Source organism: Aeromicrobium choanae (genome assembly GCF_900167475.1).
In the GTDB taxonomy this organism is placed as follows: domain Bacteria; phylum Actinomycetota; class Actinomycetes; order Propionibacteriales; family Nocardioidaceae; genus Aeromicrobium; species Aeromicrobium choanae.
The window spans coordinates 2094935-2321065 of the sequence record NZ_LT796768.1 but is presented as its reverse complement, the minus strand read 5'-3'; the positions used below and the strand labels follow the sequence as shown (position 1 = coordinate 2321065).

Below are 226131 nucleotides of genomic sequence, written 5' to 3'. Positions count from 1 at the left end.
CGAGGTCGGTGTGCCGCGCGTCCCAGCTGTCGAGGAACCAGTTCTGGCGGACCTTCCACGGCGTGCGGGCACCCGAGCGCGGCAGCAGCTCGTCGGCGCGGGCGATGTAGCCCGACGACAGGTCCAGCAGGCGCGCGTCGTGCCCGAAGTCGGAGTCCGGGTCGGGGATGCCGTAGGCGTAGCCATGGGCGTCGAGGTGGTTGAGGTAGTCGGCGACGTACTTCCACGTGAGGTCGGCGCGCAGCGTCCAGGACGCGTTCGTGTACCCGACGCACCAGGCGAGGTTGGGCACGCCGCTGAACATCTGGCCCTTGTAGGTGTAGAGCTCGTGCGGGTCCACCTTCACGCCGTCGATGCTGACGTCGATCTGGCCCAGCGCCACGAGCTTGAGGCCGGTGGCGGTCACCACGATGTCCGCGTCCAGGTGCTCGCCCGAGGCCAGGGCGACGCCCTTCGGGGTGAACTCGGTGATCACGTCGGTGACGATCGCGGCGCTGCCGTCGCGCACCGCCTTGTAGAGATCGCCCCCGGGGACGACGCACAGCCGCTGGTCCCACGGCTTGTAAGGAGGCGTGAGGCTCGCGCGGTCGACGCCGGGCATCGACTTGCCCGTCAGCCCGAGCAGGATCGAGCGGGAGGCCTTCGGGAAGGCGCGGCAGAACATGTAGAAGCCGACGGTCATCACCGCGTACCGGAGGCGAGCGACCTGGTGCACCAAGGAGGCGGGCAGCACCTTGCGGGCGAGGTTCGCCACGGGGTCGCTGCCGGGCTGGCTGAGCACGTAGGTGGGGGTGCGCTGCAGCATCGTGACCTTCGCGGCGTCCTTGGCCATCGACGGCAGCAGCGTGACCGCGGTGGCGCCCGAGCCGATCACGACGACCTCCTTGCCGGCGTGGTCGAGGTCCTCGGGCCAGAACTGGGGGTGCACGACCTGGCCCTCGAAGTCCTCGAGGCCGGGGAAGTCGGGCGTATAGCCCTCCTCGTAGCTGTAGTAGCCGCTGCACAGGTAGAGGAACGAGGCGGTGACGACCTCGGTGGAGCCGTCCTCGACCGTGCTGGTGACGGTCCACGTGGCGTCCTGGCTCGACCACTCGGCGGTCGTGACGCGACGTCCGAAGCGGATGCGATCGGTGATGCCGTGCTTGGCGGCCGTGGCCTCGAGGTAGTGACGGATGTCGTCCCCGTCGGCGATGGCCTTCGGATGCGTCCACGGCTCGAAGGGGAAGCTGAGCGTGTACATGTCGGAGTCCGAGCGCACGCCGGGGTACCGGAAGAGGTCCCACGTGCCGCCGATCGCGTCGCGCTGCTCGAGGACGGCGTAGGTTCGGCCCGGGGCCCGCTCCTGGAGGCGGTACGCCGCGCCGATGCCCGACAGGCCGGCACCGACGATGAGGACGTCGACGTGATCGGTCATTTGCACACTCCTATGTGACATTGGTGATGTCACATTAACAGCAGTTGTGGCCCACGTCACCGCCTTGACCCGCTCGGCTCCCTGCGACGCGGGGATCGGTGACCGTCGGCCGTCTAGGATCTGCACCATGACCGCCGTTGCCTCCGACGCTCCAGCGCCGGCCCCCGCCGATGACGACGCCCACCGCTCCGACCGCGGACTGGGGATCTTCCTGGTCGTCTCCGGAGCGATCGCGCTCTGGTCGTCCCTGATCCTGACCTACGACAAGATCTCGCTGCTGAAGGCCGAGGCCGCAGGCACCGCGAAGGAGCTGGGCTGCGACCTCTCGGCGTTCGTCAGCTGCAGCAGCGTCGTCTCGTCCGACCAGTCCGAGGCGTTCGGCTTCCCCAACACCTTCATGGGCGTCGTGGGCTTCAGCGTGGTGGTCACGCTCGGCGTCCTGCTGGCCTCCGGCGTCACGTTCCCCCGCTGGATCTGGGTGGGCCTCGGGCTCGGCACCCTGTTCGGCATCGGCTTCGTCACGTGGCTGCAGTACCAGGCGATCTGGGAGATCGGGAAGCTCTGCCCCTGGTGCATGGTGGTCTGGGCGATGATGATCCCGATGTTCGTCGCGGTCACCGCGCGCGTCACCGGCAGCCGCTTCCTCAAGAACTGGACCGTCCTGATCTCGGCCCTGTGGATCATCGCGATCGTGGCCACCATCTGGTTCGAGTTCGGCGAGACCCTCTGGGCGTGAGCCCCTCCCCCCGCGATCGACGCGGCAACGACGAAGGCCCGGCTGGAGATCCAGCCGGGCCTTCGTCGTCGGTGCTACTTCTTGGAGATCTTCTTGTAGGCCGAGTACCGGTACACCGTGGTGTACCCGGACTTGGTAGCGGTGATCCGCACCCGGATCTTCTTGCCCCGGTACTTCTTGGGAACCTTGTAGGCAGACTTCGTTGCGCGGGAGATCTTCTTCGTACCCACGTACCACTGGTAGCGGTAGGCGAGGGGGCCGGGACGCCACGATGCCGATGCTCGCAGCGTGCCGCCCGGTCGTGCAGATCCGAAGATCCTCGGAGCGCTCGTAGTGAGGAGGCCGCGGGCCACCGCTCGCGTGGGCGCACTGGTGATGACGATCGGCGAGTACCCAGTCCGCTCCCCACGCACCTGCACTGTGATCGACTTTCCCGCGGCCGCAGGCGGCACAGTGAAGTACGTGGACGTGCTCTCCTGCAGGACCGTGCTGCCGGCGCGCCAAGTGAATCGGCGCGTCGCGGGCGACGCGGGCGCCCACCCAGTGGCTGTGGCTGAAAGGCGCTGTCCGACCCGAGCAGTACCCGCGATGGTCACACGACCGGCGGTGAACGCGGCGCCGGTGATCGTCATCTTCGGGGTCTGGCGCGAGATCGGGTTGTAGCCGGACCTTGTACCCCTCACGACAGCATGGACTCGTGCGCCGATCAGGCCTGACGACGGCGTGAAGGTCGCTCGAATCTGGCTCGCGATCTTCACATCATCGGCGTACCACTCGTACTCGAACTTGTCCTCACTCGGTGCCCACGTCCCCGGATCCACGGTCAGGGGCTTGCCTTGGACGCCCGAACCCTCCAGCGTCGGAGCAGGTGCCGACGTGAAGTCGAGATTCGTGACAGGCACAGTCGGCGCACTCTGGATCGTCATCTCATTGAAGCTGAAGCGCTGCGCGGATGCGCGTACTCGGATCACCTTGCCAGCTTGAGCCGCGGTCACCTTGAAGGTCTGACCGGTTTCACCAGAGATGGGTTGAGTGTCCGCCCACCACTGGAACGAGTACGAGTCCGGCCGGGGCGTGAACGTCCCGGTGGTCGCGGTCAGCATGTCATTCACCCGGATGTCCGAGCGCGGTGACGTGATGGTGGGTACGGCCAGGTTGGTGAAGACGCCATCTTGGATCGGCAGCGTGGGGGTCCACTGCAACGAGGAGGGACTGGGGAAGGACTCGGAACGAAAGCCGTCTTTCTTACCGGTGACGACAGCCATCAGGCACCGGCCCTTTTCCTCGATCGTCGGCGAGAACGATTGACGGTCGGCATCGTTGATCGGCTGCCAGTTCTTCAGTGATCCGTCATTGCAGTTTCCCGTGTTGATCCAGTACCGGTACCAGCGGAAGCGCAGTTCCACCCCGCCCGGATGCCAGCCGTTGTCTACCTGGTCGTATCGCTCGATTTGCGGCGTGTCGGGATTGAGGTCGACGGTCAGGATGTTCTCCACGCCGCGGTGACCAACGATGACGGCGGGCTTCAGGGGGGTCAATCCAGTCTCGGCGGAGGACGAGGATGAGCACGACTCCGCCGTTCGGACATGGTCGATCATCGCGACCGAGTCCAGCGAGGCGTTGTTCGCATCTGCGATCGCCAGCGTGACGGAGTCTGCCGGGTCGATCGGAACCTCGAACGTCTCCACGGAGGTGAAGTGATTGAACGGAGTCACGGGAGCCATCAGGGGCGAGGCATGGTCGTCGGGCTGACGATCGAACTCCTCATCGATGCCGTGCCAGTACTTGATCGCGTTGACTGCCATCGGCTGCGGTTCGGGAAGCACGACATCCGTGGGTCGTTCCGCTGCCTGGCCGATGTAACGAGGCCCAGCGTGTTTGGCGTACTCGGCGGCATCGTTGGCTCGCTTCAGCGAGATCACATCGGAAAGACCCGACACGGGATCGTGATTGTACGTGTGCACGCGCTCCTCGGTGCCCATCGCTACGTCGATGAGGAGGCAGGAATCCGTGACGCCCGCACCGACATCGAACATCATCGAGACCGAATCCTCGCCGGGCAAGTTCGTTGACGGCTGCAGCGCCGGAACCCCCATGTTGAACAGGTCGGACGCGTTGCCGGTGGACATCACGGCATAGGAGGCGTTGCCAGCTCGGCGTGGGAAGTCGTTGAAGGCGCGAGTCTCCACACCGAACGCGGCCGAGGCACCCGCCTGCGTCACGGTGATCCCCGCCGGCAAGTCGAGCGCGTTGGCCAGCGCCGCGTCCGTGGCGTCGGCGTGGGCGACCGACCCGGTCGTGGCGGCCAGCAGGCCGCCCAGGACGGTGCCGGCGACGACCGGACTGATGAACCTACGCATGAAATTCCCCTCTACTTCCGAATCCGGTGCCGGAACGTTCCGGCGCCGGGTCACGCACCCTTGAACTGGGCCATCGCCGCGATGATCGCGGGACCGATGACGATGATGAACAGCACCGGCAGGATCGTGCCCATGAGCGGCAGCAGCATCTTGACGGGAATCTGGTTGGCCACGCCCTCGGCGCGCAGGCGGCGGCCGACGCGCATCTCGTTGGCCTGCTCGCGCACGATGTCGGAGACCGGCACGCCGAACTCCTCGCCCTGCAGGATCGAGCGCACGAACTTGCGCAGCTCGTCCACGTCGGTGCGCGCGACGAGCGACTCGTAGGCTTCGCGACGGGGCAGGCCCAGGCTGATGTCCTGGACGGTGCGGACGATCTCGTCGGCGAGCGGGCCCTTGCCGGTCTGGCCGGTGCGGGCGAGCGCGTTCTCGAAGCTCGTGCCCGACTCGATCGAGATGGTGATCTGGTCGAGCAGGTCGGGCAGCGCGTACTGGATCTCCTCCTGGCGGCGCACGGCCTTGCCGTTGAGGATGATGTCGGGAGCGAAGTAGCCCAGCAACGGCGCGCCGAACAGCAGCATCCAGCCCAGCAGGCCGCCCTGGCCGGTGAAGATCATGATGCCGACGCCCACTCCGAAGGCTCCGAAGACGACCTTCTGCATGAGGATCTTGGCGACGCTCGAGCCGTCGGGCCGTCCGGCGAGCATGTAGTTGCGCTCGGCCTTGGCCACGATCCCGCGCGGCGTCAGCCGGTACCCCAGGCCGCCCTTGGCGGTGCCCGAGTGCAGGTCCTTCGCCGAGCCCGCGACGACGACCTCGGACTCGGTCAGCTCCCGCAGGCGCGCGGCGGCCGCGGACTCGTGCTTGCCGAAGATGCCCAGCGCCTTGAACAGCAGGAACAGCGAGGCGAAGATCGCGACGATGCCGATGAGGAGCATTACAGTTTCACCTTCGTGATCGACCGGAGCCACAGGCCGCCGAGCGTGTAGAACACCAGGCTGATGATGAGCAGGATCTTGCCCGCGCCGGTGTTGAACAGCGGCATCATGTAGGCGCGGTTGACCAGCAGGAACAGCACACCCACCGCGACCGGCAGGCTCATCAGGATGAGCGCCGAGGCCTTGCCCTCGGCCGCCAGCGACTCGACCTTCATGCGCAGCTCGTTGCGCTGGGAGATGGTCTCGGTGACGCGGTCGAGGATCTCGCTCAGCCGGCCGCCCGACTCGCGCTGGATGGCGACCGCCTCGGTGACCCACATGAAGTCGGCGCTCTCCATGCGCTCGGCCGTGTCCTTCATGCCCTCGATCAGGTCGCGCCCCAGGCGCGTCTCGTTCACGATCCGGGCGAGCTCCTCGCCCATGGGCTCCTCCATCTCGGCGGCGACGCTGCCGAGTGCGTTCGGCACGTTCATGCCGGACTTCAGGGCGGAGCTGAACTGGCTCATCGTCTCGGACATCTGGAGGCCGAACTTCGCCCGCCGCTTCGACGTCTTGACCCCGACGTACATCTTCACCAGGAACGGCGCCGCCAGCAGCAGGATCACCGCGAAGAAGAACGAGCCGGTCAGGGCCAGGCCGGCGGCGAACGCCACGAACGCGATCAGCAGGGTCGTGGCGACGACCGAGGTGACGCTGGACTTGATGCCCGCGAGCGACAGCTCCTCCTCGGTGAACGGCTTGAGGCCGATGGTCGAGAGCACCTTGTCGATGAGGTCGTAGACCGGCGTGGACTCCATGGCCCGGCCGCCCTCGCCCGAGGCCTCGGCCTTCATCTGCTCCGAGCGCAGGTTGGCCATGTCGGGCTGCAGCAGCGCATATCCCAGGGCCGCCACGGAGACGAGGATCGACACGACGCCGATCGCCAACAGAGTGGTCACGAAGCGGACTCCTTGCGGGCGTTGAGCAGGTGGGGCGGCACGTGGATGCCGCGCTCCTCGAGCAGGTCGACCAGGTGGGCGCCGTCGCCGACGGCCTTGACCGTGCCGCGCGGGTGGCCGTCCTCGTCGTAGCCGGCTCCGAAGTCGAAGCGGTAGAGGTCGTTGAGCACGGGCTCGTCGTCCTTGATCCCGGTGAGCTCGGTGACGTACGTGATGCGACGCGAGCCGTCGCGCAGGCGCGAGATCTGCACGATCATGTCGACGGCCGAGCCGATCTGCTCGCGGATCGCGCGCAGCGGCAGGTCCATGCCGGCCATCAGCACCAGCGTCTCCAGGCGGGCGATGCAGTCGCGCGGCGAGTTGGCGTGCAGGGTCGAGATCGAGCCGTCGTGGCCGGTGTTCATGGCCTGCAGCATGTCGAGCGCCTCGCCCGAGCGGCACTCGCCGATGACGACGCGGTCGGGGCGCATGCGGAGCGAGTTCTTGACCAGGTCGCGGATCGTGACCTCGCCGCGGCCCTCGATGTTGGCCGGGCGCGCCTCGAGCTGCACGACGTGGGCCTGCTGCAGCTTGAGCTCGATCGCGTCCTCGATCGTGACGATGCGCTCGTCCTCGGGGATGAACGACGACAGCACGTTCAGCAGGGTGGTCTTGCCGGTGCCGGTACCGCCCGACACGAGGATGTTGAGGCGACCGCGGACGCACAGCTCGAGCAGCTCGGCCAGGTCGGGGCTCATCGACCCGTAGTTGATGAGGTCCTGGATGCTGAGCGCCTTCTTGGCGAACTTGCGGATCGTCAGCGAGGAGCCGCGCACCGCGAGCGGCGGGATGACGGCGTTCACGCGCGAGCCGTCGGTGAGGCGTGCGTCGACCAGCGGGGACGACTCGTCGATGCGACGGCCGACCTTGCCGACGATGCGCTCGATGACGCGGCGCAGCTGGTCCTCGGAGCTGAACGACTCGTCGGCCAGCGTCAGCTTGCCCTTGCGCTCGACGAAGATCTGCGAGGGGTGGTTGACCATGATCTCGCTGATGTCGTCGTCGTCGAGCAGGCGCTGGATCGGACCGAGGCCGAGCGCGTCGTCCTCGATCTCCCGCATCAGCTGGGCGCGCTCCGCGCTGCCGAGCTGGACGTGCTCCTCCTGCAGGATGACCTCGAGCTCGGCACGCACGAAGTCGCGCAGCTGCAGGTCGGTCAGCGACGCGTCGTTGATGCGAGAGCCGATGCGACGGAACAGCGACTCGACGGAGCGGCGCTTGAGCTCGTCGAGCACGGCGGAGCGCTGCAGGACGGTGGTGGGGCGGCTGCCCGTGTCGACGTGCTTCTCGGCAGCCAGCAGCCGGTCGGTGATGCTCATTCGTCCCTCCTGAACAGTCCGCCCCTGCGGCGAGCGGTCTCACCGCGAAGCTTGGCCACCATGGCGTCGACGGCCCCGGAGAGCTCGGCCGAGCGCTTCGCCTGGGCCAGCGGCTTGCCCGTGTTGACCGAGAGGGCGATGTCGACCGAGCGCGCCACCGAGACGTCGACGGGCATTCTCAGCGCGGCCGAGATGTCGTCGAGCTCGAGGCCGGTGCCCGACTCGGTCATGTTGACGACGAGGTGACGGTTCCGCGGCAGCAGGTCGATCGTGTCGAGCAGGTCGACGGCGCGGCGCAGGGCCTTGACGCTCGAGACGTCCATCGTCGTCACCATGATCACGTCGGTCGCGACCTCGAGCGCCGCCAGCGTCTCGTCGGTCAGGCCCGAGCCCGTGTCGATGACGACGTAGGCGTAGTCCTTCGACAGCTGCCGCAGCAGGTCGCTCTCCTGCTGGGGCGTGAACTTCTCCAGCGCGGCGGGCGACTCGGAGGCCGCGAGCACGAGCAGCTTCTCGTCGAACGCGTTGAGCAGACCCTTGACCACGAGCGGCGGCTGGACGCCGTCCTGCGTGAACGCGTTCTCCAGCGTGTGCTGGGCGTTGATGTTCAGGACGCTGCCGACGTCACCGAACTGCGAGTCGAAGTCGACGATCACCGTGTCGAGCGGGGCACGGCGCGACAGGGCGATGGCCAGGTTGGTCGAGATCGTGGTCTTGCCGACGCCGCCCTTGGGCGACAGCACCACGACCACCCGGTGCTCCTCGGGATCGACCTTCACGACCGGGGCGGCGGGCACCGCCGGAGCCTCGCGCTCGGGGGCGGCACCGGGCATCGACGTGCCCACGTGCCGAGCGAGCAGGCGCTCGATCTCGAGGTCGGAGGAGATCGCCGGCACCGACTCGACCACGCCGAACTGGCGCTGCTCCGCGGAGAGCGGCTCGGGCGACTCGCGCACCAGGACGACGGGGACGTCGAGCTGGTGGTCGTGGACGATGTCGGCCATCTCCATGGACTGGTCGTCATCAACGTCCTCGCAGATCACCACGAGGTCGATGGCCCTCATCGTGCCCAGCATCGAGTTGAGTGCGTGCTCGGAGAAGGTGGGGCGAAGACCCACCACCTGGCGATCGGCGACGCGACGCAACCGTCCCGCGAAGGGGCTGGACTCGGTGATGACGATGATGCTCACTTGACGAGTGTCCCCACATCCACGGCCGAGGCACCGTCACGGTTGGTCTTGTCATTCTGGACCGTCAGGCGAACCTGTCCGAACTGCGCCGCGGCGGCCACCCCAGTGGCCTGCGAGGTGTTCACGGCGAGCGTGACCACCATGGTGTTGTCCTCGTTGGACTTGACGTTCGTGACCAGGACGTTCTGCGCGATCATGCGGCTGCGCTTGTCGTCGTCCTTCTCCACGGTGGCGATGACGCCCACCCGAACCCCTTCGTCGATGCGCTCGCCGACACCGGCGGCCGCATCGAGCGACACGGACATCTCCTGCAGGCCGTCAGGCACGTTGGCCTTCGAGGCGGCCTTCGCGCCCTCCTTGGCGAAGCGCGAGTCCAGCAGCTGCTCACCCTGGACGAGCGGCACGGTGGTCTTGAGCCCCTCGATGGCCTTCAGGTCGCTGATGGCGCCCTTGGCGACCGAGGCGTTGGGCAGGCTGACGAGCTCGACGTTGTCGCCCACCGTCGCGGAGTCCGCGTTGGCGGACAGGTCGTTGACGACCCGGTAGACCTTCACCAGCTCCGCACCCTCGAACGCACGGTTCTTGGCGCTGGCCGCATAGGCGACGACGGCACCGATGCCCACGATCGCCAGCACGGCGGCGGCGATGGCGGCGATGACGCGAGAGTTCATGTGCGAAGTCCTTCGGGTAGATCAGGGAGGTGCTACTTGACGAGCTTGACGTTGGTGAGGCCGAGGTTGGGAGCGTCGCCGCTCAGCCCCGAGCCGGTGTTGTTGTAGAAGGAGCCGTACTGGGTGAAGCCGTTGAAGAGCGCTCCCTCGGCGGAGCGGACGAACTGCCCGCGGACACCGGCACAGCCGCCGCCGATGGTCGCGAAGTTGAACTTCATGTCGCAGTTGTTCGTGTAGCTCAGCGCGGAGAAGCTGGGCTGCACACCGAAGTAGAGGAAGGGGTAGTTGACCCACTTGTCGACCTTGAACGGCGCGAAGCCCAGGATGACCAGCCGGCTGGAGTACGAGACCGAGCCCCAGAAGATCGACTTCTTCTCCACCGCGTAGATCGGCATCATGACGACGCTGCCGTTGCCGACGCCGGCGAGCTTGGCCTCCATGCAGGTGTCCGCCGTGATGAGGGCCCAGTCGTCCAGCATGTTCCGGTAGACGTCCCAGAGGTTGGCGCTGAAGTCGCAGTTCGTGTTCACGCCCGGGAAGAACGAGCGCGTGAAGTACATGGCCTGACCGACCGAGGTGTAGCCGGAGGCCGTGCCTCGTTTGGAGTACACCGTCGCAGCCGTCGCGCTGGTGCCGGGACAGTTGGCCTCGCCGGTGCTGTATCGAGCCCACAGGTACGTCCTCATGGCGCCCGGGGACGTAGACGAACCCGGCTGCGCGGCCAGCCAGTCGCAGTAGGGCAGGCCCATCGGGATCAGCTTCGTGCCGACCAGCGGCACGGTGTTCCACGTGGCGGTCGCCTCGGAGCGGACAGTGCTCGAGGAGTCGCCGAGGACTCTGGCGAAGGTGTGGTTGACGTTCTTGGAGACCCGCACCGTCACCGTGCCGTCATCGAAGACGGGGTTCTTGACCACGCCGTTCTTCAGCGTCTGGGCGGAGGCGCCGGCGCCGGCGTTCTGCTGGGCGTACCAGGTCGCGGTGCTCGGCAGGCAGGTGGACTTCTTGAGGGAGCAGTCCGTGGCCAGCGCGAGCACGGCCTGGTCGGCGGCGCCCTGGACCGAGGCCTTCTCGCTGGAGGCGACCGCGAAGTCCACCGACACCGCGGCCATGCCCAGGAGGGCCACCATCGACAGGGTGACCAAGACGATCGTGGCGCCCTTCTCCTTCTTGCGGAGGCCGAAGCGGCGGCGCTGGTTGGTCAGTTGCACTGGGCCACTCCCTTTCCGCGGTAGGTGAAGCTCGCCCCGAAGAGGCCGGTGTAGGTGGGGCGCACCACGGTGGAGGTGACGGTGACGGCGGAGCCGACCGTGGCCGGGGTGCAGTCGATCGACTTCGTGAGGTTCGCCGTCGGGGCCAGGCCCGTCACGTTGGCGCGGGCGGCGGCCCAGTTGCGGTCGATCGTGTAGTTCCGCGCCGCGATCTGCGTCGCGTTGTTCAGCTGGGTCCGGTAGTTGAACGCCATGCCGAACTCGACGATCCCGATGATGATCGTCATGAGGATGGGAACGACGAGTGCGAACTCCACGGCCGCAACACCGCGCTCGCGCTCGCGGCGCGAACGTCGTGTCCAGGTCGTGAAGTGCAGCATCACGTCTCCTCCCTCAAGGACTCGTGGGTGGGGCTTCGTCGCCCCGGGACGGGTGTGCCGCGCCGCGATACGCGACGCGGCACACCCAGGGTCGGTTCGTGTGAACCGTTCCGATCAGAGGTTGAGCTGGGTGCCCAGACCCTCCCAGAAGCCGGTGAGCTCGCCACCGAAGATGGCGATGGCGCCGACGATGGCGACGGCGATGCCGGCGATGATGAGCGCGTACTCGGTCGCGGTGGCGCCCTTCTCGTCACGCTCGGCGGTGAAGGCGGCCAGGAAGTTCAAGATCTGCAGCATGGGTTTTCTCCTCTGTGTGTCGTGGTGAACTCGCATACTGCGAAGTCCCAAAACGAACGCTAATGGGGCTGTATCGCACCGGTGACGCTTTTTGTGAAACAAACACGCCCAAGCGAAGAAAATAGTCCTTTGGTACTACCGTGACTGATGGGACTGATGTGACTGTGATTTCGGGCACACGAAGGCGCTGGGGCCCAAGCCCCAGCGCCCGTAGGTGTGGAGCCTCAGAAGATGATTGAGAAGTCGGCCAGGCTCGCCGCCAGCGATTCGCCGAACATGACGATGACGCCCACAAGGATCACGGCCACGCCGGAGATCAGCAGGGCGTACTCCGTAGCGGTCGCTCCGCGCTCCCCGCCGAAGGCGGGCTGCTGCTGGTCCATGTCTTCTCCTGGGGGGCCGTGTCGTCAGCCCGTCCCGAGACGGGACCATGTGACGCTTGGGGCTGAAGGTAGTGCACGCCTGGGTGGCTCAAGGGGCGTTTCGCCAAGAATCCCGCGATCTTTCGCCGGTTCCGCGGAACCGACCGACCATCGAAGGACGACCTTCGAGACCCTCGGGCTGATCTGCGCGATCGGGTGGCTTGACCCGCTGCTGGCGGTGCCGTCGACCTGGCGGGTCCCGGTGGCCGTCGGGGTGGGCCGGGCGGCGCTCGTGGGAGTGGTCGGAGCGGTCCTGGCGGGAGTGTCCGATTCGTCACACCCGGCCGCCCTCGCCGTCCTGGTGGCCTCCTCCTCGACCGCGCTGGCGATGCCCGGTGCTCGAGGACGAGGACTCGCGGTGTCCGTCGCGGCGTGGTTCCTGCCCACGCCACCCACCGCGACCGGGGCGGAGAACGACTCGACGGGCAGACTGGACCCATGACCTCCCCGAGCGACTCCGCCGTCGCCGTCTACCTGGACTTCGACAACATCGTCATCTCGCGCTACGACCAGGTGCACGGCAAGCAGTCCTTCTGGCGTGACCGCGACGCCGGCTTCGACGAGGCCAGGCTCCAGGCCGCCGAGGTCGACGTCCACGCGATCCTCGACTACGCCTCCTCCTTCGGCCGACTCGCCCTGACGCGGGCGTACGCCGATTGGTCGATGCCGTTCAACGTGCGTTACAAGAAGCAGCTGGTCGACCGCGCCATCGACCTCGTGCAGCTGTTCCCCGCCTCGGGCTCCAAGAACGGTGCCGACATCCGGCTGGCCGTCGACGCCCTCGAGGACATGGGACGCATGCCGCAGGTCAGCACGGTCGTGCTGGCCGCCGGCGACTCCGACTACATCCCGCTGGCCCAGCGGCTCAAGCGCATGGGCCGCTACGTCGTGGCCGTGGGCGTCGCCGGCGCCACCAGCCGCTCCCTCGCCGCCGCGTGCGACGAGCTCCTGACGTACGACAACCTCCCGGGCCTGGCCGATCGTGGTGACGAGGCCGAGGTCGAGAAGGCCTCTCCCCCGCCGCGCAGGACGGCGAAGAAGTCCTCGCGCCGCTCGGGGTCGAAGTCCACCGCCGCCGAGCCCGAGCAGGAGGCCGAGGTCACGTCCGACGCCCCGGCCGATGCCGCGCCGGTCCTCAAGCCGATCTTCGTCCCCGCGGGTGGGGTCGCCGACGACGAGGACGACGAGCTCGCGCTCACCCGCCAGGCCACGCGGCTGCTGCTGCGCGCCCTGCGCCTGCTGGGCGAGAAGGACTCCGAGGACGAGTGGATCCACTCGGGCACCGTCAAGAGCCAGATGAAGCGGATGGACTCCTCGTTCAACGAGAAGGACCTGGGCTTCAAGACGTTCACGGACTTCCTGAAGTCGCGGAACTCCGTCGTGGAGGTCGACGAGGCGAACCAGACACGGAAGGTGCGACTTCGTCCGGGGCACTGATTGGCCGGACGGGGGTCCATGCACTAGGCTCGAGTCAGTTGCATGGCATGACTCGGCAGATTGATGGTCGAGCCTCGTTGAGGCTTTTCGGTTTTCTCTTTGGTTCGAAGTGACGCGTGACAACAAGCCGTACGCGATTCACGAGTGCGCACAACCTCCCAAGGAGACAACATGGCTACCGGAACTGTGAAGTGGTTCAACTCTGAAAAGGGCTTCGGCTTCATCGCGCCCGACGACGGCGGCGAGGACCTGTTCGCGCACTTCAGCGAGATCCAGGGCTCGGGCTACCGTTCGCTCGAGGACAACCAGAAGGTCGAGTTCGAGGTGACGCAGGGCCAGAAGGGCCTGCAGGCCGCCAAGATCCGCGCGATCTGAGCTTTCGCAACGCGAGAACTCCACGGAAAGCCCCCGCTTCGGCGGGGGCTTTCCTCTTTTCCGGGGCACCCGGACGGCGCTACAGGTCGCGAGCGCGGAGGCGCTGCCCGTCACGGCCGGCCTCGGCCCCCATCGCACACAGCTGCTGCTCCACCTCGGGTGAGTTGTGGTGGCTCAGGTGCACGGCCACCACGCGGGTCGCCTCGTCCACCAGTCCCGCCGCGCGCAGCGCCGCGACCGACTGACCGAAGGTCTCCAGCCCGAGGTGTCGCCCGCCCGCGAGGTCGAGCCGATCGCCGAACGTCTGCTCCATCAGCACGATGTCGAGCCGCTGCTCGCCGATCCGCCGCAGCGCTCCGTCGGCCCACGGGCCGGTGTCGCAGGCGTACAACAGGGAGCGTTCCGCATCGACCCGGTAGAGCGCGGCCTCGCCGAGTGCCTCGTGAGCCGCCGGGACGACCGTGATCCGGTACTCCCCCGCGGTGAACCGCTCCCCCGCCGTCACCTCGACCAGCCGCACCGAGGTCTGGCCGGGCGCGAGCCAGTCGCGGCACCGAGCGATCGCGGGCGCCGGTCCGTACACGGTGAGTGGGCGGTCGCTGACCCAGCCGCGGTGCAGCAGGAACGCGGGATCCAGGTGGTCGGAGTGCGCGTGCGAGACCAGCACCGTGTGCACGTCGACCAAGTCAGCGCCCGCACGCAGCGCCTGCCGGGCGGCCTCGGGCCCCGGGTCGATCCACACCCTTCCGTCGATCAGCACGCTGGTGGGGGTCCGCAGCACGTCGCGCTCGCGCATCGTCGTGCACGAGTCGCACCGGCAGAACGGCGACGGCCAGCCGTCAGCCGAGCCCGTCCCCAGCAGCAGCACGTCCACGATGTTCGCGTCAGCCGTGGGCCGGCGCCGCGCCGCGCAGCCCGGGCGAGCACATGACCTTCTCGGGCGTGATCGCGATGACGACGCGCCGCGGGTTCTCCTTGGGCTGGCGGTAGCGCTGCGCGTAGAGGTTCTCGGCGAGAGTGATCGACTCTCGGTCGCGCAGGATCTCGGCCGTGCCGGCGATGCTGAGCCACTGGGGCCCGGCCACCTGGGCCACCGTCGCGCGTGGGTCGCGCTCGACGTTGCGGATCTTCTGGCTGCCGTCCATCGTCGTGATCCGCACGATCCCCTCGTGCACCGTGAACCCGACCGCGACCACGTGAATGCGGCCACCCGGTCCGATCGTGGACAGGGTCGCCAGGTGGCGATCGGTCAGGAAGTCACCCTCGGGCAGCCAGACGTCGGTCATGGGCTCCATCATCGCGGGCCCGCCTCGGACGCTCGGCCCGGGTGCCGGATCGTAGGGTGAAGGGCGTGCCGACCTCTCCCACCTCACCCGCCGCTCCTCTGCGACTCCCCCACGGTCCCGCGTGGCCGAACCGCTGGACGCTCGCTCCCCTGACGAACAAGCAGAGCCACGCCGACGGGACGCTGTCCGACGACGAGTACGCCTGGCTGGTCGCGCGGGCGCGCGGTGGGTTCGGCCTCGTCATGACCTGCGCGGCGTACGTGTCGCCCGAGGGACAGGCCTGGAAGGGACAGCTCGGCATCAGCGACGACCGGCACGACGCAGGCCTACGGCGACTGGCCGACGGGATCCGCGAGCTCGGGGCCGTCTCCTCCATCCAGCTGCACCACGGCGGAATGCGCGCCGACGCTACGGTCACGGGGCGGCCCACCGTCGCACCGTGGGCCGATCCGGAGCGCGGCGTCGAGGCGCTCTCGACCACCGACGTGCAGCGCGTGATCGACGACTTCGTGCGCGCGGCCGTCCGGGCCCAGGACGCCGGCTTCGACGGGGTGGAGATCCACGGGGCCCACGGCTACGTGCTGTGCCAGTTCCTCGACGCACGCAAGAACCACCGCACCGACGGGTACGGCGGGTCGCTCGACGCACGGAGCCGTCCGCTGCGCGAGGTGCTCAGCGGGATCCGCGCCGCGACCGGGCCCGACTTCCAGGTGGGCGTCCGCGTGTCGCCCGAGGGCTACGGCATCACGGTGGCCGACTCGCGCGCGCTGGTCGAGCAGCTGCTCGCCTCGGGTGACGCCGACTACGTCGACCTCTCCCTCTGGGACGTGGCGAAGGCGCCGCGCGAGCCCGACCTGGGCGGTCTGCTCATCGACCAGTACCTCGACCTGCCGCGCCACGGCACCCGTCTCGGCGTGGCCGGGAAGATCCTCTCGGCACAGGACGCCGACTGGTGCCTCGCGCGAGGAGCCGACTTCGTCACCGTGGGAACGGCCGCGATCATCCACCACGACCTGCCACGGCTCGCGGCGGAGTCGCCGGAGTTCGTGAGCGACCCGCAGCCGTTCAGCCGCGACCGGCTGCGACAGGAGCACCTCGGCGCGGCGTTCATCGACTACCTCGCCGACGGCTGGGACGACTTCGTCGCCTGAGACCCCCGAAGCATGGAGACCAAGCACTGAGGCCGCCCCCGGTGGGGGCGGCCTCAGTCTGCATGACACTCACGAGGAGCAAGGGTGGAGCTGCCGGGAATCGAACCCGGGTCCTCTGGCGCTGAAACAGGTCTTCTCCGGGTGCAGTTCGTCTGACGCTTTTCTCAGCCCCGGCGCTCGGACGAACGCGTCACCGACAGGCTCAGTAGCGAAAAAGTCCCGATCTGGCCGCGCTACACGATCAGATCAGCAAGTCCTCTAGATGAGATGGACGATCCGGGACGAGGACGCTCCCGGGTCCACCCTCCGCAAGTCGCTGTCAGGCAGCGAGGGCGAAGTCAGTGCGCTTGGAATCGGCACTTATGGGTTTGCAACGAACGTTAAAGAGATGACGTTGCCTTCTCTACCCGCTTCTCCTGGATTCGAACGACCACAGTCGAAACCGATCAGCCCCTCTGAAATTGTCAATACACCCATCCTAACCGCCCCGCCGAGGGTTTTGTTCCGCCTCGGTCGTCACGGGCCTAGCGTGGACCCGAGACATCCTCGAGGAGTGCCGATGGACGTGCTGGAGTTCGCCGATGCCGGCGCGTGGGACGACTGGCTGGAGCAGCACCACGCCACCGCGTCCGAGGCGTGGCTGCGGATCCGGCGCAAGAACGCCGACGTCGCCCTGCTCACGATCGGCGACGCGCTCGACGGCGCCCTGTGCCACGGCTGGATCGACGGACTGCGCCGGTCGCTCGACGAGGTCTCGTTCCTGCAGCGCTACTCGCCGCGTCGGGCCCGGAGTCCGTGGTCGCAGGTGAACGTCGCCAAGGTCGAGGCTCTCGAGGCGGCCGGCCGGATGCGTGCGGGTGGCCTCGCGCAGGTGGCGGCGGCTCGGGCGGACGGCCGGTGGGACGCCGCGTACGTGCGCCAGGCGGAGGCGCAGGTGCCTCCCGACCTGGTCGCCGCGCTGGCCGCGGCTCCCCTCGCGGCGGAGGCGTTCGAGCGACTGGGGCTCACCGCGCGCTACGCCATCGTGCTGCCGTTGCTGAAGGCCGGGACGCCCGCGGCCCGGGCGCGGCTCCTGGAGCGGTCGGTCGCGCAGCTGGCGGGCCGCCCAGGCGCCTGACCGTCCGTCGAGTGGCGCCAACCAGGGTCGCGGGTGCGGGGGTCAGGAAGCGCCGGGGCCGAGCAGATCGGCGCCGTTGTGCCACAGGACCGCCCGCATCCAGTCGTCGCCGAGGCCGAGCCGGTCGAGGGCCTCGACCTGGTGGGCGTAGGGGTACGGGATGTTCGGGAAGTCGCTGCCGAAGACGATCTTGTCCTGCAGGGCCAGCAGGCGCTGCGGGTCGGCCGGCGGCGGGTCGGGGAAGAAGTCGACGAACGTCATGGTCGTGTCGAGGCGCACGTTCTCGAATCGCTCGGCCAGGTCGCAGAACGCCTCGACCTCGGGCATCCCGAGGTGCGCGATCACCAGCGGCAGCCGGGGGAAGCGCTCCAGCACGGCGGCCACCCCGCGCGGGCCCGTGTGAGGGCCCGGCATGGGGCCCGAGCCGGCGTGCAGGACCACCGGGACCTGCGCCTGCTCGATCGCGGCCCAGACGGGGTCGAGCAGCGGGTCGTCGGCCGCGAACTCCCCCACCTGCAGGTGGGCCTTGAACACGCCGACGCCGTCGGCGATCACCGCGGGCACATACTCGGCGGCCTCCGGCTCGGGGTAGAACGTGGCCGAGCGGACCGAGTCGGGGACGCGCTCCGCGAAGCCCGCGAGCCAGTCGTTCATGAAGCCCGCGACGCCCGGCTTGTGCGCGTACGACAGCGCGGTGAACCGCTTCACCCCAAGCGTCCGCAGCGTCTCGACGCGCTCCTCGTCGCTCGTGCGGTAGTGGATCGGCCACGGGCGGCCCAGCTTGGGTCCGGCCGCGTCGAAGTAGGCCCACACCTTGGCCAGCACCGGCGGGGCCATGAAGTGCACGTGCACGTCGACGATCCCCGGCACCCCCAGCCGCTCCAGGTACGCGGCGAGATCGGCGTCCTGCCAGGTCATATGCCCTTGAGGCGGCGACCCACCTCACGCTCGGCATCGCGCGACGCCTGGCGCTCGGCGATGGCGTGGCGCTTGTCGTACGCCTTCTTGCCTCGGGCCAGGGCGATCTCGACCTTCGCCCGGCCATCCTTGAAGTACAGGCTCAGCGGGATGATCGTGAGGCCCTTGGACTGCGTGCGGTGCTCGATCTTCTCGATCTCGTGCTTGTTGAGCAGCATCTTGCGACGGCGCCGCGTCTCGTGGTTGGTCCACGTGCCGTTGTCGTACTGCGGGATGTGCACCTGCAGCAGCCAGGCCTCGCCGCGGTCGATCTCGCCGAAGCCATCGACGAGCGAGGCACGACCCTGACGCAACGACTTGACCTCGGTGCCGGTCAGGACCAGACCGGCCTCGTAGGTGTCCTCGATGTGATAGTCGTGCCGCGCCTTCTTGTTCTGCGCGATCATCTTGCGACCGGTCTCCTTGGCCATTCGACCATTGTGTCAGGTCGGGCGAACGTCAGGTCAGGGCCAGTGACGGGTCAGAGCCAGTTCATCGGATTCGTGGTCCCGCCGTTGACCAGCACCATGAAGTGCAGGTGGCACCCCGTGGAGTAGCCGGTGGATCCCACGTAGCCGATGACCTCGCCGCGCTTGACCTTCGAGCCGCTGCTGCGGGCGAACCGCGACAGGTGGTTGTAGGTCGTGATGACGCTCTTGCCGCGCTTGACGCCGTTGTTGAGGATGACGCGGTTGCCGTAGCCGCCGTTGTAGTACTGCGAGACGATCGTGCCGCCGGCGGCCGCGCGGATCGGGACACCGCAGCCCACGCCGAAGTCGGTGCCGTCGTGCAGCTTGTAGACGCCGGTGATCGGGTGGCGACGCATGCCGTAGGGCGAGGTGATCGGGCCGCTGACCGGGCGGTTCAGGGCGCCGCCGGAGTCGCCGGTGGTGCCGCCGCCGTTGTCGCCGCCACCTCCACCGCCGCCACCCTTCTTCTTCCGGGCGCGCTCGGCGGCCTCGAGCTCCTTGCGGACGATCTCGGCCATCTGGTTCTCCAGGCGGGCGCGCTCGGCCTCCTGCTCGGCCAGCATCCGCTGGTCGTCGGCGAGCGTGGCATCGGCGGTGCGCTTGGCGCCAGCACGGGCCGACACGAGCTTCGCGACGGCCGCGGCCTGCGCCTGCGCCTGCGCGGTCAGCGCCTCCATCTGCACGACGACGGCCTCGGCCTGCTGCTTCTGGTCGGCGACACGGTCGCGCAGGCGCTCGACCTGGTCGCGCTCGATGCCGAGCATGACCTCGGACGCGGCCAGCTCCTGCATGACCGCGACCTGGGCGTCGCCGATCGACGTCTTGGCGCTCATCTGCTCGGAGAACAGGCCCGGGTCGTTGCCGCGCAGCAGGTCGCCGAAGGCCTTCAGTCCGGCGTCGCCGGCCATGACGGACTCCACGGCGAACGACTCCACCGCTCCGCGGGACTGCTTGAGCTCCCGCTCGGCCTTCTCGAGGCGGGCCTCGGCGGCCGACAGCTCGGCCTCGGCCTTGTCGAGCTCGGCGCGCAGCCGGGCGTCCTCGGCCTGGGCGACCGCGAGCTTGCCGCGGGTCCTCCCGAGCTCGGACTGGGCGGCCGACAGCTTCGTGTTGGCGTTGATCAGGGCGAGCTTCGCGTCGCGGGCAGCCTTCGTGGACTCCTGGACCTCGTTCTTGGCGTCCTTGAGCTTCTTGTTGTTCTGGCGCTGCTCGCGCTTGATATCGTCCTTCTCGCCACCGAAGGTGGGCGCGCTGAAGCCGGCCACCAGCATGGCGCTGAGGGCGAGGGCGAGCAGCGGCTTGCGCAATCTCGTCATGTGCCTCGAATCCGGGGAAGTGTCCGTCAGGACGGAATCGTGCGATGTGACGCGAGTGACTCTACGCCTCAGGTTGAGAGTTTGGCGTGAGCCCGTGGCCCGCGCGTGTCACCGGGGGCGAGCACCCGGGCCGCCCCTCGCCACTCTTGGCAACGGTTTCACCCGGATCGGGTCCCCGGACGTGAATCCGTTTCCAAAAGTGGAGGGCGGGCGCGGGCGCGGGGCGGAGCGAGGCCCGCGGGTCAGACGTCGAGGTACTTGCGCGTCATCACGAAGGTCGGCACGAGGGCCAGCAACAGTGCCAGGACCGTGGTCATGCCCATGACGAGGAAGGCGTCCTCCCAGCGGACCCACGTGGTGATCCTCCCGAGGGTGTCGCGCAGGTAGCCGTAGACCACGAAGTGCATGAACGCCGCCAGTCCGGCGGCCGCGAGGGCGGCGGAGATGAACGCCGCCACGAGCGACTCGAGCACGAAGGGAGCCTGGATGTGCCAGCTGGAGGCGCCCACCAGGCGCATGATCCCGATCTCGCGGCGACGGGCGAACGCCGTCATGCGGATCGTGTTCGAGACCTGCAGGATCGCCGCGATGATGAGCAGGCCGGCCGTGGCCAGCGCCGCCCACTGCATCTTGTCGAGCATCTCGAACAGCGGGCCCAGCAGGTCGCGCAGGGAGTTGACGTTGCCCACGCCGTCCATGCCCGAGACCTCGCTGACGACGCCGTCGAACTGCTGCGGGTCCTTCAGGGTGACGAAGTACGACTCGGGGAACGAGTCGACGCCGAGGGTCTCCAGCTGCTTCCGGCCCGTGTCGGTCTGGCCGAGGAGCTCACGCGCCTGGGCGTAGTTCTCCTCCGGGCTGCGGACCGTGTAGTCGCGGACCTCGGGGTTGTCGGTGAGCGCGTCCTGGACGGCCTGCTTCTGCTCGTCCGTGGCCGCGCCGCCGACGCACGTGGCCGCCGGGGAGTTCTTGGTGCACAGGTTGACCTGCAGCTGCAGGCGGTCGCCGAAGTACTGCTCGGTGCGCTCGGCCTGGGCCTGGATCAGCAGGCCGAGGGAGGCCAGCAGCAGCGACACGCTCATCGTGACGATCAGCGAGATCGTCATGGAGGTGTTGCGGGTCAGGCTGGCGCGCAGCTCGTTGAGGATCGCTCGCATGGGTCTCAGTTCTCGTAGCCGTAGATGCCGCGGGCCTCGTCGCGCACGACGCGCCCCTCGTCGAGCTCGATGACGCGCTTGCGCATCTGGTCGACGATCGAGGAGTCGTGGGTGGCCATCAGGACAGTGGTGTCCTCGCGGTTGATCCGGTCGAGCAGCTTCATGATGCCGACGCTGGTGCTGGGATCGAGGTTGCCGGTGGGCTCGTCGGCGATGAGGATCATCGGCCGGTTGACGTAGGCGCGCGCGATCGCGACGCGCTGCTGCTCACCGCCGGACAACTCGTCGGGGCGGCGGTGGCCCTTGCCGTCGAGGCCGACCAGGTCGAGGGTCTCGGGCACGAGCCGCTTGATCTCGTCACGCGGCTTGCCGATGACCTCGAGGGCGTACGCCACGTTCTCGAAGACGGTCTTGTTCGGCAGCAGGCGGAAGTCCTGGAACACCGTGCCGAGCTGGCGGCGCAGCTTGGGCACCTTCCAGCTGGAGAGCTTGTTGATCTCCTTGCCCGCGACGTACACGTGGCCCGAGGTGGGCCGCGCCTCGCGCAGGATCAGGCGCAGGAAGGTCGACTTGCCCGAGCCGGACGCGCCGACGAGGAAGACGAACTCGCCCTTGGTGATCTCCAGGTCGAGTCGGTCGAGGGCTGCGCGCTTCTGGCCGGGGTAGGTCTTGGTGACCTTGTCGAAGCGAATCACCCGACCGAGTGTAGGTGTGGCACCTGAGGAATCGGGGACCCCGCCGCGCCGGTTCGCTGTGAAGGACGCCTCACCGGGGCGCCCCCGCCGAGCGGCGGGCCCGAGGGCCCGGCGGTTAGGGTGAGAGCCAGTCAGCACGCCGGGAGTTCCACCATGAGTCTGCATGCGATCGAGGCCACCGCCTCGATGCTCTCGGCTCGTGGCGCCGACCTCGACGACCTCGTGCGCGAGGCCGGTCGGATCCGCGACGAGGGGCTGGCCAGGGCCGGCCGGCCCGGCGTCATCACGTGGTCGCGCAAGGTGTTCGTCCCGGTCACCACGCTGTGCCGCGACCGCTGCCACTACTGCGTCTTCGTCGACACGCCGGGCAAGCTGGAGCGCAAGGGCATCGCGCCGTACATGTCCGAGGAGCACGTGCTCGCAGTGGCCCACCAGGGCGCCGCGCTGGGCTGCAAGGAGGCGCTGCTGACCCTCGGCGACCGGCCGGAGGACCGCTGGGGCGTCGCCCGCGAGTGGCTCGACCAGCACGGCTTCGCCTCCACCCTCGAGTACATCGGGCACCTCGCCCGACGGATCACCGCCGAGACCGGACTGCTGGCGCACCTCAACCCCGGCGTGATGACGGCCGAGGAGCTCCGCTCCCTGCGACCTACCGCCCCGTCGATGGGCATGATGCTCGAGACCACCAGCCACCGGCTGTTCGCCGAGCCCGGGCAAGCCCACTTCGGCTCGCCCGACAAGGACCCCGCCCTGCGCCTGCAGGTGCTGGAGGACGCAGGACGCCAGCAGATCCCCTTCACCACGGGGTTGCTGGTGGGCATCGGCGAGACGCTCGACGAGCGCTTCGACACGATCCTCGCGCTGCGCGATCTGTCGGAGCGGCACGGCAACGTGCAGGAGGTGATCGTCCAGAACTTCCGCGCCAAGCCCGCCACCGCGATGCAGGGCGTCGCCGACGCCGAGACCGACGCGTACATCGCCGCCGTGGCCACCAGCCGGATCGTGCTCGGGCCCGACGCCCGCATCCAGGCCCCGCCGAACCTGTCCGATCGCGATGAGCTCGCGCGGCTCGTCGCGGCGGGCATCGACGACTGGGGCGGCGTCAGCCCGCTCACGGCCGACCACGTGAACCCCGAGCGTCCGTGGCCCCAGGTCGACCAGCTGACCGACCTCACCCGCGCCGCCGGCTACGAGCTGCGCGAGCGACTCACGGTGCACCCGCACTACATCCGCGACCGCGACACCTGGATCGACCCGGTGCTCCACGCCCCCGTGCTCGCGCTCGCCGACGCCGAGGGCATGGCGGCTGGTGGTCTCGATACGCCCGCTCGTTCCTCACGGAGCTACTCGACCACCGAGGACGCATCCGATGGTCGAGCAGCAGGCGAGGAACGAGCCGCGTACCGAGACCACGCGACCACCGAGGACGCAGCCGGTGGTCGAGCAGCAGGCGAGGAACGAGCCGCGTACCGAGACCACGCGACCACCGAGGACGCAGCCGGTGGTCGAGTAGCAGGCGAGGAACGAGCCGCGTATCGAGACCACGCGACCACGACCGACCTGCTCAGCCGCGCCGCCAACGACCCCTCGGGCCTGAGCGACGACGAGTACGTGCGGCTCATGACCTCCACGGGAAGCGACCTCGACCGGCTCGCCCGCCTGGCCGACGAGCTGCGGCGCTCGGTCGCGGGAGCCACCGTCTCCCTCGTCCAGAACCGCAACCTCGGGTCCGACCGGGTCACCGACCCCGATCTCGTCGCGCGGGTGGCCGCCGACGCGGTCGACCTCGGCGCCACCGAGCTGTGCATCCAGGGCACGGCGCCCGCCGATGCCCCGGCCGACGTCTACGAGCAGCTGCTGCGGGCCGCTCGGGCCGCCGCGCCCGGCCTGCACCTGCACACGTTCCGGCCCGCCGACGTCATCGACGGAGCCCGCCGCACCGGCCGCACCGTGGCGGACCAGTACGCGGCCCTCGCCGCCGCCGGGGCCGACACCGTTCCCGGCACGGGCGTGAAGGTGCTCGACGAGGCCCATCGCGCGCGGCACTTCCCCGGCGACCTGCCGGTCGACGAGTGGGAGCAGGCGATCCGCGCCGCCCACGGTCTGGGCCTGCACTCCACGTCGGTCCTGTTCTACGGGCACGGCGAGTCACCGCTGCAGCGCGTGCGCCACCTGCGCCGCCTGAGGCAGATCCAGGCCGACACCGGTGGCTTCAACGAGCTCGTGCCGATGGCGTTCCCGGGCGGCGACCACTCCCCCGACGAGCATCGCGCCGTGCACGCCGTCGCCCGCCTGCTGCTGCACGGCAGCATCAGCCATGTGCAGGCGGCGTGGACCCGCTTGGGCGTCGAGGGCGCCATCGACGTGCTGCGCTCGGGCGCCGACGACCTCGGCGGCACGCTGTACGACGGACGCGTCGTGCCGGAGGCCGGCGTCGAGTACGGCCAGGAGCTCACGATCCCGGCCGCCGAGCGCATCGCCCGCACCCTCGGGCGCCAGCTGCGGCTGCGCACCACGACCTACGGCGTCGCGTCATGACCCGCGTGCGCGTCGCGGTCGTGGGCGCCGGGTTCGCCGGGGTCGCGATGGCGCGCCGGCTCGCCGCGGCCGGCGAGTCCTTCGTCGTGCTCGAGCGGCGTCCCGGGATCGGCGGCACGTGGCACGACAACCGCTACCCCGGCGTGGCCTGCGACGTGCCCGCCCACCTCTACGGCTACTCCGACATCGCCCACCCGGGCTTCAGCCGCGTCTTCGCACCCGGCGCCGAGATCCGCGAGTACCTCGAAGAGGCCGCCGCGCCCGTCGCCGATCACATCATGCTGTCCACCCGCCTGGAGTCCGCCGCGTGGGACGGCCGGGGCTGGCGGCTCACCACCTCGCGCGGCCCGGTGGAGGCAGAGGTCCTCGTCATGGCGGCCGGCCGGCTCACCGAGCCGCGGCTGCCCGAGGTGCCGGGCAGGTTCGACGGGCCGATCGTCCACACCGCGCGCTGGGACGATGACCTCGACCTCGAGGGCCAGCGCATCGCCGTCGTCGGCACCGGTGCCTCCGGCATCCAGGTGGTGCCCGAGCTGGCCCGGCGGGCCGAGTCGGTGGTCGTGCTCCAGCGCAGCGCGCCCTACATCCTGCCCAAGGGCGACCGCGCCTACGCCGACGCCGAGATCGCGCTGTTCGAGCAGCAGCCCGAGCGGCTCGCCGACCTGCGTGGGAACCTCATGCGCGAGACGGAGGAGGTCTTCGACCAGCGCGCCGGCGACGGCCGCGCTCAGGCCCGCGCTCGCGCGCTCGATCACCTGGCCGGCCAGGTCCCCGATCCGGTGCTCCGCGAGGCGCTGACCCCTGATCACGAGTTCGGCTGCAAGCGCGTGCTGTTCAGCGACGACTACTTCACCACCCTGCGGCTGCCGCACGTGAAGCTCGTCCCCGGCGCCCTCACCGGCTACGAGCCCGGTGCGGTCGTCGCGGCCGACGGCTCGCGCCACGAGGTCGACGTCGTCGTGGCCGCCACCGGCTTCCACTCCACGCGCCAGCCCTACGCCGAGCTCGTCACCGGACGCGACGGGATCTCGCTCGACCAGTACTGGGCCCAGGGCATGCGCGCGTACGCGTCCACCGTGGTGCACGGGTTCCCGAACCTCTTCGTCCTCGACGGCCCGAACGCGACGCTCCCCCACAACTCGGCCGTGCTGATGATCGAGGCGCAGGCCGACTACGCCGCCTCCGCGCTCCCGTGGACCAGCCACGGCCCGCTGGAGGTCTCGGTCGACGCCGAGCAGGACTACATCGACGAGCTCCAGGAGCGCAGCGGTGTGTGGACCTCGGGCTGCAGCAACTGGTACGTCGACGAGCGGTCCGGGCGCCAGGTGCTGCTGTGGCCCGGCAAGGCGCAGGAGTTCCGCGACCGGTTCGGCTGGTTCGATCCCGCGCCCTTCGGACTGGCCCACCAGGAGCCCTCGGAGTCCGCCGGTGCGTGACCGGCGCCGCCGGGCCTGGACCGTCGTCGTCCCGGTCAAGCCCGCCCACCTGGGCAAGTCGCGCCTCGACCTGCCCGGTGTCGACCGGATCGCGCTCGCCCGCGCCATCGCGCTCGACACGATCGAGGCGGCCGCCGAGGTGGCCCGCGTCGTGGTGGTCACCGCCGATCCCCACCTCGGTGCGCCCGGGGTGGAGGTCGTGCTGGAACCCGAGCCGCGGGGCATCGCCGCGGCGATCTCCGACGGGCTGCACGTCGCGCCGGCCGGACATCGGGCCGTGCTGCTGGGCGACCTGCCCGGCCTGCGACCCGGCGACCTCGCGCAGGCGCTCGAGCTGGCCGAGGACACCCGGCTGGGGGCCGTGCCCGACGAGGAGCGTCAGGGCACCACGCTGGTCACGGCGCGCGAGGGCGACCTGCCCGCCGCCTTCGGACCGGGTTCGTGGCAGCGGCACCGGGCTGCCGGCTTCATCGAGCTGCCCGTGCCGGTGTCCTCCACCCTGCGTCGCGACGTCGACCACGCCGACCACCTGATCGGCACCCTCGGTCCGCGCACGACCGCCGTGCTCGGCCGCGTGCTGTGAGCCTCACTTCCGGCTGAAGACCGGACCCGTCCCGGTCGGGACGAGCAGACCACGCTCGACCGTCATCGTGTCGGCCAGCTCCAGCGGCGGGTCCTCCTCGTCCCCGCACGGCACGACGCCGCCTTCGTCCGGGGTGAGCAGCACCTGATCGCCGCGCAGGTCCCAGCGGCCCGGGGCTTCCGAGCACGTGTCGGTGACGACGTAGGAGTTGTCGTCCGTGAGCGTCAGGATCAGTCGGCGGCCCGTCTCGGGGACCGGCTCGGAGACCCAGGCGCCGAGTACGGAGAGACTGTCCCCGGGCTCGCCGACCCCGGTGGACGTGGTCTGCGCCGGATAGCTCTCCGGCGACTCGAGCCCGCATCCGGCCAGCAACGCACCCGCCAGGAGGAGGACCGCCAGGGTGCGCATGGCCACAAGGTAGCGGTCAGCCGGCTCGCGGTCAGCAGCTCGCGGGGCTCATCTTTTGCCCGGAATGCGAGCAACTTTCACAACAGTCGCACGGGCACCTCAGTTGCGGGTGAAGGTGGGGCCGACGCCCTCGGGCACCAGCGTGTCCCCGTCGACCGTCAGCGCGGGCGGCAGCTCCACCGGCGCACCCGCGTCATCACCGCACTGCTGGCTGCCGCGCTCGTCGGGGGTCAGCACGACCTGGCCGCCGGCGAGCTCCCAACGACCGACCAGCTCGAGGCACTCGTTCTCCGCGACGTACGAGTTGTCGTCGGAGAGCGTGAGCATGATGGTGCGGCCCGAGTCGAGCGGCTCCGACTCCCACAGGCCCAGCACGGGCAGGGTGTCCTCGGGCGCCTCGACCTCGGACGTCTCCGTCGTGGCGAGCGGATCGCCGTCGTCCGCGCACCCCGTCAGGAGGGTGAGGGCCAGCAGCAGGGCGGCGAGGAGGCGCATGCGTCCACGCTAGCGACCGCTAAAGCTCCAGGCACCAGCACCTGATCTCGATACAGCGTCTCGCTGCGCTCGCCACCACTCGATCACCGGCGGTGCCGCCACCGATCACCGGCGGTGCCACCACTCGATCACCGGCGGTGCCGCCACCGATCACCGGCGGTGCCACCACTCGATCACCGGCGGTGCCGACGCCCACCCGGTGGTCGAGTGCCGCGAGGAACGAGCGGTGCATCGAGACCGCGGTCAGCGGAGAAGCTGGTTAGGGGGTGATGGCGGCGCGGGCGAGGGCCGCGGACTCCTCCGGGGCGCTCAGCCAGAGCGGCTCGACGCGCACGTCCCAGCCGTCGGCCGCGAGGGCGGGAGCCAGCGCGGCGTCCTCCTCGGCGACGAGCCACGTGTCGAGCACTCCCCCATCGGCTCGACGACCGTAGTGACGGGCGACGGCGTCGGCCGACGTCTCGACCCCGATCGCCGGCAGGCACGCGTCGGCCATGCCGCGGACCACCTTGCCGCCGATGATCGGCGAGATCCCCACGACCCGTCGCGCCCCGTGCAGGGCATCGAGGATCCCGGGCACCTTCAGGATCGGGCCGATCGACACCACGGGGTTCGACGGCGCCAGCACGACGACATCGGCGCCGGTGATCGCCTCGACGACGCCGGCACCCGGGGCGGCGTCGCCGATCCCGGGGTTCTCGAAGGCCACGGCGGGCAACGAGGCGCGGTGGCGCGTCCACCACTCCTGGAAGTGCAGGTGGGCGCCGCCCTCGACGACCACGTGGGTGTCGACCTCGGCGTCGGTCATCGGCAGCAGGCGCACGCCGATCGGCCAGCGGGCGCCCAGCCGCTCGGCGATCTGCGACGGCGTCAGACCCTCGCGCAGCCAGCCGGTGCGTGCCAGGTGCGTGCCCAGGTCGAGGTCGCCGAGGGTGAACCACGGCCACCCGGCGCCCCACGCCTGCAGCTCGGCGCTGACGCGCTCGGTCTCGCCCGCGCGGCCCCAGCCGCGCTCGGTGTCGTTGACCCCGGCCAGCGCGTACAGGATCGAGTCGATGTCCGGCTGGAGCCGTACGCCCGACAGCCACAGGTCGTCACCGGTGTTGACCACCACGGTGATCTCGTCGTCGGCGCCGAGCGCACCCCGCAGACCCTTGACGAAGCGTGCCCCGCCGACGCCGCCGGCGAGCACCGTGACGCGCATCAGCCGCCCGTCCTGAAGAGGTCGTCCTCGAGCGGGCGGATGATGCTGCGCGCTCCCGGGAGGCCGAGGTCGCCGACGAGATCGGCGCGGCCGCGCACGACGGCGACGGGCACGTGGCCGTCCTTGGGCTTGACCAGCTCGGCCGCGGCACACAGCTCGTCTCCGACGCACGGCAGCGTCACGGCGAGTGGTCGCCCGTCGGCGTCGCGGTCGGGCTGCTCGAAGAGCTGGACCCCGGCGGCGCCGATGGCGACGTCGGTCTGGCCGAGTCGCCACGGGCGACCCAGGGTGTCGGAGACGAGGACGCCCACGTGCGCGACCTCGCGCAGCGCCTCGGCGATCCCGCGGGCCGAGGCGTCGGGGTCCTCGGGCAGCAGCAGGACCTGGCCCTCGGGCACGTTGCTCGCGTCGATCCCGGCGGCCGCGGCCACGATGCCGAGACGGTTCTGGACGATGCGCACCGGCCCACGCTCGGCCACGACGCGCACGGTCTCGGCCTCGATCGCGGCCTCGCGCTCGGCGGCCGGGACGAACCTGCCCTCGGCCTTGCTGACGATCTTCGAGGTGACCACGACGATGTCGCCGTCGACCAGCGAGCCGTGCGCGAGGATCAGCGCGGCGATGTCGTCCCCGGGACGGATCTCGGGCAGGCCGGGGATCCCGAGAAGGGTCAGCATCGGTGGGTCAGGCCGCGGTGGACTGGTTCCGGCGCCAGCGGATGCCGGCCTCGATGAACTCGTCGATCTCGCCGTCGAGGACCGACTGGGTGTTGCCGGTCTCGTACTCGGTGCGCAGGTCCTTGACCAGCTGGTACGGGTTCAGCACGTAGTTGCGCATCTGGTCGCCCCACGAGGCCTGGACGTCGCCACGCAGCTCGTCGAGATGAGCGCGCTCCTCGGCCTTCTTCAGCGCGAGCAGCTTCGCCTTGAGGATCACCATCGCGCTGGCCTTGTTCTGCAGCTGGCTCTTCTCGTTCTGGCAGCTGACGACCACGCCGGTGGGGATGTGGGTCAGGCGCACCGCCGAGTCGGTGGTGTTGACGCTCTGGCCGCCCGGACCGCTGGAGCGGTAGACGTCGACGCGGACCTCCTCCTCGGGGATCTCGATGTTGTCGGTCTCCTCCAGCACCGGCACGACCTCGACCGCGGCGAACGACGTCTGGCGGCGGCCCTGGTTGTCGAAGGGGCTGATCCGCACGAGGCGGTGGGTGCCGGCCTCGACCGACAGGGTGCCGTAGGCGTAGGGCGCGCGGATCGCGAAGGTGGTGGACTTCAGCCCCGCCTCCTCGGCATAGCTGGTGTCGTAGATCTCGACGGGGTACTTGTGTCGCTCGGACCAGCGGATGTACATGCGCTGGAGCATCTGGGCGAAGTCGGCGGCGTCGACGCCACCGGCGCCGGAGCGGATCGTGACGAGGGCCTCGCGCTCGTCGTACTCGCCCGAGAGCAGGGTGCGCACCTCGAGGCTGTCGATGGACGCGGCGAGGCGGTTGACCTCGGACTCGGCCTCGGCGAGGGAGTCGGCGTCGCCCTCCTCGGCACTGAGCTCGAGCAGGACGCCCACGTCCTCGAGGCGCTGGCGCAGGTTGGCCACCCGCTCGGTCTCGGCCTGGAGCACCGACAGCCGCCCGGTGACGCGCTGGGCGTTCGCCTGGTCGTCCCACAGGTCGGGCGCGCCGACCTGTTCCTGGAGATCGGCGATCTCGGCGTGCATCTTCGGCAGGTCGAGCACGCGCTCGATCGACGTCAGGGTCGTGTCGAGCTGTTTGATCCGGTCGTTCAGGTCCGTGGTGGCCACTTGTCGAGGTTACCGCTGCGAGCCTCGCACGGTGCTGTCGACCGCCTCGCGACAGGCCCGATCCAGAAACCGTCGGTATCTCGAGTGATTCACGTCACATCCGCTCCGTCCGTTGGGCATGATCCCAGCGGGGGAATCGATCATCGAATCGGAGACGACATGACGAACGAACGCATCGCCGCCACCGCTGCAGGCGTCGAGCTGGGCCTCCTGGTGTTCCTGCTCGTGCCGCACGCGGCAGCGCTGGGGATCGCGCTCACGTTCGCCCTGGCCGTCGCGTCCACCCTGGTGGTTGCGGTGGCGGCGCGGGTCGTCATCGCCCGATTCGGGGCGGACGACCCGTGGCGCGACCTGGGCCTGGACCCGGCCTGGGACCTGTCGCTGAGCGAGCTGTCCGCCTGACATGCCAACGGCGGGCCGTCTCGAGGGAGACGGCCCGCCGTTGTCGTCGCAGGGTCCTACCTCCCCAGCCGCAGCGCATCGCGGATGGTGAAGAAGACGTCCGTCTGGTCGGTCAGGCCAACGACGTTCGCGGCCCGCGGCCCGTACGCCGCGATCCGCAGCTGCGATCCGGTGTGCTGCTGCGAGCCGGCCGTGGCGCTGGTCGCGTAGTTGATCGTCATCGGCTGGCCGTCCTGCGTCAGCAGGTTCACCGTGGCGCCGGGCGTGACCGAACCCGCCTCGACGATCTGGCTCGTGTGCGCGTGGTCGGCAGTGACGATGACCGTCGTGTTCTTGTCCTTCTTCGCGTAGTCCAGCGCGACCTTCACGGCCTCGTCGAGGTCGAGCGTCTCGCCGATCTGCCCACAGGCGTCGGAGGAGTGGTTCCGCTTGTCGATGCTGGCGCCCTCGACCTGGAGGAAGAAGCCCTTGCGGTTCCGCTGGTCGAGCAGCTCGATCGACTTCCTCGTCATGTCGGCCAGGCCGGGCAGCGAGGCGGTGCGGGCCGGGTTCTCGGTGCACGCGACCGGAGCCTTCTTCCCGCCGTCGGCCGTGGCCGCGGGACCGGTCCAGCGCACCGGGAAGTTGCCGGGGGCGAACAGGCCCAGCAGCGGCTGGCGCTGGTCGGCCCTCTTCACCTTCGACAGAGACGCGAGGTCGTCGACGAGTCGGTAGCCCCGCTGCTGGGCCTGCTCGCGCAGCGTCCTGCCCTGCCAGCGCCCGGCGGTGGCGGTCTCGTCGAACGTGGCCGCTCCTCCACCGAGGGTGACGTCGGGCCGCGTGTCGAGGAGCTGCTCCGTGATGCTGCCCGCGCCGCCGTTCTCCTTGGCGTTCGTGGGGCACGTCTTCGTGGTCGCCGTGGGTCCGTAGCAGCTGCGGGCCGTCACGTGCGAGACCTGCACGGCCGGCGTCGCGTCCTGGATCTCGGCCGTGGAGACGTTGCCGGTCGTGTACCCGGCCTTCTTCGCCAGCTCGAGCAACGTCTGCTGCGGCTTCCCGGTGATGTCGACGCTGACCGCGTTGTCGTAGGTCTTGGTGCCGGTGGCCCACGCCGAGCCCGTGGCCGCGGAGTCGGGCACGTAGTCGGGCTTGCCATCCTTGGTGAGCGAGTAGGTGGTGTACTGGCCGGTCAGCGGGAGGCGGTCCAGGCCCGGGAACGTGCCCGCAGCGCCGTGGACGTAGTTGCGGGCGCTGGTGATCTCGGAGTCGCCCATCCCGTCGCCGATGATGAGGATGACGTTCTCGGGGCGGCTGCCGTCGATGGCCTTCTTGACGGCCTTGGTCTGGTCGCCCGAGAGGCGGGCGGCGCCGCCGTGGCGGCTGAGGTCGCGCTCTGCGGTGGCCACCGAGCCGACCACTGCTCCCCCGAGGAGCAGCGATGCGGTGCCGAGGACGACCACACTGCGGGTGCTGGTGCGTAGGTTCATGACGTCAGCCCACCGTGGCCGGGTGACGCCCCGGTGAACCCCGGTGGAAGTCGGGCGGTCCATTCGGGCACGGCCACTAGCGAGCGGCCTCCACCAGACGGGTCGGGAGCTCAGGAGCCGGGTCGCCGTCGGCGACCTGACCGATGACCGCGAGGGTCGTGAAGTACGCCGCGCACGAGAGCACGAGCGCGGTGCGCCGGATCTGCAGCCACGTCAGTCGGTTCATGTCACCAGCGGATCCGACGCAGGTGAACCCCTCGCCAACGAGGATCGACGAGCGCACGGACATCGGTCGTCGGCCGCGGGCCCTCCGGGGGGCATGATGGTGGCCATGGACGCTCCCAGGCCGATCACGCCGCCCGGTTGGTACGACGACGGTCACGGCCAGCTGCGCTGGTACGACGGCTCCCAGTGGACGCAGCACACCGCTCCCCTGACCCGCCCTGCGGCACCTCAGGCTCCCGCGCAGCCCGCGGCCCAGCCGCGCGCCCAGGTGCGCTCCGAGGAGCTCGTCCGGGTGAAGCGCTCGAAGCTGGTCTGGATCCTGCCCGTCGTGTTCGTGGTGGCCGCGCTCGTCGGTGCCCTCTCGGCGGTGGCCCTGTGGAGTTCGGGGACGTTCGACTCCGAGCCCCTCGAGCGCACGTACGCGGACTTCACCCAGGCGGAGTCGAGCCAGGACTGTGCGGCGCTGGTGGCCGTCACGACGCAGAGCTTCCGCGACGACCTGTACGACGAGCGGTTCACCTGCGCCTCCCTGACCACCCGTCCGCCGGTGTCCCGCGAGGGAGATCCGGTCTGGGGCCTGCGGCTCGGCTCGGTCGGGATCCTCGTGGTCGAGGAGTCCGGCGGTGACGACCTCGACGACGAGTACGACCTCTCCTCCTCCGAGACGTACACCTTCATCCGTGAGGACGGCCGCTGGAAGCTGGACGGCAGCGACTGATCCCCCCTTGCCACGGCGACCGATCGGGGTGATCGTGGAGTCATGGAGCGGGGGCACCTCCGAGCACGCATCGCGCTGGTCGCGTCAGCCGTGGTGGGTGCCGGCGTGCTGGTCGCCGCGTCGGAGTCGACCCACGAGCCCACCAGGAGGCCTGCGGTCGTCACCTCCCCCGCCGCCTCCGTGGTCGCGCCGCAGGCGGTCCAGGCCGCGAGTGCGCGGCCCCGCTGCTTCGGTGCCGCGTCCATGGCCAAGAAGCGGTGCCACAACCCCGCACTCAAGGGCAAGCTGATCCAGCGGCCGAGCGTCGCCCGCCGCGAGACGGCGCAGTACCCCGGCAAGCAGTGCTACCAGTCCGGCGTCCAGCAGACCCGCCTCAACCGCGGCTGCACCTTCGGCACCCGGGCCGCCGGCCGTCCCCACGTGATCCTCGTGGGCGACTCCCATGCCCGCGCGATCATGCCCGCCTTCGTCGAGATGGCCCAGGCGGGGCGCATCTCCCTCGAGGTGCAGGTGCGCGGCTCGTGCTCGTGGACGACCTCGCGGGTGAACCACCCCGACAAGTCCCGCATCCGGCCGTGCACGATCTACCGCAAGAACCTCCAGCGATGGCTCCTGAAGCAGGCGCCCCGCACGGACGTGGTCGTGACGACCGGCTACGCGCGCCAGGTGTCGGGCAGCGCGAAGTCGCAGGTCATCAAGATGCGCGCGCTCTGGCGTCCGGTGATCCGCAAGGGCGTGCGGATCGTGGCCCTCAGCGACAACCCCCGCCTCAAGGGTGATCCGCAGAAGTGCCTCGTGAAGTACGGCCCCACGCGGGGTGCGAGGAAGTGCGGCGTCTCGACCAAGGCGGGCCTCTCGCGGGACCCGTTCCTGCTGACCGCGAAGAAGACCCGCGGCGCCACGGCCCTCGACCTGCGTCCGCGCTTCTGCAAGAAGGGCTTCTGCCCCGCGGTGATCGGCGGCGCCAACGTCTACCGCGACCACACCCACATCACGGTGACCTACGCCGAGACCCTCGCACCCGTCCTGACCGGCAAGTTCCGGGCCATGCGGATCATCCGCTGAGCCCGGCTGATCACTGGGCCGCGTCGAAGGCGTCCAGGACCTCCTTCTTGATCCGGCCGCGCTCGCTCACCTCGTAGCCGTTCTCCTTCGCCCATGTCCGAACATGGGTGAGCTCCTCCGGGCTGCGGCCCGAGCCGGATCCGGCGCTGCCGCCACGGCGCGAGGAGGTACCGCGCACCGATGCCTTGCGCGCGGCCTTGACATAGGTCTCGAGTGAGGCGCGGAGGGCGTCGGCCTCCTTCTTCGTCAGGTCGATCTCATAGCTGGTGCCGTCGAGCGCGAACGAGACCGTCTCCCCCTCGCCGTCCTGAATCTCCTCGCCCGAGATGTCGCTGGAAAGAATGGTGATCACGCGCTGCGCCATGATTTCTCCCTCTTCGGCATGAGTTCCTCGATGAAAAGGCGAATATCGCCCGCTCATCATCAATTCACCTTAGCGAGAGCACCGTTCTTCCTTGCGGACTGAACAAGGGCGAGAGTCTCTCGGGGCTGGCGACGGACAAGCGCGAGGGCGACTAGTGCTTGAAGTGGCCCGTGGCGCGGGCGAGCAGGTGCTGCACCTCGCGACGGTCGGCGCCGTCGAGGCGGGAGACGAGCCTCTCGGCGGCGCGGCCCGACACCGTGGTGACGGTGCGGCCCTGCCAGGTCACGAGGACCTTGCCGTCCTTCGTGACGCGGTGCGTGAAGACGTCCTCGGCGAACCGGTTCCGGGCGTCCTCAGCCATGGCTCAGTGCTTCGGGGCGCCCTCGGCGGCGGGCAGCGGCATGCGCTGCGTGGCCTCGATGTCGTGATCGGCCTTGGGGGTCGCCGGCGGGATCTCCGGGACGAAGTGCGTGCTCTTGGCGTTGACCGCGGCGGCAAGGACCCAGATGACGACGTAGACCAGCGCCGTGCCACCGATGAACAAGCCGATCCACTCGATCGTGGACAGGGCGTTCTCGTCCACGGGCCAGGAGGCGGAGTCGGGGGCGGTGCTGGCCACGGCCGGGGTCGCGGCAGCGACGACGGCGAGCAGGGCGGCGGTGACGGCAGTGATCACTCGGGCGGGGCTCATGGGCCCATCGTATCCACCGGCATCTGGGCTCGAACCCTCACCCGTAGGGTTGAGGGGTGGATTGGACATGGACGCCCGAGGACCTCGTCGGCTGGCTGCTCGACGTACCCGGACGGGCCCTGCTCATCGTGCTCATCGCGATCGTGCTGCGCTGGCTCGCCCACCGATTCATCAACCGGCTCACCGGCCGTGCCGCGAAGGGCGCGGTCCCGGGGATCCTGGCGCAGTCCAAGGCCGGCGTGTTCCTGGCCGACCTGCGCAACGGCTCGAGCGAGCGACGACGCCAGCGCGCCGAGACGATGGGGTCGCTGCTTCGGAGCATCGCCTCGGGCGTCATCTGGAGCATCGCGTTCGTCATGGTGCTCGGCGTCTTCGGCCTGCCGATCGCCCCGCTGCTGACGGGTGCCGGCGTGGCGGGCGTCGCGCTGGGCTTCGGCGCCCAGACCCTCGTGAAGGACTTCCTCTCGGGGATCTTCATGATCCTCGAGGACCAGTACGGCGTGGGCGACGCGGTCGACGTCGGCGAGGCCGTCGGCACGGTCGAGGCCGTGGGCCTGCGGGTCACGCGGCTGCGCGACGTCAACGGCACCGTCTGGTACGTCCGCAACGGCGAGATCCTGCGCGTCGGCAACCACAGCCAGGAGTGGGCCCGCACCGTGCTCGACGTGACGGTCGCGTACGACTCCGACCTCGAGCTCGTCCAGCGGATCCTGCGGGAGGAGGCCCACGCGCTCTCCACCGACTCCACGCTCGCGGCCGTCATCATCGAGGAGCCCGAGGTGTGGGGCGTCGAGCGCTTCGACAAGGACGGCGCCGTCGTGCGCACCGTGCTCAAGACCGCTCCCCTGCACCAGGCCGACGTGGGCCGCGCCCTGCGCAGCCGCGTGCTGCGACGCTTCGACGAGGCCGGCGTCCGCATCCCCTCCACCACACTTCCGCCCTCGGGAGGCACCGCATGACCGAACAGCCGCAGCAGGAGACGTTCTACGAGGCGATCGGCGGACGCGCCACGATCGAGCTGATCGTCGACGTCTTCTACCAGGGCGTCGCGCAGGACGAGGTGCTCAAGCCGATGTACCCCGAGGAGGACCTCGGGCCCGCGGCCGAGCGCCTGACGATGTTCCTCGAGCAGTACTGGGGCGGCCCGACCGAGTACTCGCAGCGCCGCGGACACCCGCGGCTGCGGATGCGGCACGCGCCCTACGCCGTCACCGAGGACGGGCGCGACCGCTGGCTCAAGCACTTCCGCGAGGGCCTCGACGCGGCGAAGCTCGATCCCGAGCACGACGCGCAGTTCTGGGCGTACGCGCAGCACGCCGCGAACTTCATGATCAACTCGCCGAGCTGATCAGACCATCGCCGCGGCGAGCGTCTCGCGCTCGGCATCGGTGAACGCCCGCGACGACTGGGTGGCGGCGTCGAACCCCACCAGCACCGCGAGCGACGAGGCGAACGCCTGCCCACCGGAGCCCAGCTGGGCCTCGATCGTGAAGGACGCGTTGCCGACCCGTCCGACGCGCGCCGTCGACTCCAGCCGACCCTGCGGCGCGATGGGGCGGTGGTAGCGCGCCTCGACGTTCGCGACGACGAAGTTGCCCGGAGTGGCCCGCGTCAGCACGCCGTTGATGAACGGGACGCGCGTCTCCTGGAACAGCTCGAAGACCTGCGCCTCGTTGACCACGCCGGTGGCGTCGAGGTCGGTGTGACGCAGCGCGATCGACCCGGGCTTGGCAGCCGCGTTCAGCGGCTCACCGGGGACCGCGCCGCCGTAGGTCACCTCGACGGTGGCGAACACGGAGTCCGAGTCGGCCAGGCCGATCGACTGCAGGACCCGGTCCCCCTCGATGCTGCTCGTGACCACGACAGGACGCCGGCCCAGGAGCATCGGGCGCTTGAACTGGATGGACATCGCACCGATCGGCCCCTCGGGCAGCTGAGGGATCGCGGCCCGCGCGTTCTCCGCGTACTTGAGGTAGACGACGTTGTTCACGTGGTTCAACGAGTCCAGGTCGGCCCAGCGCATCGGGATCTCGTGGCGGTACTCGGTCACTCGGGCATCCTGTCACGCAGCCCTCGCAGGGGCGGGCCGTGGTGTCAGGCGCCGACGGTGTCGTCGATCTCGACGACCGGGTCGCCCTCCTGGACGATCTGCCCCTCGGAGACCAAGATCGTCGCCACGTGTCCGTGGGCAGGAGCAGTGACAGGGATCTCCATCTTCATCGACTCGAGGATGACCAGCGGGTCGCCGGGACCCACCTGGTCGCCCTCGCGGGCGAGGATCTTCCACACGTTGCCGACGATCTCGGCCTTCGCGTCGATCATCGGTGCTCCAGCAGCCGCAGCGAGGCGACGAGGCGGGCGCGCGTCTCCTCGGGGTGGATGACGTCCTCGATGATCCCGGCCTCGGCCGCCACGTACGGGCGGGCGACGTTCTCGCGGTACTCCGCGGCGAGCTCGTCGCGCAGGGCGGCGGGGTCCTCGGCGGCGGCCAGCGCGCGGCGGTGCAGCAGGCCCACGGCGCCGCCGGGACCCATCACGGCGATCTCGGCGTTGGACCAGGCCCACGCGTGGTCGGCGCCGAGCGAGGTGGAGCCCATCGCGATGTAGGCACCGCCGTAGGCCTTGCGGATCACCACGGTCAGGCGCATCGACTTCTTGGCCTCGACGTACGCCTTGAGCACCTTGGCGCCCTGCGTGATGATGCCGCGGCCCTCCTCGACCGTGCCGGGCAGGAAGCCGGGCACGTCGACGAGGGTGACGATCGGGATGCCGAAGCGGCCGCAGAACTCCACGAAGCGGGCGATCTTGACCGAGTTCTTCGAGTCGAGGATGCCGCCGCGGACGGCGGGCTGGTTGGCGACGACGCCCACGGGGCGCCCCTCCACCCGGCCGAACAGCGTCAGGGCGCTTCCGGCGTACTCGGGCGAGAGCTCGAGGCGCGCGCCGTTGTCGAGCACGCCGTCGATGACCTGGTGCATGTCGAAGATGACGCTGGCCTTCTCGGGCACGACCTCGGGCAGGGCCTCGGCGGCGGTCTGGTTGACCGGCACGGGCGCGGTCACGGGCAGCACGCCGTCGGCGTTCGAGGGCAGGTACGACAGCAGGTGGCGGACCGACTGCAGCGCGTCGAGCTCGGTCTCGACCTCGAGGTGCGCCACGCCGCTCGTGCGGGTGTGCATGCCGGAGCCGCCGATCTCGTCGGCCGTGGCGTCCTCGCCGGTGGCGGCGCGCACGATGTCCGGGCCGGTCAGGAACATGTGCCCGTGGCCCTTGACCATGATGGTCCAGTCCGTCAGCGCGGGCGAGTAGGCCGCGGCGCCGGCGCACGGGCCGAGGATCACCGAGATCTGCGGGATGCGCTGCTGCGCCTCCACGTTGAGGGCGAAGATCTCGCCGCAGCCGTGCAGCGCGAGGATGCCGTCGGGCACCCGCGCTCCACCGGAGTCGTTGACGTAGACGATCGGGAAGCCGCGCTCGATCGCGAAGCGCTGGGCGCGGCAGATGGCCTCGGCCATGACCGCGCCGATCGCGCCTGAAGCGATGGCGGCGTCGTGGCAGGCCACGACGACGGGGCGCCCGTCCACCAGGCCCCAGCCCGTGATGACGCCGCTGCCCGCGCCGGGGGTGGCCGCGCGGAGGGGGGCGAGCTCGACGAAGGTGCCCTCGTCCATGAGCAGCTCGGCGCGCTCGCGGGCGGTGTGCACCCGGGCGCCGCGCGGTTCGACGCGAGCGAACCGCTCCCGTCGACGGGACTCGAGTCCCGCGCGCGGGACCGATCCCGCGGTGGTCGTCTGCGTCGTCAGCCGGTCGTCAGAAACATGAGGCATTCCTCGACTATAGCCGAAACGTGAGGATTCCCTCATATTCAAACCCGGTGTTTCCGATGTGACCTTTCGCACCTGAGGCCCGTGCGATACGGTGACTAAGCAAGCGCTTAGACACCCAAGGAGACCGCACGTGTCCGAACCCCGTACCGCCATCATCACCGGAGCCGCCCGTGGCATCGGCGCCGGCATCGCCAAGCGATTCGCCGCCGACGGCTTCAAGGTCGCCGTCCTCGACCTCGACGAGTCCGCCTGCCAGACCGTCGTCGACGAGATCGTCGCGGCCGGTGGCCAGGCCCTCGCCGTCGGCGCCAACGTCGCCGACGCCGACGCCGTCGAGGCGGCCGTGTCGAAGGTCGCCGAGGAGCTCGGCGCGCCGACCGTGCTGGTCAACAACGCCGGCGTGATCCGCGACAACCTGCTGTTCAAGATGACCACCGACGACTGGGACCTGGTCATGGACGTGCACCTCAAGGGCTCGTTCCTCATGACCAAGGCCGTCCAGAAGCACATGACCGAGGCCAAGTACGGCCGCGTCGTGAACCTCTCCAGCACCTCGGCGCTGGGCAACCGCGGCCAGGCCAACTACTCCGCCGCCAAGGCCGGTCTGCAGGGCTTCACCAAGACCCTCGCGATCGAGCTGGGCAAGTACGGCGTCACCGCCAACGCGATCGCCCCGGGCTTCATCCAGACCGACATGACCGCCGCGACGGCCGAGCGCATCGGCGTGCCGTTCGACGACTTCATCGAGTACGCGTCCAAGGAGATCCCGGTGCAGCGCGTCGGCCAGCCCGAGGACATCGCGCACACCGCCGCCTTCCTGTGCAGCGAGGGTGCGGGCTTCGTCTCCGGCCAGGTCATCTACGTCGCCGGCGGACCGAAGGACTGACGTGACCGCTCCTGACGTCGTCCAGGGACTCGACCTCGAGGCCCTGCGCACGTGGCTCGACGCTGAGGCCCCCGGGGAGATCCCGGGGGCGCTCAGCGCGTCGCTCATCACCGGTGGCAAGTCGAACCTGACCTACGCGGTCACCAACGGCGAGCGCGACGTCATCGTGCGCCGCCCGCCGCTGGGCCACGTGCTGGCCACCGCCCACGACATGGGTCGTGAGCACCGCGTGATGGCGGCGCTGGCCGGCACCGCCGTGCCCGTGCCGCGGATGATCGCCGAGTGCACCGACGAGTCGGTCATCGGCGCGAAGTTCTACGTCATGGAGCGCATGTCGGGCACCGCCTTCCAGCGCGCGAAGGATCTCGAGGTCATCGGGCCGGAGCGCACGCGCGCCGTCACCGAGCGCCTCGTGGACACCCTCGCCGACCTGCACGCGGTGGACTACGAGGCTGTCGGCCTGGGCGACTTCGGTCGCCCCGACGGGTACCTCACGCGTCAGGTCGCCCGCTGGAAGAAGCAGCTCGACTCCTCGCGCTCGCGCGAGATCGAGGGCATCGACGAGCTGGCCGACCGGCTGACGAACTCGGTTCCCGCCACGAGCGAGAGCACGATCGTGCACGGCGACTACCGCCTCGACAACGTGCTCGTCGACACCGAGGACGGCGACCGCATCACCACCGTCCTGGACTGGGAGATGAGCACGCTCGGCGACCCGCTCACCGACGTGGCCGTCATGCTGGCCTACCAGCACCTGGCCCTGAGCGCCGGTCCGTCGAGCGGTCAGGTCACCGATGCGCCGCAGGCGCCCGGCTACCTCTCCCCCGACGAGGTCGTCGAGCGCTACGCCGCGCGATCGGGACGTGACGTCAGCGAGCTGGGCTTCCACCTGGGGCTGGCGTACTTCAAGCTCGCCGTCATCCTGGAGGGCATCCACTTCCGCCATGCGGCCGGTCAGACGGTGGGTTCGGGCTTCGACGGGATCGGCGCGATGATCGATCCCCTCGTCCAGCACGGACTTCACGCTACTTCCAAGTAATCACGGGTAGTCTGGCGCGCGTGACGTCCGCCCAGATCCTCGAACCTCGCCGACGTCCCACGCAGGAGCGCAGCAAGGTCAAGTTCGACAGCCTGCTGCAGGCGTCGCGCGACGTGCTCCTCGACGTGGGCTTCGAGTCGTTCACGTGCGAGGAGGTCGCTCAGCGCGCCGGACTGCCCATCGGGACGCTCTACCAGTTCTTCGCGAACAAGTACGTCATCGTCTGCGAGCTGGACCGGCTGAACGCCGTGGCGATCCAGTCCGAGCTCGACAAGCTGGCCGCCGAGCTGCCGACGCTCGACTGGCTCGTGCTCCTCGACCGCCTGGTCGACCACATGAGCCAGCTGTGGATCAACGATCCCTCGCGAAGCGCCGTCTGGTACGCCGTGCAGTCCACGCCGGTCACCCGCGCCACGGCCGAGGTCACCGAGCAGCAGCTGGCCGCGCGGGTGGCGCACGTGCTGGCGCCCCTCACGCCGGGCACCCCGCGCGACCGCCGCAAGATCATGGCCGAGGTCCTGGTCCACATGTCGTACTCGATGCTCAACTTCTCGGTGCGCGACCTGCAGGAGCACGGCGAGGCCATCATCGAGCTCAAGCGCCTCCTGGGCACCTACCTGCTGGCCGCGGAGGCCGGCGCCACCTGAGCCGACCGCCCATTCAGGATCAGAGCGCGGTCAGGACGCGGCGCTCGTCGTCGTCGGTGAGGCCGCAGCGGCGGGGCTGGGTGCGGGTCTCCTCCCACGCCAGGACGTCGGTCAGCGTCTCCTCGAGCGGGCGCATCGTCAGGCCCTCGGCTCGCGCCCGGCGGGTGTCCATCGTGGCGAAGCCGCGCCAGTCGGGGTCGTCGATCCACAGCGGCAGCGTGGCCGGACCCATCCAGTCGCCGATGCCCAGCTCGCGCAGCCGCTCGACCGGCACCGGTCGCGGGCGCGCCGACGAGCCCGCGACCCGGGCAGCGACCTCGAGCACGCTCTCCAGGTCGGTCGTCGGTCCGGTGGCGTTGAACGTCCCCTCGACGCGCCGCCCGGCGAGGTCGACGATCCAGGCCGCCAGGTCGCGGACGTCGATCATGGCGCACGGGAAGCGCAGGTCGTCCGGGACCACCACCTCCGGGCCCACGGGGTGCGCGAAGCGCCACGGCCAGTAGCCGCTCCGACCCGACCAGTCCCCCGGACCGCCGATCAGCCCGGACCTCACCACCGCGGCCGGCCCGGCCGCAAGCACGGCCTGCTCGCAGGCCACCTTGGCGGCGCCGTAGTCGTCGTCCGAGGACATCGTGTCGGCCGCGAGCGGTGCGAGGGTGGCGGCGTCCTCGGCCTGCTCGATCGAGGAGAAGTCGGCGTAGGCGTTGCCGCTGGAGACGAAGACGCGATGGTCGGCGGCCAGGTCGCGCACGGCGCGCCGCACGTGCCCGGGCTGGCGGGCCACGTCGATGACGACGTCCCAGCGGCGTCCGGTCAGCGGCGCGAGGCCGTCGTCCTCGTCGCGGTCGATCCGCACGAAGGCCGCTCCGGCGGGAGGCTCGGCCGACCCGCGCGCGGCACACGTGACGCGGTGACCCTGCGCGAGCGCCGACCGGGCGATCTCATGGCCGAGGAAGGCGGTTCCGCCGAGGACGAGCAGTTCCATCGCCCCAGCCAACCGCGACCGCCTCCTCGGGGGAACCCCTGTTCACCGAGAGCGCAAGTCACCGACAGCGCAGTCATCGAAGGCGCGAGACGTGGGTCAGGAGGAGAGGGTCACCATCGCGATGGCGGCGGGACCGTCGTGGCTGAGGCTGACGTGCACGGTGACGTCCTCGAGGTGCTTCGCGACCTCGCCGTGCAGGCGGATGCGGGGACGACCCCACGCGTCGCGGATCACCTCGATCTGGTCGTGCACGTGCTCGCCGAGGGGCGGCGGAGTCCCCCACAGCGACTCCGACCAGGCCTTGATGAACGCCTCCTTGACCGCCCAGCGGGCAGCGAGGGACGCCATCTCCTGATCGGGGGTGCGACGCCCGGAGCCAGAAGGAGAACTCCGGGCGTCGCGGCGCTCGGCAGCTGTGAAGGCACTGCCGGCGCGGGTGCCCGGTCGCCGATGCTGCTCGGCGAATCCGGGCACGTCCACCAGGTCGATCCCGGTGCCGATCACCGGCACGCGTAGACCCCGTCCTCGCCCAGGCGGCCGCTCGCGTCGAGCAGCAGGGCCGCCTCACGCTCGCGCACGCCCGAGTCACCCAGACGCCGGTCGGCCGGACGTCGGTACAGCGCCTCGCCGCCGTACATGGCGTCGACGAGGCGCATGCGACCGTCGATCCGGCGACGCTCCGCCGCCTCGAGGTACGCGTCGCGCTCGTCGGCGGAGAGCGACTCCACGAACGCCTGCGAGTGCACCACGGCGATCAGGCCGGCCACATGACCGAAGCCCAGGCTGGTCAGCAGACCCGCCTTGAGCGGCCCGGTCGCCAGCGGCTCGCGCAGCCACACGAGGTGCTCGTGCTCGGCCAGGTCGTCCATCACGCAGTCCAGGCTCCGGTTCGGCGGCAGGACGCCGCCCTCCAGCACCTGGCACAGCCCGATCAGCTGGAAGGCGGCCGCGCCGCCCTTCGAGTGACCGGTCAGCGCCTTCTGGCTCATGACGTACAGCGGGTTGCCCTCGCTGCGGCCCAGGGCCGCCGCCAGCCGCTCGTGCAGCTCGGACTCGTTGCGCTCGTTGACGCCCGTCGACGTGTCGTGCTTGGACAGCACGCCGATGTCGTCAGCGCCCACGCCCAGGGCCGAGAGCGAGCGAGCCAGCTGCGACTCGCGCCCACCACGGCCCGCCGCCAGGGCACCGAGGCCCGGCGCCGGGATCGACGTGTGCACGCCGTCGGCGAACGAGGCCGCGTAGGCCACGACGCCGAGCACCGGCAGGCCCATCCGGGCCGCCAGGTCACCGCGGGCCAGCAGGATCGTGCCGCCGCCCTGCGACTCCACGAACCCGCCGTAGCGACGGTCGTTGGCACGGCTGAAGTAGCGGTCCTCGAGGCCCTTGGCGGCCATCGCCGCGGAGTCCGCGGTGGCCGACATGTCGCCGAAGCCCACGATCCCCTCGACCGAGAGGTCGTCGAAGCCGCCAGCCACGACGAACTCGGCCTTGTTGAGGCGGATCTTGTCCACGCCCTCCTCGACCGACACCGCGGTCGTGGCGCATGCGGCCACCGGGTGCACCATCGCGCCGTAGCTGCCCACGTAGGACTGGACCACGTGCGCGGCGATGACGTTCGGCAGCGCCTCCTGCAGGATGTCGTTCGGCTTCGCCTCGCCCAGCAGGGTGTCGATGTACAGCGAGTGCATCGACGTCATGCCGCCCATGCCGGTGCCCTGCGTGTTCGCCACCAAGGTCGGGTGCGTCCAGCGCATCAGCTCGGACGGGGTGAAGCCCGACGACAGGAACGCGTCCACGGTGCAGATCAGGTTCCACAGGGCCACGCGGTCGACCGCCTCGACCATCTCGGCCGGGACGCCCCAGACCGTCGGGTCGAAGCCCGTCGGGATCTGGCCGCCGACCGTGCGGGTCAGCTTCATCTTGCGCGGCACACGGACCTGCGTGCCCGCCCTGCGGGTCACGGTCCACTCGCCCTCGCCGTCCTGCGCGATCACGGTGTGCTCGGGATCGGCGTCGCGCATCGCCTGCGCCTCCGCCTGGCCCGAGACCGTGAAGGTCAGGTCGTGGTCGAGGTACACCGACGCCAGCAGGGGGGCGCTGTTGTCGACCATGTCGCCGTCGTCGGCGTACCGGCGAACGCCGATCCGCTCACGGACCGCGTCCTCGTACCGATCGGCGATCTCGTGCTCAGCGACGACCTCGCCGGACTCGGTGTCGAACCAGCCGCGGTTCGTCGCGTCCCAGCTGAGCAGTCCGGTGGACCACGCCAGCTCGAGCACGCCGGCCGCGGACAGGCGGTCCTCGACCTCCATCTCGAAGCGCGTGCGCGCCGAGCCGTACGGGCCCAGCTCGCCGGCGCCCACGATGACCACGAGGTCCTCGGGGCGGGCGGTGACGCCGGCCCACTCGGGCGTCTCGACGCGGTCGAGGCGCGACGGGGGCGCGGGGAGCGCCGGGATCGTCGAGTTGATCTCGATACGCGGGCTCGTCCCTCGCCCAGCAACTCGATCACCGGCTTCCGCCGCGAGCGCCTTCATGTCGAGGTCGGCCTCGCCGAGGCCTCCCGTGAGATCGAACGTCAGCGGACCCTCGGTCGCCTGCTGGCGGGCCTGCGGGGTGCAGGCCTCGAGCAGCGCGGCGGCCATCTCGGCGGGCGACCAGGTGCGGACGCCGGCGGCCTCGACGGCCTCGACGAGCGGGTCGTTGCCGCCCATGAGGCCCGTGCCGCGGACCCAGCCGATGATGGCGTGGGCCAGCGTGACCTTGTCGGCCCAGCGCTTCTCCGAGCCCCACTTGGTGACCAGGGCGTCCAGCGCGGCCTTGGCCTCGCCGTAGGCGCCGTCGCCACCGAACATGCCGCGGTTGGGCGAGCCCGGCAGCAGCACGTGCAGGCGGGCGTCGAGGTTGCGGTCGGTGACCGACGACGACAGCGCGCCGACGAGCCGCTCGACCGACCACAGCAGGATGCGCATCTCGAGCTCGGCGCGGGGGCCGGCCTCGGTCGCGTCGCCCATGACCCGGCCGGCCGCGAACGGCACCAGCAGCGTCGGGGTGAGCGAGGGCTTCGACACGGTCGTGACGCCGGCGGCGGTGCGGGACTGCTCGGCCCCGATCCACTCGACCAGCGCGTCCACGTCGGCGAACGACGCCAGGTTGGCGGGTACGACCCACAGGACCGCACCGGCACGCGCGTTGCGGCGGTAGAGGTCCTTGAAGAAGCGCAGCTTCTTCGGCGCCAGGGAGGACGTGGTGGCCACGACCGTGGCGCCGCCCGCGAGCAGCTCGCCCACGGCGGAGCCCGCGATCGAGCCGTCGGCCGCGCCGGTCACGACCGCGACCTCGCCGGCGAAGGTGCCGGCGGTCGTGTCGCGCGCGTCCTCGGCGATGCGGGCGAACCGCTCGTCGCCGGTCCGCGCGAGCCAGTGCTCGGCCTGCTTCGCCACGACCTCGCCGGTTGCGGCGAAGGAGCCGACGACCTCGTCGCCGTGCGCGAGGCGCGCGAGGTCCTCGCGCGCCGACGCCCAGCGGTCGTCCAGGACGACCGCGTGCTCGGCGTCGAAGACGCCCTCGGTGGCCTTGATCCAGTCGGTGCCCAGCTCGGCCTCGACCCGTGCGACGACCGCGGCCGCCTGCTCGTCGGGCTCGGCGGTCTCGGGCACGTCGACCAGGTCGAGGTGCTCCAGCACGAGCCGTGCCGCCGAGGCGAGCACGCCGTCGCGGCCGGTGATGGCCGCGGTGAACTCGCCGAGCGCCTCGGCGTCGATCGTGGCGCCGTCGCCACCGCCCGCGGACGGCATCTGCACCGTCACGCCGTGGCGTGCCGCGACCGCCTGGACCGCGGCGTCGATGGCCGCGTCGACGTCGCCGGCCGAGGCGATCGACGCCTCGCCGAACGCGCCGCCGCGGACGCTCTGGCCCTCGCGGGTGACCATGGCCAGCTCGGCCAGGACGTGCGAGGCCCAGCCCGAGCCGAGCTGCCACGCACCCGTGACGCGCTCGGCGACGGCCGACTGCTTGCGACCCGTCGGGCCGAGCACCTTCTTGAGGTGGTCGCCGAACGCCTCGGCCAGGACCGGGCCGAACGGCTTGTAGGTCCGGGCGAGGGCGTCGACCTGACCGCCCAGCGTGACGATGTCGGCCTCCGCGGCGCCGTCGATCGCACCCAGCGACAGCTCGCCGCCGAGGTCGATCAGCAGCTGGTTGCGGCGGCTGGACGCACCGTCGGTCAGCGACTCGATCGTGTCGGCCGCACCGAGCTGGTCCAGGCGCAGCTTCGTCCACCACGCGATGAGGACCTTGGTCGCATCGGCTGCCGAGAAGGGCAGGTCGGCGGCCGTCTGCGTGGCGGGGCCACCGGCCGGAGCAGCCGCGGGGGCGGCGGCCTGCTGCGGCGCGCTGTCCTCGACGGTCGCCTCGGGGGCCTCGTCCTCCACCGGCGCCGGGTCCTCGTCGGTCCCGTACACGGCGGCGGCGTCGCGCTCGACGTTCAGCACCTCGACGCTCGGGTAGCCGGGCAGCTTCAGCGTGCCGGCCGCGAGGTTGGCCACGGTCGGGGCCGAGCCGACGCCGACCTCGACGAAGCGCTCGACGCCCAGGCCGCCCTCCTCGACGGGGGTGAACATGAGGTCCTGCGTCTCGATCCAGCGCACGGGGCTGGCGAACTGCCAGGCCAGCAGCTCGATCAGCAGGTCGCGGCACAGCATGCCCGGGTCCTCCGACCGCGGGACGGTGGTGCCGACGTACTGCTCGACCTCGCGGATGAAGTCCTCGTCCAGGCTGAACGGCTTCGGCACGAGGTTCGGCACGTAGCGGCCCTCGAGGATCGCCGGGTCGATCGTGGGCGGAAGCAGCTCCTGCAGCTTGTGGCGGAAGTCCGGCACGCCGCCGTGCAGCACGCGGCTGTGGAACGGCACGTCGATGCCGGGCACGAGGATGAACGCGGCCTTGCCGCCGAACCGCTCGCGGCGATCGGCCACGTCCTTCTCCAGGACCTCGAGGCCCCGGACGGTGCCGGCGATCGCGTACTGCGAGCCCCGCATGTTGTAGTTGACGATCTGCAGGAACTCGCCGGACGCCTCACCGAGGCCCTCGACGTAGTCCTTCACCTCGTCGTCGGCCAGGCCGATCTGCGAGGGGCGGATCGCCGCGAGGCGGTAGTCGCTGCGGCCCTTCTCGTCACGCGGCACGAGCGTGTGCATGACCGAGCCGCGCTGGAACACGACCTCGACGACGGCCTCGAGGCTGATGACGCCCGAGACCGCGGCGAGCGCGTTGTACTCGCCGACCGAGTGACCAGCCAGCACCGCTCCGTCGACGAACGCGCCGCCCTCACGCAGCTCGGCCATCTGGGCCGCGCCCAGGACGGCCATCGCGACCTGCGTGAACTGCGTCAGGTAGAGCACGCCGTCGGGGTGGTGGTGCGTGACGCCGCGGACGGTGAGATCGGTCGGGTTGTCGCGAACGACGGTCAGGATCGAGAAGCCGAGCGCGGAGCGGGTGTGCTTGTCGGCACGGTCCCAGACCTCGCGCGCCGCGGGGCAGCGCTGGTAGCCGGCCATGCCCATGCCGGGGCTCTGGATGCCCTGGCCGGGGAAGGCGTAGGCGGTGCGGGGCGCGTCCAGTACGGCCGAGGCGGCCATGACGATCTCGCCCTCGGCGCGCACGGTGACGTCCAGCACCTCGCGGCCGTGGGACAGGCCCACGCGATCGGCGCGGACCTCCACCTCGGCGCCCGGAGCGACCGGGGCCATGAAGCGCGTGGTCCAGCCGGCGATGCGGCGTCCGGTCTCGTCCGCCACCGCGTGCTGCGCGGCGGCGGAGGTCCACATGCCGTGCACGATGGGCGCGCCCAGGCCGGCCAGGCGGGCGGCGGCGACGCTGGTGTGGATCGGGTTGTGGTCGCCCGTGACCGACGCGAACGCGCCGAGGTCGGACGGGGCGGTCACGGTCACGCGGGCTCGCGTCCGGCGCGGGGTGTCCTTGACCTCGTCATCGCCCAGGACGTCGCCCGCACGCGCGGGGTCGGCCAGCGTGGCCGCGCCCGTGCGGCCGCGGATTGCGAACCGCTCGCGCATCGTGGCGACGTCGCCGACCGTCACGTCGACGGTGACGACACGGCCGTACTGCGACTCCTCGACGCCGGTCAGGGCGGCACGGATCTCGAGCGACGTGCGCTCGGTCGGCAGCGGCTGCGCGGTGATCGCGTGGTCGAGGTGGACCAGGTCGAGCATGCCCTCGACGACGGGGACGCCCTCGGCGTTGCGGGCGTCGCCGATGACGGCGAAGACCGCAGGCCAGGCCAGTCCGACGAGCACGTCGGGCACGCGGTGACGGCCGAGCACGAGCGGTCCGGCGCTGACGGCGGCGTGGTCGGCGGCCAGGTCCGGGTCCCAGTCGACGTCGAGGTGCGCGACGCCGTCGGAGACCTCGGGAAGACTGCCGGCGACGGCACCGCTGACGATCTGCGCCATGGCGGACACGGCGGCGTCGGTGGTGACCACGGGAGCGTGGCCGCGCGAAGAGCCGGACGGCACCTCGATGCGCAGCGTCAGCTCACGGCCGTGGCCGAGGGGCACGGTCAGGTCGGCCGCGGAGTCGCCCGCGGCGACGAGGCGGGCACCCGTGGCGGCCTGCTCGGCGGAGTCGGTGTCGGTCAGCACCCACTCGGCGCCGAGGCGGTGCACGGGGTTGGTGACGGTGCGGCCCGCCCAGACCACGTCGGGGGCGGCCAGGACCACGGCGAGCGGAGCGGCGAGACGGCTGTCGCCCTCACGGCGGCGGGCCGGCACGCGCTGCGGGGCGCGACCCGAGGCGAGCAGGGCGTCGACCGCCGCGTCCTCGAAGCGCTGCAGCAGGTCGGCGACGGGCTCGTCGACGCGGGTGATGCCCGCGACGCTGGCCGTGCCGGGGATGACGCAGACCTCGTCGGCCCCGTAGCGCGGGTCGTGCGCCTGCCACAGGGAGTCCGAGCGCCACCAGCGGCGCACGTCCGCGTCGACGACCGGCACGAAGTTCACGGGCTTGCCGGCCCGGCGGCAGACCTCGACGAAGAACGCCTCGTCGGCCGGGTGCAGCGTCACCGAGGCGGCGTCGGGGTACGCCGCGAGCAGGCGGTCGAGCGCGGCCGGGCCGTCCTCGACGTCGGCCGGCTCGGCGAAGAGCGTGGCGATCTCGCCGCGGTCCTGCTCGGCGAGGCGGGCCTCGGCCCGCTGCGCGAGCGCGTGGAACCGGTCGCGCAGCGACACGTCGAGCCACTGGGCCGAGCCGTCGGCGGCGGTGCCGGAGAGCTCGACGAAGCGGCCGAGCCAGCGGGCGTAGGTCATCGCGGCGACGTCGCCGAAGTACGGCTTCGCGGTGCGGTCGAGCGCCTCGACGATCTCGTCGCGGCGGCGGGCGACCGCATCGGCGTCGCCGGCGACCTCGTCGAGGAGGCGGCCGGTGCGCGACGCGGTGTTGTCGATCTCGTGGATGTCGGCACCGAGCTGGCTGCGGCCCGACGCCATGCCGTTCTTGGCGGTGCCGGCGCCGACCCACGCACCGGTGCCGCGGGTCTCGACGAGCAGCTGCTTGACCTCGGGGGCGGTCGTGGCCTCGAGGGTCGCCATAGCGGCGGTGCCGACGAGGATGCCGTCGACGGGCATGTCGAGGAAGCCGTGGCGCTGGGCCCAGGTGCCGGTCAGCCACGCGGCCGCGGCGTCGGAGGTGCCGATGCCACCGCCGACGCACAGGACCACGTTCGACTGGGCGCGCAGCTCGCCGTAGGTGGCCAGGATCAGGTCGTCCAGGTCCTCCCACGAGTGGTGACCGCCGGCGCGGCCTCCCTCGACCTGCACGATGACGGTGCGGTCGACCTTCTTGGCGATCGCGAGGACCTCACGGATCTGGCGCACGGTGCCGGGCTTGAACACGACGTGCTCGATGCCGGCCTCGGTCAGCTCGTCGACGAGGGCGACGGCGTCGTCGAGCTCGGGGATGCCGGCCGTGACGATGACGGCGTCGATCGGGGCGCCGGCGGCGCGGGCGCGCTGGACGAGGCGGTTCTGGCCCAGCTGCAGGCGCCACAGGTAGGGATCGAGGAACAGCGAGTTGAACTGGAACGTGGCGCCCTCGTCGAGCAGCGAGTCCAGCTCGACGAGGCGGGCGTCGAAGATCTCCTCGGTCACCTGGCCGCCACCGGCGAGCTCGGACCAGAAGCCGGCGTTGGCCGCGGCGGCCACGATCGGCGCGTCCACGGTGGTGGGCGTCATGCCAGCGAGCAGGATCGGCGACTTGCCGGTGGCGCGGGTGAACGCGGTCTCGACCGAGGTGGAGCCGTCGGGCAGCGTCACGAGGCGCGGCGCGAAGGTCGACCACGCGACGGGGACCGTGGGGCGAGCGCCCGTGATCGTCAGCTCACGGTGACCACGACGCGTCGTGGGGGCCACCAGGCCGACGCCGCGCGAGCGGGTCTCGGCTGCGGTGAGGCGCGAGGCAAGGTCGCCGGGCCCGAGGTCGAGGACCCACTCGGCTCCGGCGTCGAGCGCGGCGGTGACGTCGACGACCCAGTCGACCGGGTCGATGATCGCGCGCTGCGTCGCGTGGCGGGCGTGCTCGGCGTCGATGCCGATGCGCGCCGCCCAGCCGGCCACCAGCTCGGCGGTCTCGGCGAGGTCGGGGTGGTGGAACGCGAGGGCGGACTCGACGGGCTCGATCACCGGGGAGAACGGCGCCCCGCCGGTGACCTTGCGCTCGCGCTCGTCCTTCTCGTCCGCGGCCACCTGCTCGAGGCGCGCGGTGGCGGCGGCGAGGGCCGCGGACGGCCCGGACAGCACCACGGAGCGGCGCCCGTTGCGGATGTGGCAGACGGCGCCGGTGCCCTCGACGATGGCGGCGACGCGCTCGGGGACGACTCCCGAGACGGCCAGCATCGTCTGTCCGAGCAGCCCGCGGCGGCGGCCGACGAGCTGCGCCGCGGCACCGACCAGGCGGGCGAGCGCGAGCACCTCGACGTCGGGGACGCCGGCGAGCGCCTCGGCGGCGAGCACGCCCTGGGAGTGGCCCGCCACGGCGACGGGCGGGTGGGCGGCCACGTCGAGCCCCTGGCGCGACAGCGCACGCAGCCCGGCGAGCTGCGCGAGCGTGATGCCGGGGACGGAGGCGGCCGGGGCGGTGACGTCGGCGCCGGCGGGCAGGCCCGGGGCGTCATCGTCCTCGGCCGACTCGCCGACGGCGAGCACGTCCACCCACGCCACCGGGTCGAAGGCGACGCCCGCGCGGGCGAGCTCGGTGGCGACGGGAGCCAGCATGCGGTCCGAGCGGCGGACGAGGTCGGCGACGTCGGCGTCCAGCGCGAAGTCGCGGACGAGGTCGGCCAGCGGGCCGAGCCAGTCCCCTCCCTGCCCGCCGAGGACCAGCGCCCACGGCGTACCCGAACGGAGGTCGTCGAGCAGGCTGTCGGTGCGGCGGTCGCGGGAGGTCGGGGCGTGGAACACAGAGGTGTCGAGCGTCGTCATGTCATCCATCGTGACACAAACGTGAGGCTTTCCTCATCTTTGGACTGAGGTTTTCCTCATGTTTTGGATCACACCCGGGTTCCTACTCGTGACGGATGTGACTCATGGGGCGCCGCTCAAGTTGTAACTGATAGTTGCACACAGCATTGTTCACAAGTGGGGACAAACTTTCGCGGAGATCGTCATCTCGCGCGACTTCTGTGCAGGATTCAGCAGAAGAACGCCGAAGAGCCCCGGGACCGAGGTCCCGGGGCCCTTCGTCTCAGCGACTGGTCAGACGCCGCCGGTGAGCAGCAGACCGCCGTCGACGGTGAGGCACTGGCCGGTCATCCAGGCCGCATCCTGCGAGAGCAGGAAGGTGGTGACGCCCGCGATGTCCTCGGGCTCGCCGAGACGCTTCAGCGGGTAGGCCGAGGCGACCTCCTCCTCGCGTCCCTCGTACAGCGCACCGGCGAACCGGGTCTTCACGACGGCCGGTGCCACGGCGTTCACGCGCACCGAGGGAGCCAGCTCGAGCGAGAGCTCCTTCGTGACGTGGATGACCGCGGCCTTCGACGCGCCGTACATGCCGATCATCGGGGCCGGCTTGAGGCCGGCCACCGACGCGATGTTCACGATCGCGCCGCCGTTGTCCTTGAGCGAGGCGTTGTAGGCCTTCTGCGCCCACGACACCGCGGCCAGCACGTTGACCTCGAAGATCTTGCGGCCCGCGTTCAGGTCCATCTCGATCATCGGGCCGTACGTCGGGTTGATCCCGGTGTTGTTCACCAGGAAGTCCAGGCCACCGAAGTGCTCGACGGCCTTCGCGACCGTCTCGTCCTGGTGGGCGGCGTCGTCGGCCGGACCCGCCACGTACGCGGCGTTGTCCGGGCCGAGCTCGGCCACCGCGGCCTCGAGGGCCTCGGTCTTGCGCGCCGTGATGACCACCTTCGCGCCGTCGTCGACGAGGCGCTGCGCGACACCGAGGCCGATGCCCCGCGACGCGCCCGTGACGATCGCGACCTTGCCCGCGAAACGACCTTCGGTCACGAGAGGCGCTCCAGGACCATGGCCATGCCCATGCCGCCGCCGACGCACATGGACTCGACGCCGAACTGCTTGTCGTGCCACTGCAGCGAGTTGATCAGCGTGGAGGTGATGCGCGCGCCGGTCATGCCGAACGGGTGGCCGACCGCGATGGCGCCGCCGTTGACGTTGAGCTTGTCCATCGGGATGCCGAGCTCGCGGGCCGAGCCCCACGCCTGGACGGCGAAGGCCTCGTTGATCTCGTAGAGGTCGATGTCGTCGATGCCCATGCCGGCGTGCTTGAGCGCGGCGGGGATCGCCTCGACCGGGCCCAGGCCCATGATCTCGGGCGACAGGCCGGTGACGGCCGTGGACACGATGCGCGCGAGCGGGGTCAGGCCCAGCTCCTTGGCGCGGGTGTCGCTCATGATCACCACGGCGGCGGCGCCGTCGTTGAGCGGGCAGGCATTGCCGGCCGTCACGGTGCCGTCGGGACGGAACACCGGCTTGAGGCCCGACAGAGCCTCGATCGTCGTTCCGGCGCGGGGGCCGTCATCCTTCGCCACCACGGTGCCGTCGGCCAGCGTGACCTCGGTGATGTCCTTGGCCCAGAAGCCCTCGGCGATGCGCTGCTCGGTCAGGTTCTGGCTGCGCAGGGCGAACTCGTCCTGCTCCTGGCGGCCCATGCCCAGGTACTGCGCGACGTTCTCGGCCGTCTGACCCATCCCGAGGTACAGGTCGGGGAGGCTGCCTGCCTCACGCGGGTCGGTCCACGTGTCGGCGCCACCCTCGGCGCGCTTGGCGGTGCGAGCGATCGCGTCGGCGAACAGCGGGTTCTCGGTGCCCGGGATGTCGGAGAACCCGTTGCCGAACCGGCTCACGGTCTCCACGCCAGCCGAGATGAACGCGTCGCCCTCGCCGGCCTTGATCGCGTGGAACGCCATCCGGGTGGTCTGCAGCGAGGAGGAGCAGTAGCGGTTGACCGTCACGCCCGGCAGGTGGTCCATGCCCGACAGCACGGCCACGGCGCGCGCCAGGTTGTGGCCCGCCTCGCCGGCCGGCTGGCCGACACCGAGGTGCAGGTCGGTGATGTCCTTGCGGTCCAGGCCCGGCACCTTGGCCAGCGCGGCCTCGATCATCTGGACGGTGAGGTCGTCAGGACGCATGTCTTTGAGCGAACCCTTGCCCGCGCGGCCGATCGGCGAGCGTGCGGTGGAGACGATGACTGCTTCGGGCATGTTGTTGCCTTTCGGTGTGCCGGCGGCGACCCGCCAATGACTAAGCGCTTGCTTAGCATGTCATTCCTGCGTCATGCTGTCCACCATGACCACCGACTCGGCGACCGGTCGCGACCGCTCCGCCTCGACGCGCGAGCGCCTGCTGGATGCGGCCGTCGAGGCCTTCGCCACCTCCGGATTCGCCGGCACGACGACCCGCGACATCGCCTCGCGCGCGGGGATGAGTCCCGCGGCCGTCTACGTGCACCACGCGACGAAGGAGGACCTGCTGTTCGAGATCTCCCGGCGCGGGCACCGCTCGGCGGTCCAGATCATCGAGAAGGCGTCCCAGTCCTCCACCGACCCGGTCATTCAGGTCCGGCACATGGTGGCCGAGTTCAGCCGGTGGCACGCCGTGAACAGCCGCGTCGGTCGCATCGTGCAGTACGAGTTCGACGCGCTGACGCCCGAGCACCGGGCCGAGATCGCCGAGTACCGCCGCGCGATCGAGGCGCTCATGCGCGATGCGCTGGAGGCAGGCGTCGAGGCCGGCACCATGACGGTCTCCGACGCCAAGGGCACCGCCCTGGCGCTGCTGTCCCTCAGCATCGACCTCGTGCGCTGGTACAACCCGAGCGGCGCCACGACCCCCGACGAGATCGCCGCGCTCCACGGCGACCTGGCCCTGCGGATGGTCGGCGCGGCCGCCTGACCGCTCCGCCGGAGCGTCAACGACGCTCGATGCCCGTCAGTGGAGACCGGCAGGCGAGCGCGAAGACCGCGGCCAGCCCCAGGACGGCCGCGCAGACCACGATGTTCCCGCGGCTGCTGATCACATCGGCGAGGAAGCCGCCCGTGGCGGTGCCCAGGGCCACGCCCGCCATTCCCCCGGTTGAGCCCCAGGCGAAGACCTCCGTGACGCGGCCCTCGGGGGCGGCAGTCCCCAGGAGCTCGTAGAACGCCGCGAACATCGGAGCTGCGGGCAAGCCTGCGAGCACGAGCGCCAGGCCCAGTGTCACCGTGGTGGTCGCCGCCGCGACGACGAGGTGGGTGAGCGCCAGCGCCGCCAGGAACAGCGTCATGCGCGAGGCGAGTCGCCCCCGGCCCCCGGCTCGCAGGTTGATGAGTCCGCCGACGAGACTTCCCGTGGCCCACAGTCCGTAGAAGACTCCGATCAGCTCCGACGCGTCGAGCTGGGCCGAGCGGCGGACCACCGCGACCTCGAGGACTCCGATCGCGATCCCCACCGTGAACGTGACGACGACCAAGATCCAGACCGTCACGGGGAAGCGGCTCGGAGCGCCCATCACGGGGCGGTCGGATCGCCGGGAGGCCCTGCGCGACTCGGGCGTGAGGGCGAACACCGCCGTGAGCACGAGGATCAGCCCCGCCGCGAGGATCAGTGCCTCATGGGTCCCTCGCACCGTCGCCCAGCTCACCACGGTCAGAGGGCCGAGGATGTAGGTCATCTCCTGCAGCGAGGCGTCCAGGGACAGCATCCGACTCAGGTCCACGGGCCCGAGTCGCTCGTTCCAGATCGCTCGCGCACAGACGGCCAGCGGAGGCTGTGTGAGGCCCGTGATCGCCGCCAGCGCGACCGGCGCGGCCGGACCGGTGCCCTGCGGCAACGAGGTCAGCCCGATCATCATCGCCGCGGCCACCACGGTCACGGCGAACAGCGGCACCGGCTGGCCCCAGCGATCGATGCTGCGGCCGACGACCGGAGCCCCCACGGCCATCCCGAGCGCGAACGCGGCCGCCATCAGGCCGCTCACCGTGTAGCTGAGGCCCAGGCTGAGGCCGTGCAGGACGATCACCAGGCCGAGAGCGCCGGCCGGAACCCTCGCCAGGAAGCCCAGGGCGAGCGTCCGAACGGCTGCGGACGGCAGGCCGAGGATCTGTGTCGTCACCGGGCTCCGGACCTCCAGCGGTCCCGACCCAAGGACGGAATGGCGTCCAGGAGGCTTCGCGTGTAGTCCGTCCGCGGCTCCGACATGACATCGCCGGTGGCGCCGTGTTCCACCACCTCGCCGCGTCGCATCACCACCATCTCGTCGCACATGTAGCGGACGACCGCGAGATCGTGGGTGATCAGCAGGACGGCGAACCCGGACGCCTCCTGCAGCGAGCGCAGGAGATTGAGGACCGTCGCCTGGGCCGACACGTCCAGCGAGGCGGTGACCTCGTCGAGCAGCATCAGGCGCGGGCGGCGCGCCACGGCGCGGGCGATGGCGACGCGCTGGAGCTGCCCGCCCGAGAGCTGGTGCGGGTACCGGTTGAGCAGCGCTCGGTCGAGTCCGACACGGGCCATCAGGTCCACGGCCGTGTCGCGCGCCTGCGGCGAGCCCCGGTCGACGTCATCGGTCACCGCGATCACCTCCCGGAGCGTCGTGCCGATGTCGAGCCTCGGGTTCAGTGACGACCGAGGGTCCTGGAAGACCATCTGGACGTTCTTGCGCACGGATGCCAGGGCCGGGCCTCGCGGGTTCGTGACGTCCTCGCCATCGAGGTGAACGGATCCGGAGGAGGCCCTGACGAGACCCACCACGCAGCGCGCCAGCGTCGACTTCCCCGATCCGGACTCGCCGACCAGGCCCACCGTCCGACCCGGAGCAATCGTGAGAGAGGCGTTCCGCACCGCGGTGAACTCCTTCGCTCCGCCGTAGGTGACGTCGACGGAACGGAGGTCCAGCAGCGGCGGGGTGGTGTCAGAGGTCATCAACGGTCGCCAGCTCTCGGTCACGGTCGGTGGTGAGGTTCGGGACGGCGCGGATCAGCGCACGCGTGTAGGGGTGGGAGGCACCCGCGAGCAGTGCGTCGGTGCTCAGGTCCTCGACGATCTTCCCCTCGCGCATCACCAGGATCCGCGAGCAGAACTCCGACAGCAGGGCGATGTTGTGGGAGACGAACATGACGGCGGTGCCGCGCTCTCGATTGATCTTCACGATCAGGTCGATGACCTGCGCCTGCACCGTGACGTCCAGGGCCGTCGTGGGCTCGTCGGCGACGATCAGCCGGGGGTCGCCCATCAGCCCCATCGCGATCATCACGCGCTGGCGCATGCCTCCGCTCAGCTCGTGCGGGTGCTTCTTCAGGCAGCCGGCGGGATCGACCATGCCCACGTCGGCGAGACAGGTCTCGGCGAGCTGGAGGGCCTCGCGCTTCGAGAGCCCACGGTGACGACGGACCGACTCGATCATCTGGCTGCCGATGTGCCGCACGGGATTGAGCGACGAGAGCGGATCCTGGAACACCATCGCCAGCTGGCCGCCGAGGACCTCGGCGCGCTCCGTGTCGGTGGACTCCATCAGGTCGACCCCGTCGAACACCAGGGAGTGAGCGTCGACGTCGAGCGTGCGCGGGAGCAGCTGGGCCACCGCCAGCGCGGTGAGCGTCTTGCCGCTGCCGCTGGCCCCGACGACCCCCACGATCTCGCCGGCCTCGATCGAGAAGCTCACGCCCTTCACCAGGGCCGGGGCCCGGTCATCGTGGGTCGCGACGGTCAGGCCCGACACCTCGAGCAGCGCCATCTCAGGACTCCTTCGCCAGCTTGAGCAGTCGGGCGTCCCGGCGGGACACCTGCCGGCCGCGTCGGCGCCACGAGGGGCGCACGTCCCACAGGACCGGGTTCGTGACACGCGCGAGCGAGTCCCCCAACAGCGACAGGACCAGTCCGGAGAACGTGATCATGGCGGCGGGCACCAGGGCGATCCACGGGTTGAGGTAGAACTGCCGGACGCCGGAGTCGACCATCTGTCCCCAGTCGAAGTCGGGTGGCTGGACGCCGAGCCCGAGGAAGCTCAGCGAGGCCAGGGCGATGACGCACTCGCCCAGCGCCGCGAAGGCCACGATGATCAGGCTGTCGGCGATGTTGCGACCGATGTAGGCGGTGAACAGCCGGCCGGAGGGAACGCCGGCGATGCGGGCCGCGGCGAGGTACTCGCTGTTCACCGCGTCGAGCACCATCGAGTACGAGAACCTGGCGAACGAGGGCGTGAAGGCCACCGCGATCGCGATCACGGCACCGTACTTGCCGGTGCCCACGACGGCGATCGTCACGATCGCCAGCAGCAGGGCCCCGAAGCTCATCAGCGTGTCGATCCCGATGGAGCCGATCCGACGCATGCGGGGTCCCGACAGGGCGACGAGCACGCCGATCCCGGTACCGGCCACCCACGCGATGAGCACGGCGGCGCACGCCAGCATCAGCGACAGCCGCGTGGCGGCCAGCGACCGCAGGAGGACGTCGTGCCCGAGCTCGTCGGTGCCGAACCAGTGCTCGGACGAGGGCCCGAGGCCGGCGTTGGCGACGTCGCCGGTGACGGCCGTCGGGCCGAAGCCGTTCGGGCCGATGATCACCAGGACGATGAGGACGAGGACGCCGATGGCCGAGAGCACGCCGGTCGGCGAGCGGAAGAAGGCCCGGGCCATCTTCCGCCAGGGCTTCTGAGGAGTGTGCGACTTCACTGGACGGCTCCTCTGCGGGGATCGATGAAGGCCAGAAGGACGTCGACCCCGAAGTTCACGAGCACCACGGCGATGCCGACCACCAACGTGATGCCCTGGACGATCGGGTAGTCGTGCAGCAGGACCGCCTCGACCAGCGCGCTGCCGAGCCCGCGCCGACTGAATACCTGCTCGACGACCACCGCGCCGCCGATGAGGCTGGCGAAGACCACGCCCAGCATCGAGACGGCAGAGACCAGTGCATTCGGCAGCACGTGGGTCGCGTACAGCTGGGCCGAGCCGAGCCGCTTGCTCCGGGCCGCCGTCACGTACGAGGACTCCAGCACGTCGAGCACGCGGACCCGACACAGTCGTGCGATCAGTGCCGCCGGTCCCACGGAGATCGCGATCGCGGGCAGCACGAGTGCCGCAAGCGAGCTGTCACCGGCGACCGGGAACACCTGCAGCGTCACGGCGAAGACGAAGGCGAGCACCGTGGCCAGCAGGAAGTGCGGAATCGCGTTGCAGGCGCCGGCCACGACGCTGAAGACGATCTCGGCCGACGCGGCGAACCGGGTCCGGCTCAGCGCCCCGAACGCCAGACCGGCGCCGATGCCCGCGACGCCGATGAACAGCAGGCTCACCACCGCCAGCTGGAGCGTCGGGCCGGCATTCTCGAAGATCACCTTCACCACGGGCTGCCGGGATCCGAACGAGATGCCCAGGTCGCCCCGGGGCAGACCGGTCAGGTAGTGCAAGAGCTGATTGCCCAGGGACCGGTCCAGTTGGAAGTCCTCCCGGATGGAGTCGACCGTGCTGGTGCTCGCACTGAGGCCCGCGATGATCGTGGCGGGGTCTCCGGGCACGAGCCGGATGAGGAAGAAGACCCCGAAGATCAGCAGCAGCACCACGACCGCGAGGCGGAGCACGGCTGACTTCAGCAGGTGGAATTTCACGGGACCTCCAGAGTTGGGCCCGGCCGGGATGCGCGCGTCAGGCGCGCATCCCGGCCCGGATCACTTGGGAGCACGAACCGAGCGCGTGTCGATCTCCAGGAAGCCGGCCTCGAAGGAGAGCCGATCAGGGGTGAACCAGTTGCTGCGCGTCTGCATCAACGGCTTGATGTCCGTCGCCTTCAGCAGCGCCTGCTCGGCCTTCTCCCACGTCGCGCACGCCTCGTCGCCCGACTGCTGCGCGGCCTGCGGGACCAGGGCGTCGAACTCGGCGTTCTCGATGTCGCCGACGTTCAGGCTGCCACCGAAGACGTTGCTCACGCCGTTGACGATGCCGAACGGGTTCGTGCCCGACTGGTCGTAGGGGAACACCATGATGTCCCAGTCGCCCTCGCCGAACAGGATGCCGACGATCTGGTCCTGGGAGCCCTGTCGCAGGCTCGTCTTGACGCCCAGCTTCTGCAGCTGGTCGACGATGTACTTCGGACCCGAGCCCGCGCTCAGCAGACCGAGCGCCCGCAGCTCGAGCTCCTTGCCGTCGGGACCGTAGCCCGCCTCGGCCAGGAGCTCCTTGGCCTTCGCCTCGTCGTACCCGGTGGAGTACTGCTCGTTCTCCGGGAAGTAGCAGTCGGTGTTGTCCGTGAACAAGGTGTCGTAGGCCTTGCCGGTGCCGAACGTGGCGGCCTTCGTGTACGACTCGGAGTCGATGATGTACGAGATGGCCTCGCGCAGCTTCTGGTCCGCTGTCGGGAAGCCCTCGCGGTGGTTGAACACCAGACCCTGCACCAGGGAGGCCGCGCCGATGATCGGCTCGTACTCGGCGGACAGGCGCTTCACGTCGGCGCCGGCGATGGCGGCCACGTTCAGCTCGCCGCTGGTCAGCATGTTCGCCCGGGTGGTGTCGCTCTCGACGACCTTGACGGTGAACTCCTTCACCAAGGTCTTCGGATCGGTCACGACCGTGTCGTCACGCCGGACCATCGTGTAGGAGTGCCCGACCTCGCTCGACTCGAGGGTGTAGGACCCGCTCTCGCCGGCGGCCGGATCCGTGGCCAGCTTCTTCGGATCCTTGAGCCCGCCCGGGCAGACGACGTAGGCGTTGGTCATGCCGTCCAGCAGGCCGCCGTACGGATCCTTGACCGTGACCGTCACGGTGTTGGCCTCGTCGTCGCCGACGATCTCCTTGACCCCGCTCGGACCGAAGGACATCGACGTCATCTGCGCGCCGGTCTCGGGATCGGCGAAGCGCTTCGTGGACTCCGCGATCGCGCTCGCCGTGAGAGGCGTTCCGTCGCCGCAGGTCAGGTCGTCCTTCAGCGTGAAGGTGACCGAGTTCGGCGTCACCTCCCACTCGCTGGCCAGCGACCCGACGATCTTGCCCTCGGACCGGCGCACCAAGGTGTCGTAGATCCCGTCGAACAGCTGGCTCGCGCTCGGGCCGAGGGTCGACTTGTGCGGGTCGAACGTGTCGACCGCGTAGCGAGCGGCCGTGATCACCTCGTCGGGAGCATGGTCCGAGCTCTCGGACGGCCCGCCCTGGCCGCCGCCGCCGCCACCGCAGCCGGAGAGCGCCAGCGTGGCGATCACACTCGCCGACACCGCCTTGGTCAAGATCTTCATCGTGTCGCCTTTCGTTCACTCAACGGTGCGTCCGCCCGGACCGGCGGCCAGCAAGCTGGCCGCCGCGGCCGGTGCTTCACGCTAGGTCGACCTCGTGGCCGGCCCCTATCCCCCGATCGGGCACAAACGTCAGATCCTGAGCACCGACTTGCCGACGGCGTTCCGAGACCCGAGGTCCTCGTGTGCCTGCTGGACCTCACGGAGCGGGTAGACCTCGCCCACGACCGGGACGAGCTCGCGCGCCGCGGTGGCGGCGAACAGGTCCTCGATCGACTCCGTGAGCTCTGCCGGGCGGCGGAGCCAGTCCACCAGCCACAGTCCCCCGATGATCTGGGAGCGCGCCATCAGCGTGCGCGGCTCCACCGGCGCCGGCAGGACCCCGGAGGCCAGGCCGTAGCTGACCATCCGTCCGAAGCGAGCCAGGACGCTCATCCCGGCGTCGAACGTGGGCCCGCCCACCATGTCGAGGATCAGGTCGTAGGGACGGCCCTCGTTGGCCTCGAGCAGGGCGTCACGGCTCCCGGCGTCGGCCGAGTCGACCGTCGCGTGGGCCCCGAGGGACCGCGCCAGCTCGCGCTTGGACTCCGACGAGGCGACGCCGACCACGCGCCCCGCGCCCCACCGCCGCGCCAGCTGCACCGCGAGCGTGCCCACGCCGCCGGCCGCCGCATGGACGAGCACCCGATCGCCGGTCCTCATGCGGCCGACGGTGCGCAGCACGTGCCAGGCGGTGGCGCCCTGCACCAGCAGCGCGATCGCCTGCTCGTCGCTGATGGCGTCGGGGATCGGGTAGACGTAGTCGCGGTGGACCGCGACGTACTCGGCGTACCCGCCCCCGTTGGTGATCGCGGCGACGCGGTCGCCCTCGGGCGTGCGTCCGACGACCTCCAGGCCGGGGATGTACGGCAGCTGCATCGGGACGAGGTACGCGTCCTTCACCTGCGCCAGGTCGGCGTAGTTGACGCCGGTCGCGGTCACCGTGATCAGCACCTCGTCCGCCTCGGGAACCGGTCGCGGGGTCTGGACGATCGTCAGGGGCTCCCCCGAGGTGAAGGACCTCACCTCGATCGCAGCCATGTCCAGACCCGGGTCAGCCGCGCCGGCGGCAGGAGCGGTCAACGCGTCAGGTCCCACGAGCGACCCAGGACGTAGGGCAGGTAGTCGCCCGTGTCCTCGAGCGGGTGCTGACCCATCGACCATCGCGCGACGCCGTGGCCGTACGTGACCTCGTCGACCGACTCGATGGGGATGTCGCCGCACGGATCGGTCTCCGAGCTGCGGAACGTGAGGTCGGCCGTGCCGGTGTAGAACGTCTCGTAGGTCGTCTCCACGTCACCGGTCACGAGGATCGGGTGGTGGTACAGGCCCGTGAACTTCGAGTTGGGGATCGCCTTGAGGTGCGCCGGGTGCATCCGACGCACGGTCGCGCCCTGGTTCTCGCCCAGCGTGGCGACGTACTCCATGAGCGCGACGCCGTTGCGCGTCGTGACCCCACGGACCGTCGGCAGCTGGCTGTCGTCGAACTCGATCTCGCCCTGCTTCTTGCACTCGCCGTCCATCTCACGGCCGAAGCAGATGCCCATGTCGGTGTTGAGGATCATCGTGACGTCGTAGGAGACCGGACGGCCCTCGAACAGCGCCGACAGGTAGATCGTCGACGAGTGGAAGCTGCGATCGGAGACCGTCGCGCGGCCGACCTGCAGGAATCCGGTGGCCTTCTCGGGCACCGTGAAGCAGGGCGGGAGCACCTCGGTCAGGAACTCACGGGTCGTGGTGAAGTGGACCTCCAGCACGTGTTCGTCGAACGGGTTGCCCTTGACTCGCGCCTGCAGCGTTTCGAGTTCCGAGGGGGTGAGGACATAGCTCATGGGGTCAGCCTTTCTGGCAAGCGATGGGGTCGGGGTGATCAGACGGAGCGCGGGAGGTCGTACATCCGGCCGGCCACGTGGCGGAAGTAGGCCTCGTCGGGAGCGAGGTCGTGCTCCTCGATCTCGTACGTGGTCCGCGCGTCGCCGAGACGCACCTCGTCGATCGAGACGATCGGCACCGAGCCGGTCGGGTCCAGCGGCGAGCTGGTCATCTTCAGGTCGATCGTGCCCAGCCGGTAGCTGGTGAAGGTGGTCGTGGAGCGGCCGATGACCAGGATCGGGTCGCGGTCAAGGGCCGACATGTCGAAGGCCGGGAAGGCCTTCACGTGCATGTCGACGCCCGACTCGGTGCGGGCACCGAGGTCGTCGCCGAACTCGGCCTCGAACTCGATGACGGTGTAGCCCTCGCGAACCGCGCTGCCCGAGACCTTCGGGAGCTCCTCCACGAAGTTGATCTCGGCGCGCTTCTTCGCCTCGCCCCAGGCCTCACGGCCGATGATCACGGTCATGTCGCCGGTGTGCAGCATCGTGAGGTCGAACCAGGTCTGCTCGCCCCGGTAGGCGGCCGCGACGTTGATCGTCGCCGAGCCGAACGGCTTCCCGTAGGAGTGAGCGACGCCGAACGACAGCATCGCCTTCGGCTCCTCCGGGAGGTCGAAGCACGGCGGCAGGACCTCACGCAGGTAGTCCTCGGTCGTCGTGAAGCTGACCTTGAGGTTCTTCTCCTCGAAGAACAGATTGTCGATCTGCGACTGCAGCAGCGTGACGCCGTCCGCACTCATGACGTATCCCATGTGAACTCCTCGTGAGGTGGTTGGTCACCAGGAGCCTAGGAACGGCCGAGGGGGCTCACCATCCCCCGACCGGGCATATCGGAGTCACGCGATGAGGCGGGTCAGGCGCCGATCGGGAGCATCCCCAGCCGCTGGGCGAACGTGACGGCCTCGACCCGGTTGCGGACACCGAGACGCTGGTAGATCGCCTGGGTGTGCTGCTTGACCGTGTGCGAGCTCATCAGCAGGGTGCGAGCGATCTCGGGGTTGGACGATCCGCGGCTCATCTCCCGCAGCACCTCCATCTGCCGCCCGGACAGCCGCACCAGAGTGCCGGCGTCCGGCACGGTCTCGTGGTCATCGGCGATGACGTTGTCGCGCACGATGCAGCCGACGAGGCGCTTGATCGCACTCGGCGACGTCGTGCGCGTGAAGGCGCCGTAGGCCTGCGCGTCGCGCGAGAGGACGTGCGGAACATGATCGCCGTCGGAGTAGAGCATGATCGCCATCTCCGGGCGGCACTCGCGAAAGGCCTGGGCGATCTGCACGGTGGAGCCGCACGGCGAGGTGACGTCGACGAGCAGCACGTGGGGCTGGAACCTCTTGGCGAGCTCGACGCCCTCGGTGCAGGTCTGCACGGCCCGGCACTCGCTCACGACCGACTCGAACTCGGCCAGCGAGTGGATGCCGTTGCGGAAGATCGACGGTCGCCCGACGATGAGCACCTTGCAGCTCGCCGATGGGCGAGCCGAGCGCGGGCTTGCGACCTGTGCAGCCATCGTCGTCATCTGTCACTCCTTCTCCCCACATGGCGGACTGCCCATGTGACCCGCATCACCTGTCGAACGGGGCCCACCCTACTTGAGTTTCACTTCAACTTGACCGGACTCGCCACGTCGGGACCACTCCGACAGGCTCAGGGGAGCTCCCGGCGACCCAGCCGCGCCGTGATCAGCCGGGTGGTCCGTCGCAGCTCCTCCAGCACGACGTCGACCTCGACGTCGTCCGTCACGGCCCACGTCACGGCGATGCTGGCCGTGAGCGCCCGGGCCTGGATCGACATCGCGACCGACGTGTAGCCCGGGGTGACCTCGCCGTCCTCCGTGGCCCATCCCCGCTGGCGCGTCTGGACGAGGATGCGGCCGAGCGCGGCCCTGGTCCGTGGCCCCGATTCCGTCCGGAGCACCAGGGGCGCCGAGCCGGGGAAGATCGCCCTCAGCTGCGCGGGGGGAAGGGCCGCCAGGATGGCCCGGCCCGAGGCCGTGAGGTGGGCGGGCAGGCGCACGCCCGTGTCTGAAACCAGAGGCGGTTTGCCCACTCCGCGCTCCTCGATGATGTAGAGCACCTCGGCCCCGTGGAGCACCGCCAGGTGCGCCGACTGGCCCACCGTGTCCACGAGCGTGGCGAGCGGCGTTCGCGCCAGGCGCGCCAGCGGCTCCTGGATGGAGTAGCCCTGGCCGACCTCCCACGCGGCGACCCCGACGCCCCAGGTGCGCTCGTCGGGATAGTGCGTGACGAACGCCTGATCGGCCATCGCCGTCAGCAGGTGGTAGGTCGACGATCGCGGCAGCCCGAGGTCGTCGGCGATGCGCGCCGCCGGGGTGGGCACGGGACGGCGCGAGAGGTAGCGCAGGACCCGGAGGGCGGCGGTCGCTGCGGGGACGGATCGGGACATGGCGAGATTGTCTCGTATACGAGACATGGACGCGAGTCACGCCATGGCCCGAGCCCGTCGCCAGGGTCAACGATGAGGACATGACCCCCGTTCTCGTCTCCACCGGACCGCTCGCCGCGAGCGACGTCGTCCGCGTGGCCCGGCACCGTGCGCCCGTCCAGCTGACCGACGAGGCACTCGCCGAGATCGCGCGCTCGCGCGGCTTCGTCGACGTTCGGGCGCGCGGCACGGAGAGCCACTACGGCGTCACCACCGGCTTCGGGGCGATGGCCACCCGATCGATCGCCGTCGGCGACCGGGCCCGGCTCCAGCAGCACCTCCTGCGGTCCCACGCCGCCGGCACGGGCGAGGTGGTCGAGGACGAGGTCGTCCGCGCCCTCATGGTCCTGCGCCTGTCGACGATGGCGACGGGCCACACCGGCGTCCGCCCCGCCACCGCCACCGCCTACGCCGACCTGCTGAACTCCCACCTCGTGCCGATCGTCCACGAGTACGGGAGCCTGGGCTGCTCCGGCGATCTCGCACCCCTCGCGCACTGCGCCCTGGCCCTCATCGGCGAGGGGAACGTCCACGACCGCGGGCGGGTGCGTCCCAGCGCCGACGCCCTGCGCGAGGCGGGTCTGAGCCCGGTCGTCCTCGCCGAGAAGGAGGGGCTGGCGCTCATCAACGGCACGGACGGCATGCTCGGCATGCTGGTGCTCGCCCTGCACGATCTCGACCGGCTGATCGACACCGCCGACCTGGCCGCGGCGATGAGCGTCGAGGGTCAGCTCGGCACCGACCGGGTCTTCGCCGCGGACCTCGTCGGCCTGCGACCCCAGCTCGGCCAGGCGCGCTCGGCGCAGCAGATGCGCGCACTGCTCGCCGGATCGCAGATCGTGGCCAGCCATCGCCACGGCGACGGCGAGGTGCAGGACGCCTACTCGCTGCGCTGCTCCCCGCAGGTGCACGGCGCCGTTCGCGACACGATCGAGCACGCGCGCAGCATCGCCGAGCGCGAGCTGGCCTCCGCCATCGACAACCCCTCGGTCCTGCCCGACGGCCGGATCGAGTCGCACGGCAACTTCCACGGCGCCCCGCTGGCCTACGTGCTCGACTTCCTGGCGATCGCGATCGCCGACCTCGCCAGCATCAGCGAGCGCCGCACCGACCGCTTCCTCGACGTCGCCCGCAACCGCGGCCTCCCCGCGTTCCTCGCCGACGACCCGGGGATCGACTCGGGCCTCATGATCGCGCAGTACTCGCAGGCCTCCATCGTCAGCGAGCTCAAACGGCTGGCCGCGCCCGCCAGTGTCGACTCGATTCCGTCGAGCGCGATGCAGGAGGACCACGTCTCGATGGGCTGGTCGGCCGCCCGGAAGCTGCGGCGGTCGATCGACGGGCTCGGCCGGGTCCTGGCCGTCGAGCTGATCGCGGCCGCCCGCGGCACCGACCTGAGGAACGGGCTGCGTCCCGCACCAGCGACCGCCGCCGCGACCGAGGTCCTGCGATCCGCCGTGCCGGGGCCAGGACCCGACACCTTCCTGGCCCCCCAGATCGAAGCGGCGACGGACCTCGTCCGCGCCGGCACCATGCTCGCTGCCGCGCAGGCGGCCGCGCCCACCGAGGAGGACTCACGATGACCACACCCCGCTCGATCCGCGCCCCCCGCGGCACCAGCCTCACCGCCCACAGCTGGCAGACCGAGGCGCCGCTGCGCATGCTGATGAACAACCTCGACCCGGAGGTCGCCGAGCGTCCCGAGGACCTCATCGTCTACGGCGGCACGGGCCGCGCCGCGCGCTCCTGGGAGGCCTACGACGCGATCGTCGAGTCCCTGACCGACCTCAAGAACGACGAGACGCTCCTCGTGCAGTCGGGCAAGCCCGTCGGCGTGTTCCGTACCCACGAGTGGGCGCCGCGGGTCCTCATCGCCAACTCCCACCTGGTCGGCGACTGGGCGAACTGGCCCGAGTTCCGCCGCCTGGAGTCCGAGGGCCTGACGATGTACGGGCAGATGACGGCCGGCTCCTGGATCTACATCGGCACCCAGGGGATCCTCCAGGGCACGTACGAGACGTTCGGCGCGATCGCGCGCAAGCGCTTCGGCGGCTCCCTGGCCGGCACGATCACGCTGACCGGAGGGTGCGGCGGGATGGGCGGGGCCCAGCCGCTGGCCGTCACTATCAACGGCGGCGTCATCCTCATCGTCGACGTCGACGAGTCGCGGCTCGCCCGCCGGGTGAACCACGGCTACCTCGACGGCTACACGACCGATCTCGCCGAGGCGAAGCAGCGGGTCCTGGCCGCGAAGGAGGCCGGCACCGCCCTTTCGGTGGGCGTGGTCGGCAATGCCGCCACCGTGTTCGCCACCCTGCTGGAGGACGGGTTCCCGATCGACATCGTCACCGACCAGACCAGCGCCCACGATCCGCTCAGCTACCTGCCAGAGGACGTCGCGCTCGAGGACTGGAAGGACGCCGCGGCCGCCGACCCCGTGGACTTCGCCACGCGGGCTCGCGCCTCGATGACCAAGCAGGTCACGGCCATGGTCGGATTCCTGGACCGCGGTGCCGAGGTCTTCGACTACGGCAACTCGATCCGCGTCGAGGCCCGCGAGGGCGGCGAGGCGCGCGCCTTCGACATCCCCGGCTTCGTCCCGGCCTACGTCCGTCCCCTGTTCTGCGAGGGCAAGGGGCCGTTCCGCTGGGCGGCCCTGTCGGGCGACCCCGCCGACATCGCCGCGACCGATGCCGCGATCCTCGACCTCTTCGGCGAGGACGAGCACCTCACGAGGTGGATCGAGCACGCGAGCAAGCACATCCCGTTCGAGGGACTGCCGGCCCGCATCTGCTGGCTCGGCTACGGCGAGCGCCACCTGGCCGGCCTGCGCTTCAACGAGATGGTCCGCTCGGGCGAGCTGAGCGCCCCCGTCGTCATCGGCCGTGACCACCTCGACTCCGGCTCGGTCGCGTCGCCGTACCGCGAGACCGAGGACATGCTGGACGGCTCGGACGCGATCGCCGACTGGCCGCTGCTCAACGCGCTGCTGAACACGGCCTCCGGGGCGACCTGGGTGTCGCTGCACCACGGCGGCGGCGTCGGCATCGGCCGGTCGATCCACGCCGGACAGGTCGTCGTGGCGGACGGCACCGACCTCGCCGAGGAGAAGATCCGGCGCGTCCTGACGAACGACCCCGGGCTCGGCGTCGTGCGCCACGCGGACGCCGGCTACGAGCGCGCGGCCGACGTGGCCCGCGACCGGGGCATCTCGATCCCGACCCTTCGGAGCGCGCCGTGACCCTGCTCGACGACCTCGACGACGTCGGACGCGACCCGCGCTCCGGCGGGTACCGCCGCCACGTCTGGACCGACGCGGACGCCGAGCTTCGTATGTGGTTCGCTCAGGAGGCCGCCCGGCGCGGCCTGGACCTGGTGGAGGACGCGAACGGCAACCAGCTGGCGTGGTGGGGATCGGGCCCCGGCGCCGTGCTCGTCGGCTCCCACCTCGACTCCGTGCCTGACGGAGGCCGCTTCGACGGACCACTGGGCGTGACGTCGGCGCTCGAGGCCGTGGACCGGCTCCGCTCGGCCGGCCACGTGCCGGATCGTCCGCTGATCGTCGCCAACTTCGCTGAGGAGGAGGGCTCACGGTTCGGCATCGCGTGCCTCGGCTCGCGACTCGCCACCGGCGCCCTCGAGCCCGATCGCGCCCGGGCCCTCCTCGACCGCGACGGCACGAGCCTCGCCGACGCGATGCGCGCGCACGGACGCGACCCCCGCCTGCTCGGCAGGCAGTCCTGGATCGACGACGTCTCGGCGTTCGTCGAGCTGCACGTGGAGCAGGGTCGCGCGCTGGCCGACCTGGACGCTCCCGTGGGAGTCGGCTCGGCGATCTGGCCCCACGGGCGCTGGCAACTCGACATGACCGGGTGCGCCGATCACGCCGGGACCACACGCATGGAGGACCGCCGCGACCCGATGATCACGTTCGCGGAGTCCGTCCTGGCCGCGCACCGCGAGGCCGGTCCCTCCCGCGCCACGTTCGGCCGGGTCGACGTCGCTCCCAATGGCACCAACGCGATCCCCTCGCGGGTCCGCGCCTGGCTGGACGTGCGCGCCGAGACCCAGGAGGAGGTCGACGTACTGGTGCGGGCGATCGTCGACGCGGCTCGCCGGTCCGGGACGGCGCAGGGGGTCGACGTCGCGGTGGACGAGGAGTCGCGCAGCGATGCCGTCGTGTTCGACCTCCCCCTGCGCGAGCGCCTGGCGGAGCTGGTCCATGCTCCCGTCCTGGCCACGGCCGCCGGGCACGACGCGGGGATCCTCAGCGCCCACCTGCCGACCGCCATGCTGTTCGTCCGCAACGAGACCGGGGTGTCGCACTCGCCCGACGAGCACGCCGACACCGTCGACTGCGAGGCCGGGGTCGAGGCGCTCGCCCGGGTGCTGCAGGACCTGACATGAGCGTCGCCGCCGTGATGCCCTCGTTCGCGAACTGCCACAGCCACGTGTTCCACCGGGCGCTGCGCGGCCGCGGTACCTCGGGCCGACACTTCTGGGCGTGGCGCGAGCGTATGTACGCCACCGCTGCAGCCCTCGACCCCGAATCCCTCCACGAGCTGGCGCGATGGACCTTCCGCGAGATGCGGCTGAGCGGGATCTCCTCCGTCGGCGAATTCCACTACCTCCACCACGGCCCGGACGGGCGCCCCTACGACGACCCGAACGCCATGGGCGTCGCCGTCATCGAGGCGGCACGCGACGCCGGCCTGCGGATCTGCCTCCTCGACGCCTGCTACCTGCAGTCTGGCTTCGACGCCCCGACCGAGGGCGTGCAGGTGCGGTTCGACGACGGCTCCGCCGAGCGCTGGGCCGAGCGCGTGGCCGACCTGCACGCGCGCTACGCCGGCGTGCCGGACGTCGTGGTGGGGACGGCGATCCACTCGGTGCGCGCCGTGGGAACGGCCGACCTTCCCACCGTCGTGGACGCCCTGCCCGACGCGCCGCTGCACGTCCACGTCTCGGAGCAGGTACGGGAGAACGAGGAGTGCCTGCAGGCGACGGGCCGACGACCCGTGGGGCTGTTGGCCGACGCGGGCGCGTGGAGCCCGCGCACCACGGCCGTGCACGCCGTCCACCTCGAGCCGGACGAGATCGCCGTCCTCGCCGAGAGCGGCGCGACCGTGTGCCTGTGCCCCACCACCGAGGCCGAGCTCGCCGACGGCATCGCTCCCAGCGTCGCTCTGCAGGACGCCGGCGTCCCGATCACACTCGGGTCTGACAGTCAGACCGTCATCGACCCGTTCCTCGAGGCTCGGGCCCTCGACGCCCACGAGCGGCTCACATCGGGCCGGCGCGACGGCTGGCCGCACGACCGGCTGCTCGAGGCCGCCACGCTGGCCGGACACCGGTCGCTCGGCCTCCCTCCCGGCCCCACCGTCACCGTGCGGCGATCCGTCCGCACGGCCGGCGGGACACTGCCCCTGGGCTCCGCGACCGCGGCCGATCTGGTCCCACCGGACGACCTCGACCCCGACGAGGTCGGAGCCCGGCTGCACCGCGTCATCGAGGACTTGGCGGCCCGGTCGTGACGAGCATGGCGCTGACCAACATCGGCGAGCTGGTCACGTGGGACGACGAGAGGCCGATCCTGCACGACGCCTCCATCGTGATCGTCGACGGAGAGGTGGCCTGGACGGGCGAAGGACCGCCACCGGCTGCGGACCAGCACTTCGATCTCGGCGGCGCAGCCGTCGTCCCCGGCTTCGTCGACTCGCACAGCCATGTCGTGTTCGACGGCGACAGGAGCGGTGAGTTCGAGGCGCGCATGAGTGGCGTGCCCTACGGAGCCGGGGGCATCCGCTCCACCGTGGAGGCGACCCGGGCCGCCTCCGTGGAAGACCTCCGGCGGACGGCGCGCCACCTGGTGGGTGAAGCACGACGGCAGGGCACCACGACCATCGAGATCAAGAGTGGCTACGGACTCGACGTCGCGACCGAGGGGCGGCTGGTCGAGGTCGCTGCCGAGCTCACCGACGAGGTCACCTTCCTCGGCGCGCACGTCGTCCCCGCCGACGCGCGCACGGTCGACGACTACGTCGCCCTGGTCACCGGCGAGATGCTCGACGCCTGCGCGCCGCACTCCCGGTGGATCGACGTCTTCGTCGAGGAGGGTGCGTTCGGCGAGGAGGCGGCGCTCGAGGTGCTGTCCGCAGGGATGGGCCGCGGGCTCCTCCCCCGGGTCCATGCCAACCAGCTCGGCCCCGGGCCGGGGGCACGCGTGGCGGCTGCCGTCGGTGCGGCCGCGGCCGACCACTGCACGTTCCTCAGCGACGAGGACGTGCGCGACCTGGTCGACGCCGGGGTCGTGATCGGACTGCTCCCCGGAGTGGAGTTCTCGACGCGGCAGCCGTTCCCCGACGCGCGGCGGCTGCTGGACGCGGGCGCCACGGTCGCGCTGGCCACCGACTGCAATCCCGGCAGCAGCTTCACCACGTCGATGCCGTTCTGCATCGCGGTGGCGGTGCGCGACATGCACCTGACGCCCCTCGAGGCGCTCTGGTCGGCCACCCTCGGCGGCGCCGCCTCGCTGCGCCGGACGGACGTCGGCCACCTGCGCGTGGGCGCCCACGCCGACCTCGTCGTGCTCGATGCGCCCAGCCACCTGCACCTGGCCTACCGCCCCGGCGTTCCCCTGGTGAGCCGGGTGCTCACGGCCGAGGGACATGACGAAGGGGCCCGCGGCGCCGGGGGGTAGCGTCGCGAGCCCCTTCGGGACTGGGTGCAGGTCAGGCCTGCAGGACCGCCTCGGCGTTGATCTGCAGCGAGATCTTGTCGCCGATCATGACCTTGTCGCCCTCGAGCGGGATGTTGAAGTCGATGCCGAACTCCTTGCGGCTGATCTGACCGGTGGCCTCGACGCCGATGCGCGTGCCGCCCCACGGATCCTTGCCCTCGCCGAGGAACTCGACCGCGAGCTCGACGGGCTTGGTGACGTCCTTGATGGTCAGGTCGCCGGTGACGACGAAGTCGGTGTCGCCCTTGCGCACGACGCCGGTGGAGACGAACGTCATCGTCGGGGTGCTCTCGACGTTGAAGAAGTCACCCGAGCGCAGGTGGTTGTCACGGTCGGCCGTGCCGGTGTTGATCGAGGAGAGATCGATCGTCGCGGTCGCGGTGGACGCGGTGACGTCCTCGCCGGTGACGATGGTGCCCTCGAACTTCTCGAACTTGCCGCGCACCTTGCTCATGATGTGGCGCACGGTGAAGCCGATCTCCGTGTGGGTGGGGTCCAGCTGCCAGGTGCCCGTGGTGATGTCGCTCATGAATTCTCCTGAAGTCTGTGGGTTCGATCATGCCGTTGATCGTTCAACAAGATTTACTCTACAGCATGATTGAACTTTCAATCAAGTCGTTGAAGATGTAAACTAGTTCACATGAGTGAACTGCCCATCGCCACCGTCAACGACACGCGCTGGCTCGACGAGACCCAGCAGAGCGCCTGGCGCTCGTTCCTGGGGGGCACGACGGTGCTGATGGACCGTCTCGACCGCGACCTGCGCACCGAGCACGGACTGTCGATGTCGGAGTACGAGATCCTCGTGCGGCTCTCGGAGGCGCCCGACCGGTCGATCCGGATGGCCGACCTCGCCGCGGCCCTGTCGCACTCGCGCAGCCGCATCACCCACACGATCAGCCGGCTCGAGCGCGACGGGATCGTCCTGCGCACGCAGTGCGGCACCGACGGCCGCGGCGTCACCGCCGTGCTCACCGACAAGGGCTTCGCGCTCCTCGCCACCGCGGCCCACACCCACGTGCGCGGCGTGCGCGAGTACCTCATCGACCAGTGCTCCGACGAGGACCTCGCCGCCACGAAGCGCGTCATGGACGCGATCCAGGACGCGATCGGCGGCCGCGTCTTCTAGGCCACCGACCCGAGGCTCAGCCCCGAAGCGCCAATCGGGCCCGCCCGGGCCGCTCGTGCCCTACGTTGCGTCCATGTCCTCTCGTGCCCGACGCATCGTCGTGACCGGCGTGGCGTTGACGTCACTCGCAGTGCTCGGCGTCTTCGGCTGGTTTGGAGTCTCGGCGTGGCAGGCGTCGAAGGTCACCGTCATCGCCACGCAGCTCGGCGACTGCGCGGACGACGGGTCTGTCGCTCCGCAACCCGACGCGTCAGAGGACCTCGGTGACCCGGAAGGTGACCCTAGTCCCGAGGTCTACCTCTGGCTCGACCACCGACTCGATTGCTCGCTGCACACCGAGGTCAGCAACGGCGCGCGGATGCCCATCAAGGTGGAGCGCCTCGAGTGGCCCCTGCTGGGACCGGAGGGCGGTATGGGCCCCCACCTCTCGGCTCCTGCCCGAAGCGGACTGCACCCGGCCACCGACCCCGACGGCAGCGGGCTCGATGCCCTGCTCGACACGGACGGACACGCCGTCATCGAGCCGCGTGCGTGGCGGGAGTTCTCCATCCGGGCAAGGTTCAAGGACGGCTGCAACTCACCCGGCTCCTTCGGGTTCGTGGCGCGCTCGCCGGTGGCGACCGTCCGCGTGCTCGGATGGCGCCACACGCTCCACGCGATCGGCCAGGGCGTCGGCTTCGCCGGCACCGCCGAGACCGACTGCGACACCGTCGTCGACGCATCCTGACCCTCTCCAGACAGATGCGGCCCCCGGCGAATCGCCGGGGGCCGCAGTCCTGCGTCGGGTCAGTCGCGGGTCAGGCGGCGGTGCGTGACGCGGTGCGGGCGGGCCGCCTCCTCGCCGAGACGCTCGACCTTGTTGGCCTCGTAGGACGCGAAGTTGCCCTCGAACCAGAACCAGTGGCCCGGGTTCTCCTCGGTGCCCTCCCACGCCAGGATGTGCGTGGCGATGCGGTCGAGGAACCAGCGATCGTGCGAGGTGACCACGGCGCAGCCGGGGAAGTCCAGCAGCGCGTCCTCCAAGGACGACAGGGTCTCGACGTCGAGGTCGTTGGTGGGCTCGTCGAGCAGCAGCATGTTGCCGCCCTGCTTGAGCGTCAGCGCCAGGTTGAGACGGTTGCGCTCACCACCGGAGAGCACGCCGGCCTTCTTCTGCTGGTCCGAGCCCTTGAAGCCGAACGACGCCACGTAGGCGCGGCTGTTCATCTCGAAGTTCGCGACCTTGATGAAGTCCAGGCCCTCGGACACGACCTCCCAGACGTTCTTGTTCGGGTCGATGTTCGAGCGGTTCTGGTCGACGTAGCTGATCTTGACCGTCTTGCCGACCTCGAGCTCGCCGGAGTCGGGCTCCTCGTTGCCGGTGATCATCCGGAACAGCGTGGTCTTGCCGACGCCGTTGGGGCCGACGACGCCCACGATGCCGGCACGCGGCAGCGTGAAGCTGATGTCGTCCCACAGGACCCGGTCCTCGAAGCCCTTGGTCAGGTCCCTCGCATCCAGCACCACGTCGCCCAGGCGCGGACCGGCCGGGATGTTGATGTCCGTGGTGTCGATCTTGCGCGCCTTCTCGGCCTCGGCGGCGAGCTCCTCGTAACGGGCGAGACGCGACTTGCTCTTGGTCTGGCGGCCCTTGGCGTTCGAGCGGACCCACTCGAGCTCACGCTCGAGCATCTTGGCGCGCTTGGCGTCCTTCTGGCCCTCGATCTTGAGGCGGTCCTTCTTCGTCTCGAGGTAGGTCGAGTAGTTGCCCTCGTACCCGTGGATCTGGCCGCGGTCGACCTCGGCGATCCACTCGGCGACGTTGTCGAGGAAGTACCGGTCGTGGGTGACGGCCAGGACGGCGCCGGGGTAGCTCTTCAGGTGACCCTCGAGCCACTGCACGCTCTCGGCGTCCAGGTGGTTGGTGGGCTCGTCGAGTAGCAGCAGGTCGGGCTGCTGGAGCAGCAGCTTGCACAGCGCCACGCGGCGGCGCTCACCGCCGGAGAGGTTGTCGACGATCGCGTCGGTGGGCGGGCAGCGCAGCGCGTCCATGGCCTGCTCGAGCCGGCTGTCGATGTCCCACGCGTTCGTGTTGTCCAGGAACGTCTGCAGGTCGCCGGTCTCGGCCATGAGGGCGTCGTAGTCGGCGTCGGGCTCGCCCATCTCGGCGTACGCCTCCTCGAGGCGCTTCATCTTGCCCTTGATGTCGGCGACGGCCTCCTCGACGTTCTCGAGCACCGTCTTGCCCTCGGTGAGCGGCGGCTCCTGCTGGAGCATGCCGACCGAGGCGTCGGGGTCGCGCACGAGGTCGCCGTTGTTGGGCTGGTCGAGGCCGGCCATCAGCTTGAGCAGGGTGGACTTGCCCATGCCGTTGGGGCCCACGACACCGATCTTCGCCCCGTGGAGGAACGAGAGGGTGACGTCGTCGAGGACGACCTTGTCGCCGTGGGCCTTGCGGACGTTGCGCAGAGAGAGAACGTAGTCAGCCATGATGTCCCCCAGCGTAGCGAGAACACCGGCACCCCGGCCGACCGGCAGCGGTCAGCGGCCGGCGGTGGCCAGCCCGTTGCGCCAGCGGTCGTACCGGTCGAGTTCGCTGCGCAGCCGCGCGACGACGATGCGCTCGGTGGTGCGGTTGATCGCCTCGATGAGCTTCTTCTCCGCCCGCGCACCGGCCCGGCGCGCACCCACCCCGCCCAGCCAGCGCGAGACCAGCGTCAGGATCACCCCGAACAGCAGTCCCCCGGCGACCAGCAGCAGCGGCAGGCTCAGGCCCAGGGGTCGCGGGGCGCCCTCCCACGGGTCGGGCTCCACCAGGCCGAAGATCGAGGCCACGGCCCAGCCCGCTCCGGCGATGACCGCGAGGAACGTGAACCACTGCAGGGCGCCGACCGCGGTCCACCACAGCGGCTGGCGCTTGAGGCCGAGATCGACCCCGGCGACGGCCTCGTCGAGCTCGTCGATGACGTCGCGGGCACCCTCGCCCACGATCGCGTCGATCACCGAGGCACGCCACGGGCGCGACATCCCCTCGGTGGCGACCTCGGTGGCCTCACGGAGCGCCAGGTCGGCGCGGGCGCGCTGCACCGACGGCGAGATGGGCATGGTGTCGGCGACCGCGTCGCGCGCCGAGCGGCCGAAGCCGAGCTCGCGCAGGGGGTCGTGGCGCAGCCGCCCCACCCAGCCGATCAGCGGCCAGTCGGTGGCGACGACGGCGCGGCGGGCCATCGAGTCCTCCACGGCGTCGGCGATCTGCGGCACGCCGGCACAGGCGACGAACGTCTCGACCAGCGCGTCGCGGACCGGGCGCTCGAGGCCGGGCACCGGCTCGACTCCTCCGGTCTCGGCGAGGCGCCGCGCGACCTGACGGACGTCGCCGACGAGTCGCGCCTGCGAGGCGCGCTTGGACTTGATGCGCCGCCCGATCTCGGCCCGCAGCTCGGGCAGGCCGGCGCCGGTCACCGCGCTCGTGGCGATGACGGGAACGCCCGCGAAGCCCTCGCGCTCGAGGATCTGCTCGAGGTCGTCCATCGCCATCTTCAGGTCGGTGTCGCTCAGCCGGTCGGCCTGGTTCAGCACGACCAGCGACGCGTCCGCGTGCGTGGCCAGCGGGGTGATGTAGCGGGCATGGATCGCGGCGTCGGCGTACTTCTGGGGATCGAGGACCCACACGAACAGGTCGGCGTAGCGCGCGACGTGGTCGACGACCTCCTGGTTGGCGGCGACGACCGAGTCGTGGTCGGGCAGGTCAAGCAGCACGAGCCCCTCGAAGGCATCGTCGCGCGGGGCGTCGAGCACGCTGCGGCGAGTGATCTGGTCGCGGCGGGCGACGCCGATCCAGTCGAGCAGCTCGGTGGCGCCGGCCGGGCCCCACGCACAGGCCAGGGCGGTGGAGGTGGTGGGGCGCAGGTAGCCGACCTCGGCCAGCTCCAGCCCTGCCAGGCGGTTGAACAACGACGACTTGCCCGAGCCGGTGGAGCCCGCGAGCACGACGACCGTGTGCTGGGTCGACAGGTCGAGACGCTCCTGCGCGTGCGTGAACGTGGCCTCGGCCGGACCCGCGAGGGCGGGATCGATCACGTCTCCGGCGGCCTCGATCGCCGACTTCAGCGCGGTCACCCGCTCATCCAATGCGCTCATCGCGCCACCGCCTCGGAAAGTGCAGGGTAGGCCGGTGTCGCGATTCGTGATCCGGAATGGCTCGCTCGCTGGCGCTCGCTCATCGACTTCTCCTCCCCCGGGGCACGTCGACCGACTCGATGGCCGACTCGAGCTGCCAGTGCGCGGCCTCGAGGGCGTCGGGGTCGGGCAGCAGGTCGAGGTAGCGCTCGGCCTCGGACTCCAAGAGGTCCTCCAGTCGACGGGAGAGGTCGCGCCCGGCCTGTTCGGCCAGGGCACGGACGGCCTGGTCGCCGAAGACGGCGTTGAGCACGGCCTGGCCGGCCGCGGCCGTGCCGCCCGCGATGCCGATCTCGGCGCCCGTGAGCCCGGCGGTGCCCGCGAAGACCACGACCATGAGGGTGACTCCGGTGGCGTTGACACCGAGCGACAGGGCGCGGGCCTTCGACTTCTTGTCGGCGCCCTGCTCGGCCACCAGCTCGAAGACGGCCTCGCGCCACTCGCGCGCGATGCGTTCGGCGCGGACCCGGACGTCGCGGGACGCGCGGTCGAGGCCGCGGCGGCTGTCGAGCAGGACGTGTCCGGCCTCGGACGCGTCCCACGCGCGGGCCACCTCCTCGGCCGCACGCTCGGCGCGGTCGAGGATCAGCAGGTGCAGGCCCGAGACGGCGGCCTCCTCGACCTCCTCCGGCGTGGTGGGCTTGCGCCGGAAGATCCGGTCGCGCCACGTGCCGACGGTGCGCTCGAGCTTGCGGAAGATCTCGCCGGAGCCGACGAAGTCCTGCCATCGGGCCAGCACCTCGCCCCGCAGCATCGTGCCGTCGGTGGCGGCGGTCATCAGCTCGGCGTGCGAGGCCAGGTAGACCGACTCGACGTCCTTGCGCAGCTGCGCGGCCGCGTCGACCTGGCGCGCGAGGGCGGTCTCGAGCACGCGCGAGGACTCGATGTCGTGCAGGATCGCGCCCTGGAGGGTCTTGAGGACGATCTCGCGGCGCTGGACCTCGTCGTCGGCGAGCGCGCGCAGCCAGCTGACGACGGGGGCGACGTCACCGGCCGGCAGGACGCCCTCGGCATCGGGCGTCGACTCCGGCACCGAGAACAGCGCCACGTCGGCCAGGCCGTGCTCGCTGAGCATCCGGGCGAGGTGACGGCGGACCTCGACGAGGGCCTCGGGCGACGTGCGGTCCAGCACCACGGCGATCGAGGCGCTCCGGTCGGCGGCCCGGCGCAGGTAGTCCCACGGCACCTGGTCGGCGTAACGCGCTGCCGACGTCACGAAGAGCCACAGGTCGGCGGCACCCAGCAGCTGCTCGGCCATGTCGCGGTTCGTCTCGTCGATCGAGTCGAAGTCGGGGGCGTCGAGCACGGCGACGCCCGGCCACAGGGTGGAGCTGGCGATCTGGCGGATCGTGTTGGCGCGGCGGCTGTTGGAGCCGGTGCGGACGACCTCGGGCAGGATGCGGCCCGACCGGAACCACTCGGTGTCGGCGGGGTGGTGGACCAGCACCGGGGTGCGGGTGGTGGGGCGCAGCACGCCCGTCGCGGAGACCCGGCGGCCGACGATGGAGTTGACCAGCGTGGACTTGCCGGCGCCGGTGGAGCCGCCCACGACGACCAGCAGCGGAGCACCGATGTGCTCGAGCCGGGGCACGACGTAGTCGCCGAGTTGCTCGGCGATCTCTCGTTGCAGCGCCCGGTCGCGCTCGACGCCGGGCACCTCGAGTTCCAAGGGCATGGAGACAACGGCCGACGCCAGTGCCGACAGGCCCTGGAGCAAACCGTTCTCGACCATGGCCTCGCGCTGGGGAATTGCGGTCGGCTCAGTCATCTCAGATCACTACGAATGGTAGTCGAGTCGGAGCCCCCGGGCGTCCCATTCGACACTTGCGACACAGATCAGGAGACGTCGAGCGAACGCGCCTCGTCGACCAGCATGACCGGGACGTCGCGGCGGACCGGGTACGCGAGGGCGCATCCGTTGCACACGAGCTCGTCGGCCTCGGCGTCCACGAACAGGCCGGAGCGGCACTGCGGGCACACCAGGATCTCGACGAGGGCTGGATCGAGGTTCACGGAACCACCGTAGCCGAGTCGTCGCGCACCAGGCGCAGCACGGGCGAGGCCTCGCCGGGGGTGGGCTCGGGGGCCGGGCGGCCGGCCTCGCGGACGGCCTCGGCGAGCGCGACCAAGTCGTCGTGCGTGGGCTCGGGCTCGGTGAACTCCGGGGCCAGCCGGACGACGCTCCACCCCTGCGGCGCGGAGAGGCGCTCGGCGTGACGCGAGCACAGGTCGTACGCATGGGGCTCGGCATAGGTGGCCAGCGGGCCGAGCACGGCGACCGAGTCGGCGTACACGTACGTCAAGGTGGCCACCGCGGAGTTCGGGCAGCCTGCGCGCGAGCATCGACGTTGCAGTCCCACGAGGGCGAGGTTAACCCGCCGGCCCAGCCGCCCGCAGTAGGCTCACCGGATGGCCAGCGAACCCGGACCCGCACCCGAGGTCCACGGCCCTCGTCCCGGCCGCTCTCGCGACCGGCGCGGTCGCGGACCGCGGGGCGTGATGTCGCTGCCCGGCCCGCTCTCGCCGCACGGGGCTCCGGCCCACCGCAACCCTCGCGAGGCCTTCGACGACCTCGTCGCCGGGGTGCTGACGCGGCTCGACCACCACTTCGCGCGCGAGCCCGATCACGTCGAGGTGGTCGTCGAGGAGGCTCCCCTGCTGCCGCCCGGCTGGGACGAGCCGGTCCCCCGCAGCATCGTGAACACGGCCCCGGGAGGCTTCCGGATCGTGATCTACCGGCTGCCCGTGATCGGCCGCGCCCGCAGTGCCGCCGATCTCGAGGAGCACGTCTGGACCGTCCTGCTGACGCGGCTCGGCGAGGTCTGGCACCACGACCCCGAGGACCTCGACCCGCGCCCCTGAGTGGCGCTCAGCGCACCGAGACGCCCGGGGCGATCACCGAGACCGGCGCCGGACGCACCGCGGTGGCGGCGACGCGGTCGCCGTCGACCTGCCACGCCCCGGCCATCACCTGCTGGCCCTCCTTGGGGGTGAGCACGAGGTAGGCCGGCCGGCCCTTGGGCGCCGGGACGAGCGCCGAGACGCCGGCCTGCAGCACGACCTGGCTCGTGCCGAGCGACTCCATCGAGGCGGAGAACGCCTCGACCTGCACCTCGGCCGCGTCCTTGCTCGTCAGCACGGTCCGCACCGCGGTGCCCCCGAGCCGGACGGGCACGACAGCGGGTCCGGTGAGCGAGGGAGCCGGCGCGATCCGCGCGACGTCGCCGTCGGTCTCCACCGACGCCGAGGCCACCACGGGAAGGTCGGACGTGATCGCCAGCGAGGCGCGATCGAGGTCGACCGAGCCGGGGATCGCCACGACCCGCGTCGACTCGGGCTCGACCGTCACGTCCTCGAGCCCCTGGGCCGCGAAGGAGCCCTCAGGGCCCCGCACGGCCACGGCGACGTGGGCCGTGGACGTGCCGGGGTTGACCAGGGCGAGGCGCGTGCCGTCGCCCTCGGGGAGACCGGCCAGGACCTGTTCGGTGGCAGGCCCGGGCGCGGGCGTGAGCAGGTCGGTCCCGCCCGGCCCCGCGTCGAGCGCCATCGCCGTGAGCGAGCCCCGCCGCCGCGACACGTGCGCCGCGACGACTCCCTCACCTGCGGCGACCCGGTCGACCTCGATCTCGCGCTGCTGTCCGGCCTCGACGACGAGGCCCGACGTGTCGAGCGACTGGATCGGGCCGTTGGTGCCCCACCACGTCAGGTCGGCGACGGCGCGGTTCTCGCCGAGATTGACCAGCGTGATCGTGGCGTCGGAGCGTCCTCGGTCGCCGAGGCCGGTGAACCAGGCCTCGTCGACCACCGCCGGGCACGCGCCGAGCACGGCGTCGCCCTTGGTGGTTCCGGCGACGTAGCCGACCGAGCCGGAGCCCTCGCCGGACTGCTCGAGCACGAGCGCGTCACCGCCGGGCTCGGCCGTGCGCCAGCGATCAGCCTGCGCCCACACGGGATCGGCCGCCGCCTCCGACGGGATGGGCCGCGCCACGGCCTCGGTGCCCGGCGCGACCTGCCCGGCGGCCACGGTCCAGCCGGACTGCACGGGGCACGCCCAGACGGTCTGGCGCACCTCCACGGTCTGGCTGCCCCCGGCGACGACGGGTGGCTCCGGCTCGGGCACGAACCAGACCGCCCCGACGAGCAGCAGTGCGATCACGGGGAGGATGAAGCGCACGGGGAATCGAGTGGTCATGCGTCGTCCTCCTCGTCGGGCGAGGGCGCGGAGGCCACGGTGCGCCGCACGGGCAGCGCGCCGATGAACGCGCCGAGCCAGGCCAGCACCCACAGCCCGGAGAGCCACGGGCGGGCGGGACCGGCCTCGGGCGCGGGCTCGGCCTCCACCTCGGAGGTCACCGACCAGACCCGCGAGTCGGGTGAGTCGCTGCCCTTCGGGGCCAGGCCGGGCGCGGCGTCGATGCGGCGCGCGAGGTCCAGGTCCACGTCCGGGGCGTAGATGCTGTCGACGCCCAGCCGGGCCAGCTCGTCGACGTCGTCGCGCGTGGGCGTCGTGACGAGCGAGACGACGGTGTCGTGCAACCGCTGCTCACGCTCGGCGGTGGTGCGCAGTGCCTCCGCTCCGAGGTACGGGCCCGGGCCGACGACGGCGTCGGCGACGATCCCGGACTCGGAGTCGCCGGTGAGGACGACCGTGGTGCCGGGCCGGGCCGCCAGGAAGGCGGGCACGACCCGAGCGTCGCCGGACTCCAGCGGGTCGTCGATCCCCCGGACGACCAGCCAGCTGCCGGCCAGGATCGGGAATGCCGCGAGCAGCGCGATCGCGGGTCGCCGCCAGCGCCGGTACCGCCGGGTGCGCAGGACGGGCCAGGCGAAGAGCACGGCGGTGAGCAGGCCGCCCAGCCACAGCCCCGCCCCCAGCCCGGCCCACGCCCGCACGGCGGGCGCGCCGGGGAAGGGCACGTAGGTCGAGACGGACGCGAGCAGTCCGGCGGCCAGGCCGACGACCGCGACGATCCAGGCGCCGGTGACCGAACGACGGGTGGCCTCGGGCACGAGTGCGGCGACGGCGAGCACGAGCAGGGGCACCGCGATCCACCACGGCGCGGCACCGGGGCCGCCGCCCGTTCCGGTGACGACGTCCCACGCGGAGGCGGGTGCGTCGACGGGATTGCCGGCCTCCCACCAGATGCGCCCGGAGAGGACGCGGTCGAGGAGCCACGGTCCGAGCAGCGCCGTGCCCACGACGGCGCTGAGCGCGAGGTACCGCGCGGCGGGACGCACGAGCAGGGCGCTGACCACGAGCGCCACGATCCCGAGCGCCCACGCGACGGGCGCGAACGCGGCCACGAGCGCGATCCACAGCCCGACGAGCACCGCCCGGGTCCAGGTGGGCTCGAGCACGAGCCGCAGCAGGACGTTGGCGAAGAGCGGCGCCACCACGAGCACGATCACCGTGCCGAGACGGCCGCCGGAGACGGCGCCGGTGACGGCGACGACGAGGCCGTACGAGACGGCCCAGGCCATCCGCACCCCGCGGTCGTCGCTGACGAGGCGGCCGAACCGATGGGCCGTCAGGGCCGCGAACGGCACCGCCAGGACGGTGAGGATCCACGGGATCGCCCCGGGGGCGAACCACGCGAGCAGACCGACCGCCGCGAGCGGCACCACGTAGGCGGGGGCGACGTCGGCACTGCCGAGACCGACCGCGTGCGACCGCTCGAACAGCAGCCCCCACCACGCCTCGACGGAGTCCGGTGAGGCGGGCAGGACCGGGCTGAACAGCTGACCGGCCGCAACCGAGCGGGCGGCGACGAGCGAGCCGGCGAGCAGCACGATGACCCAGGTCAGCCACGGCCGGCGGCGCCACCACGGCGGCTGGTCGACGACGACCGGGTCCTCCTCGTCGTCCTCCGGGACGCCGATCGTGCGCAGCCCGAGCGACTCGACCGACTCGGGCCGCACGACCGCCTGCATCGTGGACGCGGCGAGGTCGAGGCCGTGCTGGTAGGGCATCCAGAAGGGGGCGAAGAGGTCGCCGAGCTCGCGGTTGGAGCGCCGGACCAGCGGCTTGCGGCGGCGGCGGGCGGCGATCATGGGGCCCGGGTTGGCGAACACCGTGACCATCGCCATGATCTCGCCGCGCGCCGACCGCAGGTCCTTGCCGACGATGAAGCCGAGGAACCTCAGCAGCGAGCCGACGAACAGGCGGATGCTCATGGGCAGGAACCGCAGCGGGTCGCTGTTGGCCAGCATCGTGTGCAGTGCGGCGGCGCGGCGCTCGCCCGCGTGCTCGCGGACGCCCTTGCGCCGGACGCGCCGCTTGTTGCTGCTGGCCTCGGCGTGGAACACGATCGATCGCGGCGCGGTGCGCACGCGGTAGCCGGCGCGATTGGCGCGCCAGCCGAAGTCGATGTCGTCGAAGAACAGCGGGAGCCGTGGGTCGGTGCCGCCCAGGCGCTCCCAGACGTCGCGCCGCACGAGCATGCCCGCCGAGCCCACCGCGAGGACGTCGCGCGGGCGGTCGTGCTGCCCGGCGTCGGGCTCGCCGGACTCGAGCATGGTCTCGCGCTGGCCGGTGCCGGTGACGGTGAGGCCCACCTCGAGCAGGCGCTTCAGCGAGGGCCACTCCCGCACCTTGGGGCCGACGATGCCGATGTCGTCAGAGGCGGTGGCCTCGTCGAGGAGTCCGGAGAGGGCGTCGGGATCGCAGATCTGGTCGTCGTGCAGCAGCCAGATCCAGTCGTAGGCCTCGGTCTCGGCCTCGAGCGCCGCGGCGACCTGGCCGCCGAACCCGCGCCCGGGCGGTGCCTGCACGATCCGGCTGGCACCGGCGTGGCCGGTCAGTAGATCGCGGGTGGCGGGGTCGCTGTCGTCATGGACCAGGACGAGGTGGTCGGGCCGGTGGTGGAGCCGGTCGAGCGAGGCCAGGGTCTGGGGCAGCCACCGCGATCCGCGGTGGGCGACGAGGACGGCGACGACGGTCGGGGGGCGCGAACGCCACGCCGCGACCGGCTCGTCCAGGGGCTCGTCGTCGTGCATGATCGCCACCCTAGGCGGTTGCGACGAACCGTCAGGTGTCGAACTGGCGCTCTCGATCAGGCGCGCTTCTTGAGCTTGCGACGCTCTCGCTCGGACAGTCCACCCCAGATGCCGAAGCGCTCGTCGTGAGCGAGTGCGTACTCCAGGCACTCACCCCTGACGTCGCAGCTCAGGCACACACGCTTGGCCTCCCGCGTGGAGCCGCCCTTCTCGGGGAAGAACGACTCGGGGTCGGTCTGAGCGCACAGCGCGCGCTCCTGCCACATGAGCTCGGGGTCGTCGCCCTCGATCCAACCGACTAATGACATGTCTGTAATTACAGACGTCTGCCTGCCAAACGTCAAGCCGAATAGCAAATGTCAGGCATTCCTCGGCGTGTCGCGGCTCCAGGGGCCGCGCTAGCGTCGAGGCGTGACCACGACTCTCGCCACCGTACTTCGCCCCTCCCCCACCCCCGTGGTCACGTACTACGACGTCGCCACGGGCGAGCGCGTGGAGCTCAGCGGGGTGACCCTGGCCAACTGGGTCGCCAAGGTCGCCAACTTCCTCGTCGACGAGCTCGACGCCGAGCGCGGCACGCGGATCCGCATCGGCCTGCCCAGCCACTGGCTGCGCTACGTGTGGATCCTGGGCGCCTGGCGGGTCGGCGCGGTGGTCGTCGACGACGCCGCCGACATCGGCCTGGCCGGGCCCGACCTCGAGGCCACCGAGCCGGTGCGGCTCGCCGCCTCCCTGCGTCCCCTCGGCGGCCGGTTCCCCGCCGAGCCGGACGGCTTCCTCGACGTCGCGATCCACGTCCCGTCGAGCCCCGACGTCTTCATCGACCTCGATCCGCCCGCCCCGGACGACCTCGCGCTCGAGCTCGGCGGGCGCACGGCGACGCATGCCGATCTGCTCTCCGGCCCCGGTCTCGCGGACCGGATCGTGCGCGAGCCGCAGCCGGTCGCCGACGACGCCGCCGACCTCGCGGCGGCGCTGGCGGGAGGCGGCTCGCTGGTGATGGTTGCCGGCGCCGGCCCCGACGATCTCGCGCGCATCGCGGCGCAGGAGCACGCGCGGCTCGGCGAGGAGGGACGGTGACCCGGACGGCCATGGTCGGTGCCCTAGACTCGACGGGGCATCCGGGCCGCCCGCTGATGCCCGCGACACATCACGACAGGAACCACGCATGACCCCAACGGTCGACGACCCGCAGGCCCACGGCCTGACCCGGGTGGGCGGCCGACCCCCGCTGGCCGAATATCTGCGGGGCGTCGCGCAACGCAAGGACTTCATCGTCTCGCTGGCGAAGTTCCGCATCGAGGCCGAGAACCAGCGCCAGCGCCTGGGCATGCTGTGGATCGTCCTCAAGCCGATCCTCAACGCCGCGGTGTTCGGCATCGTCTTCGGCATCCTCATGGCCAGCACGAAGTCGGTCCCCGACTTCGTCGCGTTCCTGATCATCGGCGTGTTCATGTTCGAGTTCTTCTCCGCCTGCATGGGCAGCGGGTCGAAGTCGATCACGTCGAACCAGGCCCTCGTGCAGAGCCTCGCCTTCCCGCGGATGGCACTGCCGATCTCCGTGGTCGTGCAGAAGTTCCTCCAGCTGGTGCCCACGATCGGGCTGCTGATGATCTTCCTGGTCGTCATGGGTCACCTGCCCACGTGGAACTGGCTGCTGATGCTGCCGCTGACCGCCCTGTACTTCCTGTTCTGCCTCGGCGTCGCCCTCATCACCGCGCGGCTCACCGTGCACCTGCCGGACCTGGGGAACCTGCTGCCGTTCATCACGCGGTTCTTCTTCTACACGACCGGCATCTTCTTCAGCTTCGACATCCGCTTCGAGGGCAACCCCCGGCTGCTGCAGGTCATCGAGTTCCAGCCGGTCTACGCCTTCCTGAGCCTCTCGCGCGAGCTGCTGCTGGACTCGGACCCGCTGTACGACGTGCGGATGCAGTTCTGGCCCATCATCGCCGTCTGGTCGATCGGCCTGCTCGTGATCGGCACGGTCTTCTTCTGGGCTGCGGAGGAGCGCTATGGTCGCGTCGACTGAGTCCCCCGAGACCTCCGGCACGGCCGAGGAGCGTCGTCCCGTCGTCGTCGTTCAGGACCTGCACGTGGAGTACCGCGTCTTCGCCACCGGCAAGCGCGCCACCGAGGCCGACCGCGGCGGGCTGCTGCGCCGCGCCAAGCGCACCCGCACCGTGCATGCCCTCAAGGGCATCTCGTTCACCGCGTACGAGAACGACAGCATCGGCGTGATCGGCTCCAACGGCTCGGGCAAGTCCACCCTGATGCGCGCCATCACCGGACTGACCCCCGCCACGCGCGGCGCCATCTACGCCAGCTCGCGCCCCAGCATGCTCGGCGTGGGCGCAGCCCTCATCAAGCCCCTGTCGGGCCAGCGCAACGTCATCCTGGGCGGCCTGGCCCTCGGCTTCTCCAAGGCCGAGATCGAGGAGCGCTACGAGGAGATCGTCGACTTCGCCGGCATCCGGCCGTTCATCGACCTGCCCATGCGCACGTACTCCTCGGGCATGACCGCCCGCCTGAAGTTCGCGATCGCCACGATCCGCAACCACGAGATCCTCATCGTCGACGAGGCGCTGGCCGTGGGCGACCGGAAGTTCCGCAAGCGCAGCGAGCAGCGCATCCGCGAGATCCGCGACAACGCGGGCACCGTGTTCCTGGTGAGCCACTCGATGCAGTCGATCCGCGACACGTGCAACCGCGTGATCTGGATCGAGAAGGGCGAGCTCATGATGGACGGCGACCCCGACGAGGTCATCGCCGCCTACGAAGAGACCCGCTGACGCACTGACCCCGCGCCCACTCACCGCGGTCAGCAGGACGCGGCGAGGTCCTCGGTGTTGTTGGCCTCGGTCGGCGACTTCGTGGTCGGCTCGGTGGTCGGAGCCTCGGTCGTGGCCTCGGTGGTCGGCGTGGCCGTCGTGGGCGCCGACTGCTTGGCCTGCTTCTTCTGCTGGCGCTCGCTCTTGGCCACCAGCTTCGCCACGTCGGCGCGGATCTGCTCGAAGTTCGGCGTGACGGTGGAGTACTCGGGCGGCACGACCGAGAGGGTGGCGATCTGGCGGTCCTTGGCCTTGAGGGCCAGGTCGCCGAAGGCACCCAGCTCCGAGGCGGGGATGTCAGTGCTGAGCATCTGCGCCGAGCTCGTGGCGATCTTGCCCGCGTTGAGCACGACCTGCTCGGGGCTCAGCTGCTCGAGCATCGCCTGCATGAGGCACTTCTGGCGGCCCATGCGCGTGTAGTCGTCGGACTGCACCCGGCTGCGGCCGTACCAGAGCGCCTCCTTGCCGTTGAGCTTCTGCTTGCCGGGCTGGATGTACACCTGCTTCCAGGCGTCGTCCTTGCCGAACATCGCGATGGGCTCCTTGATGTCCATCGTCACGCCGCCGGTGGCGTCGACGAGGCTGGAGAAGCCTTTCATGTTCACGAGCACGTGGTAGTTGACCTTGAGGCCCGTGACGCCCTCGACGGCCTCGAGCGTGGCGTCCAGGCCCGGGTCCTTGCTCTTGGGGTAGAGGTCCGGACGGCCCGACGCGGCCGTGTGCACGGCGTTCAGCAGGCACTCGGATCCGCAGTTGTAGCCGTACGGGTAGAGCGTGCGCATCGGGGAGTCCTCGGGGAACGGCACGTTCTGCAGGTTGCGCGGCAGCGACACCATCACGGGCACGCCGGTCTCGGCGTCGATGCTCACGAGGTTGATCGAGTCGGGGCGCAGGCCGGTGCGGTCGTCGCCGGAGTCGGCTCCGAGCAAAAGGATGTTGTAGCGGCCCTGGAGGGGCGACTTGACCTCGGTCTCGTGGAAGACCTGCTCGACGACGTCCTTCGACGCGGTCACGGTGTTCCAGCCCAGATACGTGGTCGAGGTGACCAGGGCGACGATCGTGACGTTGATGATCGAGATCACGCCGAGGCGCCACCAGCCGAGGCTGCGCACGAGCGCGAGGCGCCACGCGTCGACGAACAGGAACATCCACACGATCGCCAGGACGAGGCCGGCGACGCGGGCGACCTGCAGGACCGAAGGGTCGGTGAGCCAGTCGATGACCTGCGCGCGGTCGGGGCGGAACCGGAACCACACCACGAGCGCGGCGGTGATCGCGGCGACCCACAGGATCATGACGACCGCGCCCAGGCGCCGGGCGCCGGCGAGGAACTGGGCGATGCCCGGCCACACCACGGTGCCCAGGATCAGCAGCAGCGCACGGCGCAGCCCACCCCGTTGCGCGACCCGGGTGGGTCGTGTTCCCAGAGCGCTCACGCCGTTCCCTCTCCTGCCGACCGATCGCCTGCGTGCGACCGACGCCCCATTAAACCCTCCGGTTCCCAACGACGGGACATCGTGGGGCCGGGTCAGCAGCTCTCGTTCAGGTCGGCACTGCGGTTCGCCTTGCGCGGGTCCTTCTTCGTCGCCTCGCCGCCGACCTCGATGAGGGGCAGTTTCGCTGTGACGAGGGCCGACTTCTGGACCTCCTCGCGGGCCTCGGAGCTGCCCACCGCGTCCGAGACGAGGCGGCGGACCTTGTCGTAGTCCGGGTTGCCCGTGTAGATCACCGGCGGGACGAGCGAGACCGACGAGATCGGCTGGGACTTCGTCTTCAGCGCGAGGTCCATGAAGACGCTGAGGTCCTGGCGCGGGATGCTCGTGTGCAGCATCGCCGAGCTCGAGGTGGCGATGTCCTGCATGTTGGTGATGACCTTCTGCGGGTTGAGCTGGCGCACCATCGCGTTCATGACGCACTTCTGGCGGCCCATGCGCGACCAGTCGTCGTTCTCGACGCGCGAGCGGGCGTACCAGAGGGCCTTGTCGCCCGACAGCTTCTGCTCGCCGGCCTCGATGTACCCGCGGATCGGCGAGCCGATGCCGCCGATGGCCGTGCGCTCGCGCACGTTGACCTCCACGCCGCCGACCGCGTCGATGAGCTTGGAGAAGCCCTTCATGTTCACCAGCGCGTAGTAGTTCAGCTTCAGCCCCGTGATCGCCTCGACGGCGCCCATCGTGGCGTCGATGCCCGGCTCCTTCGACTCGAACAGGTCCGCGTGGTCGTTGGCCCACGTGTTCACGGCGTTGAGGTAGCAGCCGTCGCAGTCGAACCCGCCCGGGAACTGCTGGCGCATCGGCGAGCCCTTCGGGAAGGGGACGTTCTCGAGGTTGCGCGGCAGGCCGATGAGCACGGCCTTCCCGGTCTCGGCGTCGATGCTGGCCACGTTGATCGAGTCGGGGCGCATCCCCGAGCGGTCCTTGCCCGAGTCGGTGCCCATGAGCAGCACGTTGTAGCGGCCGTCGTGCGGCTTGGACACGGTGTTGGAGGCGAAGACCGTGTCGGTGAAGCCGTTCATGACCGAGACGGTGTGCGACGCGAAGAACAGGACGGCCGCCGTGCCGACGACCAGGGCGGCGTGGAAGGCCGTCGAGATCGCCAGGTGCTGGCGCGCGAGCTCGCGGGGGCGACCCAGTCGCCACGCGTCGACGATCAGCGCGACCCAGCCGATCGCGAGGGCCACGAGCACCCAGCGACCCAGGCTCAACAGCGCGCCGTTGGTGGCCAGCGCGAAGACGAACTGGCGGTCCATCAGGGCGAGGACGACACCGATGACGAGGACGGCGAGCACCGCGAGCCAGATCCGGATCGCGATCCGGCCGACGCGCTTGTTGCCCTGGACGAGCTGGGCGGAGCCGGGCATCACCAGGGTCATCGCGGCGAGGGTCAAGGCGCGCCGGAATCGGATCCGGGCGGTGGCGCTCGCCGGGTCGGCGTAGGTGCCGCCCAGGGCGCTCGTGCGGTCGTGGTGCATCGGTGTCCTCACGGTGGGGAAGAGTCCGTAGGTTTCCTCAGTATCAAGCGCGCTCGGGCGATCGCCGGGAGGACGCGCCGATGTCCGGCCGAGGGAATCGCCACGTGGCGCCACGCGGTACCTTCACCCCATGCCCCCCTCAGGTCCCAAGGATCCGGACGGATACGACTGGCTCTACCAGGACGAGTCCGGTCGACCCTCGCCGCGCCCGCCGGCCTCGGGCTCCGCGGTGCCCCCGCCGAACCTGCCCCCGCCCGGCTCGGGGAAGCGTGGGACCAAGCCCCCGAAGGAGCGCAAGCCCCGGGGTCGCCTGCGCCTGGTGTGGCTGATCCTCGTCGCGTGGATCGCCTTCCTGGTGATCGTCCCGCTGGTCGCATGGTCGAAGGTCACGAAGGTCGACGCCACCCCCGACGGCGAGCGTCCCCAGGACGAGGCCACCACATGGCTGCTGGCCGGCACCGACAAGCGCCCCAAGGACAAGTCCCGCGGCCGCACCGACACGATCCTGCTGCTGACCTACGGCGGCGGCGGTCCGTCCGTGCTGACCTCGATCCCCCGCGACTCGATCGTGGACATCCCCGGTCACGGGCGCACCAAGATCAATGCCGCGTACGCCTTCGGCGGTCCGCCGCTGCTCGTCGAGACGATCGAGAGCGAGACCGGCCTGCGGGTCGACGGATACACCGAGATCGGCTTCACGGGCCTCGAGGACGTCGTCGATGCCCTCGGCGGCATCGAGGTCTGCCCGAAGGACGACATCAAGGACAAGGACGCGAAGCTCGACATCAAGGAGGGCTGCCAGGAGGTCGACGGCAAGACCGCCCTGGCGTACTCACGCTCCCGCAAGGCGTTCGCGAGCGGTGACATCGCCCGCGGCCAGAACCAGCGTGAGGTGATCGGCGCGATCGGCGACGCAGCGCTGTCGCCCGCCACCGTGCTGAACCCCTGGAAGTTCGCCCGGGTGGCCACCACCACGGCCGAGTCGATCGCCGTGGGCGACGACGTGTCGATGTTCTCGTTCGCGCGCTTCGCGTGGAAGCTCGGCAAGGCCATGGGCGGCGACGGACGCAGTTGCACCGTGCCCATCGCGGACATGTCGGTGCAGTGGGACCGCGAGCGCGCCGTGGAGTACTTCGGTCACCTCAAGAACGGCACCACCGACGAGCTCGGCGACCTGTGCACCAAGGACGGCCTGCGCAGCTGAGGCTCAGCCCGCGAACGCCGACTCGGTGAACGCGGCGACGTGCTTGGCGGAGCGGTCGATCACGTCGGTGTGCTCGGCTCCGCGGTACCTCCGGTAGGTCAGGTCGAGCCCCCGCGCGCGGTAGGCCTTGGCCAGCGAGTCGGTGAGGACCTGGGGCACCACGCTGTCGGCCGTGCCCTGCACGACCAGGATGGGCCCGCGGATCTCGGGGAAGCTCGGGTCGTTCGCGTCGAGCTGACCCCGGATGAGGTCCGCGTCGGCGTTCCTGGCCGCGAACCGCGTCATCGGCGCCACGCCGAACCGGTCCTCGGCGAGCAGGTCGACCAGGCAGTCCTCGCTCACGCGGGGATAGAGGGCGACGCCCTTCTCGTTCAGCAGCTCGCCGATCGGGATCTGTCCGGGGTACGCCACCTCCAGCCCGCGCAGGATCATCGCGACGAGCGCGGCCGGCACGTCGACCTCGCCCGACAGGCCGACCTCCGCAGCCAGCGACATGTGGGACGGAGGCGCGAAGGCCAGCGTGCCCACCACGTCGAGCTCGCGGGCGTAGTGCGGCGCCATCGAGCTGGCCCACAGCGCCGCGTGTCCTCCCTGCGAGTGACCGGCCGTCATGACGCGCTCGCTGACGTCGGGGTCCAGCTGACGGGCGGCGCGCACGATGTCGAGCACGGCGCGGCCCTGCGAGGCGCCGATCAGGTACGGGTGGTCGCCGGGAGTGCCGAGTCCTTCGTAGTCGGTGGCCACGACCACGTGGCCGGTGTCGATCCAGCGCTGGAGCCGGGTGGTCGAGGTGCCGATCGCGGCGGGGTCGGCGATGGACGCATCGGCTCGCGTGGGGGCGCACTGGTCGGCGATGCCGGTGGTGCCGTGGGCCCAGGTGACGACAGGCCAGCCGCCCTTCGGGGCCGGGCCATCGGGGATCGCGACGAATCCTGAGGTCGCCACGGTGTCGCCCTTCACCCCTTGCTGGGCGTAGAGGACGAGCTGGACGTCGGCCTGCTCGAGTCCCATGGCGCCGTCGAGCTCGCGCGACCAGATGAGGTCGCCGTGCGTGTACGTCGAGAGGTCGGTGGGCGGGGTGTAGAACGCCGCGTCGGCCGGCGCCGCGAGCGGCTCCTCCTCGCTCGTGCACGCCGCGACCGACAGGAGCAGGGCGGCGCCGGCGAGGACCGAACCGAATCGACGAATCACGCCGTCATCGTACGGGCGTGAGCCGCGCCCGCGGGCCCGTTCGAGGGGACCACCCCGCGGGCGGTCCGGTGCCAACTCCCGACACCGTCCCGCCCACGAGGCGCCCCGCTCATGGAGCGTCGGCTCGTCGCGCTCGCATCCCTTGCCGAGCCCTGACCGCCAGGCTCACCAGAGTGATCCCCACCGCGACCGCCACGGCGTAACCCCAGTTCGCCTGGCCCTCCATCAACCATCCAGCGAGGAGGACGGCCGCGCCGCAGAGGACACCCGACATGACCTCCCGGGCAACCGTCGTCGCCGTGGGGCTCATGCGCGTGGTGGCGCGGGCTCGCGCCGAGCCCGCACGACGCGCGCGACGACCTCCCAGGCGATGGCCGCGACCACCAGCACGACGGCAACGGTGACGAAGTCCCAGACATTCGAGTCCGGGGACTCGGCTCCTTGGTTGAGACCCATCCAGTAGAGACCGAGGGCGAAGACCAGCGCGACCGGAGTCCTCATCAGCACTTCTCCTTCTTCCACTTCCACAGTAGGCCCGACGGCACCCGGAAATGCAGTTCCACACACTGCCCCTTGCTCGACGCCGAGAGGAACGTCTTGCGCAGGGACGGCAGGGCGGCCAGGACCGTGGCGGCGCACCCGATGGCGATCAAGGGATGCGGGATCTTGGCGCAGATGAACGCCGCCAGCGCCCGCGCGGACGCGTTCGCCTTCTTGAACTTGGCGGCGACCGACTTCGTCTCCTTCTTCGAGAACTTCACGCACAGGGACGTGTACGCATCACACGCGAAGATCTTCGGGTCGGCGACGACGGGATAGGCGACGTCGCGGGTGCGGTGGTCGACGACCTGCCGGACGGTGCTGCCGCGCAGCTCGTAGCGCGTGGGGACGTGGCGGCCCTCCGCGTCGACGGCCCACGGTCGCTCGACCTGCGCCACGACAGCCCCGTCCGGGCCGACGAGATCGATCCCGCCATCGGGCGCCGGCCGCGGGGAGACGTCGCCGCGGAGCCCGAAGTCGTAGGTCGCCGGGGCTGCGGCCGAGTCGATCCCGATCAGCACCTGCGTGCCGGTGGCCGTGGGCGCGACCGCGAGGCTCGCCCCACCCGCTGCGGACAGGTGGTAGCGGCCGTCGACCCGGGTCGCCGGGCCGGCGGCCGGCAACTGGAGCGCGAGGGAGGCGCCACCCGCCGTCTCGATCGGCACCCGGCCGCGCTTCACCGCCCCCGTGGGCGACTCGGCGAGCGGGACGGCGTCCTCCACCAGGGCGATCCGGCCGAGGCGATCCTCCACGGTCGCGCGCTCACCGGCCTGTGTCGGTGGCAGGGCCGAGAGTGTGAGAGCGGCCGCGGTGGCCAGGACCGCGAAGGTCCGACTGACGATGTGCATGAATCCCCCGATTCGATGATGGGCAAGCCCGGATGAACGATCGAAGCATAACGTATTGTGCTTCATGGGCCGAGTCAAGCACCGATCCACAGGGGGTGGGGACAGGACGAGCTCAGGTCACGCGCTGCAGCCAGGGCACGCGCGACACCCCGGGCTCGGGGAAGAGGCGCAGGGCCGCGAGCAGGATCACGCCGGCGATGATGCCGTCCATGAACCAGTGGTTCGCGGTGACCGTCACCACCACGATCGTGATCACGGCGTGCCAGATCGCCAGCTGGCGCACCGGACCGCCGGCCGTGCGCGCCACGACCACGGCGATCAGCACGGCCCACCCGACGTGGAGACTCGGCATCGCCGCGAACTGGTTCGCCACCGCGCCGCTCGCGCCGTCGTAGGCCGACGGGCCGTAGACCGTCATCGTGTCGGTATAGCCCAGCGCGGGGAACATCCGCGGGGGCGCCAGCGGGAAGGCGATGTGCAGCACGACGGCCACCGCGGTCTGCAGGATGATCAGGTTGCGCGCCCAGCGGTACTCGACCTGCGGCCGGCGCAGGAAGCCCCAGACGAGGAACGCCACCGTCACGGGGAAGTGCACCGCGACGTAGTACGTGTTGGCCAGCTGCAGCAGGTCCACCGTCGGCACGAGGTCCTGGATCATCGCCTCGCTCGGCAGCCGCAGCGCGCGCTCCACCCCGTTCACCGCGTGGGCGTTCGCCAGCGCGGTCGCCTCGGCGTCCATCGACAGCAGCCGGCCCGTGCGGTAGAGCAGGTACACCGCCGCGAGCAGGACCAGCTCGAAGGCTGCCGTGAGACACCAGCCGCGCAGTCGCACGACGGCCTCGGAGTGCCGCGAGAGGGCCATTGACCCAGACTCTCAAACCACTCCCGGTAGGAACACCCCTAGGCGACCCGGGGATCACCCTGATCCACAGGAGTGGGTCAGAGCGTGGACTGGATCCCGGCCAGCAGCTGACGCGCCATCACGATGCGCTGCACCTGGTTCGTGCCCTCGTAGATCTGGGTGATCTTCGCGTCGCGCATCATCCGCTCGACCGGGTAGTCGCGGGTGAACCCGTAGCCACCGAGCAGCTGGACGGCATCGGTCGTCACCTGCATCGCGGTGTCGGAGGCGAAGGCCTTCGCAGCCGCACCGAAGAACGTGAGGTCCTTGTCGCCGCGCTCGGAGCGACCCGCGGCCGCGTACGTGAGCTGGCGCGCGGCCTCGATCTTCATGCCCATGTCGGCGATCATGAACTGCAGGCCCTGGAAGTCGGCGATCGGCGTGCCGAACTGCTTGCGCTCCTGGACGTATCCCAGCGCGTAGTCGAGTGCGCCCTGCGCGACGCCGACCGCCTGCGCGGCGATCGTCACGCGGGTGTGGTCGAGGGTCTTCATCGCGATGGAGAAGCCCTCGCCGACCTCGCCGATGATCCGGTCGCCGGGGATCCGCACGTTGTCGAAGTAGACCTCACGCGTGGGCGAGCCCTTGATGCCGAGCTTCTTCTCCGGAGCGCCGAACGAGACGCCCTCGTCGGACTTCTCCACGACGAACGCGGTGATGCCCTTCGTGCGCTTCGACGGATCGGTCTGCGTCAGGACGGTGTAGTACTCGGACTCGCCCGCGTTCGTGATCCAGCGCTTCGTGCCGTTGATGATCCAGTCGTCGCCATCGCGCTTCGCGGTGGTCTTCTGGTTGGCCGCGTCGGAGCCGGCCTCCGGCTCGGACAGGCAGTAGCTGAAGAGGCCCTCGCCCCGCGCGAGCTTGCCCAGGTACTTGGCCTTGATCTCCTCGTTGCCGCCGATCTGCACCGGCAGCGAGCCCAGCTTGTTGACCGCGGGGATCAGCGAGCTGGAGACGCACACGCGGGCGACCTCCTCGATCACGAGGACGGTGGCCAGCGCGTCGGCGCCGGCGCCGCCGTACTGCTCGGGCACGTGCGGGGCGTGGAAGTCCGCCGCGATGAGCGCCGCGTTGGCCTCGCTCGGGAAGCGCGGCGCCTCGTCGACGTCGGCAGCGTGGGGGGCGATCTTCGCCTCGGCCACGGCGCGCACCGCCTCGCGAATCGCCTGGTGCTCCTCGGACAACGCGAAGAAATCGGACACGCTCAACTCCCGGACATGGAAAAGGTAGGAACTCCGCGCATCTTACGCCGGGCCTCCGGATGCCCCGGGACGGGGGAAGTCAGTGCCGTTCCAGCGCCTCCACGATGAGCCGGCTGAGCTCGACGGGCCTGGTGAACTGCGGCCAGTGGCCCGTGGGCAGGTCGACGTACTCGACCTGGCGCACCCGGGCCAGCTCGCTGACCCACGGCTCCCCGGCCTCGATCGCGTCGCGCAGCACCTGGGAGGGGAACTCGCAGCAGATGATCGTGGCCGGCACGTCGAGACGCCGGTCGTCGCCGAGGGTGATGCCCTCGGTGGCGACGGCCTTCGGCTGCGGGATCGCGCGAGCGATGAAGTCGGCACGGAGGTGCTCGTCGAGGTCGACCAGGTCCATCTCCATGAACTCGTCCCACGGCGGCAGCGGGATGTCGTCGCCGTCGGCGGGGAGCTCCTCGTTGATGGCCTGGCCCTCGGCCGGCGGACCGGAGTCGACGTAGACGTTCCGTGCGAGCCGGTCGGGGCGGACGTCGGCCACCCCGTGGATCACCGCGCCACCACCGGAGTGCCCGACGAGCACCACGTCGCCGTCGAGCGCGTCGACCTGCGCGGCGACGAAGTCGATGTGGTCGCGCAGGCCGATGCCGGCGCGAGGCGCGTCCCGGGAATCGAGCCCCGGAAGCGTGAGCGGATGGACGCGGTGGCCCGCTTCGACGAGCGGGGGCGTGACCGCGTCCCACGAGGAGGCATCGAGCCAGAACCCCGGAACGAGAACGATGTCCATGCTCGGACGATACGCGCCCGCCCGGACGGAATCCTCCCTCAGTGACCGCGGACGGCAGCGCCCTTGGCGCGTGCGGCGTCGGCGAGCGACGCCTGGAAGTCGACCATCTTCGCGGTCAGATCGGGGTCGCCGGCCGCGAGGATGCGGATGGCCAGCAGCCCCGCGTTGCGCGCGTTGCCGATCGCCACCGTGGCCACGGGGACACCTGCGGGCATCTGCACGATCGAGAGCAGCGAGTCCATGCCGTCGAGGTACTTCAGCGGGACGGGGACGCCGATGACCGGCAGCGGCGTCACCGCCGCGAGCATGCCGGGCAGGTGGGCGGCTCCCCCGGCGCCCGCGATGATGACCTCGAGCCCGCGCTCGTGGGCCGTGCGGCCATAGTCGAGCATCTCGTCAGGCATCCGGTGCGCCGAGACGACGTCGGCCTCGTACTCCACGCCGAACTCCGCCACGGCGGTGGCGGCGGCCTCCATCGTCGGCCAGTCCGAGTCGGACCCCATCACGATTCCCACACGCTTCGTCATGCCTGGACTCCGTCCGTCAGCAGTGCAGCGCTGTGCCGGGCCCGGCGCAGCACGTCCTCGAGCTCGTCGCCCACGGCGGTGACGTGACCGACCTTGCGGCCGGGCTTGACCGCCTTGCCGTAGAGGTGGACCTTCACGTCGGGCTCGGCCGCAAGCGCCACCTCACGCTGTGCGGCGAGGTCCTGCACTGCGCCGCCGAGGATGTTGACCATGACGGACCACGGCTGCCGCGGCGTGGTGGAGCCGAGCGGCAGCCCCGTGACGGCGCGCAGGTGGTTCTCGAACTGGCTCGTCACCGCGCCGTCGATCGACCAGTGCCCCGTGTTGTGCGGGCGCATCGCCAGCTCGTTCACCAGGACGCGGTCGTCGTCGGTCTCGAACAGCTCGACCGCGAGCATTCCGACGACGTCGAGCTCCTCGGCGATCGTGCGGGCGATGTGGCGCGCCCGGGCCTCGAGCGCCGGGTCGAGGTTCGGCGCAGGGGCGATCACCTCGGAGCAGACCCCTTCGACCTGACGCGACTCGACCACCGGGTAGTCCACGATCTCGCCGGTGGCGCTGCGGGCGACCTGGGCCGAGAGCTCGCGCCGGAACGGCACCAGCTCCTCGACCAGCAGCTCACCCGGCGCGCGGAAGGGCTCGTCGAGCTCGGCAGCCGACTCGACCTTCCAGACACCCTTGCCGTCATACCCGCCGCGAGCGGTCTTGACGATGGCGGGGAATCCGAAGGCCTCGACGTCGGCGGGCTGCTCGACCGCGGCCCACCGCGGGCACGGCACGCCCAGCCCGGTGAGGCGCCGGCGCATGACGAGCTTGTCCTGGGCGTGGATGAGCGCATCAGGGCCGGGACGGCACTGGTGGCCCTCCTGCGCGAGCGCCCGGAGGTGCTCCGGGGGGACGTGCTCGTGGTCGAAGGTCACGACCGGGGCGTCCTGCACCGCCGCGCGGAGGTCGTCCAGGTCGGTGTGCGATCCGACGCGGTGGTCGCCGATCACCTGGGCCGCGGAGACGTCGGGCCCCTCCGCGAGCAGGCACAACCGCAGGCCCAGCGCGATCGCGGGCGGTTGCATCATCCGGGCCAGCTGGCCTCCGCCGATCACGGCGACGTCGCGGCCGGGAGCTTCGTGCGTCACGGCGCCAGCCTAGAGCGCACCCCGCGTCCACGGGGTCGGAGGGCGCTCGGCACGGGCTCAGCGCGAGCGGAACGTGCGGCGCTCGGTGACCGTGATGGGCGAGAGATGCCCGAAGCCCTTGATCGGCCGCGGCGGCAGCGCGCGGGTCTCGAAGTGGTCGCCGAGCGCGTCGGCCGTCTGCTGGTCCACCAGCACCCGGTTGGCTCGGGCCACCTGTGAGAGCCGGGCGGCGAGGTTGACCGGCGGCCCGAAGACGTCGCCCAGGCGGCTCAGCACCGATCCCGTGGCCAGGCCCACCCGGACGTCGGGCAGCTTCGCCCGCGCGCCGATCGCGGTGATGATGTCGAGCGAGATGCGCGTGGCCTTGACCGGGTCGGGATGCACGAACAGCATCGCGTCACCGAGCGTCTTGATGACGCGGGCACCAGCGGAGGTGATGAGGTCGCCGCAGCGGGTCTCGAAGTCCTCCACCACCGACGCCAGGGAGGCCTCGTCGAGCCGGTTCGACAGCGCGGTGAAGCGCGTCATGTCGGCGAAGCCCACGGTCATGTCGGTGGAGAGCAGCGCCTGGTCGTTCTCGCCGAGGGCGGTGAGCCGGGCGGCCGCGGCGGCGAGGTGGCGTCGCCAGACGTGCACCATGAGCCGCTCGAAGCCCGGCACCGAGCTCTGCGCCAGCTCGAGCGCCGCGTCGGCGCGACTGTCGGACTTGCCGCGCACGATGTCGGCCTCCAGCTGGTCGACCAGGATCGTGACCTGCCAGTCGGCCAGTCGGGACATGGTCTGCCCGAGCGCACGGGTGAGCCGGAAGACCGTCTCCTCGTCGAGGATCTGGTGCTCCATCGCGGTGGCGACGATGGCCACCGCGCTGACGTCGGCATCGCCGAACGCCATCTCCGAGCCCGGATCGGGGAAGCCCAGGTTCCGCCACAGACGGGCGGCCTGCTCAGGCGTGAGGCCGCCGCGCTCGGCGGTCTCGTCGTTCGTGTAGTGCAGCTGCTCCGCCAGGATGACGTCGACCAGCTGCTGGTCGTCAGGACTGCTCATCGCGGCGCGCCTCGGGTGCGTGGGACTCCAGCACGAGCCGCGAGATGCGGCGGTGGAAGTCCTCGATGTGGGGGATGTCGTGCAGGTGCAGGCCCTCCTGCTGGCTGGCGTCGTGGATGATCAGCGTGCCGCAGCGCAGCACGCGATCGATGACGCCCTTCTCGTAGGCCACGTCGTTGATCCGCGCGAGGGGGATGATCCGGCCGCTGCGCGTCAGGATGCCCTTCTGCTCGATCAGCCGCCGGTTCGTGAGGGTGTACGTCCAGGTCAGCCAGCGCAGGAACGGCAGCAGCGTGCCCCAGACGAACAGCACTGCCAGCACGACGATCCCGGCCAGGCGCGGGGTGCCGCCACCGGAGTCGCCGACCGCCCCGGCGAAGTACCCGCCGACGAGCATGATGGCCAGGCCGATGAGGAAGGGCACGATGAGCACCTTGAGGTGCGTGCGGGTCTCGGCCTCGACCGTCTCGTCGTCGAGCAGGAGCTTCTCGGACAGCATGCGGCCATGATCCCACGCCGCGCCCTCGGCACGGGTCACACCGGGCGCAGGTGCGTCACGTCGCCGGCCGACCACGGCACCCCGTCGACGACGAGGCACCCCGACGGGTCGATCCCGGTCGCCTCGCCCACCACGTCGCTGCCGTCGGCCCGCTCGATCCGGACCTGCCGCCCGATCGTCGAGCAGGTCGCGAGGTAGTCGGCGGTGAGCTGCTCGGCGCCCGCCGGGTCGCGCCACATCTCGAGCCGCTCGCGCAGCCGGTGCAGCAGGGCGACGAGGACCTCGTTCCGGTCGGTCGTGCTCGCGCCCTCGAGCAGCAGGGAGGTCGCCCGCTCCACCGGCAGGTCCTCGGCCGAGAGCGCGACGTTCAGCCCGATCCCGATGATCGCGGCCGCTCCGGTCGGGGTCTCGACGCGCTCGACGAGGATCCCGCAGAGCTTGCGGCGGTCGCCCACGAGGACGTCGTTGGGCCACTTGAGGGCGGCCTCGACGCCGAGGTCGCGCACCGTGCCGACCACGGCCAGTCCCGCGACGAGCGGCAGCCACGGCCAGCGGGTGGGCGGCACCTCGACGGGCCGCACGAGCAGCGAGACCGCGATGCCGGTGTACCGGGGCATCGTGAAGGTGCGGTCGAGCCGGCCCCGGCCCGCGGCCTGGTGGTCGGTGGTGTGGACGGTCCACTCCGGCGCACCCGCGTGGGCCGCCTGCGCGAGGTCGGCGTTGGTGCTGGCGGTCTCGTCGGTGACGTGGACGTCGAACCCGTCGGCCTCCGCCCGCAGGCGATCACGGTCGAGCGGGGCGAGGCGGGATGACTGCACGCGCCCACCTTGGCACAGCGCGGCCGGATGCGACTCCAGCGCTACTGCGGCCCGAACACGCCCTCCACGACCCCGGCGGCGATCGCGGGGTCCGCGCCGGGCTCCTTGAGCTCGACGAACAGCACGTGCGTGGGCGTCTCGCCGATGTTCTTGGCGTGGTGCTGCTGCGCGGGCAGCCACATCACCGTGTTCGCCTCGAGCTCGACGTCCATCTGGAAGTCCCCGGACATGAGGCGCCGCTTGAAGGAGTTGAGGGTGTACATGACGCTGTCGGGGTGCTCGTGGGGCGTGGTCTCGTCGCCCGGGACGTCCGTGTACTCCAGCACACGGACCTTCTCGTTCTCCAGGATCACTCGGTAGTGCGCGGGATTCGTCACCGTCGGATCGAGACTCATCCTTCGAGCATGGCACCGCTCCGCCCGCGGCGACAGGGCCTGGCGCACCTGCCTTGATGCGAGGCCCGAATCGGCCCCGGTTAGGGTGTTCGCCATGACCGACGCCCTGCCCGACACCCCGCTGGAGGAGCACCCCGAGCTCCACACCACCGCCGGAAAGCTCGCTGACTACGAGCGGCGCCATCACGAGGCGACCGTCGAGGTGGCCGACCGTGCCGCCGAGAAGCAGCACGCTCGCGATCGCAAGAGCGCCCGCGAGCGGATCGAGCTGCTGCTCGACGAGGGCTCGTTCGTCGAGCTCGACGCGCTCGCACGCCACCGCGCCACCTCGTTCGGCCTCGACAAGAACCGGCCCCTCGGCGACGGCGTGATCACCGGCTACGGCACGATCGACGGCCGCCAGGTGTGCGTCTTCAGCCAGGACTTCAGCATCTTCGGCGGCAGCCTCGGCGAGGTCTACGGCGAGAAGATCACCAAGGTCATGGACCTGGCGATCAAGTCCGGCTGCCCCATCATCGGCATCAACGAGGGCGCGGGCGCCCGCATCCAGGAGGGCGTCGTCTCGCTCGGCCTGTACGGCGAGATCTTCCGCCGCAACGTGCACGCCTCGGGCGTCATCCCGCAGATCAGCCTCATCATGGGCAACTGCGCCGGCGGCCACGTCTACTCCCCCGCGGTCACCGACTTCACGGTCATGGTCGACGGCACCTCGGGCATGTTCATCACCGGACCGGACATCATCAAGACGGTCACCGGCGAGGACGTCACGATGGAGGAGCTCGGTGGCGGTCGCACGCACAACACCAAGAGCGGCAACTCCCACTACCTGGCCTCCGACGAGGACGACGCGCTCGAGTACGTCAAGGCGCTGATCTCCTACCTGCCGCAGAACAACATGGAGGAGCCCGAGGCGTTCGGAGAGGTCGTCGACCTCGAGCCGTCCGACCTCGACCTCGCGCTCGACACCCTCATCCCCGACTCGGCGAACCAGCCCTACGACATCCGCACCGTCATCGAGACCGTGCTGGACGACCAGGACTTCCTCGAGGTGCAGGCGCTCTTCGCGCCGAACATCGTCATCGGCTTCGGCCGGGTCGAGGGCAAGAGCGTCGGCGTCGTGGCCAACCAGCCGATGCAGTTCGCCGGCTGCCTGGACATCGACGCCTCCGAGAAGGCCGCGCGCTTCGTGCGCACGTGCGACGCGTTCAACATCCCGGTGCTGACCTTCGTGGACGTGCCCGGCTTCCTGCCCGGCACCGACCAGGAGTGGAACGGCATCATCCGCCGCGGCGCCAAGCTGATCTACGCCTACGCCGAGGCCACCGTCCCGCTCGTCACGATCATCACGCGCAAGGCGTACGGCGGCGCGTACGACGTCATGGGCTCCAAGCACCTCGGTGCCGACATCAACCTGTCGTGGCCCACCGGCCAGATCGCCGTGGTCGGCGCTTCCGGCGCGGTCAACATCCTCTACCGCCGCGACATCGCCGCCGCCGAGGATCCCGAGGCCCTGCGCGCCGAGCTGATGACCGAGTACGAGGACACGCTCTGCAACCCCTACGTGGCGGCCGAGCGCGGGTACATCGACGGCGTCATCAAGCCCAGCCAGACCCGCGCCGAGGTCTCCAAGGCGCTGCGCCTGCTGGCCACGAAGCGCGAGACGCTGCCGCCCAAGAAGCACGGGAACATCCCGCTGTGAGCCAGGAGAACGAGGCCACCGAGACCCCGGAGCGCACGCCGGTGCTCCGGGTCGTGAAGGGCGACCCGACGGCCGAGGAGCTGGCGGCGCTCGTCGCGGTCGTGGCCGCGCGCAACGCCGCCGCAGCGGCCGCTGCCGCCGACGCGAAGCCGAGGCAGCGCAGCCAGTGGGGCCACCCGGTGCGCCAGCACCGCACCCCGCACCGCTTCGGCCCCGGCCAGTGGCGCGCCTCCGCCTTCTGAGGCCCCGCTGACGGTTTCCCCGGTTCCCACCACGCGTGTGGAACGATCGGGGCATGCCCCTGCGCCACGAGCCCGACGTCTCGCACGCCGACTGGTTCGTCCGGTCCGAGACGGACTGGCGGGTGCTGGCCACGCAGGGACCGCCCGACTTCGAGGCGTACGCGACCGTCCGCTTCGACGACGGCGAGTCCGCCGCGTACCGCAGTGACGACGAGGTCATGGCGCACGTCGTCGGGCTGGCGGCCGCGCACACCCGCACGCCGGACGACGTGTTCTTCGGCCTCTGGGACGGCTGGGGCGAGCTGACCGACGCCGGCCGCGCCTACACCACCCTGCGCGGGAACTGGCTGCGCGACCTGTGGTTCCGGCCCACTCCCCCGCGGATCCGCCCCGCCTTCGACGACGACGTCCTGGAAGCACCGAAGGTCGACCTGCGCGGCGACCGCGCCTACCTGCTCTTCCGGGGTCCCGCTGCGAGCGTCGGCGACTGGGGCGCCCGCCCGTACGGCACCGACGTCGAGCGCACCCTGCCGCCCGCCTCGATCACGTGGCCGGCCGATCGCGCCTGGTTCATCGCGGCCGACGTGGATCCGTCGTGGATGGTCGTGGGCGGCTCGCAGGCCCTCGTCGACGCGATCCTCGCCGAGCCCGGCCTCGACGCGGAGCCGGCCGATCACGGCGTCGTCCCCACCCTCACGCCCGAGGAGGACCGATGAGGTTCGTCCTGGCGTCGGCCTCGCCCGCTCGCCTCAGCACCCTGCAGCGCGCCGGGATCGACCCTGAGGTCGTCGTGTCGGGCGTCGACGAGGACGGCGTCGCCGCGTCCACCCCGGCGGAGCTGTCCACCGAGCTCGCCCGCCTGAAGTGCCACGCCGTCGCCGCCGACCACCCCGACGCACTGGTGCTGGGCTGCGACTCCGTGCTGGAGTTCGACGGCCAGGTGCTGGGCAAGCCCCACGATCCCGACATCGCGCGCCGCCGCTGGTACGCGATGCGCGGCAACGTGGGCGTGCTGCACACCGGCCACTGCCTGCGCCTGGGCTCCGACGAGGTGGTCCGCCACGCGGCCACCCGCGTGCACTTCGCGAACGTCACCGACGACGAGATCGACGCCTACGTCGCCAGCGGCGAGCCGCTGCAGGTCGCCGGCGCCTTCACGATCGACGGGCTCGGCGCCGCGTTCGTCACCCGCATCGAGGGCGACCACCACAACGTGGTCGGCGTCAGCGTCCCGGCCCTGCGCGAGATGGCCCGCGACCTCGGCGTCGAGTGGACCTCCCTCTGGCGCTGACGTGGCAGCATGACCCCGACACATGTCACTCGTCTCGGGGAGAGCACGTTGATCAAGACCCTGTCCGTCGTCGGCTCGATCCTGCTGGCGGCCACCGCACTGAGCTGGCCCGCCGGCGCCGTGGAGCGCGCGACCGACGAGCCCGCCTCCGACACGGCGATGATGCTCGTGATGGACGCCTCCGGCTCGATGGCCGAGCGCACGGGCGGCGGGTCCACCCGCATCCAGGCGGCGAAGGACGGCCTCGACGCGGTGATCGACGGGCTCCCTGACGAGCAGCGCGTCGGCTTCCGGGTCTACGGGGCCAGCGACGTCGCCGAGGACGACCCGGCCGCGTGCACCGACTCGGAGCGCGTCGTCGACCTCGGCTCGGACAACCGGGACGAGCTACGGAAGGCCGTCGCCGACTACGAGCCCGTCGGCTGGACCCCCACGAGCCACGCCCTGCGCGAGGCCGCGAAGGACCTCGGCGACGCGGGCCAGCGCACGATCGTGCTGGTCTCCGACGGCGAGCCGACCTGCGACCCCGACCCCTGCGTCGTCGCCCGCGAGATCGCGAAGGACGGCATCGACATCCGCATCGACGTCGTCGGGTTCGACGTCTCCGGGCGGGCGAAGAAGACGCTGCAGTGCGTCGCCGACGAGGGCCACGGCACGTACTACGACGCCGACGACGCCGAGAGCCTGACCGACAGCCTGCGCGTCTCCTCCGTGCGCGCCTCGCGGCCCTTCGACCTCACCGGGACCCCGGTGAAGGGCACGCCCACGGAGGACGGGGCTCCCCTGCTGGCTCCGGGGCAGTACACCGACACGGTCGCGGTCGGCGGGCCCGCGAACTACCGCGTGGCGCGGACGGCGCCCGACTCGACCGTTCACGTCGGCGCCGTGATCAGCGGTGTCAGCGGTGACCTCGGGGCGGCCGCGACCCTGGGGACGAAGCGCATCGGCGGTCTCACGTGCGCGTCCTCGACCACGTACGGCCTCGACATGTCCAGCCGGTCGCCGGTCTACTACGGCGGCGTCTCCAGCTGGGTGCGGGATCCGGACTCCGAGTGCCGCACCGACGACGAGCTCGGCGTGCAGGTGGAGCGCAGCGTCGGGCAGATCGAGGGCCGCCCGATCGAGCTGGCCGTCTACGAGGAGCCGCCCATCACCTCCGACCTCGCGCCCGGCACCGCCGGGGACGAGCCGGAGTGGGTCGCCCCGACGCCCGGCACGGCCACCGAGGCGGTCCCCGGCACGAGCATCGCGAGCGCGCCCGAGGTCGGTCCCGGGACGTACCAGCTGGACATCAGCGCCGGCGAGACGCAGGTCCTCGCGGTCCCGGTCGACTGGGGCGAGCAGGTGCGGGCCCAGGTCGACGCGAAGCTCACGGACGAGGTCCGGGACGCCGCTGCCATCGGGAGCGGCCTGGACGTCTCGGTCATCAACCCGCTGCGGCGCGACGTGACGATCAGCCTCTACGGGAACTGGCCGGAGGACTGGACCCGCGACCCGTGGGCGAACCTGCGCGAGAACATCGCGTTCCGCACCGGCGCGATGTCATGGCCGCTGCACCCCGCGAACCGGTCGCAGAACGACACCACGCGTGAGGGGGCCTCGCTCGCGGGGATGCACTACGTCGTCGTCAGCCTCAAGCTGCGCGGGGACGAGACGAACCTGCCGTACACGCTGACGCTCGAGCGCGAGAACGTGCTCGGAGACGTCGCCCCGACGTACGCCGAGGTCGAGGGGCTCACCCCTCCGGTGGCCGACTCGCGTCTGGTCGACTCCCCCGTCACGACCGCCGCGGAGCAGACCGACGACGTCGAGCCGGAGGCGGCGGCTCAGGCCGGGGACTCTGGCTCGCTCCTGCCGTGGGTGATCGGCGGCGCGGTGGTGGCCGTGGCCCTCGCGGCCGGCGTCCTGGTGCTCGTGCGTCGCCGCCGCTGATCAGCGGTCGGTCTCGGCCTTCCCGACCTGCGGCAGCACCACCGAGGTGCCGGCCCCGCCGGGCCAGCAGGAGAACCCGATCGGGACCTCCTGGCCGGCCTTGACCATCTCCTCGAGCGAGTCGAGGCACTTGGAGACGAGCACGTTCGGATCGCGCGAGACCGAGCCGGCCAGGTTCTTGTTCGCCAGGGCCTGCGCCTTCGCGGTGGCCTCGCGCTGCTGGGCGATCCGCGTGTTGGCGACCTCGGCCTGATAGGCGTTGATCTTCTCCTGCGTCTGCTTGTCGAAGCGGATGATCGGCAGGATCACGCTGAGCACCTCGACGTCCTCGCCGACGCGCTCGGACAGCGCCTCGTGCACCTGCTCCGAGTAGGCGTTCAGGTCGACGCCCGCCGAGGTGGTGGCGCCGTCGGAGCCGATCCCGGCCTTGACCGACTCGAGGGGGTCGTAGTCGCCCAGCACCTCGTTCAGAGCGGCCTTGAGCTCGCGCGTGACGAGGGAGTCACGGATGTTCTCCATCTGGCGGTAGTCCTGGTAGAGCTCCTTGCCCGCCTCGAGACGGATGCGCCAGCGGATCGTCGCGTCGACGCCGGAGGTGGAGCCGTTGCCGATGCGGATGTCGATCGCGCGGTCGGCGCCGGTGAAGTTGTCGGTCTGGATCGTGCCGTCGAGCTTGTTGACCTTCTGCCACGGCGCCTTCACGTGGAGGCCGTTCGACCACACGGCGACGGGACGGCCGAACGACGTGACGACGCCGATCTCGCGCGTCGGCACGATCGCGGTCATCGAGACCACGGCGACGATCACCGCGAGCAGGCCCAGCACGAGCGCCGTGCCGGTCGCCGGCGCGGACGGCTTGGACTGCGCCCGCAGGTGCCGACCCACCAGCACCGCGCCGACGACTCCTGCGACCAGACCGACCAAAACGAACAGGGTGAACACCGCTGGACCTCCCGAGAAATGTGCGACCGAACCGCTGAACCCTATCGGCCCGGAATGCCGATTCGGCCCTCATTCGTCTCAGGGAACGAAGAATCGGTCCACCATTCAGGCTGAGCGTGGGACCATGGAAGAACGATGGCCACCTCACAGCGTCCGCGACGCCACCTCGCGAGCAGCCCTTTCCCGAAGAAGCCCGACGTGGCTGACGAGGTCTACGAAGTGGGCGCGCGCGTGTCCCACGACTCGTTCGGCCTCGGTCGCGTCCTCAGCGTCCAGGGCAAGAACTCGGCGCAGGTCGACTTCGGCAACGGCGCGGTGCACATACCGCTTCCGTGCCGCTCGATGACCGCGCTCTGACCCGAACTACTCGACCGGCAGGCCGAGCGAGCGTGCGATGAGCATGCGTTGCACCTCGCTCGTGCCCTCGCCGATCTCGAGGATCTTCGCGTCGCGGTAGAACCGCGCCACGGGGTACTCCTCCATGAAGCCGTACCCGCCGAACACCTGCGTCGCCACGCGCGTCGCGGTCACCGCGGCCTCCGAGCTGTAGAGCTTCGCCACCGACGCCGCCTGCTTGAAGCGCTGGCCGGTGATCCCCGCGTCCTTCATCGCCGCCGCCTGGTAGGTCAGCGCCCGGGCCGCGTCCGCCATCACCTTCAGGTCGGCGATCTGGAACGCCACGCCCTGCTTGCGCCCGATCGGGCCACCGAACGTCTGGCGCTCCCCCGCGTACCGCACGCACTCCTCCAGGCACGCCTCGATCAGGCCGACCGCCAGCGCGGCGATCGCGACCCGGCCGTCGTCGAGGGTCGCCAGGAACTGCGCGTAGCCGCGTCCCCGCTCGCCCAGCAGGTGGTCCTCGGGCACGCGGACGCCGCTGAAGCTCAGCGCGTGCGTGTCGCTGATGTGCCAGCCGAGCTTGTCGTAGGGGGCCTCGGCCACGAACCCGGGCGTGCCCGCCGGGACGATGATCGCCGAGATCTCCGGGCGCCCATCCGGGCGGCTCCCCGTGCGCGCCGTGACCGTGACGAGCGACGTGATCTCGCTGCCCGAGTTGGTGATGAACTGCTTCGCCCCGTCGACCACCCAGGAGTCGCCGTCGAGCACGGCCTTCGTGGCGGTGGCGCCGGCGTCGGACCCGGCGCCCGGCTCCGTGAGGCCGAAGCCCGCCAGCGCCCGGCCGGCGACGAGGTCGGGCAGCCAGCGCTCCTTCTGCTCGGGCGTTCCGAACGTCTGGATCGGGTTGATGCCCAGTCCCACGCCCGCCTCGAGGGTGATGCCGATCGACTGGTCCACACGGCCGAGCTCCTCGATGGCCAGGCACAGGCTGGTGAAGTCCGCACCCGAGCCGCCGAACTCCTCCGGAGCGGTCAGGCCGAACAGCCCGAGGTCGCCCATCGCCCGCACGACGTCGACCGGGAAGTGGTGCTCCCTGTCCCACTGCGCGACGTGGGGCGCGATCCGCTCGGCGGCGAAGTCGCGGACGACCCGACGGAAGTCCTCGTGCTCACGAGACAGTTCGAAGTCCATGGACGAAAGGTTAACAGGCGTTAACCTCGCCGGGGCGACGAAATGACCTCCACCACACTCCCTTAGACTCGCCACTGCCGTTCAGACGCGAGGAGTATTCGTGAGCAAGCCCCTGCAGAAGGTCCTGGTCGCCAACCGTGGCGAGATCGCGGTCCGCGTGATCCGCGCCGCGAAGGATTCCGGAATCGCCAGCGTGGCGGTCTACGCCGAGCCCGACCGCGATGCGCTGTTCGTGCGCCTCGCCGACGAGGCGTACTCGCTGGAGGGTTCCACCCCCGGCGACTCCTACCTGTCGATCGAGAAGATCATCGCGATCGCGGAGCGCTCCGGCGCCGACAGCGTGCATCCCGGCTACGGCTTCCTGGCCGAGAACGCCGACTTCGCCCAGGCCGTCATCGACGCCGGGCTGATCTGGATCGGCCCGCCGCCGGCCGCGATCACGAGCCTGGGCGACAAGGCCAAGGCCAAGCACATCGCGCAGATCGCCGACGCGCCGCTCGCGCCCGGCACCAAGGACCCGGTCAAGGACGCCGACGAGGTCGTCGCGTTCGCGAAGGAGTACGGCCTGCCGGTCGCCATCAAGGCGGTCTTCGGTGGCGGTGGGCGCGGCCTCAAGGTCGCCAAGACGCTCGAGGAGATCCCCGAGGCGTACGAGTCCGCCGTCCGTGAGGCCGTCAGCGCCTTCGGCCGCGGCGAGTGCCTCGTCGAGAAGTTCCTCGACAAGCCGCGTCACGTCGAGACCCAGTGCCTGGCCGACAGCCACGGCAACGTCGTGGTCGTGTCGACCCGCGACTGCTCGCTGCAGCGTCGCCACCAGAAGCTCGTCGAGGAGGCGCCCGCGCCGTTCCTGAGCGAGGACCAGATCGCAAGCCTCTACGCCTCGTCCAAGGCGATCCTCAAGGAGGCCGGCTACGTCGGCGCCGGAACCTGCGAGTTCCTCGTCGCCCGCGACGGCACCATCAGCTTCCTCGAGGTCAACACGCGCCTGCAGGTGGAGCACCCGGTCTCCGAGGAGGTCACCGGCATCGACCTCGTGCGCGAGATGTTCCGCATCGCCGCCGGCGAGGAGCTGGGCTACGACGACCCCGAGATCATCGGTCACTCGATCGAGTTCCGCATCAACGCCGAGGACGGCGGCCGCGGCTTCCTGCCCGCGCCCGGCACCCTGACCAAGTGGGCGCCCCCGTCGGGCCCCGGCGTCCGCCTCGACGCCGGCTACGAGGAGGGCGAGACGATCCCCGGCGCGTTCGACTCCCTCGTCGCCAAGCTGATCGTCACCGGCCGCACGCGTGAGCAGGCCATCGAGCGCTCGCGCCGCGCGCTGGACGAGTTCGTCGTCGAGGGCATGCCCACGGTGATCCCGTTCCACCGCGACGTGCTGGACAACGCCGCGTACAACGCGCTGAACAAGGATGGCTCCGAGGGATCGTTCGACGTCTACACGACGTGGATCGAGACCGACTACGACAACCAGCTCGAGCCCTACTCGGGCCCGTCCGAGACCGACGAGCCGGGCGAGCGCGAGCGCGTCACGGTCGAGGTCGGCGGCAAGCGCGTCGAGGTCGTCCTGCCGGGCGGTCTGGGTGCCAGCGCCGCCGCCACGGGCACCAAGAAGGCCAAGCGCAAGGCGGGCAAGTCCGCGGGCGCGGCCGCCAGCGGCGACTCGCTGACGTCGCCCATGCAGGGCACCGTCGTCAAGCTCGCCGTCGAGGAGGGCCAGGAGGTCGCCGAGGGCGACCTGGTCCTGGTCATCGAGGCGATGAAGATGGAGCAGCCCATCAACGCCCACAAGGCGGGCACCGTCACCGGCCTCTCCGCCGCCATCGGCGAGACCGTCGGCGCGGGCGCCGTCATCTGCGACCTGAAGGACTGAGTCAACGCAAGCCGCAACACTGAACGCGCCCTCCCCGTCGGGGAGGGCGCGTTTCGTTGTCTCGGAGCCGCGTGCGGCTCAGGAGGCGCGGCGGTCGCCCTCGCGCACGGCGGCGCGGGTGTCGGGCGAGACGCCGGGCGTGGAGGCCGGGGCGTGGTGGTCGACCTCGCCGAAGGCGACGCCGGTGGCCCACACGATCAAGGTCGCGACCGCCCAGGTGCCCCAGCCGTCGATGTCGAAGCCCGGGCTCGGCACGATCACGTCGGTGAGCACGAGCGCGAGCGCCGTGAGGGCCAGGCCGCCGGCGATCGTGTAGACGCGCAGCCAGCCCGGACCGAGCAGGCGCAGTGCGAGGGTGCGCAGCACGACGCTCAGCACCGTGAACAGCACGACGGCCGCCACCCACCAGCCCAGCGTCAGCGTGAAGCCGTCGAGCAGCCACGCGGCGACGCCGAGGGAGACGGCATTGGCCACGGCGGCCGTGACGATCGTGATCCAGAGTCGTGCGCTCAGCATGGGACGATCATCCCATCCGCGACCCTCAGAAGCCGAACCAGTCCGACTTCAGCCCGAACGCCCAGCGCGCGTCGACGCCCGTGATGGTTCGGCTCGCCTTGGAGCCCTGCAGCTTCATCGAGACCACGCGGCCACCCAGCGAGCCGTGACCGTTGCGCTTCGTGACCGTGATCGACTTCAGCGTGCCGATGGTCGGGTACTTCTTCTGGATCACCGAGGCGCTGACCGCCTGGCTCCACGCGTGGTTCTTGTTGCCCGCCCAGTTGTCCCACGGGTCGCTGACCGCCTTGAGGTACGGCGTCGAGCCCTGGTTGGTGAAGCCGCCCGAGGAGCTCGAGAACTGCGTCAGCGCCGGAGCGCCCTGGTAGGTCAGGATCTTGCCCTTGGTGCCGAGGATCGCGTCGTTGGTGCGCTTCGTCTCGTCGGCGAACCCGCCGTACACCTGGCACGAGACGGTGTCGCAGATGTCGTAGTGCCTCGACGAGCCGAGGTACCGCGAGCCGAACGTGCGCGCCGCGACCGACTGCGCCTTGAGCGCCTCCATGCTCCAGCTGGACGGCATCTCACGGGCCACGACGCCACGCACGTAGGCCTCGAGGCTCAGGACGTTGACGGTGTCCCGCGAGGTCTTCGTCGGCTTGGTGGAGCGCAGCGCGCCCCGGTACGCGCGGGTGCCGCCGTTCGGCATCACCAGCCGGACGGTCGCGGGGCCCTCGAACTGGGCGTCCGACTTGAAGGTGCGGAACGCGTACCAGGCCGAGCCGGACTTGTAGGAGACCGTGTTCAGTCCGCGGTTGCTCGGAGCGGTGTCGATCGTCCAGTCCGAGACCGTCCTCGAGCCGACCTTCGCGGGCAGCGCCTGGACGGCGTTGTTGGCCAGCGTGCGCAGCTTCAGCCCGCTCTGGTGCTTCACCTGGACCGAGTTCGTCGTGTCGGCCGAGACGTGCACGCGGATCGTGGCGGACTTGAACGTCAGCTTCGTGCCCGGGTAGTACTTCTTCAGGATCGCGTCGTACTTCTGGCCCGCGCGGGCGCCGCCCTCGGCGCCGTACTGGCTCATGCCGATGCCGTGCCCGTAGCCGTGCCCCTTGAAGGTCACCTTGCCGCCCGCGGGCTTGACGACGTTGCGTGCCGAGGGCGCCGGGGCCGGCTTCGGCGCCGGCTTCGGCGCCGTGCTCGTGGCTCCCAGCGTGGTGCCGGCGGGGTAGGGCTTGGCCGAGTAGGCGCTCACGCGCTCCCCCGTGCCGGGCGAGAAGACCGAGACGCGCACCTGGTACTTGCCGCCCCGCTTGAGCTTCTTGATCGCGACGGCGTTCTTGTAGGCCGTGACGTAGTGCTTCTTCGTCGTGCCGGTCTCCCAGTACATGACCCGGTAGGCCGGAGCGCCCGCCTGCGCCTTCCAGGCGAACCGCAGGCCCGTCGAGGTCCTCGTGGTCAGCTTCAGGCCCGTGGGGGCCGTGAAGGCCCGCGTGCGAGCCGTGGGCATGGGCTTGGCCGTGTACGGGCTCACGCGCTTCTTCGCCGTGGGGTTCCAGACCGACACGCGGAACACGTAGGTGCGACGCGAGTAAAGGCCGGTGATCGTCGCGGACGTGCCGCCGACGTTGTAGTACTTCGCGCCGGCCGAGCTGCCCGTCGGCGAGACCATCACGCGGTAGCCGGGAGCACCCGCGACGGCCGCCCAGGAGACGTTCGCCGAGGTCGTCGACGCGGACACCTTGACTCCCTTGGGAGTCGCGTAGGTCTTGATCGGGGCCGGGGCCGCCGTCGGGGCGCCCGCGGCCGAGGTGGCCTTGGAGATGTACGTGTTGGCACGGTCGCGCAGGCCGCCGACGGCGCCGATCCAGGCGTAGCCGTACTTGCCGGGGCACGCGGTCGACTTCACGTCGCGGTGGCCGTTGATGACCGAGTACTTCTTGCCGCCGGCCGTGTAGGTGCCCTTCGGCTTGGCGCCGAAGAACTTCAGCCGCCAGCCGACGAGCCGCACGACGGCGGACTGCATCGCGGCGCTGGGCTTCACGTAGTCGAAGTGACCCATCATCGAGACGCCCGTGGCGTACTGGTTCACCGCGTCGACGCCCGAGTGCGCGGCGCGCACCTGCTTCGTCATGCCGCCCTTGCGGCCCTCGAAGATCTGGCCGAAGCGGTCGACGAGGAAGTTGTAGCCGATGTCGCACCAGCCGTGTCCCTTGACGTGGTACGTCTGGTAGCTGCGCACGAGGCCCGCGGACTCGGACTTCGTGTAGGTGTTGGAGCCCGCCGTGTGGTGGATGACCACGCCGAGGGCCTTGGGGCGGGTGACCGGGGCGCTGCAGCTGGTGCCCGCGCCGGCCTTCCACTGCGCCCGCGTGATGATCGAGGGCATCGGCACGACCTTGGGGGTGCCGTCCGCCGCCACCGCCTCGGTGGTGCCCTCGTCCTCCTCCTCGGAGAGGCTGTAGGCCGCCGGGGTGACCGGCGTGACGACCTCGGGCTTGCCCGGGTCGATCGTCGTGACCTTGACGTCCTGCGTGGTGCCGGAGCCGGCCTTCACCTCGACGGCGACGCCGTCGGCGGGGGCCTCGGTCCACAGCGGCGCCGTCCCCGGGCGTCCGCCGTCCACGCTGTCCTCGATGTCGAGGCTCTGCCAGTCGCTCCACGTGCCGTTCGTGCGCACCTGCACGCGCACGCTGACGTCGGTGGCGTCGGAGCTCGCGCCCCACGTGACGCCGACCATCCGGAACGGGTCCACGGCGGCGCGCTCGACGGCGTCACCGTCGGCCGCGGGATCGGGCTTGACGGCGGTCTGCTCCACCTCCACGGCCTCGGACACCGGAGCCGTCGTGGTGGCCTCGGCGGCGGCCGTGGTGGCAGGGCTCGAGACGACGATGTCGGTTCCGGCGGCCTGCGCGGGGGCAGGCAGCATCAGGCAGGCGCCGGCGACGGCGATCGTGGTCAGACCAATGCTGCAGCGGGTCAGCCAGGAATGCATGGGGGAAGTCCATTCTGTGGCGGGTACAACTGTTGCTCATGTTGCAGGAGGAGCACCCGCATCAGACCACACTTCGCAAGGCCGTTCCAGCAGTTCGGGTCTGACCTGCGAAACAACACGCGTGTGATTACACGCGTGGGGAGCCCAGATTCAAGTCGTGCTTCAGACTTGGCGGTGCAGGCGGCGCGCCACCTCGCCGACCGTGCCGGACATCGACGGGTAGACGCTGAAGGCGTCGGCCACGTGGTCGACGGTCAGCGACGCCGACACCGCGACCGAGATCGTGTGGATCAGCTCGCTGGCCCGGGGGCTCACGACGACGCCGCCGATCAGCGCGCCGATGCCCTGGCGCGCGTACAGCTTGACGAAGCCGTCGTGGATGCCCTGCATCTTCGCCCGGGGGTTCGCCGCGATCGGCAGGATGGCGGTGTCGACCAGCAGGCCCTGCTCGTCGATCTCCCGCTGGCCGACGCCCACGGTGGCGATCTCCGGCGAGGTGAAGATGTTGCTGGAGACCTTGCGCAGGTCGAGCGGGTGCACGGCGTCGCCGAGCAGGTGGGCCATCGCGATGCGCCCCTGCTGCGCCGCGACGGAGGCGAGCATGAAGACGCCGGTGCAGTCGCCGGCCGCGTAGACGCCGGGGATGTTCGTGCGCGAGACCTTGTCCACCGCGATGAAGCCGCCGTCGTCGGTGTCGATGCCCACCTCGTCGAGGCCGAGGTCGGCCGTGTTGGGGATGGAGCCGAGGGCGAGCAGGCAGTGCGAGCCGGTGACCGTGCGGCCGTCGGTCAGCGTGACGACGACCTGGTCGCCCTCGCGGCGGGTGGAGGCCATGCGGGACTTCCCGAGGACCTTCATGCCGCGGCGACGGAACACGTCCTCAATGAGGCTGGCGGCGTCGGGGTCCTCGCCGGGCAGCACCCGGTCGCGGCTGGAGACGAGGGTGACCTCGGCGCCGAGGCCGTTGTACGCGCTGGCGAACTCCGCGCCCGTGACGCCGGAGCCGACCACGATCATGTGCTCGGGCAGCTCGCGCAGCGCGTAGACCTGCTCCCACGTGAGGATGCGCTCGCCGTCGGGCTGCGCGTCGGCGCTGACCCGCGGGTGGGCGCCGGTGGCGATGAGGATGCCGTCGGCCGCGAGGCGGACCTCGCCGTCGGGCGTGGAGGCGATCACGGTGCGCGGGTCGGCGACGCGGGCGATGCCCGACAGGACCGTGACCCCGGCGGAGACGACCCGCTCGGCGATGTCGTCGGACTGGGCCGAGGCCAGGCGCAGGACGCGGTCGTTGACGGAGGCGAGGTCGGCACGGGGGGCCTTCGGGACCTCGACGCCGAGCTCCGCGGAACGACTGACCTCGTGCAGCAGGTCGGACGTCGCGATGAGGGTCTTGCTGGGCACGCAGTCGGTCAGCACCGTGGAGCCGCCCAGGCCGTCGCGCTCGACGAGCGTGACCTCGGCGCCCAGCCGTCTGGCGACCAGCGCCGCCTCGTAGCCGCCGGGTCCGCCACCGATGATCACGACATGGGTCATGTCCCGATTGTCCCGCATGACGGCGTCACCGCCCGCGGCGAGGGTCAGCGGGCGAAGCGCGGCAGCTGGGTGGAGAGCTCCTCGAAGAGCGCACCGTTGAGACCGAAGACCACCTTGACCTCCTCGACGACCCGCTGCTGGTCGCGCGGGGTCAGCGGGAGGGAGTCCAGGCTGGCGCGGTAGGCGTCCTTGTAGAGCTTCGGCTTGGGCACGGCCTCGAACTGGTAGAAGGCGATCCCGCGGCCCTCGGGCAGGTCGAAGGTGCGCGCGAGGATGCGGCCGATCGCCTGGCCGCCCGACAGGTCGCCGAGGTAGCGCGTGTAGTGGTGCGCGACGAACAGCGCCGGGTCGGCGGCCGCGGCCTCGATGCGTGCGACGTAGCGGTCGACGGCCGAGCTGTGCACCTGCGGCACACCGGCGGCGCCGGACCAGTACGCGAGGTCGGTGTCGATCGCGGCGAGGCGGTTGATCGCGGGATCGATCACGGCGCCGGCGATGGGGTCGTCGGCCAGGCGCGCGCCCACGGACTCCAGCGCGGCGTAGATCGGGCGCAGCATCGCCAGGTACTCGGTGTAGCCGGTCTCGTTCACCCGGCCGTCGAGCAGGCACGACATGAAGCTCGAACCCTCGGCGTCCTTGTGCTCGGACTGGGAGCCGTCGCGCATCTGCACGGACAGTCCGGTCTCGGTCGGCAGCACGGTCATGATCGCGCCTCTCTGTGGGGGTGGCTCAATGATATGACACGTTGTCAGATCAAGATGACACTGTGTCCGAAAGACCACGATGTGGGATGACGATCAGGTGACCGTCGGGGGCGGGCAGCACGTGCACCGCGATACCGTAGACCGACTCGACGCGCTCGGGTGTCAGCACCTCGGCCGGCGTGCCGGCGCTGACGAGGCGCCCGCCGTCGATCATCGCGATGCGATCGGCCCGGGCCGCCGCCAGCGACAGGTCGTGCAGGACCACGACGACGGCACGGCCGACCGCGGCCAGCGACCGCGCGACGACCATCACCTCCTCCTGGTGTCGCAGGTCGAGGGCCGCGGTGGGCTCGTCGAGCAGCACCACGTCGGTGCGCTGCGCCAGGACACGAGCCAGGGAGGCGCGTGCCTTCTCGCCACCGGACAGGGCCGTGAACGGCCGCTCCAGAAGGTGGGCGATGTCGGTGCGCTCGATGGCCTCGGCGATCGCCTCGTCGTCCTGCGCCGCCGTGGCGTGGCCGACCCACGGATTGCGTCCCATCTCCACGACCTCGCGGACGGTGAACGGGAAGCTGACCTGGTTGGCCTGCAGGAGCACCGCACGGGTCCGCGCGAGGTCGCGGGCCGACCACTGCGCCAGCGGGCGACCGTCGAGTCGCACGTCGCCCTCGGCGATCGGGACGTCTCCGGTCAGGGCGCCCAGCAGGGTGGACTTGCCGGCCCCGTTGGGGCCCACGAGCGCCAGCACCTCGCCGTGCACGACGTCGAGGTCGACCTCGCGCACGATGTCGCGCCCGCCGAGCCGGCACACCAGGCCCCGGACCTCGTACGCCGCGGTCATGCCCATCCCCCGGCCTTCGAGCGCGTGGCCCGCACGAGGTAGAAGAAGAACGGTCCGCCGATGAGCGACGTCAGCAGGCCGATCGGCAGGTCGGAGCCGGGAACGATCGTGCGGGCGAGCAGGTCGGCCCAGACGAGCAGTGCCGCGCCGCCGATCACGCTGGCGATCAGCAGGGTGCGGTGCGAGGGGCCCAGCAGCATGCGCACGAGGTGCGGCACGACCAGGCCGACGAACGCGATGATGCCGGCGAAGGCCACCGCCACACCGGTCAGCAGCGCGACGAGCAGGATCGATCCGATGCGCAGGCGCTCGACGCGCAGCCCGAGGTGGGCCGCGGTGCGCTCCCCCAGCGACAGCAGGTCGTAGCGGCGCGCCAGCAGGCAGGCCACCACGACGGCGGGCAGGCCGACGGCGGCGACGATCAGGACCTCGCTCCAGCGTGAGCCGTTCATCGAGCCGAGCTGCCAGAAGACGATCTGCTCGCGCGAGCCGGTGTCGGAGGCGAACATCACCAGCGCGAGACCGGCGCCGGCGAAGGCGTTGACCGCGATGCCGGTCAGCAGCAGGGTGACGACCTCGGTGCGGCCGCCGACCCGGGCCGTGGCGTAGACGAGCACGGTGGCCAGGAAGCCCCCGGCGAAAGCCAGCACGGCAACACCCCAGCCGCCCAGCGCGACGAACCCGAACGACAGCGCGATGGCCGCACCGAGGGCCGCACCGGCCGAGACGCCGACCACGCCGGGCTCGGCCAGCGGGTTGCCGAAGATCGCCTGCATCACCGCGCCCGCCACGGCGAGCGTGGCACCGACGAGCAGGCTCATCGCCACGCGCGGGAAGCGGATCTGCAGCAGCGTCTGCTCGACGATCATGTCGTCCGGACGCCACGAGGTGTCGATGCCGATGCCGTGCAGCATCGCGCCGACGACGTCGCGAGGACCGACCGGGAGCTGGCCCACGGAGGCCGACACGAACGTGCCGATCACCAGGAGGACGGCGAACCCGGCCAGCACGGCAGTGCGCCGGCCGGCGCTCACCACTGCGTCACTCCTGGGCCTCGGGCACGTAGATCGCGCGCGCCAGCGCCTCGACGACCCCCGCGGAGCGAGGGCCGAACGACAGGACGTCCCCGTCGGACATGTCGACGAAGCGCTTGCTCTGGCCGGCGGGGGTCAGCGCGATCGCGGGCTTCTCGGCCAGCAGGCCGTCGACGCCGCCGGTGGACTCCAGCCCGTGCGTCATCACGAGGATGAGGTCGGGCTTCGCCTTGACCAGTGCCTCGTCGGTGAGCGGCTGCATGCCCTTCCAGCCCATCTCGTTCGCGACGTTGACGCCGCCGAGGGCGCCCACGAGGTCGCCCACGCCGGAGTCGTCGGCGAACAGGTAGTAGACGCCGGAGTTGCCGCGCAGGTAGAGGAAGACCATCCGCAGCCGGTCGGACTCCTGCTGCGGGACGAAGCGCTCGACCTCGGCCGTGGCGGCCTCGACATCGGCCTCGATCCGGTCGGCCAGGGCCTGGCCGGACTGGGGCAGCCCGACGGCGGCGCCGACGTCGCGCGCGAGCTGGGCGGCTCCCTCGAAGCTGGCGTCGTTCTCGAGGAAGATCACGGGCACGCCGGTGTCGGCCAGCTGCTCGACCACGTCGCGCGGGCCCATCGAGCCGTCGGTGATGATCACGGTCGGCTTCTGCGCCATGACGGACTCGGCGTTGACCGCGTGGCCCTCGGCGGTGATGAGCGGGAGGTCCTCCGCACCCGGGAAGTCGGTGGAGACGTCGCGCGCCACGAGCTGGTCGCCCAGGCCGAGACCCCACAGCGAGGCCGCGATCGAGCCCGCCATGTCGAAGGCGACGATGCGCGACGTGTCGGTGACGGTCACCTTGGTGTCGCCCGAGCGCACGTGCGAGACGACCGTCGCCGGCAGCTGGGGCTTCTCGTCCGTGTCGACCGGCTCGATGTGGCGATCGGTGAGCAACGCGGTGCTGGGGCCGGTGATCTCCTTGGCCGGCTGCGACGCTTCGAGCTCGGACAGCGGCGGCAGGTCGGCGCCGGCGCCGGGGTCGCTGCCCTCCTGGCCGGGACCACAGGCGGTGAGCAGCAGCATCGAGAGAGCGGTCAGCATCGCGGCGGCCGCGCGCGCGGGCCGCCTCATGCATCCGCCCCGGGGGTCCGGCGTCGCATGACGAGCACCGTACCGGCGATGGACGCGAGCATGAGCAGCACCGTCCCCGCGAGCCACAGCGGCCAGTCGGCGGAGGAGGCCGGGGCCAGCGGGTCGAGGGCGACAGCCGCCGCGTCCTCAGCGCCCGCGGCGGGCTGCGCGGCGACGGCGGCGCAGTCCTCGGCCACCGTGTAGGTCAGCGTGACGGGATCGAGTGCCGCACCCGACTCGTAGTTCGGGAACGCCGCGCTGCCCGCGCTCGTGAGCGTGGCGGGGATGCCGGAGATCGTGACGGTCTTGCCCTGCTCGGAGACCTCGCCCGCGCTGAGGTCGAGATCGGCGAACGGCACGGCGGCGATCGTCTTTCGGTCGTCCTTGCCGGCCATCGCCGCGTCCATCGTGCCGCCCGTGTAGTCGACCGAGAGCGTGGCGGACTTCGCGTCGGTCATCGTCACCGCGGGGTTGGCGATCGTCGTGTCGAGCGCTCCGTCGTGGCCCGTGAACACCACGGCACCACCGAACTCGAGCTCACCCGCGCGCGTCGTCTCGTCGAGCACGCCGTCACCCTTCGACCAGGTGAACTCGGGCGTCTCGTACGAGGCGTCGCCCTGCGTGGACCAGTCGCCGTTCGCGATCGAGCCGGACACGTAGGCCCGGAACGACTCCTTGAAGCCCCAGTCGAGGCGGGCGTCGGAGAGCTCGCAGCCGACGATCTTCTCCGCCTCGGCGACGTCGATCACGACGCCGCGATCGACCGAGCCCTGGAACGTCAGCGTGTGCTTCCCCGGCTCGAGCGTGGCCGGGATCGTGCCCTTCCACGTGGCGCGGCCCGCGGCGTCGGCGGAGATGTTCTCGGCCAGCACGATCGGGGAGGAGTAGAGCACCACCCGGATGCCCGACTCGTTCGGCAGGAAGCCCGAGCCCGATGCGGTGACCTGGTCGCCCGCCCTCACCTCGTCCTGCTCGAGGGTGAGCCCGGTGGTGGCGGGCGGGGTGGCCGGCGGTGTCCAGTCGTCGCTCGTCGTGGCCGCGACGACCGCGCTGGCCGCGCCCCCGGAGGATGTCGATCCGACCGAGAAGGTCACAGGATCGAGGAGTGATCCAGGGGCGTAGAAGGCCCGGCCCTGGTAGGAGAACATCCCGGCGCCGGCCACGGTGAGGCGCGCCGGAGCACCGGCGTACCGGACCCAGCCGGACTCGGTGGAGCGCTGCGCCGCCGCGAGGTCGAGCGTGGCCAGGTCGACGCGGCCGCGCCCGGTGACGCTCGCGCTGAGAGTGGCCGAGGTGCCCGACGTGACGCGGACCGAGGGCTGGGAGATCGTCAGGTCCAGGGTGCCGTGGTGTCCGTAGAACTTCACGCCGCCCCGATAGGAGGTGGAGCCCTGCGCGCTCGGCGGCGTCGCCGTGGTGGAGGACTGCCCGAAGCGGTAGCCCGATCCGATGGACGCCGCGCCGCCAGAGACCGACACCGAGCCCTTCGCGATGGGCCCGGTGATGTACGAGCGGAAGCTCGCCTTGACGCCCCACGTCAGCTCGCCGGCGCGGCCATCGCGCGCGCCACGGCCGCGGTCGCCCTTCGGCTGGGTGGTCTTGGCCGGTTTGGCGACGGGCGAGGTCTTCGGCGGTGCCGTGGCGCCCTGGACGGTGATCGTGCCGTTCAGGGGATCGAGCGCGGTCCCGGCGCTGTACATCGGCGAGCCGCTGTAGTCGAACATCGCCTCCCCCGCCCGGGTGAGGGTGACCGGCGCGCCTGCGATCGTGACGGCGTTCCGGGCGGCCTTGGTCCGGCCCTGGAGGTCGACGGTGGCGAACGCGAGGTTCCTCAGGTCGTTGCCCTCGCTGTCGCGGACGTCCGCGCGCAACTCCGAGCGCCTGCCGTCAACGACGAGGCGCAGGTTGCGCACCGTGAAGTCGAGGACGCCGTGATGGCCCGTGAACCGCACCCCTCCGCTCGTGCGGACATCGACGACCTTGGAGCTCCACGTGCCCGACGCCGAGACGAACGTGGTGCGCGTGCCGTTGTCGGTGGCGGGCACGAGCGCCTCGGTCGCACCGGCGACGAAGCCCATCTTCAGGTAGCTGCGGAAGGACTGCTTGAGGCCCCACGCGAGCGAGCCGCCGGTGACCTTCGCGTCGTTGGCCGGCGGGGTCGTGGGAGCGGGCTCGGTGGGCTCGGTGGGACCCGGCTCGGTGGGCTCGGGGTCGGTCGGCTCGACCACCGTCTCCAGAGTGAGTTGCGCGGATACCGGATCGAGTGCCGTGCCGGCCGGGTACATCGGCGCACCCTCGTAGGCGAAGAGGTCCGTGCCAGCCTCGGTGAGCACGGCAGGCGCACCGGAGACGGTGACCTTCGTGCCGGAGGAGCTGACCTTGCCGACGAGGTCCACGTCGGCGATGGCGACCCCGGAGCGGCTGGAGCCGTTCACCACGGCGTCGACCCTCAGCTGCGCCGAGTCCCCGGTCCTGACCAGCCGCGGCTTGCCGATCGTGAGGTCGAGGACGCCGTCGTGCCCCTCGAAGCGGACGGACCCCTGCGCAGCGACATCGCCGGCGTCGGCCCACGTGCCCGAGGCCGCGGGGAAGGTGAATCCGTCGGAGGCCGCGGTGGCCGGCGCGGTGGTGGTGACCGTGCCGTGGGCGATCGGCCCAGTGATGTAGTTCCGGAAGGACGACTTCACGCCCCACGAGATCGTTCCGGCGGTGACTTTCGTTCCGGCCTCGGCGGCATGCGCGCGGACCGCGGGAACGGTCACCACGGCCAGGACGGCGGCCAACAGGACGCCGAGAACTCGCACGTGCATGGGCCGGTCGGCGCGATCGAGCACGGTCACTCCCGTCGGAAGGTGGTCAGGATGCGGACCCGGTCAGGTCACCCTTACCTCATCACTATAAGGTGTGCCTTACCTACAGCGGCCGCCGGGTTGGGCGGCTTCCTTTCCGAAAGGATCTGCATGTCTCCCCACACCTTGGTTCGCGGGCGTCGCCTGCTCGCCGGGACGACCGTCGCGGCACTGACCGCCGGCGTCCTCGCGCTCACTCCCGCCACGGCCCAGGCCGCCGAGTCGCAGACGATCGAGGACGGCTCGATCTCCTGGGGCCTGAAGGCCTCGTTCCGCAGCTACCTGACCGGCCCCATCGCCCACGGCACGATCACGCCCACCGCCCCCGCCACGGACACCGGCACCCAGACGGTCTTCCCGCAGGCCTCGGGCTCGTGGGCCGACGGAGAGGCCTCGGTCGGCGCCAAGGGTGCTGTGAAGTTCTACGGCCACGACGGCGCGCTGGACCTGACGATCTCCGACCCGCGCATCGTCGTGACCGGATCGGGCGCCCAGCTGGTCGTCGACGCCGTCGACAGCGAGGACGTCTCGCACGACGACGTCGCGTTCGCCGACATCCAGCTGGCCGGCACGGTCAGCTCCAGCCCCGTCGCCGTGAGCATCACGGCCGCGCCGACCACGATCACCGCCGCCGGCGCCGGACTGCTCTCCAACCAGGGTTCCGCCTTCTACGCCCCGGGCACGGCCCTGGATCCGATCAGCGCGCAGTTCGAGGTCGCCTCGCAGCCGACCGTGACCGTCTCCAAGGTGGCGTTCGCTCCCGACGAGACCGCCACGGTCACCGTCAACGGCTCGGGCTTCGACCCGCAGGACGTCATCGCGGCCCGCCCGCCGCTGGCCGGCAAGTCGGCCGGCGTGTACGTCACCTTCGGCAAGTACGAGCCGAACTGGCGCTACTCCGCCGGTGCTCCCAGCTCGGCGCGCAAGAACGCCGCGGTCAAGTGGGCCGTCCTCGCCGACGACATGAACACGATCGGCGGGGCCCCCGCCGGCGCCATCGAGCTGCGCCCCGACGGCACCTTCACGGCTGAGCTGATCGTCTCCAAGGCGGTCGCGGACGGCCTTGCCGGCCTCACCGAGGCGCACACGCAGTACGGCATCTACACGTACCCCGGTGGCGGTGCCTCGTACGCCGCCTGGGAGTCGTACACGCCCGTCTCCTTCGTCCCGGCTGTTCCCGTGACGAAGAGCCTCTCCACCGCGTACGGCAAGGGTGGCAGCGTGAGCGTCACTGCTCCGGTCGCCGGAACGGTCACCGTCGCGGGCCTCGGCAGCAAGGTCGTCGCGGCCGGTGGCACGGCGGCGTTCGCAGTCTCCAGGAAGCAGACCGCGGGCACGAAGTCCTACCGCGTGACCTTCGCCCCCGCCGACGCGAGCCTCACGGCTCCCGCGGCGACGACCGTCAAGGTGACGGTCGCGAAGACCGCCGCCTCGAAGGGCAAGGTCAAGGTCACCCGCAAGCCCACGTCGAAGAAGAAGGGCCTCGCCGTCGTCTCGGTCAAGGGTGCTTCGGGCGCCGCCGCTCCGACCGGCAAGGTCAAGCTCAAGCTGACCAAGGGCAAGAAGAGCAAGTACGTCACGGCGAACCTGTCGGCCGGCAAGCGCACGGTGAAGCTGCCGAAGCTCGCCAAGGGCAAGTGGGTCGTGAACGTCGCGTACTACGGCAACGCGAACTACACGAAGCGCGGCTACGTGAAGGCGGGCTCGTTCAAGGTCACCAAGTGACCTGAGTCCCCCACCGTCCGAAGGCCCTCGTCAGTCGACGGGGGCCTTCGGCGTTCAGGCGGCGCGGGCGCGGCGGCGTCAGGAGGCGGAGACGGCCGCGAGGACGAAGCGCGTGGTGGTGTCGGCCGACGCGTGCCGGGCGGAGAGCGTGGCGTGCAGCAGCGACACGGTGGCGTCGATGTCGTCCACGACGAACTCACCCTCGGCGACGCCGTCGACGAGGATCTGGCGCAGCACCTGCTCGACCGCGACGACGTGCTCGCGCATCGCCTTGACCGATTCGGGCGAGAGCATCGCGCGCAGCTCGGGACCGAGGCCGATGTGGAAGTCCTTCGACGTGTCCACGTGGTGGCGCACGTACGTCTCGAGGCGCTCGGTCGGCGACGTCCGGCTGGCGAGCGACTCGTTCAGCTCCGCGAGGTAGCGGGAGGTCTCGTCGGTCGCGAACGCGACGACGACGGCCTCCTTGTCCTTGAAGTGGTTGTACAGCGACGACCGGCCGACCTCGGCGCGCGCGGCCAGGTCGGCCATCGTGATGAGGTCGAAGGGCCGGTCGCGCAGCAGCTCCACCAGGGCGGCGAAGACCCGGCGGCGCATGGCGGCGCGGTGCTCCTCCAAGGAGTCCCCGATGATCTTCGGCACGTCCGTAGAGTACGCGCCCCGGCGCCGGCGCGCGTCCCGCGGAGGGGACGCCACGGAGGTCGCCGAATCGCAACCGTTTCGTCATCGTCAGGCCCGTCCGGTGCCGGATCGCCGTCGGTAGGGTGACTCGGGTGAACGCCTACGACCTCGCCAGCGAAGCCGCCACCGCCCTGCGTGACCGCACCGGAGGCGGCGACCACGACGTCGCCCTCGTGATGGGCTCCGGGTGGCTGCCGGCCGCCGACGCCCTCGGCGAGCCCGAGTTCGAGGTCCCCACCGAGGAGCTGCCCGGCTTCAGCAAGCCAGCGGTCGCCGGTCACGGCGGCACCATCCGCTCGGTGCGCGTGGGCGACCTGCGGGCGCTCGTCTTCCTGGGCCGCACCCACTTCTACGAGGGCAAGGGCGTCGACGCCGTCGTGCACGGCGTGCGCACGGCCGCGGCGGCCGGGGTCCGCACGATGGTGCTGACGAACGGCTGCGGCGGCCTCAACCCCGCGTGGACCCCCGGCACTCCCGTGCTGATCCGCGACCACATCAACCTGACCGCCACGTCGCCGATCGTCGGCGCGAACTTCGTCGACCTCACCGACCTCTACGCGCAGCGCCTGCGCGACCTCGTGCGCGAGGTCGACCCGTCCATCGACGAGGGCGTCTACGTGCAGTTCCCGGGACCTCACTACGAGACTCCGGCCGAGGTGAGGATGGCAGGCATCCTCGGCGGCGACCTGGTCGGCATGTCCACCACGCTCGAGGCCATCGCCGCACGCGAGGCGGGCATGGAGGTGCTGGGCATCTCGCTCGTCACCAACCTCGCCGCGGGCATCTCGGACGCGCCGCTGAACCACGAGGAGGTCCTCGAGGCGGGCCGATCCGCCGCCACCCGCATGGGCGCCCTTCTCGCCGACCTGCTGCCCCGCGTCTGACCGATCACCGCGGTCGCCTCCCGCTACCGTGGTCGGATGGACCCGATCGACGCTGCCCGGGACTGGATCTCGCAGGATCCCGACCCGCAGACCCGTGACGAGCTGACCGCGCTGATCGACGCCGGCGACCACGGGGAGATCGCGGCGCGCTTCGCCGGCCGGCTGCAGTTCGGCACCGCCGGCCTGCGCGGCGAGCTCGGCGCCGGGCCGATGCGGATGAACCGGGTCACCGTGGCGCGCGCCGCCGCCGGCCTGGCGCGGCACCTGCTGGCGACGGCCGAGGCCCCCAGCGTGGTGGTCGGCTACGACGCCCGCACCAACTCCGACGTCTTCGCCCGCGACACCGCCGAGATCATGCAGGCCGCCGGCGTGCGCGCGCACCTGCTGCCCGAGCACCTGCCCACCCCGGTGCTGGCGTTCGCGATCGGCCACCTCGGCGCGTCGGCCGGCGTCATGGTCACCGCCTCGCACAACCCGCCGCGCGACAACGGCTACAAGGTCTACCTCGCCGACACGAGCCAGATCGTGCCTCCCGCCGACGCCGAGATCGCCGCCGCCATCGACGCGGTGGGACGCGTCGACGAGCTGCCCCGCGACGACGGCTACTCCGTCCTGGGCGACGACGTGGCGCAGGCCTACCTCGACGCCGTGGCCGCCCTCGTCCCCGACGGACCGCGCGATCTCGTCGTGGCCTACACCCCGATGCACGGGGTCGGCGGCCGCCTGCTCGCCGACGCGGCCGAGCGCGCTGGCTTCCCGGCGCCCCACACGGTGGCCGAGCAGCTGCAGCCGGACCCGGCGTTCCCCACCGTCGCGTTCCCGAACCCGGAGGAGCCCGGCGCGATGGACCTCGCGCTCGCGCTGGCGACGTCGGTCGACGCCGACATCGTCGTCGCGAACGACCCCGACGCCGACCGGTGCGCCGTGGGCGTGCGCACCCCCGACGGCCACCGGATGCTCACCGGCGACCAGGTGGGCGCCCTGCTGGCCGAGTCCCTGCTGACCCGCGGGATCGAGGGCACCTATGCCTGCTCGATCGTCTCGTCCGACCTCCTCGGCCGGCAGGCCGCGGCGCACGGGCAGCCGTGGCGGCAGACGCTCACCGGCTTCAAGTGGATCGGGAAGGTCGAGGGGCTCGTCTTCGGGTACGAGGAGGCCCTCGGCTACTGCGTCGCGCCGCACGTCGCCCGCGACAAGGACGGCATCTCGGCATCGCTGCTGATCATGTCGCTCGCCGCGTCACTCAAGGCGCAGGGCCGCACGCTGCTCGACCTGCTCGGCGACATCTACCGGCGGCACGGCTGGCACGCCACCGGCCAGCTGGCGGTGCGCGTCGACGATCTCGCGATCATCGCGGCGGCCATGGATCGCCTCCGCACCGATCCACCCACCACGCTCGCGGGCGTGGCCGTCTCGTCCGTCGACGACCTCGCCGCGGGCTACCAGGGCCTGCCGCCCACCGACGGGATTCGCCTGGGTCTGGCCGGGGGCAGCCGCATCATCTGTCGTCCGTCGGGCACCGAGCCGAAGCTCAAGTGCTACGTGGAGGCCGTCGTCGCGGTGGAGAACTCCGCGGACGACGCACGCGACGCGGCGGCAGCGACGGTCGAGGCGATCATCGCCGACCTGGGGTCCTACCTGCGGCTAGCCTGAGCACGAGGAACCGCCGCCGGGGCGCCGGAGTCTGCGGCAGAGGAGCCGAGGGAGTGCGACTTTGCCGCGCTCACGACGAGGGAGTCCCCGACGGCGGCGTCCTTGGACGGGCCACGAAGGGCCCGACGCGGCGAACGACGTCGCCTTGCTTCCAGCGTCAGCGCCACGAGCGTGCCTGTCAATTTTTAGCGTTCGGCGCCACGTCGACCCATCGGTCCTGCGCCGCACTCAGCCGGGCCGCATCGAAGATCGCCGCGACGTGGACCGCGTCCGACGCCGGCACCGGCACGGCCGAGCCGGTGCGAATCGCGGAGGCCACCGCCGGGTAGAAGGTGTCCCACCGGCCGCGGTCCATCGCACGCCGCCCCGCACCATCGGGCCCTTCCAGCCATACCGTGCGACCCGGATCGTCCTCGCCCCAGCGCGCACCCGACGAGCGAGGACTCTCGCCGGCGAACAGCTGGTCCTCCTGGGGGTCGAACCCCTCGATGCGCAGGCCGCCGCGGGTGCCGGAGACACGGAACCGCGGGCCCTCCGCCGCCGCGTGCACCGATGCCACGATGGTCGATCGTGCTCCGCTGTCGTGCCGCAGCATGAGGATCGCGTCGTCCTCGCTCAGCCGGTCCTCCCCGAGCGTGCTGAGGTCGCCGAGCACCTGGCGCACCGGTCCGAGCAGGTGGACCGCCTGGTCGATGAGATGGGGGCCGAGGTCCACCAGCACTCCCCCACCCGCCTGCGAGTCGCGGTCGCGGGTCCACCGAGGAAGGTCGGGCCGGAACCGCTCGATCCTGGACTCGAGACGATCGACCCGGCCGAGCTCACCGTCCCGCACGAGCTGCTCGAGCGTGAGGAAGTCCCCGTCCCACCGGCGGTTCTGGTAGACGGTCAGCACGGTGTCGCCCGACGCGGCGGCGACGATGCGCCGCGCGTCGTGGGCGGTGGTCGCGAACGGCTTGTCCACCACGACGTGGAGCCCGAGCTCGAGCGCCTCGACCGCGAGGTCGGCGTGGGTTCCGGCGGGGGTCGTGATCGTCACGCCCTCGACGCCCGCCTCGCGCAGGCTCGCGAGGTCCTCCATCACCTCGAGCGCCTCCGCGCGAGCCTCACGTCCGCGGTCGGGGTTGGTCGACACCACCGCCACCAGGTCCATGCCGTCGGCCGAGCGGATGAGCGGCGCGTGGAACACCCGGCCTCCGACGCCCCAGCCCGCGACCGCCCAGCGCACCGGCGCGAACGACGTCGTCATCGATCGACCTCGGCCAGGAAGCGCGCGTAGCGCTCGTCCAGCGGTCCCGGCTCCCCCGGGCGGACCGCGGAACCCGTGCGCTCCGGCACGGGCGGGCACTCGAGCCCGGCGGCGGCGAAGGCGAGCCGGGCGGAGCCGACGGCCGTGGCGTCCTCGAGGTCGACCCGGCACAGGTCGCGCCCGAGCACGTCCGCCAGCAGCTGCGCGAAGACGGGCGACCGGGTGCCACCGCCTGCCACGTCGATCGCTGGGTCGGCGACCGCCGGCATCGACTCGATGCCGCGACGGATCGTGAAGCAGAGGCCCTCGAGGGCGGCGGCGAACAGATCGGCACGCTCGGTCTCCAGCCCGAGCCCGAACCAGCGGCCCGACCCCGCGGGGGCCGACGTCGGCAGCCGCTCACCCGACAGGAAGGGCACGAATCCCGGTACGGACCGGTGGCGGTCGTAGTCGCGGTACAGGTCCTCCCAGGTCCCTCCGAGCAGGCTGACCACCCGCGTCAGTGCGATGCCCGCGTTCATCACCGCCACCATCGCGTAGGCGCCGCCGTCCGCCGCGCGATACGTGTGGTGGATGACCTCACCCTCGAACGACGGCGTGATGCCCGGCAGGACGACCTGGGCACCCGATCCCACCGTCACGATGAGGCGACCCGAGGCCGAGGTGGAGCCGACGAGGGTGGCGGCGGCGTCGGCACACCCCGCCACGACCGGGATGCCCGGGGGCAGGCCCCAGGCGGTGGCCTCCGGAGCGGCCAGCCGCCCGACGACCGTGTCCGACGGGACGACCTCCGGAAGCAGGTCGGGCCGGATGCCCGCCGCCTCGAGGACCGCCCCGCTCCACTCGTCCAGCTCGAGGTCCCACGCCAACGTCGCGGACGCGTCGGAGTGATCGGTGACGAACGCCCCGGGGACCAGGCGCGTGCGCAACCAGTCCTTCGGCAGCAGGACCCGGTGGGCCCGCGCGACGACGCCCGGCTCGTGGCGGGTGAGCCACGCCAGGACCGGCCCGGTCATGCCGGGCGCGAGGGGGTTCGCCAGCGCACGGCGCCGCTCGGCGGGCAGGCCCTGCCACAGCGCCAGCTCCGCGGTGGCGCGACCGTCGGGCCACAGCACCGCGGGCCGCACGGGGTCGCCCTCGGGGTCGACCAGCACGGTCCCGTGCATCTGCCCGTCGAGGCCGACCGCGAGGACCTCGACGTCCGCCGACGCGAGCACGGCCCGCACGGCGTCACGCGCCGCGGCCTCCCACTGCGCCGGGTCCGTCTCGGCCCAGTGCGGGTGCGGCGAGTCGACGGCATAGCCCCGGTCCGCGCGGGCCAGGACGGCACCGTCCTGGCCCACCAGCACGGCCTTGACGCCGCTCGTGCCGAGGTCGAGGCCCAGGACGCACGGGCGGCTCATGACCGTGCCGTCACGCGTCGATCGAGGCGGACGCCGCGAGATGCGTGTCGATGAAGCCGTGCGCCCGGCGGGCCAGGTCGTCGCCATCGGTCCACAGCGAGCGCCAGACGGCGAGATCGTTGGACAGGGTGGGGCTGACGACGGCCGAGGAGAAGCTCTCGAACGTGATCGGCCCGGTGAAGTCCACCCGGGCGAGCGCATGGAAGAACGCCGGGAAGTCGATCGAGCCCGAGCCCAGGTAGCCCCGGTGGTTCTCGCCGATGTGCACGTAGCCGAGGCGATCGGCGACGTCGAGCACCGGCGTCACGAAGTCCGACTCCTCGATGTTCATGTGGTACGTGTCCAGGTGGATGAACACGTTGTCCTCGCCGATGTCGTCGGCCAGCCGCAGCGCGTCACGCGCCGTGTTGATCACGTTGGTCTCGTAGCGGTTGCAGATCTCCAGGCCCAGGCGCACGCCGCGCCCCGCCGCCTCCTGCGCCAGGGCGCGCAGGACCGAGACGACGTTGGCCCGGCCCGCATCGGTCAGCGGGCGGCCGTACTTGCCGAGGGCGCTGTAGAGCGCGCCGGTCAGGATGGGGCTGCCCAGGCCCGCGACGACGTCGAGCGACTCGTGCAGGATCTTCTCTCCTCGCGCCACCACCTCGGGGTCGTCGCTCGAGACGTCGGCGTCGAAGGCCAGTCCGCGCGAGCAGGCGACGTCGAGCCCGGCCTCCTCGACGGCGCGGCGGGTGTCCTCGACGTCGAGGACCTCCATCTCGTGCAGGGACAGCTCGAGCAGGTCGAAGCCCGCTGCCTTCGTCCGCTGCACGGCCTGGGCGATCTCGTCGGGGCGCGTGCCGCCGACCCAGACGAGGGCGTGCACGCCGATGGGGTTGCGCTGGTCCACGGTGGTGGTCTCCTGGTGATCGTTGGTGGTCATTGCGAGATCGCCCCCGTGATGAGGCCGACGATCTCCTCGCCGCTGGTCTCGACGGTCCGACGTCCGGCGACGCAGCGCCCGGCGCGCATCACCCAGACCTGGTCGGACAGCCGCATGACCTGGTCGAAGTTGTGGCTGATGAGCAGGACCGCGTGGCCCTCGTGGCGCAGCCGCAGGATGAGCTCCTCGACTCGGGCCGTCTCCTGGACGCCCAGGGCTGCCGTCGGCTCGTCCATGATGACGAGCTTGGAGCTGAACCCGGCGGCGCGGCAGATGGCGACGGCCTGCCGCTGACCACCCGACAGCCGGCGCACCGTGGAGGTCACCGCCGGCACGTTCACCGCCAGCTTGGAGACCATCTCCTGCGCACCGCTGCGCATCGCGCGCTTCTTCAAGTACGTGAACGGGCCGAAGCCGCCGGTGACCTCGCGGTTGAGGTAGAGGTTCTGCCACACCGTGAGGTCCTCGACGAGCGCGAGGTTCTGGTGCACGGTCTCGATCCCCGCGTTGCGGGCCTGGTCGGGGGCGTGGAACGCGACGACCTCACCGTCGAAGCGGATCGTGCCCTCGTCGGCGGTGTGCACGCCCGCGATGCACCGGACGAGGGTCGACTTGCCCGCGCCGTTGTCGCCGACGAGTGCCGTGATCTCCCCGGCGCGGACCTGGACCGACACGTCGGCCAGGGCGCGCACGGAGCCGAACGACAGGGACACGCCCTGGGCCTCCAGCAGGACGTCGCCCATGGGCCGGGCCTGCTGTTCGGTGCTGGTGGTCGTCATGTCTCGAACCTCGTCAGGAAGGCCGCGCCGACGACGACGATGCCGACGGCCAGCGGTTGGTAGAACTGGGACACGCCGAGCAGCGTGAGTCCGTTGGTCAGGGCGGTCAGCAGCAGCGCGCCGAACACGGGGCCCTTGATCGAGCCCTTGCCGCCGAACAGGCTGACGCCGCCGAGCACGACCGCCGCGACGGAGTTCAGCAGGAAGGTCGTGTTCGCCGCGGGCTCGGCCGAGCCGACCCGCGCCACGAGCAGGATCGCGGCGAGTCCGGCCAGGACGCCGGAGATCAGGTAGACGGCCATCTTGATCCGTGCGGTGCGCACGCCGGTGGCCTGCGCCGCGTCGACCGACCCACCGGTCGCCAGCACGTGCGTGCCGAACGGGGTGGAGAAGAGCACCAGGTGGGCCAGCACGGCGACGCCGAGCGCGATGAGGAAGGTGTAGGGGATCATCCCGAAGCCACCGGCGGAGAGCTTGAACAGCGGCGCGCTGATGACGGTGATCGGGCGGCCGTCGGACAGGATCAGCGCCAGGCCGGAGGCGGCCGAGAGGGCGCCCAGCGTGACGATGAAGTCGGTGATGCCGCCCTTCGCGATGAGGAATCCGTTCACCAGGCCGACGGCGGCGCCGGCGAGCACCGCGACGATGCAGGACAGGAACAGTCCCTTGCCGCTGGTCATCGCCATGCCGAACGCCACGGCGGCGAGGGTCATCGTCGAGGCGATCGACAGGTCGATGCCCGCCGTGAGGATCACGAAGGACTGCCCGACCGCGAGGATCGTCAGGATGGCCGAGGCCAGCAGCATCGTCTTGATGTTGCCGGAGCTGAGGAATCTCGGGTCGAGGACGGTGAAGATCGCCACGAGGACGACGAGTCCGAGCACGGATGCCCATTCGACCCAGAACGATGGCTGGCGCAGCCGCTCGGCGACGGCCGTGCCGCGCGACGCCGGGGGTGCCGTGGTGGTGGTCATGTGTGGTCTCCGGGTTCTCGACGGGCGGTGCGGGCGGGAGGCGGACTCCCGCCCGCACCGGTCACGTCAGCGGCCGAGCAGGTCCGCGAAGGGGTTGTCGTACTCGTTCGGGGGCTCCGGGAACGCGTCCTGGGCCTCCTTGGCGTTGTCCGGCGTGATGAGGGCGATCGGGGTGTCGACCTTCTCCGGCAGCTCCTCGCCGAGGGCCGCGGCCTCGCAGGCCTGGAGGCCCATCTTGCCCACGACGAACGGGTACTGGGCCACGGCGGCGTCGATGTCGCCGGAGGCGACCCCGTCGATGCCGTCGACCGAGACGACGAGGGTCTTGCCCTTCTTGTCGGCGGCGGCCACGGCTCGCGCCACGCCCATCGCCATGTCGTCGTTGGCCACGAAGAACGCGGCGAGGTCGGGGTTGGCCTGCAGGATCGTCTCGGCCTGCGTCTGGGCCTCCTGGCGGTCCCAGTTCGCGGCGACCTCCTGGACGACCTCGAAGCTGTCGGCCAGGCCCTCCTTGAAGCCGTCGATGCGCTGCGCGCTGGTCACGTCGCCCGCGATGCCGCCGACGGTGGCGACGTCGCCGCCGTCGGAGTCGAGCTTGGCCAGCTGGTCGGCGACCATCTTGCCGGCGGCGACGTTGTCGGTGCCGATGTACGTGGCGATCTCCGCGCCGGCGGCGTCCGCTGCCTTGGCCTCGACCGGGTTGTCGATGTTGACGATCGGCGTGCCCTTGGCCGCGATCTGGGCGATGCCCTGGATCAGGTTCGTGCCGCTGATCGGGTTGACCAGGTAGCAGTCGAACTCCTGGTTGGCCAGGTTCGTGAGCTTGTCGGCCTGGCCGGAGGTGTCGGTGATCGAGGCGGCGGCCTGGATCTCGATGTCGGCGCCCGACTCCTTCTGCTCGGCGTTGATGCCGTCCTCCATGTGCTGGAAGAACGGGTTGTCCAGGCCCTTGATGACGATGCCGATGTTGGTGTCGCCGGCGTCCTTGCTGTCACCGGAGTCACTGCCGGAGTCGTCGGACGAGCCGCACGCCGCCAGCAGGAGTCCCGCGCTCACGGCGACGACGCCGAGCGAGACCCGCATCCTCTTCCTCGTCTGGAAGATGCTCATGTTGCTTCCTCTCACCTCGCGCGCCGGCTGACGCGGCTTTTGATCTTGAGTGTTGTAAATACAACACTTTCTGTCGTGTAATGTACGACACACAGTGGAAGACGCGCAAGCAACATCTGAAATCAGCGCCCGACCAGCCGCGAGAACGCCAGAATGGGGAGTCATGGCCACCTTCGACGAGGGGATCAGCGAGACGCTCTCCCTCCTGCGACGCAAGGGCGGCATGACCCGTGCGGAGATCGTGGCCGAGACCGGACTGTCCCGCAGCGCCGTCAACCTGCGGATCGACGCGCTCCTCGAGGCCCGACTCGTCTCGGGCTCGGCGCGCGAGACGGTGGCGAAGGGCAGGCCCGCCGAGGTCTTCTCCTTCAACAGCGAGCGCGGCAAGCTGCTGGCGGCCGACGTCGGCGCGACGAAGTTCCGCGCCGGCCTGTGCAACCTCGGCGGCGACGTGGAGTCCGAGATCGAGCTGCCGTCCGACGTCTCCGCCGGGCCCGAGATCCTGCTGACCTCGATCATGAAGTGCTTCGAGACGTTCCTCGCCGAGACCGGCACCAACGACGACGAGATCCTCGGAATCGGCCTGAGCCTGCCCGCACCCGTCAAGCGCGGCTCCGGCATGTCGGTCAACCCGCCGATCATGCCGCTGTGGAACCGCTTCGACGTCCCGGCCTGGTTCGGCGAGCGGTTCGCCTCCCCCGTGTTCCTCGAGAAGGACGCGAACGCCATGGCCTACGGCGAGGCTCGGTTCTCCCACCCGGAGGCCGACGACCTGCTCCTGGTCAAGATCGGCACGGGCATCGGCAGTGGCCTGATCCGCGAGGGCCGGCTGTACCGGGGCGCGGACGGCGCGGCGGGCGACCTCGGCCACATCCCCATGACGCTGCCGGGCGACGACGAGGGGCCGCTGTGCAAGTGCGGCAACCACGGCTGCCTCGAGGCGCGCGCCGGCGGCTGGGCCATCCTGCGCGACCTGCGAGAGGCGGGCGCCGACGTCGACTCGCAGGACGACCTGATCGCGGCCCTGGCCGCGGGCGATCCCTCGGCCGTCCAGCTCGCGCGCCGGGCCGGCCAGGCGATCGGCACCGCCGTCGCCACGGCGGTCAACCTCCTCAACCCCCGGGTGGTCGTGCTGGCTGGTCACCTCGTGGCTGCGGGCGGCGATCACCTGCTGCCGGCGATCCGCGAGCGCGTCTACAGCCGCTCGCTCCCCCTCGCGACGGCCGACCTGACGATCGTGGCCAGCAGCCTGCACCCGCGTGAGGGCCTGGTCGGGCTCGCCCACCTGGTCAGCGACGGGATCCTCGAGCCTGCGCAGATCGGGCGCCTGGTGGAGCGCGGGCCCTCCGACTGACGTACTACGGTGTCCGCCAGGGATCACACGGTGTGACGAGAGGTGGGGCAGTGTCCGGATTCGGCGAGGCGCTCGCACTGTTCCGCCGGCACGGTCCCCTCACCCGGGCCCAGGTCGTGGAGCTCTCCGGTCTCTCGCGCGCCACCGCCACCCACCGTCTCGACGGCCTGGTCCGCGCCGGGCTCATCCGCCCACGGGCCGACGACCGCAGCACGGGCGGGCGGCCGGCCGGGGTCTTCGACCTCGCCGCCGCGCGCGGGAGCCTCCTCGTCGCCGACATCGGCAGCAGCCACGCGCGCTACGGCCTCGCCGACCTCCGCGGGCGCGTCCTGGAGGCACTGGACGAGGACATCGCGATCGACGACGGGCCCGACGTGGTGCTCGCCGGCGTCGCCCGCGCCTTCGACCGCCTCGTCACCGACAGCACGCCCCCGGTCCTGGGCGCCGCCATCGGCGTGCCCGGACCCGTCGACCAGCGCACGGGCCGCCTCGTCAGCCCACCCACGATGAGCGGCTGGGACGGCGTCGACGTCGCCGAGCGCATGGCCGCCCACGTCGGCGCACCGACCGTGGTCGACAAGGACGCGAACCTCGTGGCACTGGGCGTCCACCGGGCCCTGCGCGCCGACTCCGTGCCCGGCGCCGACGACCTGCTCGTGGTGAAGGTCGGCATGGGCATCGGCGCCGGCATCATCTCGCGCGGCCTCGTGCTGCACGGCGCCCGCGGGGGCGCCGGCGACCTCGGGCACATCCCCCACGACGACGGTCCGCGCTGCCGCTGCGGGCAGCAGGGCTGTGCAGAGGCCTCCGCCGGCGCGTGGGCGATCGCCGCCCGGCTCCGCGAGCTCGGCCACCCCGTGCGCACGTCGGCCGACGTGGTCGCGCTCGCGGCGAACGGCGACCGCGACGCCACCGCCGCGCTGCGGGCCGCGGGCCGGCGGATCGGCGACGTCGTCGTCGAGGCCGTCGGGGTCCTGAACCCCGCGATGGTCGTGGTCGGGGGCGACCTCGCCGAGGCGGGCGACCTGCTCGTCGACGGCGTCCGCGAGCGGGTCTTCGAGCGCTCGCACCCGCTCGCCACCACCGACCTGACGGTGATCGTGTCCCCACTGGGTGCTGACGCCGGCCTGCTCGGCGCCGCCCAGATGGCGGCCGACGCGGCGCTCGCACCGGCGCGGGTGGACACCCTCGTCGACGCGTGACGCGCGGCGTCATCAGGACTTTTGCGCAGCGTTAGACAAAAGGGGTGCGGGACGCCTACGGTTGACCCGTGGCGAACACCGAGAACTCCCCCACCGGCTGGCGCGATCCCCTCGACCTCGAGGCGGTGCGCCATGCGCGCATCCTGCCCCTCGACGTCGTTCAGGCGAAGGGCAACGGGCACGCCGGCACCGCCGTCAGCCTCACGCCCGCGCTCTACGTGCTGTTCCAGGAGTACCTGCGGCACGACCCCGCGCGCCCCGACTGGGAGGGCCGTGACCGGTTCGTGCTCTCCGCCGGCCACACGAGCCTCTCGCTCTACCTGCAGCACTACCTCAGCGGGTACGGCCTCGAGCTGGACGACCTCAAGAAGGCCCGCGCGCTCGGCAGCCTGACTCCCGGACACCCCGAGTGGGGTCACACCCCCGGCGTCGAGACCACCACCGGCCCGCTCGGCCAGGGCGTCGGCAACGCGGTCGGCCTGGCGATGTCGGCGCGCCGCGTGCACGCCCTGCTGGAGCCGGACGTGGAGCCCGACGCCGGCCTGTTCCGGTACCGCACCTGGTGCGTCGCCGGTGACGGCTGCCTCTCCGAGGGCGTCTCGCAGGAGGCCTCCTCGCTCGCCGGAACGCTGGGCCTCGACGGCCTCATCCTCGTCTGGGACGACAACCGCATCTCGATCGAGGGCGACACCGCGATCGCGTTCACCGAGGACGTCGTGGGGCGCTACCGCTCCTACGGCTGGGCGATCGTCGAGATCGAGGACGCCGAGGACCCCGCCGCGATCCGCGCCGGCTACGACGCTGCCGTCGCCGTGACCGACCGTCCGGTCTTCATCCGCCTCCGGACCCGCATCGGCCACCCGATGCCCACCGTCGGCGGCACCGCCGGCGCCCACTCCGGCGCCCCCGGCGAGGACGAGGTCGCGGCCACGAAGGTCGCCCTCGGACTCGATCCCGAGCAGTTCTTCGCGATGCCGTCGGAGGCGCTCGACCACGCCCGCCGCGTGCGCGAGCGCGGCGCCGCGGCCCGCGAGGAGTGGCAGCGACGCTATGACGCGTGGCGCGCCGCCCACCCCGAGCCGGCCGCCCTGCACGACCGGATGCGCGACCGCGACGTCACGCCCACCGCCCGCGAGGGGCTCGCCGCCCTGCGCGCCCAGCCGCAGAAGGCCGCCACCCGCATCGCCAGCGGCGCGGTCCTCAACGAGATCTCGGCCGAGCTGCCCTGGCTCTGGGGCGGCTCCGCCGACCTGGCCGAGACCAACAACGTCGCGATCAAGGACGCCCGCAGCTTCACGCCCACGGGCTACGCGGGCGACGAGTGGCCCGGCGGCCCCGACGGCACGCTCGTCCACTTCGGCATCCGCGAGCACGCGATGGGCGCCGTCCTCAACGGCATCGCCCTCGCCGGGTACTCGCACCCGTTCGGCGCGACGTTCTTCGTCTTCTCCGACTACATGCGGCCCTCCGTGCGCCTCGCCGCCCTGATGGGCCTGCCCGTCACCTACGTCTGGACGCACGACTCGGTCGGCGTCGGCGAGGACGGCCCGACGCACCAGCCGGTGGAGCACCTGTGGGCGCACCGCGCCATCCCGGGCCTCGACGTGGTCCGCCCAGCCGACTGGGTCGAGACCGTCGACGCGTGGTCGCGCGCCCTGGGCAGCGACCGGCCCACCGCTCTCGTGCTGAGCCGCCAGGGCGTCCCGGTCGTCGGCGACGCCGTCCCGGCCGGAGAGGGCGCCGTCCGCGGTGCCTACGTGCTGGCCGACGTCACCACCACGCCTGACGCGATCATCGTGGCCACGGGCTCCGAGGTGGGCCTGGCCCTGCAGGCCCGCGACACGCTCGCGAACGAGGGCATCGGCGTCCGTGTCGTCTCCGCCCCGTGCCTCGAGTGGTTCGAGGAGCAGGACCTCGCCTACCGCGAGTCGGTCCTGCCCCGCGCCGTCACGGCTCGCGTCAGCGTCGAGGCCGGCACCGGCACCGGCTGGCACCGCTACGTCGGCACGAACGGTGAGATAGTGAGTGTCGAGGAGTTCGGTGCGAGCGGAGCCGGTGATCTCGTGCTCGCCGAGCGCGGCATCACCGCCGAGGCCGTCGTGGCTGCGGTGCACCGCAGCATCGCCACGGTCCGCTCGGACGAGAAGGAGAGGAACGCTCGATGACGAAGACTTTGACCGGGGGGCTGGACCGCCTGCCCGGCGTCGACCAGGTCGGCCTCGAGGCGCGCGCGGCGCAGCTGGCCACCCGCTCCATCAAGACCACGTCCAAGCAGTGGGCGATCGACCTCGCGATCTCGATGGTCGACCTCACCACGCTCGAGGGCGCCGACAGCCCCGGGAAGGTGCGGGCGCTGGCCACCAAGGCGCTGCGCCCCGATCCCACCGATCCGTCGTGCCCCGCCGCGGCCGCCGTGTGCGTCTACCCCGACATGGTGCCGTTCGTCCGTGAGGTCGTCGGCGACCGCCTGCACGTCGCGGCCGTCGCCACCGCGTTCCCCTCGGGCCGCGCCCCCCTCGAGGTCAAGCTGGCCGACACCGCCGCCGCCGTGGCCGCCGGTGCCGACGAGATCGACATGGTCATCGACCGAGGCGCCTTCCTGTCCGGCGACCTCGCGAAGGTCCACGAGCAGATCGTCGCGGTCAAGGAGGCCTCCGGCAGCGCCCACCTCAAGGTGATCCTCGAGACCGGCGAGCTGCAGACGTACGACAACATCCGCCGCGCCTCCTGGCTGGCGATGGACGCCGGCGCCGACTTCATCAAGACCAGCACCGGCAAGGTGCAGCCGGCCGCCACGCTGCCCACGACGCTGCTCATGCTTGAGGCCGTCCGCGACTACCGGATCGCCACCGGCCGCCAGGTGGGCGTCAAGCCCGCGGGCGGCATCCGCACCTCGAAGGACGCGATCAAGTACCTGGTCGTCGTCAACGAGGTCGCCGGCGAGGACTGGCTCGACCCGGACTGGTTCCGCTTCGGGGCGTCGTCGCTGCTCAACGACCTGCTCATGCAACGCCAGAAGATGCTCACCGGCCGCTACTCCGGCCCCGACTACGTGACCCTGGACTGATCAGACATGCCGAAGTTCGAATACGCACCCGCGCCGGAGTCGCGCTCCATCGTCGACCTCGCCGCCAGCTACGGCCTGTTCATCGACGGTGAGTTCACCGACGGTGGCGGCACCGCGTTCAAGACCGTCAACCCCGCCACCGAGGAGGTCCTCGCCGAGGTCGCCGAGGCGGACGAGGCCGACGTCGACCGCGCCGTCCGCGCCGCGCGCCGGGCCCACGACCGCGTCTGGGGCCCGATGCCCGGCCGCGAGCGCGCCAAGTACCTGTTCCGCATCGCGCGCATCCTCGCCGAGCGCAGCCGCGAGTTCGCCGTCCTGGAGACGCTCGACAACGGCAAGCCGATCAAGGAGTCGCGCGACGTCGACGTGCCCCTGGTCTCGCAGTGGTTCTTCTACAACGCCGGCTGGGCCGACAAGCTCGACCACGCCGGCCTCGGCCCGAACCCCCGGTCCCTCGGCGTGGCCGCGCAGGTCATCCCGTGGAACTTCCCGCTGCTCATGCTCGCGTGGAAGGTCGCGCCCGCGCTGGCGGCCGGCAACACGGTGGTGCTGAAGCCCGCCGAGACCACGCCGCTCACGGCCCTGCTGTTCGCCGACGTGTGCCGTCAGGCCGAGCTGCCCCCGGGCGTCGTCAACATCGTCACCGGCGCCGGCGAGACCGGCCGCCTGCTGGTCGCGCACCCCGACGTGAACAAGGTGGCCTTCACCGGCTCCACGCCCGTCGGTCGCGAGATCGCCCGCACGGTGGCCGGCACCGACAAGCGCCTCACCCTCGAGCTCGGCGGCAAGGCCGCGAACATCGTGTTCGAGGACGCGCCGATGGACCAGGCCGTCGAGGGCATCGTCCGCGGCATCTTCTTCAACCAGGGCCACGTCTGCTGCGCCGGCTCGCGCCTGCTCGTGCAGGAGAGCGTCGCCGAGGAGGTCCTCGACCGGCTCAAGGCCCGCATGGCCACGCTGCGCCTGGGCGATCCGCTGGACAAGAACACCGACGTCGGCGCGATCAACTCCGCCGAGCAGCTGGGCCGCATCCGCGAACTGGCCGCCACCGGCGACGACGAGGGCGCCGCCCGCTGGAGCGCTCCGTGCGAGCTGCCCGAGCGCGGCTTCTGGTACGCCCCGACGATCTTCACCGGCGTCACGCAGGCCCACCGGATCGCCCGGGAGGAGATCTTCGGCCCGGTCCTGTCGGTGCTGACCTTCCGCACGCCCGCCGAGGCGGTCGAGAAGGCCAACAACACGCCCTACGGCCTGTCCGCCGGCGTGTGGACCGAGAAGGGCTCGCGGATCCTCGCGATGGCCGACCAGCTGCGCGCCGGCGTGGTGTGGGCCAACACGTTCAACCAGTTCGATCCCGCCTCTCCGTTCGGCGGGTACAAGGAGTCCGGCTACGGCCGCGAGGGTGGCCGCCACGGGCTGGCCTCCTACCTGGAGGGTGCACGATGAACGAGCGACAGCGAGTGAATCCCATGGGATCGATGCCGGCACCGGCGTACTCTGCTCTTCTCACGGAGGTGGCGGCATGACCGATCGCCTGGATGTCCGCAAGACCTACAAGCTGTTCATCGGCGGGGCCTTCCCCCGCTCGGAGTCCGGCCGCACCTACGAGGTGTCGTCGTCGCGCGGCAAGTTCCTCGCCAACGCCTCGAAGGCCTCGCGCAAGGACGCCCGCGACGCCGTGGGCGCCGCCCGCAAGGCCTTCGGCGGCTGGTCGAAGCGCACGCCGTACAACCGGGGCCAGATCCTCTACCGCGTGGCCGAGGTCCTGGAGGGCCGCCGCGACCAGCTGGTCGCCGAGGTCCGTGCCGCGGAGGGTGTGAGCGAGCGCCGTGCCATCGCGATCGTGGACGCCGCCGTGGACACGTGGGTCTGGTACGCCGGCTGGGCCGACAAGCTCTCGCAGGTCACCGGCAACGCCAACCAGGTCAACGGGCCGTTCTTCAACCTGACGTCGCCCGAGCCCACGGGCGTCGTGGCGATCGCGGCGCCGCAGGACTCGTCGCTGCTCGGCCTCGTCGAGGTGCTCGCCCCCGTGCTGCTCTCGGGCAACACCGCCGTCGTCGTCTCGTCGTACGAGCGTCCCCTGCCTGCGATCACGCTGTCGGAGATCCTCTCGACCTCCGACGTGCCCGGTGGCGTCGTCAACATCCTGACCGGCGACATCGTCGAGGTGGGCCCGTGGATCGCGTCCCACCTCGACGTCAACGCCCTGGACCTCACCGGCGTCGTGGACCCCGACGTGGCGCGCGACCTCGAGGCCGAGGCCGCGGTGAACCTCAAGCGCGTCCTGCGCCCGGGCACGCCCACGGCCCAGTCGCTCGCGCGGATCACGCCGTTCCTGGAGCACAAGACCGTCTGGCACCCGATCGGCGTCTGACGTCGTCTCGATACGCTCGAGCCCATGCCGCACGTCGTGATCCTGGCCGGCCCGTCCGGTTCGGGGAAGTCCCACCTGTCCGAACGACTCGGGTGGACGGTGCTGCGGCTCGACGACTTCTACCACCCGGTGGACCATCCGGGCCTGCCCCTGAGCACGCTCGGCATCCCCGACTGGGACGACGTGCGGTCGTGGGACCTCGACGCGGCGATGCGGGCCATCGAGGAGCTGTGCCGCGAGGGCCGCACGCAGGTGCCGGTCTACGACATCTCCGTCAGCCGCGCCGTGGGCACGCGTGAGGTGGTGCTCTCGGGCGACCGCTTCATCGCCGAGGGCCTGTTCGCCACCGACATGGTGGCGCCGTCCCGTGAGGCCGGCGTGCTCGACGCGGCGATCTGCCTCACGCGGCCCCGCCCGGTGGTCTTCGCGCTACGCCTCGTGCGCGACCTGCGTGAGTCCCGCAAGCCCCCGATGACGCTGGTGCGCCGGGGCTGGCGCCTCATGAAGGACCAGCCGCGCATCATCGCCGCGGCCGTGGCCGCCGGCTGCCGCCCCATGCACCCGCGCCGCGCCTACCGCTTCCTGAACGCCGGCCGCTGAGCGAGCTGACGCCCACGCCCACGCCCACGCCCACGCCCGAGCCCACGCCCACGCCCGACTTTTGTGACACCGTTCGGCTCAGGTCGCCGAACCCCGTCGAAACGCGTCACAAAAGTTGGCCTTGGGACGGCGGGCGGGGAGCCGACGCAGGTCAGTTCCCCAGCGCCGCGTAGCCGGGCTTGATGACGTCGTTGATCAGCACGAGGCGCTCGTCGAACGGCAGGAAGGCGCTCTTCATGGCGTTGACGGTGAACCAGCGCAGGTCGCCGAGGCTGTAGCCGAAGGCGTCGGTCAGCAGGTTCATCTCGCGGCCGATCGAGGTGCCGCTCATCAGCCGGTTGTCGCTGTTGATCGTGACGCGGAAGCCCAGCTCGGCCAGCGGCCCGATGGGGTGGTCGGCGATCGACTCCATGCCCGCGACGGCGCCCGTCTGCAGGTTCGACGACGGGCACATCTCCAGTGGGATGCGGCGGTCGCGGATGTACGCCGCCAGCCGTCCCAGCGAGGGCGTGCCGGAGAAGTCGATGTCGTCGACGATCCGCACGCCGTGTCCCAGCCGGTCGGCGCCGCAGCGCTGCACGGCCTGCCAGATCGAGGGCAGCCCGAAGGCCTCGCCCGCGTGGATCGTGAAGTGCATGTTCTCGCGGCGCAGGTACTCGAACGCCTCGAGGTGCAGGATCGGCGGGAAGCCGTCCTCGGCGCCCGCGATGTCGAAGCCGAGCACGCCCCGGTCGCGGTAGTCGACGGTGACCTTGGCGATCTCCATGCCGCGCGAGGCGTGGCGCATCGCGGTGAGCAGCTGCCCGACCACCATCGCGCGCCCACCGGCGCGGACCTGCTCGACGCCCTCGTCGATGCCGACCTGCACCGCCTCGACGGCCTCCTCGATGGAGAGCCCGGCGTTCTGGTGCTGCTCGGGGGCCCAGCGCAGCTCGGCGTAGACGACGCCGTCGGCCGCGAGGTCGAGGACGGCCTCACGAGCGACCCGGGCCAGGTCCTCGGGGCGCTGCATGACGCCGACCGTGTGCTGGAAGGTCTCGAGGTACCGCACGAGCGATCCCGACGACGACGCCTCCTCGAACCAGGCACCGAGGTCCTCCGGCGCGGCCGGCAGGTCATGGCCGATCTCGAGCGCGATCTCGGCGACGGTCTCGGGTCGCACTCCCCCGTCGAGGTGCTCGTGCAGCGCGACCTTGGGGGCGGCGGCGATCTGCTCCGGCGTGGCCCTCACGTCAGGCGTCCATCAGCAGGGTGACGGTCTCGGCGATGCACGCCGGCTTCTCGCTGCCCTCGATCTCGACGGTGTGCTGCAGCGTCACCTGCTGGCCCTTCTCGATGTCGCGGACCTCCAGCACCTCGACCCGGTTGCGGACCTTCGAGCCCACGAGCACCGGCGCCATGAAGCGCACCCGGTTGAGTCCGTAGTTGACGCGGGCGCGGTCGCCGGCGAAGGCGTAGACCTGCGCGCCCAGGAACGGCAGCAGCGAGAGCGTCAGGTAGCCGTGGGCGACCGTCGCGCCGAACGGGCCCTCGGCCGCACGCTCGGGATCGACGTGGATCCACTGCCGGTCGCCCGTCGCGTCGGCGAACATGTCGATGCGGTCCTGGTGGATCTCGGTCCACGAGCTGACGCCCAGCTCCGTCCCGGAGGACGCGGCGATCTCGGCTCTGTCATTCAGGATGCGCATGCTTCCGAACCTATCGTGTCCAACGAGGACACCTCCTGACCCACGTCTCACGTGGGATCGTCGTGACCCGTCCTCAGCCGCCGATGCGGTCGAGGACGATGGGGGACGGCTGGGGAGCGGTGTCGCCGATGGCCCAGGCGCCCTCCAGCGCCTCGTGGGCCCGGCCGAATCGCTCGGGGGTGTCGGTGTGCAGGGTCAGCAGCGGCTGACCGGCCCGCACCGTGTCGCCGGGCTTGGCGTGGAGCTCCACCCCCGCGCCGGCCTGGACCGACTCGCCCGGGCGGGAGCGACCGGCGCCGAGGCGCCACGCCGCCACGCCCACCGCGTAGGCGTCGAGCGAGGTGAGCACACCGTCGGACCCGGCGGTGACGACCTCGGTCTCGCGCGCGGTCGGCAGCGCGGCGTCGGGGTCGCCGTCCTGGGCACGGATCATGGCCTTCCAGGCGTCCATCGCGCGCCCGTCGGCCAGGGCCTCGGCCGGGTCGACGTCGTGGACGCCCGCGGCCTGCAGCATCTCGCGCGCCAGGGCGACCGTGAGCTCGACGACGTCGGCGGGGCCGCCACCGGCGAGGACCTCCACCGACTCGCGCACCTCGAGGGCGTTGCCCGCCGTGAGGCCGAGCGGGACCGACATGTCGGTCAGCAGCGCCACGGTCTTCACGCCGGCGTCGGTGCCCAGGGCGACCATCGTCTCGGCGAGCTCACGTGCGTCGCTCTCGGTTTTCATGAAGGCGCCCGAGCCGACCTTGACGTCGAGCACGAGTGCACCCGTGCCCTCGGCGATCTTCTTGCTCATGATCGAGCTGGCGATGAGCGGGATCGCCTCCACCGTGCCCGTGATGTCGCGCAGCGCGTAGAGCTTCTTGTCGGCCGGGGCCAGCCCCGAACCCGCGGCGCAGATGACCGCGCCGAGGTCCTCCAGCTGGGTCATCATCTCGTCGTTCGACAGCGCGGCGCGCCAGCCGGGGATCGACTCGAGCTTGTCGAGGGTGCCGCCGGTGTGGCCCAGGCCGCGACCCGAGAGCTGGGGCACGGCCACGCCGCACGCCGCCACGAGCGGCGCCAGCGGCAGGGTGATCTTGTCGCCCACGCCGCCGGTGCTGTGCTTGTCGGCCGTGGGGCGCGAGAGCGACGAGAAGTCCATTCGCTCCCCCGTGGCGATCATGGCGGCGGTCCAGCGCGCGATCTCGCGGCGGTTCATGCCGTTGAGCAGGATCGCCATCGCGAGCGCCGACATCTGCTCGGACGCCACGACGCCACGCGTGTAGGCGTCGACGACCCAGTCGATCTGGTCGTCCGTCAGCTCATGTCCGTCGCGCTTCGCGACGATGATCTCGGTGGGGGCGAACTTCTCCGTCATGCGGACACCTGGATGCTCTCGTAGCCGCGCAGCACCCACGTGGGGCGCCGCGGGGACTCGCCCACGAGGGCGAGGTCGGGGAATCGGTCGAGCAGCGCCCGCAGGGTGATGCTCAGCTCGAGGCGCGCCAGCGGGGCGCCGAGGCAGAAGTGGATGCCCAGCCCGAAGCCGACGTGCGGATTCGGGTCGCGGCCCACGTCGAACGTGTCGGCGTCGGCGAACACCGCGGCGTCGCGGTTGGCCGAGCCCATGAGGCAGGCGACCTTCTGGCCGGCCGTGACGAGCTGCCCGGCGACCTCGACGTCCTTCGTGGCGGTGCGCTCGAACAGCTGCAGCGGCGCGTCGAAGCGGATGAGCTCCTCCAGCGCGATCTCGAGCGGAACCTCGCCGCTGGTGACGCGGGTCAGCTGGTCGCGGTGGGTCAGCAGCGCGTGGAAGCCGTTGCCGAAGGTGTTGACGCTGGCCTCGTGGCCGGCGTTGAGCAGCAGCACGACCGTGGCGACGAGCTCGTCGTCGGTGAACCCCTGGCCCGCATCGGTCTCGGCGATGAGGTCGCTGACCAGGTCCTCGCCCGGCGCGGCGCGGCGCATCGCGATGACCTCCCGCACGTAGCCGGAGAAGGCGGTGCTCGCCTCGATGGCCTCGGCCTTGGTGGCCTCGTCGATGTCCTTCTCGTACATGTGCACGATCGCCTGGCTCCAGCGGCGCAGGTCCTCGTGGTCCTCGCGCGGCACGCCCAGCAGGTCGCAGATGACGTAGACGGGCATCGGCTCGGCGTAGTCGGCGAGCACGTCGAACTGCTCGGGCAGCGCGGCCACCATCTCGGCCGCGAGCGACTCGATCCGCGGGCGCATGCGCTCGACGTGGCCGCGGCCGAACGCACCGGCGAGCAGCCGCCGCATCCGCGTGTGCGCAGGCGGCTCGTTCTCCATCAGCTGGTTGCGGTGGAGCGTGTTGAACGGCTCCATCTCCTCGACCGGCTCCCAGTCGTGCCACAGCCGGCCGAACGCGCGGTTCTTCAGCACCGCACCCACCGTGGCGTGATCGGTGGCCAGCCAGGTCGACCACGGCTCGTGCCACACGAGCGGTCCCTGCCGCCGCAGCTCGGCCAGGGCCGGGTAGGGATCGCGCAGGAAGTCGGCGTCGGTGGGGTCGAAGGTGGTCAGCGTGCTCATGTGTCGTTCAGGTCCGTCACGTCGAAGGCGTCCGGGAGCACCTCGGTCATGGGCTTCACACCCGAGGCGGTCAACAGCTGGCACTCGGGGCCGCCGTTCTCCCACAGCAATTGTCGGCACCGGCCGCACGGCATGACCGGGCGCCCCTGGCCGTCGACGCACACGACCGCGCGCAGCCTGCCGCCCCCGGTGGAGTGCAGCGCCGAGACCATGCCGCACTCGGCGCACAGGGCGACGCCGTAGGCCGCGTTCTCCACGTTGCAGCCCAGCACGACGCGGCCGTCGTCGACGAGGCCGGCCGCGCCGACCTTGTACTTCGAGTACGGCGCGTAGGCGCGGTTCATGACCTCGACCGCGTACTTGGTGAGGGCGTCCCAGTCGATGGGAGCCTCGGGCGGGGTGAAGCCGAAGCCGCTCATCCGACACTGCCCTTCCGGTAGATCTTGCCGTCGGCCGCGGGCATCCTGAGGTTCTGGCTGAACACCGCGAGGACGAGCAGCGTGGTGACGTACGGGGTCATGGTGGCGAGCTCGTTGGGGATCTCGTTGCTGGCGAAGAAGATCCCCGCCACGATGACGCCCAGGATGGCGGCGATCAGCGCGGAGGTGCGGCCGTGCTGGCGCCACTGCCAGATCGCCAGCATCACCAGGAAGACGGCCACGAGCAGCAGCAGCGCGTGGACGGTCTCGCCGCCACCGCGCAGGCGCAGCGTGTCGGTGTAGCCGAACAGGGTCGCGCCCGCGAACAGGCCGCCGGGGCGCCAGTTGCCGAAGATCATCGCCGCCAGGCCGATGTAGCCGCGGCCTCCGGTCTGGCCGTCGCGGAACGCGTTGGCCGCGACGAGCGCCAGGAAGCCGCCCGCGAGTCCGGCCAGGCCGCCCGAGGCGATCACGGCGATGAACTTGTAGCGGTAGACGTTCACGCCGAGGGACTCCGCGGCCGCCGGCGACTCGCCGACCGAGCGCAGGCGCAGGCCGAACCCGGTGCGCCACAGGATCCACCACGTGAGCACGAACAGGCCGATCGCGATGACGGTCAGCGAGGACATGTTCGTGACGAACGCCCGCAGCACCGCGGCGACCTCGGAGACGAAGAACCAGTTCTTCTGCTCGATCTCGCCCAACGGCTCCGACAACCCCGAGATCGTGATGCTCGGCAGCCGGTCGATCGGCGGGGACTGGGTCTGGCCACCGCCGGGGACGCCGCTGAAGGCCATGCCCGCGAGGTACTGGACCGCGCCCGCAGCGATGATGTTGATCGAGACGCCCGAGACGATGTGGTCGACGCCGAAGTACACCGTGGCCACGGCGTGCAGCAGGCCACCGGCGGCACCCAGCAGGATGGCACCGAGGACGCCCTGCCACGGGCCGTAGAAGTAGCCGAAGTAGCCCGCGCCGAAGGTGCCGAGGATCATCATGCCCTCGAGGCCGATGTTGACCACGCCCGCGCGCTCGGACCACAGGCCGCCGAGGCCGGCCAGGCCGATCGGGACGGCGGCGATCAAGGTGGCGCGGATCGTGCCCGACGAGCTGAGGTCGTCGACGCCGGTGATGATCCGCAGCAGCGACATGATCACCAGGACGCCGGCGATGCCGATCAGCAGCCACGGCCAGGTCAGACGGACCCGGCCCTGCGGCGTGCCGTGGACGTTGGTCACAGGATCGGTGGCCACACTCATGCCGACACCTCCTTCTGCTGGAGCTGCGGGTCCAGGGCGGCCGCCACCTGACGCTGCTCGAGGCGGACGCCGTAGCGGCGCACGACCTCGTAGGCGATGACGACGGTCAGCACGATGACGCCCTGGGTGACCTTGACGATGTCGGGTGAGACGTCGAGCAGGATCTGCAGCGGGTTCGACTGCTGGTCGAGGAATGCGAAGAGCAGCGCGCCGATGGCGATGCCGACGGGGTGGTTGCGGCCCAGCAGCGCGATGGCGATGCCGGCGAAGCCCAGTCCCGACTGGAACGTGGAGCCGTAGGCATAGTCCTGGCCGAACAGCAGCGGCATGCCGACCAGGCCGGCGATGGCGCCCGAGAGCAGCATCGTCACCAGGATCATCTTCTTGACGTTGATGCCGGAGGCGACCGCGGCGCTCTCGGACTGGCCGGCGGCCCGCAGGTCGAAGCCGAAGCGGGTGCGGTTGATCAGCACCCAGTAGACGATGCCGACGATGACCGCCACGACGATGAAGCCGTAGACCTCGCCGCCGAGGAACGGGATCCCGGGGACCCGGCTGCCCTCGGGCACCGGCTTCGTCGAGATGATGTTGCTGCCCTCCTCGCGCACGGCGACCTTGCGCAGCAGGTACGCGACCACGGCCGTGGCGATGGCGTTCAGCATGATCGTCGAGATGACCTCGGAGACGCCGCGCGTGACGCGCAGCAGGCCCGCGATGCCCGCCCACATGGCGCCCACGAGCATGCCCGCGAAGATCGCCAGGGCGATGTTGAGGAAGCCCGGCAGCCAGGCCTCGCCGGCGACCCACGCCGCCGCGAAGGACGCGATGCGGTACTGGCCGTCGACACCGATGTTGAACAGGTTCATCCGGAAGCCGATGGCCACCGCGACCGCCGACAGGTAGTACACCGTGGCGGAGTTGAGGATGTTCACCATCGTGCGGTTGTTGGGCCAGCTCAGGATCTGGCTCCACACGCCCAGCCAGTCGTCGCCGGCCAGGATCAGCACCAGGCTGGTGATGATGAAGGCGGTGACCAGCGCCAGGATCGGCGCCGCCAGCGCGAGCCCGACCTTCGTCAGTCGCGACTCCGTCATGCCGTCACCTCCGTGGAAAGAGCACAGTACGTCGGCGCCGGCATGACATCTGAACTGCTCACTCGCTGGCGCTCGCTCATGCCGTCACCTCCGTGGAAAGAGCACAGTACGTCGGCGCCGGCATGACATCTGAACTGCTCACTCGCTGGCGCTCGCTCATGCGGTCTCCTCCTCGTCGGTGGCACCGGTCATGGCCGAGCCGAGTTGCTGGGGGGTGACGTCGCCGGGATCGAAGGTGCCGACGATACGACCGCGCAGCAGCACCGCGATCGTGTCGGACAGGCCGATCAGCTCGTCGAGGTCGGCCGAGATCAGCAGCACCGCGAGGCCGTTGCGGCGGGCGCGCTTGATGTGGTCCCAGATCGCGGCCTGCGCGCCGACGTCGACACCGCGGGTGGGGTGCGCGGCGATCAGCAGGCTCGGCTCGCTGCTCATCTCGCGGCCGACGATCAGCTTCTGCTGGTTGCCGCCGGAGAGCGCCCGGGCGAGGGTGTCGATGCCGGGCGTGCGCACGTCGTACTCCTCGACGATGCGGTCGGTGTCCTTGCGGGCGCCGCGCCGGTCGATGAAGGGGCCGGAGACGTTGGGCTCGCGCGTCTGGTGGCCGAGCACGCGGTTCTCCCACAGCGGGGCGTCCAGCAGCAGGCCCTGGCGGTGGCGGTCCTCGGGGATGTACCCGATGCCGGCCTCGCGACGACGCCGGGTGGACCAGTCGGCGATGTCGGTGTCGTCGAGCTCGATGTGGCCGCTGGTCTCGTGGCGCATGCCCATGATGGCCTCGACGAGCTCGGCCTGGCCGTTGCCCTCGACGCCCGCGATGCCGAGGATCTCGCCGCGGTGGATCGAGAAGGAGATGCCGTCCAGCAGGGGGCGGCCGCCGCGCGGGTCGGGCAGGCCGAGGTCGACGACCTCGAGCACCTCGACGTCGGTCACGGTGGAGAGCTCGGTGCTGGGGCTGGGCAGCTCGGAGCCGACCATGAGCTCGGCCAGCTGACGCGACGTGACGCTGCCGGCGGGGACGGAGTCGACGGTGGTGCCGCGGCGGATCACGGTGACCGTGTCGGCGACCGAGAGCACCTCGTCGAGCTTGTGGGAGATGAAGATGACGGCCAGGCCCTCGGACTTGAGCCCGCGCAGGTTGTCGAACAGCTCGTCGACCTCCTGGGGCACCAGGACCGCGGTGGGCTCGTCGAGGATGATGATGCGCGCGCCGCGGTAGAGCACCTTGAGGATCTCGATGCGCTGGCGGGCGCCCACGCCGAGGTCGTCGACGAGGTCGTCGGGGTGGATCCCGAGGCCGTACGTGTCCGAGAGCTCACGGATCGCCTTGCGGGCCTTGTCGCCGATGCCGTGCAGCTTCTCGGCGCCGAGGACGACGTTCTCGAGCACGGTGAGGTTGTCCGCGAGCATGAAGTGCTGGAACACCATGCCGACCCCGTGCCCGATCGCGTCGGACGGCGACGAGAACGACACCGCGTTCCCGTCGAGCTCGATGGTGCCCGAGTCGGGCTTCTGCACGCCGTACAGGATCTTCATCAGCGTGGACTTGCCCGCGCCGTTCTCGCCCACGATCGCGTGGATCGTGCCACGACGGACATCGATGTCGATGTCGTGGTTGGCGATGACGCCGGGGAAGGTCTTGCCGATGCCGCGCAGCCGGACGACGACGTCGGACGCGCTGCTGGCGTCGGTGCCGGATTCGGACGATGTGATGCTCACGGTGTCACCTTTCGGTGGTTCAGCGGGCCCAAAGATGCGGCCCGGCCCCACGCTATCGCGCAGGGCCGGGCCTCAGGCCTCAGTACGTCGAGAAGGTTCTCACTGAGGGAACGTGCTCACTTCGAGGGCACCGTGATGGTGCCGTCGATGATCTGCTGCTTGTACTCGTCCAGCTTCTCCTTGATGTCATCGACGTGGCCGCCGGTGGTGGAGTAGCCGACGCCATCGACCTTGAGGTCGTAGATCTGCGGGCCGGTCTTGATGTCGCCCGCCTCGACGCCCTTGAGGAAGTCGTACACCGCGACGTCGATGTTCTTCGTCATCGAGGTCAGGATGCTGTCGCGGACCGACTCGTCGGCCGTCTTGGCCTGGTCGGAGTCGACGCCGATGGCCCACTTCTCGGCGTCGGTGGCCGCCTGGAAGACGCCACCGCCCGAGCCGCCGGCCGCGTGGTAGACGACGTCGGCGTCCTTCTCGAACATGCCGGTGGCGGCCGTGTTGCCCTTGGCCGGGTCACCGAAGCCGCTGAAGTCCGGCGGGGTGGACAGGTAGACCGACTGGACCTTGACGTCCGGGTTGGCGGCCTTGGCGCCGGCCTTGTAGCCAGCCTCGAACTTGTGGATCAGCTCGGTGTCGACACCGCCGACGAAGCCGATCGTGCCGGTCTCGGACTTGAGGGCGGCAGCGGCGCCGACCAGGAAGGAGCCCTGCTCCTCGGCGAACAGCAGGTTCGTCACGTTGTCGGCCTCGACCGCGTCGTCGACGATCGCGAAGTTCACGTCGGGGTTCGCCGCGGAGATCTTGGCGACGGAGGCGGAGTAGGCGAAGCCCACGGCCACGACCGGGTTGTAGCCGGCGTCGACGAGCTGCTGGAGGCGCTCCTCGCGAGCCGACTCGGGCTCGCCGTCCTGCGCCTCGGCGTCCTTGACCTCGAAGCCGAGCTCGCACGCGGCCTTGTCGAGGCCCTTGGCGGCGGAGTCGTTGAAGGACTGGTCTCCACGACCGCCCACGTCGAAGGCCATGCCGACCTTGACGTCACCCTTCTCGACGCAGTCCTCGCCGGAGGCGCTCTCCTCGTCGTTGCTCTTCTTCGAACAACCGGCTCCGGCAAAGACCAGGGCGGTCACGGCGGCCGCTGCGGTCAGCTTGTTCACTCGACGCACTTTTCCTCCTCGGGGTTGCGCCCGGAACGAGGGCGCACGCGATGTCAGCACGACATTAGGCGTAGAAAGGGCTGCCACGGACCGAGTCGGCTCCCCACGGGGCAACTGTCACCGAACCGTAATCAAAAGGGGTCCTAGGATCAGCACATGCCCTTCTCCGGACCCATCGTCGTCGGTCACGACGGCTCCTCCTTCGCCGATCACGCCCTGCGCTGGGCCCTCACCCTGGCCGAGCGCGCCCAGATGCCCGTCACGATCGTCCGCGCGTGGACGATGCGGACGGCACCCAAGCCGAAGACCCATGAGTTCGGCTACGTCCCCCCGGCCTCGGACTATGCCGCGGCGGTGCGCGAGCGCCTCGAGGAAGGCACCCGCGACCTCCTCGCCGAGCACCCGGGCGTCGAGGTGACGCTGAAGGTCGAGCGCGGCCAGCCCGCCACCGTCGTGGTCGAGGCCGCCCACGGCGCCTCCCTGCTGGTGGTCGGCCCCCGCGGCCTCGGCGGCTTCAAGGGCCTCATGCTCGGCTCGGTGAGCGAACACGCCGTGGGCAGCGCCCCGTGCCCCGTCGTGGTGGTGCGCGGCGACGACGACCCGGCGCAGTCCGAGCCGGAGGCCTGACTCAGGCGATCGCGGCGTTGGCGAGCACGAGCGCGCCCACGGCGATGGCGCGCTCGTCGACGCGCAGGTTGCCCTGGTGCAGGTCGTACGTGGGGCCGCCGGGGGTGCGGGTGCCGAGGCGGGCCATCGTGCCCGGCAGCGTCTCGACGTACCAAGCGAAGTCCTCGCCGCCCAGGCTCTGGGAGGTGCTGGCGACGCCCTCGGGACCGAGGGCGCTGCTGACCGCGTGGCGCAGGCGCTCGGTGACGGCGAAGTCGTTCACGACGGGCGGCACGCCGCGCGTGTAGGTGAGGTCGACGCCCACGCCGAACGGCTCGACGATGTCGGCGATGATCCCCCGCACCAGGTGCTCGGCGTCGTGCCACGCGGCCGCGTCGAGCATCCGCAGCGTGCCCTTCAGCTCACCGACCGCGGGGATGACGTTGGCTGCGTTGCCCGCGCTGACCTGACCCCAGACGAGGCTGGCGCCGGCGCGGGGATCGAAGCGACGCGAGAGCACGGCGGGCAGCTGCGTGATGAGGCTGCCGAGGGCGAACGTGAGGTCCTCGGTCAGGTGCGGGCGCGAGGTGTGACCGCCGCGGCCGTTCAGGACGACGTTGATCTGGTCGGAGGCTCCGGTGATGGCGCCCTCGCGGATCCCCACGCGACCGACGTCGAGCGACGGGTCGCAGTGCAGCGCGAAGATGCGGCTGACGCCGGCGAGCACGCCGTCGGAGAGCAGGCGCAGGGCGCCGCCGGGCATGACCTCCTCGGCCGGCTGGAAGATCAGGCGCACGCGGTAGGGCAGGCCGACCTCGCGATCGGCGGCGGTCAGGGCGGTGGCCGCTCCGATGAGGGCCGAGATGTGCACGTCGTGACCGCAGGCGTGGGCGACACCCGGGTTCTTCGAGCGCCAGGGGTCCTGCGTGGTGTCGAGGATCGGCAGCGCGTCGAGGTCGGCGCGCAGGGCCACGATGGGGCCGCCGGTGGGGCCGAGGTCGACCGAGAGGCCGGTGCCGTCGAAGCGCTGGGGGCTCAGACCGAGCTTGTCCATCCAGGCGTACACGAGGTCGGTGGTGCGCTCCTCCTGCCACGACAGCTCGGGGAAGGCGTGGAGGTCACGCCTCAGCTCGATGAGGTCGGGGGTCACCGTCTCCACGGCGCGAGCGATCGCTTCTCGAAGGTTCATGACCTGTCCACTCTACGCCGGTCATCGCGCGCAGGACGGTCATCTCAGATCGGGGACGGCGCGTCACCGAGCGGCGCGCCTCACCCCTGCCGCGCCCGGTAGGCGGCCTGGGCCTCCCGGTTGCCGCACGTGGTGCTGCAGAACTTGCGCGAGCGGTTCCGCGAGAAGTCCACGACCACGTCCTCGCAGTCCGACGCCGCGCACGTGCCGAGACGGTGCATCTCGTCGGCCCGGATCACGTCGATCATCGCCATCGCGGTCTCGACGAGGACGCGCTCGTGCAGCGGCCGGTCCTCGTCGATGGCGTGCACGTGCCAGTCGAGGCGCCCGTGGCGGACCAGCTGCGGCACGGCCTGCTGCTCGACGAGGATCACGTTGACCAGATCGACGGCACCACCGCGATCCGCGGTGAGCAGCTTGCGCAGGCGCGGCCGCACCTCGCGCAGGGCGTCGAGGTCGGACCGCGTCCGCGGGCGTGAGCCGGTGTAGCCCCACCGGTCGAAGAACTCGGTCAGGTCGGAGAGGGCCTCGAGCGTGTCGGGGTCGCCGGCCGAGTTCGCCAGCTCGGCGGCCGCGCCGAGCGCATCGCTCACGTCAGGAGTGAAGACCATGTTGACACCTTATGCCATGAGGTCTAGCGTCATGACCCATGAGCGTTGACACTCCTGACGCGACCTTCGTCCGCCACACCCCCACCGGCCTCGTGCTCGCGCTGGCCTCCGCCCTGTCGTTCGGCACCTCGGGGACGATGGCGCGCGGCCTCATGGACGCCGGCTGGTCGCCGGGCGCCGCCTTCGCGGTGCGCGTCAGCCTCGCCGCGCTCGTGCTCGCGATCCCCGGCCTGCTGGCGATCCGCGGCAACTACCGTCTGCTGCTCACGCACGCGCGCACGATCGTGCTCTACGGCCTGTCCGCCGTGGTGTGCGCGCAGCTGCTCTACTTCATGGCCGTCCAGCGTCTCGACGTCGGCATCGCCCTGCTGATCGAGTACACCGCGCCGGTCGCGGTGGTCCTGTGGATGTGGCTGGCGCACGGCCAGCGGCCCGGCCGGTTCACCTTCGTCGGTGCGGCCGTGGCCGCCGGGGGCCTCGTCCTGCTGCTCGACGTCTTCGGCGGCACGGAGCTCGACCTCGTGGGCGTCCTGCTCGCCCTCGGCGCGATGACGGGCGCCGCGGCGTACTTCGTGATGTCGGCCGACGAGACGAGCGGCCTGCCGCCGCTCACGCTGGCTGCCGGCGGCCTCGTGGTGGCCTCGGTGACGTTCTGGATCGTGGCGGCCACCGGCCTCCTGCCGTTCACGGCGACCACCGAGGACGTCGTGTTCTCGACCGGCTCGGTCCCCTGGTGGGTGCCCGTGCTCGTCCTGGGCTTCGTCGCGGCCGCCATCGCCTACAGCACCGGCATCGCCGCGGCGCGCCACCTCGGCGGGCGACTCGCGTCGTTCGTGGCGCTCACCGAGGTCGCGGCGGGCCTGGGGTTCGCGTGGCTCCTGCTCGACCAGGTGCCCAAGCCCCTGCAGCTGCTGGGCGCCCTCCTCGTGCTCGCCGGCATCGTCGTGGTGAAGCTCGGCGAGCGCGAGGTGACCTCAGTCGGCCCGGGCCAGGACCTGCTGGTCGAAGCGCTGCCGCCCGAGCATCCGGCGCACGAGCGGTGAGAGCTCCGGCCCATCGAGATCGTGTCGCCGGGCGTACAGCAGCGCGGCGATCGCGATCCCGAGCCCGGCGATCAGGCCACTGACCACCAGCGCCTCACGAGGGCCGACGTGCTCGCCGATCCAGCCGATGACGGGCGCCCCGAGCGGCGTGCTGCCGACGAAGACCATCAGGTACAGCGACACCACTCGACCGCGCATCTCGGGAACCGTCGTCAGCTGGATGACCGCGTTCGCCGTGGTGGCCGTGGTCAGCACGCTGATGCCGATGAGCGGCAGCACGGCGGCATAGCTCCAGTAGGTGGGCATCAGGCCGGACATCACCTGGGCGACCGAGAAGACCAGCGCCGCGCCGATGATGAAGCGCAGTCGCGGCTTCGGGCGGCGGGCTGCCAGCAGCGCGCCGACCAGTGATCCGATCGCCAGGATCGACCCGAGGACGCCGAACTCGCCGGCCCCCTTGCCGAACACGTCGGTGGCCATGAGGGCGCTGGTGATCTGGAAGTTCATCCCGAACGCGCCGAGGAAGAACACCGTCACGAACAGCAGCAGCAGGTCAGGGCGTGAGGCCACGTACCTCGCGCCGTCGAGGACCGATCGCTTGCCGGGAGCGGAGATCGGCGCGGGCGCCAGGGCCGAGCGATCCATCAGCAGCAGCGCGCCGACGACGAACCAGAAGCTGATGGCGTTGAGCAGGATGACCCAGCCCGTGGCGACGACGCCGGACCCGAGGGCCGCGATCAGCAGGCCGGCCAGTCCCGGACCGATGAGGCGTCCGGAGTTGAACGAGGCCGAGTTGAGCGCGACGGCGTTCGTGAGCCGCTCGGCGTCGACCATCTCGCTGACGAACGACTGGCGTGCCGGCGCCTCGAACGCCTTGCCGATGCCGAGCAGGAACGTCAGCACGTAGACGTGCCACGGCTCGACGTGCCCGAGGATCGCGAACACGCCGAGGAACCCGGCCGGCACCGACATCGCGACCTGCATCCACAGCAGCAGCGAGCGCTTCGGCACCCGGTCGGCCACGGCGCCGGCGATCGGCGAGAACAGCAGGGTGGGCAGCAGGTAGAGCGCGATGGTCGCGCCGAGCGCGGCTCCGCTCCCGGTGAGCTCGAGGACGAGCCACGCCAGGGCCGTCTGCTGGAGCCAGGTGCCGATGTTGGACACCATCGAGCCGGCGAAGTAGATCCGGTAGTTGCGGATCGAGAGGCTGTGGAAGGTGGGGCTCACGCGTCGTCCTCCGCGAGCCCGACCAAGAGGTCGGTGGCATCCCGGAGACGTGCGCGTTCGTCGGTGGTCAGGGTGGCGAGACGCCGGTCGAGCCACAGGTCGCGGCGCTGCCGCTCCTCGGCCAGAACCTTCTCGCCGAGGTCGGACATCGAGATCAGGACCTGACGTCCGTCGTTGGGATGGGGGTTCTTGATGACGTAGGCGTCCTCGAGCAGGCACTTGAGCGTCCGGGCCACCGACGGCTGGGAGACGCGCTCGCGCGCGGCGATCTGGCTGGGCGTCGCGGATCCGAGGACGCGCACGGAGCCCAGCACGGAGAGCTGGGTGGCGGTCAGGTCGGACTGGCGCTCCTGGCGCAGGCGTCGGTTGAGTCGGGCCACCGCCTGCGCGAGACGCTGGGATTCGGTGGGCATGTCCTTAGCATAGTTCATTAACCATGCTAAGGAAAGAGACGCGGCTCACGCTCGGTATTCAGCGGATGGCGATCCTGACCGACTTCGTCGACGACGTGGCGTACGCGTTTCCCGAGAACCGCACGGTGTACGTGCGCTTGCCCTTCTTCTGCTTCGAGATCTTGATCGTGGCCCTGCCGTCCTTGACCCTGACCGTCTTGATCCGCTTGCCCTTGGCGTAGATCGACGCCTTGCCGTCGAGGCGGTCCCTCTTGACCTCAGCGGCGACCGTGAGCGTGGCGGTGGCGGTGCGCCGGCCGGCGCGGGCCTTCACGGCCAACCTGCTCGGGGCCTTGATCGTCGTCGACGTCGACAGGATCGGGGTCTCGAAACCCGGCCGAAGAGGCTGGACGGTGAGGCGGACCGCGTGATTCGCGAAGGTCGCAGGCACCCTGAACGTGGAACCCGTGCCGACCACCTTGTACGAGCGATACCCAGGGGGAGCCGCAGCAGTCCACGTGTAGGTCATCCCGGTGGGGGCCGGCTGGTACGTGCCCGGCTGGGCGGTCAGCACGTGGCCCGGCACGGGGTTCCCGGTGATCGTCGGCTCTGCCGTGAAGCGGAGCCGTTGGGCGCGGCGCATCGCCACGTCCTTGCCTTCGACGGAACCAGCCGCGAGGTCGATGTCGCTCGCGACTTCCACGGTCGACGCACCGCTGGCGGTGCCGTCCCAGAAGGTCGTCGACACCTCGGGCGCCAGTCCCATGTCGCAGAACGGGTCGGAGCCATCGCCGCAGTGCGGCTGGAAGAACTTCAGGCGCACCCGCGTGGTGGGGCGCTCCACGGCCAGCGTGAAGGTCCCGTCACGGTGAATCCGCAGAGCCGGGTCGCCGAAGGTGAGCCTGTCGACCGATCCCACCGGCTTCCATGCCCCCTCCACGTTCGCCAGCGCCTGGACGAGCAGGGTTCGATCGCGGTCGAGCGAGTCGAGGTCGAAGTCCTCCATCGAGATCCTGCCCGAGATCCGCGGTTCGGGCTCCAGGACGATGTCGACTCCGGTCACGGCCTGGCCGTGCTGGACCACCACGGGCGCCGAGGGGCCCGCGGTCGAGACGCCCCACTCGTCGAGCTCGACGTCGACCCGGTAGGTGTTGGCCGCGGGCACCGGGATCGTGTAGCGCTCCCCGACGATCCGCGTGTACATGTTCTCGAGGACGAAGCGACCGTTCGCGTCCTTCCGGAGCAGGGAGACCCGCGCCTCCAGCACGCCGTCCGGGAGGTCTGCCGTGGAGGTGATGGTGCCCGAGATCGTCCCGGCGGGCGCCGCCGCGGGAAGCTGTGCGGCTCCGGCAGGAGCGATGAGCAGGCTGGCGATCAGCGCCAGGACCGCGACGAGCGCGGCACGAGTCATGGCCTTCATGGTGTCCTTCCCGCGGTCAGCGGATGGCGATCTTGAGCGACGTGGACGAGGACGAGACCACCCGGTTGCCCGAGTAGCGCACCGTGTACGTGCGCTTGCCCTTCCTCTGCTTGGTGACCGCTACGGTGGCCTTGCCGTTCTTGACGCTGACCGTCTTGATCCGCTGGCCCTTGGCGTAGATCGAGGCCTTGCCGTGGATCCGCGACGTCGCCACCCCCGGCGCCTTGATCGCGATCGTCACCGTCGCCTTGCGCTGGCCCGGCTTCGCCTTCGCCGCGACCCTGCTGCGGCTCTTCACGGCGAGGTGGCTCGAGCCGACGATCGGCGCCTCGAAACCGACGCGGGCCGGCAGCACCTCCACCTGGATCAGGTCCCCGAGCAGGCTGGAAGGAACCCGGAACGTGCGTCCCGTTCCGACGAGCTTCTCGTACTCCTCCGTCCCGTCGGCGTCCGACGGGGCGGCCACCCAGCGGTAGGTCGCCGTCGTCGCGGTCGGCGTGAAGCTGCCGGGCTGAGCGGTCAGGACCTGCCCCGGCGCGGGGTCCCCGGTGATCCTCGGCTGCGTCGCCGGTCGGAGCTTCGGGGCTCGCCGTAGCGTGACGTCCACGTCGGTCACGGGTCCGGAGCCGAGGGCCATGTCGTGGGCATCCTCGAGCGTTGGCGAGCCCAGGAGCGTCCCGTTCCAGTGGGTCGTCAGCACGTCGGGGGCCTCCTGGAAGCACGCGTCCCAATAATCGAGGCACCGCTTCTGGGCGAACATCAGCCGCACCACGGGGTAGGGGTCTCGTACGGAGACCACGAAGGTGCCGTCAAGCTCGATCCCCTGCGCGGGGCTGTACGCCGTCTTCGTGCGGGCGTACCCGACCATCTCCCACGTGTCACCGACCTTCGCGAAGGCATGGACCTCGATCGGCGACTTCATCGCGAACGACTCCAGGTCGAAGTCCGCCGTGGTGATCCTGCCGGAGATCGTCGACCCGGGCGCAGCCTCGAGAGCCACGGCCGACGAGGGCGCCGCGCCGGCGGGAGCCATCAGCGGGCTCGCGAGCAGTCCGATGACCGCCACGAGCGCGGCACGGGTCTTGGTGTTCATGGTGTCCCTCTCGCGGTCAGCGGATGGCGATCTTGAGTGACTTCGTCGACGACGTGATCACGCGGTTGCCCGAGTAGCGCACCGTGTACGTGCGCTTGCCCTTCTTCTGCTTCGCGATCTTGATCGTGGCCTTGCCATTACGGACGTTCACCGTCTTGATCCGCTTGCCCTTGGCGTAGATCGACGCCTTGCCGTGAATCCGCGACGTCGTGACACCGGGTGCCTTGATCGCGATCGTGACGGTCGCCTTGGCCTTGCCGGCCTTGGCCTTCACCGCGAACCTGCTGCGCGTCTTGACCGTGACGTAAGGCGTCCACAGGACCGGCGCCTCGGTGCCGACACGGTTCGGCCGCACGAGGACGCGCAGTGACGCACCGATGTGTGCCGTCGTCGGCCGGAACGTCCGGCTCGTCGCTCCGGGGATCCAGTACTCGCCTCCGTACCACTCGTACTCCGCCGACGTCGCGGCCGGCGTGTAGGTTCCCGGGTCCACCGTGAGCACCTGGCCCGGCTCGATCGTGCCGGTGATCCTCGGCGACCTCACCACGCGGAGCTTCTCAGCGAGCCGGAGGGTGATGTCCTTGTCGACGACCGAGCCCGAGCGGACGTCGATGTCTCCGCCGTCCGCCAGCGTGAACGCGCCGTAGGTCGTGCCGTCCCAGTGGACCGTCTGCACGTCGCGCGCGGCGCCCCACTCGCATCCGCCGGGCACGTCCTCGGGAAGCTCATCCTCCTCGATGCACTGCCCCTGAGCGAACTCCAACCGGATCGCGTCGTAGTGGTGCGGTACCGCGATGGTGTACGTCCCGTCGGGCCGGATCTGCAGGTCGGGCCGCTCGGCGTAGGAGGTGGTGATGCCGCCGATCTTGCTCCAGTGACCGCCAGTCCCTCCCCATGACTGGATGTAGAGCCGCTTGGGGCCCACCGAGGACAGGTCGAAGCCCTCGGTCGTGATCGTCCCGGAGATCGTGGGAGTGTCCTGCAGGACGAGGTCGACGCCGGTCAGCCGGGCACCCTTCGACACGGTCAGGGTCCTGCTGGGTGTCGCACTCGCCACGCTCCCGACTTCGGCACGGACCTGGTACGAGCCCGCAGCGGGCGCGGACGCGGTGTAGGAGCCGCCCACCGCGACGTACGTGCCGTCGGCCCACGTCCAGCGACCGTCGGACTCGCGGCGATACAGCGAGACCAGCGCCTTCTTCCCGCCGGGAATCGGGTTCGCGGCGGTCACGGTTCCGGAGATCGTCCCCGCGGCGGCCGGAGCCGCCGTGGCGATGCCAACCGGGGCGATGAGCAGGCTCGCCACCAGGGCGAGGACCGCGACGAGCGCGGCGCGGGTCATGCTCTTCATGGTGCTGTCCTTCCCGCGGTCAGCGGATGGCGATCTTGAGGGACTTGGTCGAGGACGTGATGATCCGGTTGCCCGAGTACCGCACCGTGTACGTGCGCTTGCCCTTCTTCTGCTTCGCGATCTTGATCGTCGCCTTGCCATTCTTCACGTTCACGGTCTTGATCCGCTTGCCCTTGGCGTAGATCGACGCCTTGCCGTGGATCCGCGACGTGGCCACACCGGGCGCCTTGATCGCGATCGTGACCGTCGCCTTGCGCTGGCCCGCCTTGGCCTTCACCGCGAACCTGCTGCGGCTCTTGACCGTGACGTTCGATGCCTTGAGGAGCGGCGCCTCGTGACCCGCCCGGCTGGGGAGCACATGGACGGTGAGCTCCTTCCCGAGCAGACTGGGCGTCACGGTGAACGTGCGTCCGGTCCCGACGGCTGAGCCCTCGTCACCTGAGTAGGCGATCCACGTGTAGGTCGCACCGGTCGCAACGGGTGCAAGGGTGCCCGGGGCAGCCGTCAGCACCCCACCCGGCGAGGGGTCGCCACTGATGGTGGGACGCGCCACCACGCGGAGCTGGGGCGCAGCCTGCAGCGTGATGTCCTTGTCGACGACAGAGCCGGAGGAGACGTCCAGGTCCGCGGCCTCCTCGAGCGTCGCCGCCCCGCCGTCGGTGCCGTTCCAGAACGCCCGGAGCGCGACCGGTGCCGCTCCGAACGGCTCGCAGTCGATCGGGTCGTTGCAGTGCGGTTGGTAGAACTGCAGGCGCACGGCGTCGTAGTAGCCGGGAACCGGAACGGTGTACGCGCCCCCGGTGCGGACGTCGACCCACGGACCGTAGTACGCCCCGCCCAGATCGGTGCTGCCGTAGCGCTCCCACTGGCCGTCGATCAGTCCCCAGACAGCCGCGCGGAGGCCGAGCCTGCCCTCATTGGGGTCGAGCTGCAGCTCCTCGAGGCCGAAGCCGGTGGTCGTGATCGTGCCGGCCACGGTGGGATTGGGCACGAGCGCCAGGTCGACGCCGGTGACCTTGGCGCCCTTCGACACCGTGATCCTGCGGCTGGGGGCAGCGGCATGGGTGAAGTCGTAGTCGGTCTTGGCCCTCACCTGGTAGGTCCCGGTCGCCGTTACACCCAGGGCGTACGCGCCGGTGGCGCTCGAGTGGACGCTCGCCACTTCGGTCCATCGGCCCTCCGCGGACAGGCGGTGCAGCGTGACGGTGCCGGCGCCGGCCGGTCCTCCCGTGACCCTCCCGGAGATCGTCCCGACCGCGGCCGGAGCCGCCGTGGCGATGCCCGTCGGGGCGAGGAGCAGGCTCGCCACCAGGGCGAGGACCGCGACGAGCGCGGCGCGAGTCATGTTCTTCATGGTGCCTTCCTCCCCGCGGTCAGCGGATGGCGATCTTGAGTGACTTGGACGAGGACGTGATCACCCGGTTGCCCGAGTAGCGCACCGTATAGGTCCGCTTGCCCTTCTTCTGCTTGGCGATCTTGATCGTGGCCTTGCCGTTCTTCACGTTCACGGTCTTGATCCGCTTGCCCTTGGCGTAGATCGACGCCTTGCCGTGGATCCGGGACTTCGTGACACCGGGCGCCTTGATCGCGATGGTCACCGTCGCCTTGCGCTTGCCTGCCTTGGCCTTCACCGCGAACTTGCTGCGGCTCTTCACCGTGACGAACTGCGAGTGGAAGACCGGCGACTCCCAACCGCGGACCGAGGGCTCGGCCGTCACGGCGATCCGGAGGCCGAGGTCGGCCGAGGTCAGCCGCCGGTACGCGCGACCCGTGCCGTCGGGCACGTCGTACAGGTCGTAAACGTCGGACGACCAGTACCAGCGCAGCGCGAGCGATTCCGCGGCCGGCGCGTAGGTGCCGGGGAACGCGGTGAGCACCTGGCCCGGCGAGGGATCACCGACGATCCTCGGACGGGCGGTGGCCCGCACCTTCTTGGACCGCTTGAGGGTGATGTTCCGGTCGGTGACCGAGCCGGACGCCACGGAGATGTCAGCGGCGGCGGTCACGTCCAGCGCGCCGTGGGTGGTGCCGTCCCAGAAGACCGACTGCACGTCGGCGGCCGGCGTGTCGGGACGGACCGACAGGTCGCACATCCCGAGGCTGTCGTCGGCGCACCGGACCTGTCCGAACGTGAGCCTGACCTGGGTGTGGGGAGCGGGAACCTGGACGCGGTAGGACCCGTCGGGGTTGATCCGCAGCTCCGGGTCGACGAAGGGGGCCGATCCGGTGCCACCGACCTGCGTCCACTTCCCGTCGACCCGCGCCAGCACGCCCACCCGCAGGTACGGCTCGCTCTCCGCATAGGTCTCGAAGTCGAAGTCCTCGGCGGTGATCCGGCCCGAGATGGTCACGGGATCGGCGGCCTCGGTCGGCAGCGCGGACGCCGTTCCTGCGGGTGCGATCAGCAGGCTCGCGGTCAGCGCCAGCAGCGCGATGACGACGCGTCGGACCATCGTGTTCATCGTTCCCCCCGAAAATTCAGCCACTTGTACCGGTTAGCGAACCATACGTCACACCGGAGGCGTTCGGGAACGACGAAGGGGCCCACCTCGCGGTGGGCCCCTTCGATCGGTACTGCGTCAGCTCACGCCTTCGTGAGGGCGCTGCGCAGGTCGCGGTTGAGCCGGCTGATGACGTCCAGCGGGATGCCCTTGGGGCAGGCCGCGGTGCACTCGCCGATGTTGGTGCAGCCGCCGAAGCCCTCGAAGTCCATCTGCTCGACCATGCCGAGGACGCGCGAGTCGCGCTCGGGCTGGCCCTGCGGCAGCAGGCCCAGGTGCGTGATCTTGGCGGCGGTGAACAACATCGCCGAGCCGTTGGGGCACGCCGCGACACAGGCGCCGCAGCCGATGCACGTGGCCGCCTCGAACGCGTGGTCGGCGTTCTCCTTCGGCACCGCGATGTTGTTGGCCTCGGGCGCCGAGCCGGTGGGCGCGGTGATGTAGCCACCGGCCTGGATGATCCGGTCGAACGCGCCACGGTCGACGACGAGGTCCTTGACGACGGGGAAGGCCCCGGCACGCCACGGCTCGATGTCGATGACGTCGCCGTCGTGGAACGTGCGCATGTGCAGCTGGCACGTCGTGGTGACCTCAGGGCCGTGCGGGATGCCGTTGATCACGACGCCGCACGAGCCGCAGATGCCCTCGCGACAGTCGGAGTCGAACGCCACGGGCTCCTCGCCCTCGAGCGTGAGCTGCTCGTTGAGGACGTCGAGCATCTCGAGGAACGACATGTGCTCGCTGACGTCCTCGAGCCCGTAGGTGACCATCTGGCCCTTGGAGTCGGCGTTCTTCTGACGCCAGATCCGAACGGTGATCTTCACTTGTAGCTCCTGGCCTTCATCTCGACGTACTCGTACTCCAGCGGCTCCTTGTGCAGGATCGGCTGGTTGTCGGCGAACTCCCACGCGGCGACGTAAGCGAACTCGTCGTCGTGGCGCAGGGCCTCCCCGTCCTCGGTCTGGCTCTCGCCACGGAAGTGACCGCCACAGGACTCGCGACGGTTCAGCGCATCGATGCACATCAGCTCACCGAGCTCGAAGAAGTCGCCCACGCGGTTGGCCCGCTCGAGCGTCTGGTTGAACTCCTCGGCCTCGCCGGTGACCTTGACGTTGCTCCAGAACTCCGCCTTGAGGTCGCGGATCATCTGGATGGCCTTGATCAGGCCCTCCTCGGTGCGCTCCATGCCGCAGTAGTCCCACATGATCTGGCCGAGCTCCTTGTGGAAGGAGTCGACCGTGCGGGTGCCGTTGATCGAGAGCAGCTTCTCCACCCGCTCCTCGACGGCCTGCTGGGCCTCGACGACCCGCGGGTGGTCCTCGGGGACCTTCTCGTACGGGGCGTGCGACAAGTAGTTGGCCAGTGTGTACGGCAGCACGAAGTAGCCGTCGGCCAGGCCCTGCATCAGCGCCGAGGCGCCGAGGCGGTTGGCGCCGTGGTCGGAGAAGTTCGCCTCACCGGCGACGAACAGGCCGGTCAGGTTGCTCTGCAGGTCGTAGTCGACCCACAGGCCGCCCATCGTGTAGTGCACGGCCGGGTAGATGCGCATCGGCTGCGTGTACGGGTCCTCGCCGGTGATCCGGGCGTACATGTCGAAGAGGTTGCCGTACTTGGCCTCGACCGCGGGACGACCGAGGCGCTCGATGGCCTCCGCGAAGTCCAGGTAGACGCCGAGTCCACCCGGGCCGACGCCCTTGCCCGCGTCGCACTGGTACTTGGCCGCGCGCGAGGCGATGTCGCGCGGGACCAGGTTGCCGAACGCCGGGTAGATGCGCTCGAGGTAGTAGTCGCGCTCGTCCTCGGGGATGTCCGAGGCGAGGCGATCGTCGCCGCCCTTCTTCGGCACCCAGATGCGACCGTCGTTGCGCAGCGACTCGCTCATGAGCGTGAGCTTGCTCTGGTAGTCGCCCGAGACGGGGATGCAGGTCGGGTGGATCTGCGTGTAGCAGGGGTTCGCGAAGTAGGCGCCCTTGCGGTGCGCGCGCCACGTGGCCGTGACGTTGGAGCCCATCGCGTTCGTCGACAGGAAGAAGACGTTGCCGTAGCCGCCGGTCGCGAGGACGACCGCGTCGGCGAGGTGGGTCTCGATGTCGCCCGTGACCATGTCTCGCACGATGATGCCGCGAGCACGCTCGGTGCCGTCGGCGTCGGGCACCATGATCAGCTCGAGCATCTCGTGGCGGGTGTTCATCTCGACCGTGCCCAGGCCGATCTGGCGCTCGAGGGCCTGGTAGGCGCCGATCAGCAGCTGCTGACCGGTCTGGCCGCGGGCGTAGAACGTTCGCGAGACCTGGACGCCGCCGAAGGAGCGGTTGTCCAGCAGGCCGCCGTACTCGCGGGCGAACGGCACACCCTGTGCGACGCACTGGTCGATGATGTTCACCGAGACCTGCGAGAGGCGGTAGACGTTCGACTCGCGGGCCCGGAAGTCGCCGCCCTTGACCGTGTCGTAGAAGAGGCGGTAGATCGAGTCGCCGTCGTTGCGATAGTTCTTGGCCGCGTTGATGCCGCCCTGGGCGGCGATCGAGTGGGCGCGGCGCGGGCTGTCCTGGTAGCAGAACGCCTTGACGTGGTAGCCGGCCTCGCCGAGCGTGGCCGCGGCGGACGCGCCGGCCAGGCCGGTGCCCACCATGATCACGCTGAGCTTGCGGCGGTTGGCCGGGTTGACCAGGTTCATGTGCGCCCGGTGCTCGTCCCAGCGCTTCTCGATGGGGCCCGCCGGAGCGGCGGTGTCGCGGATCTCTTCGCCGACGACGTGAAAGTCCAAAGCCATGTTCATGTCTCTCTCAGTCGACGATCCCGAGCAGGATCGCCCAGGGCGGAATCAGGAAGCCGATGGTGATGACGCCCGCGACGATCCACGACAGCGGGGTCAGGCGTGAGCCCACCCGGGTGCCGCTGTGGTTGGCGCCGAGCGTGGTGAGGGCGCTCCAGACGCCGTGCCACAGGTGCAGGCCCACCGCGAGCAGGGCGATCGTGTAGGACAGGACGACCCACCAGATCTCGAAGCCGTTGACGACGCGCTCGTAGGGGCTGTCGCTCGCGCCGCCGGGGTGGATCTGGTTCCCGGTCAGGTGGAGCAGGTGGTAGATCACGAACAGCACGATGACGACGCCGCCCCAGCGCAGCGTGAAGGACGCGTAGGAGCGCTGGATTCCGCGCGAGCCGCGGGGCGAGTGGTAGCGCTTGCCGCCGACGAATCCGGCCGCCTTGCGGTTCCGGCGCCACAGGGTCACGGCCGCGTAGGCGTGCCCGACGATCGACAGCAGCAGGACGACGCGGATGATCCACAGCAGACCGCCGAACGGCAGGTAGGGCTGGAACAGCGTGCGCAGGTGGTGCGAGTAGTCGTCGAACGCCTCCTGGCCCGCGAAGACCTTGAGGTTGCCGTACATGTGCAGGAGCAGGTAGCCGACCATGATCAGGCCGGTCACCGCCATCAGGAACTTCAGCGCCACCGTTGACCGCTGAGCGGGCAGGCGCGTCATCTGGGAAGTGGCCACGGCCACAGGTTAGGCGCGTTCGACGATTCACGCGAAGTCGAAGTAAGCCCGTCTTTCATAGACAACGGCTATACTTGCTCCGTGCAATTGCGTCACCTCGCCTACTTCGTCGCCGTCGCCGACGAGCGGAGCTTCACCCGCGCGGCCGACATCCTCGGCGTCTCGCAGCCCACCCTCTCCAAGCAGATCCGCGCGCTGGAGAACTCCTTGGGCACCGGACTGCTCGTCCGCGACCGCGCCGGCATCGAGCTGACCAGCGCCGGCGAGGCCCTCCTCCCCCACGCCCAGCGCATCCTGATCGAGGTCGACAACGCCACCCGTTCGGTGCACGAGGTGGCCTCGCTGCGCCGGGGCCGGGTGCGGATGGGTGCCACCCCGTCGATGGTCGAGGGCCTGCTCGCCCCCGTGCTGGGGCGGTTCCGCGCCGAGTACCCGGCGATCGACCTGGAGGTCCACGAGGCCGGCTCGCGCGACCTCACGGCGGAGCTGTCGGCCGGGCGCATCGACCTTGCCCTGCTGATCGTGCCGCTCGCCTCGCAGATCCCCGACCTGGAGACCTCGATCGTCTACACCGAGCGACTCGTGCTGGCGAGTCCCGCCGACGCGGACATGCCCGAGACGATGGACGTCGCCGACCTGGCCGGCCTCCCGCTGGTGATGTTCCGCGAGGGGTACGACCTGCGCGACGTCACGCTGCGGGCGTGCGCGCGGGCCGGGTTCGAGCCGCGGCTGTCGGTGGAGGGCGGTGAGATGGGCTCGGTCCTGCGGTTCGTGGAGTCCGGGCTCGGCCATGCCGTCGTGCCCGACATCGTCATGGGCACCCGCACCGGCCTGCGCCGCACCCAGCTGGAGAACCCGCCGCTGGCGCGCAGCATCGCGGTGGCGCACCGGCCGCTCGACACACTCCCCCTCGCGGCCCGCGCCTTCCGCGCCGTCCTGGTGGAAGCGCTGGAGGGCTGAGTCGGCCCCGCGGGCTCGTCAGCCCAGGGGGAAGGTCGAGGTGGGCAGCCAGCCCTGCGCGGGATCGTCGACGTAGAGGTGGATCGCGTCGACCTCGAAGCTGCAGCGGAAGTCGATGAGGTCGTTCAGGGCCGCGTCGAGCGCCGCGTCGGGCACGTTGTGCGCGATCGTCACGTGCGGGTGGAACGGGAACTCGGGGTCGGGCGCGCCGATGGCCTTGCGCACGCCCTCGGCGAGGGTCTCGATCTGGGCGATGCCCTCGCTCACCGCGATGAACACGACCGGCGAGATCGGGCGGAACGTGCCGGTGCCGAGCAGGCTCACGCGGAACGAGCTGAAGACCTCGGTCAGCTCGCGCAGGTCCTCGGTGAGCGATTCGATCCCGTCGTCGTCGACCACGAGCGGCGGAGCCAGCGTGATGTGGCTGGGGATCCGGTCGGCCATCTCGTCGCCGAAGGACCGCCGCTTGTCGCGCAGGGCCTCGCCGTACGGCTCGGGGATGGCGATCGACACGCCGACGGTGATGGTCACGGGCGGCCGCCCAGCGGCTTGGCGAAGCCGGAGCGCTCGTAGACCAGGTCGAGGGTGGGCGCCGCCACCTCGCGGGCACGGGCCGCGCCCGCCGCCAGGATCCGGTCCAGCTCGCCGCGGTCGTCGAGCAGCTCGCGGGTGCGGGCGCCGAACGTGCCCACGAGCTCGCCGACGATCTCGGCGAGGTCGACCTTGAGGTGTCCGTACTGCTTGCCCTCGTACGCCTTGACGAGGTCGTCGATCGTGCGGCCGGTGAGCACCGAGTAGATGGTGAGCAGGTTGGAGACGCCCGGCTTGGCCTTCACGTCGTAGCGGATCTCGGTCTCGGAGTCCGTGACCGCGGACTTGATCTTCTTCGCGGCCTGCTTCGGGGTGTCGGTGAGGTCGACGACGCCCGTGTGCACCGGGTTCGAGCCGCTCATCTTGTTCGTCGGCTCCTGCAGGTCGTAGATCTTCGCGGTCTCCTTGACGATGTACGCCTCGGGGACGGTGAAGGTCTCGCCGAACCGGTGGTTGAACCGCTGGGCGAGGTTGCGGGTGAGCTCGACGTGCTGGCGCTGGTCCTCGCCCACCGGGACCTTGTCGGCCTGGTAGACGAGGATGTCGGCGGCCATCAGGATCGGGTAGGTGAACAGGCCCACGCTGGCGAACTCGGTGCCGGCCTTGGAGCTCTTGTCCTTGAACTGGGTCATCCGGCTGGCCTCGCCGAAGCCGGTGACGCCGTTGAGGATCCAGGCCAGCTGGGCGTGCTCGGGTACGTGGCTCTGCACGAACAGGGCGCTGCGCTCGGGGTCGACGCCGGCGGCGATCATCTGCGCCGCCGCCACGTAGGTGCGCTCCGCGAGCTGCGCCGGGTCGTAGTCCACGGTGATCGCGTGCATGTCGGGGATGAAGTAGAACGCCTCGAAGTCGTCCTGGAGGGCGACCCAGTTCATGAACGCGCCGATGTAGTTGCCGAGGTGGTACGAATCGGCCGTCGGCTGGGCGCCGGACAACGCACGAGGGAGGCGTGACATGGGGTCGATTCTGCCAGTCGTCCGATGAGTAGGGTGAACGGCGTGGATGACGTGCGCCGTTGGCGGGTTCCCGGGCGGGTGAACCTGATCGGTGAGCACCTGGACCACAACGGCGGTACCGCGCTGCCCATCGCGATCGACCGCTCCCTGCTGCTCAAGGCCCGCCGTCGCGACGACGGCACGGTCAACCTGTGGAGCCGCGGCGAGCGCGCCTCGTTCGGCACGGAGGTCTCGCCGGGCGACGTCCCGGGCTGGGCCGCCTATCCCGCCGGCGTCGTGTGGGCACTGCGGTCGGCCGGCGTTCCGGTCACCGGAGCCGACCTCGTGCTCGAGTCGACCCTGCCCGTCGGCGCGGGCCTGTCCTCGTCGGCGGCGCTGACGTGCGGCGTGGCCCTCGCGCTCGACGACCTCGCCGGGTCGGGCCGCTCCCGCGAGGAGCTGGCGTTGCTCGCGCAGCGCGCGGAGAACGACTTCGTCGGCGCCCCCACCGGCCTCATGGACCAGTACGCGGTGCTCTTCGCCGAGGCCGGGCACGCGGTGCACCTCGACTTCGGCGCCGACCCGCCCACCACCGAGCCGGTGCCCGCCGACTGGGGCGATGCCGGGCTCGTCCTCGCCGTGATCGACACCGGCGTCCATCACGAGCTCGCGGCCGGCGAGTACGCGGAGCGCCGGCGCGAGTGCGTCGAGGCGGCGACGGCGGCCGGCGTCGAGTCGCTGGCCACGATCGGCCTCGACGGACTCCTGTCGCTGACCGACGACACGCTGAAGGCGCGCGCCCGCCACGTGCTCACCGAGACCGCCCGCGTGCGCGGTGCCGTCACCGCGCTGCGGCGCCGCGACTGGGCGCAGTTCGGCGCGATGCTGACCTCGTCGCACGAGTCGCTGCGCGACGACTTCGCCGTCTCGTGCGAGGAGCTCGACGTCGCGGTCGACGCCGCCCTCGCCTCCGGCGCGCTGGGCGCCCGGATGACCGGCGGCGGCTTCGGCGGCAGCGCCATCGCCCTGCTCCCGCCGGAGAACGTCGACCCCCTCCGCGCCCGCGTCGAGGCCGCCTTCGCCCCCCGCTCCTGGGCCGCCCCTCACGTCTTCACCGTGCAGCCCGCCCCCGCGGCTGCCCGGGAGGACGAAGGATGATGCATTCGGCCCACTGACGGGACGAAGGATGATGCATTGAGGTACCGGAGCGGGGCGAGATGCATCATCGTTCGTCCTCCACAGGCGGGGCCGGGCTCCGTCGGCCGTCCACAGCCCAGCGGGCAGTGCTGGCCGTGAGTGAGGCGGGAGGGGAGCGTCGGGCGCATGCTCGACGTCCTCACCACGGCCCGTGCCGTCGCCCTCCACGGCAGATCCGTCGTCCGGCAGCGGATTCGCGCCAGGGCATGGCAACAGCCGATGCGTGGCGTGGTCGTCACCCACAACGGGCCCCTCACACCCGACCAGCTCGAGCGCGCCTGGCTGGCCGCCAGCCCGAGTCGCAGCGCGCTGGGTGGACTCACGGCAGCACGGCGCTGGGGGCTGAAGGGCTTCGACCCGGAGCGCATCTCGATCGTCCTGCCCGAAGGCGGCCGGCGGCCGCCGGGCGACCTCGAGCTGCACTGGAGCACCCAGCTGGGCCCCGAGGACGTTCCCCCGAACGAGCCGCGGCGCACGACGCTCGAGCGCAGCCTCGTCGACGCGGCCAGCTGGGCGGCCACTCCTCGGCGCGCCCGCGCCCTCGTGATCGCGGCGTTCCAACAACGGCTCACGAGTGTCGCGCGGATGCGCCGGGTCCTCGAGCGCCGTGGCAACTGCCGTCACAAGTCGCTGATCATCCAGTCGGTCCTCGACGCGCGCGGCGGGATCCAGTCGCTGCCCGAGCGGGACTTCGACGTCCTCCGCCTCGCGGCACGGCTGCCCCGGCCGACCCGCCAGGCACGGGCGAAGGGCCGGGACGGCCGGTACTACCTCGACGTCTGGTGGGAGCGGTTCAACCTCGCCGTCGAGATCCATGGCATCCCGCACCTGGCGATCGAGCAGTGGAGCGACGACCTGCACCGGTCCAACGAGCTGGTCATCGACGGCCGGCGCGTGCTGGCGTTCTCCTCGTTCTCGATCAGGCACGAGCCCGACCGGGTGATCGACCAGCTCCTGCGGGCCACCGCTCGCCCGGCCGCATGAGGACGAACAATGATGCATCCCGCCCCGCAGCGGTACCTCAATGCATCATCGTTCGTCCCCGGAGCGTCCCCACGGGGTCGGGCGCGACGGAGGGCGGGCATACGCTGGCCCCGTGACGCGCATTGCCTACCAGGGGGAGCCCGGCTCGAACTCCCACCTGGTCATCGACCTGCACCACCCCGACGCCGAGGCGGTGCCGTGCGCCTCCTTCGAGGACGCCTTCGCGGCCGTCAGCTCGGGCCACTGCGACCTGGCCATGATCCCGATCGACAACTCGCTGGCCGGTCGTGTCGCGGACATCCACCACTTCCTGCCCACCAGCGGGCTGCACATCGTGGGCGAGCACTTCCTGCCGATCAAGTTCGCCCTGATGGGCACGCCGGGCACGACCCTGGAGACCATCAGGACCGTGCACAGCCACGTGCACGCGCTGGGGCAGTGCCGCCGGATCATCCGCGACCACGGCTGGACCCCGCTCATCTCGGGCGACACCGCGGGCGCCGCTCGCGAGATCGCCGAGGCGAACGACGTCACCGCCGCAGCCATCGCCCCTCCCCTGGCCGCCGGGATCTACGGGCTCGACCTGCTCGCAGCCGACATCGAGGACGAGGAGCACAACACCACGCGCTTCGTCCTGCTGTCGCGCGAGGACCGGCGCGCGCCGGCCGGCAACGGGCCCGTCGTCACGAGCTTCATCTTCAACGTGCGCAACCTGCCCGCCGCGCTCTACAAGGCGCTGGGCGGCTTCGCGACCAACGGCATCAACATGACCAAGCTCGAGAGCTACATGGTCGACGGCGAGTTCACCGCCACGATGTTCCTCGCGGAGGTCGACGGCCACCCCGATGACATCGGCCTCGCCCGCGCCCTGGAGGAGCTGCGCTTCTTCACCACCGAGATCAAGATCCTCGGCGTCTACCCGGCCAGCCCGTTCCGCGACGCCCACCGGTGAGCGCGACCACCTGGCCCCTGAACGTCCCCGTCATCACCGACGGGCTCGTCACCCTGCGCGCGCACACCCCCGCCGACATCGACCGCGCGCTGCAGATGGCGCACGATCACGCGATGGTGCGCTGGACCGGGGTCCCCACGCCCCACTCGCGCGCCATGAGCGAGCAGTTCGCACTCGAGGTCGTCCCGAAGAACTGGAACCAGGGCACCGCGATGTGCTGGGCCATCGAGTTCGAGGGCCGCTACGCCGGCAACGTCGACATCCGCGGCAAGGACCCGCTCGCCGACATCGGCTTCGCGCTCCACCCCGACTGCCGAGGGCAGGGCGTCATGACCGCCGCGGTGCGCCTGGCGGTGGACCACGCGTTCGTCGAGGCGGGCAAGGAGGCCATCCAGTGGACCGCCCACGTCGGCAACGTCGGCAGCCTCCGCGTCGCCCACGCCTGCGGCTTCCGTCTCCACGGCACCGAGCCCGACCGCCTGTTCGAGCGCGGCCGCATCCTCGACGCCTGGACCGGATCGATCCGCTTCGGTGACGTACCGGCCCCGCGCACCACGTGGCTCGAGTCGACCCTGGCCACCGAGCGGCTGCGCCTGCGGCCGCTCGTGGAGTCCGACGTCCCCCGGATCACGGAGGCCTGCGCTCACCCCAGCACGCGCCTGTACCTCTCGCACATGCCCGACCCCTACACGGTGGAGGACACCCGCCGGTTCCTGTACGCGGCATGGTGGAACGCCGCGATCGACAAGCGACAGACCTGGGCGATCACCGAGCCCGGGGACGGCCGGCTGCTCGGCACGATCTCGGTGATGGACCTCGACGGCCCGGCCGAGCACAACGGCGAGCTCGGCTACTGGATGCACCCCGACGCCCGCGGGCGCGGGCTGATGACCGAGGCGGCGCGCGCCGTCGTGGAGCACGCCTTCGACCCCGAGGAGCTCGACCTCGACCGGCTCTCGATCGTCGCCGGCGAGGGCAACACCGCCAGCCTGCGCATCGCCGAGTCGCTGGGCTTCTCCCACTACGGCACCGAGCACCGCACCGCCCGCCTGGCCGACGGCACCGTCACCGACCACCACCTCTACGAGCGGCTGCGCTGAAGCAGGCGTAGATTCCCCGGGTGAGTTCCACTCCCGCCCCCGCCCGGACCCTGCCGGAGAACCCGTGGCCCGCCCTGTGGGCCATGGTCATCGGCTTCTTCATGATCCTGGTCGACTCGACCATCGTCTCGGTGGCCACGCCGGCCATCCGCGACGACCTGCAGACGGACTACAACTCGGTCATCTGGGTCACCAGCGCCTACCTGCTGGCCTACGCGGTGCCGCTGCTGATCACCGGCCGCCTCGGCGACCGCTTCGGACCGAAGCGCGTCTACCTCGTGGGCCTGACGGTCTTCACCCTGTCCTCCCTCTGGTGCGGTCTGACCGGCTCGGTCGAGGCACTCATCGTCGCCCGGGTCTTCCAGGGCCTCGGCGCATCGATGATGACGCCGCAGACGATGGCCGTCATCACCCGCACGTTCCCGGCGGACAGTCGCGGCCGCGCGATGGCCCTGTGGGGCGCCACCGCCGGCGTCGCGACCCTCGTCGGTCCGGTCCTGGGCGGCATCCTCGTCGACACCGCCGGCTGGGAGTGGATCTTCTTCATCAACGTCCCGGTGGGCATCGTGGGATTCGTGCTGGCGCTGCGCCTCGTGCCGACCCTGGAGACCCACACCCACAGCTTCGACTGGATCGGCGTGGCGCTGAGCGCCGTCGCGATGTTCCTCATCGTGTTCGGCATCCAGGAGGGCGAGGAGTACGACTGGGGCACCATCGAGGGGTGGGTCTCGGTCCCGCTGCTGATCGCGGCCGGCCTGCTCGTGCTGGCGGTGTTCGTGTGGTGGCAGTCCCGGAACCGGCGCGAGCCCCTCGTGCCGCTCAGCCTCTTCCGCGACCGGAACTTCTCGGTGTCCAACGTCGCCATCTCCACCGTCTCCTTCTCGGTGACGGCGATGGCGTTCCCGTTCATGCTGTGGACCCAGACCGTGCTCGGCTACGACGCGACCCAGTCCGGTCTGCTGTTCGTGCCGATGGCGGTCGTCACCGCGGCCATGGCCCCGATCGTGGGTCGGATGAGCGACCGGCTGCCGCCGCGCCGCCTCGCCTCGGTCGGCTTCGGCACCTCGGCACTCGCGATGCTGGGCACCGCGTGGGTCATCGCCCCCGACACTCCCCTGTGGCAGCTGCTCGTCCTCAACGCCGTGCTGGGCTTCGGCAACGCGTTCCTGTGGGCGCCGCTGGCGTCCACCGCCACGCGCAACCTGCCGATGTCCTCGGCCGGCGCCGGGTCGGGCGTCTACAACGCCACCCGCCAGGTGGGCGCCGTGCTGGGCTCGGCGGCGATCGCCGCCGCGATCACGAGCCGGCTCGCCGTGCACCTGCCCGAGGCGGGTGAGACCGCGTCACGCGGCACCGGCGGCCAGAGCCTGCCCGAGCAGCTGGCGGGACCGTTCTCCGAGGCGATGGCGGAGTCGATCCTGGTACCGGCCCTGGCGTTCGCCCTCGGCCTCGCCGTCGTGCAGTTCTTCGCACCGTCGAGCCACGAGCGCACCTCGCAGCACTGACGTCAGGAAGACGACAGCGGCGGCCGGGTGATCCCGGCCGCCGCTGTCGTGTGAGTGCGCTCAGAAGGAGGCGAGCGCCTCGTTGAACGTCGTGCTCGGACGCATGATCTTCGCGGCCTTCTGCGGATCGGGCTGGTAGTAGCCGCCCAGGTCGGCGGGCTGGCCCTGAACCGCGAGCAGCTCGTCGACGATCGTCTGCTCGGCGTCCGACAGCTTCTGCGCCAGCGGCGCGAACGCCCCGGCGAGCTCGGAGTCCTCGGACTGCTGCGCCAGCTCCTGTGCCCAGTAGAGGGCCAGGTAGAAGTGGCTGCCGCGGTTGTCGATCGTGCCGAGCTTGCGGCCCGGCGAGCGGTCGTGCTCGAGGAAGCTGGCCGTGGCGCGGTCGAGGGCGTCGGCGAGGACCTGAGCCTTCGTGTTGCCCGTGGCGGTGGCGTACTGCTCGAGGCTGGGGACCAGCGCGAAGAACTCGCCGAGCGAGTCCCAGCGCAGGTAGTTCTCCTTGACGAGCTGCTGCACGTGCTTGGGCGCCGAGCCGCCGGCGCCGGTCTCGAACAGGCCGCCGCCGTTGATCAGCGGGACCACCGACAGCATCTTGGCGCTGGTGCCGAGCTCGAGGATCGGGAACAGATCGGTGTTGTAGTCACGCAGCACGTTGCCGGTGACCGAGATCGTGTCCAGGCCCTGACGCAGGCGCTCGACCGACAGCTGCGTGGCCTCGACCGGCGACATGATCCGGATGTCCAGGCCCTCGGTGTCGTGCTCGCCGAGGTACTGCTGCACCTTCGCGATCAGCTGGGCGTCGTGGGCGCGGTCGGCGTCGAGCCAGAACACGGCCGGGTCGCCGCTGGCGCGGGCGCGGTTGACGGCCAGCTTGACCCAGTCGCGGATCGGCACGTCCTTGGTCTGGCAGGCGCGCCAGATGTCACCCTGGGCCACCGTGTGCTCGAGGAGCACGGCGCCGGCGGAGCTCAGGACGCGCACGGTGCCCGTGGCGGGGATCTCGAACGTCTTGTCGTGCGAGCCGTACTCCTCGGCCTTCTGGGCCATCAGGCCGACGTTCGGCACCGAGCCCATCGTGGACGGGTCGAACGCGCCGTTGGCCTTGCAGTCGTCGATGACGACCTGGTAGACGCCGGCGTAGGAGCTGTCGGGGATCACCGCGAGGGTGTCGGCCTCCTGGCCGTCCGGGCCCCACATGTGGCCCGACGTGCGGATCATGGCCGGCATCGAGGCGTCGACGATGACGTCGCTCGGGACGTGCAGGTTGGTGATGCCCTTGTCGGAGTCGACCATCGCCAGCGCCGGGCCGTCGGCCAGCTCGGCGTCGAACGAGGCCTTGATCTCGGCGGCGTTCGACAGCGACTCGATGCCGGCGAGGATGCCACCCAGGCCGTCGTTGGGGCTCAGGCCCGCGGCGGCGAGGTCGGCGCCGTACTGGGCGAACGTCTTCGGGAAGAAGGCGCGGACCACGTGGCCGAAGATGATCGGGTCGGAGACCTTCATCATCGTGGCCTTGAGGTGCACCGAGAAGAGCACGTCATCGGCCTTGGCCTGGGCGATCTGGGCCGTCAGGAACTCGCGCAGCGCCGCCACGTTGATGTTCGTCGCGTCGACGATCTCGCCGGCCAGGACCGGGATCGACTCGCGCAGCACGGTGGTGGAGCCGTCGTCGCCGACCAGCTCGACGCGCAGGGTGTCGTCGGCCTCGAGGGTCACCGACTTCTCGTTGGAGCGGAAGTCGTCGACGCCCATCGTGGCGACCTTGGTCTTCGAGTCGCTGCTCCAGGCGCCCATCGAGTGGGGATGGCTCTTGGCGTAGTTCTTCACCGACGCGGGCGCGCGGCGGTCGGAGTTGCCCTCGCGCAGCACCGGGTTGACCGCGGAGCCCTTGACCTTGTCGTAGCGGGCGCGGACGTCGCGCTCCTCGTCGGTCTGCGGGTCCTCGGGGTAGTCGGGCAGGTCGTAGCCCTGCTCGCGCAGCTCGGCGATGACCGCCTTGAGCTGCGGCACCGACGCCGAGACGTTGGGCAACTTGATGATGTTGGCCTCGGGCCGCTTCGCGAGCTCGCCCAGCTCGGCGAGGGCGTCCGCCGCGCGCTGGTCCTCGGGGAGCAGGTCGCTGACCGCCGCGATGACGCGGCCGGCCAGCGAGATGTCCCGGGTCTCGACCTCCACGCCGGCCTTCGAGGCGTACGCCTCGATGATCGGGAGGAAGGAGTAGGTCGCGAGGGCAGGAGCCTCGTCGGTGTGCGTGTAGATGATCGTCGAGTCCGTCACGCCCCCAAACTACCGGGTCCGCCGGTCACCGCTGCGGTCGCCCGGCCTCCCCCGTCCCGTACCTGAGGACTGATTGTCGAGTTAATCAGTCCAGAATATGAACATGGTCCACAACAGCGCGCGTCTGACCTACGTTGACTGCTCGAGCCCCCCGCAACGAGCGGCGGACCGATCGAGAGGAACTCCCATGGCACATCGCTTGCGCCCCATCGCGGCCGCAGCCCTGCTGCTGACCGCTGCCACCGCCCTCACGGCCTGCGGTTCGGAGGCCGCCGAGAACGGCGAGCAGATCTCGATCGTCGGATTCGCCGTGCCGGAGGCCGCGAACAAGAACATCCAGAAGGAGTTCGTCAAGACCGACGCCGGCGAGGGCACGACCTTCAAGACGTCCTACGGCGCCTCGGGCGACCAGAGCCGCGCCGTGGTCGACGGGCTCGACGCCGACTACGTGCACCTCTCGGTGGCCACCGACGTCGACCGCCTGGTCGAGGCCGGCCTGGTCGACGAGGCCTGGGACGACGCCGACAACAAGGGCATCGTCTCGAACTCGATCGTGGTCCTGGGCGTCCGCGACGGGAACCCCAAGGACATCAAGGGCTGGGACGACCTGGTCAAGCCCGGAGTCGAGATCGTCACGGCCAACCCCGCGTCCTCGGGCGCCGCACGCTGGAACGCCCTCGCCGCGTGGGGCCACGTCACCGAGAACGGTGGCACCGAGGCCGAGGCCACCGAGTTCGTGAACGACCTCTTCGCGAACGTCGTCTCGCTGACCAACAGCGGCCGCGACGCCACCCAGAGCTTCCTCGGCGGCGCCGGTGACGTCCTGCTGGCCTACGAGAACGAAGCGATCCTGGCCGCCCAGAACGGCAACGGCTTCGAGTACGTCATCCCCGACACGACGTTGCTGATCGAGAACCCGGGCGCGATCCTGAAGGACTCCAGCAGCGTCTCGCAGGACTGGCTGGACTTCGTGCTCGGCAAGGAGGGCCAGCGCCAGTTCGCGCTGACCGGCTTCCGTCCGCTCAACCTCGAGAACCCCGGCACGCCCGACCTGGCCGCGGTCGACCTCGAGCCCGGCGACATCAAGGGCGCGCCCGACTCCTCCGATCCCTACCCGGCCGTGAACAACCTCCTCACGCTGGAGAAGAACTTCGGTGGTCCGGGCTGGGGCGAGGTCAAGGACAAGCTGTTCGGCGACGGCAAGGACGGCAAGCCCGTCGGCATCGTGACCGAGGCGATCGCGAAGTCGGGCAAGGCGGCCTCGTGACCTCTGCGGACGTCATCACGCGCGCTGGCCGGCCGGGTGCTCCCCGGCCGGCCGGCGCGCTGAACCGCGCGTCCGCCATCGGCCTGGGGGTGACCATGACGTGGTTCAGCCTCCTGGTGCTCATCCCCCTGTCGGCCGTCGTCGCCACCGCGGCCGGCGGTGGGATCGGCGCGTTCTGGGACGCCGTCACGAACGAGCAGACCGCCGACGCGATCCGGCTCACGGTCACCTCGGCCCTGCTCGTCACGCTCGTGAACGTGTTCGTGGGCACCGCCATCGCCTGGGTGCTGGTCCGCGACGACTTCCCCGGGAAGGCGCTGCTCGAGGTCCTCATCGACATCCCGTTCGCGCTTCCCACGATCGTGGCCGGCCTCGTGCTGCTCTCGCTCTACGGCAACGACGAGAGCCCGCTGGGGATCAACGTGGCCAACACCGAGGCCTCGGTGTTCCTGGCCTTCCTGTTCGTGACGCTGCCGTTCGTCGTCCGTACGGTCCAGCCGGTCCTGGAGGAGATCGACGTGGAGATCGAGGAGGCCGCGGCCTCGCTCGGGGCCAGCCGGTACACCACCTTCACGCGCATCATCCTGCCCACGCTGACGCCCGCGATCGCCGCCGGCGCCACGCTGTCGTTCGCCCGGGGCGTCGGCGAGTACGGCTCGCTCGTGCTGCTCTCGGGCAACCTGCCGTTCAAGTCCGAGGTCGCGTCCGTGCGCATCCTGGGCGCCATCGAGAACGACAACCCCGCGGCCGCGGCGTCCATCGCGACGCTGCTGCTGATCGTCTCGCTCACGGTGATCCTGCTCCTGGACCTCCTGCAGCGGAGGGTGGCCCGCCGTGGCTGACATCCAGCGCATCCGCCGGCGCAAGGGCCCGGTCACGTACGTCGTGCGGTTCGCCGTGATCGCCTATCTCTTCCTGCTGGTGGCGTGGCCCGTCTCGCTCGTCGTGACGAACACGTTCGAGAACGGCTTCGACGCCCTCAACACGGTCTTCGCCGACGCCGACACCGTCGCCGCCCTGCGGCTCACCGCGTTCGCGGCCGTCGTCGCCACGGGCATCAACACGATCTTCGGCGTCTCGATCTCCCTGCTGCTCGTCCGCAACGAGTTCCGCGGCAAGCGCCTGCTGGGCTCCTTCATCGACCTGCCTCTGGCGATCTCGCCGATCGTCGTGGGCCTGTCCCTCGTGCTGGTCTACGGCGGCCGAGGCGGCTGGTTCGGTCCCGGGCTGGAGAGCGCCGGCATCCAGATCATCTACGCAACGCCCGGCATCATCATGGCCACCGCGTTCGTCGCGCTGCCCCTGGTGGTGCGTGAGGTGGTCCCGGTCCTGGAGGAGATCGGCACCGAACAGGAGCAGGCCGCCCTCTCGCTCGGCGCGAGCAGCTGGCAGACCTTCTGGCGGGTGACCCTCCCGGGCATCAAGTGGGCCGTCATCTACGGCGTCGTGCTGACCCTGGCCCGCTCGCTCGGCGAGTTCGGCGCGGTCAAGGTCGTCTCGGGCAACATCCTCGGCGAGACGCGAACCGCCACGCTCGCCGTCGAGGAGAAGTACCTGAACTGGGAGCAGGAGACGGCCTACGCCATCGCCTTCCTGCTGGCCAGCGTCTCCGTCCTGTGCATCATCGTCGTGTCCCTCCTGCGTTCGCGCACCGAGCGGCACTGAAGCGAAAGGCCGCCATGAGCATCGAGATCTCGCAGGTGAACAAGAACTTCGGCGACTTCGTCGCACTGGAGGGCATCGACCTGTCCATCCCCACCGGGCAGCTGACCGCCCTGCTGGGACCCAGCGGCGGCGGCAAGTCCACCCTGCTGCGCATCATCGCCGGCCTCGAGGACGCCGACTCCGGTCGCGTCGAGATCGAGGGCGTCGACGCCACGCGGCTGCCGGCGCAGAAGCGCAACGTGGGCTTCGTGTTCCAGCACTACGCCGCGTTCAAGCACATGACCGTGGCGAGGAACATCGCGTTCGGCCTCGAGATCCGCAAGCGGCCCAAGGCCGAGATCGCCGCCAAGGTCGACGAGATGCTCGAGCTCGTGCACCTGGGCCAGTTCCGCGACCGGCTGCCCTCGCAGCTCTCGGGTGGCCAGCGCCAGCGCATGGCCCTGGCGCGCGCCCTGGCGATCGAGCCCACCGTGCTGCTGCTCGACGAGCCGTTCGGCGCGCTCGACGCGAAGGTCCGCAAGGAGCTGCGCGACTGGCTGCGCCGCCTGCACGACGAGGTGCACGTGACCACGGTCTTCGTCACCCACGACCAGGAGGAGGCCCTCGAGGTCGCCGACTCCATCGTGGTGATCAACGACGGCCGCATCGAGCAGGTGGGGTCGCCGGACGAGCTCTACGACGCGCCCGCCACCGACTTCGTGCTGAGCTTCCTCGGCCCGGTCACCCGGCTCGGCGACCTGCAGATCCGCCCCCACGACATCGAGGTCTCGGTGACGCCGCGCACGGACGCCGTGCGCGGCCGCATCACGCGCTGGACCCGCATCGGCTTCGAGGTCCGGCTGGACGTGACGCCCAGCGAGGGACAGCAGCCGCCCGTGCAGGTCACGGTGACCCGCGCGGAGGCCCGGACCCTCGGCCTGCAACACGGCGACGAAGTGTGGCTGAACCCCGCGGCGGGAGCGCAGGCGATCCGCGCCACGAACGACACGCTCCACCTCTCGACGGAGCCGCAACTCGGGGTTACAGTGTGACCCACGTCTCAGCTCGCTGAGCCGCGGATCTCCACGCCGTTCGCCGGGCACCGCCGGGCGACCGCACACTCCACGGGACGGTGGAGTACGAGGGCGGCCGGGCCACGGGCCCGGTCGCCCTCAACGTGCCTCAGGCGTGCACGGGGGTCCGCACCGGCGCGACCCTGAGCCCCACGAGGAACGCCACCAGTCCCGCGGCGGCGAGCGCGACGCCCACCAGCGCCGGGGCCGCATAGCCGGCACCCGCGGCGATCACGAGCCCGCCGAGCCAGGCGCCCAGGCCGTTCGCGATGTTGAGGCTGGCGTGGTTGAGCGCGGCGCCGAGCATCTGGGCGTCGCCCGCCGCGGACATCAGCCGGATCTGCAGGCCGATCGCGACGACGCTGCCGAGTGCACCGACGAGGAACACGCACAGCAGCGCCGCGGGCGCGAACGAGGCGAGCTCGTAGAAGGCCAGCAGCACGACGACCGTGGCGCCCAGCCCGCCGATGACCTGGCGGACGTTGTCCCAGTCGGCCAGGCGGCCGGCGATCCAGGTGCCGCTGACCGAGCCCAGGCCGAAGACCAGCAGGAACACCGGGATCACCGAGGACGGCAGGTCCACCACGTCGGTCACGATCGGTGCGATGTAGCTGTACATCGCGAAGATCCCGCCGAAGCCGACCACCCCGGTGGCGAAGGCGGCGATCACCGCGGGCTCGCGCAGGGCGCCGAGCTCGCTGCGGATCGTGGCCGAGGGGTCACCCGGAAGGTGCGGCACGAAGGCGAGCACGAGGAGCGCGGCGACCGCGGCGATGACCACGACCAGCGCATAGGCGGCCCGCCACGAGACCGCCTGTCCGAGCCACGTGCTGGCGGGGACGCCGGCCACCGTGGCCACGGAGAGGCCCATCATCACCATGCTCACGGCGCGCCCCCGCCGGCCGGCCGGCACGAGGGACGCGGCCACGAGCGACGCCACGCCGAAGTAGGCACCGTGGGGCAGCCCGGCGACGAAGCGGGCGAGCAGGACCGGGAGGTACCCGCTCGCGACGGCCGTGAGGGCGTTGCCCACGCCCAGGCCCGCCAGCAGCCACAGCAGCAGCGCGCGCTTCGGCATCCGCGCTGCGAGCGACACGATCAGGGGGGCGCCCACGACGACGCCGAGGGCGTACGCGGAGATGATGTGGCCGGTCGTGGGGATGTCGCGGTCGATGCTCTCGGCGACGTCGGGCAGCAGGCCCATCGTCACGAACTCGGTCGTGCCGATCGCGAAGCCGCCCAGGGCCAGGGCCAGCAGGGCCAGGCCGACGTGGCGGGCCCGGGCGGTCGGTTCGGTGCGTGTCGAGGTCACAGCAGGTACAAGGCACGCGTCGCCGCTTCGATTCCGTTCCGGTCGTGCGAGCCGGGTCACTGCTTGCCGCCGGCCGCTCGTTCGCGCGACCATCGGGTGTGACCCGCTTCGTCTTCAACACCGCCGCCACGCTCGACGGATTCCTCGCCGACACCGACCACAGCCTCAGCTGGCTCTTCGCCGTCGAGGGCGGCACCCCCGACGCTCCCGAGCACGCCGACCCGTTCGCCGCGTTCCTCGCCTCGATCGGCGTCACCGTGCTCGGCTCCTCGACGTACGAGTGGCTGCTCCGCGAGACCAGCGCGCTGGAGAAGCCCGAGGCGTGGCCCGATGCGATGTCGGGCAAGCCGGCCTTCCTGTTCACCTCGCGTGACCTGCCCGTGCCCGCCGGCGCCGACCTGACCGTCGTGTCGGGCGACGTCCGCGACCACCTCGACGCGATCCGCTCACGCGCCGGCGACCTCGACGTGTGGCTGATGGGTGGCGGCGACCTGGTGGGCCAGTTCGACGACGCGGGCGCCCTCGACGAGGTGCAGGTGAGCGTCGCGCCGGCCACCCTCGGCGCGGGACAGCCTCTCCTCCCCCGCCGGCTCGGACCCGACCGCCTCCACCTCACCGACGTCGACCGCCGCGGCCAGTTCGCCCACTTGACCTACGCCGTCGGGCGGGACTGACTGGAAACCTCGGGCCGCGCCCCTACGCTGAGCGAGTGACCAGCGTTGCGATCGCCGCCCCGAACACCGCCGCGGCGGAGGCGGGCGAGGCGATCGTCCGGGCCGGGGGCAACGCGATCGACGCCGCACTGGCGGCCGCGTTCGTCGCGATGGTGAACGAGGTCGGCCTCGTGTCGGCCAGCGCCGGCGGGTTCCTGACGATCCAGCCGCCCGACGGCTCGGCGCCCGTGACGATCGACGGCTGGATGGACACCCCCGGGCGCGGCTGCCCCGACCGGTTCGGGCAGGGCACGTGGGACGTCGTCACCGACTACGGCGGCGGCGTCACGATCACCGTCGGGCCCGGCTCGGTGGCCACGCACGGCGCGATCGCAGCCTTCGGCGAGGCTCACCGCCGCTGGGGCCACCTGCCCTGGTCCGAGCTGCTCGCCCCGGCGATCGACGTGGCCCGCGGCGGGTTCCGGCTCAGCGCCGCCTCCCGCTACTACCTCTCCTACGTGCACGACACGATCTTCGGGTGGGACGACGCGAGCCGCGCCGCCGTGCACGACGCCCAGGGTCGCGTCGCCGAAGACCACCTCGTCGTGCCGCATCTCGCCGACTCGTTCGAGCGCATCGCGCGCCACGGCCCGCAGGAGCTCTACACCGGCGAGCTCGGGCATGCGGTCGCCGAGGACGTGCTCGCCCGCGGCGGCATCCTCGGCCCCGACGACCTCGCGGCCTACGCGCCCGTCGTGCGCCCCGCACTGACCGCGCGCATGGAGGGCTGGACCCTGGGCACCAACCCGCCTCCGGCCGTGGGCGGCGTGAGCGTGGCCGCGATGCTGCGCCTCATGGCGGGGCACGGCCTGACCGACACCGAGCACCTCCTCCGCGTCCAGCGCCGGGTGCTGGGTGAGCGGCTGCGGACCTTCGACCACACCGACGACCTCGACCGCGACGCTGCGGCGTTCCTCGACCTGATCGACCGCGACGGCATCGCCGCACTCGAGTCCGGATCGACAGCCCATGTCTCCACCGCCGACGCCGAGGGCACGGCCTGCTCGGTGACGATCTCGTCGGGCTACAGCTCGGGAATGATCGCCCGCGAGACCGGGATCTGGCTCAACAACTGCCTCGGCGAGCAGGAGCTGAACCCGCGAGGCCTGCACGGCCTGCCGCCCGGCTCGCGCCTGCTGTCGAACATGGCTCCCACCGTCGGGCGTCACGTCGACGGAGGCGTCCTGTCCATCGGCTCGCCCGGCGCCGACCGCATCACGACCGCGATCGTGCAGGCGCTGACCGGGCTCGTCGAGGACGGCCTGACCCTCCAGGAGGCCATCGACCACCCCCGCCTGCACGTGCACCGGGCCGGCACGGAGGACGAGGAGATCAAGGTCGAGGACCCCGACCACCTGTCGATGTACTTCGGCGGTGTCTCGGGTGCCATGTCCACCGCCGAGGGCACGCTCGTCGCGGCGGCGGACCCGCGTCGCGACGGTGCCACCCGGGTCGTCGGTCGCCTACGCTGACCCGATGACCGCCTCGCTCGTCGCAGAGCCCGTCGTCATCGCCCACCGCGGGGTCCCCGGATCGCGCCTCGAGCACACCCGGCCCTCCTACCTGCTCGGGATCGAGCAGGGCGCCGACTACATCGAGCCCGACGTGGTGGCCACGAAGGACGGCGCCCTGGTCGTCCGCCACGAGAACGAGATCGGCGGCACCACCGATGTCGCGGGCCGCGCCGAGTTCGCGCACCTGCGGACGACCAAGTTCATCGACGGGATGCCGCTGACCGGCTGGTTCGCGGAGGACTTCACGCTCGAGGAGATCAAGACCCTGCGCACGCGTGAGCGCCTCCCCCGGCTGCGCCCGCAGAACCTGCCCCTCCAGGGCACCGAGCCGGTCCTGACCCTCGACGAGGTCATCGACATCGCCGAGGCGGAGAACGCGCGCCGCGGCCCGGACGCGGAGCCGATCGGGGTCTACGTCGAGACCAAGCACCCGACGTACTTCCGGTCGATCGGGCTGGACCTCAACGACCGGCTCCTGGAGGTGCTCGACCGGCGCGGGCTCAACCGCGAGGGCGCGAAGGTCGTCATCCAGTCGATGGAGACGGCGAACCTCAGGGCCCTGCGCGACCGGACGCCCCTGCCGCTCGTGCAGCTCATGGAGCGACTCGGTGCCCCCTACGACCTCGCGTCCACGTACGACCCGCGCGACTACGCAGCCCTGACCGCCCCGGCCGAGCTCGCGAGGATCGCGGAGTACGCCCAGGGCATCGGCCCGAACAAGAGCCTCGTCATCGCGCGGGCCCGTGACCACACCCTGCTCGACGCGACCGGCCTCGTGCGCGATGCCCACGAGGCCGGCCTGTTCGTCCACATCTGGACGATGCGCAACGAGAACAACTTCCTGCCCCGGCAGATGCGCACCGGCGGGGACAAGGCCGACCCCGGCGACGCGACGGCCGAGCTGCTGGCCTTCTACGCCGCCGGGGTCGACGGGGTGTTCTCGGACTTCACTGCGACGGCGGTGGCGGCGCGGGCGGCCCATCTGTCGTCGGCGGGCCCCACACCTGGCTGACCTGCGCCTGCGGCATCAGCAGCCACGCGGCGAGGTAGACCAGGAGCGTCGTGCCGATGCCGACCACGATCAGCACCACGGTGATGATGCGGATCAGCGTGGCGTCGACGCCGGTGTACTCGGCCAGCCCGCCGCACACGCCGCCGAGCCACTTGTCGGTGGTGCTGCGGGTGAGCTTCTTGGGTCCGGGGGTGGGGTTCATGACTTCCTCCTGAGGGTCAGGGCGATGCCGGCGATTCCGGCGACGATGAGGGTGACGAGTCCGGCGACGGCCAGGCCGTCGGCGCTCGCCAGGTCGTAGTGGAGCAGCGCCCACCCCACGAGAGAGAGGGTGAACAGGACGCCGAAGACCAGCGCGTCCCAGCGCATCGGATGGGTGTTCATCGACGGACCACCTGGATCTCGCCCGCCGTGCCGTTGATCACGATGCGATAGGCCCCGGGGGCGTCGGAGGGCCTGTCGAGTGAGGGGTTCTGCCCGTCGGCGACGCGGTCGAAGACCTCGATGCGTCCTCCGGCGGAGAGCCGGGTCTCGACCGCGACGTCCAGGCCCTCGGGCACCACCACGAGGGTCTCGCCGACGCCGTTCTCGATCTCGAGCGTCCGCCCGGTGAGCGTCTGCGGGTCCTGGATGGAGGTCAGGTCCACCTGGACCCGGCCGAAGCCCTGCTCGATGGGCTCGGCGATCGCGGCGGCCGTGGTGGGCCGCAGGTCGATGTCACCGGCCGAGAGGTTGGGTGCCACGGAGGCGACCGCCAGGACGGGGATCAGCAGCACGCCGAGCGGCACGAGAGCCCCCGGGTGGCCGATCCTCGTGCCGACGAACAGGCCGGCGGCGACGATGCCCAGCGCGACGGCCGGGTAGATCGCGGCGTCGAGCGGCTCCTGGACGATCGACCAGAGGCCGAGGGCGCCCATCGCGGCGATGATCGCCGACAGGGTCAGGAGCAGGAGCGCCGGCGACCAGCGCTGGCGGGGGCGGGCGGGCGGCATCACCGGGGTGGGCGGGGGGCCCGGGGGCTGCCCGGGAGGGCCCGGCTCGTGCAGCACGGCCGTGTGCTCGGCCGTGTGCTCGCCGGTGTCCGACGCGTCGGGCATGAGGGGGGTGGTCATCTCGTCGTCTCCTGTCAGGGACGTGGTGGTCGCCTCGCCGGAGGCGGCGAAGGCCTCGGCGGACGGTCCCGGCTGGTAGGGCGGGGGCGGTGCGAACTGCGGCGGGGACCCTTGGTGTCGTGACCGGGTCACGAGCCGCCACACGAGGACGGCGATGGCCACCGGGACGGCGAGCCACACCAGGGTCCACACCGGCCACCAGAACCAGCCGCCGAAGCCCCATGCGGTGTCGCCGAGGACCGCGGCGAGCGCGATGATGCCGGCGACGATCAGTCCGATGGACCGCAGCTGCGAGTCGGACTTCAGGTCGAAGGCCTCGCCCAGCACGCTGCGCTCGGAGCCCTCGGCGGGGATGAGCAGCCAGCAGGCTCCGTAGAGGATCGGTCCGGCGAAGCCGGCGACGGTCAGGACCACGAAGCCGATCCGCACGATGACGGGGTCGATGTTGAGGGCTCGCGCGACGCCGCCCGAGATGCCGCCGAGCAGCTTGTCGCCGGTGGAGCGCCGCAGCGCGTCCAGCTGGGAGCCGGAGGTGGGAGAACTCATGGCACCAGCCTGCCGACCGGCGGCGCCGCGCACCATCGGGTGATCCCCTGGTCCGTCCCCGAGACGGCTCGCCGGCGGACCGGGGTCGCACCTGATGGCGTCCACGCGCGCCCGCGTGTGAGGGTGGGGTCATGACGACCGCCGCCTCCGACGCTGCCGGCACCGGCCGTCGCGCGGGCGACGGCTATCGCCGGGCGTACCGCCCCGCGGACGCGCGCATCGTGGCTGGCGTCAGCGCGGGCCTGGCCGAGCACCTCGGCCTGCCCGTGGTGTGGGTGCGCGTCGGCTTCGTCGTGGCGACGTTCGTCCACGGCACGGGCCTGCTGGCCTACCTCCTGCTGTGGTGGTTCCTGCCCCTGCAGGCGCCGGTGGACGACTCCCCCGGCCTGGCCTCGGCCCGGCGACGCGGACTCCGCGGTGCGTCGGGCGGCCCGTCACGACGCGAGGTCGTCCAGAGCGTCGCGATCGGGGCGATCGGTCTCGGCGCCCTCGGGCTGATGGCACTGGCCGGCGGCTGGCTCCAGGGCTGGATGCTGCCGCTGCTGCTGGTCGTCACCGGCGTGGCGCTGGTGTGGCGGATCTTCGACGACGCGACCTGGAACTCCTGGCTGCGCCAGACGCGCGGGCCGGCGTTCGCGGTCCGCCTTCTCGTGGGCGTGTCGCTCATCGGCCTGGGCGCCATCTACGTCCTCACCGTCAACCGTGGCTGGTCGGCCGCCGTCGACTTCGCCGCCGCGCTGGCGATCGCCGTGGTCGGCCTCGTGCTGATCCTCGGACCCTGGATCCTCGGCCTCTGGACCGACCTCGGCGAGGAGCGACGCGAGCGGATCCGCTCGCAGGAGCGCGCCGACGTCGCCGCCCACCTGCACGACTCCGTGCTGCAGACCCTGGCCCTGCTGCAAAAGAACGCCGACGACCCGGCCGCGGTCGCCACCCTCGCGCGCCGGCAGGAGCGCGAGCTGCGCGACTGGCTCTACGGACGCCAGGACGAGACCGCCACGTTCGCCACCGCCCTGCGCGACCTCGCCGCCGAGGTCGAGGCGAACCACCGCGTCCCGGTCGAGGTCGTCACGGTGGGCGACGCGCTCCCCGACGAGGGCCTGCGGGCCCTGCTCGCCGCCACCGGGGAGGCGGTCGTCAACGCCGCCAAGCACTCGGGCGCCGACCGCGTCGACGTCTACGCCGAGCGCGTCACCGCGGAGCACGGCGACCGCATCGAGGTCTTCGTCCGCGACCGCGGCACGGGCTTCGACCCGGCCGCGGTGCCCGACGACCGGCTCGGCGTGCGCGGCTCGATCATCGGCCGCGCCGAGCGCCACGGTGGCACCGCACGCGTCCGCAGCACCCCCGAGACCGGCACCGAGGTCGCCCTGACCATGCCGGTCTCGAACGGCGACAAGGAGAAGTCATGAGTGTCCTGACCGTGCTGGTCGTCGACGACCACGCGATGTTCCGCACCGGAGTCCGTGCCGAGCTGGAGCGGCTCGGCAGCGGCCGCGTGGAGGTGGTCGGCGAGGCCGAGGACGTCGACACGGCGGTCGCCGCCATCTCCGCCCTGCGCCCCGACGTGGTCCTGCTCGACGTGCACCTGCCGGGGGGCGGCGGCCCGGAGGTCATCCGGCGCGCGGGCGCGACCGTGACCTTCCTGGCGCTCTCCGTCAGCGACGCCGCCGAGGACGTCATCGGGGTCATCCGCGCCGGCGCCCGCGGCTACGTCACCAAGAACATCTCGGCACCGGAGCTGCTCGACGCGATCGAGCGGGTGGCCGGCGGCGACGCCGTGTTCAGCCCGCGCCTCGCCGGCTTCGTGCTCGACGCGTTCGCCGGGACCATCGCCGTGGCCCAGGTCGACGAGGACCTCGACCGGCTCACCGAGCGTGAGCGCGAGGTCATGCGCCTCATCGCGCGCGGCTACGCCTACAAGGAGGTCGCGAAGGAGCTGTTCATCTCCGTCAAGACCGTCGAGACCCACGTCTCCAGCGTCCTGCGCAAGCTTCAGCTCTCGAGCCGCCACGAGCTCACCCGCTGGGCCAACGACCGCCGGCTGATCTGACCTGCGTCGCGCCCCCTCGCCACTTTTGGAAACGGTTTCACCTCGATCGTCTCGAGTGGCGTGAATCCGTTTCCAAAAGTGGGGAGGGGCCGGGTCTTCCGGGCCCCGCTCAGCCAGCCAGCGCCGGGTGCGGGTAAGCCTCGGCGCGCTGCTGGAATGACAGGATCGCCGGGTTCACCACGACGCCGTCGCGGATCTCGATCGCCCGGGAGACGACCGTCGTGGCGTCCCAGCCGGCGGGGCCCTCCATGACCGTCTCGAGGTGGGGCAGCAGCGCCGCGCTGATCTCCCACGTCGCGGAGTCCCACAACAGCGAGGGGCTGTGGTCGACGGCGTAGTACAGGACGTTGTCGCCCACCGTGAACGTCGGCTCGTCGAACGTGGTGGGCCTGGCCCAGCTGAAGCCCATCGCCTCGTCGCACGACACGTCGACCACGATCGTGCCGGCCGCGATCGAGGCGAGATCACCCTCGCCGAGGAAGGTCAGCGGCGCGTCGGGGTTCTGCAGGACGCAGTTCACGATGACGTCGTTGTCGGCCAGGAACTCGGCCACCGGCACCATGCCGTCCGGCGTCTGGGCCCAGAGGTCCTCGGGGTCGTCGCCCTCGCCCCCGCGCTCGAGCTGCACGATCTGCGTGCCGTGGATCGGCGAGCCGACGGCGGCGACGTCACGGTGGGTGAGCACGTGGACCTCGCTGATGCCGTGCGCGTTGAGGGCCGTGACGGCGCCACGCGCCGTGGCACCGAAGCCGATGACGGTGGCCTTCATCCGGCGCCCGTAGTCGCCCGTGCGGCCGGCGAGCTGCAGCGCGTGCAGCACCGAGCAGTACCCGGCCAGCTCGTTGTTCTTGTGGAAGACGTGCAGCGCGAACCGGCCGTCCTCGGTCCAGTGGTTCATGGCCTCGAAGGCGATGAGCGTCAGGCGACGGTCGATCGCCACCTGCGTCAGAGCGGCGTCCTGCACGCAGTGCGGCCAGCCCCAGACGGTCTGCCCCTCGCGCATCTGCGCCAGGTCCTCGGCCTGGACCTTGGGCAGCACGATGACGTCGCAGCCGGCGATCAGCTCCTCACGGGAGGCGATCCGCCCGACGAGGGGCGCCAGCTCGGCGTCCGTGACCCCGAAGTCCTTCCCGTACCCCTGCTCGAGCTGGACGAACGGGCGCAGCTCCGGCGCGATGTCCTCGAGGTGTCGCGGGTGGACCGGCAGCCGGTGCTCGTTCTCCTTGCGGGACTGGGCCAGGAGACCGATGAGGAGGGGCGTGGAGGACGTGCGGGGCGATGCGGCGGCCGACTCGGCCATAGGGATTCCCTTGCTGGGGGACCTGAGAGGTCCCGACCCCTCACGGTAAGCCCTGCGCGAGGGGCCCGAGACCACGCGACCTCCCGGGTCAGGGCAGGTCGATCCTCAGGAACTCGGGGCGGTAGAGGCTCGGGTCGGCCTGGACGTCGCCGTCCGTCGTGTTGCGGCTGACCGAGACCACCATCGTGCCCTCCTGCGGGAACAGCTCGGGGTGCGCGAGCGGCATGTAGCGCAGCTCGGACGCGGTCGACGGGATCTTCGCGACCGGCGGCGCGGCCGTGAAGGGGCCGGTGGGGCCGGGGGCCGTCCACACCACCAGGTCCGTGCCGACGAAGTCCGCTCGCTTGCTCAGCGCGTACCAGCGCTTGCCCTCGCGGAAGACCGAGAACGTCTGGGAGACGCCGTCGTCCTGGTCGATGACCTTGGCGGCGCGGTCGGCATCGCGCTGCCACCGCTTGCCGTCCCAGTACCTCCACTTCGACTGGTCGGTGACGTCCACCAGCTTCGCGCGGGCCACGGACACCGCCCAGCCGAACCCGGCGTCGCTCGTTCGGCTCGTGCCGTAGAGGTAGACGGAGTCGCCCACGACCGTCGCGGCGGCGCCCCACACCGGACGCGCGGTGTCGGGGTCGTCCTTCCCCAGGTCGACCACACGCTGCAGCACGGGCGCGCGACCCGGCTCGACCCGGAAGATCGCGACGGCGGGCCCCAGGTTCTGGAAGCCGAACAGGTCGTCGCCCGTCTGCTTCACGCGCTGCGCCATGACGCCCACCAGGTCGCGACCCAGGTCGACCGCGGCGACCGACATGGGCCAGTAGCCGACCCCGTCGGCACGGTCGGGGATCACGGCGCTGCGGTCCCGCCGCTGCACCATCCCGACGCACGTGTCGTCGAAGAGCAGCATCGAGTTGCGCACCATCGTCTGGATGGCGTAGTCCGGCCGCCGGATCGTGTCACCGAACACGAACAGCCCTCGACCGTCGGCGAGCTGGGTGCTGGCGCCGACGTCGCCGCCCACGAATCCCTCGACGTCACTGACCGTCTCGATCCGCTGGTTGAGCTCCTCGACGTCCTTCGGAGGGCTGGTCTTCTTGCACGTCACGGTCACCGGCGGGTCGAGGTCGGTGGTGGTGAAGGCGGGCAGCGCGGGAGTCACGACGAGGAGGCCGGTCATCACGAGCGCGCCCACCGTGGCCACGACGGGGTGCCGGCGCAGCGACGGATGGAGATCCTTCAGCGCCCGTCGAGGCTCCACCGCCGTGGCTGCGACGCTGGTGGCCGTCAGCCCGATCAGGGCCCACAGCGCCATCATCACCAGGACCCGCTCGACACCCTCGCCGTCGAAGTAGGCCAGGCCGCGGACCGCCCAGGTCGCCGCCCCCGGTGGCAGCCAGGCCAGCAGCATGGGCCACACGACCGGCATCGGGGTCAGCGGCCAGGCGCCGATCGCGCCGGGGATCCCGAGCACCAGGCCGACGACGGCGAGCCCGAGCCCCAGCCGCCCGAACCAGGCGATGAGTGCCAGGGTCACCGACCCGACCCCCAGCACGACCATCGCACCGAGGGCCGCCAGCGCGAGGAACGGCGCGTCGAGCCGGCGCACGACGAACTCGCTCAGGAACGCGCCGCCGAGGCCGGCCACGACCGCGCCGGCCGCCAAGCCGGCGAACCTCAGCACGACGAGGGACGCCGAGGCCGACCTGGCCCCGAACACGAGCCCGAGCAGGGCGGCGAAGGCCACGCCGAGGATGGCCCACGCGATGCCGAGCCGGAACGGCCCGACACCCTGGGGATCGCGCTCCGCCGTGGCGATCCTGTCCTCCACCTTCACGCTCTGCCCGCTGGCGGCCAGGATGCTCGAGACGACCTCGCGGACCTTCGCGGCCTCGGCCGTGCCGTCGGCACTGGCCACCCACAGGACGTGCTCGTCCTTCTTCCCCATCACCACGACGCCGCTCACGGAACGCTTCGCCAGGCTCTTCTGCGCCGCCTCCTCGGACGGGCTGACCCGAGCGGCGACCTCGTGCTCGCTCGGCCCGTTGAGGGCGTCGCGCATCGTCGAGGCGTCGGGACTCGGGCCGACGACCGCGACCGGGATCTCGCGGGGGGCGGCCTGGGTCAGGCCGGGCAGGTCGGACGCGGGGTCGAGCCACACCAGCACCGCGGTGAGGAGCATCGCGACGACGAACCCCGCCGCCGTCAGCCCCACTCCGCGCTGGCGCATGTCGTTCACCGTAGCGGGGCGTCCGGAGCCCTCGTGGTCACCCGCCTCTGGCCGCCGGGCTGTCGGGGATCGCGACTACGCTGGATCCTGCGATGACCCTGCCATTCCCCGTGCCCTCCGCCCGCCCGAACCCTCCCGGCCCGGCCGATGCCGACGCACCTCCGGCGAAGCGCCGCACGGCGCGGTCCGACGAGCTGCTCGAAGGACTCAACGACGCCCAGCGCGCCGCCGTGTCGCACACCGGTGGGCCCCTCCTGGTGGTCGCCGGCGCCGGCTCGGGCAAGACCCGCGTGCTCACCCGCCGGATCGCGTGGCTGATCGCCGCCCGCGGCGCCCACCCCGGCTCGATCCTGGCGATCACCTTCACCAACAAGGCCGCGGCCGAGATGCGTGAGCGGGTGGCCGAGCTCGTGGGCGGGCGCGCCCGGATGATGTGGGTCTCCACGTTCCACTCCGCGTGCGTGCGGATCCTGCGCCGCGAGGCCGACAAGTTCAGCTACACGTCCTCGTTCAGCATCTACGACGCCGCCGACTCGCGCCGCCTGATGACCCTCGTCGTCAAGGACCTCGACCTGGACCCCAAGAAGGTCAACCCGCGCGCCGTCCTCAACTGGGTGTCGAACCACAAGAACGAGCTGGTCGACCACGAGGAGGCCGGGCGCCGCGCCTCCAACGGCACCGACGAGACCTACGCGCAGTGCTACGCGGAGTACCAGCGCCGGCTCCGAGCGGCGAACGCCATGGACTTCGACGACATCATCATGAACACCGTCCACCTCTTCCAGGCGTTCCCCGACGTCCGCGACACCTACCGCCGCCGGTTCCGCCACGTGCTCGTCGACGAGTACCAGGACACGAACCACGCCCAGTACACGTTGATCAAGGAGCTGTGCGACGAGGAGTCCGACCTCATGGTCGTGGGCGACTCCGACCAGTCGATCTACGCCTTCCGCGGCGCCACGATCCGCAACATCCTCGAGTTCGAGGACGACTACCCCGACGCCGACACCGTGCTGCTGGAGCAGAACTACCGCTCCACCCAGAACATCCTGGCCGCGGCCAACGGGGTGATCTCGCGCAATCCCGGCCGCCAGGACAAGAAGCTGTGGTCCGCCGAGGGCGACGGCGAGATGCTGGTCGGCTACGTCGGCGACGACGAGCGCGACGAGGCACAGTTCATCGCCGACGAGATCGACCGACTCTCCGACGCCGGCATCGCCGCCGCCCGCGACGTGGCGGTCTTCTACCGCACCAACGCGCAGAGCCGTGTCTTCGAGGAGGTGTTCATCCGCGTCGGGCTGCCCTACCGCGTCGTCGGCGGCGTCCGCTTCTACGAGCGCAAGGAGGTCAAGGACGCCCTGGCCTACGTGCGCGTCCTGGTGAACCCCCGCGACGCTGTCTCGATGCGCCGGGTGCTCAACGAGCCCAAGCGCGGCATCGGCGATCGCGCCGAGGGCGCGCTCGAGCGGTTCGCGTCCCGCCACGACGTCAGCTTCTGGGAGGCCATGACCCGCGTCGACGAGATCGACGAGCTGGCCACCCGCTCCCGCTCGGCCGTCTCCGCGTTCGCGACGACGATGTCCGAGCTGATGGAGCTCGCCGCCTCGGGTGCCCCGGCCGACGCGGTGCTGGAGGCCGCCCTGACGAAGTCGGGCTATCTCACCGTCCTCGAGAACAGCACCGATCCGCAGGACGAGACCCGCGTGGAGAACCTGGCCGAGCTGGTCGCGGTCGCGCGCGAGTTCGTCGCCTCGGCCGCCACCCTCGAGGAGGGCGAGGAGCCCGACCCCGACGTCACCCTGGCCGCGGGGTCGCTCGACGCGTTCCTCGAGCAGGTGGCGCTCGTGGCCGACGCCGACTCGCTGCCCGACGCCGAGGACGGCGTGGTCACCCTGATGACCCTGCACACGGCCAAGGGCCTGGAGTTCCCGGTGGTGTTCCTCACCGGACTCGAGGACGGCGTGTTCCCGCACCTGCGGTCGCTCGGCGACCCGGCCGAGCTGCAGGAGGAGCGCCGGCTGGCGTACGTCGGCATCACCCGCGCGCGCGAGCGGCTCTACCTCACCCGCGCCACCGTGCGCTCGGCGTGGGGCGCCCCGTCGTACAACCCGGCATCGCGGTTCCTCGACGAGATCCCGGCGACCCTGATCGACTGGAAGCGCGAGGCCAGCGCGCCCACCGAGTGGGTGCCGCGCACGCCTGCCGCGTCGTTCCGCTCGTCCACGGTGGCCGCCCGCTCGAAGAGGAAGACCTCGGGCGAGGTCGTGTCGCTGGCGCCCGGCGATCGGGTCACGCACGACAGCTTCGGCCTGGGCACGGTCGTCACCGTGGAGGGCACGGGCCAGAACTCGGTCGCCAGCGTCGACTTCGGCTCAGCCGGGGTCAAGCGGCTGCTGCTGCGCTACGCGCCGCTGGAGAAGCTCTGATCCGAAGGGCGATCAGGGGGTGACGCCGTGCGCGACGAGCGCCGCGTACGGGTCGGCCGGGCCGCCGCCGCCGGGGTGCACCTCGAGGTGCAGGTGCGGGCCGGTCACGTTGCCGGTGGAGCCGGTGGCGCCGATGACGTCACCCGGCGCGACCTGCTGGCCGACGCTGACCGAGACCGAGCTCTGGTGGCAGTACCAGACCTCGGTGCCGTCGGCGAGGGTGATGATCGTGCGGTTGCCGTAGGCGCCCTCGTAGCCGGTCGAGGTGACCGTGCCGGCCGCCATCGAGACGATCGTCGAGCCCGACGGGCCGGCGAAGTCGAGACCGGTGTGACGGCCGCTGCTCCAGTAGCCGCCGCCCTGGCCGAAGCGCGCCGTGAGGCGGTAGCCGACCACGGGGATGACCCACTGGTTGCGGATGATCTCGTCCTTGCGCTTCTCGGCGGCCTTCTCGTAGCCCGCCTTCTGCTGCGCGAGAGCCTTCTGGACCTGCTGGGCCTGCATCGGCTTCTGGATCGCGAGCTCGCGGTCGTAGCTGCGGGAGACGTCCACCGCGTTGGTGGCGTTCGCCCCGACGTAGTTCTTGGCCAGGGCCGCGTCGGCACCGGCGAGCAGGCCGGGCGAGGTGACGCTGATCGAGCCGACGGCCGCGATCACGACGGCGGCGACACCGGCGAGGAGCCGGGTGCGGCCGGTGGCGGCGGCGGCGCGGCGCGCACGACGCGCGCCGGGGATGCGGCCCTCGGGGATGGAGCCGATCGCGGGGAACACGATCGTGTCCTCGGCCGGCACGGTGGCCACGGGCTCGGGCAGCGCGGTGGCGGGCTCGGCGGCGACGGGGGCGTGCGCGTGGCGGGAGCCGGCCACCGGGGTGGGCTGCTTCGCGCGTCGGCCGACGCTGTAGGTCTGGGTGGTCGACTGAGGGCTGAGCGCCTTCATGACGACGGTCGAGTCGGAGTCCTGCTCGACGGGGCGCGAGGCGCGCCGCGAGCCGACGGTCCGGGGTGCTTCGTTGGCATCCGGGGTCGACCGACCGCTCGCTCGGGAGCGATCGAATTCGGCCATGCGTTGAGCCTCCGGGGGTCAGGCAAACGGACTCGCCGAGTCTAGGGGACTCCTGCGGCCAGATTCCAACCCTTTGACGAAGTGACCCACGGTTCGGACACGGATACCAGAGGAAAGTCGAGGCCGCACGTCCACGAAATGAGACAGTGTTTCAACTCACGTTTACAAACCCACGGCGAAACGCGCGGTTAACGGCAGGTAGAGTCGCGAGGGCTTCGGCGACGTCGCGTCCACGGCGCCCGCCGAACCACAGCGAATCCCACCATTAAAGGACGTCACCGTGGATCTGATGGAGTATCAGGCGAAGGAACTCTTCGCCAAGCACAACGTTGCGACGACCCTCGGCACCGTGGTCACCACGGCCGAGGAGGCCAAGGCCGCCGCCGAGCAGATCGGTGGCGTCACCGTCATCAAGGCGCAGGTCAAGGCCGGAGGCCGCGGCAAGGCCGGCGGCGTCAAGATCGCCAAGACCGCCGACGAGGCCTTCGAGCACGCCTCGAACATCCTCGGCATGGAGATCAAGGGCCTCACGGTCAACCGCGTGCTCGTCACGCCGGCCACGCCCCCCGTCGAGGAGTACTACTTCTCGTTCCTGCTCGACCGCGCGAACCGCAGCTACCTCTGCATCGCCAGCGTCGAGGGCGGCGTCGAGATCGAGGAGGTCGCCAAGACCAACCCCGAGGCCGTGCGCCAGATCCCCGTGGACGCCGGCACCGGCGTCGACGAGGCCAAGGCCCGCGAGATCGTCGCCGACGCCAAGTTCCCGGCCGAGCTGGCCGAGCAGGCCGTCGAGATGATCCAGTCCCTGTGGAAGGTCTTCGTCGAAGAGGACGCCACGCTGGTCGAGGTCAACCCCTTGGCGCGCCTGGAGGGCGACAAGCTGGAGGCCCTCGACGGCAAGGTCTCGCTCGACGAGAACGCCGACTTCCGCCACCCCGAGCACGAGGCGTTCGTGGACAACGACGCCACCGACGCGCTCGAGGTCAAGGCCAAGTCCAAGGGCCTGAACTACGTCAAGCTCGACGGCCAGGTCGGCATCATCGGCAACGGCGCCGGGCTCGTCATGAGCACGCTCGACGTCGTCGCGTACGCCGGCGAGGCCCACGGCGGCGTCAAGCCGGCCAACTTCCTGGACATCGGCGGCGGCGCCTCGGCGCAGGTCATGGCCGACGGTCTGGACGTCATCCTTCACGACGAGCAGGTCAAGAGCGTGTTCGTGAACGTCTTCGGCGGCATCACCTCGTGTGACGCGGTCGCGAACGGCATCAAGGGCGCGCTGGAGATCCTCGGCGACGAGGCCAAGAAGCCGCTCGTCGTGCGCCTGGACGGCAACAAGGTCGAGGAGGGCCGGGCGATCCTGAACGAACTGAACCACCCGCTGGTCACCCTCGTCGACACCATGGACGGTGCCGCCGACAAGGCCGCCGAGCTCGCGAACGCATAAGGACGAATACATGGCGATCTATCTCACCTCTGAATCCAAGGTCATCGTCCAGGGCATCACCGGCGGCGAGGGCACCAAGCACACCGCACTGATGCTGAAGTCCGGCACGAACGTCGTCGGCGGTGTCAACGCGCGCAAGGCCGGCACCACGGTCAAGCACGTCGACGCCGACGGCAACGACGTCGAGCTCCCCGTGTTCGCCTCGGTCGCCGAGGCGATCGAGAAGACCGGCGCCGACGTGTCGGTCGCGTTCGTCCCGCCGGCGTTCACGAAGGACGCCGTCGTCGAGGCGATCGACGCCGAGATCGGCCTGCTCGTGGTCATCACCGAGGGCGTGCCGGTCCAGGACACCGCGGAGTTCTGGGCCTACGCCCAGGGCAAGAAGACCCGCATCATCGGCCCGAACTGCCCCGGCATCATCAGCCCCGGGCAGGCGCTCGCCGGCATCACGCCGGCGACCATCGCGGGCCCCGGCCCGGTCGGCCTCGTGTCCAAGTCGGGCACGCTGACCTACCAGATGATGTTCGAGCTGCGTGACTTCGGCTTCACCACCGCCATCGGCATCGGCGGCGACCCGGTGATCGGCACGACGCACATCGACGCGCTCGAGGCGTTCGAGAACGACCCCGAGACCAAGGCGATCGTGATGATCGGCGAGATCGGCGGCGACGCCGAGGAGCGTGCGGCCGAGTACATCAAGGCGCACGTCACCAAGCCGGTCGTCGGCTACGTGGCGGGCTTCACCGCCCCCGAGGGCAAGACGATGGGCCACGCCGGCGCCATCGTCTCGGGCTCGTCGGGCACCGCCCAGGCGAAGAAGGAGGCCCTCGAGGCCGCCGGGGTCAAGGTCGGCAAGACGCCGTCCGAGACCGCCGCCCTGATGCGGGAGATCCTGCAGGCTCTCTGAGCCCCTCAGCACGAAGCCCCCGCGACCTCACGGTCGCGGGGGCTTCGTCGTCGGGGGCTCTGCCGCCGACCGAACGAGGCTTCCTGTCACTCCGGCGCGTGCGCCAGGCGCTCGCCCGCGCGCTTGAGGACGGTGCGGAACTCACCACCGGAGATGGCGTACTTGCCGGCCGGCGGGAAGAGGACCTGGGTGACGTCGGAGCCGCGGCGCACGATGCCCATCCGGTAGTTGACGACCTCGTCCTTGCCGACCTCGAGGCCCACCCGCCACGAGGTGCCGGTGAAGTCCTCACCACGGACGCGCTTGACGTCGCTGATCTCGGCCGGGAGGTCGCCGTCGGCGCACTTCTCGAGGCGCTTGGTGACGCCGTCGACGAGCTTCTTGGCCGCCTTGGGCGACTTCAGCCGCGCGACGGTCTGGGTGAGCGCGAACTGGTCGGGCAGCTCGGTCGCCTCGGGGATCGCGAAGACGCGCGACTGGGCCGACAGCACCGAGGGATCGGTGAACTTCGTGTCGTCGCACACCGTGGCGGTGGGGTTCTGGTCGGTGACCGGCATCGGTGCGCTGGCGCTCCAGACGCTGTCGATGGTCCGCACGGGCGGCAGGTCGACGACGCCGAGGAACTCGGGGTTCTTGCCCACGGCGGGCGGCAGCGCGGGCGTCACCGTGAAGCGAGTGGAGCAGTCGCCGCCGGAGTCGGCGCAGACGCGGCTGATCGACTCGTTCAGGACGCGCGCGAACTGGCGGACGTCGGTGCGCTTCGTCCCCGGCGACTCGTGCACGAGCGTGCTGGTGAGCGCACCGGACTGGGCCAGGCCCACGGTGATGAACCGGCTCGGCGAGCGGTACGACTGCAGCCGCAGGATGACGAAGTCGCCGAACGGCCGCTCCACCCGGTAGGCGTCGACGAGGCGCGTGCGCGGGTGCTCGCAGCCCGCGTAGAACGACACGAGGCGGTCGAACGCGGCCTCGGAGGCCTCCTCCGAGCGCGAGACCTCGATCGCCTGGGCGACGCGGTCGTCGGAGTCGTCGGTGAACGCGCGGACGAACACCTTGAGCGGGTCGGGATCGGCGAAGCGCGTGGTGGGACACGTCGCGTAGGGGGTCTGGTTCGCCGGGTCGGTGTCGGTCGCCTCGACCGTCCAGGACGAGTCGGGGCGCAGGGCCGCGACCTCGCCCGAGGACAGGAGGTCATCGGTGCCGATGTTGTGGGAGTCCAGGACGACGTCGCGCGACTCGGCACCGATCTTCTCGCGGTCGGGCAGGGCCGACTGGCGGGCGGTGGCGTCGCCCTGGGCGACCAGCGCACCGCCGAACAGCACCACCGCGAGCGCAGCGGCGACCAGGAGCACGGCGTTGCGGCGGGCGCCCCGCGTGGCGGAGCGTCGCACCTCGGCGGCCGTGGGCAGGTCGAGGCCGGCGGTGACGACCGCCAGGGCTCGCATCCGCTCGACCACCTCGTCGATGGTCGCGCCGAGGCCCTCCTCGATCCGGCTGAAGCCGCGGGAGGCGAGCTCCAGTGCGGCCTCGTCATCGACGCCCACCTCGCGGGCGGCCTCGTCGAGGTCGACGTCGGCGATCGTCATCAGGCTGATGAGCCGGCGCGACGGCTGGTCGAGGTCGGCCAGCTGCGCGAGCAGCGCCGTGTCGGTGTCGTGCGTCCGCTTGCGGCGCCACGGGTGGGTGCCGCGGCTGAGGGCGGTGCCCTTCCAGGCCTCGGCCCGCGCGAACGACGCCGGGTCGCCGGACGACACGCGCGACCACTGCCGCCAGGCATGGCGGTACGCCTCGATCGTGGCCTCGCGAGCGACCTCGCGGTCGCCGCACTTCGCATACGTCGTGACCAGGGTCACGCGCTGCGTCGAGGAGTAGAAGGCGTCGAACTCGTCGACCCGAGTCATCTACCTTCCTCCTTCGATCGGTCCCGGCGTGTGCTGTCGGAATCGTCCCCACGATACCGGTTGGATGGTGAGGTGCCCGAGTCCCGTGCTGCCGATCAGTGGCGCCCGGCGATCCTCACCGCCGTCGGAACGGCGGTCCTCAGCGTCCTGATCGCCGGTGCCGCCGCCTCGTCGACGGCGGTCGCCGGCTCCACGGCCGACCTCGTCCGCTCGGCCATCCGCACGTGGCTGGTCTCGATGGGCGCCACGCTCACGGCGGGCGAGCAGCGGCTCGACCTCGTGCCGATCGGCGCCACGATCGTCGTGATGGTGCTGGTGCTGGTGCTCACCCGCCTCTGCCTGCGGACCCCCGTGGCCGACCCCGGCGCCTTCGGGGCGATGACCGGTGGCGTGGCCGGCGTCCTCGCCGGCATCTGCTCGGCCGCCACCACCACCGACGCGACCACCACGTCGTTCGTCCGCGCCGCGTTCGGCGCGTTCGTCGTCGTCGGACTGCCTGCGGCGTGGGGCGCCTCTCGCCAGGCGGGCGTCGCCTGGCTGGGCCTCGCGCCACGCTGGATCCCGGTCGCCGACGGCGCCGCCACCGGTGTGATCGGCCTGCTCGGCGGTGCCACCGTGCTCACGCTCGTCATGCTCGTGCTGCACCTCGACCGGGCCTCCGACCTGTGGGCCACGCTCGATCCGGGCGGCCCCGTGCTGCTGGGCGCCCTGTGCCTGCTGGCGCTGCCCACCCTCGTGCTGTGGACCACGTCGGTCCTGCTCGGACCCGGCTTCGCCCTCGGCCCGGACACCTCGGTCGACCTCGCGGGCTCGTCGCTCGGCGCCGTGCCCGGCTTCCCGCCCCTGGCGGCGCTGCCCGACCCCGGTCCCTTCGGCGGCTGGGTCGTCGTACTGACCCTGATCCCCCTCGCAGCGGGTGTGGCGGCCGGTCTGGTCGCCCACACCCGCATGCCCGCGAAGCAGCGCACGTGGGGCCGGGCCGCCGGCGACGGCGCCCTCGCCGGGGCGGTGGCGGGCGCCGTGATCGGCATCCTCGTCGAGACGGCGCGCGGGGGCCTGGGCCCGGGCCTGCTGCAGTCCGCCGGTCCGCCCGCCTGGCAGAGCCTGCTCGTCGCGGTTCCGCTGCTCGCGGCGGGCGGCGCCCTCGGCGCGATCGGCGCCCACTATCGTTCTGCACGTGACCGAGCCTCGTCCTGAGCCCTCCCGGCTCGTGGTGCTGGTCTCCGGATCCGGCACCAACCTGCAGGCCCTGATCGACGCCTCCGCCGACCCGGCGTACGGCGCCCGGATCGTCGCGGTCGGCGCCGACCGCGACGGCATCGAGGGTCTCGCCCGGGCGCAGCGGCACGGCATCCCCACCTTCGTCGACCGAGTGGCCGACCACCCCGACCGCGCGGCGTGGGACGTGTCCCTGGCCGAGACCGTGGCGTCGTACGAGCCGGACCTCGTGGTCCTGGCCGGCTTCATGAAGCTCACGGGGCCGGCGTTCCTCGACCGCTTCGGCGGGCGCACCGTCAACACGCACCCCGCCCTGTCCCCGTCGTTCCCGGGCATGCACGGCCCACGCGACGCGCTCGCCCACGGCGTCAAGGTCACCGGGGCCACCCTCTTCGTCGTCGACGCCGGCGTCGACACCGGGCCGATCGTGGCGCAGGTGGCCGTCCCGGTCGAGGACGACGACGACGTCGAGTCCCTGCACGAGCGCATCAAGACCTCCGAGCGAGCCATGCTGGTGGAGTGGGTCGGGCGCCTCGCCCGTGAGCCCCACTCGATCGACGGCCGACGCATCCGCTTCCACCCGAAGGAACAGTCATGACTGACACCCGTCCCATCAAGCGCGCCCTCGTCTCGGTCTACGACAAGACCGGGCTGGCCGAGCTGGCCACCGCCCTGCACGCCGCGGGCGTCTCGATCGTGTCCACGGGTTCCACCGCGAAGACGATCGAGGCCGCCGGCGTCCCCGTGACCCCGGTCGAGGAGCTCACCGGCTTCCCGGAGTGCCTCGACGGCCGGGTCAAGACCCTGCACCCGCGCGTGCACGCCGGCATCCTCGCCGACCTGCGCCTGCCCGACCACGAGCGCCAGCTGCGCGAGCTCGAGATCGAGCCCTTCGACCTCGTCGTGGTCAACCTCTACCCGTTCCGCGAGACCGTCGCGTCGGGCGCGACGCCCGACGAGGTCGTCGAGCAGATCGACATCGGCGGGCCTTCCATGGTGCGCGCCGCGGCGAAGAACCACCCCTCGGTCGCGGTGGTCGTCTCCCCCGCCGCCTACGCCGACGTCGCCGCCGCGGTCTCCGCGGGCGGCTTCACGCTGGAGCAGCGCAAGCGGCTCGCGGGCCAGGCGTTCGCGCACACGGCGGCCTACGACGTCGCCGTCGCCTCGTGGTTCTCCTCGTCCTACGCCCCCGCCGACGACGAGCAGTTCCCGGCGTTCCTCGGTGCCACGTGGGAGCGCTCGGCGGTGCTGCGCTACGGCGAGAACCCGCACCAGCCGGCAGCGCTCTACACCGGGGACCAGCCCGGCCTCGCCGGTGCCGAGCAGCTGCACGGCAAGGAGATGTCGTTCAACAACTACCTCGACACCGACGCCGCACGCCGCGCCGCGTTCACGCACGACAAGCCCGCCGTGGCGATCATCAAGCACGCCAACCCCTGCGGCATCGCCGTGGGCGCCGACATCGCCCAGGCCCACGCCCGCGCGCACGCGTGCGACCCGGTCTCGGCATTCGGTGGCGTCATCGCGGCCAACCGTCCGGTCACCGTCGAGATGGCCCGGCAGGTGGCCGAGGTGTTCACCGAGGTGATCGTCGCCCCCGGCTACGAGGACGGCGCCGTCGAGGTGCTCCAGGGCAAGAAGAACATCCGCATCCTGCGCTGCCCCGCCCCCACGCACGAGATCCCCGTGGAGTTCCGGCCCGTCAGCGGCGGCCTGCTCCTGCAGGAGCGCGATCGCGTCGACGCCCCCGGCGACGACCCCACGACGTGGACCCTCGCCGCGGGCGAGCCGGCCGATGCCGACACGTTCGCCGACCTCGTCTTCGCGTGGCGCGCCTGCAAGGCCGTGAAGTCCAACGCCATCCTGCTGGCCAAGGACGGCGCCTCGGTGGGCGTCGGCATGGGCCAGGTCAACCGGGTCGACTCGTGCCGCCTCGCGGTGGAGCGGGCCGGCGAGGAGCGGGCGCGTGGCGCGGTGGCCGCGTCGGACGCCTTCTTCCCGTTCTCCGACGGGCCTCAGATCCTCATCGACGCGGGCGTCCGTGCGATCGTGCAGCCGGGCGGGTCGGTGCGTGACGCCGAGACCGTGGCCGCGGCCGCGGCTGCCGGCGTCACGATGTACGTCACGGGGACGCGTCACTTCTTCCACTGAGCGTGCGGTCGCGCAGCTCCTCCAGCATCCGTGTGCCGGTCTCGTCCTCGAGGAGGTGGCCGATGACGAGGTTGCGCAGCGCCCGCACGACCTTGGCGGGCTCCTCCTCCTCGGGGTTGACGCCGGCCGAGCGCCGCAGCGCGACGCCGGCGATGAGGGCCACGAGGTCCTCGGCGAGTCCCTCGGCGTCGGCGATCCCGGCCTTGTGCAGGAAGTCCTCCAGCAGGTGCTGCCCCGTGGTCAGCGCCCTGACGGCCGCCTCGCGCAGCTGGGGGTCGCGGGCGGCACCCAGGATGACCGCGAGCTCGCGGGTGGAGTTCGCCGGCGTGCGCTTGGCCAGGACGGTGGAGGCGAACTGCACCGACGTGTCGCGGGTGATGAGTGACATCAGCCCGGCGACGTCGACGTCGGCGAGCTTCCCGACCGTCTCCAGCCAGCGCTCGATGTGGTGGTTGAGGGCCTCGCGCAGCAGCTCGTCGATCGTGGCGAAGTAGTAGGTCGTGGTGGCTGCCGGCAGCCCGGCCGCCGCGGCCACCGCCCGGTGCGTGACAGCACGCGAGCCGCCCTCGACGAACAGGTCGACCGCGGCCTCCAGCAGGGCCTCGCGACGCTGCCGGCTCCGCTCCTGCGACAGCTGGGCCCTGGGTGCCATTCAGGCAGTCTAGGGCGGATGCGATGCCCGCGAGGGCCGACTCGGGCAGTCAGGCCCACCAGGTGTCGGCGTCGAGCAGCCAGTGGTGCCGCATCGACAGGGCGCGCTCGACGATCGCGGCGATGCCCGCGACCGTGAGCGCCGTCGCGGCCGCCCCGCTGAGCTCGAGCGGCGAGTCGAAGCTCCAGCCCAGCCACTCGGCCACCCGGGGCTCGTGCGTGACGGAGTCGAGCAGGCTCATCGCGGCGACCACGAGCCCTACGACGAGGACCACCACGGCCGCCCCGGCCATGAGCGCGCTCAGCGCGGGTCGTCGCTGCGCGAGGCGCTGCCGCCAGGCCTCCAGCGACTTCGGGTGCGGGCTCAGGGGCAGCTCGGCGCCGGTCGCGAGCACGAGGTGCGCTCGCTTCACCCCGTAGAACGTGGTGGCGAACTCGATGCGGCCACCGGGCACGGGGAACACCGCCGGCGCCTTCGCCACGGCCGTCCGCCGGCCGTCCGCGTAGAGCGAGACCTCGTCGTCCCAGTCGAAGAAGTCGTAGTCGACCGCGTACGTGTGCCCCGCGTGCGTGAGGCCCAGCAGGCTGCGGTTCACGACCTGGAGCCGCGAGTACGGCGGCAGTGGCCGGTCGTCCCCCGGCTCGATCGCGCGCTTGCGTCCCATGTCGGCGTCACCCCTCACGTCGGCGTCACCCCAGTATGTCCGGCACCGCTCGGGCGCAGGGGGCGCCCGTCCCGGCGGCCGCCCATGAAACACTCGGACCGTGACCGCCCAGACCCTCGACGGCAAGGCCGTCGCCGCCACCATCAAGTCCGAGCTCCGCGAGCGGGTCGACGCGCTGCGCGCCCGCGGCATCACCCCCGGGCTCGGGACCATCCTCGTCGGCGACGACCCGGCCAGCCGCTGGTACGTCGGCGCCAAGCACAAGGACTGCGCCGAGATCGGCATCGAGTCGATCCGCATCGACATGCCCGCCGATGCCAGCCAGGCCGAGGTCGAGGCCGCCGTCGACCAGCTCAACGACGACCCCCGGTGCACCCTCTACATCGTGCAGCTGCCGCTGCCGAAGGGCCTCGACGAGAACGCCGTGATCGGCCGCATCGACCCCGCGAAGGACGCCGACGGGCTGCACCCGACCAACCTCGGCTGGCTCGTGCTCGGCAAGCCCGCTCCCCTGCCCTGCACCCCGCGCGGCATCCTCGAGCTGCTGCGCCGCCACGACGTGGAGATCGCGGGCCGGCACGCGGTCGTCGTCGGCCGCGGCATCACCGTGGGCCGCCCGATGGGCCTGCTGCTGACCCGACGCAGCGAGAACGCCACCGTCACGCTGTGCCACACCGGCACGCAGGACCTGGCCGCCGAGGTGCGCCGCGCGGACATCGTCATCGCCGCCGCCGGCGTGCCGGGGATCATCACCGGCGACATGGTCAAGCCGGGCGCGGCACTGCTCGACGTGGGCGTCAGCCGCGACGACGACGGCAAGATCGTGGGCGACCTCGCGCCGGACGTGTGGGAGACCGCCGGCTGGGTCACCCCCAACCCCGGCGGCGTCGGACCCATGACCCGCGCGATGCTGCTCAGCAACGTGGTCGACTTCAGCGAGGCCGTCGCCGAGGACGCCGGGTGAAGCTCCCCCGCAGCTACGGGTCGCGGATCTACCTGCTGCACCTCGTGGCGGTCGCGGTGGGCCTGGGCCTCATCGCCGTGGGCCCGTGGCGCGTGGGCGTGCTGGTCATCGGCGCCTCGTTCCTCGTCGCGGCGGCATTCCGGATGGTGGTGCCGCTCGACCACACGGGCATGCTGCGCGTGCGCGGCAAGCTGTTCGACGTCACGTGGATGGGCTTCCTGGGCGCCTCCCTCGTGGTGCTGGCGCTCATCGTCCCCAGCTGACCACGACCTCCGGAACGACGAAGCAGGGCCGCCCCACCGGGGCGGCCCTGCTTTCTTGCTGCGTGGATCAGATGAGGCCCAGCTGCGTGACGGCGTCGCGCTCCTCGGCGAGCTCGGCCACGCTGGCGTCGATGCGCGCCCGGCTGAACTCGTCGATCTCCAGGCCCTGGACGATCTCCCAGTCACCGTTCTTCGTGGTGACGGGGAACGAGCTGATGAGGCCCTCGGGCACCCCGTAGGAGCCGTCGGAGGCCACGGCCATCGAGACCCAGTCGTTCTCGGCCGAGCCACGCAGCCAGTCGCGGGCCGCGTCGATCGTGGCCGAGGCGGCGGAGGCGGCGCTGGACGCGCCACGGGCCTCGATGATGGCCGCGCCGCGCTTGGCGACGGTGGGGATGAAGTCGTTCTCGATCCAGCCCTGGTCGCCCACGACCTCGGCGGCGTTCCGGCCGGCGATCTCGGCGTGGAAGATGTCGGGGTACTGGGTGGCCGAGTGGTTGCCCCAGATCGTCATCTTGCTGATGTCCGCGACCTTGGCGCCGGTCTTCGCGGCCAGCTGGCTGATCGCGCGGTTGTGGTCCAGGCGGGTCAGCGCGGTGAAGCGCTCGGCCGGGATGCTCGGCGCGTTCTTCATCGCGATGAGCGCGTTGGTGTTCGCCGGGTTGCCGGTGACGCCGATGCGCACGTCGTCGGCCGCGACCTCGTTGAGGGCCTTGCCCTGCGCGGTGAAGATCGCGCCGTTGGCCTCGAGCAGGTCGCCGCGCTCCATGCCCTTGGTGCGCGGGCGCGCACCGACGAGCAGGGCGAGGTTGACGCCGTCGAAGATGTGGTTCGGGTCGTCACCGATCTCGACCGAGTCCAGCGTGGGGAACGCGCAGTCGTCGAGCTCCATCACGACACCCTCGAGCGCCTTGAGCGCCGGGGTGATCTCGAGGAGTCGGAGCTGGATCGGAGTGTCCGGGCCGAGCAGCGAGCCGCTCGCGAGACGGAAGAGAAGGCTGTAGCCGATCTGGCCGGCGGCGCCGGTGACGGCCACCTTGACAGGAGAGGTGCTCACGTCGATGTGCTCCTTGTGTGGGGTGTCTGCCTCGAAACTAGCGCAGGACGATTCCGGCCCCATCACCGCCCGGTCAGAGGTCGTCGATCTCGTTGTCGAGCGAGATCCAGTCCGAGGAGGGCTCCACCCGGGTCGTGCCGTCGCGGGTCACGTGCAGCGAGCCGTCGACGGCGTGCAGGACGTAGCGGGCGCCGTCGTGCTCGGCGACGTACGCGTCACGGCGCCAGTCGTACGACCCGGCGAGATCGAGCGCACCGGAGCCGGCGGGCTGGATCACGACGCGGAACCGGTCGCCGACGGCGTCCTTGCCGCACACGGAGGTCTTGGCCCCCGACGTGGTCGACTTGTAGAGGATCACGGGGTAGTCGCCGCCACAGGCCAGGGACAGACCGTCGGTCTGCTGCTGCTCCTTGCTGACGGGGGTCTGCCCGCAGTCGGGCAGCAGGCTGTCGCCCTGGGTGCCGTCGGCGTTGAACCGGGTGTTCTCGTCCTCGCACTCGCCGGCGGTGGGTGCGGTGGTCGGCTCGGTGGTGGGAGCGGGCGCGGGCGCCTCGCGGGTGGGATCGACCGACAGGACCGGCGCGCTCGGCGTGGGCGTGGTCGCCGGGCTCTTCGCCTCGTCGTCGGAGCCGCCGGAGGACAGCAGCGACCACCCGAACGCGCCGAGGGTGGCCACGACGGCCAGCACCAGCAGGACAGGACGTGCACCTCGCCAACTCATCGGTCCAGCCTAACGGCTGGGGCCCTGCGCCTCGGCCCGCGCCCGCAGCAGGGCGCGCTCACGGTCGTTCGAGGCGAGACCGGCCGCGCGGCGGAACTCGGCCGCCGCCTCGTCGTGGCGCCCGAGCTGCTCCAGCAGGTCGCCCCGCACGCTGGGCAGCAGGTGGTACCGCGCCAGGGCGGGGGCCGTCATGAGGTCGTCGACCACCGCGAGCCCCGCCTCAGGGCCTCGCGCCCGCCCGAGGGCGACCGCGCGGTTCAGCTCGACGACGAGGGAGCCCGTCGCCCGCGCCAACCGGGCGTAGAGACCGGCGATTCGCTCCCAGTCGGTGGTCTCGACCGAGGCGGCGCGGGCGTGCTCCGCCGCGATCGCCGCCTGGAGGACGTACGGCCCGTCGCCGCCGAGCCGTACGGCGACGTCGAGCGCGGCCGTCCCTCGGGAGATCGCGTCGGCGTCCCAGCGCGAGCGGTCCTGATCGGCCAGCAGCACGGGCTCGCCGCCCGGGCCGACGCGCGACGCGAGCCGCGACGACTGCAGCTCCAGCAGCGCCAGGAGCGCGTGCGCCTCGGGCTCGGACGGCGTGACGGACGCCAGGATCGCCGCCAGCCGGACCGCCTCACGACACAGGTCGGGTCGGGTCCAGTCCTCGCCCTCGGTGGCCGTGTGGCCCTCGTTGAAGACCAGGTACACCGCGGACATCACCGAGTCGAGCCGCTCGGCCCGCTCCTGCCCCACCGGCTCCTCCATCGGGGCACGCGCATCCGCGAGCGTGCGCTTCGCCCGCGAGATCCGCGAGGCGACCGTGGACTCCGACGACAGGAAGGCCCGCGCGATCTCACGGGTGCTGAGGCCGGCGACGAGCCGCAGCGTCAGCACGGTGCGGCTCTCGGGCGTGAGCGCCGGGTGGCAGCACGTGAACATGAGCCGCAGCACGTCGTCGCGCACGTGCTCCTCGGCCAGCGCCTCGTCGAACTCGGCCTCGTACGCCTCGCGCGTGCCGGCGCCGACCTCGGCGTAGGCACGGAGCTGCCGCTCCCCCGCCCGGAACTGGTCGATCGCACGGCGCTTGGCCGTGTTCATCAGCCACGCCGCCGGGTTGTCCGGGACGCCCGTGCGGGGCCAGGACTCCAGGGCCTGCGCAAGGGCCTCCTGCGCCAGGTCCTCGGCGCGGTCGACGCTGCGCGTGATGCGCAGCAGCGCGCCGAGCAGGCGTGACGACTCCTGCCGCCACACCTGCTCGACCACGCGCGCCTCGTCCATGGGATCAGGCCGGGGGTGCCTCGAAGATCGGGCGAACCTCGACCCAGCCCTCCCAGCCCGGCCAGGCGTTCTGGTGGACCTGCAGGAATCCCTGCGCCTTCCGGACCGCCGTGTCGAGGTCGGGCACGTCGTAGACGGCGTAGCCGCCGACGAGCTCCTTCACCTCCACGTACGGACCGTCCGTCGTGGTGATCGAGCCGCCGCTGAGGCTGACGATCGCTCCCTGCATCTCCATCGGGGCCAGACCTCCGGCCTGGACGAACGTGCCCTCGGCCGTGGCCTTGGCCTGCAGCTCTCCGATGGCGGCGAACAGCTCGATCGGCGGCTCGTCGGTGGGGCGGTGGGTCTCGTGGACCATGGTCATGAACTTCATGGTGTGCTCCTTGTTTCGGGTGTGATCGTTCCGGATGGGGTGAGGTCGGGCAAGGGTCAGGCGCGCAGCAGGCCGCGCAGGCGGGCGTCCCGCGGCCACGCGCCGGCCCACACGAGGACGGCGGCGAGGATCGCGAAGACCGAGTTGAGCGCGGGCTGCTCGGCGATCAGGTTCACCGCGACCGCACCGCCGAGGTACGCCGTGATGAGGACGACGGCCATCGCGCGGGTGGCGGGGACCAGGTAGCCGATGACGAGGCTGCCGAGCACGGCGCCGCAGATCACGATCACGTGGTCGGGGATGCCGAGTCCGGCGCTCGCCTCGCGCACCTGCTCGACCTGCAGCAGGTGGGTGACGGCGTCGAAGCCGAGGAACGCCGTGACGAGCGCCGTCACGACCCAGCCGGCGCGCTGCGCCCGCGGGCCGAACGCCGTGCCGGAGGTGGGTCCGGTGGCGGGCCGGGTGTGGGTGTGGGTGGTCATGTCGGTCTCCGTTCGCTGGGTGAGGTGGTCTCTCACCCGTACGTCGCGCGAACGGGGACGTTCTTGACATGGGCTCCGGAACTTTTCTCCGGAGAGCCGGATCAGGCGCGTGCGCCCGGCTCCGTCACTCCCACTCGATGGTTCCCGGCGGCTTGCTGGTGACGTCGAGGACGACGCGGTTGACCTCGTCGACCTCGTTCGTGATGCGCGTGGAGATCCGCTCGAGGAGCTCGTACGGCAGGCGGCTCCAGTCGGCGGTCATCGCGTCCTCGCTGGAGACGGGACGCAGCACGATCGGGTGGCCGTAGGTGCGTCCGTCGCCCTGCACGCCGACCGAGCGGACGTCGGCCAGCAGGACCACCGGGAACTGCCAGATCTCGGAGTCCAGACCCGCGGCCGTGGTCTCCTCGCGGACGATCGCGTCGGCACGACGCAGGATCTCGAGGCGCTCCTCGCTCACCGCGCCGACGATGCGGATCGCCAGGCCCGGGCCCGGGAACGGATGACGCGAGACGATCGCCTCGGGGATGCCGAGCTGGCGGCCGACCTGGCGCACCTCGTCCTTGAACAGCGTGCGCAGCGGCTCGATGAGCGAGAACTCCAGGTCCTCGGGCAGGCCGCCCACGTTGTGGTGGCTCTTGATGTTGGCCGCGCCCTCGCCGCCGCCGGACTCGACGACGTCGGGGTAGAGCGTGCCCTGCACCAGGAACCTGACCGGCGCGCCCGGGGTCGCGAGGACCTCGCGCTCGGCGGCCTCGAACGTGCGGATGAACTCGCGGCCGATGATCTTGCGCTTCTCCTCGGGGTCGGTGACGCCCTCGAGGAAGCCCAGGAACTGGTCCTTCGCGTCGACGACCTTCAGGTCGACGCCGGTCGCGGCGACGTAGTCCTGGCGCACCTGCTCGGCCTCGCCCTGGCGCAGCAGGCCGTGGTCGACGAAGACGGCGGTCAGCTGGTCGCCGATCGCCTTCTGCACGAGCGCGGTCGAGACGGCCGAGTCGACGCCGCCCGAGAGCGCCGAGATGACGCGCGCGTCGCCCACCTGCTGGCGGATGAGCTCGACCTGCTCGTCGACGATGTTCGCGCTGGTCCACGTGGGCGAGCACCCCGCGATGTCGAACAGGAAGTGCTCGAGGATCTTCTGGCCGAACTCCGAGTGCATGACCTCGGGGTGCCACTGCACGCCCGCGAGCCGGCGGTCGGTGTTCTCGAACGCCGCCACCGTGGCCCGGTCGCTCCTGGCGCTGAGGGTGAAGCCCTCGGGCTCGCGCACGACCTCGTCGCCGTGGGACATCCAGCTGACGAGCTGGGCCGGCAGGCCGTTGAGCAGCGTGCCCGGCTCGAGCACCGAGACGTTGGTGCGGCCGTACTCGCGCTGGCCGGTGCGGGCGACCTGGCCGCCGAGCGCCTGCGCCATCGCCATGAAGCCGTAGCAGATGCCGAAGACGGCGGTGCCCGAGTCGACCAGGCCGACGGGCAGCTGCGGTGCGCCCTCCTCGTAGACCGACGACGGCCCGCCGGAGAGGATCACGGCCTTCGGGTTCTTGGCCAGGATCTCCTCGGACGTCGCGGTGTGCGGCATGATCTCGGAGAAGACCTTCGCCTCGCGCACGCGCCGTGCGATCAACTGGGCGTACTGCGCGCCGAAGTCGACGACGATGACGGTGTCGTGGTTGGTCTCGGCTACGGATTCAGGGGTCTCGGGGGCCACGGACCAATCCTAGGGCCGTCCGCCGCCCCCGCCGCGAGCGGTGCGGGCAGCGCTGGGCGTGACGTTTCCGGGGTCGAACACGGCGTGTCGACCCCGGGAACGTCACTGCCACGGCTCCGGGCGGATCAGACCTGCTCGCGGATCTCGCCGACGAGCTCCTCCAGGACGTCCTCGAGCATCACCACGCCGATGACGACGCCGCTCGCGTCGGCCACGCGCGCCATGTGCGAGCCCTTGGCCTGCATGGTGCGCAGCGCGTCGTACAGGCCACTGCCGACCGCCACGGTGGACAGGGGCCGGAGCCACTTGTCGGCGATCGGGCGCGCGCGCGACGTGTCGTCGGTCTCCAGCACGTCCTTGATGTGCAGGTAGCCCGTCAGCTCGCCGTCGTCCCCGGCCACCGGGAACCGCGAGTACCCCGTTCGGGCGCACGCGTGCTCGACGTCGACCGGGGTCGACCCCGGAGCGATCGTGACCAGGCCGTCGCGCGGCAGCAGCACCTGCGCGACGGTGCCCTCGTGGAAGTCCAGGGCGCCGCTCACGAGGCCGTACTCGTCCTCGTCCAGCAGGCCTTCGCGGCGCGACTCCTCCACCAGCCCGGCGACCTCGTCGTGGGTGAAGGTGGAGGCGACCTCGTCCTTCGGCTCGATGCCCACGAGGCGCACCGCCGCGTTGGCGATCGCGTTGAGCGACACCACGAGCGGCTTGAGGACGGCGATCACCGCGAGCATGAACGGGCCGAGGATGAGCGCAGCGCGGTCGGGTGCGGCCAGGGCGATGTTCTTCGGCACCATCTCGCCGTAGACGACGTGAAGGAAGACCACGAGGGTGAGCGCGATCGCGAACGAGATCGGGTGCACGAATCCGTGCGGCACGCCCAGGTACTCGAAGAGGGGCTCCAGCAAGTGGGCGATCGCCGGCTCGCTGATCGCACCGAGGCCGAGCGAGCAGATCGTGATGCCCAGCTGTGCCGCGGCCATCGCGAGCGTGACGTTCTCCATCGCCTTCAGCGCCAGCTTGGCCGAGCGCTTGCCGGCCTGGGCCTCGGGCTCGAGCTGCGTGCGACGGGCCGAGATCAGGGCGAACTCGGCCGCCACGAACAGGGCGTTGAGGATCAGCAGCAGCAGGGTGAGTGCCAGCGCGGGCCATCCGCTCATCGGCCGGCCTCCTTGGTGGCGGATTCGATCGTGAGGGCGAGGCGGTCGATCCGCCGGCCCTCCAGCCGCTCGACCGTCAGGTGGACCGTCAGCGGCTCCGCGTCGTCCTCGTCGTTCTCGGGGGTGGAGTCGACCTGGAGCGTCACGACGTCGCCACGCACGGCGAGCCGGCCGAGCCGCTCCAGCACGAGGCCGGCGATCGTCTCGTAGTCCTCGTGCTCGGGCAGCATCACCCCGGTCTGCTCGAAGACCTCGTCGGGGCGCAGCAGGCCCGACAGCGACCAGGTGCCGTCGCGGCGGTGGCGGCTGCTCTCGGAGAGCCGGTCGTGCTCGTCGGCGATGTCGCCCACGATCTCCTCGACCAGGTCCTCCAGCGTGACGATGCCGTCGGTGCCGCCGTACTCGTCGACCACGATCGCCATCTGGTTGTTCTGGTCGCGCAGCTGGACCAGCAGCGGATCGAGCTCGAGCGTGTCGGGCACCGTGGCGGCGGCCTCGGCGATCTCGGACAGCCGCACCGTGCGGCGCCGGTCGGGATCGACCGCGACGGCCTGCTTCACGTGCACCACTCCGACGATGTCGTCTGCCGAGCGGCCGATGACCGGGAACTTCGAGTGGCCGGTCTGGCGCGCCGCCTCGATGAGGTCCATCGCGGTGTCGCGCTCCTCGAGGAAGTGCACGCGGACGCGCGGCGTGCGCACGTCGGCGGCGGTGCGGTCGCCGAAGGCGATGCTGCGCGCCACCAGCTCGGCGGTCTCGTCGTCGATGGCACCCTCCTGCGCCGAGCGCAGCACGAGGGACCGCAGCTCCAGCGGCGAGCGGGCCGAGCGCAGCTCCTCCTGGGGCTCGACGCCGAGCCACTCCAGGGTGCGGTTGGCCATCGAGTTCAGGCCGCGGATGGGCCACGCCATCGCGCGGGTGAACGCGCGCTGGGGCCACTGGGTCGCGGCGGCGGTGCGCTGCGGCAGCGAGAGGGCCAGGTTCTTCGGGATCAGCTCGCCGACCAGCATCGTGACGATCGTGCTGAGCACCAGCGCGATCGCGTAGGAGGCGACGCTCAACCCGCCGCCCGACAGCCCGAGGGAGGTCAGGGGATCGTGCAGGATCCGCCCGATCGCCGGCTCGGCCAGGAAGCCGATGGCCAGGTTCGTGATCGTGATGCCCAGCTGGGCACCGCTCAGCTGGGTGGAGAGGGTGCGCAGGGCCTTGAGGGTGCCCTCGGCACCGCGGTCACCGGCCGCTGCGTCGCGCTCGATGGTGGCGCGGTCGACGGTGACGAAGGAGAACTCCGCGGCGACGAAGACACCGCAGGCGAGCATGAGCAGGAACGACGTGAACAGCAGAAGCCATTCGGTCACAGTGGGTGGGTCCTCAGGTCGGGAAGGTGGATGCTCAACGATAGCGGTGGGAGTTGAACGGTATCCTTCTCGTCGTGCCCACCTACCAGTACCGTTGCGCCGACTGTGCCGAAGAGCTCGAGATCAAGCAGAGCTTCTCCGACGCCGCGCTGACGACATGCCCCTCCTGCGGCGGAGACCTCCGCAAGGTGTTCGGGGCCGCGGGCGTGGTGTTCAAGGGCTCGGGCTTCTACCGCACCGACAGCCGCTCCGGCGGCGGCTCCTCGTCCGGCTCGTCGTCGTCCTCCTCCTCCAGCTCCGGCTCGTCCTCCTCGAGCTCGTCGAGCGGCTCCACCGGCTCCGGCGCCGCCTGAGCCACCTCCGGGGCGAGGCTGTGGACGAGTCGCGCCGGCACCGCGCGATCGTGTCTAGCCTCGCCGCATGGAATCGGCCGTCCGCTTCGTCCTGACCCACCGGCGCGTCCTCGCCGCCGCCCTGGCCGGGCTGGCCGCGTGGGCGGCGATCGGCGCCGTCACCCGCTCCCCCGACACCCGCGAGGTGCTCGTCGCCGCCCGCGACCTCGGCGGCGGGTCCACCGTGACCCGCGCCGACGTGCGGATCCAGCGGCTCCCTCGCCACACCGTGCCCGAAGGATCGATCGGCCGGTCCGACGCGATCGGCCGCGCTCTCGCGGGCGCCATGCGCGCCGGCGAGGTCTTCACCGACCGGCGGGTCGTCGACCCGCGCGACCTGGGCGAGGACCGGGTCCTGGCCACCGTCGAGGTGCCCTCCGCCACCGGGGACCTGCTCAGGTCCGGCGACGCGGTCGACCTGCTCGCCGTGGGCGACGAGGGGCGCGCCGTCCCGGTGGCCGAGGCGGTCGAGGTGATCACGGTGCGCTCGGACCCCGACCGTGAGACGGCCGTGCTGGGCGTGGCGGCATCGCCCCGCGTGGCCACCGAGGTCGCGCGGGCGTCGGTGACGTCGCGACTCACCGCCGTGGTGGTGGGTCGTCAGCGCCTGCGCTGACGCCCTAGTGTCGGAGGCGACCCCTCCACCGACCCATGAGGAGAGCCATGCTCCAGGGCTTCAAGGACTTCCTGTTCCGCGGCAACATCGTCGACCTCGCCGTCGCGGTCGTCATCGGCACCGCGTTCACCGCGCTGGTGGCCACCTTCACCGGCGCCATCATCGAGCCGATCATCAACTCCCTCGGCGGCGCCAACGTCAAGGGGCTCTCGTACCAGATCGTCGACGGCAACCCCAAGACGATCATCGACCTGGCCGCGGTCATCAACGCGATCATCACGTTCGTCATCACCGCGGCGGTCGTCTACTTCGTCTTCGTCCTGCCGTCCAAGCACCTGATGGAGCGGTTGGCCAAGGGCGAGGAGGAGGAGCCCGCTGGTCCCAGCGAGGACATCCTGCTGCTGCGCGAGATCCGCGACGCGCTCGGCGGCGGCACCTTCCAGCGCCAGCCCGGGAGCGACCCGACGCTCTAGGACTCAGTCCTTGCCGTGGTGCGGGGGCACGTCGCGCAGCAGCTCGTCATCGCGTGACGTGCCCTTCGCGTCGTCCCCCCAGCCCTCGGGGCTCTCGTCCCGCGTGGTCGAGGGCATGAGGTCGCCGAGCAGACGGGCCGCCCGCTCGAGCCGGGCGCGCCGCTGCGCCTCGGTCTCGGAGCGCTCAGCCACGGAACCACTCCGGGGTCAGGACGGGACGCACGGGCTTCCAGCCGGCCAGGTCCATGAAGCGCTGCGAGGTCACCCGCTGCGAGCGGGCGAGCAGCTCGAGCTTGTCCGCCGTGACGCTGAAGAGCCAGCGACGGAAGAACCGGCCCTCGCTGTGGCCCGCCGCTCGGGCGATCGCGTTGACGTAGTCCACGCGCTTGAGCGGCTCGGCCCCGACGTTGTAGGCGCCGCTGGGTGCCCCGAGCGCGGCGACGGCGGAGGTCCCGACGTCGAGCGGGTGCACGACGTGCATCCACGAGTCGGGATCCCCCAGGCCGATGGGGCGGCGCTTGCGCGCCCGCCGCACGAGGAACTGGGAGTTGGGGTCGTCGCCGCAGATCAGCCCGTAGCGCAGGCGCACGGTGACTCCCCCGGCCTCCTCCACGCGCTGCGCGTGGTGCTCGGCCACGGTGAGTGGCTCGGTGACCATCGTGACGTCGATCGGCGTGGACTCGTCGATCCACTCGTCCCCGCGCGCGACGTAGATGTGGCTCAGGCTCTGCTGGACCATCAACCCGACCCCGGACTCGATCGCGGCATCGGCCACGACGCCGGCGCCGACCGTGCGGATCCGGTTGATGCGGGTCAGCGATCCCGGGAGCATCGCGCGGACGCCCACCGGCACCTGGGTGGCGAAGTTGATCACCGCGTCGCAGCCGCGCATCGCCTTCATGAGGGAGTCGCGGTCGAGCACGTCACCGTGGATCGCCGTGGCCCCGGCCGACTGCACGAGGCGAGCGGCGGACGGTGAACGCACGAGTCCGACGACCTGGTGTCCGGCGTTCTGCAGGGCCGGGATCGTCGCTCGTCCCATGACGCCGTTGGCGCCGGTCAACAGGATCCGCACCCACCGAGTCTACGGCGACGATCCGCATCGTGAGACAGGAACCGGTGCCACGTGCGCCACAGCCGCCACGCGCGGACCCGCACGACGCATCCGTCGCCCGCCTCATGGAAAGATGGACCGGTGCGCCCCCGTAGCTCAGGGGATAGAGCAACGGTTTCCTAAACCGCAGGTCGGAGGTTCGAATCCTCTCGGGGGCACCACCCGTCATTCCGGTCCGGCGACACCTGCGGCGTCCTCGGCCTCGTAGCGGCGCAGCAGCTCCTTCTCGGCCTCGTGGCGCGGGAACGCGAGGAGGACGAGCGCGGCCCCGATCAGCACCGCGACCGCACCGGCCGCGTAGGCCCAGTCGTCACCCTGCAGGAACGCCGACCTGGCCGCGGCGGTGATCTGGTCGGCGTAGGTCGGGTGCTGCTGCGCGATCTGCTCGGCACTCGCGAAGGACTTCGTCAGCTCCGACTGCACGTCGGACGAGGCCTTCTCCCCCGAGGGAGACGACGCGATGGACTGGCTGAAGGAGCTCGCGTATCCCGCGGTCAGCAGAGCGCCGAAGAGCGACTGCATGATCGCGCCCCCGAGGTCGCGCTGCAGGTCGGCGGTGCCGGAGGCCATGCCCGCTCGGTGAACGGGTACCGAACCGGTCAGCGAGTGGGACGCGGGCGTTCCGGCCAGTCCGACGCCGATGCCCAGACAGGCGTAGGCGATGGCGATCTGCCAGTAGGGGGTGTTCTCCTCCCAGAGCAGCAGCATGGACAGGAAGCCGAGGAACAGGAAGACATAGCCGCTGAGCAGGGTCGTTCGCGCGCCTTTCGACTCGATGAGCTTCGCCGACCGTGGCGCCACCAGGACCATGAAGACGATCGCCGGGAGGAAGGCCGCGCCCGCCTCCACGGTGTCGTAGCCCACGACGTTCTGCAGGTACTGCTGGCTGATGAACATCGCACCCATCAGCGACCCGAAGACGATGATCCCCGCACACGCAGCGACCCAGAAGACCCGCCGTCTCGCGATGTCCAGGTCGTACAGGGGATTGGCTGCCCGTCGCTGCCGCCACACGAACGCCACCGTCGCCGCGGCGGCGATCAGTCCGAGGCCCGCGACGAGGGCTCCCTTGCCGGGCACCGGCGCGAAGTTGATCGACAGGACCAGACCGGCGACGAGCACGACCGACAGGATCCCGCCGAGGTTGTCGACGGGCTCGCTCGACTCGTTGACGTGGGAGGGAACCAGCAGCCAGGCCATCACGAGCGCCACGACCGCGAGCGGAAGGGTGACCAGGAAGACCGACCCCCACCAGAAGTGCTCGAGCAGCCACCCGGCGACGAGCGGGCCGAGAGCGGCGATGGCCCCACCGAGCGCCGACCACAGGGCGATCGACCTCGTCCGGCCGGGTCCGGACCACAGCGCCGCGATGAGCGCCAGCGTCGTGGGGTAGGCCATCCCGGCGGAGAGCCCGCCCAGGACCCGGGCCACGACCAGCACCCAGTCGTCCCACGCGAAGGCAGCGAGGAGGCAGGCCGGCACCGACAGCAGGATGCCGAGGAGGAGCATCAGCTTGCGCCCGTACCGGTCGCCCACCGCCCCCAGGTAGAGCACCGAGGCTGCGAGGCCGAGGGAGTAGCCGACGGCGATCAGGTTCAGCGTCGTCTGCGAGCTGTCGAAGGCCTTGCCGATGGACGGAAGGGCGACGTTGGCCACGGAGAGGTTCAGGTTGGCCACGCCGGCGACCACGATCAGGGCGGCGAGGACCAGCGGCGCTCGCTCCGGGGCCTGCGGACTCGTCATCGAGACTTCGGACATCACTGCCTCCGACTTCGTCCCGGCGACCGGCCAGACCCCACGCTAGGCGCATCCCCGCACCCGTGACTCACCCGCGTGGGATGACACTCCCTCGGGCTCACCGGCCGGTGAGCCCGAGGAGACCGTCGAGCACCAGGAAGGTCCCGACCAGCAGTGCGGCGACGGCGAAGACGGCGGGCCCTGAAGCGACCGCACGGGCGCGCAGTCGTTCCAGGTACGCATCGGCCTCGCCGGGGCGCCGCGCGTAGAACACGTACATCAGCCCCACGCTGGCGGTGGACGCCACCGTGAAGCACGCGAAGGCGATGACCGTGACGAGAGCCTGCGCGTGATGGTGCACCAGGAAGATGGCCGCGGCCGTCGTGATCGCCCACGGCTGCTTGAGCACACCGAGCACCAGGGCACCGCCCGGACCAAGGCCGCGGAGGCGGCCGAGCATCCTCGTCGACCCCGCTCCGGCCGAGCTGACGCGGGGCACCCCTCGACGCCGCCACTGCTGTGCGCTCACCACGACGAGGGCACAGCCCACGAGGATCTCGAAGACCATCAGCCCGGTCCGGCCGTCACCGTGCCGGACGCTCCGCGACGAGCCGATGAGGTAGCTGGCGGTGAAGACGACGGTCAGGGAGATCGCCCAGCCGAACAGGAACCCCGTCGCGTTGGCCCGGGGCCGGGCCGTGCCGAGCACCAGGATGAACACCACGATGGTGGCCGGGGACAGGCTCGCCATCAGGCCCAGCATCAAGATCGAGAGGATCAATCCCATGTTGGCGTCCCGGGCCTCGTCTGGTCGGGCAGCGACCCGCCACCTGCGTAGGCAGGGAGGCACGGACCGGTGCGTTCTGCCCAACATGTCGTCTCGCCACAGGACCGGCATCACCCCAGCCGGATGAGGCACCCTCACCCGATGTCCCGCACATCGTGCCGCGCTGTCCCTGTCGCGCGGGACTCCGCGCCCTCCACGGTGGTTCCATCACCCCCCTGGAAGGAATCACGATGACCACTCACATCACCACCGAGCAGCGAGTCCGGGACGACCTCCCGCAGGACGGCGCCGCCCGTCCCGGCCGTGCCTGGGCCCTCTCCGGCGTCGCCGCCGGCCTCGGCGGCTTCGCCACGACGATCCTCAGCGCGGAGGCCGGCGCCGCCTACGTCGACGGGAAGGTGCAGGAGGCCGATGGCGTCATCGCGTCGCTGAACGGCCACGTCCCGCAGCTGATCACGTTCCACGTCGTGGCGACGCTCACCGTCCTGGCGCTGGTGCCGTTCGGTCTCGGCCTGCACCGCCGGCTGCGCGCCGGGCTCGATCGCGACAGCCTCGTCCCGGGAACGGCCTCCTTCGGCATCCTCGGCACGGCGCTCGTCGTGCTGATGGGCACCGTGCTCAACACGGAGTTCATCTTCGGGGTCGCTGGGGACACGCCCCTGGCCGTGCCCGAGGCGGCCACCGTGTTCAACCACTGGATCGCCACCGTGCCGTGGGTCTGGGGACTCACCGGCCTGACGGGCTGGGCCCTGTTCCGGGCCTGGCGTCAGGGCGCCGTCCGTGCCTGGATGGGCATCGCTGCCGGCATCCTGGGCACGCTCTCGCTGCTGCTGACCGTCGCGCCCCTGCAGTACATGGCGGGCTGGACCGGCTCGGTCATGGTCGTCCTGGTCGGCCTCGGGTTCGCCTTCGGGGACCGCGGCAGCCGGTGACCTCGCTGATCGATCGCCAAGGCGGCGGTTCGCTCCCCTCGGACGCGAACCGCCGCCATGATCTACGCATGAGGTCCACGCAGGTCCCGGTCGGCGGGCTCGCCGCACTCGGCGTCGGCACGGCGCTCTTCGCCGTCGCCGTCGCGCTGGACCTGCGTGTCGGCGACGCCCCGATCCCGGAGTGGACCGAGGAGCCCGGCTGGACGTTCGCCGCCATGGGGCTGATCCAGGCCGGGCTCGGCGTCGTCGTGCTGTGGCACCGTCACCGTCACCCCATCGGCTGGGCACTCGTGGGACTCGGCTTCCTGTGGATCCTCGACGGACTGGCGCAGTCCTACGTCCGGCTCGCCGTCTTCGAGCAGGAGGCCCTGCCGGGCCTGACCTGGGTGCTGTGGTTCCTCTTCCGCTTCACCGCCGTGCTGCCCATGAACGCCGCGGCCGTCCTCCTGCTGTTCCCGGACGGCCTTCCGCGCGGGCGCTGGCGCGCCGCGGGGTGGGCGAGCCTGGCCCTCATGGGTGCAGGACTGGTCCTGTTCCTGGTCGTGCCGAGCACCCAGCGCGAGATCGACGCCTCCCTCGCCGCGCTCGTCCCGGGCGCCGACACCGATCCCACGTCGATCGAGGCGCTGCGCCCCGTGGCCGAGCAGGTCGTGACCCTCTCGTGGGTGCTCGGGAGCGTCGGGTTCGCACTCGCCCTGGTCACCGTGATCGCGCGCTACCGCGCCTCGCGCGACGGCGAGCGCGAGCGGATGCGGTGGCTGGCGTGGGCCGTCCTGGTGATGGTCCTGCTGATCGCGACGAGCCTGCTCGTGGACGTCACGGTGCTCAACTCGTTCTTCCTCGGCGCAGCGCTGCTGGTGGGGCCGGTCGCGATGGTCATCGCGATCGTGCGACCCGACATCGTCTCGGTGGAGAACCTGCTGGTCCGCACCCTCGTCTACGGCGGCATCAGCGTCGTCATCGTGCTGGTGGACCTGCTGGCGCTGGCGATCATCTCGGCCACGCTCGGGGACGCCTTCGGCGAGCGGCAGGTCGTGCTGCTCGTGCTGCTGCTCGCGGCGATCCTCTACGGCCCGATGCGCCTGCGCATCGAGGGCTGGGTCCGGCGGGCCGTGCTCGGCGACCGGCGCGACCCCTATGCCGTCGTCGCCAGCCTCGCGTCGACGCTCGAGCGCTCCGACGACGACGGCGCCCAGCTGGGTGCGGTCGTCGAGGCCGTCTCCACGGCGTTCGGCCTGTCGTTCGTGCAGGTCGAGGTCGACCGGTCGGCCGGCGAGCGCCTCGTCGCGTCGCGGGGCGAGCGCCCCGAGCACGTGCGGTCGTTCCCCATCGCCTACCGGTCGCGCACGATCGGCCGGCTCACCCTGCCCTCCCACGGGGTGCGCAACCACCTCACGGCGCGCGACGAGGTCCTGCTGGCCGACGTGGTGCGCCAGGCGGCGGCCGCCATCCGCTCCAGCCAGCTCAGCGACGAGCTGCAGCGCAGCCGCGAGGGACTCGTCCTGGCCCGCGAGGAGGAGCGGCGCAGGATCCGGCGCGACCTGCACGACGGTCTGGGCCCCTCGCTCTCGGCCGTGGTCTTCCGGCTGGAGTCGGCGCGATTGACCGTGGCGTCCGACCCCGACTCGGCCGACGAGCAGCTGGCCGAGACCCGCGACGTCGTGCAGGAGATCATCAAGGACGTCCGCCGGCTGGTCCACGACCTGCGCCCGCCCGCGCTCGACGACCGGGGCCTCGCCGGAGCGCTGACCCAACTGGCGGAGCACGCCGACGCGGCGGTCGACGTGCGCGTGAGGGCCGCGATCGACGGCGGGCTGCCGGCCGCCGTGGAGGTGGCGGCCTTCCGGATCGCCTCGGAGGCCATGAACAACACGCTGCGGCACGCGCACGCCCGGACCTGCTCGGTCACGCTGAGCGCCGACCTCGACGAGCTCGTGGTCGAGGTGGCCGACGACGGCGTCGGCATCGCGGCTGACGCCCGCCCCGGGATCGGGCTGGTCTCGCTGCGCGAGCGGGCGGCCGAGCTCGGCGGCACCGTGGAGCTGCGCTGCCCCGAGACCGGCGGGACGATCGTCACCGCACGGCTGCCCCTGCACGGGAGGATGGAGCCATGAGCGAGCCGGTGCGCGTCGTGGTCGTGGACGACCACCGCATCCTGCGCGAGGGGCTGGTCGCCCTGCTCGGCGCGATCGACGGGATCGCCGTCACGGGCACCGCCGGCGACGGCCGCGAGGCCATCCACGTGGTCGACGCCGACCCGCCGGACGTCGTCGTGATGGACATCCAGATGCCGGTGCTCGACGGGATCGAGGCGACACGCCACATCACCGGACGGCACGACGACGTCCGCGTGCTGATGCTGACGATGAACGAGGACGACGACACGATCCTCAGCTCATTGCGCGCCGGCGCCTCGGGGTACCTGCTGAAGGGCGCCGACGCCGCCGAGGTCCATCGCGCGATCCTGGCCACCGCCGGGGGCGGGATGGTGTTCGGAGCGTCGGTGGCGGCGCGGGTGGCCGGGCTGTTCGCCGGCCGCACCCGGCACCGCCCGGAGCACCCGTTCCCCGACCTGTCCGAGCGAGAGCGAGCCGTGCTCGACCTGCTCGCCGCCGGACGCAGCAACGACGCGATCGCGGCCGAGCTGTTCGTCTCCAACAAGACCGTGCGGAACGCCGTCTCCTCGATCTACGCCAAGCTGCACGCCGCCGACCGGGCCGAGGCGATCATCCGGGCGCGCGAGGCGGGCCTCGGGCGCGACCACTAGCCGCTCCCCCTTGGTCCACTTTTGGAAACGGATCCACCTCGATCCGTCCCGGAAAGGTGAATCCCTTTCCAAAAGTGGAGAGGCGGGAGAGGAGCGGGAACGGGAATGCCGCGCCGGAGCGCCCATGGGGAACGGGACCTCCGGCGCGGCACCTTCACGCCGAACTGGGGGAAGAATCGACGTGGTCCGGGTGCAGACACACCCCCCGTGCGCCCGACCCACCGGCCCCAGGGAAGAGTGGAGCCGATCGGACGTCACGACGGCTCAACAGTCACATGAGTCCCACACTCAACACAAGTACGGCGGACGTCGTGTCGCCCACATTCCCGTTCGGCGTGTCACCCCGCGCGGATGACCCGCCGGGACCCTCGTCCCGCCATCATGGAGGCGTGACGACAGTCGTCACGAGGGCCGCGCGCCCGGCAGAGCGAAGGACACACCTCAATGGACAGTTTCTGGGACTTCTTGTGGTTGACGATCTCGGTGTTCTTCTTCATGGCGTACCTGATGGTCCTGTTCAACGTCATCGCCGATCTCTTCAGCGATCGCGAGGCCTCGGGCTGGACGAAGGCCATCTGGGTCTTCTTCCTCATCTTCGTGCCGGCGCTCACCGCGCTGATCTACCTCATCGCGCGGGGCGGCGGCATGGCCGACCGCCAGCGCGCCAAGATGTCGGCGCTGCGGGAGCAGAACGACGCCTACATCCGCGACGTCGCCGGGTCCGCCCCCGCCGACCAGATCGCCTCGGCCAAGTCGCTGCTGGACTCCGGCGCCATCTCGGCCTCGGAGTACGAGCAGCTGAAGGCGAAGGCGCTGGCCTGACGGTCAGCCCGCGTCGCCCGTGCGGCGGAGCTCGATGCTGATCTGATCGGCATCGAGCTTCGCCAGCATCCGGGTGAGCACCTCGCTGCTGTACGTGCCGTCGGCTCGCTCCCGGAGCAGCACCTCGCGCTGCCGCTCGATGATCTCCAGCCGCATGTCGCTCAGCGCGCTCGGATCGAAGTCATCGTCATCGAGCGCCCGGGTGGCCCGCTCGCGCAGACCCGCCAGCTCGGGCGGGAGCGCCGCGTCGTCCAGGACGTCTCGCGCCGCGTCGCGCATGCGGTCGTTGAGTCGCGTCCACTCCTGCGCGGCGCCGTGCGCCCGACCAGCCAGCCCGAGGCGGCGGACGAACCAGCCCAGCGTGCCGCCCTGCACGACGAGGGAGATCAGCGCGACGAAGAAGGCGACGAGAACGAGCAGCGAGCGGTTCTCGGTGTCGGTGGGCAGCGTCTGGGCCGCAGCGAGCGTGACCGCCCCACGCATCCCGGCCCAGACGAGGATGAAGCCCTCGCGCCGGCCGAACCGGGCGGCGTCGTAGAAGTCGATGTCGTGCGACGCGCGCCGCAGTCGCCGGCGGAACCGATCGGCCCGCGGGTGCTCGCTGTGCTCGACCTTCGTCGACCACTCGTCGATCGCCTCGCGCAACTGGGGTGTCCGTCGCATCCGGCGGCGCTCCATCAGCACGATCGAGAGCGTGTAGAACGCCCGGATCCCCAGCGCGACGACGAGCCCGACGACCGCCAGCACGACGGCTCGCACCACGCCCCCCTCGGTGGTGTCCTCGACGTCGCGGACGAGCGCCGAGACCTCCAGGCCCATGATGAGGAAGACCAGCCCCTCGAGGAGCACCTCGATGGTGCGCCAGTTCTGGTGGTCCGAGAGGCGCTGCGTCGGCCCGAGGTGCCTCGCCTGCCCGTGACCCGTGACGAGCCCCGCCGTGACGGCGGCGACGAG

212 protein-coding genes, 1 tRNA gene and 1 other RNA gene (2 of these 214 only partly in view) are annotated in these 226131 nt (G+C 71.0%); 79 read left to right on the top strand and 135 right to left on the bottom strand.

The genetic code is table 11. From position 1 onward, the window contains the following. A protein-coding gene (locus B5D60_RS11095; protein WP_078700219.1) for a flavin-containing monooxygenase crosses the window boundary here: on the bottom strand, positions 1–1414 show its 5' portion. 62 nt of this gene lie to the left of the window's left edge; the window shows 1414 of its 1476 coding nt (coding positions 1–1414); the start codon lies at positions 1412–1414; its stop codon lies beyond the left edge, outside the window. Between the two features lie 127 nt (positions 1415–1541). On the opposite strand from B5D60_RS11095, the gene B5D60_RS11090 reads away from it, so the two are divergent. Further along, a complete protein-coding gene (locus B5D60_RS11090; RefSeq protein ID WP_078700218.1) occupies positions 1542–2150 on the top strand; it encodes a vitamin K epoxide reductase family protein in 609 nt (202 codons plus the stop codon). Positions 2151–2224: 74 nt separating this feature from the next. Here the strand turns inward: B5D60_RS11090 and B5D60_RS11085 are convergent, their stop codons facing one another. From B5D60_RS11085 to B5D60_RS16765, 10 genes are all read right to left on the bottom strand, one after another. Further along, positions 2225–4510 (bottom strand): hypothetical protein, encoded by a 2286-nt coding sequence (locus B5D60_RS11085; protein WP_078700217.1) that lies wholly within the window; start codon positions 4508–4510, stop codon positions 2225–2227. A 50-nt stretch (positions 4511–4560) separates the two neighbouring features. Further along, complete coding sequence (locus B5D60_RS11080) at positions 4561–5448, bottom strand: type II secretion system F family protein (protein ID WP_078700216.1); 888 nt, start codon at positions 5446–5448, stop codon at positions 4561–4563. Continuing rightward, on the bottom strand, positions 5448–6386 hold the full coding sequence (locus tag B5D60_RS11075; RefSeq protein WP_078700215.1) for a type II secretion system F family protein: 939 nt from the start codon (positions 6384–6386) through the stop codon (positions 5448–5450). Before B5D60_RS11075 ends, B5D60_RS11080 begins: the two co-directional genes overlap by 1 nt. Then, the gene (locus tag B5D60_RS11070; protein WP_078700214.1) at positions 6383–7744 is read right to left on the bottom strand and encodes a CpaF family protein; all 1362 of its coding nucleotides are present in this window, start codon (positions 7742–7744) and stop codon (positions 6383–6385) included. Before B5D60_RS11070 ends, B5D60_RS11075 begins: the two co-directional genes overlap by 4 nt. Beyond that, entirely contained in the window at positions 7741–8934 is a 1194-nt protein-coding gene (locus B5D60_RS11065; protein ID WP_078700213.1) for an AAA family ATPase, read from the bottom strand. The genes B5D60_RS11070 and B5D60_RS11065 overlap by 4 nt, the downstream gene beginning before the upstream one ends. Further along, positions 8931–9605 (bottom strand): Flp pilus assembly protein CpaB, encoded by a 675-nt coding sequence (gene cpaB, locus B5D60_RS11060; RefSeq protein ID WP_078700212.1) that lies wholly within the window; start codon positions 9603–9605, stop codon positions 8931–8933. The genes B5D60_RS11065 and cpaB overlap by 4 nt, the downstream gene beginning before the upstream one ends. Positions 9606–9637: 32 nt before the next feature. Then, positions 9638–10813, bottom strand: coding sequence for a TadE/TadG family type IV pilus assembly protein (locus B5D60_RS11055; protein ID WP_078700211.1), 1176 nt, complete (start codon positions 10811–10813; stop codon positions 9638–9640). Further along, positions 10804–11193, bottom strand: a complete 390-nt coding sequence (locus tag B5D60_RS11050) for a TadE family protein (protein WP_078700210.1) — start codon at positions 11191–11193, stop codon at positions 10804–10806. Before B5D60_RS11050 ends, B5D60_RS11055 begins: the two co-directional genes overlap by 10 nt. Positions 11194–11307: 114 nt before the next feature. Then, on the bottom strand, positions 11308–11490 hold the full coding sequence (locus B5D60_RS11045) for a Flp family type IVb pilin (protein WP_153302988.1): 183 nt from the start codon (positions 11488–11490) through the stop codon (positions 11308–11310). 224 nt (positions 11491–11714) lie between these two features. Then, a complete protein-coding gene (locus B5D60_RS16765; protein ID WP_153302987.1) occupies positions 11715–11873 on the bottom strand; it encodes a Flp family type IVb pilin in 159 nt (52 codons plus the stop codon). 477 nt (positions 11874–12350) lie between these two features. Here B5D60_RS16765 and B5D60_RS11040 point away from each other — a divergent pair, with 477 nt between their 5' ends. Together B5D60_RS11040 and B5D60_RS11035 are read left to right on the top strand one after the other, a co-directional pair. Beyond that, entirely contained in the window at positions 12351–13349 is a 999-nt protein-coding gene (locus B5D60_RS11040; RefSeq protein WP_078700208.1) for an NYN domain-containing protein, read from the top strand. A gap of 171 nt (positions 13350–13520) precedes the next feature. Continuing rightward, entirely contained in the window at positions 13521–13724 is a 204-nt protein-coding gene (locus B5D60_RS11035) for a cold-shock protein (RefSeq protein ID WP_078700207.1), read from the top strand. Positions 13725–13803: 79 nt separating this feature from the next. On the opposite strand, the gene B5D60_RS11030 is transcribed toward B5D60_RS11035, so the two are convergent. After that, on the bottom strand, positions 13804–14598 hold the full coding sequence (locus B5D60_RS11030) for an MBL fold metallo-hydrolase (protein ID WP_078700206.1): 795 nt from the start codon (positions 14596–14598) through the stop codon (positions 13804–13806). Positions 14599–14608: 10 nt separating this feature from the next. Then, positions 14609–15010, bottom strand: a complete 402-nt coding sequence (locus B5D60_RS11025; RefSeq protein ID WP_197684303.1) for a pyridoxamine 5'-phosphate oxidase family protein — start codon at positions 15008–15010, stop codon at positions 14609–14611. A gap of 65 nt (positions 15011–15075) precedes the next feature. Here B5D60_RS11025 and B5D60_RS11020 point away from each other — a divergent pair, with 65 nt between their 5' ends. Next, positions 15076–16161 (top strand): NADH:flavin oxidoreductase, encoded by a 1086-nt coding sequence (locus tag B5D60_RS11020; protein WP_078701398.1) that lies wholly within the window; start codon positions 15076–15078, stop codon positions 16159–16161. An 82-nt stretch (positions 16162–16243) separates the two neighbouring features. Here the strand turns inward: B5D60_RS11020 and ssrA are convergent. Further along, positions 16244–16615, bottom strand: a transfer-messenger RNA (tmRNA) gene (ssrA, locus tag B5D60_RS11015). A gap of 105 nt (positions 16616–16720) precedes the next feature. Here ssrA and B5D60_RS11010 point away from each other — a divergent pair. Continuing rightward, positions 16721–17278, top strand: coding sequence for a YdeI/OmpD-associated family protein (locus tag B5D60_RS11010; RefSeq protein ID WP_078700205.1), 558 nt, complete (start codon positions 16721–16723; stop codon positions 17276–17278). A 42-nt stretch (positions 17279–17320) separates the two neighbouring features. On the opposite strand, the gene B5D60_RS11005 is transcribed toward B5D60_RS11010, so the two are convergent. The 5 genes from B5D60_RS11005 to ftsE all read right to left on the bottom strand — a co-directional run bounded on the left by B5D60_RS11005 (position 17321) and on the right by ftsE (position 21873). Continuing rightward, positions 17321–18196 carry an amidohydrolase family protein gene (locus B5D60_RS11005; protein ID WP_078700204.1) on the bottom strand — a complete coding sequence of 292 codons (876 nt, stop codon included), beginning with the start codon at positions 18194–18196 and terminating at the stop codon, positions 17321–17323. Further along, positions 18193–18666: an SsrA-binding protein SmpB gene (smpB, locus tag B5D60_RS11000; RefSeq protein WP_078700203.1), complete on the bottom strand. Its 474-nt coding sequence runs from the start codon at positions 18664–18666 to the stop codon at positions 18193–18195. The genes B5D60_RS11005 and smpB overlap by 4 nt, the downstream gene beginning before the upstream one ends. Before the next feature lie 50 nt (positions 18667–18716). After that, positions 18717–20021: a M23 family metallopeptidase gene (locus B5D60_RS10995; RefSeq protein ID WP_153302985.1), complete on the bottom strand. Its 1305-nt coding sequence runs from the start codon at positions 20019–20021 to the stop codon at positions 18717–18719. Between the two features lie 242 nt (positions 20022–20263). Then, positions 20264–21178, bottom strand: a complete 915-nt coding sequence (gene ftsX, locus B5D60_RS10990; protein ID WP_078700201.1) for a permease-like cell division protein FtsX — start codon at positions 21176–21178, stop codon at positions 20264–20266. A gap of 5 nt (positions 21179–21183) precedes the next feature. Continuing rightward, positions 21184–21873, bottom strand: a complete 690-nt coding sequence (gene ftsE / locus B5D60_RS10985) for a cell division ATP-binding protein FtsE (RefSeq protein WP_078700200.1) — start codon at positions 21871–21873, stop codon at positions 21184–21186. Between the two features lie 153 nt (positions 21874–22026). Between ftsE and cofG the strand changes: the two genes are divergently transcribed. Genes cofG through cofC form a run of 3 tightly spaced genes read left to right on the top strand, consistent with a single transcriptional unit; the run spans position 22027 to position 26430 of the window. Next, the gene (gene cofG / locus B5D60_RS10980; protein WP_078700199.1) at positions 22027–24411 is read left to right on the top strand and encodes a 7,8-didemethyl-8-hydroxy-5-deazariboflavin synthase CofG; all 2385 of its coding nucleotides are present in this window, start codon (positions 22027–22029) and stop codon (positions 24409–24411) included. Beyond that, complete coding sequence (locus tag B5D60_RS17220; RefSeq protein WP_078700198.1) at positions 24408–25847, top strand: flavin-containing monooxygenase; 1440 nt, start codon at positions 24408–24410, stop codon at positions 25845–25847. Before cofG ends, B5D60_RS17220 begins: the two co-directional genes overlap by 4 nt. Beyond that, a complete protein-coding gene (gene cofC, locus B5D60_RS10970) occupies positions 25840–26430 on the top strand; it encodes a 2-phospho-L-lactate guanylyltransferase (RefSeq protein WP_172806338.1) in 591 nt (196 codons plus the stop codon). The genes B5D60_RS17220 and cofC overlap by 8 nt, the downstream gene beginning before the upstream one ends. A gap of 3 nt (positions 26431–26433) precedes the next feature. On the opposite strand, the gene B5D60_RS10965 is transcribed toward cofC, so the two are convergent. The 5 genes from B5D60_RS10965 to prfB all read right to left on the bottom strand — a co-directional run bounded on the left by B5D60_RS10965 (position 26434) and on the right by prfB (position 30331). After that, a complete protein-coding gene (locus tag B5D60_RS10965; protein ID WP_078700197.1) occupies positions 26434–26838 on the bottom strand; it encodes a hypothetical protein in 405 nt (134 codons plus the stop codon). A gap of 99 nt (positions 26839–26937) precedes the next feature. Further along, positions 26938–27333, bottom strand: coding sequence for a hypothetical protein (locus B5D60_RS10960; protein ID WP_078700196.1), 396 nt, complete (start codon positions 27331–27333; stop codon positions 26938–26940). Positions 27334–27592: 259 nt separating this feature from the next. Beyond that, positions 27593–28534 carry a 2-phospho-L-lactate transferase gene (gene cofD, locus B5D60_RS10955; RefSeq protein ID WP_078700195.1) on the bottom strand — a complete coding sequence of 314 codons (942 nt, stop codon included), beginning with the start codon at positions 28532–28534 and terminating at the stop codon, positions 27593–27595. Next, complete coding sequence (gene cofE, locus B5D60_RS10950) at positions 28534–29211, bottom strand: coenzyme F420-0:L-glutamate ligase (protein WP_078700194.1); 678 nt, start codon at positions 29209–29211, stop codon at positions 28534–28536. Before cofE ends, cofD begins: the two co-directional genes overlap by 1 nt. Positions 29212–29218: 7 nt before the next feature. Then, positions 29219–30331, bottom strand: a complete 1113-nt coding sequence (prfB, locus tag B5D60_RS10945; protein WP_078700193.1) for a peptide chain release factor 2 — start codon at positions 30329–30331, stop codon at positions 29219–29221. A 159-nt stretch (positions 30332–30490) separates the two neighbouring features. Here prfB and B5D60_RS10940 point away from each other — a divergent pair, with 159 nt between their 5' ends. Beyond that, positions 30491–30733 (top strand): hypothetical protein, encoded by a 243-nt coding sequence (locus tag B5D60_RS10940; protein WP_078700192.1) that lies wholly within the window; start codon positions 30491–30493, stop codon positions 30731–30733. 56 nt (positions 30734–30789) lie between these two features. Here B5D60_RS10940 and phoA read toward each other — a convergent pair whose 3' ends face one another. Continuing rightward, positions 30790–32199, bottom strand: a complete 1410-nt coding sequence (phoA, locus tag B5D60_RS10935) for an alkaline phosphatase (protein WP_078700191.1) — start codon at positions 32197–32199, stop codon at positions 30790–30792. Between the two features lie 76 nt (positions 32200–32275). Continuing rightward, positions 32276–32425, bottom strand: a complete 150-nt coding sequence (locus B5D60_RS10930) for a hypothetical protein (RefSeq protein WP_153302983.1) — start codon at positions 32423–32425, stop codon at positions 32276–32278. 105 nt (positions 32426–32530) lie between these two features. On the opposite strand from B5D60_RS10930, the gene B5D60_RS17085 reads away from it, so the two are divergent. Beyond that, positions 32531–33142 carry a DUF2510 domain-containing protein gene (locus B5D60_RS17085; protein WP_078701396.1) on the top strand — a complete coding sequence of 204 codons (612 nt, stop codon included), beginning with the start codon at positions 32531–32533 and terminating at the stop codon, positions 33140–33142. A 42-nt stretch (positions 33143–33184) separates the two neighbouring features. Further along, the gene (locus B5D60_RS10920) at positions 33185–34207 is read left to right on the top strand and encodes an SGNH hydrolase domain-containing protein (RefSeq protein ID WP_078700189.1); all 1023 of its coding nucleotides are present in this window, start codon (positions 33185–33187) and stop codon (positions 34205–34207) included. 10 nt (positions 34208–34217) lie between these two features. On the opposite strand, the gene B5D60_RS10915 is transcribed toward B5D60_RS10920, so the two are convergent. From B5D60_RS10915 to B5D60_RS10905, 3 genes are all read right to left on the bottom strand, one after another. Further along, positions 34218–34571 carry a histone-like nucleoid-structuring protein Lsr2 gene (locus B5D60_RS10915; protein WP_078700188.1) on the bottom strand — a complete coding sequence of 118 codons (354 nt, stop codon included), beginning with the start codon at positions 34569–34571 and terminating at the stop codon, positions 34218–34220. 151 nt (positions 34572–34722) lie between these two features. Then, positions 34723–34932 carry a hypothetical protein gene (locus tag B5D60_RS10910; RefSeq protein ID WP_078700187.1) on the bottom strand — a complete coding sequence of 70 codons (210 nt, stop codon included), beginning with the start codon at positions 34930–34932 and terminating at the stop codon, positions 34723–34725. A gap of 3 nt (positions 34933–34935) precedes the next feature. Further along, complete coding sequence (locus B5D60_RS10905) at positions 34936–35262, bottom strand: hypothetical protein (RefSeq protein WP_153302982.1); 327 nt, start codon at positions 35260–35262, stop codon at positions 34936–34938. A gap of 56 nt (positions 35263–35318) precedes the next feature. Between B5D60_RS10905 and B5D60_RS10900 the strand changes: the two genes are divergently transcribed. Together B5D60_RS10900 and B5D60_RS10895 are read left to right on the top strand one after the other, a co-directional pair. Continuing rightward, a complete protein-coding gene (locus tag B5D60_RS10900) occupies positions 35319–36221 on the top strand; it encodes a mechanosensitive ion channel family protein (protein ID WP_078700185.1) in 903 nt (300 codons plus the stop codon). Beyond that, complete coding sequence (locus tag B5D60_RS10895; protein WP_078700184.1) at positions 36218–36610, top strand: globin; 393 nt, start codon at positions 36218–36220, stop codon at positions 36608–36610. The genes B5D60_RS10900 and B5D60_RS10895 overlap by 4 nt, the downstream gene beginning before the upstream one ends. On the opposite strand, the gene B5D60_RS10890 is transcribed toward B5D60_RS10895, so the two are convergent. Genes B5D60_RS10890 through B5D60_RS10880 form a run of 3 tightly spaced genes read right to left on the bottom strand, consistent with a single transcriptional unit; the run spans position 36611 to position 39089 of the window. Next, complete coding sequence (locus B5D60_RS10890; protein ID WP_078700183.1) at positions 36611–37312, bottom strand: thioesterase family protein; 702 nt, start codon at positions 37310–37312, stop codon at positions 36611–36613. A gap of 44 nt (positions 37313–37356) precedes the next feature. Beyond that, positions 37357–37584 (bottom strand): biotin/lipoyl-binding carrier protein, encoded by a 228-nt coding sequence (locus tag B5D60_RS10885; RefSeq protein ID WP_078700182.1) that lies wholly within the window; start codon positions 37582–37584, stop codon positions 37357–37359. Beyond that, a complete protein-coding gene (locus B5D60_RS10880; RefSeq protein WP_078700181.1) occupies positions 37581–39089 on the bottom strand; it encodes an acyl-CoA carboxylase subunit beta in 1509 nt (502 codons plus the stop codon). Before B5D60_RS10880 ends, B5D60_RS10885 begins: the two co-directional genes overlap by 4 nt. Positions 39090–39219: 130 nt before the next feature. On the opposite strand from B5D60_RS10880, the gene fabG reads away from it, so the two are divergent. From fabG to B5D60_RS10865, 3 genes are read left to right on the top strand one after another with little or no spacing between them, the layout of a single operon-like run. Beyond that, complete coding sequence (gene fabG, locus B5D60_RS10875) at positions 39220–39975, top strand: 3-oxoacyl-ACP reductase FabG (protein WP_078700180.1); 756 nt, start codon at positions 39220–39222, stop codon at positions 39973–39975. 1 nt (position 39976) lies between these two features. Further along, positions 39977–41014: a phosphotransferase family protein gene (locus B5D60_RS10870; RefSeq protein WP_078700179.1), complete on the top strand. Its 1038-nt coding sequence runs from the start codon at positions 39977–39979 to the stop codon at positions 41012–41014. A 20-nt stretch (positions 41015–41034) separates the two neighbouring features. Beyond that, positions 41035–41661 (top strand): TetR/AcrR family transcriptional regulator, encoded by a 627-nt coding sequence (locus B5D60_RS10865; RefSeq protein WP_197684302.1) that lies wholly within the window; start codon positions 41035–41037, stop codon positions 41659–41661. A 19-nt stretch (positions 41662–41680) separates the two neighbouring features. Here B5D60_RS10865 and B5D60_RS10860 read toward each other — a convergent pair whose 3' ends face one another. The 5 genes from B5D60_RS10860 to B5D60_RS10840 form a co-directional block, all read right to left on the bottom strand. After that, on the bottom strand, positions 41681–42646 hold the full coding sequence (locus tag B5D60_RS10860; RefSeq protein ID WP_078700177.1) for an NAD-dependent epimerase/dehydratase family protein: 966 nt from the start codon (positions 42644–42646) through the stop codon (positions 41681–41683). Between the two features lie 96 nt (positions 42647–42742). Then, positions 42743–43156 (bottom strand): holo-ACP synthase AcpS, encoded by a 414-nt coding sequence (gene acpS, locus B5D60_RS10855; RefSeq protein WP_078700176.1) that lies wholly within the window; start codon positions 43154–43156, stop codon positions 42743–42745. Beyond that, positions 43147–52137 carry a type I polyketide synthase gene (locus B5D60_RS10850; protein WP_078700175.1) on the bottom strand — a complete coding sequence of 2997 codons (8991 nt, stop codon included), beginning with the start codon at positions 52135–52137 and terminating at the stop codon, positions 43147–43149. The genes acpS and B5D60_RS10850 overlap by 10 nt, the downstream gene beginning before the upstream one ends. A 273-nt stretch (positions 52138–52410) precedes the next feature. Further along, positions 52411–53166 (bottom strand): SDR family oxidoreductase, encoded by a 756-nt coding sequence (locus tag B5D60_RS10845; RefSeq protein ID WP_078700174.1) that lies wholly within the window; start codon positions 53164–53166, stop codon positions 52411–52413. Then, a complete protein-coding gene (locus B5D60_RS10840) occupies positions 53163–54380 on the bottom strand; it encodes an acetyl-CoA C-acetyltransferase (RefSeq protein WP_078700173.1) in 1218 nt (405 codons plus the stop codon). The genes B5D60_RS10845 and B5D60_RS10840 overlap by 4 nt, the downstream gene beginning before the upstream one ends. Positions 54381–54453: 73 nt before the next feature. Here B5D60_RS10840 and B5D60_RS10835 point away from each other — a divergent pair, with 73 nt between their 5' ends. After that, positions 54454–55071, top strand: a complete 618-nt coding sequence (locus B5D60_RS10835; RefSeq protein WP_172806337.1) for a TetR/AcrR family transcriptional regulator — start codon at positions 54454–54456, stop codon at positions 55069–55071. A gap of 16 nt (positions 55072–55087) precedes the next feature. Here B5D60_RS10835 and B5D60_RS10830 read toward each other — a convergent pair whose 3' ends face one another. From B5D60_RS10830 to B5D60_RS10780, 11 genes are all read right to left on the bottom strand, one after another. Beyond that, complete coding sequence (locus tag B5D60_RS10830) at positions 55088–56269, bottom strand: MFS transporter (RefSeq protein WP_172806336.1); 1182 nt, start codon at positions 56267–56269, stop codon at positions 55088–55090. Continuing rightward, positions 56266–57078, bottom strand: coding sequence for an ABC transporter ATP-binding protein (locus B5D60_RS10825; protein ID WP_078700171.1), 813 nt, complete (start codon positions 57076–57078; stop codon positions 56266–56268). The genes B5D60_RS10830 and B5D60_RS10825 overlap by 4 nt, the downstream gene beginning before the upstream one ends. Continuing rightward, the gene (locus B5D60_RS10820) at positions 57068–57889 is read right to left on the bottom strand and encodes an ABC transporter ATP-binding protein (RefSeq protein ID WP_078700170.1); all 822 of its coding nucleotides are present in this window, start codon (positions 57887–57889) and stop codon (positions 57068–57070) included. Before B5D60_RS10820 ends, B5D60_RS10825 begins: the two co-directional genes overlap by 11 nt. A 1-nt stretch (position 57890) precedes the next feature. Then, the gene (locus B5D60_RS10815) at positions 57891–58826 is read right to left on the bottom strand and encodes an ABC transporter permease (RefSeq protein WP_078700169.1); all 936 of its coding nucleotides are present in this window, start codon (positions 58824–58826) and stop codon (positions 57891–57893) included. Beyond that, positions 58823–59761, bottom strand: a complete 939-nt coding sequence (locus B5D60_RS10810; protein WP_172806335.1) for an ABC transporter permease — start codon at positions 59759–59761, stop codon at positions 58823–58825. Before B5D60_RS10810 ends, B5D60_RS10815 begins: the two co-directional genes overlap by 4 nt. Positions 59762–59821: 60 nt before the next feature. Next, complete coding sequence (locus B5D60_RS10805; RefSeq protein WP_078700167.1) at positions 59822–61378, bottom strand: ABC transporter substrate-binding protein; 1557 nt, start codon at positions 61376–61378, stop codon at positions 59822–59824. Positions 61379–61507: 129 nt separating this feature from the next. Then, positions 61508–62455: a quinone oxidoreductase family protein gene (locus tag B5D60_RS10800; protein ID WP_078700166.1), complete on the bottom strand. Its 948-nt coding sequence runs from the start codon at positions 62453–62455 to the stop codon at positions 61508–61510. Positions 62456–62493: 38 nt separating this feature from the next. Next, a complete protein-coding gene (locus B5D60_RS10795; RefSeq protein ID WP_078700165.1) occupies positions 62494–63246 on the bottom strand; it encodes an acetoacetate decarboxylase family protein in 753 nt (250 codons plus the stop codon). A 38-nt stretch (positions 63247–63284) separates the two neighbouring features. Next, positions 63285–64028 (bottom strand): acetoacetate decarboxylase family protein, encoded by a 744-nt coding sequence (locus tag B5D60_RS10790; protein ID WP_172806334.1) that lies wholly within the window; start codon positions 64026–64028, stop codon positions 63285–63287. Between the two features lie 113 nt (positions 64029–64141). After that, positions 64142–64807 (bottom strand): response regulator transcription factor, encoded by a 666-nt coding sequence (locus tag B5D60_RS10785; protein WP_078700163.1) that lies wholly within the window; start codon positions 64805–64807, stop codon positions 64142–64144. Between the two features lie 128 nt (positions 64808–64935). Next, positions 64936–65694 (bottom strand): IclR family transcriptional regulator, encoded by a 759-nt coding sequence (locus B5D60_RS10780; protein WP_078700162.1) that lies wholly within the window; start codon positions 65692–65694, stop codon positions 64936–64938. A gap of 80 nt (positions 65695–65774) precedes the next feature. Here B5D60_RS10780 and hutH point away from each other — a divergent pair, with 80 nt between their 5' ends. The 5 genes from hutH to hutI are packed head-to-tail and all read left to right on the top strand — an operon-like array spanning position 65775 to position 72433. Next, positions 65775–67316, top strand: a complete 1542-nt coding sequence (gene hutH, locus B5D60_RS10775; protein ID WP_078700161.1) for a histidine ammonia-lyase — start codon at positions 65775–65777, stop codon at positions 67314–67316. Beyond that, positions 67313–68974, top strand: coding sequence for a urocanate hydratase (gene hutU / locus B5D60_RS10770; protein ID WP_078700160.1), 1662 nt, complete (start codon positions 67313–67315; stop codon positions 68972–68974). The genes hutH and hutU overlap by 4 nt, the downstream gene beginning before the upstream one ends. Further along, complete coding sequence (locus B5D60_RS10765) at positions 68971–70140, top strand: allantoate amidohydrolase (protein WP_078700159.1); 1170 nt, start codon at positions 68971–68973, stop codon at positions 70138–70140. The genes hutU and B5D60_RS10765 overlap by 4 nt, the downstream gene beginning before the upstream one ends. Further along, entirely contained in the window at positions 70137–71267 is a 1131-nt protein-coding gene (locus B5D60_RS10760) for a formimidoylglutamate deiminase (protein WP_078700158.1), read from the top strand. Before B5D60_RS10765 ends, B5D60_RS10760 begins: the two co-directional genes overlap by 4 nt. Before the next feature lie 5 nt (positions 71268–71272). Continuing rightward, on the top strand, positions 71273–72433 hold the full coding sequence (hutI, locus tag B5D60_RS10755; RefSeq protein WP_172806333.1) for an imidazolonepropionase: 1161 nt from the start codon (positions 71273–71275) through the stop codon (positions 72431–72433). A gap of 31 nt (positions 72434–72464) precedes the next feature. Here the strand turns inward: hutI and B5D60_RS10750 are convergent, their stop codons facing one another. Continuing rightward, positions 72465–73001 (bottom strand): YceI family protein, encoded by a 537-nt coding sequence (locus B5D60_RS10750; RefSeq protein WP_078700156.1) that lies wholly within the window; start codon positions 72999–73001, stop codon positions 72465–72467. Between the two features lie 111 nt (positions 73002–73112). Here B5D60_RS10750 and B5D60_RS10745 point away from each other — a divergent pair, with 111 nt between their 5' ends. Then, complete coding sequence (locus tag B5D60_RS10745) at positions 73113–73601, top strand: MarR family winged helix-turn-helix transcriptional regulator (protein ID WP_078700155.1); 489 nt, start codon at positions 73113–73115, stop codon at positions 73599–73601. A 73-nt stretch (positions 73602–73674) separates the two neighbouring features. Further along, on the top strand, positions 73675–74328 hold the full coding sequence (locus B5D60_RS10740; RefSeq protein WP_153302980.1) for a hypothetical protein: 654 nt from the start codon (positions 73675–73677) through the stop codon (positions 74326–74328). Positions 74329–74387: 59 nt separating this feature from the next. Here the strand turns inward: B5D60_RS10740 and ettA are convergent, their stop codons facing one another. From ettA to B5D60_RS10715, 5 genes are all read right to left on the bottom strand, one after another. Beyond that, positions 74388–76070 carry an energy-dependent translational throttle protein EttA gene (ettA, locus tag B5D60_RS10735; protein WP_078700153.1) on the bottom strand — a complete coding sequence of 561 codons (1683 nt, stop codon included), beginning with the start codon at positions 76068–76070 and terminating at the stop codon, positions 74388–74390. Between the two features lie 51 nt (positions 76071–76121). Beyond that, positions 76122–77720 carry a GTPase gene (locus B5D60_RS10730; protein ID WP_078700152.1) on the bottom strand — a complete coding sequence of 533 codons (1599 nt, stop codon included), beginning with the start codon at positions 77718–77720 and terminating at the stop codon, positions 76122–76124. Positions 77721–77799: 79 nt separating this feature from the next. Further along, positions 77800–79527, bottom strand: coding sequence for a dynamin family protein (locus B5D60_RS10725; RefSeq protein ID WP_078700151.1), 1728 nt, complete (start codon positions 79525–79527; stop codon positions 77800–77802). A gap of 68 nt (positions 79528–79595) precedes the next feature. Continuing rightward, the gene (locus B5D60_RS10720) at positions 79596–79772 is read right to left on the bottom strand and encodes a Trm112 family protein (RefSeq protein WP_078700150.1); all 177 of its coding nucleotides are present in this window, start codon (positions 79770–79772) and stop codon (positions 79596–79598) included. Then, positions 79769–80119 carry a DUF3499 domain-containing protein gene (locus B5D60_RS10715; RefSeq protein WP_078700149.1) on the bottom strand — a complete coding sequence of 117 codons (351 nt, stop codon included), beginning with the start codon at positions 80117–80119 and terminating at the stop codon, positions 79769–79771. Before B5D60_RS10715 ends, B5D60_RS10720 begins: the two co-directional genes overlap by 4 nt. Positions 80120–80168: 49 nt before the next feature. Between B5D60_RS10715 and B5D60_RS10710 the strand changes: the two genes are divergently transcribed. Continuing rightward, positions 80169–80621 (top strand): metallopeptidase family protein, encoded by a 453-nt coding sequence (locus B5D60_RS10710; RefSeq protein ID WP_153302979.1) that lies wholly within the window; start codon positions 80169–80171, stop codon positions 80619–80621. Positions 80622–80628: 7 nt separating this feature from the next. Here B5D60_RS10710 and B5D60_RS10705 read toward each other — a convergent pair whose 3' ends face one another. The 3 genes from B5D60_RS10705 to B5D60_RS10695 are packed head-to-tail and all read right to left on the bottom strand — an operon-like array spanning position 80629 to position 85063. Continuing rightward, positions 80629–81951 carry a DUF5719 family protein gene (locus B5D60_RS10705; RefSeq protein WP_078700147.1) on the bottom strand — a complete coding sequence of 441 codons (1323 nt, stop codon included), beginning with the start codon at positions 81949–81951 and terminating at the stop codon, positions 80629–80631. Beyond that, positions 81948–84755: a glycosyltransferase family 2 protein gene (locus B5D60_RS10700; RefSeq protein ID WP_153302978.1), complete on the bottom strand. Its 2808-nt coding sequence runs from the start codon at positions 84753–84755 to the stop codon at positions 81948–81950. The genes B5D60_RS10705 and B5D60_RS10700 overlap by 4 nt, the downstream gene beginning before the upstream one ends. A gap of 56 nt (positions 84756–84811) precedes the next feature. After that, positions 84812–85063 (bottom strand): WhiB family transcriptional regulator, encoded by a 252-nt coding sequence (locus B5D60_RS10695; RefSeq protein WP_078700145.1) that lies wholly within the window; start codon positions 85061–85063, stop codon positions 84812–84814. 103 nt (positions 85064–85166) lie between these two features. Here B5D60_RS10695 and B5D60_RS10690 point away from each other — a divergent pair, with 103 nt between their 5' ends. The 3 genes from B5D60_RS10690 (at position 85167) to B5D60_RS10680 (ending at position 87547) form a co-directional block, all read left to right on the top strand. Continuing rightward, complete coding sequence (locus B5D60_RS10690; RefSeq protein WP_078700144.1) at positions 85167–85835, top strand: TIGR03089 family protein; 669 nt, start codon at positions 85167–85169, stop codon at positions 85833–85835. Positions 85836–85923: 88 nt separating this feature from the next. Beyond that, positions 85924–86787 (top strand): ABC transporter permease, encoded by an 864-nt coding sequence (locus B5D60_RS10685; protein WP_078700143.1) that lies wholly within the window; start codon positions 85924–85926, stop codon positions 86785–86787. Then, positions 86771–87547 carry an ABC transporter ATP-binding protein gene (locus B5D60_RS10680; RefSeq protein WP_078700142.1) on the top strand — a complete coding sequence of 259 codons (777 nt, stop codon included), beginning with the start codon at positions 86771–86773 and terminating at the stop codon, positions 87545–87547. Before B5D60_RS10685 ends, B5D60_RS10680 begins: the two co-directional genes overlap by 17 nt. A 29-nt stretch (positions 87548–87576) precedes the next feature. Here B5D60_RS10680 and B5D60_RS10675 read toward each other — a convergent pair whose 3' ends face one another. Both B5D60_RS10675 and B5D60_RS10670 read right to left on the bottom strand, forming a co-directional pair. Beyond that, positions 87577–89022 (bottom strand): LCP family protein, encoded by a 1446-nt coding sequence (locus B5D60_RS10675; protein ID WP_078700141.1) that lies wholly within the window; start codon positions 89020–89022, stop codon positions 87577–87579. 92 nt (positions 89023–89114) lie between these two features. Continuing rightward, a complete protein-coding gene (locus B5D60_RS10670; protein ID WP_078700140.1) occupies positions 89115–90557 on the bottom strand; it encodes an LCP family protein in 1443 nt (480 codons plus the stop codon). 130 nt (positions 90558–90687) lie between these two features. On the opposite strand from B5D60_RS10670, the gene B5D60_RS10665 reads away from it, so the two are divergent. Then, entirely contained in the window at positions 90688–91761 is a 1074-nt protein-coding gene (locus tag B5D60_RS10665; protein ID WP_078700139.1) for an LCP family protein, read from the top strand. 3 nt (positions 91762–91764) lie between these two features. On the opposite strand, the gene B5D60_RS10660 is transcribed toward B5D60_RS10665, so the two are convergent. The 12 genes from B5D60_RS10660 to B5D60_RS17210 form a co-directional block, all read right to left on the bottom strand. Then, entirely contained in the window at positions 91765–92952 is a 1188-nt protein-coding gene (locus B5D60_RS10660; RefSeq protein ID WP_078700138.1) for a lipase family protein, read from the bottom strand. Positions 92953–93258: 306 nt separating this feature from the next. Continuing rightward, positions 93259–93453, bottom strand: a complete 195-nt coding sequence (locus B5D60_RS10650) for a hypothetical protein (protein ID WP_153302977.1) — start codon at positions 93451–93453, stop codon at positions 93259–93261. Next, the gene (locus B5D60_RS10645; protein WP_078700135.1) at positions 93453–94340 is read right to left on the bottom strand and encodes a hypothetical protein; all 888 of its coding nucleotides are present in this window, start codon (positions 94338–94340) and stop codon (positions 93453–93455) included. Before B5D60_RS10645 ends, B5D60_RS10650 begins: the two co-directional genes overlap by 1 nt. Before the next feature lie 112 nt (positions 94341–94452). Beyond that, on the bottom strand, positions 94453–95202 hold the full coding sequence (locus tag B5D60_RS10640; RefSeq protein WP_078700134.1) for a phosphatase PAP2 family protein: 750 nt from the start codon (positions 95200–95202) through the stop codon (positions 94453–94455). 77 nt (positions 95203–95279) lie between these two features. Continuing rightward, positions 95280–96443 carry an acyl-CoA dehydrogenase family protein gene (locus tag B5D60_RS10635; protein ID WP_407922756.1) on the bottom strand — a complete coding sequence of 388 codons (1164 nt, stop codon included), beginning with the start codon at positions 96441–96443 and terminating at the stop codon, positions 95280–95282. Between the two features lie 79 nt (positions 96444–96522). Beyond that, on the bottom strand, positions 96523–97224 hold the full coding sequence (locus tag B5D60_RS10630) for an alpha/beta fold hydrolase (protein ID WP_078700132.1): 702 nt from the start codon (positions 97222–97224) through the stop codon (positions 96523–96525). A 38-nt stretch (positions 97225–97262) separates the two neighbouring features. Next, a complete protein-coding gene (gene purE / locus B5D60_RS10625; RefSeq protein WP_078700131.1) occupies positions 97263–97751 on the bottom strand; it encodes a 5-(carboxyamino)imidazole ribonucleotide mutase in 489 nt (162 codons plus the stop codon). Continuing rightward, entirely contained in the window at positions 97748–98884 is a 1137-nt protein-coding gene (locus tag B5D60_RS10620) for a 5-(carboxyamino)imidazole ribonucleotide synthase (protein WP_269456858.1), read from the bottom strand. Before B5D60_RS10620 ends, purE begins: the two co-directional genes overlap by 4 nt. Positions 98885–98941: 57 nt before the next feature. Continuing rightward, positions 98942–99928, bottom strand: coding sequence for an adenylate/guanylate cyclase domain-containing protein (locus B5D60_RS10615; RefSeq protein WP_078700130.1), 987 nt, complete (start codon positions 99926–99928; stop codon positions 98942–98944). Beyond that, positions 99915–100427: a PH domain-containing protein gene (locus B5D60_RS10610; RefSeq protein WP_078701393.1), complete on the bottom strand. Its 513-nt coding sequence runs from the start codon at positions 100425–100427 to the stop codon at positions 99915–99917. The genes B5D60_RS10615 and B5D60_RS10610 overlap by 14 nt, the downstream gene beginning before the upstream one ends. 35 nt (positions 100428–100462) lie before the next feature. Then, on the bottom strand, positions 100463–101245 hold the full coding sequence (locus tag B5D60_RS17215) for a biotin--[acetyl-CoA-carboxylase] ligase (RefSeq protein WP_231948714.1): 783 nt from the start codon (positions 101243–101245) through the stop codon (positions 100463–100465). A gap of 41 nt (positions 101246–101286) precedes the next feature. Then, positions 101287–101640 carry a cytoplasmic protein gene (locus B5D60_RS17210; RefSeq protein WP_078700129.1) on the bottom strand — a complete coding sequence of 118 codons (354 nt, stop codon included), beginning with the start codon at positions 101638–101640 and terminating at the stop codon, positions 101287–101289. A gap of 94 nt (positions 101641–101734) precedes the next feature. On the opposite strand from B5D60_RS17210, the gene B5D60_RS10595 reads away from it, so the two are divergent. From B5D60_RS10595 to B5D60_RS10575, 5 genes are read left to right on the top strand one after another with little or no spacing between them, the layout of a single operon-like run. Next, complete coding sequence (locus tag B5D60_RS10595; protein ID WP_078701391.1) at positions 101735–103339, top strand: acyl-CoA carboxylase subunit beta; 1605 nt, start codon at positions 101735–101737, stop codon at positions 103337–103339. Further along, positions 103336–103581 (top strand): acyl-CoA carboxylase subunit epsilon, encoded by a 246-nt coding sequence (locus tag B5D60_RS10590; RefSeq protein WP_078700128.1) that lies wholly within the window; start codon positions 103336–103338, stop codon positions 103579–103581. The genes B5D60_RS10595 and B5D60_RS10590 overlap by 4 nt, the downstream gene beginning before the upstream one ends. Before the next feature lie 53 nt (positions 103582–103634). Continuing rightward, positions 103635–104297 (top strand): hypothetical protein, encoded by a 663-nt coding sequence (locus tag B5D60_RS17075; RefSeq protein WP_197684301.1) that lies wholly within the window; start codon positions 103635–103637, stop codon positions 104295–104297. Beyond that, the gene (locus B5D60_RS10580; RefSeq protein ID WP_078700127.1) at positions 104294–104872 is read left to right on the top strand and encodes a Maf family protein; all 579 of its coding nucleotides are present in this window, start codon (positions 104294–104296) and stop codon (positions 104870–104872) included. The genes B5D60_RS17075 and B5D60_RS10580 overlap by 4 nt, the downstream gene beginning before the upstream one ends. A 48-nt stretch (positions 104873–104920) precedes the next feature. Beyond that, entirely contained in the window at positions 104921–106804 is a 1884-nt protein-coding gene (locus B5D60_RS10575; protein WP_172806332.1) for a VWA domain-containing protein, read from the top strand. Here the strand turns inward: B5D60_RS10575 and B5D60_RS10570 are convergent, their stop codons facing one another. Beyond that, positions 106805–107746 carry an SPFH domain-containing protein gene (locus tag B5D60_RS10570; RefSeq protein WP_078700125.1) on the bottom strand — a complete coding sequence of 314 codons (942 nt, stop codon included), beginning with the start codon at positions 107744–107746 and terminating at the stop codon, positions 106805–106807. Positions 107747–107944: 198 nt separating this feature from the next. On the opposite strand from B5D60_RS10570, the gene B5D60_RS10565 reads away from it, so the two are divergent. Next, positions 107945–108103, top strand: a complete 159-nt coding sequence (locus B5D60_RS10565) for a hypothetical protein (RefSeq protein WP_231948713.1) — start codon at positions 107945–107947, stop codon at positions 108101–108103. 6 nt (positions 108104–108109) lie between these two features. On the opposite strand, the gene B5D60_RS10560 is transcribed toward B5D60_RS10565, so the two are convergent. Continuing rightward, on the bottom strand, positions 108110–109276 hold the full coding sequence (locus tag B5D60_RS10560; protein ID WP_078700123.1) for an acyl-CoA dehydrogenase family protein: 1167 nt from the start codon (positions 109274–109276) through the stop codon (positions 108110–108112). Positions 109277–109376: 100 nt separating this feature from the next. On the opposite strand from B5D60_RS10560, the gene B5D60_RS10555 reads away from it, so the two are divergent. Further along, on the top strand, positions 109377–111149 hold the full coding sequence (locus tag B5D60_RS10555; protein ID WP_231948712.1) for an acetyl/propionyl/methylcrotonyl-CoA carboxylase subunit alpha: 1773 nt from the start codon (positions 109377–109379) through the stop codon (positions 111147–111149). Between the two features lie 78 nt (positions 111150–111227). Here B5D60_RS10555 and B5D60_RS10550 read toward each other — a convergent pair whose 3' ends face one another. The 8 genes from B5D60_RS10550 to B5D60_RS10515 all read right to left on the bottom strand — a co-directional run bounded on the left by B5D60_RS10550 (position 111228) and on the right by B5D60_RS10515 (position 122702). After that, a complete protein-coding gene (locus B5D60_RS10550; protein ID WP_078700122.1) occupies positions 111228–111665 on the bottom strand; it encodes a phage holin family protein in 438 nt (145 codons plus the stop codon). Positions 111666–111690: 25 nt separating this feature from the next. Further along, positions 111691–114636: a SpoIID/LytB domain-containing protein gene (locus B5D60_RS10545; protein WP_078700121.1), complete on the bottom strand. Its 2946-nt coding sequence runs from the start codon at positions 114634–114636 to the stop codon at positions 111691–111693. Between the two features lie 162 nt (positions 114637–114798). Further along, positions 114799–116169: an NAD(P)H-quinone dehydrogenase gene (locus tag B5D60_RS10540; protein ID WP_078700120.1), complete on the bottom strand. Its 1371-nt coding sequence runs from the start codon at positions 116167–116169 to the stop codon at positions 114799–114801. Positions 116170–116213: 44 nt separating this feature from the next. Continuing rightward, positions 116214–116873 (bottom strand): biliverdin-producing heme oxygenase, encoded by a 660-nt coding sequence (locus B5D60_RS10535; protein ID WP_078700119.1) that lies wholly within the window; start codon positions 116871–116873, stop codon positions 116214–116216. Positions 116874–116922: 49 nt separating this feature from the next. Beyond that, positions 116923–117714, bottom strand: coding sequence for a heme ABC transporter ATP-binding protein (locus tag B5D60_RS10530; RefSeq protein WP_078701388.1), 792 nt, complete (start codon positions 117712–117714; stop codon positions 116923–116925). Next, complete coding sequence (locus tag B5D60_RS10525) at positions 117711–118751, bottom strand: FecCD family ABC transporter permease (protein WP_078700118.1); 1041 nt, start codon at positions 118749–118751, stop codon at positions 117711–117713. The genes B5D60_RS10530 and B5D60_RS10525 overlap by 4 nt, the downstream gene beginning before the upstream one ends. Before the next feature lie 4 nt (positions 118752–118755). Next, positions 118756–119862 (bottom strand): heme/hemin ABC transporter substrate-binding protein, encoded by a 1107-nt coding sequence (locus B5D60_RS10520; protein ID WP_078700117.1) that lies wholly within the window; start codon positions 119860–119862, stop codon positions 118756–118758. Then, complete coding sequence (locus tag B5D60_RS10515) at positions 119859–122702, bottom strand: HtaA domain-containing protein (protein WP_172806331.1); 2844 nt, start codon at positions 122700–122702, stop codon at positions 119859–119861. The genes B5D60_RS10520 and B5D60_RS10515 overlap by 4 nt, the downstream gene beginning before the upstream one ends. A 120-nt stretch (positions 122703–122822) precedes the next feature. Between B5D60_RS10515 and B5D60_RS10510 the strand changes: the two genes are divergently transcribed. Continuing rightward, complete coding sequence (locus tag B5D60_RS10510; RefSeq protein ID WP_172806330.1) at positions 122823–124436, top strand: HtaA domain-containing protein; 1614 nt, start codon at positions 122823–122825, stop codon at positions 124434–124436. A gap of 78 nt (positions 124437–124514) precedes the next feature. On the opposite strand, the gene B5D60_RS10505 is transcribed toward B5D60_RS10510, so the two are convergent. Beyond that, a complete protein-coding gene (locus tag B5D60_RS10505; protein ID WP_078700114.1) occupies positions 124515–125078 on the bottom strand; it encodes a TetR/AcrR family transcriptional regulator in 564 nt (187 codons plus the stop codon). Positions 125079–125200: 122 nt separating this feature from the next. Here B5D60_RS10505 and B5D60_RS10500 point away from each other — a divergent pair, with 122 nt between their 5' ends. Beyond that, entirely contained in the window at positions 125201–126001 is an 801-nt protein-coding gene (locus B5D60_RS10500; RefSeq protein ID WP_456236401.1) for a purine-nucleoside phosphorylase, read from the top strand. 36 nt (positions 126002–126037) lie between these two features. After that, complete coding sequence (locus B5D60_RS10495; RefSeq protein WP_078700112.1) at positions 126038–127654, top strand: phospho-sugar mutase; 1617 nt, start codon at positions 126038–126040, stop codon at positions 127652–127654. 178 nt (positions 127655–127832) lie between these two features. Here B5D60_RS10495 and B5D60_RS10490 read toward each other — a convergent pair whose 3' ends face one another. The 6 genes from B5D60_RS10490 to B5D60_RS10465 all read right to left on the bottom strand — a co-directional run bounded on the left by B5D60_RS10490 (position 127833) and on the right by B5D60_RS10465 (position 134088). Next, positions 127833–128900, bottom strand: coding sequence for a Gfo/Idh/MocA family protein (locus B5D60_RS10490; RefSeq protein ID WP_078700111.1), 1068 nt, complete (start codon positions 128898–128900; stop codon positions 127833–127835). Then, on the bottom strand, positions 128897–130303 hold the full coding sequence (locus tag B5D60_RS10485; RefSeq protein WP_172806329.1) for a xylulokinase: 1407 nt from the start codon (positions 130301–130303) through the stop codon (positions 128897–128899). The genes B5D60_RS10490 and B5D60_RS10485 overlap by 4 nt, the downstream gene beginning before the upstream one ends. Positions 130304–130313: 10 nt before the next feature. After that, the gene (locus B5D60_RS10480) at positions 130314–131225 is read right to left on the bottom strand and encodes a sugar phosphate isomerase/epimerase family protein (protein ID WP_078700109.1); all 912 of its coding nucleotides are present in this window, start codon (positions 131223–131225) and stop codon (positions 130314–130316) included. Then, entirely contained in the window at positions 131222–132004 is a 783-nt protein-coding gene (locus B5D60_RS10475; RefSeq protein ID WP_078700108.1) for an ATP-binding cassette domain-containing protein, read from the bottom strand. The genes B5D60_RS10480 and B5D60_RS10475 overlap by 4 nt, the downstream gene beginning before the upstream one ends. Beyond that, entirely contained in the window at positions 132001–132978 is a 978-nt protein-coding gene (locus tag B5D60_RS10470; RefSeq protein WP_078700107.1) for an ABC transporter permease, read from the bottom strand. The genes B5D60_RS10475 and B5D60_RS10470 overlap by 4 nt, the downstream gene beginning before the upstream one ends. A gap of 66 nt (positions 132979–133044) precedes the next feature. Then, positions 133045–134088 carry a substrate-binding domain-containing protein gene (locus B5D60_RS10465; RefSeq protein WP_172806328.1) on the bottom strand — a complete coding sequence of 348 codons (1044 nt, stop codon included), beginning with the start codon at positions 134086–134088 and terminating at the stop codon, positions 133045–133047. A gap of 163 nt (positions 134089–134251) precedes the next feature. Here B5D60_RS10465 and B5D60_RS10460 point away from each other — a divergent pair, with 163 nt between their 5' ends. The 7 genes from B5D60_RS10460 to B5D60_RS10430 all read left to right on the top strand — a co-directional run bounded on the left by B5D60_RS10460 (position 134252) and on the right by B5D60_RS10430 (position 142688). Next, entirely contained in the window at positions 134252–135442 is a 1191-nt protein-coding gene (locus B5D60_RS10460) for an ROK family transcriptional regulator (protein WP_078700106.1), read from the top strand. A 50-nt stretch (positions 135443–135492) separates the two neighbouring features. Beyond that, positions 135493–136644: an ROK family transcriptional regulator gene (locus B5D60_RS10455; RefSeq protein WP_172806327.1), complete on the top strand. Its 1152-nt coding sequence runs from the start codon at positions 135493–135495 to the stop codon at positions 136642–136644. A 68-nt stretch (positions 136645–136712) separates the two neighbouring features. After that, positions 136713–138809 carry a transketolase gene (gene tkt / locus B5D60_RS10450; protein ID WP_078700104.1) on the top strand — a complete coding sequence of 699 codons (2097 nt, stop codon included), beginning with the start codon at positions 136713–136715 and terminating at the stop codon, positions 138807–138809. Further along, positions 138806–139711: a deoxyribose-phosphate aldolase gene (gene deoC, locus B5D60_RS10445; protein ID WP_078700103.1), complete on the top strand. Its 906-nt coding sequence runs from the start codon at positions 138806–138808 to the stop codon at positions 139709–139711. The genes tkt and deoC overlap by 4 nt, the downstream gene beginning before the upstream one ends. Before the next feature lie 6 nt (positions 139712–139717). Continuing rightward, positions 139718–141157 (top strand): aldehyde dehydrogenase family protein, encoded by a 1440-nt coding sequence (locus tag B5D60_RS10440; RefSeq protein ID WP_078700102.1) that lies wholly within the window; start codon positions 139718–139720, stop codon positions 141155–141157. 76 nt (positions 141158–141233) lie between these two features. Continuing rightward, positions 141234–142088 carry an aldehyde dehydrogenase family protein gene (locus B5D60_RS10435; RefSeq protein WP_078700101.1) on the top strand — a complete coding sequence of 285 codons (855 nt, stop codon included), beginning with the start codon at positions 141234–141236 and terminating at the stop codon, positions 142086–142088. A gap of 24 nt (positions 142089–142112) precedes the next feature. Continuing rightward, positions 142113–142688: a uridine kinase family protein gene (locus tag B5D60_RS10430; protein WP_078700100.1), complete on the top strand. Its 576-nt coding sequence runs from the start codon at positions 142113–142115 to the stop codon at positions 142686–142688. Between the two features lie 151 nt (positions 142689–142839). On the opposite strand, the gene B5D60_RS10425 is transcribed toward B5D60_RS10430, so the two are convergent. The 9 genes from B5D60_RS10425 to B5D60_RS10385 form a co-directional block, all read right to left on the bottom strand. Beyond that, positions 142840–143919: an adenosine deaminase gene (locus tag B5D60_RS10425; RefSeq protein ID WP_078700099.1), complete on the bottom strand. Its 1080-nt coding sequence runs from the start codon at positions 143917–143919 to the stop codon at positions 142840–142842. Between the two features lies 1 nt (position 143920). After that, a complete protein-coding gene (locus tag B5D60_RS10420; protein ID WP_078700098.1) occupies positions 143921–144376 on the bottom strand; it encodes a MaoC family dehydratase in 456 nt (151 codons plus the stop codon). A 73-nt stretch (positions 144377–144449) separates the two neighbouring features. Next, positions 144450–145736 carry a thymidine phosphorylase gene (locus B5D60_RS10415; RefSeq protein WP_078700097.1) on the bottom strand — a complete coding sequence of 429 codons (1287 nt, stop codon included), beginning with the start codon at positions 145734–145736 and terminating at the stop codon, positions 144450–144452. Beyond that, on the bottom strand, positions 145733–146911 hold the full coding sequence (locus B5D60_RS10410) for a cytochrome P450 (protein WP_078700096.1): 1179 nt from the start codon (positions 146909–146911) through the stop codon (positions 145733–145735). The genes B5D60_RS10415 and B5D60_RS10410 overlap by 4 nt, the downstream gene beginning before the upstream one ends. After that, positions 146908–147330, bottom strand: a complete 423-nt coding sequence (locus tag B5D60_RS10405) for a cytidine deaminase (protein WP_078700095.1) — start codon at positions 147328–147330, stop codon at positions 146908–146910. The genes B5D60_RS10410 and B5D60_RS10405 overlap by 4 nt, the downstream gene beginning before the upstream one ends. Continuing rightward, positions 147327–148589, bottom strand: a complete 1263-nt coding sequence (locus B5D60_RS10400) for an ABC transporter permease (protein WP_078700094.1) — start codon at positions 148587–148589, stop codon at positions 147327–147329. Before B5D60_RS10400 ends, B5D60_RS10405 begins: the two co-directional genes overlap by 4 nt. Further along, positions 148586–149683, bottom strand: coding sequence for an ABC transporter permease (locus B5D60_RS10395; protein ID WP_078700093.1), 1098 nt, complete (start codon positions 149681–149683; stop codon positions 148586–148588). The genes B5D60_RS10400 and B5D60_RS10395 overlap by 4 nt, the downstream gene beginning before the upstream one ends. Before the next feature lie 156 nt (positions 149684–149839). Next, complete coding sequence (locus B5D60_RS10390) at positions 149840–151402, bottom strand: ABC transporter ATP-binding protein (protein WP_153302975.1); 1563 nt, start codon at positions 151400–151402, stop codon at positions 149840–149842. A 116-nt stretch (positions 151403–151518) separates the two neighbouring features. Further along, on the bottom strand, positions 151519–152565 hold the full coding sequence (locus B5D60_RS10385; RefSeq protein WP_231948711.1) for a BMP family lipoprotein: 1047 nt from the start codon (positions 152563–152565) through the stop codon (positions 151519–151521). A 147-nt stretch (positions 152566–152712) separates the two neighbouring features. Between B5D60_RS10385 and B5D60_RS10380 the strand changes: the two genes are divergently transcribed. Beyond that, positions 152713–153183, top strand: a complete 471-nt coding sequence (locus tag B5D60_RS10380) for a universal stress protein (RefSeq protein ID WP_078700092.1) — start codon at positions 152713–152715, stop codon at positions 153181–153183. Position 153184: 1 nt separating this feature from the next. Here B5D60_RS10380 and B5D60_RS10375 read toward each other — a convergent pair whose 3' ends face one another. Continuing rightward, positions 153185–154351: an amidohydrolase gene (locus B5D60_RS10375; protein WP_078700091.1), complete on the bottom strand. Its 1167-nt coding sequence runs from the start codon at positions 154349–154351 to the stop codon at positions 153185–153187. An 80-nt stretch (positions 154352–154431) separates the two neighbouring features. Beyond that, positions 154432–154962 (bottom strand): CGNR zinc finger domain-containing protein, encoded by a 531-nt coding sequence (locus B5D60_RS10370; protein WP_078700090.1) that lies wholly within the window; start codon positions 154960–154962, stop codon positions 154432–154434. 38 nt (positions 154963–155000) lie between these two features. On the opposite strand from B5D60_RS10370, the gene B5D60_RS10365 reads away from it, so the two are divergent. Continuing rightward, positions 155001–156005 (top strand): EamA family transporter, encoded by a 1005-nt coding sequence (locus tag B5D60_RS10365; protein ID WP_078700089.1) that lies wholly within the window; start codon positions 155001–155003, stop codon positions 156003–156005. Here the strand turns inward: B5D60_RS10365 and B5D60_RS10360 are convergent. From B5D60_RS10360 to B5D60_RS10315, 10 genes are all read right to left on the bottom strand, one after another. Beyond that, entirely contained in the window at positions 155937–157232 is a 1296-nt protein-coding gene (locus B5D60_RS10360) for an MFS transporter (RefSeq protein ID WP_078700088.1), read from the bottom strand. The two genes, B5D60_RS10365 and B5D60_RS10360, sit on opposite strands and share 69 nt — an antisense overlap. Then, entirely contained in the window at positions 157229–157645 is a 417-nt protein-coding gene (locus B5D60_RS10355; RefSeq protein WP_172806326.1) for a MarR family transcriptional regulator, read from the bottom strand. The genes B5D60_RS10360 and B5D60_RS10355 overlap by 4 nt, the downstream gene beginning before the upstream one ends. 58 nt (positions 157646–157703) lie before the next feature. Further along, a complete protein-coding gene (locus B5D60_RS10350) occupies positions 157704–159035 on the bottom strand; it encodes a hypothetical protein (protein WP_172806325.1) in 1332 nt (443 codons plus the stop codon). A gap of 25 nt (positions 159036–159060) precedes the next feature. Then, positions 159061–160137, bottom strand: coding sequence for a hypothetical protein (locus tag B5D60_RS10345; protein WP_078700085.1), 1077 nt, complete (start codon positions 160135–160137; stop codon positions 159061–159063). 16 nt (positions 160138–160153) lie between these two features. After that, on the bottom strand, positions 160154–161488 hold the full coding sequence (locus B5D60_RS10340) for a hypothetical protein (protein ID WP_078700084.1): 1335 nt from the start codon (positions 161486–161488) through the stop codon (positions 160154–160156). A gap of 19 nt (positions 161489–161507) precedes the next feature. Then, positions 161508–162842, bottom strand: a complete 1335-nt coding sequence (locus B5D60_RS10335; protein WP_078700083.1) for a hypothetical protein — start codon at positions 162840–162842, stop codon at positions 161508–161510. A 19-nt stretch (positions 162843–162861) separates the two neighbouring features. Next, on the bottom strand, positions 162862–163941 hold the full coding sequence (locus B5D60_RS10330; RefSeq protein WP_153302974.1) for a hypothetical protein: 1080 nt from the start codon (positions 163939–163941) through the stop codon (positions 162862–162864). Positions 163942–164072: 131 nt separating this feature from the next. Next, complete coding sequence (locus tag B5D60_RS10325; RefSeq protein WP_078700081.1) at positions 164073–164813, bottom strand: succinate dehydrogenase/fumarate reductase iron-sulfur subunit; 741 nt, start codon at positions 164811–164813, stop codon at positions 164073–164075. Continuing rightward, on the bottom strand, positions 164810–166768 hold the full coding sequence (locus B5D60_RS10320; RefSeq protein WP_197684300.1) for a fumarate reductase/succinate dehydrogenase flavoprotein subunit: 1959 nt from the start codon (positions 166766–166768) through the stop codon (positions 164810–164812). The genes B5D60_RS10325 and B5D60_RS10320 overlap by 4 nt, the downstream gene beginning before the upstream one ends. A 7-nt stretch (positions 166769–166775) precedes the next feature. Further along, entirely contained in the window at positions 166776–167492 is a 717-nt protein-coding gene (locus B5D60_RS10315; RefSeq protein ID WP_231948710.1) for a succinate dehydrogenase cytochrome b subunit, read from the bottom strand. An 81-nt stretch (positions 167493–167573) separates the two neighbouring features. Here B5D60_RS10315 and B5D60_RS10310 point away from each other — a divergent pair, with 81 nt between their 5' ends. Beyond that, on the top strand, positions 167574–168452 hold the full coding sequence (locus tag B5D60_RS10310) for a LysR substrate-binding domain-containing protein (RefSeq protein WP_078700079.1): 879 nt from the start codon (positions 167574–167576) through the stop codon (positions 168450–168452). 18 nt (positions 168453–168470) lie between these two features. Here B5D60_RS10310 and B5D60_RS10305 read toward each other — a convergent pair whose 3' ends face one another. Both B5D60_RS10305 and trpS read right to left on the bottom strand, forming a co-directional pair. Continuing rightward, a complete protein-coding gene (locus tag B5D60_RS10305) occupies positions 168471–168983 on the bottom strand; it encodes a 2'-5' RNA ligase family protein (RefSeq protein WP_231948709.1) in 513 nt (170 codons plus the stop codon). Next, on the bottom strand, positions 168980–169999 hold the full coding sequence (gene trpS / locus B5D60_RS10300; RefSeq protein ID WP_078700078.1) for a tryptophan--tRNA ligase: 1020 nt from the start codon (positions 169997–169999) through the stop codon (positions 168980–168982). The genes B5D60_RS10305 and trpS overlap by 4 nt, the downstream gene beginning before the upstream one ends. Positions 170000–170041: 42 nt before the next feature. Here trpS and galK point away from each other — a divergent pair, with 42 nt between their 5' ends. From galK to B5D60_RS10275, 5 genes are all read left to right on the top strand, one after another. Further along, entirely contained in the window at positions 170042–171136 is a 1095-nt protein-coding gene (gene galK / locus B5D60_RS10295; protein ID WP_172806324.1) for a galactokinase, read from the top strand. Between the two features lie 165 nt (positions 171137–171301). Then, complete coding sequence (locus tag B5D60_RS10290; protein ID WP_153302973.1) at positions 171302–172159, top strand: DUF559 domain-containing protein; 858 nt, start codon at positions 171302–171304, stop codon at positions 172157–172159. A gap of 112 nt (positions 172160–172271) precedes the next feature. Continuing rightward, the gene (locus B5D60_RS10285; RefSeq protein WP_078700075.1) at positions 172272–173111 is read left to right on the top strand and encodes a prephenate dehydratase; all 840 of its coding nucleotides are present in this window, start codon (positions 172272–172274) and stop codon (positions 173109–173111) included. Beyond that, the gene (locus tag B5D60_RS10280; protein WP_078700074.1) at positions 173108–174211 is read left to right on the top strand and encodes a GNAT family N-acetyltransferase; all 1104 of its coding nucleotides are present in this window, start codon (positions 173108–173110) and stop codon (positions 174209–174211) included. Before B5D60_RS10285 ends, B5D60_RS10280 begins: the two co-directional genes overlap by 4 nt. An 83-nt stretch (positions 174212–174294) precedes the next feature. Beyond that, entirely contained in the window at positions 174295–175716 is a 1422-nt protein-coding gene (locus tag B5D60_RS10275; RefSeq protein ID WP_078700073.1) for a DHA2 family efflux MFS transporter permease subunit, read from the top strand. Between the two features lie 60 nt (positions 175717–175776). On the opposite strand, the gene B5D60_RS10270 is transcribed toward B5D60_RS10275, so the two are convergent. Further along, positions 175777–177993 (bottom strand): NADP-dependent isocitrate dehydrogenase, encoded by a 2217-nt coding sequence (locus B5D60_RS10270; protein WP_078700072.1) that lies wholly within the window; start codon positions 177991–177993, stop codon positions 175777–175779. Positions 177994–178180: 187 nt separating this feature from the next. Between B5D60_RS10270 and B5D60_RS10265 the strand changes: the two genes are divergently transcribed. Genes B5D60_RS10265 through B5D60_RS10250 form a run of 4 tightly spaced genes read left to right on the top strand, consistent with a single transcriptional unit; the run spans position 178181 to position 181956 of the window. Next, positions 178181–179260, top strand: coding sequence for a sulfate ABC transporter substrate-binding protein (locus B5D60_RS10265; protein ID WP_078700071.1), 1080 nt, complete (start codon positions 178181–178183; stop codon positions 179258–179260). Further along, complete coding sequence (gene cysT / locus B5D60_RS10260) at positions 179257–180102, top strand: sulfate ABC transporter permease subunit CysT (RefSeq protein WP_078700070.1); 846 nt, start codon at positions 179257–179259, stop codon at positions 180100–180102. Before B5D60_RS10265 ends, cysT begins: the two co-directional genes overlap by 4 nt. Further along, positions 180095–180925 (top strand): sulfate ABC transporter permease, encoded by an 831-nt coding sequence (locus B5D60_RS10255; protein ID WP_078700069.1) that lies wholly within the window; start codon positions 180095–180097, stop codon positions 180923–180925. Before cysT ends, B5D60_RS10255 begins: the two co-directional genes overlap by 8 nt. Positions 180926–180939: 14 nt before the next feature. Beyond that, positions 180940–181956, top strand: a complete 1017-nt coding sequence (locus B5D60_RS10250; protein ID WP_078700068.1) for a sulfate/molybdate ABC transporter ATP-binding protein — start codon at positions 180940–180942, stop codon at positions 181954–181956. Between the two features lie 130 nt (positions 181957–182086). Here B5D60_RS10250 and B5D60_RS10245 read toward each other — a convergent pair whose 3' ends face one another. Beyond that, the gene (locus B5D60_RS10245) at positions 182087–183289 is read right to left on the bottom strand and encodes an MFS transporter (RefSeq protein ID WP_231948708.1); all 1203 of its coding nucleotides are present in this window, start codon (positions 183287–183289) and stop codon (positions 182087–182089) included. 98 nt (positions 183290–183387) lie between these two features. Between B5D60_RS10245 and B5D60_RS10240 the strand changes: the two genes are divergently transcribed. From B5D60_RS10240 to B5D60_RS10230, 3 genes are read left to right on the top strand one after another with little or no spacing between them, the layout of a single operon-like run. Beyond that, positions 183388–183963 carry a dihydrofolate reductase family protein gene (locus B5D60_RS10240; RefSeq protein WP_078700066.1) on the top strand — a complete coding sequence of 192 codons (576 nt, stop codon included), beginning with the start codon at positions 183388–183390 and terminating at the stop codon, positions 183961–183963. A gap of 35 nt (positions 183964–183998) precedes the next feature. After that, positions 183999–185474 (top strand): gamma-glutamyltransferase, encoded by a 1476-nt coding sequence (locus B5D60_RS10235; protein ID WP_078700065.1) that lies wholly within the window; start codon positions 183999–184001, stop codon positions 185472–185474. A gap of 4 nt (positions 185475–185478) precedes the next feature. Continuing rightward, on the top strand, positions 185479–186528 hold the full coding sequence (locus B5D60_RS10230; protein WP_078700064.1) for a glycerophosphodiester phosphodiesterase family protein: 1050 nt from the start codon (positions 185479–185481) through the stop codon (positions 186526–186528). On the opposite strand, the gene B5D60_RS10225 is transcribed toward B5D60_RS10230, so the two are convergent. From B5D60_RS10225 to B5D60_RS10215, 3 genes are read right to left on the bottom strand one after another with little or no spacing between them, the layout of a single operon-like run. Then, entirely contained in the window at positions 186464–186730 is a 267-nt protein-coding gene (locus B5D60_RS10225) for a PspC domain-containing protein (protein WP_078700063.1), read from the bottom strand. The genes B5D60_RS10230 and B5D60_RS10225 overlap by 65 nt on opposite strands. Next, complete coding sequence (locus B5D60_RS10220) at positions 186727–186912, bottom strand: hypothetical protein (RefSeq protein WP_078700062.1); 186 nt, start codon at positions 186910–186912, stop codon at positions 186727–186729. The genes B5D60_RS10225 and B5D60_RS10220 overlap by 4 nt, the downstream gene beginning before the upstream one ends. Continuing rightward, positions 186909–188186: a PspC domain-containing protein gene (locus B5D60_RS10215; protein ID WP_172806323.1), complete on the bottom strand. Its 1278-nt coding sequence runs from the start codon at positions 188184–188186 to the stop codon at positions 186909–186911. Before B5D60_RS10215 ends, B5D60_RS10220 begins: the two co-directional genes overlap by 4 nt. Positions 188187–188317: 131 nt before the next feature. On the opposite strand from B5D60_RS10215, the gene B5D60_RS10210 reads away from it, so the two are divergent. Beyond that, positions 188318–189598, top strand: coding sequence for an ATP-binding protein (locus B5D60_RS10210; RefSeq protein ID WP_078700060.1), 1281 nt, complete (start codon positions 188318–188320; stop codon positions 189596–189598). Next, positions 189595–190239, top strand: a complete 645-nt coding sequence (locus B5D60_RS10205; protein ID WP_078700059.1) for a LuxR C-terminal-related transcriptional regulator — start codon at positions 189595–189597, stop codon at positions 190237–190239. The genes B5D60_RS10210 and B5D60_RS10205 overlap by 4 nt, the downstream gene beginning before the upstream one ends. A gap of 109 nt (positions 190240–190348) precedes the next feature. Here the strand turns inward: B5D60_RS10205 and B5D60_RS10200 are convergent, their stop codons facing one another. Both B5D60_RS10200 and B5D60_RS10195 read right to left on the bottom strand, forming a co-directional pair. Next, a complete protein-coding gene (locus B5D60_RS10200) occupies positions 190349–191539 on the bottom strand; it encodes a N(5)-(carboxyethyl)ornithine synthase (RefSeq protein ID WP_078700058.1) in 1191 nt (396 codons plus the stop codon). Positions 191540–191627: 88 nt separating this feature from the next. Continuing rightward, the gene (locus B5D60_RS10195) at positions 191628–193763 is read right to left on the bottom strand and encodes a DUF4185 domain-containing protein (protein WP_153302971.1); all 2136 of its coding nucleotides are present in this window, start codon (positions 193761–193763) and stop codon (positions 191628–191630) included. A gap of 92 nt (positions 193764–193855) precedes the next feature. Between B5D60_RS10195 and pcrA the strand changes: the two genes are divergently transcribed. Next, positions 193856–196189 carry a DNA helicase PcrA gene (gene pcrA / locus B5D60_RS10190; RefSeq protein WP_078700056.1) on the top strand — a complete coding sequence of 778 codons (2334 nt, stop codon included), beginning with the start codon at positions 193856–193858 and terminating at the stop codon, positions 196187–196189. Between the two features lie 12 nt (positions 196190–196201). On the opposite strand, the gene B5D60_RS17070 is transcribed toward pcrA, so the two are convergent. Continuing rightward, the gene (locus B5D60_RS17070; RefSeq protein WP_197684299.1) at positions 196202–197254 is read right to left on the bottom strand and encodes a M23 family metallopeptidase; all 1053 of its coding nucleotides are present in this window, start codon (positions 197252–197254) and stop codon (positions 196202–196204) included. Positions 197255–197534: 280 nt separating this feature from the next. On the opposite strand from B5D60_RS17070, the gene sucC reads away from it, so the two are divergent. Further along, complete coding sequence (gene sucC, locus B5D60_RS10180) at positions 197535–198698, top strand: ADP-forming succinate--CoA ligase subunit beta (protein WP_078700055.1); 1164 nt, start codon at positions 197535–197537, stop codon at positions 198696–198698. 10 nt (positions 198699–198708) lie between these two features. Next, positions 198709–199605 carry a succinate--CoA ligase subunit alpha gene (sucD, locus tag B5D60_RS10175; protein WP_078700054.1) on the top strand — a complete coding sequence of 299 codons (897 nt, stop codon included), beginning with the start codon at positions 198709–198711 and terminating at the stop codon, positions 199603–199605. An 86-nt stretch (positions 199606–199691) separates the two neighbouring features. On the opposite strand, the gene B5D60_RS10170 is transcribed toward sucD, so the two are convergent. Further along, the gene (locus tag B5D60_RS10170) at positions 199692–201506 is read right to left on the bottom strand and encodes a SigE family RNA polymerase sigma factor (RefSeq protein ID WP_078700053.1); all 1815 of its coding nucleotides are present in this window, start codon (positions 201504–201506) and stop codon (positions 199692–199694) included. Positions 201507–201578: 72 nt separating this feature from the next. Between B5D60_RS10170 and B5D60_RS10165 the strand changes: the two genes are divergently transcribed. From B5D60_RS10165 to purH, 3 genes are read left to right on the top strand one after another with little or no spacing between them, the layout of a single operon-like run. Then, entirely contained in the window at positions 201579–202703 is a 1125-nt protein-coding gene (locus B5D60_RS10165; protein ID WP_078700052.1) for a cell division protein PerM, read from the top strand. Continuing rightward, complete coding sequence (purN, locus tag B5D60_RS10160) at positions 202678–203322, top strand: phosphoribosylglycinamide formyltransferase (protein ID WP_197684465.1); 645 nt, start codon at positions 202678–202680, stop codon at positions 203320–203322. The genes B5D60_RS10165 and purN overlap by 26 nt, the downstream gene beginning before the upstream one ends. After that, positions 203319–204875, top strand: a complete 1557-nt coding sequence (gene purH, locus B5D60_RS10155) for a bifunctional phosphoribosylaminoimidazolecarboxamide formyltransferase/IMP cyclohydrolase (RefSeq protein WP_078700050.1) — start codon at positions 203319–203321, stop codon at positions 204873–204875. Before purN ends, purH begins: the two co-directional genes overlap by 4 nt. Here purH and B5D60_RS10150 read toward each other — a convergent pair. Further along, positions 204847–205527: a TetR/AcrR family transcriptional regulator gene (locus B5D60_RS10150; protein ID WP_078700049.1), complete on the bottom strand. Its 681-nt coding sequence runs from the start codon at positions 205525–205527 to the stop codon at positions 204847–204849. The genes purH and B5D60_RS10150 overlap by 29 nt on opposite strands. Positions 205528–205576: 49 nt before the next feature. Next, positions 205577–206209 (bottom strand): hypothetical protein, encoded by a 633-nt coding sequence (locus B5D60_RS10145; protein WP_172806322.1) that lies wholly within the window; start codon positions 206207–206209, stop codon positions 205577–205579. A gap of 82 nt (positions 206210–206291) precedes the next feature. Here B5D60_RS10145 and B5D60_RS10140 point away from each other — a divergent pair, with 82 nt between their 5' ends. Together B5D60_RS10140 and B5D60_RS10135 are read left to right on the top strand one after the other, a co-directional pair. Continuing rightward, positions 206292–207155 (top strand): bifunctional methylenetetrahydrofolate dehydrogenase/methenyltetrahydrofolate cyclohydrolase, encoded by an 864-nt coding sequence (locus tag B5D60_RS10140; RefSeq protein ID WP_078700047.1) that lies wholly within the window; start codon positions 206292–206294, stop codon positions 207153–207155. After that, complete coding sequence (locus B5D60_RS10135; protein ID WP_172806321.1) at positions 207152–207418, top strand: DUF3017 domain-containing protein; 267 nt, start codon at positions 207152–207154, stop codon at positions 207416–207418. The genes B5D60_RS10140 and B5D60_RS10135 overlap by 4 nt, the downstream gene beginning before the upstream one ends. 67 nt (positions 207419–207485) lie before the next feature. On the opposite strand, the gene B5D60_RS10130 is transcribed toward B5D60_RS10135, so the two are convergent. The 8 genes from B5D60_RS10130 to B5D60_RS10095 all read right to left on the bottom strand — a co-directional run bounded on the left by B5D60_RS10130 (position 207486) and on the right by B5D60_RS10095 (position 215537). Beyond that, positions 207486–208475, bottom strand: coding sequence for a malate dehydrogenase (locus tag B5D60_RS10130; RefSeq protein WP_078700045.1), 990 nt, complete (start codon positions 208473–208475; stop codon positions 207486–207488). A gap of 73 nt (positions 208476–208548) precedes the next feature. After that, positions 208549–209196 carry a hypothetical protein gene (locus tag B5D60_RS10125; RefSeq protein WP_153302970.1) on the bottom strand — a complete coding sequence of 216 codons (648 nt, stop codon included), beginning with the start codon at positions 209194–209196 and terminating at the stop codon, positions 208549–208551. A 9-nt stretch (positions 209197–209205) separates the two neighbouring features. Continuing rightward, positions 209206–210456 (bottom strand): RNA polymerase sigma factor, encoded by a 1251-nt coding sequence (locus tag B5D60_RS10120; protein WP_078700043.1) that lies wholly within the window; start codon positions 210454–210456, stop codon positions 209206–209208. A 4-nt stretch (positions 210457–210460) separates the two neighbouring features. Next, complete coding sequence (locus B5D60_RS10115) at positions 210461–210829, bottom strand: YciI family protein (RefSeq protein ID WP_078700042.1); 369 nt, start codon at positions 210827–210829, stop codon at positions 210461–210463. A 56-nt stretch (positions 210830–210885) separates the two neighbouring features. Continuing rightward, positions 210886–211311: a DoxX family protein gene (locus tag B5D60_RS10110; RefSeq protein WP_078700041.1), complete on the bottom strand. Its 426-nt coding sequence runs from the start codon at positions 211309–211311 to the stop codon at positions 210886–210888. Between the two features lie 124 nt (positions 211312–211435). Next, the gene (guaA, locus tag B5D60_RS10105; RefSeq protein WP_078700040.1) at positions 211436–213022 is read right to left on the bottom strand and encodes a glutamine-hydrolyzing GMP synthase; all 1587 of its coding nucleotides are present in this window, start codon (positions 213020–213022) and stop codon (positions 211436–211438) included. A 125-nt stretch (positions 213023–213147) separates the two neighbouring features. Continuing rightward, positions 213148–214179: a hemolysin family protein gene (locus B5D60_RS10100; protein ID WP_078700039.1), complete on the bottom strand. Its 1032-nt coding sequence runs from the start codon at positions 214177–214179 to the stop codon at positions 213148–213150. Next, positions 214176–215537, bottom strand: coding sequence for a hemolysin family protein (locus B5D60_RS10095; RefSeq protein ID WP_078700038.1), 1362 nt, complete (start codon positions 215535–215537; stop codon positions 214176–214178). The genes B5D60_RS10100 and B5D60_RS10095 overlap by 4 nt, the downstream gene beginning before the upstream one ends. Before the next feature lie 74 nt (positions 215538–215611). Here B5D60_RS10095 and B5D60_RS10090 point away from each other — a divergent pair, with 74 nt between their 5' ends. From B5D60_RS10090 to mscL, 3 genes are all read left to right on the top strand, one after another. Then, positions 215612–215890, top strand: a complete 279-nt coding sequence (locus B5D60_RS10090; protein WP_078700037.1) for an FmdB family zinc ribbon protein — start codon at positions 215612–215614, stop codon at positions 215888–215890. A 67-nt stretch (positions 215891–215957) separates the two neighbouring features. After that, on the top strand, positions 215958–216545 hold the full coding sequence (locus tag B5D60_RS10085; protein ID WP_078700036.1) for an SAF domain-containing protein: 588 nt from the start codon (positions 215958–215960) through the stop codon (positions 216543–216545). A gap of 47 nt (positions 216546–216592) precedes the next feature. Further along, the gene (gene mscL, locus B5D60_RS10080; protein WP_078700035.1) at positions 216593–217018 is read left to right on the top strand and encodes a large conductance mechanosensitive channel protein MscL; all 426 of its coding nucleotides are present in this window, start codon (positions 216593–216595) and stop codon (positions 217016–217018) included. Positions 217019–217021: 3 nt separating this feature from the next. Here the strand turns inward: mscL and B5D60_RS10075 are convergent, their stop codons facing one another. Then, on the bottom strand, positions 217022–217210 hold the full coding sequence (locus B5D60_RS10075) for a hypothetical protein (RefSeq protein ID WP_078700034.1): 189 nt from the start codon (positions 217208–217210) through the stop codon (positions 217022–217024). Then, complete coding sequence (locus B5D60_RS10070) at positions 217203–218093, bottom strand: NAD-dependent epimerase/dehydratase family protein (RefSeq protein ID WP_078700033.1); 891 nt, start codon at positions 218091–218093, stop codon at positions 217203–217205. The genes B5D60_RS10075 and B5D60_RS10070 overlap by 8 nt, the downstream gene beginning before the upstream one ends. Positions 218094–218217: 124 nt before the next feature. Between B5D60_RS10070 and B5D60_RS10065 the strand changes: the two genes are divergently transcribed. Then, positions 218218–218293 (top strand) — tRNA-Arg (locus B5D60_RS10065). 4 nt (positions 218294–218297) lie between these two features. Here B5D60_RS10065 and B5D60_RS10060 read toward each other — a convergent pair. Next, on the bottom strand, positions 218298–219890 hold the full coding sequence (locus B5D60_RS10060; RefSeq protein WP_078700032.1) for an MFS transporter: 1593 nt from the start codon (positions 219888–219890) through the stop codon (positions 218298–218300). 97 nt (positions 219891–219987) lie between these two features. Next, positions 219988–220656: a GAP family protein gene (locus tag B5D60_RS10055; protein ID WP_172806320.1), complete on the bottom strand. Its 669-nt coding sequence runs from the start codon at positions 220654–220656 to the stop codon at positions 219988–219990. A gap of 230 nt (positions 220657–220886) precedes the next feature. On the opposite strand from B5D60_RS10055, the gene B5D60_RS10050 reads away from it, so the two are divergent. The 4 genes from B5D60_RS10050 to B5D60_RS10035 all read left to right on the top strand — a co-directional run bounded on the left by B5D60_RS10050 (position 220887) and on the right by B5D60_RS10035 (position 225177). Continuing rightward, the gene (locus B5D60_RS10050; RefSeq protein ID WP_078700030.1) at positions 220887–221588 is read left to right on the top strand and encodes a hypothetical protein; all 702 of its coding nucleotides are present in this window, start codon (positions 220887–220889) and stop codon (positions 221586–221588) included. Between the two features lie 68 nt (positions 221589–221656). Continuing rightward, positions 221657–223702, top strand: coding sequence for a sensor histidine kinase (locus tag B5D60_RS10045; protein WP_078700029.1), 2046 nt, complete (start codon positions 221657–221659; stop codon positions 223700–223702). Beyond that, the gene (locus tag B5D60_RS10040) at positions 223699–224355 is read left to right on the top strand and encodes a response regulator transcription factor (protein ID WP_172806319.1); all 657 of its coding nucleotides are present in this window, start codon (positions 223699–223701) and stop codon (positions 224353–224355) included. The genes B5D60_RS10045 and B5D60_RS10040 overlap by 4 nt, the downstream gene beginning before the upstream one ends. 444 nt (positions 224356–224799) lie before the next feature. Then, a complete protein-coding gene (locus B5D60_RS10035) occupies positions 224800–225177 on the top strand; it encodes an SHOCT domain-containing protein (RefSeq protein ID WP_078700028.1) in 378 nt (125 codons plus the stop codon). Between the two features lie 3 nt (positions 225178–225180). Here B5D60_RS10035 and B5D60_RS10030 read toward each other — a convergent pair whose 3' ends face one another. Next, positions 225181–226131 carry the 3' portion of a cation:proton antiporter gene (locus tag B5D60_RS10030; RefSeq protein WP_078700027.1) on the bottom strand. 699 nt of this gene lie beyond the right edge of the window, so the window shows 951 of its 1650 coding nt (coding positions 700–1650); its start codon lies off the right edge, out of view; the stop codon is at positions 225181–225183.

Excerpts from the sequence above, each read along its gene's own strand:
- B5D60_RS10125 (WP_153302970.1), bottom strand. The coding sequence starts at position 209,196 with ATGAGTTGGCGAGGTGCACGTCCTGTCCTGCTGGTGCTGGCCGTCGTG.
- B5D60_RS10595 (WP_078701391.1), top strand. The coding sequence starts at position 101,735 with ATGACCGACGCCCTGCCCGACACCCCGCTGGAGGAGCACCCCGAGCTC.
- B5D60_RS10915 (WP_078700188.1), bottom strand. The coding sequence starts at position 34,571 with ATGGCGCAGCGCGTGATCACCATTCTTTCCAGCGACATCTCGGGCGAG.
- B5D60_RS10120 (WP_078700043.1), bottom strand. The coding sequence starts at position 210,456 with ATGGACGAGGCGCGCGTGGTCGAGCAGGTGTGGCGGCAGGAGTCGTCA.
- B5D60_RS10630 (WP_078700132.1), bottom strand. The coding sequence starts at position 97,224 with ATGGACATCGTTCTCGTTCCGGGGTTCTGGCTCGATGCCTCCTCGTGG.
- B5D60_RS17210 (WP_078700129.1), bottom strand. The coding sequence starts at position 101,640 with ATGAGTCTCGATCCGACGGTGACGAATCCCGCGCACTACCGAGTGATC.
- B5D60_RS10085 (WP_078700036.1), top strand. The coding sequence starts at position 215,958 with ATGGAATCGGCCGTCCGCTTCGTCCTGACCCACCGGCGCGTCCTCGCC.
- hutU (WP_078700160.1), top strand. The coding sequence starts at position 67,313 with ATGACCACACCCCGCTCGATCCGCGCCCCCCGCGGCACCAGCCTCACC.
- B5D60_RS10470 (WP_078700107.1), bottom strand. The coding sequence starts at position 132,978 with ATGACCACCACCACGGCACCCCCGGCGTCGCGCGGCACGGCCGTCGCC.
- B5D60_RS10210 (WP_078700060.1), top strand. The coding sequence starts at position 188,318 with ATGACGACCGCCGCCTCCGACGCTGCCGGCACCGGCCGTCGCGCGGGC.
- B5D60_RS10670 (WP_078700140.1), bottom strand. The coding sequence starts at position 90,557 with ATGCACCACGACCGCACGAGCGCCCTGGGCGGCACCTACGCCGACCCG.
- B5D60_RS11090 (WP_078700218.1), top strand. The coding sequence starts at position 1,542 with ATGACCGCCGTTGCCTCCGACGCTCCAGCGCCGGCCCCCGCCGATGAC.
- B5D60_RS10290 (WP_153302973.1), top strand. The coding sequence starts at position 171,302 with ATGCTCGACGTCCTCACCACGGCCCGTGCCGTCGCCCTCCACGGCAGA.
- ftsX (WP_078700201.1), bottom strand. The coding sequence starts at position 21,178 with ATGCGAGCGATCCTCAACGAGCTGCGCGCCAGCCTGACCCGCAACACC.
- B5D60_RS11085 (WP_078700217.1), bottom strand. The coding sequence starts at position 4,510 with ATGCGTAGGTTCATCAGTCCGGTCGTCGCCGGCACCGTCCTGGGCGGC.
- B5D60_RS10800 (WP_078700166.1), bottom strand. The coding sequence starts at position 62,455 with ATGGCTGCGATCGAGGTGAGGTCCTTCACCTCGGGGGAGCCCCTGACG.
- smpB (WP_078700203.1), bottom strand. The coding sequence starts at position 18,666 with ATGGCCAAGGAGACCGGTCGCAAGATGATCGCGCAGAACAAGAAGGCG.
- B5D60_RS10560 (WP_078700123.1), bottom strand. The coding sequence starts at position 109,276 with ATGGACTTCGAACTGTCTCGTGAGCACGAGGACTTCCGTCGGGTCGTC.
- B5D60_RS10475 (WP_078700108.1), bottom strand. The coding sequence starts at position 132,004 with ATGACGACCACCAGCACCGAACAGCAGGCCCGGCCCATGGGCGACGTC.
- B5D60_RS11045 (WP_153302988.1), bottom strand. The coding sequence starts at position 11,490 with ATGCTGCAGATCTTGAACTTCCTGGCCGCCTTCACCGCCGAGCGTGAC.
- B5D60_RS10465 (WP_172806328.1), bottom strand. The coding sequence starts at position 134,088 with ATGAGCATCTTCCAGACGAGGAAGAGGATGCGGGTCTCGCTCGGCGTC.
- B5D60_RS10835 (WP_172806337.1), top strand. The coding sequence starts at position 54,454 with ATGCTGTCCACCATGACCACCGACTCGGCGACCGGTCGCGACCGCTCC.
- B5D60_RS10550 (WP_078700122.1), bottom strand. The coding sequence starts at position 111,665 with ATGCTGAGCGCACGACTCTGGATCACGATCGTCACGGCCGCCGTGGCC.
- B5D60_RS10170 (WP_078700053.1), bottom strand. The coding sequence starts at position 201,506 with ATGACTCGGGTCGACGAGTTCGACGCCTTCTACTCCTCGACGCAGCGC.
- B5D60_RS10250 (WP_078700068.1), top strand. The coding sequence starts at position 180,940 with ATGAGCATCGAGATCTCGCAGGTGAACAAGAACTTCGGCGACTTCGTC.
- B5D60_RS11025 (WP_197684303.1), bottom strand. The coding sequence starts at position 15,010 with ATGACCGACGTCTGGCTGCCCGAGGGTGACTTCCTGACCGATCGCCAC.
- B5D60_RS10750 (WP_078700156.1), bottom strand. The coding sequence starts at position 73,001 with ATGAGCGACATCACCACGGGCACCTGGCAGCTGGACCCCACCCACACG.
- B5D60_RS10355 (WP_172806326.1), bottom strand. The coding sequence starts at position 157,645 with ATGCCCACCGAATCCCAGCGTCTCGCGCAGGCGGTGGCCCGACTCAAC.
- B5D60_RS10885 (WP_078700182.1), bottom strand. The coding sequence starts at position 37,584 with ATGATCGACGCGAAGGCCGAGATCGTCGGCAACGTGTGGAAGATCCTC.
- B5D60_RS10910 (WP_078700187.1), bottom strand. The coding sequence starts at position 34,932 with ATGGCTGAGGACGCCCGGAACCGGTTCGCCGAGGACGTCTTCACGCAC.
- cofE (WP_078700194.1), bottom strand. The coding sequence starts at position 29,211 with ATGCTGACCCTTCTCGGGATCCCCGGCCTGCCCGAGATCCGTCCCGGG.
- B5D60_RS10115 (WP_078700042.1), bottom strand. The coding sequence starts at position 210,829 with ATGAAGTTCATGACCATGGTCCACGAGACCCACCGCCCCACCGACGAG.
- B5D60_RS10430 (WP_078700100.1), top strand. The coding sequence starts at position 142,113 with ATGCCGCACGTCGTGATCCTGGCCGGCCCGTCCGGTTCGGGGAAGTCC.
- B5D60_RS10405 (WP_078700095.1), bottom strand. The coding sequence starts at position 147,330 with ATGAGCGGCTTCGGCTTCACCCCGCCCGAGGCTCCCATCGACTGGGAC.
- B5D60_RS10485 (WP_172806329.1), bottom strand. The coding sequence starts at position 130,303 with ATGAGCCGCCCGTGCGTCCTGGGCCTCGACCTCGGCACGAGCGGCGTC.
- B5D60_RS10225 (WP_078700063.1), bottom strand. The coding sequence starts at position 186,730 with ATGAACCCCACCCCCGGACCCAAGAAGCTCACCCGCAGCACCACCGAC.
- trpS (WP_078700078.1), bottom strand. The coding sequence starts at position 169,999 with ATGTCACGCCTCCCTCGTGCGTTGTCCGGCGCCCAGCCGACGGCCGAT.
- B5D60_RS10410 (WP_078700096.1), bottom strand. The coding sequence starts at position 146,911 with ATGAGCACGCTGACCACCTTCGACCCCACCGACGCCGACTTCCTGCGC.
- B5D60_RS10100 (WP_078700039.1), bottom strand. The coding sequence starts at position 214,179 with ATGAGCGGATGGCCCGCGCTGGCACTCACCCTGCTGCTGCTGATCCTC.
- hutH (WP_078700161.1), top strand. The coding sequence starts at position 65,775 with ATGACCCCCGTTCTCGTCTCCACCGGACCGCTCGCCGCGAGCGACGTC.
- B5D60_RS10695 (WP_078700145.1), bottom strand. The coding sequence starts at position 85,063 with ATGTCATTAGTCGGTTGGATCGAGGGCGACGACCCCGAGCTCATGTGG.
- B5D60_RS10370 (WP_078700090.1), bottom strand. The coding sequence starts at position 154,962 with ATGGTCTTCACTCCTGACGTGAGCGATGCGCTCGGCGCGGCCGCCGAG.
- B5D60_RS10050 (WP_078700030.1), top strand. The coding sequence starts at position 220,887 with ATGACCACTCACATCACCACCGAGCAGCGAGTCCGGGACGACCTCCCG.
- B5D60_RS10055 (WP_172806320.1), bottom strand. The coding sequence starts at position 220,656 with ATGGGATTGATCCTCTCGATCTTGATGCTGGGCCTGATGGCGAGCCTG.
- B5D60_RS10440 (WP_078700102.1), top strand. The coding sequence starts at position 139,718 with ATGCCGAAGTTCGAATACGCACCCGCGCCGGAGTCGCGCTCCATCGTC.
- B5D60_RS10420 (WP_078700098.1), bottom strand. The coding sequence starts at position 144,376 with ATGCGCATCCTGAATGACAGAGCCGAGATCGCCGCGTCCTCCGGGACG.
- ettA (WP_078700153.1), bottom strand. The coding sequence starts at position 76,070 with ATGGCTGACTACGTTCTCTCTCTGCGCAACGTCCGCAAGGCCCACGGC.
- B5D60_RS10530 (WP_078701388.1), bottom strand. The coding sequence starts at position 117,714 with ATGACCGCGGCGTACGAGGTCCGGGGCCTGGTGTGCCGGCTCGGCGGG.
- B5D60_RS10640 (WP_078700134.1), bottom strand. The coding sequence starts at position 95,202 with ATGGCCCTCTCGCGGCACTCCGAGGCCGTCGTGCGACTGCGCGGCTGG.
- B5D60_RS10510 (WP_172806330.1), top strand. The coding sequence starts at position 122,823 with ATGTCTCCCCACACCTTGGTTCGCGGGCGTCGCCTGCTCGCCGGGACG.
- B5D60_RS10730 (WP_078700152.1), bottom strand. The coding sequence starts at position 77,720 with ATGAGCGCATTGGATGAGCGGGTGACCGCGCTGAAGTCGGCGATCGAG.
- B5D60_RS10850 (WP_078700175.1), bottom strand. The coding sequence starts at position 52,137 with ATGACGACGCTCGACACCTCTGTGTTCCACGCCCCGACCTCCCGCGAC.
- B5D60_RS10545 (WP_078700121.1), bottom strand. The coding sequence starts at position 114,636 with ATGCATTCCTGGCTGACCCGCTGCAGCATTGGTCTGACCACGATCGCC.
- B5D60_RS10150 (WP_078700049.1), bottom strand. The coding sequence starts at position 205,527 with ATGGCACCCAGGGCCCAGCTGTCGCAGGAGCGGAGCCGGCAGCGTCGC.
- B5D60_RS10805 (WP_078700167.1), bottom strand. The coding sequence starts at position 61,378 with ATGAAGATCTTGACCAAGGCGGTGTCGGCGAGTGTGATCGCCACGCTG.
- B5D60_RS10350 (WP_172806325.1), bottom strand. The coding sequence starts at position 159,035 with ATGACTCGTGCCGCGCTCGTCGCGGTCCTGGCGCTGATCGCCAGCCTG.
- B5D60_RS17075 (WP_197684301.1), top strand. The coding sequence starts at position 103,635 with ATGCCCCTGCGCCACGAGCCCGACGTCTCGCACGCCGACTGGTTCGTC.
- B5D60_RS11035 (WP_078700207.1), top strand. The coding sequence starts at position 13,521 with ATGGCTACCGGAACTGTGAAGTGGTTCAACTCTGAAAAGGGCTTCGGC.
- B5D60_RS10725 (WP_078700151.1), bottom strand. The coding sequence starts at position 79,527 with ATGACTGAGCCGACCGCAATTCCCCAGCGCGAGGCCATGGTCGAGAAC.
- B5D60_RS11040 (WP_078700208.1), top strand. The coding sequence starts at position 12,351 with ATGACCTCCCCGAGCGACTCCGCCGTCGCCGTCTACCTGGACTTCGAC.
- B5D60_RS10710 (WP_153302979.1), top strand. The coding sequence starts at position 80,169 with ATGGCCAGCGAACCCGGACCCGCACCCGAGGTCCACGGCCCTCGTCCC.
- B5D60_RS10520 (WP_078700117.1), bottom strand. The coding sequence starts at position 119,862 with ATGAGGCGGCCCGCGCGCGCGGCCGCCGCGATGCTGACCGCTCTCTCG.
- B5D60_RS11070 (WP_078700214.1), bottom strand. The coding sequence starts at position 7,744 with ATGAGCATCACCGACCGGCTGCTGGCTGCCGAGAAGCACGTCGACACG.
- B5D60_RS11050 (WP_078700210.1), bottom strand. The coding sequence starts at position 11,193 with ATGCTGCACTTCACGACCTGGACACGACGTTCGCGCCGCGAGCGCGAG.
- B5D60_RS10215 (WP_172806323.1), bottom strand. The coding sequence starts at position 188,186 with ATGAGTTCTCCCACCTCCGGCTCCCAGCTGGACGCGCTGCGGCGCTCC.
- B5D60_RS10035 (WP_078700028.1), top strand. The coding sequence starts at position 224,800 with ATGGACAGTTTCTGGGACTTCTTGTGGTTGACGATCTCGGTGTTCTTC.
- B5D60_RS10995 (WP_153302985.1), bottom strand. The coding sequence starts at position 20,021 with ATGACGAGATTGCGCAAGCCGCTGCTCGCCCTCGCCCTCAGCGCCATG.
- B5D60_RS10345 (WP_078700085.1), bottom strand. The coding sequence starts at position 160,137 with ATGAACACCAAGACCCGTGCCGCGCTCGTGGCGGTCATCGGACTGCTC.
- B5D60_RS10840 (WP_078700173.1), bottom strand. The coding sequence starts at position 54,380 with ATGCCCGAAGCAGTCATCGTCTCCACCGCACGCTCGCCGATCGGCCGC.
- B5D60_RS11080 (WP_078700216.1), bottom strand. The coding sequence starts at position 5,448 with ATGCTCCTCATCGGCATCGTCGCGATCTTCGCCTCGCTGTTCCTGCTG.
- B5D60_RS10860 (WP_078700177.1), bottom strand. The coding sequence starts at position 42,646 with ATGGAACTGCTCGTCCTCGGCGGAACCGCCTTCCTCGGCCATGAGATC.
- cofD (WP_078700195.1), bottom strand. The coding sequence starts at position 28,534 with ATGCGCGTCACGGTGCTCGCCGGCGGCGTCGGCGGGGCACGCTTCGTC.
- B5D60_RS10220 (WP_078700062.1), bottom strand. The coding sequence starts at position 186,912 with ATGAACACCCATCCGATGCGCTGGGACGCGCTGGTCTTCGGCGTCCTG.
- B5D60_RS10375 (WP_078700091.1), bottom strand. The coding sequence starts at position 154,351 with ATGAACCTTCGAGAAGCGATCGCTCGCGCCGTGGAGACGGTGACCCCC.
- cofG (WP_078700199.1), top strand. The coding sequence starts at position 22,027 with ATGAGTCTGCATGCGATCGAGGCCACCGCCTCGATGCTCTCGGCTCGT.
- pcrA (WP_078700056.1), top strand. The coding sequence starts at position 193,856 with ATGACCCTGCCATTCCCCGTGCCCTCCGCCCGCCCGAACCCTCCCGGC.
- B5D60_RS10275 (WP_078700073.1), top strand. The coding sequence starts at position 174,295 with ATGGTCATCGGCTTCTTCATGATCCTGGTCGACTCGACCATCGTCTCG.
- B5D60_RS10610 (WP_078701393.1), bottom strand. The coding sequence starts at position 100,427 with ATGCTGTCCGAGAAGCTCCTGCTCGACGACGAGACGGTCGAGGCCGAG.
- B5D60_RS10705 (WP_078700147.1), bottom strand. The coding sequence starts at position 81,951 with ATGACCACTCGATTCCCCGTGCGCTTCATCCTCCCCGTGATCGCACTG.
- B5D60_RS17220 (WP_078700198.1), top strand. The coding sequence starts at position 24,408 with ATGACCCGCGTGCGCGTCGCGGTCGTGGGCGCCGGGTTCGCCGGGGTC.
- deoC (WP_078700103.1), top strand. The coding sequence starts at position 138,806 with ATGACGAAGACTTTGACCGGGGGGCTGGACCGCCTGCCCGGCGTCGAC.
- B5D60_RS10460 (WP_078700106.1), top strand. The coding sequence starts at position 134,252 with ATGGCCACCTTCGACGAGGGGATCAGCGAGACGCTCTCCCTCCTGCGA.
- mscL (WP_078700035.1), top strand. The coding sequence starts at position 216,593 with ATGCTCCAGGGCTTCAAGGACTTCCTGTTCCGCGGCAACATCGTCGAC.
- B5D60_RS10395 (WP_078700093.1), bottom strand. The coding sequence starts at position 149,683 with ATGACGGAGTCGCGACTGACGAAGGTCGGGCTCGCGCTGGCGGCGCCG.
- sucD (WP_078700054.1), top strand. The coding sequence starts at position 198,709 with ATGGCGATCTATCTCACCTCTGAATCCAAGGTCATCGTCCAGGGCATC.
- B5D60_RS10365 (WP_078700089.1), top strand. The coding sequence starts at position 155,001 with ATGAGCGTTGACACTCCTGACGCGACCTTCGTCCGCCACACCCCCACC.
- B5D60_RS10330 (WP_153302974.1), bottom strand. The coding sequence starts at position 163,941 with ATGGTCCGACGCGTCGTCATCGCGCTGCTGGCGCTGACCGCGAGCCTG.
- B5D60_RS10650 (WP_153302977.1), bottom strand. The coding sequence starts at position 93,453 with ATGAGGACTCCGGTCGCGCTGGTCTTCGCCCTCGGTCTCTACTGGATG.
- B5D60_RS10820 (WP_078700170.1), bottom strand. The coding sequence starts at position 57,889 with ATGGCGCTGCTCGAGGTGTCGGGCCTGACCGTCGCGACCCACGATGAC.
- B5D60_RS10200 (WP_078700058.1), bottom strand. The coding sequence starts at position 191,539 with ATGGCCGAGTCGGCCGCCGCATCGCCCCGCACGTCCTCCACGCCCCTC.
- B5D60_RS10760 (WP_078700158.1), top strand. The coding sequence starts at position 70,137 with ATGAGCGTCGCCGCCGTGATGCCCTCGTTCGCGAACTGCCACAGCCAC.
- cpaB (WP_078700212.1), bottom strand. The coding sequence starts at position 9,605 with ATGAACTCTCGCGTCATCGCCGCCATCGCCGCCGCCGTGCTGGCGATC.
- B5D60_RS10045 (WP_078700029.1), top strand. The coding sequence starts at position 221,657 with ATGAGGTCCACGCAGGTCCCGGTCGGCGGGCTCGCCGCACTCGGCGTC.
- B5D60_RS10110 (WP_078700041.1), bottom strand. The coding sequence starts at position 211,311 with ATGACCACCCACACCCACACCCGGCCCGCCACCGGACCCACCTCCGGC.
- B5D60_RS10645 (WP_078700135.1), bottom strand. The coding sequence starts at position 94,340 with ATGCACATCGTCAGTCGGACCTTCGCGGTCCTGGCCACCGCGGCCGCT.
- B5D60_RS10490 (WP_078700111.1), bottom strand. The coding sequence starts at position 128,900 with ATGACGACGTCGTTCGCGCCGGTGCGCTGGGCGGTCGCGGGCTGGGGC.
- B5D60_RS10060 (WP_078700032.1), bottom strand. The coding sequence starts at position 219,890 with ATGTCCGAAGTCTCGATGACGAGTCCGCAGGCCCCGGAGCGAGCGCCG.
- B5D60_RS10415 (WP_078700097.1), bottom strand. The coding sequence starts at position 145,736 with ATGACGGAGAAGTTCGCCCCCACCGAGATCATCGTCGCGAAGCGCGAC.
- B5D60_RS10785 (WP_078700163.1), bottom strand. The coding sequence starts at position 64,807 with ATGACGACGATGGCTGCACAGGTCGCAAGCCCGCGCTCGGCTCGCCCA.
- B5D60_RS11005 (WP_078700204.1), bottom strand. The coding sequence starts at position 18,196 with ATGACCTGGCAGGACGCCGATCTCGCCGCGTACCTGGAGCGGCTGGGG.
- B5D60_RS10340 (WP_078700084.1), bottom strand. The coding sequence starts at position 161,488 with ATGAAGAGCATGACCCGCGCCGCGCTCGTCGCGGTCCTCGCCCTGGTG.
- B5D60_RS10790 (WP_172806334.1), bottom strand. The coding sequence starts at position 64,028 with ATGAGTGCGGACGGCGTCACGCTGCTGCAGTCGCAGATCGACAATCTG.
- B5D60_RS17085 (WP_078701396.1), top strand. The coding sequence starts at position 32,531 with ATGGACGCTCCCAGGCCGATCACGCCGCCCGGTTGGTACGACGACGGT.
- B5D60_RS10320 (WP_197684300.1), bottom strand. The coding sequence starts at position 166,768 with ATGAACATGGCTTTGGACTTTCACGTCGTCGGCGAAGAGATCCGCGAC.
- B5D60_RS10380 (WP_078700092.1), top strand. The coding sequence starts at position 152,713 with ATGCCCTTCTCCGGACCCATCGTCGTCGGTCACGACGGCTCCTCCTTC.
- B5D60_RS10480 (WP_078700109.1), bottom strand. The coding sequence starts at position 131,225 with ATGACCACCAACGATCACCAGGAGACCACCACCGTGGACCAGCGCAAC.
- B5D60_RS10540 (WP_078700120.1), bottom strand. The coding sequence starts at position 116,169 with ATGACCCATGTCGTGATCATCGGTGGCGGACCCGGCGGCTACGAGGCG.
- phoA (WP_078700191.1), bottom strand. The coding sequence starts at position 32,199 with ATGAACCTACGCACCAGCACCCGCAGTGTGGTCGTCCTCGGCACCGCA.
- B5D60_RS10265 (WP_078700071.1), top strand. The coding sequence starts at position 178,181 with ATGGCACATCGCTTGCGCCCCATCGCGGCCGCAGCCCTGCTGCTGACC.
- B5D60_RS10685 (WP_078700143.1), top strand. The coding sequence starts at position 85,924 with ATGACCCCAACGGTCGACGACCCGCAGGCCCACGGCCTGACCCGGGTG.
- B5D60_RS10535 (WP_078700119.1), bottom strand. The coding sequence starts at position 116,873 with ATGACCGTGCTGCCGACCGAGACCGGACTGTCCGTGCAGATGCGCGAC.
- B5D60_RS10905 (WP_153302982.1), bottom strand. The coding sequence starts at position 35,262 with ATGAGCCCCGCCCGAGTGATCACTGCCGTCACCGCCGCCCTGCTCGCC.
- B5D60_RS10615 (WP_078700130.1), bottom strand. The coding sequence starts at position 99,928 with ATGAGCAGTCCTGACGACCAGCAGCTGGTCGACGTCATCCTGGCGGAG.
- B5D60_RS10895 (WP_078700184.1), top strand. The coding sequence starts at position 36,218 with ATGACCGAACAGCCGCAGCAGGAGACGTTCTACGAGGCGATCGGCGGA.
- B5D60_RS10920 (WP_078700189.1), top strand. The coding sequence starts at position 33,185 with ATGGAGCGGGGGCACCTCCGAGCACGCATCGCGCTGGTCGCGTCAGCC.
- B5D60_RS10825 (WP_078700171.1), bottom strand. The coding sequence starts at position 57,078 with ATGACCTCTGACACCACCCCGCCGCTGCTGGACCTCCGTTCCGTCGAC.
- B5D60_RS10700 (WP_153302978.1), bottom strand. The coding sequence starts at position 84,755 with ATGCACGACGACGAGCCCCTGGACGAGCCGGTCGCGGCGTGGCGTTCG.
- B5D60_RS17070 (WP_197684299.1), bottom strand. The coding sequence starts at position 197,254 with ATGGCCGAATTCGATCGCTCCCGAGCGAGCGGTCGGTCGACCCCGGAT.
- B5D60_RS10680 (WP_078700142.1), top strand. The coding sequence starts at position 86,771 with ATGGTCGCGTCGACTGAGTCCCCCGAGACCTCCGGCACGGCCGAGGAG.
- B5D60_RS10880 (WP_078700181.1), bottom strand. The coding sequence starts at position 39,089 with ATGCCTCATGTTTCTGACGACCGGCTGACGACGCAGACGACCACCGCG.
- B5D60_RS10195 (WP_153302971.1), bottom strand. The coding sequence starts at position 193,763 with ATGCGCCAGCGCGGAGTGGGGCTGACGGCGGCGGGGTTCGTCGTCGCG.
- B5D60_RS10230 (WP_078700064.1), top strand. The coding sequence starts at position 185,479 with ATGACCGCCTCGCTCGTCGCAGAGCCCGTCGTCATCGCCCACCGCGGG.
- B5D60_RS11010 (WP_078700205.1), top strand. The coding sequence starts at position 16,721 with ATGGACGTGCTGGAGTTCGCCGATGCCGGCGCGTGGGACGACTGGCTG.
- B5D60_RS16765 (WP_153302987.1), bottom strand. The coding sequence starts at position 11,873 with ATGGACCAGCAGCAGCCCGCCTTCGGCGGGGAGCGCGGAGCGACCGCT.
- B5D60_RS10745 (WP_078700155.1), top strand. The coding sequence starts at position 73,113 with ATGAGTGAACTGCCCATCGCCACCGTCAACGACACGCGCTGGCTCGAC.
- purE (WP_078700131.1), bottom strand. The coding sequence starts at position 97,751 with ATGACGAAGCGTGTGGGAATCGTGATGGGGTCCGACTCGGACTGGCCG.
- B5D60_RS10965 (WP_078700197.1), bottom strand. The coding sequence starts at position 26,838 with ATGCGCACCCTGGCGGTCCTCCTCCTGGCGGGTGCGTTGCTGGCCGGA.
- B5D60_RS10665 (WP_078700139.1), top strand. The coding sequence starts at position 90,688 with ATGCCCCCCTCAGGTCCCAAGGATCCGGACGGATACGACTGGCTCTAC.
- hutI (WP_172806333.1), top strand. The coding sequence starts at position 71,273 with ATGGCGCTGACCAACATCGGCGAGCTGGTCACGTGGGACGACGAGAGG.
- purH (WP_078700050.1), top strand. The coding sequence starts at position 203,319 with ATGACTGACACCCGTCCCATCAAGCGCGCCCTCGTCTCGGTCTACGAC.
- B5D60_RS10740 (WP_153302980.1), top strand. The coding sequence starts at position 73,675 with ATGTCCTCTCGTGCCCGACGCATCGTCGTGACCGGCGTGGCGTTGACG.
- B5D60_RS10040 (WP_172806319.1), top strand. The coding sequence starts at position 223,699 with ATGAGCGAGCCGGTGCGCGTCGTGGTCGTGGACGACCACCGCATCCTG.
- B5D60_RS10495 (WP_078700112.1), top strand. The coding sequence starts at position 126,038 with ATGGACCCGATCGACGCTGCCCGGGACTGGATCTCGCAGGATCCCGAC.
- B5D60_RS10960 (WP_078700196.1), bottom strand. The coding sequence starts at position 27,333 with ATGCGCCTCCTCGCCGCCCTGCTGCTGGCCCTCACCCTCCTGACGGGG.
- B5D60_RS10930 (WP_153302983.1), bottom strand. The coding sequence starts at position 32,425 with ATGAACCGACTGACGTGGCTGCAGATCCGGCGCACCGCGCTCGTGCTC.
- B5D60_RS10780 (WP_078700162.1), bottom strand. The coding sequence starts at position 65,694 with ATGTCCCGATCCGTCCCCGCAGCGACCGCCGCCCTCCGGGTCCTGCGC.
- B5D60_RS10580 (WP_078700127.1), top strand. The coding sequence starts at position 104,294 with ATGAGGTTCGTCCTGGCGTCGGCCTCGCCCGCTCGCCTCAGCACCCTG.
- B5D60_RS10205 (WP_078700059.1), top strand. The coding sequence starts at position 189,595 with ATGAGTGTCCTGACCGTGCTGGTCGTCGACGACCACGCGATGTTCCGC.
- B5D60_RS10435 (WP_078700101.1), top strand. The coding sequence starts at position 141,234 with ATGACCGATCGCCTGGATGTCCGCAAGACCTACAAGCTGTTCATCGGC.
- B5D60_RS10795 (WP_078700165.1), bottom strand. The coding sequence starts at position 63,246 with ATGAGCTATGTCCTCACCCCCTCGGAACTCGAAACGCTGCAGGCGCGA.
- B5D60_RS10940 (WP_078700192.1), top strand. The coding sequence starts at position 30,491 with ATGACGAACGAACGCATCGCCGCCACCGCTGCAGGCGTCGAGCTGGGC.
- B5D60_RS10335 (WP_078700083.1), bottom strand. The coding sequence starts at position 162,842 with ATGAAGAACATGACTCGCGCCGCGCTCGTCGCGGTCCTCGCCCTGGTG.
- B5D60_RS10400 (WP_078700094.1), bottom strand. The coding sequence starts at position 148,589 with ATGAGTGTGGCCACCGATCCTGTGACCAACGTCCACGGCACGCCGCAG.